At 54.2% G+C, this 210,873-nt stretch carries 153 protein-coding genes, 2 tRNA genes, 1 other RNA gene and 1 pseudogene (1 of these 157 only partly in view); 64 read left to right on the top strand and 93 right to left on the bottom strand.

From position 1 onward, the window contains the following. Positions 1-581: 581 nt before the first annotated feature. From SH287x_RS20795 to SH287x_RS20785, 3 genes are all read right to left on the bottom strand, one after another. Positions 582-1,700, bottom strand: coding sequence for a GNAT family N-acetyltransferase (locus SH287x_RS20795; protein WP_479516339.1), 1,119 nt, complete (start codon positions 1,698-1,700; stop codon positions 582-584). 104 nt (positions 1,701-1,804) lie between these two features. Then, the gene (locus tag SH287x_RS20790; RefSeq protein WP_479516338.1) at positions 1,805-3,199 is read right to left on the bottom strand and encodes a HEAT repeat domain-containing protein; all 1,395 of its coding nucleotides are present in this window, start codon (positions 3,197-3,199) and stop codon (positions 1,805-1,807) included. A 261-nt stretch (positions 3,200-3,460) separates the two neighbouring features. After that, positions 3,461-5,290, bottom strand: a complete 1,830-nt coding sequence (locus SH287x_RS20785) for a UbiD family decarboxylase (protein WP_479516337.1) — start codon at positions 5,288-5,290, stop codon at positions 3,461-3,463. A gap of 138 nt (positions 5,291-5,428) precedes the next feature. Here SH287x_RS20785 and SH287x_RS20780 point away from each other — a divergent pair, with 138 nt between their 5' ends. After that, positions 5,429-7,432, top strand: a complete 2,004-nt coding sequence (locus SH287x_RS20780; RefSeq protein ID WP_479516336.1) for an RDD family protein — start codon at positions 5,429-5,431, stop codon at positions 7,430-7,432. Positions 7,433-7,706: 274 nt separating this feature from the next. Here the strand turns inward: SH287x_RS20780 and carB are convergent, their stop codons facing one another. Next, entirely contained in the window at positions 7,707-10,976 is a 3,270-nt protein-coding gene (carB, locus tag SH287x_RS20775) for a carbamoyl-phosphate synthase large subunit (protein WP_479516335.1), read from the bottom strand. Positions 10,977-11,639: 663 nt separating this feature from the next. Between carB and SH287x_RS20770 the strand changes: the two genes are divergently transcribed. The 7 genes from SH287x_RS20770 to SH287x_RS20740 all read left to right on the top strand — a co-directional run bounded on the left by SH287x_RS20770 (position 11,640) and on the right by SH287x_RS20740 (position 20,979). Beyond that, complete coding sequence (locus SH287x_RS20770; protein ID WP_479516334.1) at positions 11,640-12,269, top strand: HD domain-containing protein; 630 nt, start codon at positions 11,640-11,642, stop codon at positions 12,267-12,269. A 150-nt stretch (positions 12,270-12,419) separates the two neighbouring features. Beyond that, the gene (locus SH287x_RS20765; protein WP_479516333.1) at positions 12,420-13,613 is read left to right on the top strand and encodes a M24 family metallopeptidase; all 1,194 of its coding nucleotides are present in this window, start codon (positions 12,420-12,422) and stop codon (positions 13,611-13,613) included. Positions 13,614-13,973: 360 nt separating this feature from the next. After that, positions 13,974-14,681 (top strand): hypothetical protein, encoded by a 708-nt coding sequence (locus tag SH287x_RS20760; protein ID WP_479516332.1) that lies wholly within the window; start codon positions 13,974-13,976, stop codon positions 14,679-14,681. Positions 14,682-14,820: 139 nt separating this feature from the next. Further along, entirely contained in the window at positions 14,821-15,318 is a 498-nt protein-coding gene (locus SH287x_RS20755) for a DUF420 domain-containing protein (protein WP_479516331.1), read from the top strand. Between the two features lie 279 nt (positions 15,319-15,597). After that, positions 15,598-18,072, top strand: coding sequence for a discoidin domain-containing protein (locus SH287x_RS20750; protein ID WP_479516330.1), 2,475 nt, complete (start codon positions 15,598-15,600; stop codon positions 18,070-18,072). An 85-nt stretch (positions 18,073-18,157) separates the two neighbouring features. After that, on the top strand, positions 18,158-19,456 hold the full coding sequence (locus SH287x_RS20745) for a hypothetical protein (protein WP_479516328.1): 1,299 nt from the start codon (positions 18,158-18,160) through the stop codon (positions 19,454-19,456). Positions 19,457-19,620: 164 nt separating this feature from the next. Continuing rightward, positions 19,621-20,979 carry a PQQ-binding-like beta-propeller repeat protein gene (locus tag SH287x_RS20740; RefSeq protein ID WP_479516327.1) on the top strand — a complete coding sequence of 453 codons (1,359 nt, stop codon included), beginning with the start codon at positions 19,621-19,623 and terminating at the stop codon, positions 20,977-20,979. Here the strand turns inward: SH287x_RS20740 and SH287x_RS20735 are convergent. The 6 genes from SH287x_RS20735 to SH287x_RS20710 all read right to left on the bottom strand — a co-directional run bounded on the left by SH287x_RS20735 (position 20,952) and on the right by SH287x_RS20710 (position 28,262). Beyond that, positions 20,952-21,764 (bottom strand): hypothetical protein, encoded by an 813-nt coding sequence (locus tag SH287x_RS20735; protein WP_479516326.1) that lies wholly within the window; start codon positions 21,762-21,764, stop codon positions 20,952-20,954. The two genes, SH287x_RS20740 and SH287x_RS20735, sit on opposite strands and share 28 nt — an antisense overlap. Positions 21,765-21,845: 81 nt before the next feature. Beyond that, on the bottom strand, positions 21,846-23,204 hold the full coding sequence (locus tag SH287x_RS20730; RefSeq protein WP_479516325.1) for an ABC transporter permease: 1,359 nt from the start codon (positions 23,202-23,204) through the stop codon (positions 21,846-21,848). Positions 23,205-23,337: 133 nt separating this feature from the next. Beyond that, on the bottom strand, positions 23,338-24,114 hold the full coding sequence (locus SH287x_RS20725) for a hypothetical protein (protein WP_479516324.1): 777 nt from the start codon (positions 24,112-24,114) through the stop codon (positions 23,338-23,340). 55 nt (positions 24,115-24,169) lie between these two features. Further along, complete coding sequence (locus tag SH287x_RS20720; protein WP_479516323.1) at positions 24,170-24,451, bottom strand: hypothetical protein; 282 nt, start codon at positions 24,449-24,451, stop codon at positions 24,170-24,172. 282 nt (positions 24,452-24,733) lie between these two features. Then, a complete protein-coding gene (locus SH287x_RS20715; protein ID WP_479516322.1) occupies positions 24,734-26,125 on the bottom strand; it encodes a DUF1552 domain-containing protein in 1,392 nt (463 codons plus the stop codon). A gap of 178 nt (positions 26,126-26,303) precedes the next feature. Further along, the gene (locus SH287x_RS20710) at positions 26,304-28,262 is read right to left on the bottom strand and encodes a DUF1592 domain-containing protein (protein WP_479516321.1); all 1,959 of its coding nucleotides are present in this window, start codon (positions 28,260-28,262) and stop codon (positions 26,304-26,306) included. Between the two features lie 42 nt (positions 28,263-28,304). Between SH287x_RS20710 and SH287x_RS20705 the strand changes: the two genes are divergently transcribed. From SH287x_RS20705 to SH287x_RS20680, 6 genes are all read left to right on the top strand, one after another. Beyond that, the gene (locus tag SH287x_RS20705) at positions 28,305-29,228 is read left to right on the top strand and encodes a hypothetical protein (protein ID WP_479516320.1); all 924 of its coding nucleotides are present in this window, start codon (positions 28,305-28,307) and stop codon (positions 29,226-29,228) included. A gap of 311 nt (positions 29,229-29,539) precedes the next feature. Then, the gene (locus SH287x_RS20700) at positions 29,540-31,534 is read left to right on the top strand and encodes a potassium transporter Kup (RefSeq protein WP_479516319.1); all 1,995 of its coding nucleotides are present in this window, start codon (positions 29,540-29,542) and stop codon (positions 31,532-31,534) included. Between the two features lie 342 nt (positions 31,535-31,876). After that, entirely contained in the window at positions 31,877-32,338 is a 462-nt protein-coding gene (locus SH287x_RS20695) for a hypothetical protein (RefSeq protein WP_479516318.1), read from the top strand. A gap of 694 nt (positions 32,339-33,032) precedes the next feature. Then, positions 33,033-36,596, top strand: a complete 3,564-nt coding sequence (gene secA, locus SH287x_RS20690; RefSeq protein ID WP_479516316.1) for a preprotein translocase subunit SecA — start codon at positions 33,033-33,035, stop codon at positions 36,594-36,596. 237 nt (positions 36,597-36,833) lie between these two features. Further along, entirely contained in the window at positions 36,834-40,445 is a 3,612-nt protein-coding gene (locus SH287x_RS20685) for an acyl-[ACP]--phospholipid O-acyltransferase (protein WP_479516315.1), read from the top strand. A 199-nt stretch (positions 40,446-40,644) separates the two neighbouring features. Beyond that, positions 40,645-40,717 (top strand) — tRNA-Ala (locus SH287x_RS20680). Here SH287x_RS20680 and SH287x_RS20675 read toward each other — a convergent pair. The 5 genes from SH287x_RS20675 to SH287x_RS20655 form a co-directional block, all read right to left on the bottom strand. Continuing rightward, on the bottom strand, positions 40,708-42,192 hold the full coding sequence (locus SH287x_RS20675) for a recombinase family protein (RefSeq protein ID WP_479516314.1): 1,485 nt from the start codon (positions 42,190-42,192) through the stop codon (positions 40,708-40,710). The two genes, SH287x_RS20680 and SH287x_RS20675, sit on opposite strands and share 10 nt — an antisense overlap. Next, positions 42,189-42,404, bottom strand: coding sequence for a hypothetical protein (locus SH287x_RS20670; RefSeq protein WP_479516313.1), 216 nt, complete (start codon positions 42,402-42,404; stop codon positions 42,189-42,191). The genes SH287x_RS20675 and SH287x_RS20670 overlap by 4 nt, the downstream gene beginning before the upstream one ends. Before the next feature lie 164 nt (positions 42,405-42,568). Further along, on the bottom strand, positions 42,569-42,850 hold the full coding sequence (locus tag SH287x_RS20665; protein ID WP_479516312.1) for a hypothetical protein: 282 nt from the start codon (positions 42,848-42,850) through the stop codon (positions 42,569-42,571). Continuing rightward, a complete protein-coding gene (locus tag SH287x_RS20660; RefSeq protein ID WP_479516310.1) occupies positions 42,847-44,145 on the bottom strand; it encodes a hypothetical protein in 1,299 nt (432 codons plus the stop codon). Before SH287x_RS20660 ends, SH287x_RS20665 begins: the two co-directional genes overlap by 4 nt. 57 nt (positions 44,146-44,202) lie before the next feature. Further along, complete coding sequence (locus tag SH287x_RS20655; protein WP_479516309.1) at positions 44,203-44,469, bottom strand: hypothetical protein; 267 nt, start codon at positions 44,467-44,469, stop codon at positions 44,203-44,205. A gap of 513 nt (positions 44,470-44,982) precedes the next feature. Here SH287x_RS20655 and SH287x_RS20800 point away from each other — a divergent pair. From SH287x_RS20800 to SH287x_RS20645, 3 genes are all read left to right on the top strand, one after another. Continuing rightward, entirely contained in the window at positions 44,983-46,041 is a 1,059-nt protein-coding gene (locus tag SH287x_RS20800; protein ID WP_488199491.1) for a hypothetical protein, read from the top strand. 682 nt (positions 46,042-46,723) lie between these two features. Beyond that, positions 46,724-46,867, top strand: coding sequence for a hypothetical protein (locus SH287x_RS20650; RefSeq protein WP_479516308.1), 144 nt, complete (start codon positions 46,724-46,726; stop codon positions 46,865-46,867). A 454-nt stretch (positions 46,868-47,321) separates the two neighbouring features. After that, positions 47,322-48,266 (top strand): helix-turn-helix transcriptional regulator, encoded by a 945-nt coding sequence (locus SH287x_RS20645; protein WP_479516307.1) that lies wholly within the window; start codon positions 47,322-47,324, stop codon positions 48,264-48,266. 494 nt (positions 48,267-48,760) lie between these two features. Here the strand turns inward: SH287x_RS20645 and SH287x_RS20640 are convergent. Continuing rightward, positions 48,761-48,979 (bottom strand): annotated as a pseudogene (locus SH287x_RS20640) (H-X9-DG-CTERM domain-containing protein); the annotation flags it as partial. Positions 48,980-49,253: 274 nt separating this feature from the next. Next, positions 49,254-51,104 (bottom strand): cyanophycinase, encoded by a 1,851-nt coding sequence (locus SH287x_RS20635; protein ID WP_479516306.1) that lies wholly within the window; start codon positions 51,102-51,104, stop codon positions 49,254-49,256. Between the two features lie 355 nt (positions 51,105-51,459). Between SH287x_RS20635 and SH287x_RS20630 the strand changes: the two genes are divergently transcribed. The 5 genes from SH287x_RS20630 (at position 51,460) to SH287x_RS20610 (ending at position 59,104) form a co-directional block, all read left to right on the top strand. Further along, positions 51,460-52,545, top strand: a complete 1,086-nt coding sequence (locus SH287x_RS20630) for an AAA family ATPase (protein WP_479516305.1) — start codon at positions 51,460-51,462, stop codon at positions 52,543-52,545. A 218-nt stretch (positions 52,546-52,763) separates the two neighbouring features. Beyond that, the gene (locus SH287x_RS20625) at positions 52,764-53,924 is read left to right on the top strand and encodes a cytochrome c (protein WP_479516304.1); all 1,161 of its coding nucleotides are present in this window, start codon (positions 52,764-52,766) and stop codon (positions 53,922-53,924) included. 189 nt (positions 53,925-54,113) lie between these two features. Next, on the top strand, positions 54,114-55,115 hold the full coding sequence (locus tag SH287x_RS20620; protein ID WP_479516303.1) for a S1C family serine protease: 1,002 nt from the start codon (positions 54,114-54,116) through the stop codon (positions 55,113-55,115). A 386-nt stretch (positions 55,116-55,501) separates the two neighbouring features. Further along, positions 55,502-57,676 (top strand): hypothetical protein, encoded by a 2,175-nt coding sequence (locus tag SH287x_RS20615; protein WP_479516302.1) that lies wholly within the window; start codon positions 55,502-55,504, stop codon positions 57,674-57,676. A gap of 120 nt (positions 57,677-57,796) precedes the next feature. Continuing rightward, a complete protein-coding gene (locus SH287x_RS20610) occupies positions 57,797-59,104 on the top strand; it encodes a nickel-dependent putative hexonate epimerase (RefSeq protein ID WP_479516300.1) in 1,308 nt (435 codons plus the stop codon). Positions 59,105-59,221: 117 nt separating this feature from the next. Here the strand turns inward: SH287x_RS20610 and rsmH are convergent, their stop codons facing one another. The 11 genes from rsmH to SH287x_RS20555 all read right to left on the bottom strand — a co-directional run bounded on the left by rsmH (position 59,222) and on the right by SH287x_RS20555 (position 69,359). Then, on the bottom strand, positions 59,222-60,337 hold the full coding sequence (rsmH, locus tag SH287x_RS20605) for a 16S rRNA (cytosine(1402)-N(4))-methyltransferase RsmH (RefSeq protein ID WP_479516299.1): 1,116 nt from the start codon (positions 60,335-60,337) through the stop codon (positions 59,222-59,224). 220 nt (positions 60,338-60,557) lie between these two features. Further along, entirely contained in the window at positions 60,558-60,959 is a 402-nt protein-coding gene (locus SH287x_RS20600) for a FoF1 ATP synthase subunit delta/epsilon (RefSeq protein ID WP_479516298.1), read from the bottom strand. A 113-nt stretch (positions 60,960-61,072) separates the two neighbouring features. Beyond that, a complete protein-coding gene (gene atpD, locus SH287x_RS20595) occupies positions 61,073-62,518 on the bottom strand; it encodes a F0F1 ATP synthase subunit beta (protein ID WP_479516297.1) in 1,446 nt (481 codons plus the stop codon). Between the two features lie 99 nt (positions 62,519-62,617). Continuing rightward, positions 62,618-63,514 carry an ATP synthase F1 subunit gamma gene (gene atpG, locus SH287x_RS20590; RefSeq protein ID WP_479516296.1) on the bottom strand — a complete coding sequence of 299 codons (897 nt, stop codon included), beginning with the start codon at positions 63,512-63,514 and terminating at the stop codon, positions 62,618-62,620. Between the two features lie 125 nt (positions 63,515-63,639). After that, positions 63,640-65,151, bottom strand: coding sequence for a F0F1 ATP synthase subunit alpha (gene atpA / locus SH287x_RS20585; protein WP_479516295.1), 1,512 nt, complete (start codon positions 65,149-65,151; stop codon positions 63,640-63,642). Further along, positions 65,108-65,737 carry an ATP synthase F1 subunit delta gene (gene atpH, locus SH287x_RS20580; RefSeq protein ID WP_479516294.1) on the bottom strand — a complete coding sequence of 210 codons (630 nt, stop codon included), beginning with the start codon at positions 65,735-65,737 and terminating at the stop codon, positions 65,108-65,110. The genes atpA and atpH overlap by 44 nt, the downstream gene beginning before the upstream one ends. Before the next feature lie 133 nt (positions 65,738-65,870). Continuing rightward, positions 65,871-66,611: a F0F1 ATP synthase subunit B gene (gene atpF / locus SH287x_RS20575; RefSeq protein WP_479516293.1), complete on the bottom strand. Its 741-nt coding sequence runs from the start codon at positions 66,609-66,611 to the stop codon at positions 65,871-65,873. A 179-nt stretch (positions 66,612-66,790) separates the two neighbouring features. Continuing rightward, the gene (atpE, locus tag SH287x_RS20570) at positions 66,791-67,015 is read right to left on the bottom strand and encodes an ATP synthase F0 subunit C (RefSeq protein WP_479518747.1); all 225 of its coding nucleotides are present in this window, start codon (positions 67,013-67,015) and stop codon (positions 66,791-66,793) included. A gap of 263 nt (positions 67,016-67,278) precedes the next feature. Then, positions 67,279-68,271, bottom strand: a complete 993-nt coding sequence (atpB, locus tag SH287x_RS20565; RefSeq protein WP_479516292.1) for a F0F1 ATP synthase subunit A — start codon at positions 68,269-68,271, stop codon at positions 67,279-67,281. 248 nt (positions 68,272-68,519) lie between these two features. Beyond that, positions 68,520-68,981, bottom strand: coding sequence for a hypothetical protein (locus SH287x_RS20560; protein ID WP_479516291.1), 462 nt, complete (start codon positions 68,979-68,981; stop codon positions 68,520-68,522). Between the two features lie 96 nt (positions 68,982-69,077). Further along, positions 69,078-69,359, bottom strand: a complete 282-nt coding sequence (locus SH287x_RS20555; protein WP_479516290.1) for an AtpZ/AtpI family protein — start codon at positions 69,357-69,359, stop codon at positions 69,078-69,080. Positions 69,360-69,934: 575 nt separating this feature from the next. Here SH287x_RS20555 and SH287x_RS20550 point away from each other — a divergent pair. Further along, a complete protein-coding gene (locus SH287x_RS20550; protein ID WP_479516289.1) occupies positions 69,935-71,437 on the top strand; it encodes a DUF4912 domain-containing protein in 1,503 nt (500 codons plus the stop codon). A 56-nt stretch (positions 71,438-71,493) separates the two neighbouring features. Here the strand turns inward: SH287x_RS20550 and SH287x_RS20545 are convergent, their stop codons facing one another. The 4 genes from SH287x_RS20545 to SH287x_RS20530 all read right to left on the bottom strand — a co-directional run bounded on the left by SH287x_RS20545 (position 71,494) and on the right by SH287x_RS20530 (position 75,858). After that, on the bottom strand, positions 71,494-71,961 hold the full coding sequence (locus tag SH287x_RS20545; RefSeq protein ID WP_479516287.1) for a transthyretin-like family protein: 468 nt from the start codon (positions 71,959-71,961) through the stop codon (positions 71,494-71,496). Between the two features lie 161 nt (positions 71,962-72,122). Further along, positions 72,123-73,004, bottom strand: a complete 882-nt coding sequence (locus SH287x_RS20540) for a DUF1559 family PulG-like putative transporter (protein WP_479516286.1) — start codon at positions 73,002-73,004, stop codon at positions 72,123-72,125. Positions 73,005-73,722: 718 nt separating this feature from the next. After that, positions 73,723-74,301, bottom strand: a complete 579-nt coding sequence (dps, locus tag SH287x_RS20535) for a DNA starvation/stationary phase protection protein Dps (RefSeq protein WP_479516285.1) — start codon at positions 74,299-74,301, stop codon at positions 73,723-73,725. 183 nt (positions 74,302-74,484) lie between these two features. Beyond that, on the bottom strand, positions 74,485-75,858 hold the full coding sequence (locus SH287x_RS20530) for a glycosyltransferase family 4 protein (RefSeq protein ID WP_479516284.1): 1,374 nt from the start codon (positions 75,856-75,858) through the stop codon (positions 74,485-74,487). 314 nt (positions 75,859-76,172) lie between these two features. Here SH287x_RS20530 and SH287x_RS20525 point away from each other — a divergent pair, with 314 nt between their 5' ends. Next, positions 76,173-78,875, top strand: coding sequence for a ComEC/Rec2 family competence protein (locus SH287x_RS20525; RefSeq protein ID WP_479516283.1), 2,703 nt, complete (start codon positions 76,173-76,175; stop codon positions 78,873-78,875). A gap of 667 nt (positions 78,876-79,542) precedes the next feature. Here SH287x_RS20525 and rpiB read toward each other — a convergent pair. The 3 genes from rpiB to motA form a co-directional block, all read right to left on the bottom strand. After that, positions 79,543-80,013 (bottom strand): ribose 5-phosphate isomerase B, encoded by a 471-nt coding sequence (gene rpiB, locus SH287x_RS20520; protein ID WP_479516282.1) that lies wholly within the window; start codon positions 80,011-80,013, stop codon positions 79,543-79,545. Between the two features lie 330 nt (positions 80,014-80,343). Then, on the bottom strand, positions 80,344-81,201 hold the full coding sequence (locus tag SH287x_RS20515; protein ID WP_479516281.1) for an OmpA/MotB family protein: 858 nt from the start codon (positions 81,199-81,201) through the stop codon (positions 80,344-80,346). A 59-nt stretch (positions 81,202-81,260) separates the two neighbouring features. Beyond that, on the bottom strand, positions 81,261-82,124 hold the full coding sequence (gene motA / locus SH287x_RS20510) for a flagellar motor stator protein MotA (RefSeq protein ID WP_479516280.1): 864 nt from the start codon (positions 82,122-82,124) through the stop codon (positions 81,261-81,263). A gap of 481 nt (positions 82,125-82,605) precedes the next feature. Here motA and SH287x_RS20505 point away from each other — a divergent pair, with 481 nt between their 5' ends. Continuing rightward, the gene (locus SH287x_RS20505; protein ID WP_479516279.1) at positions 82,606-83,841 is read left to right on the top strand and encodes a hypothetical protein; all 1,236 of its coding nucleotides are present in this window, start codon (positions 82,606-82,608) and stop codon (positions 83,839-83,841) included. 1,196 nt (positions 83,842-85,037) lie between these two features. Here SH287x_RS20505 and SH287x_RS20500 read toward each other — a convergent pair. From SH287x_RS20500 to SH287x_RS20485, 4 genes are all read right to left on the bottom strand, one after another. Continuing rightward, entirely contained in the window at positions 85,038-85,514 is a 477-nt protein-coding gene (locus SH287x_RS20500) for a hypothetical protein (RefSeq protein WP_479516278.1), read from the bottom strand. Beyond that, the gene (locus tag SH287x_RS20495; protein ID WP_479516277.1) at positions 85,504-86,529 is read right to left on the bottom strand and encodes a DUF1559 domain-containing protein; all 1,026 of its coding nucleotides are present in this window, start codon (positions 86,527-86,529) and stop codon (positions 85,504-85,506) included. Before SH287x_RS20495 ends, SH287x_RS20500 begins: the two co-directional genes overlap by 11 nt. Before the next feature lie 923 nt (positions 86,530-87,452). Continuing rightward, a complete protein-coding gene (locus tag SH287x_RS20490; protein ID WP_479516276.1) occupies positions 87,453-87,824 on the bottom strand; it encodes a rhodanese-like domain-containing protein in 372 nt (123 codons plus the stop codon). A 41-nt stretch (positions 87,825-87,865) separates the two neighbouring features. Beyond that, on the bottom strand, positions 87,866-90,121 hold the full coding sequence (locus tag SH287x_RS20485) for a cyanophycin metabolism-associated ABC transporter (protein ID WP_479516274.1): 2,256 nt from the start codon (positions 90,119-90,121) through the stop codon (positions 87,866-87,868). A gap of 807 nt (positions 90,122-90,928) precedes the next feature. On the opposite strand from SH287x_RS20485, the gene SH287x_RS20480 reads away from it, so the two are divergent. Then, positions 90,929-91,207, top strand: a complete 279-nt coding sequence (locus tag SH287x_RS20480) for a hypothetical protein (protein WP_479516273.1) — start codon at positions 90,929-90,931, stop codon at positions 91,205-91,207. A gap of 93 nt (positions 91,208-91,300) precedes the next feature. On the opposite strand, the gene SH287x_RS20475 is transcribed toward SH287x_RS20480, so the two are convergent. Beyond that, positions 91,301-92,212 (bottom strand): hypothetical protein, encoded by a 912-nt coding sequence (locus tag SH287x_RS20475; RefSeq protein WP_479516272.1) that lies wholly within the window; start codon positions 92,210-92,212, stop codon positions 91,301-91,303. Between the two features lie 459 nt (positions 92,213-92,671). On the opposite strand from SH287x_RS20475, the gene SH287x_RS20470 reads away from it, so the two are divergent. Both SH287x_RS20470 and mutY read left to right on the top strand, forming a co-directional pair. Beyond that, entirely contained in the window at positions 92,672-95,794 is a 3,123-nt protein-coding gene (locus SH287x_RS20470) for an MMPL family transporter (protein ID WP_479516271.1), read from the top strand. Then, positions 95,784-96,986, top strand: coding sequence for an A/G-specific adenine glycosylase (gene mutY, locus SH287x_RS20465; protein WP_479516270.1), 1,203 nt, complete (start codon positions 95,784-95,786; stop codon positions 96,984-96,986). Before SH287x_RS20470 ends, mutY begins: the two co-directional genes overlap by 11 nt. Before the next feature lie 165 nt (positions 96,987-97,151). Here mutY and SH287x_RS20460 read toward each other — a convergent pair whose 3' ends face one another. Together SH287x_RS20460 and SH287x_RS20455 are read right to left on the bottom strand one after the other, a co-directional pair. Further along, positions 97,152-97,727, bottom strand: a complete 576-nt coding sequence (locus SH287x_RS20460; protein WP_479516269.1) for a hypothetical protein — start codon at positions 97,725-97,727, stop codon at positions 97,152-97,154. A gap of 271 nt (positions 97,728-97,998) precedes the next feature. Next, positions 97,999-98,388, bottom strand: a complete 390-nt coding sequence (locus tag SH287x_RS20455) for a hypothetical protein (protein ID WP_479516268.1) — start codon at positions 98,386-98,388, stop codon at positions 97,999-98,001. Between the two features lie 276 nt (positions 98,389-98,664). On the opposite strand from SH287x_RS20455, the gene SH287x_RS20450 reads away from it, so the two are divergent. Further along, positions 98,665-98,751 (top strand) — tRNA-Ser (locus SH287x_RS20450). Positions 98,752-99,024: 273 nt separating this feature from the next. Here the strand turns inward: SH287x_RS20450 and SH287x_RS20445 are convergent. After that, a complete protein-coding gene (locus SH287x_RS20445) occupies positions 99,025-99,291 on the bottom strand; it encodes a DUF6966 domain-containing protein (protein WP_479516266.1) in 267 nt (88 codons plus the stop codon). Between the two features lie 301 nt (positions 99,292-99,592). Next, the gene (locus SH287x_RS20440; RefSeq protein WP_479516265.1) at positions 99,593-100,309 is read right to left on the bottom strand and encodes a hypothetical protein; all 717 of its coding nucleotides are present in this window, start codon (positions 100,307-100,309) and stop codon (positions 99,593-99,595) included. Positions 100,310-100,881: 572 nt separating this feature from the next. On the opposite strand from SH287x_RS20440, the gene SH287x_RS20435 reads away from it, so the two are divergent. After that, positions 100,882-101,967 carry a TlpA family protein disulfide reductase gene (locus SH287x_RS20435; RefSeq protein WP_479516263.1) on the top strand — a complete coding sequence of 362 codons (1,086 nt, stop codon included), beginning with the start codon at positions 100,882-100,884 and terminating at the stop codon, positions 101,965-101,967. A gap of 348 nt (positions 101,968-102,315) precedes the next feature. Here SH287x_RS20435 and SH287x_RS20430 read toward each other — a convergent pair whose 3' ends face one another. The 10 genes from SH287x_RS20430 to SH287x_RS20385 form a co-directional block, all read right to left on the bottom strand. Then, positions 102,316-103,782 (bottom strand): DUF1501 domain-containing protein, encoded by a 1,467-nt coding sequence (locus SH287x_RS20430; RefSeq protein ID WP_479516261.1) that lies wholly within the window; start codon positions 103,780-103,782, stop codon positions 102,316-102,318. A gap of 32 nt (positions 103,783-103,814) precedes the next feature. After that, the gene (locus SH287x_RS20425) at positions 103,815-106,919 is read right to left on the bottom strand and encodes a PSD1 and planctomycete cytochrome C domain-containing protein (RefSeq protein WP_479516260.1); all 3,105 of its coding nucleotides are present in this window, start codon (positions 106,917-106,919) and stop codon (positions 103,815-103,817) included. Further along, positions 106,916-107,062 (bottom strand): hypothetical protein, encoded by a 147-nt coding sequence (locus SH287x_RS20420; protein ID WP_479516259.1) that lies wholly within the window; start codon positions 107,060-107,062, stop codon positions 106,916-106,918. The genes SH287x_RS20425 and SH287x_RS20420 overlap by 4 nt, the downstream gene beginning before the upstream one ends. Further along, complete coding sequence (locus tag SH287x_RS20415) at positions 107,059-108,498, bottom strand: DUF1501 domain-containing protein (RefSeq protein ID WP_479516258.1); 1,440 nt, start codon at positions 108,496-108,498, stop codon at positions 107,059-107,061. The genes SH287x_RS20420 and SH287x_RS20415 overlap by 4 nt, the downstream gene beginning before the upstream one ends. 69 nt (positions 108,499-108,567) lie before the next feature. Next, entirely contained in the window at positions 108,568-111,477 is a 2,910-nt protein-coding gene (locus SH287x_RS20410) for a DUF1553 domain-containing protein (RefSeq protein WP_479516257.1), read from the bottom strand. A 20-nt stretch (positions 111,478-111,497) separates the two neighbouring features. After that, on the bottom strand, positions 111,498-112,226 hold the full coding sequence (locus SH287x_RS20405; RefSeq protein WP_479516256.1) for a FadR/GntR family transcriptional regulator: 729 nt from the start codon (positions 112,224-112,226) through the stop codon (positions 111,498-111,500). Positions 112,227-112,585: 359 nt separating this feature from the next. Then, positions 112,586-113,299 carry an ABC transporter ATP-binding protein gene (locus SH287x_RS20400; RefSeq protein ID WP_479516255.1) on the bottom strand — a complete coding sequence of 238 codons (714 nt, stop codon included), beginning with the start codon at positions 113,297-113,299 and terminating at the stop codon, positions 112,586-112,588. A 47-nt stretch (positions 113,300-113,346) separates the two neighbouring features. Then, entirely contained in the window at positions 113,347-115,326 is a 1,980-nt protein-coding gene (locus tag SH287x_RS20395; RefSeq protein WP_479516253.1) for an efflux RND transporter periplasmic adaptor subunit, read from the bottom strand. Further along, positions 115,289-118,651: a TolC family protein gene (locus tag SH287x_RS20390; RefSeq protein WP_479516252.1), complete on the bottom strand. Its 3,363-nt coding sequence runs from the start codon at positions 118,649-118,651 to the stop codon at positions 115,289-115,291. The genes SH287x_RS20395 and SH287x_RS20390 overlap by 38 nt, the downstream gene beginning before the upstream one ends. Next, positions 118,651-119,250: a MarR family winged helix-turn-helix transcriptional regulator gene (locus SH287x_RS20385; RefSeq protein ID WP_479516251.1), complete on the bottom strand. Its 600-nt coding sequence runs from the start codon at positions 119,248-119,250 to the stop codon at positions 118,651-118,653. The genes SH287x_RS20390 and SH287x_RS20385 overlap by 1 nt, the downstream gene beginning before the upstream one ends. A gap of 157 nt (positions 119,251-119,407) precedes the next feature. Between SH287x_RS20385 and SH287x_RS20380 the strand changes: the two genes are divergently transcribed. From SH287x_RS20380 to SH287x_RS20370, 3 genes are all read left to right on the top strand, one after another. Beyond that, complete coding sequence (locus tag SH287x_RS20380; protein ID WP_479516250.1) at positions 119,408-121,105, top strand: glutamine--tRNA ligase/YqeY domain fusion protein; 1,698 nt, start codon at positions 119,408-119,410, stop codon at positions 121,103-121,105. Positions 121,106-121,570: 465 nt separating this feature from the next. Next, a complete protein-coding gene (locus SH287x_RS20375; RefSeq protein WP_479516249.1) occupies positions 121,571-122,719 on the top strand; it encodes a helix-turn-helix domain-containing protein in 1,149 nt (382 codons plus the stop codon). Continuing rightward, positions 122,709-123,335, top strand: a complete 627-nt coding sequence (locus SH287x_RS20370) for a hypothetical protein (RefSeq protein WP_479516248.1) — start codon at positions 122,709-122,711, stop codon at positions 123,333-123,335. The genes SH287x_RS20375 and SH287x_RS20370 overlap by 11 nt, the downstream gene beginning before the upstream one ends. A gap of 336 nt (positions 123,336-123,671) precedes the next feature. Here SH287x_RS20370 and SH287x_RS20365 read toward each other — a convergent pair whose 3' ends face one another. Continuing rightward, positions 123,672-124,061: a hypothetical protein gene (locus SH287x_RS20365; protein ID WP_479516246.1), complete on the bottom strand. Its 390-nt coding sequence runs from the start codon at positions 124,059-124,061 to the stop codon at positions 123,672-123,674. A 16-nt stretch (positions 124,062-124,077) separates the two neighbouring features. Further along, on the bottom strand, positions 124,078-125,136 hold the full coding sequence (locus SH287x_RS20360; RefSeq protein WP_479516245.1) for a transposase: 1,059 nt from the start codon (positions 125,134-125,136) through the stop codon (positions 124,078-124,080). Positions 125,137-125,222: 86 nt separating this feature from the next. Here SH287x_RS20360 and SH287x_RS20355 point away from each other — a divergent pair, with 86 nt between their 5' ends. Beyond that, on the top strand, positions 125,223-125,399 hold the full coding sequence (locus SH287x_RS20355) for a hypothetical protein (protein ID WP_479516244.1): 177 nt from the start codon (positions 125,223-125,225) through the stop codon (positions 125,397-125,399). 145 nt (positions 125,400-125,544) lie between these two features. Continuing rightward, a complete protein-coding gene (locus SH287x_RS20350; protein WP_479516243.1) occupies positions 125,545-126,411 on the top strand; it encodes a YihY/virulence factor BrkB family protein in 867 nt (288 codons plus the stop codon). A 150-nt stretch (positions 126,412-126,561) separates the two neighbouring features. Here the strand turns inward: SH287x_RS20350 and SH287x_RS20345 are convergent, their stop codons facing one another. Beyond that, positions 126,562-129,246, bottom strand: a complete 2,685-nt coding sequence (locus SH287x_RS20345) for a serine/threonine-protein kinase (protein ID WP_479516241.1) — start codon at positions 129,244-129,246, stop codon at positions 126,562-126,564. A 469-nt stretch (positions 129,247-129,715) separates the two neighbouring features. Between SH287x_RS20345 and SH287x_RS20340 the strand changes: the two genes are divergently transcribed. Further along, the gene (locus tag SH287x_RS20340; RefSeq protein ID WP_479516240.1) at positions 129,716-129,934 is read left to right on the top strand and encodes an addiction module protein; all 219 of its coding nucleotides are present in this window, start codon (positions 129,716-129,718) and stop codon (positions 129,932-129,934) included. Further along, a complete protein-coding gene (locus SH287x_RS20335) occupies positions 129,927-130,226 on the top strand; it encodes a hypothetical protein (protein ID WP_479516239.1) in 300 nt (99 codons plus the stop codon). The genes SH287x_RS20340 and SH287x_RS20335 overlap by 8 nt, the downstream gene beginning before the upstream one ends. A gap of 131 nt (positions 130,227-130,357) precedes the next feature. Here SH287x_RS20335 and SH287x_RS20330 read toward each other — a convergent pair whose 3' ends face one another. The 6 genes from SH287x_RS20330 to SH287x_RS20305 form a co-directional block, all read right to left on the bottom strand. Beyond that, a complete protein-coding gene (locus SH287x_RS20330; RefSeq protein WP_479516238.1) occupies positions 130,358-130,936 on the bottom strand; it encodes an ECF-type sigma factor in 579 nt (192 codons plus the stop codon). Between the two features lie 56 nt (positions 130,937-130,992). Next, positions 130,993-131,997, bottom strand: coding sequence for a GDP-mannose 4,6-dehydratase (gene gmd, locus SH287x_RS20325; RefSeq protein ID WP_479516237.1), 1,005 nt, complete (start codon positions 131,995-131,997; stop codon positions 130,993-130,995). A gap of 267 nt (positions 131,998-132,264) precedes the next feature. Next, positions 132,265-133,653, bottom strand: a complete 1,389-nt coding sequence (locus tag SH287x_RS20320) for a sulfatase (protein WP_479516235.1) — start codon at positions 133,651-133,653, stop codon at positions 132,265-132,267. Positions 133,654-133,846: 193 nt separating this feature from the next. After that, positions 133,847-134,377, bottom strand: a complete 531-nt coding sequence (locus SH287x_RS20315; protein ID WP_479516234.1) for a CinA family protein — start codon at positions 134,375-134,377, stop codon at positions 133,847-133,849. Between the two features lie 60 nt (positions 134,378-134,437). Further along, entirely contained in the window at positions 134,438-135,577 is a 1,140-nt protein-coding gene (locus SH287x_RS20310) for an EF-hand domain-containing protein (protein ID WP_479516233.1), read from the bottom strand. Positions 135,578-135,780: 203 nt separating this feature from the next. Then, complete coding sequence (locus SH287x_RS20305; protein ID WP_479516232.1) at positions 135,781-137,445, bottom strand: ArnT family glycosyltransferase; 1,665 nt, start codon at positions 137,443-137,445, stop codon at positions 135,781-135,783. 315 nt (positions 137,446-137,760) lie between these two features. On the opposite strand from SH287x_RS20305, the gene SH287x_RS20300 reads away from it, so the two are divergent. The 8 genes from SH287x_RS20300 to SH287x_RS20265 all read left to right on the top strand — a co-directional run bounded on the left by SH287x_RS20300 (position 137,761) and on the right by SH287x_RS20265 (position 144,674). Beyond that, positions 137,761-139,158 (top strand): AAA-type ATPase lid domain-containing protein, encoded by a 1,398-nt coding sequence (locus SH287x_RS20300; protein WP_479516231.1) that lies wholly within the window; start codon positions 137,761-137,763, stop codon positions 139,156-139,158. Positions 139,159-139,325: 167 nt separating this feature from the next. Continuing rightward, complete coding sequence (locus SH287x_RS20295) at positions 139,326-139,772, top strand: hypothetical protein (RefSeq protein ID WP_479516230.1); 447 nt, start codon at positions 139,326-139,328, stop codon at positions 139,770-139,772. A 384-nt stretch (positions 139,773-140,156) separates the two neighbouring features. Beyond that, complete coding sequence (locus SH287x_RS20290) at positions 140,157-141,641, top strand: sigma-54-dependent transcriptional regulator (protein WP_479516229.1); 1,485 nt, start codon at positions 140,157-140,159, stop codon at positions 141,639-141,641. Positions 141,642-141,809: 168 nt separating this feature from the next. Then, positions 141,810-142,286: a flagellar basal body rod protein FlgB gene (locus SH287x_RS20285; RefSeq protein WP_479516228.1), complete on the top strand. Its 477-nt coding sequence runs from the start codon at positions 141,810-141,812 to the stop codon at positions 142,284-142,286. A 5-nt stretch (positions 142,287-142,291) separates the two neighbouring features. Beyond that, positions 142,292-142,741: a flagellar basal body rod protein FlgC gene (flgC, locus tag SH287x_RS20280; protein ID WP_479516227.1), complete on the top strand. Its 450-nt coding sequence runs from the start codon at positions 142,292-142,294 to the stop codon at positions 142,739-142,741. A 171-nt stretch (positions 142,742-142,912) separates the two neighbouring features. Continuing rightward, positions 142,913-143,245, top strand: a complete 333-nt coding sequence (gene fliE, locus SH287x_RS20275) for a flagellar hook-basal body complex protein FliE (protein ID WP_479516226.1) — start codon at positions 142,913-142,915, stop codon at positions 143,243-143,245. A 66-nt stretch (positions 143,246-143,311) separates the two neighbouring features. Next, a complete protein-coding gene (locus SH287x_RS20270; protein ID WP_479516225.1) occupies positions 143,312-143,743 on the top strand; it encodes a VanZ family protein in 432 nt (143 codons plus the stop codon). Positions 143,744-144,128: 385 nt separating this feature from the next. Continuing rightward, on the top strand, positions 144,129-144,674 hold the full coding sequence (locus tag SH287x_RS20265; RefSeq protein WP_479516224.1) for a carboxypeptidase-like regulatory domain-containing protein: 546 nt from the start codon (positions 144,129-144,131) through the stop codon (positions 144,672-144,674). A 277-nt stretch (positions 144,675-144,951) separates the two neighbouring features. Here the strand turns inward: SH287x_RS20265 and SH287x_RS20260 are convergent, their stop codons facing one another. From SH287x_RS20260 to SH287x_RS20250, 3 genes are all read right to left on the bottom strand, one after another. Beyond that, positions 144,952-145,929, bottom strand: a complete 978-nt coding sequence (locus SH287x_RS20260) for a phosphotransferase enzyme family protein (RefSeq protein ID WP_479516223.1) — start codon at positions 145,927-145,929, stop codon at positions 144,952-144,954. Positions 145,930-146,041: 112 nt separating this feature from the next. Continuing rightward, positions 146,042-146,386: a hypothetical protein gene (locus SH287x_RS20255; RefSeq protein ID WP_479516222.1), complete on the bottom strand. Its 345-nt coding sequence runs from the start codon at positions 146,384-146,386 to the stop codon at positions 146,042-146,044. 201 nt (positions 146,387-146,587) lie between these two features. Further along, the gene (locus SH287x_RS20250; protein ID WP_479516221.1) at positions 146,588-147,568 is read right to left on the bottom strand and encodes a DUF1559 domain-containing protein; all 981 of its coding nucleotides are present in this window, start codon (positions 147,566-147,568) and stop codon (positions 146,588-146,590) included. Positions 147,569-147,905: 337 nt separating this feature from the next. Between SH287x_RS20250 and SH287x_RS20245 the strand changes: the two genes are divergently transcribed. Continuing rightward, the gene (locus tag SH287x_RS20245) at positions 147,906-148,901 is read left to right on the top strand and encodes a sugar phosphate isomerase/epimerase family protein (RefSeq protein ID WP_479516220.1); all 996 of its coding nucleotides are present in this window, start codon (positions 147,906-147,908) and stop codon (positions 148,899-148,901) included. A gap of 374 nt (positions 148,902-149,275) precedes the next feature. Here SH287x_RS20245 and SH287x_RS20240 read toward each other — a convergent pair whose 3' ends face one another. The 4 genes from SH287x_RS20240 to SH287x_RS20225 form a co-directional block, all read right to left on the bottom strand. After that, the gene (locus tag SH287x_RS20240) at positions 149,276-149,512 is read right to left on the bottom strand and encodes a carbon storage regulator (RefSeq protein ID WP_479516219.1); all 237 of its coding nucleotides are present in this window, start codon (positions 149,510-149,512) and stop codon (positions 149,276-149,278) included. A gap of 418 nt (positions 149,513-149,930) precedes the next feature. Beyond that, positions 149,931-150,332, bottom strand: an RNA gene (rnpB, locus tag SH287x_RS20235) — RNase P RNA component class A. Positions 150,333-150,474: 142 nt separating this feature from the next. After that, the gene (locus SH287x_RS20230; protein ID WP_479516218.1) at positions 150,475-152,850 is read right to left on the bottom strand and encodes a BatA domain-containing protein; all 2,376 of its coding nucleotides are present in this window, start codon (positions 152,848-152,850) and stop codon (positions 150,475-150,477) included. Further along, the gene (locus SH287x_RS20225; protein WP_479516217.1) at positions 152,837-153,154 is read right to left on the bottom strand and encodes a hypothetical protein; all 318 of its coding nucleotides are present in this window, start codon (positions 153,152-153,154) and stop codon (positions 152,837-152,839) included. The genes SH287x_RS20230 and SH287x_RS20225 overlap by 14 nt, the downstream gene beginning before the upstream one ends. Before the next feature lie 165 nt (positions 153,155-153,319). Between SH287x_RS20225 and SH287x_RS20220 the strand changes: the two genes are divergently transcribed. Then, on the top strand, positions 153,320-154,171 hold the full coding sequence (locus SH287x_RS20220) for a thiazole synthase (RefSeq protein ID WP_479516216.1): 852 nt from the start codon (positions 153,320-153,322) through the stop codon (positions 154,169-154,171). Positions 154,172-154,362: 191 nt separating this feature from the next. Further along, entirely contained in the window at positions 154,363-155,385 is a 1,023-nt protein-coding gene (locus tag SH287x_RS20215; RefSeq protein WP_479516215.1) for an AAA family ATPase, read from the top strand. A gap of 72 nt (positions 155,386-155,457) precedes the next feature. Here SH287x_RS20215 and SH287x_RS20210 read toward each other — a convergent pair whose 3' ends face one another. After that, positions 155,458-156,054, bottom strand: a complete 597-nt coding sequence (locus tag SH287x_RS20210; protein ID WP_479516214.1) for a phospholipid scramblase-related protein — start codon at positions 156,052-156,054, stop codon at positions 155,458-155,460. A 347-nt stretch (positions 156,055-156,401) separates the two neighbouring features. Between SH287x_RS20210 and SH287x_RS20205 the strand changes: the two genes are divergently transcribed. Then, positions 156,402-157,250, top strand: a complete 849-nt coding sequence (locus SH287x_RS20205; RefSeq protein WP_479516213.1) for a cysteine peptidase family C39 domain-containing protein — start codon at positions 156,402-156,404, stop codon at positions 157,248-157,250. Between the two features lie 255 nt (positions 157,251-157,505). On the opposite strand, the gene rclC is transcribed toward SH287x_RS20205, so the two are convergent. From rclC to SH287x_RS20180, 5 genes are all read right to left on the bottom strand, one after another. Then, positions 157,506-158,132, bottom strand: a complete 627-nt coding sequence (gene rclC, locus SH287x_RS20200; RefSeq protein WP_479516212.1) for a reactive chlorine resistance membrane protein RclC — start codon at positions 158,130-158,132, stop codon at positions 157,506-157,508. Between the two features lie 69 nt (positions 158,133-158,201). Continuing rightward, positions 158,202-159,206: a helix-turn-helix domain-containing protein gene (locus SH287x_RS20195; protein WP_479516211.1), complete on the bottom strand. Its 1,005-nt coding sequence runs from the start codon at positions 159,204-159,206 to the stop codon at positions 158,202-158,204. A 75-nt stretch (positions 159,207-159,281) separates the two neighbouring features. Next, a complete protein-coding gene (locus tag SH287x_RS20190; RefSeq protein ID WP_479518746.1) occupies positions 159,282-160,715 on the bottom strand; it encodes a DUF1254 domain-containing protein in 1,434 nt (477 codons plus the stop codon). 910 nt (positions 160,716-161,625) lie between these two features. Next, on the bottom strand, positions 161,626-162,528 hold the full coding sequence (locus tag SH287x_RS20185) for a UbiA family prenyltransferase (protein ID WP_479516210.1): 903 nt from the start codon (positions 162,526-162,528) through the stop codon (positions 161,626-161,628). Positions 162,529-162,643: 115 nt separating this feature from the next. Then, entirely contained in the window at positions 162,644-167,545 is a 4,902-nt protein-coding gene (locus SH287x_RS20180; RefSeq protein WP_479516209.1) for an outer membrane protein assembly factor BamB family protein, read from the bottom strand. A 707-nt stretch (positions 167,546-168,252) separates the two neighbouring features. Between SH287x_RS20180 and SH287x_RS20175 the strand changes: the two genes are divergently transcribed. The 7 genes from SH287x_RS20175 to SH287x_RS20145 all read left to right on the top strand — a co-directional run bounded on the left by SH287x_RS20175 (position 168,253) and on the right by SH287x_RS20145 (position 174,243). Then, positions 168,253-168,903, top strand: a complete 651-nt coding sequence (locus SH287x_RS20175; protein ID WP_479516208.1) for a 50S ribosomal protein L25 — start codon at positions 168,253-168,255, stop codon at positions 168,901-168,903. Positions 168,904-169,101: 198 nt separating this feature from the next. Then, complete coding sequence (gene pth, locus SH287x_RS20170; protein ID WP_479516207.1) at positions 169,102-169,683, top strand: aminoacyl-tRNA hydrolase; 582 nt, start codon at positions 169,102-169,104, stop codon at positions 169,681-169,683. A 188-nt stretch (positions 169,684-169,871) separates the two neighbouring features. Further along, positions 169,872-170,294 carry a 30S ribosomal protein S6 gene (gene rpsF / locus SH287x_RS20165; protein ID WP_479516206.1) on the top strand — a complete coding sequence of 141 codons (423 nt, stop codon included), beginning with the start codon at positions 169,872-169,874 and terminating at the stop codon, positions 170,292-170,294. A 110-nt stretch (positions 170,295-170,404) separates the two neighbouring features. After that, positions 170,405-170,950 (top strand): single-stranded DNA-binding protein, encoded by a 546-nt coding sequence (locus SH287x_RS20160; RefSeq protein WP_479516205.1) that lies wholly within the window; start codon positions 170,405-170,407, stop codon positions 170,948-170,950. 169 nt (positions 170,951-171,119) lie between these two features. Next, the gene (gene rplI, locus SH287x_RS20155; RefSeq protein ID WP_479516204.1) at positions 171,120-171,623 is read left to right on the top strand and encodes a 50S ribosomal protein L9; all 504 of its coding nucleotides are present in this window, start codon (positions 171,120-171,122) and stop codon (positions 171,621-171,623) included. A 197-nt stretch (positions 171,624-171,820) separates the two neighbouring features. Next, positions 171,821-173,212 (top strand): replicative DNA helicase, encoded by a 1,392-nt coding sequence (dnaB, locus tag SH287x_RS20150; RefSeq protein WP_479516203.1) that lies wholly within the window; start codon positions 171,821-171,823, stop codon positions 173,210-173,212. Between the two features lie 50 nt (positions 173,213-173,262). Next, the gene (locus tag SH287x_RS20145) at positions 173,263-174,243 is read left to right on the top strand and encodes an alpha/beta hydrolase (RefSeq protein ID WP_479516202.1); all 981 of its coding nucleotides are present in this window, start codon (positions 173,263-173,265) and stop codon (positions 174,241-174,243) included. A gap of 25 nt (positions 174,244-174,268) precedes the next feature. Here SH287x_RS20145 and SH287x_RS20140 read toward each other — a convergent pair whose 3' ends face one another. The 6 genes from SH287x_RS20140 to SH287x_RS20115 all read right to left on the bottom strand — a co-directional run bounded on the left by SH287x_RS20140 (position 174,269) and on the right by SH287x_RS20115 (position 180,843). After that, positions 174,269-174,859 carry a hypothetical protein gene (locus tag SH287x_RS20140; RefSeq protein ID WP_479516201.1) on the bottom strand — a complete coding sequence of 197 codons (591 nt, stop codon included), beginning with the start codon at positions 174,857-174,859 and terminating at the stop codon, positions 174,269-174,271. Positions 174,860-174,927: 68 nt separating this feature from the next. After that, on the bottom strand, positions 174,928-176,130 hold the full coding sequence (locus SH287x_RS20135) for a rod shape-determining protein MreC (protein ID WP_479516200.1): 1,203 nt from the start codon (positions 176,128-176,130) through the stop codon (positions 174,928-174,930). A gap of 119 nt (positions 176,131-176,249) precedes the next feature. Beyond that, the gene (gene mreB, locus SH287x_RS20130) at positions 176,250-177,296 is read right to left on the bottom strand and encodes a rod shape-determining protein (protein ID WP_479516199.1); all 1,047 of its coding nucleotides are present in this window, start codon (positions 177,294-177,296) and stop codon (positions 176,250-176,252) included. 149 nt (positions 177,297-177,445) lie between these two features. Continuing rightward, entirely contained in the window at positions 177,446-179,260 is a 1,815-nt protein-coding gene (locus tag SH287x_RS20125; RefSeq protein WP_479516198.1) for an SH3 domain-containing protein, read from the bottom strand. A gap of 215 nt (positions 179,261-179,475) precedes the next feature. Beyond that, positions 179,476-180,309, bottom strand: coding sequence for a hypothetical protein (locus SH287x_RS20120; protein WP_479516197.1), 834 nt, complete (start codon positions 180,307-180,309; stop codon positions 179,476-179,478). 249 nt (positions 180,310-180,558) lie between these two features. Then, complete coding sequence (locus SH287x_RS20115; protein ID WP_479516196.1) at positions 180,559-180,843, bottom strand: ferredoxin family protein; 285 nt, start codon at positions 180,841-180,843, stop codon at positions 180,559-180,561. A 775-nt stretch (positions 180,844-181,618) separates the two neighbouring features. Here SH287x_RS20115 and SH287x_RS20110 point away from each other — a divergent pair. Continuing rightward, entirely contained in the window at positions 181,619-182,212 is a 594-nt protein-coding gene (locus tag SH287x_RS20110) for an RNA polymerase sigma factor (protein ID WP_479516195.1), read from the top strand. A 527-nt stretch (positions 182,213-182,739) separates the two neighbouring features. Here SH287x_RS20110 and SH287x_RS20105 read toward each other — a convergent pair. Together SH287x_RS20105 and SH287x_RS20100 are read right to left on the bottom strand one after the other, a co-directional pair. Next, the gene (locus SH287x_RS20105; protein WP_479516194.1) at positions 182,740-185,442 is read right to left on the bottom strand and encodes an excinuclease ABC subunit UvrA; all 2,703 of its coding nucleotides are present in this window, start codon (positions 185,440-185,442) and stop codon (positions 182,740-182,742) included. Positions 185,443-185,475: 33 nt separating this feature from the next. Further along, on the bottom strand, positions 185,476-188,400 hold the full coding sequence (locus SH287x_RS20100) for a fused MFS/spermidine synthase (protein WP_479516193.1): 2,925 nt from the start codon (positions 188,398-188,400) through the stop codon (positions 185,476-185,478). Between the two features lie 393 nt (positions 188,401-188,793). Here SH287x_RS20100 and SH287x_RS20095 point away from each other — a divergent pair, with 393 nt between their 5' ends. Then, positions 188,794-189,138 carry an ArsR/SmtB family transcription factor gene (locus SH287x_RS20095; protein WP_479516192.1) on the top strand — a complete coding sequence of 115 codons (345 nt, stop codon included), beginning with the start codon at positions 188,794-188,796 and terminating at the stop codon, positions 189,136-189,138. An 83-nt stretch (positions 189,139-189,221) separates the two neighbouring features. Continuing rightward, complete coding sequence (locus tag SH287x_RS20090; RefSeq protein ID WP_479516191.1) at positions 189,222-189,755, top strand: rhodanese-like domain-containing protein; 534 nt, start codon at positions 189,222-189,224, stop codon at positions 189,753-189,755. A gap of 161 nt (positions 189,756-189,916) precedes the next feature. Here SH287x_RS20090 and SH287x_RS20085 read toward each other — a convergent pair whose 3' ends face one another. After that, a complete protein-coding gene (locus SH287x_RS20085) occupies positions 189,917-191,272 on the bottom strand; it encodes an SGNH/GDSL hydrolase family protein (RefSeq protein ID WP_479516190.1) in 1,356 nt (451 codons plus the stop codon). A 175-nt stretch (positions 191,273-191,447) separates the two neighbouring features. Further along, entirely contained in the window at positions 191,448-192,392 is a 945-nt protein-coding gene (gene speB, locus SH287x_RS20080; RefSeq protein WP_479516189.1) for an agmatinase, read from the bottom strand. A gap of 1,039 nt (positions 192,393-193,431) precedes the next feature. Here speB and SH287x_RS20075 point away from each other — a divergent pair. Beyond that, positions 193,432-194,076, top strand: a complete 645-nt coding sequence (locus SH287x_RS20075; protein WP_479516188.1) for an FMN-binding negative transcriptional regulator — start codon at positions 193,432-193,434, stop codon at positions 194,074-194,076. A gap of 471 nt (positions 194,077-194,547) precedes the next feature. Here the strand turns inward: SH287x_RS20075 and SH287x_RS20070 are convergent, their stop codons facing one another. After that, positions 194,548-195,666, bottom strand: a complete 1,119-nt coding sequence (locus SH287x_RS20070; protein WP_479516187.1) for a type I restriction endonuclease — start codon at positions 195,664-195,666, stop codon at positions 194,548-194,550. A 372-nt stretch (positions 195,667-196,038) separates the two neighbouring features. Between SH287x_RS20070 and SH287x_RS20065 the strand changes: the two genes are divergently transcribed. Then, positions 196,039-196,611, top strand: a complete 573-nt coding sequence (locus tag SH287x_RS20065; RefSeq protein ID WP_479516186.1) for an REP-associated tyrosine transposase — start codon at positions 196,039-196,041, stop codon at positions 196,609-196,611. 167 nt (positions 196,612-196,778) lie between these two features. Here the strand turns inward: SH287x_RS20065 and SH287x_RS20060 are convergent, their stop codons facing one another. Then, on the bottom strand, positions 196,779-199,115 hold the full coding sequence (locus SH287x_RS20060) for a 2OG-Fe(II) oxygenase (RefSeq protein ID WP_479516185.1): 2,337 nt from the start codon (positions 199,113-199,115) through the stop codon (positions 196,779-196,781). A 682-nt stretch (positions 199,116-199,797) separates the two neighbouring features. Between SH287x_RS20060 and SH287x_RS20055 the strand changes: the two genes are divergently transcribed. Together SH287x_RS20055 and SH287x_RS20050 are read left to right on the top strand one after the other, a co-directional pair. Further along, complete coding sequence (locus SH287x_RS20055) at positions 199,798-200,133, top strand: DUF962 domain-containing protein (protein WP_479516184.1); 336 nt, start codon at positions 199,798-199,800, stop codon at positions 200,131-200,133. 153 nt (positions 200,134-200,286) lie between these two features. Further along, a complete protein-coding gene (locus SH287x_RS20050) occupies positions 200,287-202,365 on the top strand; it encodes a TolC family protein (protein WP_479516183.1) in 2,079 nt (692 codons plus the stop codon). Between the two features lie 317 nt (positions 202,366-202,682). On the opposite strand, the gene SH287x_RS20045 is transcribed toward SH287x_RS20050, so the two are convergent. The 5 genes from SH287x_RS20045 to SH287x_RS20025 form a co-directional block, all read right to left on the bottom strand. Continuing rightward, complete coding sequence (locus SH287x_RS20045) at positions 202,683-203,189, bottom strand: ExbD/TolR family protein (RefSeq protein WP_479516182.1); 507 nt, start codon at positions 203,187-203,189, stop codon at positions 202,683-202,685. Between the two features lie 262 nt (positions 203,190-203,451). Beyond that, complete coding sequence (locus tag SH287x_RS20040) at positions 203,452-203,976, bottom strand: ExbD/TolR family protein (protein WP_479516181.1); 525 nt, start codon at positions 203,974-203,976, stop codon at positions 203,452-203,454. 128 nt (positions 203,977-204,104) lie between these two features. Beyond that, positions 204,105-204,986: a MotA/TolQ/ExbB proton channel family protein gene (locus tag SH287x_RS20035; RefSeq protein WP_479516180.1), complete on the bottom strand. Its 882-nt coding sequence runs from the start codon at positions 204,984-204,986 to the stop codon at positions 204,105-204,107. 523 nt (positions 204,987-205,509) lie between these two features. Then, on the bottom strand, positions 205,510-206,580 hold the full coding sequence (locus tag SH287x_RS20030) for a tetratricopeptide repeat protein (protein WP_479516179.1): 1,071 nt from the start codon (positions 206,578-206,580) through the stop codon (positions 205,510-205,512). A gap of 119 nt (positions 206,581-206,699) precedes the next feature. Next, on the bottom strand, positions 206,700-210,395 hold the full coding sequence (locus SH287x_RS20025; protein ID WP_479516178.1) for a tetratricopeptide repeat protein: 3,696 nt from the start codon (positions 210,393-210,395) through the stop codon (positions 206,700-206,702). A 472-nt stretch (positions 210,396-210,867) separates the two neighbouring features. On the opposite strand from SH287x_RS20025, the gene wrbA reads away from it, so the two are divergent. Next, positions 210,868-210,873: the 5' end (the start) of an NAD(P)H:quinone oxidoreductase gene (gene wrbA / locus SH287x_RS20020; RefSeq protein ID WP_479516177.1), read on the top strand. It continues 594 nt past the right edge of the window; only the first 6 of its 600 coding nucleotides appear in the window; the start codon lies at positions 210,868-210,870; its stop codon lies off the right edge, out of view.

Below are 210,873 nucleotides of genomic sequence, written 5' to 3'. Positions count from 1 at the left end.
CGTGCACACCCTCCCATGCCACATCCCGTTATCAATGCGCGGACAAACAGCCTGGCCAATAAGAAGTGCTTATGGGCTTCAGAGGGTGTCAACGCATGGATTGGGGGAAGGAGCAGGCCGCTGTGGATTGTGGATCGTTGAAATCGTCAGATGTTTAACGATTCAAGGAGACTCGTTGTGGGAAAGATCTTGATGGTGAAGGAATTCGTTTCAACATTCTTCTGGCTATCGCAGGGTATTTCCTGTCTGGCTGAAGAATCATGAAAAGAATTCCAGAGAACGTCTCAAGAAACCTGCCCGGAAAGCTCTGTTGGTCTGCATCAATGCAGGCCCTCAAAGGATGACCTTGTCAGCCTCACCAGTTCTCTCTTGGGGGAGGGATTGGTCAGACCTGCGAGTCTCATTGCAGGTGCGATGCTACCCCCCGTTGGTGGGGAGTCAAACCCAAAGGGTTCATAAAAAATTGGCATCTGGCGGCCTCGTGTGGAACAGTCCGCTTTCCACAGGAAAACTCATGTTTCGCGATGACAACGTTGCCAGAATTGCCATCAACATCCTCTTCGGCTGATGTTCAAAAGGTGTCAATTACTTCCTTTAGAGGCTGTTGGTCGCCAGAGGAAAATCTCTCGCGGGAAGAGCGACACGTAGGACAATCGGACATAAAGGCTTTTAGCAAAATCGTTTGCGCTGTCGACCGCCAGCACCGCCCATTGCAGTCCTCCTGAGGCGGCCCGTTCTTCAATGGTTTCTAACAAGCGCTGCCCATAATTGTGGCCACGTTGCCCGGCCACCACCCCCAGGTAAGCCACTTCCAGCGTCGAACGGGACTCATCGGCACAAATGAGCGCCACCGCCACAGGTTCCGTCTTCATAAAGGCTACACATGACAACTGGTGACTGAAGCGGGGAAGTTGCCTCTGTCCTGCAAGAATCTGGGCACCGTTTCTTACCCCCTCCAGGCAGGGAAGATCCAGACTTCCCACCAGGGTGGCGTCGATGACCTGGGCCATGAAATCTGGCGATAGAAGCTCTCTCTCTTCGCTGAACCAGCGAACATCCCAGGCCGTTCTCTCTGCGGGTTCTTCTCGATGGGATGGAGCCGATAAGGAGAGCGGATTCAATAATGAGACTTGGGGCGAATTATCAGGATTCAATGACTTTAACTGAACAGAGGGCTGGGCTGGCTCTAGTTTTTTCCCCATGAAATCCAGCTGACCAACGTGTTGAAACCCAATCGTCGCCAGTTGGCTCCAGCGATCCCATTCTTCAGGAGCACAGATCGCTTGCGCATAAAGCGGTCTCTCTGGCAGCATGGACTGAAGACAGTCTTCAATGGCCATCAGCAGGTGAGCCTGCATTTGAATGCTCTGATCGTCAGAGAACCCCTCATTTGTTTGAGGAGGAAAACAAGGGGGCCAGACAAGACACGTCTGGTCATCCCCACTCATCACTAACGCCGCACCGAGCGGTGAATTTTCCGGGGCGGAGAGATGGTTGGCTGAATTGATGACCAGCCAGCAGGATCGCTCACCAGCGACCAGGGCCTCGGTCTGGGCGATCTGATCGCCAGAAAAGAGGATCTCGGCCGCCTGCGCGATTTCTTCAGGAGTCGTGGCCCGCTCCACACAAAAGTTGCCGGGGTGAAACCTCGTGGCAGGCTTCCAAAAAGCAGCGGCTGATCCTTTAACAGGAGTGGGCATGGCAGACTCCCAACGGAATTTTTCCCGTCTGTTTTTTATCGGCACTGTTGGTTATCAGCATCAGCCACTCCGAGCATTGTATATCCTGAAGCCACTCTCATCGGCTATCGGCTCGGTACTGTCCGTGGTTCTCGATCCCGAATGGTGCGCAGGGCCGCCGTCACGGCGCTGCGTTGAACACGGGTCAATCGCGAGGCGTCATCGGATTCTGAACGTTGTGAGGAACCGGGGCGCGATTGTTCCAGCAGTTGCTCCAGCCAGACAGCATGGCGGGAGTCGATGGGATAGCTGCGAAACAGCTGGACAGCCATGTGGCGATCCACTCCCGCAGAACTGAGCAAGCCACGACGGAGAGCCGGCTCCCACAAGTGATCAGAAGAGTCCTGCTTCCAACCCAGCATGACTTCCGCACTGGCCAGCATCACGGGAATTTCCGGGTCTGAGAGTCCTTCTTCCAGACGTTTTTTCCAGGCATGTTGCAACGCTTGCACGCTATTCACTGATGAGACAGGCGGGAGCGACAGGAGCGGGAAATGTCGCAAGCCGCGAATGATTTCTATTTGTGTCTCGACCAGCTTCGGCTCGATAGCTGTGTGTTGAAGTGCCAAGCCACTAGGACGCCCCTGGTTCAATGACTCTGCTCTCAACGTTTTCCCAGAGGCTGAATGCTCCTGACGATCAATAACAGTCTGGTCATAGACTTCCAGCAACCAGTCGGGAGGAGTTCGACGAATGCTTCCCATCGCCATCATGGCCGCAGAACGGACTTCCCTGGAAGGGTCATTGAGAAAGTGTTCGGCCAATGCGTCCTCGGCAAGTTCGGCACGTGGCCCCAAAGTTCCTAACGCCATCACGGCAGCCAGACGAATCTCAACACGGGAGTCGTCCAGTTGACGCAACACTTGCGGCAGCAGAACCTCGGCTTTCTCGCGCCAGGCGATCACTCCTTCCAAAGCCGCCAGCCGATTCGTGACAGATTGCTGAGCATGACTGAGCAACGTGCGCAGCGTCTTGATTCCAGGAGTCGTGACCCCCATTTGAACCAGTGCGCCAATCGCCGCCAGTTGCAGATTTTCGGGGCGTTGGGAATTCAGTGCCAAGGCGGCAATTTCTTCAGCGGCAGGATATGCTGGCGGGCCATACAGCCCAAGAGCTGGCAAAACCCATAACGCCTGATCATTCAATGTCTGATCATTGAAAGACTGCTCAGCGAGGGACTCCTTCAATAATTTCCTCAAGGGGGCCACCCCTTCCGGTGCCCAGCGTCCCAGTCGGCCCAGCGTGAGAGCAGCGCGACGGCGAACATGCGGTTCAACGTTCGCATCCTCGATGAGTTCAATCAGCCCGGCCAGCAATTTGGCATCAGGGCGTTGCTCATAATTCAAAGTGTCGATGGCACGCTGAATGTCGCCAATGAGCTGGCGCGTTTGATTTCTGGAAGAAGGCTGCTGTTGATCGCTTTTGGGAATCTCACAAGCCGTGGCTGGAATGTCATTCAAAGCGAATGAAGCCGCGACAAAACCTGTAACTGCCCAACACCAGATTCCATGACAAGAAAAGTGGCAAGAAACGCGGAATGCCCGCGCGATTGACCGCGGCCAATGCCGTTCTCGATGGGATTTGGTGGAAATCATGGGCCAGTTCCGGAAACCATTCACCCAGGCAGGTGCAGGAGGGTTTTCTGTGTTTTCTTGAAATGGCCGCACAGGGTCGACTGGGTCTTGGGTCTATCGAGTTGACAGGATCTTCTGCGAAGGATTTTACCACAATCCCGCCAGTGGCCCACCTTTGATCGAAAGGGTGTCGATTCGAGCCGACACCTGAGGATCCTCCACGAGCGGCGGTGCATGATGCGGTTTGATCCGCGCGTCGATAACCAGGCTCCCCCGGCATCCCCAGTGCTTCGCTTCAGTAAAAGCTCCGATGCCATCAATATCAGCGGCGGGATTTGAGCGAGTGAAGGTGATCCATAGCCAGTTGTTGAGTCTTTGTGCCGCAAATTCGCTGTCGTCCAGCACAATGATCAGCGGGAAGGCATTGATGGCGGCATCCAGTCGATATGACTCACAGAACTGGCGGATGGCATTGTCAGGCGAGGCAAAATTCGGGCCTTCAACAGCCAGCACTCCCGGCATGCAGAGACGTGGGTTTTTGAAGCCCACTGGCAGATTCAGTTCTCCCGGCAACTCGACGGGAAGCGTTCGGCACACAGGCCCCGCCGCAGCAATGACCACTTTAGAACCTTCATTCAATCCCTCCCCCGAATAGTCGAGCGTGTCGATGGTGGTTCTCGTCTGGAAATGGAGATCGCGCGTCCAGTCGACCCGCTGGAGACAATGGCCGAAAAAAGCCTCAATGTGATGAATGTCGAGCGACGGATCATCTTCACCCGAAGCAATTAACAGATATTTGGCCAGTGAAAGCTGTCCCTGGCCAAGAATGGCATTGGATTGCGTTAGAAGTTCCTGCGGCTTGCGGCGGCTGGCATAAGGAACATAACGTTCGCTCCCGATCGCCAGCAGCAAAGGGTGCACGCCCGCCGCATCCACCGCATGCACCGCCTTCACCCCTGGAATCACAGTGGGAATGATGGGGCCAGTGATTTCATGGATGATTTCGCCAAAGGAAGTATCTTCCTGAGGTGGTCTGCCTACGACGGTGAACGGCCAGATGGCATCCCGCCGATGATAAACTTTCTCAACGCGCAAAACAGGAAACGCGTGGGGCAGACTGTAGTACCCCAGATGATCACCGAACGGGCCTTCCTGCTTGGTTTGCTGTGAATCGATCGAACCCGTGATGACAAAATCGGCATCGACCCAGAAAGGTAGCTGGCCTTTCCGGGAGACCATGCGAATGGGCCGGCCTCCCAGGGCGGCACCAAAGAGCAGTTCGGAAAGACCTTCAGGGAGAGGCATGACAGCGGCCAATGTCATGGCGGGCGGCCCGCCCACAAAAATGTTCACCTTGAGTCGTTCGCCACGTTCAATGGCATGAGCATGATGGACGCCAATCGTCCGATGAATCTGATAGTGCAGGCCCACTTCACGGTTCGCAAGATAATCATTCCCGCTCAGTTGAACGCGATACATCCCCAGGTTGGATCGTGCAAAGCCCGGTTGATGTGGATCTTCACTATAAACCTGAGGCAAAGTAATAAACGGGCCACCATCCATGGGCCAGCTTTTGAGTGGCGGCAACTGGTTGAGGGTTGTCTCGCAGGCCATCACGGGGCCACTGGAAACCCGCCGAACCCACATCTTCCAGAGCGAAAACGGAACGTCCCAGTATCGCCACGGCTTACGGGCGAGTTGATTTGGGTCGATTTTCAGTTCCACCAGATGCCGGACAGCCTGCAACTCTTTACGAAACAGAAAGTGGGTTCGTTCTTTCGTCCCAAAGAGATTGGCCAACATGGGAAACCGGCATCCCACGGGGTTAGCGAAAAGCAGGGCTGGCCCCTGGGCCTGATAAACCCGTCGCTGGATTTCCGCCATTTCCAGACAGGGATCAATCGGTGCGTCGATGCGACGCAGCATGCCGTGCGTTTCCAGATCTCTGACACATGCCTGCAAACTCGCGTAACCCATGATTTTCCTGTGAGCCTGTTTTTGTGAGAGTCACCATGAGTTTATAGGACAATCCCTTGATGTGAGCAGCGGGGAACTGCATTCTGCTGAAGATCCGTGGTGATGCCAAAGCTTATCAAGAGAGAAAGTCCTAATCAGATGGCCGATAAAACGGAATTAACTGACGCCAATTTTGATGTTCCCGGATCCATCCCACCTCTCGGATACAAGTCGGCAGAGGCCCGCAGTATGCACATTGGCTGCATGATTGCTTTTGCGGTGTTTGCTGTCATTGGGCCGTTCGTTCTTCAATTTATCGATCAATTCCGACTGCAAGGCCAGATGCAGAAAGGATATACCCTCCTGCGCGAATACGTCCCCCGGATGTCGGCCCGATGGGGTGACAAACTGATCCTGGCAACGAATGACCAATATATTTCCGGCAATGCAGGGTTCAGTGAGCGAGGCTCTTTGACGGCGTTTTCTTTGAAGGATGGGTCTCCTGTCTCTTTACCGATGGATTTAGCAGAAGGCGTGGGCAATCCTCTGGCGGAATCAGAAGCACTCGCTGCTGTTGCCAACAAGGAGACAGCCTGGCTCATTACGAACGACGCTCTCTACTCCATGGAAACACACCAGGGATCGATTCAGACAGAGCGAACGGCTCAATTTGATCTGCAGGCTGAAGGGGTGCTTGTTGATCACGCCAACACGTTTCTCGGGCAACCGGCGCCGGATCAGAGTGGCCCGAAAGCGGTCATGATGATGCTGACCTCCGCAGAGAATGATCTGGTTTACCAGATTATTTCGCTGGATGATCCGACGGCCATGACAAACCAGATACTGGTTGGGCCAGTCATTCCCATGACTCCGCGTCCGGCATCGGGGGAAGGCGATGTCAAACCTGCTCAGAATGCTCCCGGCAGTAATGCTGCATCAGGTGATGCTGTACCAAGTGACGCTGTACCAGATGAGGCCACGACTCCTCCCGCTGACAGTGAGACGAAGACCACCGACCCTGCGGACACCCAAACCGATCTCTTGTCGGTCGAACTGATCGCGGCCTATGACGAGCAGGCACATTTCGCGGTAAAAACAGAGAACGCGATTTACTTTCTCTCTTTGAGTCTGGATCAACTCCCCACGCGGGATATTTCTGATCCCATGAAGATCACATCGGCTGATGTGGTTCGTCTCAGGGAAGCTCAACCTGCCTGGGAAAAGATCGTTGATCGCGACAACCTCACACTGGTCGGGTTGCTTGCGCAAGGATCAACGATCCGACTGGTGGCAATGGAGAGCGACCAGACGACCATTTTGGTGTTTGAACGGGGAGAACAGGGTTGGAACCCTGAACCCCGTCTGGTCACTCGTGACGATCTGACATTGAGCACGGACGGAGAATTCGCCGTTGTCGCGGGAGAATCTCCTGACGCATACGTTTTTGTCACGAAAGATCTTGCCCACGGCTTGCGAATGCACCGCATGGTGGATGGGAAATTACAGCCACCGGTGCTATTGGCCAGCTGGCTTTCACAACCGGCGGTCGCGTTCTATTCCCAGATGATACTCCGCAGTACGATTTTTGGCTTTTTTACTTTATTGATGATCGGATTGATCCCGACGATCTTGATGGCTTTGTTTCGCACCTCGAAGTTAGTGCTGGCCGACCAGACGGTCGAAATGGCTTCCATCCTGCGGCGTGGTATCGCCAAAACGATCGATATGTATCTGTTTTTTATCCCACTGGCAGCGACGTTGATCTACCTGGGTTTGCAGGTCGATTGGCCAACAGTTGTCAATGAGTTCGAACATTCCCCCGAGAAGCCGCTGATTGTGGGCCTTCTGGTGGTGTTCGCGTCGATGGTCTATTTCATGGCTTTCTTTATCGCTTATTGCATTCTGGAAGGGATCTGGGGAACAACGCCCGGCAAGTTCCTCTGTCGGATTGAAACTCTCCGCACCACCATGCGGCCTTGCGGCTTCTTTCGTTCGGTCCTCCGAAATGCCGCCATCATGATCGATGGTTTCTTCAACTATGTCATTGGGGTCATGCTGATTGGCCTGCAATACAAATGGCAACGAGTGGGCGATTTATTGGCCGACACCGTGGTGGTACGCACGCGACGACCGCATTCAAACTCTGATGATCTGTATCGCTGAAAAAGTAACCCCAAATGGCGCAAACCAAGGACGCTTGTCCAACGTGCCGACATCGCCCAGCGGAAAAGTGAAAGTGAAAAGCCGGATGAACACCATCTTATCCCAAGATGTTCATCCGGCTTTTGGCGTCAAGAACGCAGCACAACTGAGTGTGATTCAGTGTGTCAGCATTAGTGCATTGTCAAAGTATAAAATTCGGGGTTTTTCTGTTGTAAAGTCCGACAACGGAGGACGTGACGACGCATGAAACCCCAAGACAAAGCCGTGACACGGCCTAGACTTGTGGAGGAAGTGTGGCAATCCACTCCTGTAATGATTTAACGCTCGGCTCAGGGGATTCCTGAAGTGACTCCAGCGCCTGGACAACTGCCACGCAGCCGGGGAAGGTTGTCACGCAAGGGATCCCGTTCATCACGGCTGCTGCACGAATGCGGCCTTCATCGGATCGTGCCCCTTTGCCGCTGGGTGTGTTAAACACGAGCTGCACCTGGTGGTTCGCCATGTAATCCAGCAGGTTCGGGCGGCCTTCCTGAAGCTTGCGAACGGGTTCGGCATCGATCCCGGCTTCCCGCAAGACACGGCAAGTTCCTGAAGTGGCAATGACTTTGAAGCCCATCGCCACCAATCGTTTAGCCGAATCGATGATCCCTTCCTTATGTCGCCCTGCGAGACTGATAAAGACTGTCCCTTCAGTGGGAAGCTTGTTGCCGGCACCCAATTGTGACCGTGCATAAGCGGCGGGGAAATTGTCGTCGATCCCCATCACCTCGCCTGTGGATTTCATTTCCGGGCCGAGGATGATGTCGACACCGGCAAAGCGGGTGAACGGGAAAACGCTCTCTTTCACTGAGACATATCCAGGCACGACTTCCTTCGTGAAGCCCAGTTCTTGCAGGGTTTTGCCAACCATGATCTTAGCCGCCAGCTTGGGCAGCGGAACGTTGGTGGCTTTACTGACAAACGGCGATGTCCGGCTGGCGCGAGGATTCACTTCCAGCACATAGACGACTTGTTCGCCTCCCTGTTGCTTGACGGCAAATTGAATGTTCATCAATCCGCAAACTTGCAACTCTTTCGCGAGGGCATAGGTCGCGGTTTTGATCTCTTCCACAATGGAGGGAGAGAGTGAATATGGTGGCAGCACGCAAGCCGAGTCACCCGAATGCACACCGGCTTCTTCAATATGCTCCATCACCCCGCCAACGAGCGTCAGTGTTCCATCGGAGATGGCATCGACATCGACTTCGACCGCATCTTCAAGAAACTTGTCGATCAACACGGGGCGATCAGGCGACACGCTGACCGCTTCGATCATGTATTCACGCACCATGCGTTCGTCGTAACAGATCTGCATGGCACGGCCGCCCAGAACGAAGCTGGGACGCACAAGCACCGGATAACCGATTTCACTGGCAATCTGCACGGCACGGGCAGCGTCTGTCGCCATGCCGTTCGGTGGCTGATGCAGTCCCAGTTTGTCGAGAATCCCCTTGAAGATCTCCCGGTCTTCAGCCGCATCGATCATCGAAGGGCTGGTACCGATAATCTTTACCCCAGCCTGTTCAAGAACCCGCGCCAGATTGAGCGGTGTCTGGCCTCCGAACTGAACAATCACGCCATCTGGTTGCAGACGATCGCAGATATTCAGCACGTCTTCAGTGGTCAGAGGCTCGAAGAAGAGCAGGTCGGAGGTGTCGTAATCTGTCGAAACCGTTTCCGGGTTCGAGTTGACCATGACTGATTCGATCCCCAGTTCGCGCAGGGCAAATGACGCCTGACAACAGCAGTAATCGAACTCGATCCCTTGTCCGATCCGGTTCGGGCCGCCACCCAGAATCACGACACGCTTGCGGCCATCAGTACGGGGGCCAGGCGCTTCGTCTTCCTGCTCATAAGTGGAATAGTAATATGGCGTGTAGGCTTCAAATTCCGCCGCACAGGTATCCACCTGCTTGAAGGTCGGCAGAATACCACGCCGCTTGCGTTCACGACGAATCTCCAGATCAGAGACATCGAACCAGTCACCGATCTGCTTATCGGAGAAGCCGTAGCGTTTGACTTCTCTCAAGAGCTGATCGCTGACATCTTCGATGCGGTCGAAACTTCGGAGGCGATCTTCCATCCGGACAATGTCGCGGAGGTTCTCCAGGAACCAGGGGTCGATCTTGGTCAGATCATGAATCTCGGACGTGCTCAAGCCCGCCTTGATCGCATAGCGCAGGTAGTAAATCCGCTGATCGTTGGGAGTGGCCAGTTTCCCTTCGATCTCTTCAATGGTCGGACGATGTGCGGAATCCCACAGGTCTTTCTTGCCACCACCTAAACCAAAGTGACCTGTCTCCAGGCCGCGCAGGGCTTTTTGAAGCGATTCCTTGAACGTCCGGCCAATGGCCATCGTTTCGCCAACCGACTTCATCTGCACGGTGAGCAGAGGATCGGCTTCGGGGAACTTTTCAAAAGTCCAGCGGGGAATCTTGGTGACAACATAATCAATCGTCGGCTCAAAACAGGCCAGCGTTTCCCGAGTGATGTCGTTCGGGATTTCGTTGAGTGTGAAACCGACGGCTAGCTTTGCAGCAATTTTCGCAATCGGGAACCCCGTCGCCTTCGAGGCCAACGCGCTGGAACGGCTGACGCGAGGGTTCATCTCCACAACGACCATGCGGCCAGTCTGCGGATGGATGGCAAACTGCACGTTCGACCCGCCAGTCTCCACACCGATTTCTCGCATGACCGCAATCGTGGCATCCCGCATCCGCTGATATTCACGGTCGGTGAGCGTCTGGGCGGGAGCCACGGTGATTGAGTCACCGGTATGCACGCCCATCGGATCGAGGTTTTCGATGGAGCAGATGATCACGACGTTGTCGGCAACGTCGCGCATCACTTCCATCTCGTACTCTTTCCAACCGATGATTGATTCTTCGAGCAGAACCTCATTGATTGGAGAAAGTTCGATCCCTTTGCGAACCATCTCTTCAAATTCTTCGCGGTTGTAGGCGATACCGCCACCCATCCCGCCCAGAGTGAAACTGGCACGGATAATCAGCGGCAAACCGATTTCCTTCAGTGCTTCCCGGGCCTCTTCCATGGTGTTGACAACGCGACTGCGGCAGACATCCAGGCCAATTTTCTGCATGGCCTCTTTGAAAAGCTGCCGATCCTCAGCCTTCTCAATGACATCCGCGCGGGCACCGATCATCTGGCAGTTGTATTTTTCCAGAATCCCCCGGCGGAAAAGTTCCATCGCCGTATTGAGGCCCGTTTGCCCACCCAGCGTGGGCAGCACGGCACAGGGACGTTCTTTTTCAATGATCTTGGCAACATACTGCCAGTTGATCGGCTCGATGTAGGTCGCATCGGCCATATGAGGATCAGTCATAATCGTCGCAGGATTGGAGTTCACGAGGATCACCTCGTAACCACATTCCCGCAAGGATTTGCATGCTTGTGTGCCCGAGTAATCGAATTCACATGCCTGCCCAATAACGATCGGGCCAGAACCAATGATGAGAATCTTCTTGAGGTCGTCGCGGCGGGGCACGGCAGGGAAGTCTCCATAAGGCGGCACATAGCTGGCGAAACACCTGGCAGCATTTCAAAGCGCCGCCAGTCTGTTCAGTTGTGTTCCGGTCAGGGCAAGCCAGTGTGCAGAGGTACTGGCGCCTTGGGCGCGAAACTTCCCAAGCCTAGCAATACGCGGGAGAGAATCAAGGAATCGGGTCAACTCTGTCGCAGATGTGGGCAAAACTGTCGCTGACAGTCCGGGCAAATCGTCAGAGAGTTGATTCTATTGATGCGTTCGTTCGCGATTCCTGATTTCCCGTGAGTGGGTAGCCCTGGTTGAAATTCCGATTTCTACCGGGGTGGCACAGCCACAAGAGGTTTCTCGCTTCCAGGCGGTTCAGACCACCTGAAACTCCTTTGCTACCCTGCTGCCATGCTTGTGGCTTTGAGGCAAGCATGCTCTGCGAAACGAAGAAGGATCGACGGCAAACGCACACCCGGTATGCTCACTTAGAGCCGAGCATGGCACGAAGAGCCTTGGATTCCCCACACGGCAAGAATCTCCGACTTGCTCAGTGGGATTTGTGGAATTTCAGGCGAATGGATCTCAAGATGGATATAGTGATGACTGCGGGATGTACCAGATTGATCAACAGTTGCTCCTGCTCCTTAAATAAGTGAGACCTGATCGATGAGTGTCATGGCAACGCCGCTTTATTCCCCCGTGATCGAAAAAGCCCTTCGCCTGGCAGCCATTTCTCATCACTCACAGGTTCGCAAGGCATCGAACATTCCCTATGTGTCGCATCTGGCAGGAGTTGCGCTGATCCTTCAGCGTGCGGGATTTGCAGATGACGAACTGATCGCTGCGGCCATTCTGCATGACATTGTGGAAGATACTCCCGTGACGGTGGCTGATCTCGAACGGGATTTTTCGCCCAAAATCATCGCCGCTGTCGTCGCCTCGACCGAAGAAAAGAAAAATGCCAGCGGTGATCAACGTCCCTGGCGATCTCGCAAAGAAGACCATCTGGCGCAGGTTCGCATGTCGTCGCATGCGGCCCGGGCGATTACTCTGGCCGACAAACTGCATAACCTGGGAGCCACCTGGTTTGATTTGCAGGAAGATCCCCAGGCCCTCAGTAAATTTAACGCCAGCCCCAGCGACCTGATGTGGTACTACCGGGAAATGGTGACTGCCGCTGCGGGAATCGATAGTGATTTGCAGATTCTCGCGTCGGAATGCCGGCAAATGATCCATCGCATTCAAGAGTTTCTGGATCAGCGAAACGGCGTCGTGAGTGATCCAACTCTCGCTACGACCCGTTGATGCCGGGGAAGTCTTGCGTTGACAGCCAGCTCACTCGGCAGAATTTCGAGTCGAGAAAATTCGACAGTCGCACACACTCCCGGAAGATTGTATCGTACGCAAAGTCAATTCGTGTGACGAAGTTTCCCTCCAGTAATTGAGACCTCCCTTATGTTCTCCCTCGAAAACATCCAGTCAGCATTGAAGGCTCAGGGGATTGACGGTTGGTTGCTGTACGACTTTCGCAAGCTGAACGTGCTGGCTGAGCGGGTGCTGGGGTTGGATCAAAAGACGAGCCGTCGCTGGGCTTACTTTATCCCTCAAGTGGGGGCACCCAAGAAACTCGTGCATCGGATTGAAACGGGAGTGCTGGATTCACTTCCCGGAGAGAAGACGGTCTACCTCAAATGGGAGGAGTTTCAAGCGGGCATGGCGTCGCTGGTGGCGGGAAGCCAGGTGGTGGCCATGGAATTCGCTCCGATGGGCGGCAATCCTTATATCTCGCGGGTCGATGCCGGAACGATAGATCTCGTGCGTTCGTTTGGCGTTGATGTGGTGACTTCCGGAGATTTGATTCAGTTGTTTGAAGCGGTCTGGGATGATGACCAGATTGCCACACATCTGGCCGCTTCAGAGATTACCAACGCGGCTTATGCAGTCGCCTGGTCAACGATTGCCCATGATATCCGCACGAAGGGCGCCTCGGACGAACTTCGCGTGCAGAAGGCGATTCTGGATCATTTTGCTGCCAACAACGTCACCACCTATAGCCCGCCGATTGTCGGAGTCAACGCGCACAGCGGTGACCCTCATTTTGAAACCGGCTCGCTACCAGATACAGAAATTCGCGAGGGCGATTTCGTTCTGGTGGATCTCTGGGGCAAGCTTGATCAACCTCGGGCGGTCTATAGCGATTTAACGCGCACCGGTTTTGTGGGAGAAACGGTTCCCGAAAAATATACAAAAATCTTCAACATTGTGGCCGCAGCCCGCGATGCGGCGATTGCCTATGTCCGCGACGGTTTGGCAGCGGGGCGACGTGTCGAAGGTTACGAAGTCGACGATGCCTGCCGTCAGGTGATTGTTGATGCCGGCTATGGCCCGTACTTTGTTCATCGCACTGGCCATAACATCGGACAGGAAGTGCATGCCAACGGCGCCCACATCGATAACCTGGAAACTCACGAAACGCGTGCATTGATCCCCCGCACCTGTTTTTCCATTGAGCCGGGAATTTATCTTCCTGAATTCGGCGTGCGCAGCGAAATCGATGTCTTGATCATGCTGGATGGAGAGGTGGTCGTGACCGGTGGGCCACTACAAACCGAGATTGTGCCAATTCTGGCTGGCTCCGTGAGTCTATAGGGCACCTCGCATCATCGGCAGACAGCAGTCTGATCGATCCGGCAGTGGCTGGGAATCTGGAAAGTGCGGGAATTTCTGATGGTGGTGAGTGATCGATTTCCCGCCGTTTTGCGTTCATAGCCAGGTGCCCCCAGACGATGGGACTTGCGGGTCTTCTGCGAACATTCACGGCCCCCAATTGATTCGACTCACACGGCGGGCTACAGTCCAGCAGCGATGATTTCATTCTGACAGGGGGGAAGTGGTGTTGTGCCAAGGCCCTGGCAGGAATGTCAGCCCGAACTTAATTCATCCCACATTGTTTGCCCGACGGTGTGCGTCCCTTGCGCCGTTTCTCTGCACCGTGGAAAAGGATCTCCCGTGTCAACAGCCGATACTGATCACACCAAACCAATCTATCTGATGTCCTATCCGAAGATTGTGCTGCTGTATCCCACATTCATTGCGTCGATCGTGGCGGGGTTTGTGGCGCTCTGGCTGGGTGATGGGGCGACCTCAAGCCACTCGACGCTGGCGTTGTCATTCATGGGCATTTTAGCCGTTAATCTGGTGGTGCTGGCGTTTGATTTCCCCCGCACCACCTCGCTGACCCTCTTCTTCTGTATTATTGCGTTTGTCTTTGGTTTTATTCTGTTGATGCGATATTTCCCCACACTGTTGCCCGCGGTCTCTCACTTCTTTCGGGCACTTGATCCTCATGCCAATTCCACCTTCTATTTTCTCTTTTCTGCGGTGCTGGGCATTATCTATGTCTGTGTCTTTGTGACCGTCCGCATGGATTACTGGGAAATCCGCTCGAACGAACTGTTGCACCATCATGGTTTCCTCAGCAATCTGGAGCGTTATTCAGCGCCAAATCTGCGGATCAGTAAGGAAATCGACGACATCTTTGAGTACATGCTGATGCGTAGCGGTCGCCTGATTATTCATCCCAGCAGCGAGCCACGAGCCTTTGTGCTTGATAACGTCCCTTTTATTGATGGCAAGGAAGCTCGCATCACAAAGATGCTCAGCGCCTTGCAAGTCACTGTGCGCCAGGATGCCGCAAGCACTGGCAAAGGGGTTTAGACCAGCATTCCCCACCAAAGAATGATCACACCTTGGTCTCTGGCCTGGGTCAGCGTGACTTCTTTCATGATCTTCAGCGAAATGATTACTCTGTCGAAACGATTTCGATGAATTCTTACAGCGTGCCTCAGGGGGCCAGATGCTGACTCACGGCTTTCTCGGCTACCAGACTTCGTTCATGCTGGACTTTGTCATGGTGGCTTTGGTGATCGTCGTGCCGCTCATGGCATGGAGTCTGGTCGCCGTTAAGAAGTACCGCTATGAGCAGCATCGAAAGCTCCAGATTTTGCTGGCTGCCGTGCTGCTGGTGGCCGTCACGTTGTTCGAGATTGATCTTCAGTGGGTGCAGGGAGGCTGGAGGAATATTGTCGCCCGCCATCAGCCGCCTCTCAGTGCTGAGACGATTGTTCGTTCGACCTGGCTGCTACGCATTCATTTGATTTTCGCCATCAGCACACCGTTCTTATGGGCAGTGACATTATTTGGTGCGATGAAACATTTCTCACAGCCATCCCGGCCCGGCCCTTACAGTGGTCGTCATAAAATTCTTGGCTGGATTTCGATGATCGATCTGGTGCTGACCTCTGTCACCGGCATCATCTTTTACATCGCGACATTTGTCCTGCCCACGCTTTGAGCGTCTGGCGGTAAGTCGTTTCTCCTGAAGTGAATACGCGATATCCCGGCGCAGGTCAGGGCTGTTGCTTCAGTAAGGTACAGACTTCAAATGGCAGAACAGCCAGAAGATTTTTCGTGAGAATTTGCACGGAACATCAATTCGGTGTACCTTTAGCACATGCCGGGCGCGCTAAAATCTCGGCATTCCTACGCCAGCAACCGATTGCGAAATCTTCGTGATCGAGCATGCTGCTGGCAAATAGCTGCCGATTGATCTCCTACCGCATCGGAAGTGGCCATGCCCGAAAAGCTCCCGCCGGCTCCACGTCGTAAAGCTTCTTCTCTCCCTGTTGCTCCTCGAAGCCGCAGTCCAAAAACTCCCTCGTCCACTCGCCGCAGCAGCCAGAAGCCGCCGACCAGCTCGAATGGCCTGGTCATTCTTGGCAGCCTGGGTGGTGCAGCGGGGCTTGCTGTTCTGATTATTGGATTGATCGTTTTAACACGATCAAATTCTCAGTCTGTTGCCAGAGACGGTGAAGCTCAGGTCGCGTCGATGGCACCGGCCATTCAATCAACGGCAATCGCTTCAGTCACCGATATTTCTGCCCCAACAACCACACCTTCGGGTGGAGTTTCCGGCACTGCGGAAGAGGCATCAGGCTCTGCGGTCGCTGAAAGTCATGCCTCGTCAGCATCGCAGCGGACGATTGATGTTGAGCCGGTAGATCCTCAGGTGGAAAAGTGGTTCAGTGATTTTCCAGCGCAAGCAGCGGCCTTGCAGGCACGCGTCCAGGGACTTGACCCTGCCGCCTTGAAGGCCGATTCGCTGGATGCTGGTTTGCGGCGTGATCTGGTTCGTCATGAAATTCTGCGGCAGCTTCCGGCCAAGGATCTTCAACGATTTCTGAAGCTGCCCGCCGAGCAGGAGTTTCTTCGCGAGTTCTTTTCACAGACCCAGTGGATGGAGCAGATTGTCGGATCGGGCGGGTTCTCGAACCCTCTCACGGGAGTTTTGTCTCTGACGGCAATCGCCATCCATGATCCCGATATACGCAAGCCTTCGTTAGAACAGCGAATTGCCACTTCAGTGGCTTTGGAAACGGCCTATGCCAAAAAATCCCCTGTCAATGCCATCAAAATTTATGACTACTATCGGGATCGTGGGCGTCAGCAGCGTCTGTATCCCGGCTTTGCCAATTTTGATGTGTGGGAAATGCGGTTTGCAGTCGCGGCAGGATTCCAAATCGAAGAATTGACCTGGATCGGAGACCGGGCCAGCTTCGCCCCTTCGGAAGCTCGTTCAGCGGCCTGGCAAGTTCATTATCTGGGAGATAGTCCCTTTGGAGACACCATTCAGTCGGCATGGTACTACATGCCCTGGGCTGGAAATCTGAACTACACCCAAAAAACCGTGCGGGTAGGCGGTGTGTGTGGCTCGCTCAGCACCACTGGCGCACTCTCAGCCAAAGCGGATGGCATTCCTGCTGTCACCATGGGAGAACCTGGCCATTGCGCCTTTGCTGTCCGCCCCGAGCGTGGCAAGTGGGTGGATGGAAATAGCGTGGATGGCAACCACCGGACACCTCATCAGAAGTATTTTGAATCCAACTGGGCGGACTTGTTTGCCGGCGATCAGGCCTGGATGCACGCCGGACTCAAGGATGCTCAATACCGTGCCTGGGTTGCAGAAACATTCCCCGCCAGCGACGCGGGGAACAGACTGAAATGGCTGGCACAAGCGGTGAAAGCGGATCCTTACCACTATGGTTTTCAGGCCAGCTATTTTGACCTGATGCAGCAGCAGAATGTGGCCATGCCCGAGAAGATTGAAGCGGCCCGACTGGCAGTGGCCACCTTCGAGCGTCTCCCTGAGACCAGTTGGTTGTTGATTAAACGGCTGTGTAAAGAGTCTGTCACCGATGCCGACCGCGTGTCACTTCAGAATGTCTGGCTAGCAGGGTATGCCACGCCTGTTGAGGGACAGGTCAACCAGTTGCCGCTGGATCGCATCATCGAAGAGATGGGAAAACAGCGCGGCAAAGAACAACAGCTCAGTCTCTTCAGTGACATCCTTCAAACGACGATTTCCAACGAAAAAGTCTTTGCCCGTTTTCTGGACGCCTGCCAGAAATTTGCGGGCGACGATGCGTCACTCAAGGAAGGATTGTTGACAAGTCTGGCGGGGGCGGCTCAAAAATCAACCAGTGTCGGCAGCGATGCCCTGAAGAATTTGTGTCAGCAGGGAATTCTCCTGGCAGAAGCCGCCGCGGATAAATCAGCCTTCTGGGCGATGTCGGATCTCAGCGCCAAATTTGTCACAGAGAAGCTCAACGTCAACCATCGACCGTATCAAGGGGAACTGTTGAGCGCAGGCGGTATCCCTCGCATGTCATCAACCTGTCGTTGGGATCATCCGCTCCAACATCCGGGACTACTGAAAGAATCTGGCGGTCGCTTCCATACCGACCAGGAAACCAATCCCGCGATTACCATTGAACTCGGCAAACAAGGGACACTCAGCGGTTTGGCGATTGTGAATATCGATGGACAGAATTCGGCGCGGGCCGTTCCTTTGAAAGTCACCACATCGATTGATGGCAAGAACTGGACGCAGGTCTTTAAAACCAGCAAAAACGAGAAAGTCTGGCAGATCGATCTAGGCTCTCGCAGGCCACTGGCCAAGTATGTACGAATCGAAGGCGATTATCCGGAAGGTCGTAAGGACTTTCTTCATCTCCAAGGCATTTATGTCTATGGCAAACCTGCTCAGTAACGCTGTTTGATTATTGATCGTTGCCAAGCTTCATGTCGCCTTGGCGTTGAGAGCGATTGTCCATTTGATAGAGAAGATCTTTGCCATGCGCGTCTTTGCCATCATCGCTTCGCTCGCCTGCTGTGCTGCCATCCTGGTTTCACCTACCAGTGCCTCGCTAACACAAGCGGCGGAACCGCGGATCGCAGCCACGTTCAATGATGCCAAAGAGATGGCCAAAAAATCTCCGGGTGATATTGTCGTGCTGGTGACAGGAAGTGACTGGCATCCCGGCTCCATGAAGTTTTTGAAAGAGGTCTTTGAAACCTCAGCATTTCGTAATGCCCTGGGAAACGAAGTGATTCTTGTTCATGTGGATCACACTGAAGCGGCTGCCGCCAGCAAAGAAAAAAACAAAGAGAACAATCTCAATCGCTATCTCTTTCAGGTGCCATTAATTGGACTTTATGACACGGAAGGACGTGACATTGGCCAACTCACCGAGAACCTCGAAGAGACTCCCGTTGATGGTGTCACCAGCCAGATCAATGAACTGATTTCCAAACGCAAAAAGCGGGATGATCTCTGGAAGCAGGCAACAAAGACGCAGGGCAAAGTCCGTGCGGGCCTGCTGGGAGAGAGTCTGGAACTCATGAATGTCGGCTGGGGGATCAATGAGTCCTATCATCCCAAAATGGATGCTTATAAGCCGGTGCTGGCAGAAATCAAATCGAGCGATCCTCAGGATAGTCTGGGATGGCAGGCCCGATACGAATTCAATCCCTACAAGCTGCTGGATGAAGTGACCGAGTTGACGAAAAAAGGCCAGCACAACCAGGCCATTGCCACGATTGACGGTGTCTTGAAGAACAGGCAATTGACCGTGGAGTATCAGCAGCGTGCCCTGGCCGCCAAGTATGCGGTCTATAAACGCTGGAAGAATCACGAAAAAGAAGCCCTCAAAACGTTAGAAGAAATCCAGAAGCTGGATCCCGATTCTCTGTTGGGCTTAGGTGCTCAGGGATATGCCGAGTATTTCACCGGCCCGGTCGATCTCAAGTACGGCTGGCGGCCACATCATGTCGAAAAAGACTTCAAAGTCTGGGAGGTCGATGCGACTTCTCTCGTGAACGAGGCGGGCTTCTATCAACTCAATCTGTCTCGCCACTGGAATGTTGGAAAAAATAACATCCTTGTGAAATCTCTCGCATTGGAGATGAACGGGGAGAAAGTCTGGTCGCTTGGTCGGGAAGCCCGTCCTGAAATCGAAGAAATCATTGAATTGCCCGCAACTAACGGACGTCAGGTGACTCTCAAGATCGAGGCGAAAGGAGATCGCGGCAACGATTCCAGCGGGACAATTTCTCTCAAGCCCTATTACATTCCCGCCGCCGCTGCGAAATAACAAATTTCCTTCATCGCGCCGGCATGACGAGAAACAGAGTTTCTGATTTGTCGCAAGAAGGATTTTGAAAGAACCCGCCATCACTCAGGTATGATCTCATCGTGGTGCCGAGCTGTGCTCTGGTGTGCCGATGTCTTGTCTTCCTGAGGTCAACTGACGTGGTCATGAATTTTTTTCGCTCGATCGTCCTCATGTCTGCCATGGCGTTTGCATGGAGTTTCTTGCCGGGAATGATGGCTGAGGCTGAAGATTGGCCTCAGTGGATGGGTTCCCGCAGAGATGGACACTGGAATGAAACGGGCATTATCAGCAAGTTCCCTGATTCCGGGGCGAGAATTGTCTGGCGAGTACCAGTGGCTTTAGGATACAGCGGGCCAGCAGTGGCTGATGGCAAAGTCTATCTGACCGACTACGTTCGCAAAGCCGGCGAGGTAAAGAATGACCCCGGCACACGGAATGTTCTCGATGGTGAGGAGCGAATCCGCTGCTTCGACACCGCCGACGGCAAGTTGCTTTGGGAATATCGCTATGATGCCCCCTACTCGATCTCTTACCCTTCCGGGCCTCGATGTACTCCTACGGTCGATGGTGATCGGATTTATGTCCTGGGCGCAGAAGGTCGGCTCACATGTCTCAACACCGCTGACGGCACTCTCCTCTGGAGCAAGGATTTCAAGCAGGATTACGCAGCCGTCACGCCGATCTGGGGGTACGCCGGGCATCCTTTAGTTGAGGGTGATCAGGTGATTTGTCTGGTCGGTGCCAAAGACGGATTGCTGGTCTCCTTTGATAAGCTCACAGGGGCCGAAAAATGGAAGGCTCTGAATGCGTCAGAGCCAGGCTATGGCTCGCCAGGCATCATTGAAGCCGGTGGTGTGCGACAGGTGATCATCTGGACGCCCGAGGAAGTCGCCTCATTAAATCCTGCAAATGGGCAAGTCTATTGGAAGTTGCCATTGAGGCCCGACCATGCCATGTCGATCATGACGCCCCAGAAATCAGGAGACTTCCTTTTCGCCTGCGGAATTGGCAACACGGCGGCCGTTTTCAAGCTGGATCGCAACGTGCCTCAAGCGAGTGAACTCTGGCGGGCAAACAATAAAATGGCCATCTTCTGCGCCAACAGCACTCCGCTGATTGTCGATGGGGTGATCTATGGCAGCGACTGCCAGACGGGACAATTTCGAGCCGCTGATCTGATGACGGGAAAGCGGTTGTGGGAGTCCTTTGTTCCCACAACCAACGGCACCCGCCGCGCCTCGCACGGCACCGCGTTCATTGTCAAAAATGGTGATCAATTTTTTCTCATGAGTGAAACGGGAGAGTTGATCATCGCGAAGTTATCAGCCGAGAAGTACGAAGAATTAAGCCGCGCGCAGATTTTGAAACCAACCGGCGAGGCGTTTGGTCGCCCCGTCGTCTGGTCACATCCCGCCTTTGCGAACGGGCATATGTACGCCCGCAATGACGAAGAGCTGGTCGCCGTCGACTTGCGTCAGTCGTCGAATTCATCTGCTCCCTGACACATGGCATCCAGCGCCACCAGATAGGCAATGACTTCTTCGACTTCCGGCACCTGTGCCCCCGCGACCCGGCCATCTCGGTCGGCCCTGGCCAGTTCTCTGAGCAAATCAAAGTCAGGATGTTTGCGGAGTGACTGTGAAAACTGCCCGGTTCTCAGCCCGCCTGAAGCCGTTGGTCGTTGCTCAATGAACCATCGCGTCCGGGGAGTCAACCATTCTCCCAACACATCAAAGGTCGAAAGAATGGGTTGGCGGGGATTGATCGTCAGGCCGACATCGTGCAGCAGGCAAGCCAGCAAAAATTCTTCATCGTAAGGCTCGATGGATCGGCCAATCTCGAACACCTGCAAGGAATGATAAAGAGCATCGCCTTCAGGATGGTCAAGAGGATCCAGTCGAACAGCTTCGAGTCGATAGAGAATGGAAGCTAATCGCGTGTGAAAGTCGATCTCCGCTGCAATCGGCTCGGCATTTGAAGGAATCTCAACGGCATTCTCTGTCGCCAATTGTGCGACAGTATGAAAGTCAGGGAGCAGATCCCCTTCGGGCGCCTGCCATTCGCGCTGTAACGGTTTCAGAAGCAGGTCGATTTCCTGTTGAATTTCGTGATTACTGGGTTGATGGGCGGCTGTCAGCCTTTGTGTCGAAAGCGAGCGGGCCGCGCGTTTTCGAGCCGTGGCAAAGTTTTTGACCTTGCCGCGAACCAGTAATCGAGCCGCTTCACGGGCGAGTTCTGCCCGGAGAATTCCCGGATCATCAGAAGACGAAAATCGTCTGGTCGGCATGTTGGGACCGCCTTGCTGGCGGGATGCTGAAGTTCAAAACGCTGAAGTTCAAAACATTGATGGCAGGTCGTTGCGAACAAGCTACTCGTGTCGCAGCGCTTCAATCGGATCCATACGTGCTGCAGAACGCGCCGGATAGATCCCGAAGATCACACCGATGCCTACGGAGATTCCAAAGGCAATGGGCAGACTCCAGAAGGCAATCCTGGGCTGCATATTTCCAAATAACTGGCTGATTTCAGACGTGCCTGTGGCCCCTGCCAGCACGACATTTTCCACAATCCATTGAATACCAAGAAACGCAATGGGAGTACACAACCCCATCGCGACACCCAGTAATCCTCCCGTGCCAGAAAGAACGATCGTTTCGGTCAGGAACTGGCTGATAATATCCGACTGTCTAGCCCCCAGAGCGCGGCGAATACCAATTTCTCGGGTTCGCTCAGTCACGGTGGCCAGCATGATATTCATGATCCCGATCCCGCCCACCACCAGACTGATCGCGGCAATCGAGCCGAGAACAATATTGAAAATCTGTTTGATCTGTTCGGCCTGCTTCAGCAGTTCCAGTGGAACAACCACATCGTAATCATTTTTTCCCCGATGGTTGCGTGCGAGTGACTCCCGAACGACATCTGCCGTCCGGACGACATCTTTCGTATCGCCCACTTGTAAGGTGATCTGGTTCAACTGGACTTCTTCCGCCGAGAACGAACCGCTGATCGCAGAAACCACCCGATCGCCAATCCGTGTCTGGAATGTTCTCAGAGGGATGTAAACGTCCTTGTTAAAATCCTGTCCGGACATGCTCCCTCCGATGGCAGCAGACGCGGTGCGTGAACGTGTCACCCCCACGACGGTGAATCGGAATGACCGCAGCAGAATGGTGGCGCCGACGGGGTTTTCATAGGGGAACAACCGTTGGGCCACTTCAGAACCAATGACGGCCACGTTGGCCATTTCCTTCTCATCCTGATCACTCAAAAAACGTCCGGCAGCCATTTCCAGATGGTTCATCTCCATATAGCCGGTGGAGGTTGCGACGACTCTGGCGTTGAGAGTGTTCTGCAGATATCGGACTTCCGAGGGGATTTCGCGAATCGCGACGGTGCTCGTGATGGTCGGTACTGTTTCCGCCAGCAGACGATGGTCGGCCCGCAACAAACCATAGGCCAGAACCGACAGTCCACGCCCAGAGGAACGGGACGAATTGGCCGTGGAATCCGCCGGCGGTTTAAGACTCAGGACGATGATATTTGTCGCCCCCAGTTGCCGCACCTGGGCCTGAGCCTGTGCACTGGCCCCTTCCCCAATCGCGAGCATGGCAATCACCGAGAAGACACCAAACACGATACCAAGCATCGTCAACCCCGACCGCAGCTTATGCAGCAGTAGACTTTTGAGAGCCAGACGGATCGCGCGAATCGTGTTGAATAACATGGGGCTTGTTTGATTACTGATGAAAGAACATGGAAAGATTGTAAACGATCTTTTAGAAAAACTGTCTCTGCCAAGAGGAAATTTACTCGGAATAGGATTCTGCCAAAATGCTCTCATTCCATCATAGACAGATTTAATAGCCTGCTTGAGCAATCGTTGCGGGAGATGCACCTGAATCACGCAGAAATTCCCGGTATTCGCGATTAAGGTGCTCATCGCAACGATTCACGACAAATTCAACATCTTGAATCACCTTGAGAACAATGCCTGACTTCTGCAGTGGCTGCGGTGACATTCTCGGGCGATCACAGTTATGAATACAGTCGTGCCGGCGTTGAAAAATGATCTGAAAACGATCTGACATTTGTTCCGAAGCTCTCATCCTCCCATCACTTTTCTCTTTTCCTGACAGGCTCATATACACGTTGCCCGTCACACCAAACATCCGGACGGTGGCATCAGGATGAGTGATCCAGCGATCAAGCAGTTGTTCCTGAAAGAACTTGCGTCCTTTAGGGAGAAACTTGTTAAAGAGATTTTTGAGATGCTCAAGACTGATGACATTTTCCTTTTCCATCATTTTTCGAGCAGCCATGCGCCATCTCCAGTTCGTGTTGTCGTAAGGCTCAAGTACAGCACGAAGTGGGAATTTGATGTCGTAAAACCACTCAGGGAGAATGAGTGTTGGTTGACGGCTCTTTGAATTTGCCGTGGAAGCCACTAAGTCGGTATAAGCATCGCAGAAATAAGCATCGAGCGCACCAACCGCGAACATCCATGAACTTCGTAGCAGGTCGGATCGAAGCAATGCTTCGGAAGCTTCCTTATCTGGTAGCGAATTCGCGTGATCAAGGATGCTTCTCGCGCGGAAGATATCTTCGTGAAAATGCTGCAAAGCTGTACCCGGCAACTTGCGTTCCTGTAACAGAGTTCAATACCAGGAATGAGATATTGGCCTTAATGGTTCATAAAGAGCCGATCAGTTCTTCATCGAAATAGATTTCATCCGATTCCTCGTTGTACCAGACGTGAAAATGATCGGGAAAAACAACATTCCACAAATCGACCACCTCTTCGGCAGCAATCTGGTTCCGGATGAATTGAGCTAATTCGTTCGCAGGCGGAGGTGTGGGGTGTGGGGTTTCTGGGTGAAGTTCTGCAAAGATCTGCGCCAATTTTTCTGGCGTTGCTCTCTCAGCGACTTCCGCAAGTTTTCTCGTTGCTTCACTTTTGGAGATTGCTGGCATATTGACCTCCGTAAAACCCCTGCTCTTAAGGGGGGATATCGCTAAAACAAATCACACTTCAAATCATCAAAGAGATTGTGTCGATTTAATTAATGGAGAAACCTATTGAATCATAAGGAGTTGTACTATCTACAACTGAACCGCTATTGAAAGCTCAATAGATACCACCGTGACTGGCATTAATATCCTCTACGACAATTCCCGACAGGCGTGGACAGCAATTGACGTATTCTCAGGCTGTATTGCTTTGTCGCTTTTTTGCTTCTCCGCTTTTCTGCTCATTCACGAGACCATGATTTCCTTAATCGGCCCCGTGCTGTCTCCGAATTGTTTAACAGGGCAGCCCATGCCGTCGAGCATGGAAACATAAAGGTTACAGAGCGGCGTCTTGGCTGTGCTGGCAATATGCTGCCCTCCGGTAAACCGGCCGCCAGCATGACCACCCACGACAATTGGCAGGTTGTCCGGCTGGTGGGCGTTGCCATCAGCCATGCCGCAACCCAGCATGATCATCGAGTTCTCGAGCAGCGTCGATTCTCCCTCCCGGATCTGTGACATCTGTTCCAGCATGCGACCAAATTGCGCCACATGCCAACGATTGATCTTCTGGTATTGCTCGATCTTTTCGGGCTTCCCTTCATGATGCGAGAGTTCGTGATGAGAACCACGCACACCTTCAACGAAGGAGAAATTGTGGCCAGACACATCGTTGGCAAACATGAAGCTGGAGACACGTGTCGCGTCGGTCTGATAGGCCAGCACCATCAGATCCAGCATCAGGCGAACATGCTCCTGATAATCGCGCGGGGCGCCGGGAGCTTCCAATTCGGCCTGTGTGGCGTCGGGATGCCATTGGCGGGGATCGGGCTTATTAAAGAACTCAATCCGCTGTTCGACAGCACGGACAGCGTCGAGGTATTCATCCAGTTTGAACTGGTCGTCCCGTCCCAGTTTTTGACGAAGGCGGCGGGCATCGGACATCGCAAAATCAAGCAGGCTCTTGCGATCGGCTTCGCGCTGTGAAGCCGCATTCCCACGATTCTTCCCTGCCTGCTGCACATGTAGCAAACGGTCAAAGACAGCCTTCGGGTTAATTTCTTTAGCGACCGGGCGTTCGGCGGTCTGCCAGGAAATATGAGAGCCGTAAAGCCGGGTATAACCGACGTTGGAATCGATACCAGAAATGACCGGATCAATCCCGAGTTCCAGCGAAGGGAGCGGCGTGAGATGGCCAACCTGCCGGGCCATATACTGATCAAGCGAGATGCCGCCAGTACTGATGTTCTTGCCAGTCGTTTTTTCGACATGCAGGCCCGTCAGAAAATTGGCGGTCTTGGCATAATGCCCATCTCCGCCATGGCTGTGACGCTTATCGAGCTGCGACAGCACGGTGACGTGCTCTTTTATGCCAGCCAGTGGTTCCAGCGAAGCCGAGAGTTCAAAATCCCGGCCCGCCTGTTTGGGAATCCAGGCATCCTTCCAGACCCCATTGGGGAAGAACAGGCAACCGAAACGTACCGGTGCCGCCTTGCCCGCTTTCAGAGCATCTGCGGGGGCTGTCTCTGCATGAGCTGAGACGGGCATCCCCATCGCTTCCAGCCATGGCAGGCCAATCGCAACGCCCGCGCCGCGAAGGAATGTCCGCCGGGGAATCGACCAGGCTGATGTGGGCATCTGTCTCTCCTGTTCGCAATGGCTGCCAAAGGCTTTGACCTGACAAGGTCATAAAAGGTCATCACCTGAGAGGGTGGTCACCTGGCAACCAACAGCGGAACCTTTCATTGTACGGGAAGCGGGCACACTCTCAGGGAGAATTCTCCGTCAATTCATCCCCAAATCGCGATTTCAGTCATCACTTCTTGGTATATCGATGCCGGAAGGGGTAACTCAGGACAATTTGTTCAACAAGCACTCCCGCCCGATCATCATGCTCTTTCAAAGCTTTCATCGTGTCGCGGATGACACACTGATCAAATTTGTTCAGGCCACGGCCCAAGGCGTAGCCCAGCATTTTTTTGGTGAGATTACGGAGGAATTCATCTTTTCTCCGCAAGATGATCGTCTTCATCTCAGCCGGGTTTTTGAAGGCTTCTCCACTGGGAAGTTTTCCAGAGGCATCAATAGAAACCCCGCCCTCTTCACTACGGTATCGGCCCAGGACATCAAAGTTTTCCAGACCAAAGCCCAGAGGATCCATCCGGTTGTGACAACTGGCACAACTCGGATCTTTGCGATGCAATTCCAAGCGTTCCCGCAAAGACAGCGGTGGAGCGTTCGGATCATGTTCGGGAAGAGGCGGAACACCCGGCGGCGGGGGAGGAACTTTACCTCCCAGAACCTCTTCCAGAATCCACCGGCCCCGTAAAACAGGACTCGTGCGTAACGGGTAAGACGTGTTGACCAACACCGCCGCCTGAGTGATCACACCACCTCGAAAGCGTTGATTTTCGTCCAGCACAACTCGCGCCAACGAAGAGCTTCCGGGCTTGGGGAGACCATAATGTTCCGCCAGCCGATCATTCACAAAAACGGCATCCGAAACCAGCAGTTCCCGCAAGCTGCGATTGTTGCGGAAAACATCGGTAAAGGTCTCGATACTTTCTGCCTGCATGGCACGGGCCAGTTCGTCGTCGAATTGAGGAAACATCTGGGGATCTGGACGAGTCGACTGGCCAAACTGAGTCAAACCCAACCACTGCATCGCAAAATTCTCACCCAAACCCCGACTGCGTGGATCAGCCAGCAGACGCGTGACCTGGGCTTTGAGAACGTCGTCTTCCAGAAGTTTGCCGCTCTCTGCCAATGCAAAGAGTTCGTCATCGGGAAGGCTCGACCAGAGAAAGTAAGAAAGCCGCGATGCCAACGGATAAGGGGGTAAAGGATGGACGCCCTCTTCGGCTGGCTCTGGTTCAGCCAAAAAGAGAAACTGCGGGGAAATCAGCACTGCCATCAACGGCAATCGCATGGCTTTCTGGAAGCTGTCACCTCGCGCAATGGCCAGATCAAAGAGCTGTAACAAAGGATCAAGGTCGGCCTGATCGATGGGTCGTCGATAGGCTCGTTTAACAAGAGGTTTCAAATTTGCCAGCGCAGCATCACGTGGGCTGATGTCCTGGCCTGGCAGATGTGACAGCAGCTTCTGACGAGCCACATCGAGAAGCTGTGTCGTTACCGGCGACACAGGAGGCCAGACAAGAGATTCGGGCAGAATCTGATCGGCCACCATCGTGGCAGCGGCAAGATATTTTTCCGCCAGCATCGCTGAAATAAACAGGGATGACCCATTGGTATCAAACCCTTCACCACCGGAACCATCGGCAGGAATGTCTGCGAGAATGCCAAATTCATAGCCTAAAAGGTCTCGCACAGAGTTGGCATACTCGGCCCGTGTGAGCCGGCGACTCATGACATAGCCCTGATAGAAATTCTGCGTGGCATCCGTCGCGAGATTCCGGCACTCATGCTCTGGACGAGGCAAAGTCCCGTACCACGAAAGAAATCGCATCTGCTCTTCTTCCGTGGGTTGCGGGCTTCCTTCAGGGGGCATTTCCTTCGCTTTGACACGCTGGATGATTGTCTCCCACTTGGGAAGCGCCTCCAGAACTTTTTGAGGCTCCCGATAATGGGCCAGATCCAGTTCACCCTCTTTCTTTTTGGAGTCGTGACAACTCACACAGTATTTATTGAGATACGGCTTGGCATCTCGATCAAAAGCCACCGGGTCGGCCGCTAAAACCATCGGGCCACAGGACATGAAGGCCACGCAGCCGCAGATCAAAGACCATGCCAGAGCGGTCAGGTGACCAGGCATCGCACCCGTCAAACTCACGGCGCGTCGTTCACGAACAACTGCATGGTGGTCGCAAGAGAGGGCATCAGGCATGGTAAAGGTTATCACAAAAGTGAGAGCAGAGAGCGTTCATACAAACTCCATCACATTTCGGCGCAGTGTTGCCAAGCAAAAGCATCGTCGCTGAGCAAAAGCATCACGGCGAGAAAAAGAACCAGAGTTCAAACAGGCGAGCGTGTTAAGGCAGGAGGCGACTGGCAAGAAGACAACGGCAAGAAAGCAATTGGCAAGAAGACAATAGTGTCTGCTGATGCGTTAAACAGTCTAAGGACACCAGGCCACAAACGCAACATTCACCGCAACACAATATCCTCAAACAAGATACAGCGCGAGACGTGGTGTTCGGTGAGGAGTTTTTCCTGCCGGGAGCATTTTTTGTTAGGCCAGTTCGTGGTGATCGGGCAAAATTCGAGTGCGATTCTGAATTTGCGCCTTAGTGTTCATCACCAGTCTGATCCTGTGGTCAGTCGATGCAGGCCAGGATCTTCGTCGGTCTGTCCTTGTCGGTCTGTCCTTATAAAAATAGCGATAAGTTTATCGAGGCCAGGCATCGAGGAAACTCTTGGGGAGTCACCAGCGATGAGTTCAATTGGTTTTGGTGGATACGCATCCCCTTTTGTGGCCGGCGTGGCGGGACTTCCGGCTGCTCAGGCGGACGCCATGCAAAATCAACATGCCGCCGCCGCGAGCGAAGCAAGCCGGGATCAGACGATCCAGCAACTGAATGAAAAGTCGGTGGGGGACATTGCGGAAAATCATGGCGTGGATGATCGCGATGCCGATGGACGAATGCCAGGTTTTACGGAAGAAAACGAGCATCCCCATGAATGGATGATTGAAGACATTCCCGAAGAACACCACCAACTTCCGCCGCATCCCTTGGATGCCGAAGGAGAATTGGGCACACTGTTTGATCGTGATGCCTGATCAGTTGTTGATGGCAATCTGCCTGGCCAGAGGCTTCCTCCGAAGGATGCCGTGACACGACGCCTGACAATGATCAATGGCAAAGAATGATCAATGCCTGAGAATGACCTATGCGTTTGCCGCAAGGGACACGCCGATGCATCGGCAATGATAGAGAGAGCGCGCCATCAAGATCCATCGAGGCATTCTGCGTGAACTTATGTCCCCGATTCTCTGAAGTCCCTGTGATCAGGATGGAATCTCGACTAACCTTGTTGACCGCCTCTTCCTGTTGCTGACGAGGTGAAACTTCATGAGGGCCCGCTGACAGCATGGCTGACCAGACTTCTCCAACGCCTTCTTCCCAAACGACTGCGGCTTCACATCATGCCAGCCCGGTTGTGGGGGCAGTTGCTGTGAACTCCACTCCAGAAGGCTCACAAGGCCATGCCAATCCCGGTGGAAAGTGGCAACTTGCAGGTTTAAGCCTGGCCGCTCTGGGCATTGTCTATGGCGATATTGGCACATCACCTCTCTATGCCCTGCGTGAATGTTTTCATGGTGCGCATGGGATTGAGCCTACGCCTGATAACGTGCTGGGAGTCTTGTCACTGGTTTTCTGGTCGTTGATCGCTGTAATTTCGATCAAGTACCTGATCTTTATCCTGCAGGCCGATAATCGCGGCGAAGGAGGGATTCTGGCGCTGATGGCGCTGGCCCTGCCCACGAAACAGGACGACTCCTTCAAACGCTGGTGCCTGATCATTCTCGGGATTTTCGGCGCCGCATTACTTTATGGCGATGGTGTGATCACGCCCGCCATTTCCGTTCTGGGAGCGATGGAAGGCCTGAATGTGGCCACACATGTGTTCGAGCCTTTTGTGGTGCCGATCACTGTGGTCATTCTGTTTGGTTTGTTCGCGATTCAAAGCCAGGGAACAGCCGGGATTGGAAAGCTGTTTGGCCCCGTGATGATCATCTGGTTTACCACACTGGCTGCTCTGGGGATCGCCAGTCTGATCAATTATCCGGGAGTGCTGGCATCGTTTAATCCCTGGTACGGCTGCAAGTTTCTTCTCTTCAGCGGATGGCACGCCTATCTGGTTCTGGGTTCTGTCGTGCTCGTGGTGACAGGTGGAGAAGCTCTCTATGCCGATATGGGCCATTTTGGTCGTCGGCCCATTCGCGTGACCTGGTTTGCTTTGGTTTTTCCCGCGTTGATTCTCAACTATCTGGGACAGGGAGCCTTGCTGATCACCAACCCCGCGGCTGCTTCCAATCCGTTCTATCTGCTGGCACCGTCCTGGGGGTTATATCCGCTGGTCGGATTATCGACTCTCGCCGCTATCATTGCCTCACAGGCCCTGATTTCAGGGGCTTACTCGATCACCATGCAGGCCACGCAACTGGGGTTTCTTCCCCGCTTGCAGATTCGCCATACGTCAGTGACTCAATACGGCCAGATCTACATGCCTGCTGTGAACAGCATGCTGATGATCGGTTGTATCTTCACGGTTATTGGCTTCCGCAGTTCCAATGCGCTGGCTGCTGCCTATGGAATTGCCGTCACTTCAGCAATGGCGATTACCACCATCATTTTCTATGTCGTGGCCAGAGAACGCTGGCATTGGTCGCGGGCCATGGCGGGATCGTTTACGGGTCTGTTCCTGCTGATTGATCTGGCATTCTTCGGGGCGAATGTGACCAAAATTCCTGATGGCGGCTGGCTGCCAATCGTCATTGGAATTGTGCTTTTCACCATTATGACCACCTGGAAACGGGGACGCACGATTCTCGGCCAGCGAATGCTGGAACGTCTCTATCCGATCGATCGCTTTCTGGAAGACCTCGCCACAAAGGCTCCGATTCGCGTTCCAGGAACAGCCGTCTTTATGAGCGGCAGCGGGCAAGGAACACCTCCCGCTCTCATGCAAAATCTCGAACACAACAAAGTGTTGCATGAACAGATCGTGCTGCTCACGGTAAGAACACAGCAGACACCGCATGTGGATGATGCCGAGCGCGTCACGATTGAACCGCTCATGCCCAGTATTTTTCGTGTCGTTGTGGCTTACGGCTTCATGGAAGACCCGGATATTCCCCGGGCAATGAAACTGATCCATCACGAGAGTTTTGTGTTTGATCCCGTCCGTACAACCTATTTTCTTGGTCGAGAGAGCTTACTCGCTTCGACAACACGCAAGGGGATGGCGGCCTGGCGCGAACGTCTCTTTGCCGCCATGTCTCACAACGCCACATCGGCCACGCGATTCTTTTGCCTCCCTCCCGATCGTGTGGTGGAACTGGGTTCTCAACTCGAAATCTGAATCTGCAACTCACCGACCCCGATCATTTCATGGTCAGAAACTCGTCAAACATCAGCAGCACCGTTGATTGATCAAAGAAGTGATGGCTCAATCCAGGCGACACGGTTCCCTCTTGAGCAAAGAGAGGCAATGGCCTATACCTCTTTCACCCGGGAAGTGAAAACCATTAAGGCTGCCTCTCAGGAATGTGCTCTCGGTCGGGTAGGTTTTTCCGATTCTGCCTGAATGACTCGATCTGTCTGATTCTGCCAGCCCCCCGCCTGTCTGAAATCTTTCTCCCGTTTAACATCTCATCGCAAGAGGTTGGGCCTACCCACGCGATTGGTTCCGTGGAAAATCTGTATGCCCATCGTCACTCGTCGCGAATGGCTGCTGTTGGGATTTGTTTCGCTGGCATCATCCCATTGGGTCGGATGCGGAACGATTCTTTATCCTGAGAGGCGGGGACAACGTGGCTCCCGCTTTGACTGGGGAGTGGTGGCACTCAATGCCGTTGGCCTGCTGTTTTTCTTTATTCCTGGGGTGATTGCTTTCGCCGTCGACTTCAGTACGGGAGCGATCTATCTCCCGGAAACAGCGGGGGCGGCCATGCCAGCAATTCCGGATAAACCATCTCCAGGCCGCAAGTTGCTCAGCCGACTATTACCGAAAAGGCCAAACTCTCCTGTTGAGATTGAAGAATTTCTGACCCAATACACAGGCCGCAACATTACTTTGACTCCCGGTCAGTATGAAACCGAACCACTGGAGTCCCTTGATGACTTCTGGACAATGCACGATTTGAAAGAAAATCTGCATAGTTGATCGTGGGCAGCAACAGGGCGAAGTTGGCCCATCTGCCGATCAACAACTCACCCTGATGCGGACTTCAGTTCAGGGTCTGACGCCGCCAGTCCCTTGCGGGGCTTGGGAGCATCTGCTGTTTATCCCCATAAGTTTATTCATAAATGGGGCTGGCACGCTTTCTCAGAACTCACTGCGTATTGAGAGACAAGAAATGCCTGCCCAGAGCAGTTAGTCTGTCACGCAATCTGCCACGCAAGAAGTCGGCCAGGATGCGGAATGAACACGGAAATCTCCTAACATATTTCACCAAAAACACTTGTGGCGTTTTTCATAACCTGTGGCTTTGTGCGATTGACTTGTGGAGCATGAAGCCCTCACCTGCCAACTTGGCACACGCCATTTTTGCATGGAAGAGTTGACAAAACGATAACATGTTTCCCAAGAATGGGTTGTGAATAAAAAGCTCTCGAGCATGCCGCAATGGCACTCTGGTTGCTATAACGGGACTTTGACGACATTGACCCCCTCTGGCAGAACAAATAGACTATTCAGGCATAAGAAGTTACGTCTATTTCAGGTGGTCGGATTTTCCGGCTGACCAAGACACCCTTAAATAAAGAGTCCGCAAGACTGATGTGACCGGTCGTGCCTGCATCAAGGCATTCGCTCAAGTCGGCCTTAACACGTCTCGCCAATCACGGATGGAAGTCTGATGGAACTCATTGAGAAAATTGGCGACGCAACCAACGCGGTTCTATCTGGTGTTGAACGAACATTGACCATGCTGTTTGGTTCGTCGAACGAACGGCGTGTTCGTCAGTTGGGTTTCATCCGTGATCGTGCGGGAAACACCACGATCACCCCTGGTTCAACTCTCGATCGAATTAACCAGTTGGAATCTTCGCTGGAAATCCTGACGGAAGACGAACTGCGACAGACGACTCCACGTTTGCGAGCCAGACTCGCTGCGGGCGAGACACTCGACGATATTCTCCCCGACGCATTTGCGGCAGTCCGTGAAGCGGGAAAACGCTTCATGCGGATGCGTCATTACGACGTCCAGATGGTCGGTGGCTACATCCTGCATAAAGGGATGATTGCCGAAATGATGACTGGTGAAGGTAAGACGCTGGTTGCTACGTTACCTGCGTTCCTGAATGGTCTTGCTGGTAGCGTCCATGTCATTACCGTGAACGATTACCTGGCACTGCGCGATATGGAGTGGATGGCACCGCTCTATACCGGTCTGGGACTGACTGTCGGTGCGATTCAATCGAATATGCGTGAGCCAGAACGTCAGGCCGCCTATGCCTGCGATATCACCTATGGGACGAATAACGAATTTGGCTTTGACTATCTCCGCGATAACATGAAGCCCCGACGCCAGCTTCAGGTTCAAAACGGTCGGCGATATGCCATTATCGATGAAATTGACAACATCCTGATTGATGAAGCACGCACCCCGCTGATCATTTCGGGGCCGGCTCATGACGATGTGACGAAGTACCCCAAAGCTCATCGCGTGGCATTACAGCTTAAGCGGGATACTCACTTTGAAGTGAAAGAAAAAGAGCACACCTGCCATCTCTCTGACGAAGGGATTCGCTATGCCGAAGAGTTGGCAGGAGTCGAAAGCTTCTATACTGCGGGTAACATGGAGTGGCCGCACCTCATAGATAACTCGCTACGTGCCATCCATCTCTATAAACGAGATGTAAACTATATTGTCGAGAACGATGAAGTCATCATTATCGACGAACATACTGGCCGTAAGATGGAAGGGCGCCAATGGAGCGACGGCCTGCATCAGGCCGTACAAACTAAAGAAGGTGTCCGCATTAAGGAGGACACTCAGACTTTTGCCACGGTGACGCTGCAAAACTTCTTTAAGCTTTATCCCAAGCTGAGCGGTATGACCGGTACGGCCATGACCGAAGCTAACGAATTCTGGAAGATCTATAAGCTGGATGTCGTCGCGGTTCCAACCAACCGGCCGACTCAGCGTATTAACTATCCCGATGCGATTTACCGCACTGTCAAAGAAAAATGGGATGCGGTTATCGAAGAGGTCAAGGAAGTCCATGCCACTGGCCGGCCTGTGCTGGTGGGTACGGTTTCCATTGAGAATTCGGAGCATTTGAGCCGGAAGCTGACGCAGCAGGGTGTTAAGCACAACATGCTTAATGCGAAATACCATGAGCGTGAAGCCGAAATCATCGCTCAGGCGGGCCGGTTAGGTGCCGTCACGATTTCGACCAACATGGCTGGTCGTGGTACAGATATTATCCTTGGCGGTAACCCGGAATATCTCGCCTGGGATGAATTGAAAAACACTTATCAATCCCGTCTGGATGTTCCCAAGTCGGTCTGGAACGAGACCACGAAACGGATTGCCCAGAAGGAAGGGATGGCTGACGAAGGCCGCAAAGTCGCCGAGCTGGGCGGATTGCATGTGGTGGGGACCGAACGTCACGACAGTCGCCGTATTGACCTTCAGTTGCGTGGGCGTGCGGGTCGCCAGGGTGACCCTGGTTCAAGCCGCTTCTTCCTTTCGCTGGAAGATGACCTCATGCGGAAGTTCGGTGGCGAATGGGTGAAGGACTGGCTCACCGCCATGGGCATGCAAGAAGGGGAACGCATTGAAAGCGGGATGGTCACATCCCGTATTGAAGGTTCACAGAAGAAGGTGGAAGAACGCCACTTCGAGTCCCGCAAACACCTGCTTGAATACGACGAAGTGATGGATGAGCAGCGTAAGCGGGTTTATAACTACCGCCAGTCGATTCTCGATGGTGCTGTCTGCCGTCCGTTGATTCTCAGCATGATCGACCGTCAGCTGAACCGCTGGACGAAGATCTTCCTCAGCCCGCAGTACCGCTGGGAAACGGCGGCTAACTGGGCCGGACAGACATTCGGGATTCAGGTTGATGCCAGCGATCTTCGCGACATGAGCGAAGAGCGAATGATTGAGTATCTTCGTGATCAGTCCGAGCGTCAGGCGGAAGATCAGATTCACGAACAGATGGAAGAAAATCTACCCCTTGATCTGGATGATCGCGAACGCAACTGGTTGGCGATGAGCCGCTGGGTCAACAACCACTTCGGCTTGAACACCAACGATCGCGAGCTGCGCAAGATCGGTGTGGATGAGCTTCAGATTTATCTGTATCAGCGGGCCAAAGACGCGATTGGCCGCTACAAATTTGAGCCACTGTCTGAGTTTCTGGCCGATGACTGGGGGCGTAAATCGCTGGCTGGCTGGGTGCAACACCAGTTTGCCATTAACATTCCACCAGAAGAATTTGAAGGACTGGAGCAGTCGGCGGCTGTCGATTTGATCCGCAACCATATTCTTGCGAACTATGGCCGCAAGGAAATCACCTTCCCGGTTTCGGTGGGACTTTCTCAATTCCTCTCTGAAACAGGCAACGGATCGACAGAACGCTACGACCGGGCCGGTCTTGCCGGTTGGGCCAATGCCCGTTTCCAGACCCGGTTCTCATCGGATCAGTTTGAAAACCTGTCAAAATCCAGCATTGAGTCAGCCTTGCTGCTTAAGAGTGAGCAGTTTGCCCCTGCCCCCGGCCTGCTGGAGAGTCTTGAAAAAGAAATTATCGACGCCTGCGGAACTCTTCCAGAAACGAATGGCAAGGGACAAAAAGAACTCACACGTCCCATCAGTGCCACCGCTGCCAATCGGCTGGCTGCCTGGGCCAATGCCAAGTTCCATGCAGAGTTGGAAGCCGACGACTTCGACGACAAAGACGTCCAGGCGGCTCGGCAGGTGATGATCGAGCACTACAGCAAACGCTTCCGGCCAGAACTTCATACCGCCGAACGAATGCTGATCCTGGAATGTCTGGATAGTGCCTGGAAAGACCATCTTTATTACATGGATCACCTGCGGGCGAACATTGGCCTTGTGGGCTACGCCCAGAAAGATCCCAAGGTCGAATACCGCCGTGAGGGGATGCGTGCCTTTGAACAAATGTGGGACCGCATCGGAGATCAGGTCACTGGGGCGATCTTTAGAATTGAAGACGTCAGCCCTGATTTTGTGGGATCACTCTGGTCGGTTACCTCAGAGACGCATGCTGCTCCGGGCGGTATTCAGGATTCCGGTGACGAGGGTACTGGCATGGTGGCCCATCGCGGTGAAGGTGGTGCCGGCAGCCCTGCGATCGAAACCATTCGTAATGACAAGTCCCGTGTCGGCCGTAATGATCCTTGCCCTTGCGGGAGTGGCAAGAAATTCAAGAAGTGCTGCGGGCAGTAAGCCCCTTGACAATCAGGAGAAGCAAGAACTCTGCCCCTTCGCGATGCTGAAAATTTTCTGATCCGAGTGGCTAGGGAAACTCGTACGCAAATTGACGATTCATCCGCTATGATTTGATGGCAGCGCCGATTCCTCAACGGGATCTGCTGTCAAAAACACCACTGAGCTGACAACCAACCAAGACGAACCCGCCTGATACGCGAAGCGGATGCGCGACAACGACTGGACAATTCGGGTATGCAGACGCTCTCGGGAGCAACCGTTCATTCAACGCCAGCCGATCATCCGACTGGCGAGATGGCGTCATCGGACGCTATTCCGATCATTCTGACCGGGGGGCAGGTACGTCCCGATCTGCACGACCGTCTTTCGTCGATGAGCTTTATCAGCCTGCTGGTGGTTCAATTCCTGACGGTTCTCAACGATCACACGTTTCGGTGGCTCGTTGTTCCGCTCGCCAAGCGGCTTTTTCGTCACGATCCCGGGGTGAAGTCTCTGGGTGAAGATGCTGCCATGCTGGCATTGGGGCTAGCGGCTTTCACACTCCCGTTTCTCTTTCTGGCAGCACCGGCTGGTTATCTTGCCGACCGGTTCAGTAAAGCCAAAGTCATCACGTGGTGTAAGCTGGCAGAAATTGTGATCATGCTGGGTGGGTTCCTGGCACTGGGAACAAAAAACATTCCGCTGCTATTCACCGTGGTTGGCTTAACCGGCGTGATGAATGCGCTTTTCGCTCCCGCGCGCCAGGGAAGTATCCCGGAGCTGGTTCATGACGGGGCACTCTCGCGCGCGAATGGACTGATGGGGCTGATGAACGTCGTCCCTTGTGCATTGGGATTTCTTCTGGGAAACACACTGGCCAGTCTGGTTCAGCCAACAGCCAATGATTCCATCACCTGGAGTTCTCTTGTTCTGGCGTTTGCCGTCATCATGTCGATTGCCGTCTTCGGCTGGGTGGTCAGTCTGGGGATTCGCCGTATTCCTGCGGGCGACCCTGAGACCCGCTTCCCCTGGAATTTTCCTTTGGATACGGTGCGCAGCCTCAAGCTGCTGTCTAACGATGTGCTTCTTGCGCGAACGGCGTTGGGAATCTCATTCTTCTGGCTACTCGCTTCGATGGCTCAATTGAACATCGACACCTTCGGAGATTATGACCTGGGCCTGAGTCAATGGCAGGTCGGCATTTTCGGTATGGTGTTGGTGATTGGCGTCGGCGTGGGCAGCCTGCTGGCTGGTTATCTTTCGGGCGGGCATGTCGAACTTGGATTGGTGCCACTGGGCGCTTCAGGGATCGCCGTCTGCTCGGTCGTGCTCTATTTCGCAGGGATTCTGAGCGATGACCATCGCGTTGTGGCGTTTGAACTCTCGGTCGGTGCCCTGTTCTTTCTGGGAGTTTTCGCCGGTTTGTTTGATGTCCCCCTGGAAGCCTATTTGCAGCATCGCAGTGACCCAAAAGTTCTGGGAAAAATTCTGGCGGCTACCAACTTCCTGGCGTTTTCTGGCGCTCTCGCCGCTGCGGGAATCTTTTATCTTCTGCTCGGTATTTTGAACGTCAGTCCCGCAGCCGTATTTTTGGTCTGTGGCATCGGTACCGTCCCTGTAGCGGTCTATATCATGTTTCTGCTTCCTGGCGCCATGCTCCGTTTCTTGTTCTATGTTTTTTCGCACACCTTCTATCGCATTCGCCGCTTCGGAGTTGAGAACATCCCCGAAACTGGTGGCGCCTTGCTGGTTTCAAATCATGTGACCTGGGTCGACGGCATCCTGCTGATGACGATGACGCCTCGCCCTGTTCGGTTCATTGCCTATGCCGATTATGTCAATAACCCCAAACTCAACTGGCTGGCCCGGATTTTTGAAATCATCCCCATCAAATCAGATGGCGGCCCCAAGGCGCTGATCGAATCACTACGCACAGCCCGCAAGGCGATTGAAGAAGGTCATGTTGTCTGCATCTTTGCCGAAGGGGGACTGACCCGTACTGGCCAGATGCTTCCCTTCCAACCGGGCTTTCTCAAGATCATTCAGGGAACCAGCGCCCCTGTGATCCCTGTGTATCTGGAAGGACTCTGGGGAAGCATTTTCAGCTTCAAAGGCGGAAAATTCTTCTGGAAATGGCCCAAGCGACTCCTCTTGCCAGTCAGTATTCTGTACGGCCGGCCCGTTCATGAGCCAAAATCAGTTTACGAGGTTCGTTCTGCGGTGCAGCTTCTGGGAGTCGAAGCCATGGAAAAACGCAAAGCTCACGATCCTTCACTTCTGGCGACGTTTATCAATAACTGCCGTCGATCGGGAGGACGCAGCAAGGTTGCTGATTCCGGCGGTATGGAACTCTCAGGCAACAATCTGCTGATCGCTTCATTGGCGATGAATCGTGTCCTCCGGCGTCAGTTGGCTCCCCACGAAAAAGTCGTAGGGATCCTTCTTCCTCCGACTGTGGGTGGAGTGCTGGCCAACGTCGGCTTATCGCTGGCTGGCCGTGTGACGGCGAACCTCAACTACACGCTCTCCGATTCACAGCTCAATGCGTGCCTTGAGCAGGGCGAAATCCAGACGGTCATTACCAGTAAAAAAGTGCTGGAAAAACGGGACTTTCAGTTAACAGCCAAATTTGTCTTTCTGGAAGATCTGAAGCAGAAAATCACGACCTTTGACAAGGTCTGTGCGGCTTTCTCGGCCTATACCCTCCCCGCATCCGTGCTTCTCTCATTGATGGGACGGCCAACCCGCGGTACCGATGAACTCCTGACGCTGATCTTTACTTCGGGTTCCACCGGGCAGCCCAAGGGGGTCATGCTCACTCACAATAATCTCAAGATCACCATTGATGCGGCTGACCATATTGCCCGTCTGGAATCGACAGATACCGTGCTGGGTGTCTTGCCGTTTTTTCACTCGCTGGGCTTCAGCATTACACTTTGGCTTCCGCTATGCCTGCCGCCGCGTGTCGTTTATCACATCAATCCGCTCGATGCCCGGGTGATTGGTCAGCTTGCGGAGAAGTTTGGCGTCACGATTCTGCTGGCGACTCCCACATTCCTGCGTTCTTATCTGAAGCGATGTGAACCAGCCCAGTTTTCAAAACTTGATCTTGTCGTTGTGGGAGCGGAAAAACTTCCCAACGAATTAGCTAATGAATTCCAGACAAAGTTTGGAGTGCTCCCTTCCGAAGGTTATGGTGCCACAGAAACGACCGGCCCCGCCTTCGTGAACGTCCCTGATCACCGCTGTGAACTCACCTCTCAAAAGGGAACCAAACTCGGCACTGTAGGCCGTCCGCTGCCGGGCTTTGCCGTTCGCATCCTTGATCCTGATACGGGGAAAGAACTGGGCGTCAACACCCAGGGGCGCGTTCAGCTCAAGGGAGGCAACGTCATGGCTGGCTACTGGAAAAACCCCGAGAAGACCAGCGAAGTTCTTCAGGATGGCTGGTATGACACGGGCGATCTGGGGATCATCGACGATGAGGGTTTTCTGACACTCACGGGACGGCTGAGCCGCTTCTCCAAGGTTGCGGGAGAAATGGTTCCTCACTTGCGAATCGAAGAGCTGCTTCTGGAAATCGTGCAATTACCAGAGGACGACGGTTCGCTCCCGCTGGCTGTCACCGCAGTTCCAGACACACAACGCGGCGAGCGACTGGTTGTGATTCATCGGCCGCTATCTCAACCCATTGCTGAAATTATCAAGAAGCTTGGAGAAACAGGGATTCCCAACCTTTGGATTCCGGGGGCTGATAGTTTTATCGAAGTCGAGGCCGTTCCCATTCTGGGCACAGGGAAGCTGGATCTCAAGGGGATTAAGGACTGCGCTCTCGCCCGATTCCCCCAGCCCACAGCAGGAGCTTGATGACAGCGGGATGAACCTGACCGGCAATATCCGCTGAAACTCCCTGCAATCCAGACAACCCCTACAGTTGCATGACAGGTTCCCAACAGCTAACATCTTTCAAGTCAGCCGAACCAATCGGTCGATGATGGTGTCACCCAGATACGACATCATCAATGAACTTCGGGGATTCCTGTTCTTGTTGTTCATCACCCAAAATGGGGGATTAGCTCAGCTGGGAGAGCGCTTGCATGGCATGCAAGAGGTCAGCGGTTCAATCCCGCTATCCTCCACTTTGATGAACAAGAAGCCCTTCGATGAGCACATCGAAGGGCTTTCTTATTTCCGGGCATAGGGTTACGTCGCTCAGCGTGCAGTTCAAACAGACGATTTCCAAGATTCGACGCTTGGCGGCATAATCCGCTGTAAGCCACTGCTGCCGAAGTGTTTGAGAAAGTTCAAACACTTTCAAGGCCAATTCTGCCGTTTCATCGTGTGAGCGATCGAGCACATCGAGTTGCAGCTTGATCGAGGCCAGCCGATCCCGCAGTTCAATTTGCTTGCGTTGGAAGGTCGATTCGTCGATCTGATCTTCGATCCGCAGATTCAACAGTCGATCCTGCTGGGCCACCAGCAACGTCGCCTGACGCTGCAACTCCGATCTTTGAGCTTGTGAGTCGACCTGGGCATCTTTGGTCTGCGAGATCAGCACCGCACGGAACCAGTCCCGCACCGCATCATCTCCGATGCGGATGCGATCGAAGAGGGCTAACACCTGTCGATCAATCTCCGCTTCCGTCACGCGCGTACGGGGATGACCTGACTGGTTGTACTTCGAGCAGCGGTAGTATTGGTAAGACCTTGGCCCTGACTTAGTCTGCTTAATCTTCAACTCACCGGTGATAGGGTGTCCACAGTGCCCGCATCGCATGAACTCAGCGGCATAGGTCATGGCGTGCGATTGCTGATTGCCCGTTCCTCCCAAAAGAGCATGCACTCTCTGCCATGTCGCCAGATCAATCATCGATTCCTGACGTCCCGGATACCAACGCCCCCGATACTGAATTTCTCCCAGATACGCTCGATCATTGAGGATGTTGTGAATCGAAGTTCGTTTAAATTCAGGAGAATCGCTGCGGTACTGTGCCCCTTCCTGAACCAGCCGACGCACCACCCCCTCCAGGGTACAGTTCTCGTAGGCGTAGAGTTGGAAGATCCGCTTCACATTGACCGCTGCGGGAGAATCAACCTCCACAATGCTGCGACCATTGATCCGGACATTGCGGTAACCGTAGGGGGCTTTGCCGGGGAACCAGCCCTCCTGAACGCGGCGGTTGATCCCCTGGCTGATGTCGACGGCCATCTGTTCGGTGAAGAAGCTGGCCATGTTGGCCAGGGTCCGCCGCATCATGCGACCGGCGGGATTCGATTCGGTCGGCTGTGAGATGGAGATGAAGGGGACATCGTATTCCGTTTCCAGCCGTTCCAGTTCGACGTAATCGAACAGGTTTCGGGCGGCCCGGTCGACCTTGTAGAACAACAGCCCGTCGATCTCGGCGCAGTGGCGTTTGGTGAATGCCACCATCTCCTTGAACGTCTTCCGCTCATCCCCCTTGCTGGCGGTCTCCGCAATGCGAAAGAGGCGGAACAACGTCCCCCCATGCTGGGTGGCATACCGTCGCAACGCCTCTTCCTGAACGGCCAGCGAGAAGCCTTCCCGTTCCTGCTCCCGACTGCTGACGCGTGCCAATGCCACGAATTGCTTCATGATCTGCGTTCCTGAAATCGGTGATTCTGTGCCACCACACGAAATAACTGACCAACAGAAACGATCATGCGGATCACATCGCCACGACTCAAGGGGTTCTTATAGTAGGGCTGCCAGGTTTTGAAGGTCATGGCAATCAACGATTCCGTCACCCAGGGGGGAGCCTCGGGAGCAGTTGCATTTCCTTCGCTGTCTTGGCGTGTGCCTTCCATGGCCTGAAATCCTTCGGCGCTCCCGCCGGGTTAATTCGATTCTCGATTCGTAAGCGGATCTGTGAAGCACTGGGCGGTGTCTCACCAAATTTCACAACAGCTTCTTTTCCCGTGGCCATTCGACGAGCATCTCAGCCACATTCGGACTGGGCTGCCCAACATGGCTAGCGGAACAAATCCGCAATTTCATCGAGTGTGACATGCACTTCAGAGGTGTTGAATCTTTCAAGAATCAAACTCAGATCTCGTTGTCCGCTGAAAGAGTCATAGCCTTGATCAATCAACACACCGCGTTCCAACAATTCTTTCAAGTAATCCATTCCTTCAGCATCAGAGCCAATAAGCCGATGCTCCTTGGAAGCTAAAAATCTGGCGATGGGAAGGCAGTCTCTCATGGTCTGCATCCCACGTTCTTGATCTCGGCGTTCTTTACGTTCTCGACTCATGATTCGGATTCCTTTCCGGAGGTAGAGGTATCGATTCCTGTGACCCCGGTACTCCCCGAGAGGCCCAGTTGAATCGATTTCACAGCGAGCTTGCTTTGAAAGTCGTGCCGATCGAAATACGTCAGCACGCGATGAGAAATGGATGCCAGTGCGTCTTGCACCGTCAGTAACCGCTCTCTGGCGGCATATCCCACCAGGCAACCGGCGACGTGATTCACATACCACGTGCTGTCAGCAGTGGCAGTATTCAACGTCCGCTCCAAGTTCATGGATGGCCCGAATTGATCAGCACACGATTGCACGACTTGCCACCAGGGAAGCACAGATCGCCGAGTCGTATTGGAGTCATCATGCTTTCGCAGAGAGAACCAGTCTTCGGTGAGGTATTGCCATAACCCACCCGCCTTCTCAATCAGATCATCCACCGTATGAATGCTGAACTGCTTGAGAATCTCACGACGTAGCTGATATTCCATCCGCCAGACATGAGTTCCCGGTTCCACGTTCCAAAGGTCGTAAAACCAGAGCTTGGTGCCCCCTTTGAGGACTTCCAGGGCTTTGTCATAGATCCTTAATTGAATCGGTGACTTCTTGGCTCCGTGATAGAACGTTTCCAGAGCATCGCCGGTCATGTTGTGCGAATGCTGCACATGCTGCGGCACACGATGCCCCAGGAGAAATGGCAGAGTCAGGGGATCGCTGAGCTGAAAGTCAGCCGCGAGATCACACCGGCTGGGCTTGATGGTTCGCACCCTGCCATCCAGGAGTTCGATCCAGCGAACAACGGAATTCACCGCGCCGGAAACTCCCATTGACCAAAGCGTTTTCGCATTGATCGAAACATAACCGTTCGGCGTATTGCCGTGTGGCTCTGTGCTGCGGCTCAAATAGAGATGAAACTCCGGCCATTGAAGATGCCAGCGGTAGCTGGGAGGTTTGCCACTGGGCAACACCAGGAAGTGATCACCAACAATGGGAACACCTTGCGTTCCCGCCGCCTGCTCTTTGGCATCATCCAGGATCTCAGTCAGATCCTGCCACTGTGAACCCCATTCGATGTACAACCCGAGGTCGAGCGAATCGACGCCGCAGACCAAAGGGATGGGAAGGTGATTTTTCTCCCCATTTGTAAAGGGGGCTAGGCGTGTTACAGACTCTGCCTCGCCCCCATCGGTGCCGGGAACCAACGAAGAGGCCGGCTGTGGCACGACGGGGACGAGAGGAGAGGAATCGCCGCTTGACGGTTGATCGCCTGCGGCCACAGCGCCAGCATGCGACGAGTTCGCACTTTGCATAAAAAAGAATCCGCCCGAGCTATGGAGAAACCGCATTCGGCAAAAACCGAAGCAGCTTCAGCGGCCTGCATTGCAGGCAAGCAACAGGGGCGGAGGCGAACTCAACAACAAATCGACAACAACAACCATCAAACCAACTGGCACCGAGAGATCGTACTGGACGATTTCCATCGATCGGTGCCCACCACCACGCAAGTATCCAACCACATTCCCACGAAGCGACGTAAACAACGATCCCTTGTGCTTTGCTGAATTGTCGAAACAGGAAACGACCCTGATTCGTGGCACTTCATGAACCACCAGCTGCTCGAAAAAACCGACCATCGATCATCCGTGGGCCATGAAGTCGGCAGAAGCTTATCCGCATGAATTTTTCTGTCTAGAGGATTCCTGCGGAAATTCTGATCCGCGAACTTCTCCAAAAGTCAACGATCATCCCAGCTCTCGACTGATCCAGGCGGCTCGGTCACTCCGCTCCGATCTCCGGACTCCGCCTTCGCTCCGCCGGAATCTCCGCTGCGTTCCCTCACGCGGCACAGGACAAAAAAGGCAGAGCGGAACACGCCTCATCCCCAGCTGGCACCTTTGGGGGGTGCCCGACGCTGGGGCTGAGGGTTCCAAACCAGATGAAACAAAGTCGCCCCTGCTGTTGTTCAAAAGAAAAACAGGCCGTTGAATTATGGAAAAAGCATCTGTATCCTACTGTTCATCAGCACAAGCCACTAAAACAACACTTCTCGATGGCAACAAACTTATACACGACTACCTGCGGTTCGCATTGCAAACGAATCGCATATTCCCACCAGAAGAAAACCTTTCAGATCGGATCCTAATAACGTGAGAGTATCCGAGTACTTCGATCTTGGATTGAGCCAGCCGTCACTCGAGTTTGTTGATGTAGACATCGACAACGACATACGCCTTTATATTGACCCCAATGCGATACGTCGATTGAAATCAGACTGGGCCAGTAAGTGCGTTCAATCCCTACAGAGGTATTTTGGCCAGCTAATAACCTCAATCCAGAACAACAACCGCAATGTGTCGATGCAACTTTTAGGCCACCTGAGAGAACCTAACGAAACTCGACTCGGTCTCTCGAAGGGACGCGCCTCAGGGCGAGCAGTAGGTCGCATGCTAAGCGAAGATCTTTTTAATTCACTATCAAAAAGCGCCGCAGTCCGAAGCGGACTCATCGAGGACCTCGAAGAGACAGCACTGATGATTGCGAATGTCGGCCACGATCGTATTTCCGACATAACAACCAACATAATACGAAATCATCTTATTCAATACACAATCGAGATGGCATCCAAATACCAGCTTCCGATCGTAACACATGTCAACGTGGGTCCACTATACAATATAGAAGAGGAATGCTGGATCACTGAATTAAATCCCGCACTAATGCCATCCCACAAACCTCTCTTGTTGGTTCCAAAATCGATCGTCCGCAGAAACACGTTCTTCGACCCAGGTGACTACTACCGCCATTTCGTACTAGAGGAACTGGCAGACAGAGAGTTAAACAATCCGTCCTCAAAGCTTGTTCGGACGCTAAAGAATGGTGAGCGACGAGTAAACAAGAAAGAACTGCAAGAAACCCACCCCCGGTCAAAGGAAACGAACGAGCGAACGACACTTGAATCACCCGACATCCTGACAAACTTCCGCCTAGCCAAATCTCGAATCCCAAACCCACCTCTTACTCACGAGCAAATGTCCGAATGCGGAGGGACCGAACCCCCCAAATTGGCAATCACTACTGGACAGCCTTCTCAATATAGCACCTGGAAAAAAAGACGCACCTGCTTACGAAAAGGCTGTGCAATCACTTCTACAAGCATTATTTTACCCGTCGCTTGTCGACCCACAATCACAATCCATCATCCATGATGGACGAAAACGCATTGACATCACTTTTGAAAACCACGCAGACAAAGGATTCTTCAACTATATTTCTAAACATTACAATTCGGCAAAAATCATGATTGAATGCAAGAACTACACATCTGACCCAGCCAACCCCGAATTGGATCAATTGTCGGGCCGGTTCAACAAACACCGTGGCCGAGTAGGATTTTTATTGTGCAGATCAATTGACGACAAACCCCTATTTATACAGAGATGCCGAGACACGGTCCTGGATGACAGGGGATACATACTACCACTCGATGACCAAGATCTCGCCATCCTTATCGAGAAGCGCATCAACGGTGATTTTGAATTTTCAATGCTACACTCCCTACTAAACAAGATTGTTCAGTAGCCGTCTCGTTAAGTGATTCGACACGACCTCTCCAGCAAACAACTTATTTACACCGATAGTCTCCCCGAAAACAACCTCTGCAAACGTTGCTGATCACCCCACCCATTCCACAGCGTGCACCAGAGATGTTTTCAGGTATCAACCAGACCAAGGACCAACTCAACCGCAGCCCGTACCCTGCTTGAAGAGGGCTGCATACCTTCGCATTTTGATCTAAATGCAAACATAACGGCTGGAACGATGAAAGAAACAGCGTTAATCCTGCCTCACCTTTAATTGACGGTCCAAAGAAGGCCAGGATTTTATGAGATGTCCGTCAATAAGTGGGATCATGGCGATACGAATAATGGCTGCGATGGAAGCGGTGGTGCGTTCGCAATCCTTGGCAAGCCTGCAACGGCGACCCAACAGGCGAAGGTCTGTTCGATGATCCGCCACTTCGGTGTCAGATGAGAATCCGGAAAGGGTGCGATGGGTGAATTCCGGGAAGTCTGAAGCCATTCCCAGAACCTCAACTCGCTTCTTCAAAATGGATGGTGGCAAGTACTCTGAATGAGGTGCTAGCTCAATAAGTTTTCACCACTTTTCTTGTTTCCAGGTAGCGACTTAAGCTGAATTGATGAGAGTTCAAATAGAGCAACTTTTGAGGAAGAAGTTGACGTTATTCGCAAAGGGCAAAATGACATCAAGCCCCAGCAACGTGTACACACAAACACACATCAAGAAGCAGGGCGAATCTTATCCACATGATTACAGTTCAACAAACGCCACTCCCCGATCCAGTGACGATTTCAGTTTACACAGGAAAAGCATCCTGATTCGAGACTTTCTTTGAGTTGACTCGCGCGACAAAAATGTTAACTTAACACTCTCCACCCGCTGGTTCACAGTTAAGAAGGGACGGAAGATGACTAAACGAAGCCGCGAGAATCTGATCGACTACATCAGCACCAGGAAGATTTACAGTCAAGCTGACTTGGCGAGAGAACTGGGTGTAAGTCGGGCTCAAATCACAAAATGGAAGAATGGCGAACACCTTCCTTCAGAAAGGCAAACGCAACTTATGAAGCTTGCGGGATTATTTGATACGGTGAGTCCAGAATGGGCGATGTTCGCCGGTTCGGAGGAGAATGCCGAAGCATGGTATTCTTACTTTCTCGCTATTTGGCAGGAAGTGGAATGGGGAGACTCGCTTCGTGATCTTAGTGCAGATGCTCCCGAGATTTACTTCTGGCATGTGCTCGACGAACTTCTCGCCCTTGGTGCAGACATTCCACAAACCGCACCATCGTCGATCTGGCAGTGTGAAGAAGACTACGAAAGAACGGCATTAGCAAACTGCCTTTTCGCTGTAATCGAGACGTGGGGGCAACTGTACGACTGGATGGATCATGTTTTTGATTTCACCGATGTTGACCAGACAGCAGAATGTGAACTTTTCGAATTGACTGAAGACTTGCGATGGATCGCATCGGGAATCGCGATTGAGGAGGTTGATCAAGAATTCTTGACGGCGATTGGTTGTGAACTATCTCTGGTGCAGTCCCACATAGATAAGTCGCGCAATGATGCGGCGCGGCGACTTGCAGAACTTTGCGGTATCCGAATTAAACACGGGCTTCCAATCACGTCTGACTATTTTCAACTTCTAACGCTATCCGCCATCGACTTGGGAGAAGCTTCGTGGTTTAGTCCAAAACCGGATTCGCGGCACGCGGGTGAAGCGATCAAAGCTTTTCTGCCCTATGGCGAGAGAGTACTTTTGACACATCAGGAGTGCCAGGCGATGGCACTACAGAGCATTGAATCAAAGCTGGACCTGCTAATTGACAGATTGAAACCGGCGGACTGATCAAAATTCCGATGGTGAATCCCAGAATTGACTTTTGTAGATGACAGATGCATGTGGACACATGTCTCATACAGTAGTGTATTCTCATTGATCTCATCGGTACTTGGGTACTTGGTTCGACAAATCGCCTGTCGCAATGATGTACAAATCATTTGTCAGCCTTCAGAGGTTGACAAGAGACTCAAACGTCCTTGTCATAACAGTGCCCCATGTCGCTATGGCTCTCCAGAAAACTTCTATTGGTGTCCTCTTGCCTCCACTTCAAAACCCCTTAAACCGTTGTGGTTTAAGGGGTTTTTTCGTGTTTAAATCAGTCTCTCTTTTGGACGATCTCAAAAACGTATCTCCGGAAGAGAAGTTCCTTTATGATGGATCGATGAGCTTGTCGTCTTGATCTCTTCTCTCATACGAATCGCAATTCGACATGGTCGATTGATAGTGAGCACAATTTCCTGCGAGACGCCCAATCTTGATATGCCGCGGTCATGGCAGGTTTAGAATTCGTCAGCTGGGACACCATCGGCTTTGGACAGGATGTTTTGCCAGAGTGAATTGTTCATAATCTCAGAGAGAAAACGAACAGAGCCATCTGCGAACAGGGCCTGCGCGCCGCCGGTGTGGGCTGAGAGAACCTTTGTATGACGAGCGGTTGTCGTTGTATTACCCACGCTGCCACTATTCGGGTTGATACCCTCTTGAACCGTTGTGATGCCGTGTGACCATTGATTCGGGCCGGCAGAACCGCCATTCCATTGGCCATCATCATGGCTAAATGCGCGGCAATCCTATGTAGTCGTTGTGCATGAAGGATCGGCATTTGACTGCTCAGCCACCATTGCAGTGCTCGACGTGCCATCCGTGATTTTTATATCGACAGTATCAATAGATATAAACTCAGGTACAAAGTGGTTTATCATGCTACGCGAGCTGTAAAGTCAATTCAATCACGCAGCCCGGCTTACGCTGATTGCTCGAGCCTTTCCCGTACTATTCCCTAACCGAGGCATTTTCCGGGATGGCGGCGTCTGTACGCAGAGGGTTTGGTGTGATGGCCAGAGGAGCCGTGGTGACCGTCGCAGATCGCGGTTCGTCCTGGTTGGCAACTGTGGTGATTTGTGGCAGGCGATCTTTCCGGGCGAAGTTGTAAAACTCTCCTGATTTGACGACCGCTGGCTGAATCTGGCCTGTCTCAGAGGATTCCGTTTTATGAGTGGGGTAGCGATCGAAAATGGTCACGGCATGTTCGCCGACCACTTCCAATTGGGAACCTGTCACGATCACGGCGGTCGATTCATCAATCCCCATGGCTACGAGTTCGGGATGCCGGGTTTTCAGGTCGACCAGATCGTTCATTCTTTTGCGCTGGGTGAAATGCTGATCAATGGCAACGCCGGGGAAAAAACCAAACCCGCGCTCATACCCTTCGGCTGAGATTTCTGAATTTCCTTCGGGGTTTCCTCGAACCAGATATTCGCCCTGGATCGATGCTCCGGCTGATGTCCCGCCGATGACGCCTCCGTTCGTCAGGACTTTTTGAAAGAGGTTCATCATGGGGGTGTCGAGGTAATGGTCGACTAATCGCCACTGCCGTCCTCCGGTGAACCAGATTCCTTTGGCGTTCGCCACAGCTTTTGTGAACTCAGGGTCGTTTGTCTCGGCCCGGCTTCGCGCATGAAGCTGGCGAACCTTTTTGGCGCCCGCTTTGGTCAGCCATGAAACCACCTGACCTGAAGGGGGTGTTTCATCCCCCAGTGCATTGCTGACCACCACCATGGGAGATTCCGGGCCGCCGGCTGCTTCGATAAACTTCGCAATAGCGGCAGGGGGAGTCATGCCACCACCGACGATGACCAATGTTCCTTGAGGAACATGCGGTTCGGGCAATGATGCCAGATCACCTGTTTCACCCGGTCGATCATTTTCTGCGGATCGCTCGATCGCTGCCCGGCAGAGAGCGACGTAATCGGCATGTTTCCCTTGTTTGAGCCGTATTTCCCGCAAAGGACGCAGACGTGACTCCGGGAGATAAACCACCACTTCCGATTCACCAACGACATTGAACTGTCGATTGCGAACGACGAGAGCAGTCCCTTCGTCGACCCCGATTCCAACGTGCCCCGGACGAAGAGTCAGGGCTGTTTTCAATCGGTTTTGCCTGTTCCGTTTCAGAAAGTGCTGGTCAACCACGGCGCCATCCAGAAAGCCAAGTCCCTCGCCTAATTGGGGATGGATTTTCCCGCCTGTAATCATCACTTCGGACATGATGGCCGCGCCGGCGGAGGTTCCACCAATCACGCCGCCACGCTCCAGCAGTTTTCTGAGCTTTTCTTCCGTTTTTGTCCCGGAGTAAACGCTGGTGAGCCAATTTTGGTTACCGCCGCTGAACCAGACACCTGTGGCGTCGTCGAGCAACTTGCCAAAATCGTCGGTATTCGCGACTTCACGCGAACGGGTGTGGAGGACGCGAACTTCAGCTACGTCTCTCGCTCGCCAAAGGTCGATTTTTGACTCCATTTCCGGGGTGCCGGCATAGAGGCTGGCTGTGGGAATGATCACCAGTTTTGCTTGAGATCCCCCTGCCAAATCAATGAATTGCTGGTAAATCGACTCAGGGAGCCAGCCTCCACCGCAGATGACCAGCGAGCCTTCAATAGGCTCCGGTGTCCAGGTAGAAAAGGAAAGTCGTGCCGCAGGAAGTGGCAGTAATGCGGAAACGGGTGGCTCAAGCTCTTCAAAAGAATCATTGAAAACGGGAGGGGCGGCCCAACTGATCGTCGGGTCGTTGATGATGATTCCCATCACAAGACCAGTCACGCCGACCAAGAGAGAATACGCCATAACACGCTTTGAATAAACAGCTTGCGACGCTAAACATGTTGAGAGCGAAATCGCATTCCGCAGTAATTCAATCGTTGATGACGTCTTTCGTGGGGTCAATTCTGCATCTCCTTGCACGTCAAATCCTTGAGGCCAGCCCTAGCCAAGGCATCCGGTGTGCCAACCCAACTTAGATTTTGTGAACCGTGGGGGCAATAGGGAGTTTTGCGAGGAAAACTAAGCACGAGCTTGCAACCGGTGAATCGTCCATGTCAGTCTGAAGTTCCGGCTGCACCAAAGCGAAGCGATCCAATGGGCCGATAACCTGCCACCACGACCTGAAACACTCGACGAGATCGATCAGGAGATGCCACTGATGGCCGCCAGCGACGAGACTGCCTCTCACAACATTCTTGAGGGTTCCGAGACCAGTGATGCTCAAGTTCTTGCAAAACTGGCGAAGACGTGGCAAAGCGTGCGAGTGGAATTAAGCCAGGTTATTGTCGGGCAGGACGAAGTTCTTGAGCAATTATTTGTCGCCATGCTTTCTTCGGGGCACGCCCTGCTGGTGGGAGTTCCCGGATTGGCCAAGACGTTGATGGTCAGAACGTTGGCTGCGACACTTGATCTGAGCTTTGGGCGCATTCAATTCACCCCCGATTTGATGCCAGCGGACATTACCGGGACAGAAGTCATTCAGGAAGATCGCTCGACAGGTCATCGTTCTTTTCAGTTTCTTCGCGGCCCGGTCTTTGCCAATGTGCTGCTGGCAGACGAAATCAACCGCACTCCTCCGAAAACGCAGGCGGCCTTATTGGAGGCGATGCAGGAGCATCAGGTGACGGCGGGAGGGCAACGCCATGTGCTGCCCAATCCCTTCTTTGTGCTGGCGACGCAGAATCCGATTGAGCAGGAAGGAACGTATGCACTTCCCGAAGCACAGCTGGATCGTTTTTTGTTGCAGATTCGCGTCGACTACCCCGATGTCGAGGAAGAGTTTGAGATTTTGAAACAGACGACTCAGCCACGAATTCCCTCCGTCTCGCGGGTGGTCTCCATCGCGGATTGGATGGAGTTTCAATCATTGGCTCGTCGCATCCCGGTTGCGGACTATGTGTTGGCCTATGCGATGCGATTGTGCCGGGCGACGAGGCCACAAGATCCGTCAGCACCGGAATTCATTCGCAAATACGTTCATTGGGGAGCCGGGCCGAGAGCCGGGCAGGCGTTGATTCTGGCGGCCAAAGCGCGAGCCGCCATTCATGGCCAGCCATTCGCCGGGATTGCCGACATTCAAGCGTTGGCCGGGGCGGTTCTTCGTCATCGGCTGCTGTTGAGATACACCGCCGAGGCCGATCAAAAAACGACTGACCATCTGGTGCAGGAACTTCTGAGCGCTGTCTCCACTGAGGTTGATGAAGGGGTGACTCGCCAGCAGCTTTCCCGCGTCTTCAAGAAATGACATCGGCTCTTCAAGTTCCGACAAAGCGGCTCTCTTCTTGCTGCCTGTCGTCTGATGGGGCATACTTGAACGTGGAATCTATCTGAGAATTCTCCCTCTTCCGTAAGCGGGAGAGTTTGAAGAGAGATTCCTGGGAGAGGTGACGGGCGTGGCCTCTCTTTGATCTTATCGCCCTGGAACATGTCGCTCTGGATGATGAAACTGCGGAATCAATGACAATGTTGCGTCCTTTGGACTTTCACCGATTCACTGGTCTGACTTTTCCTCGTTCCTTTCTGTCTCGATGGGCGATTATCGGACTGGGAAGCAGCCTGGGGATGGGACTGACCACCAGTGGCTGCGGATCATCCACGCCACCACCCGCGGCTGAGCCGGCGCAATCTGTGGCGACGGAACATGCCGCACGTCCTTCTGCCGCTGCAGAGTCATCCGGGGGTGAAAAAAGCGTTGCCAGCCAGGGAACAGACGTCGAAGAAAAAGCCTCCGGCGGACGTAAATGGCTGGGCAAAATCCCTTATGACGTCTGGTTCGATGATCCACTTGCCGTCGTGGCGAACTCTCAAGCGGTCAACACGCCCAACGCCATGGCCAGCAATGCGGCCAACACGACTCCTGCACCAGCCACCACAACCCCGGAACCTGCCGCAATAGCGATGGCCAGTTCCAATGGTGGGGCGATTGAATGGGGCAAGACGATCAGCGCTGATGAGCTTCAGGAAGAAATCAAGCGGATTCGCAATCGTCTCAATCAGCAGTTGCAATCGACGGGGACCTATTCTGGAAATTACAAAGACATTCAGGCCGATGGGGCGGTGATTGCCGCTGTCGCCGCGATTGTAGAACGCCACCCTGATGACCTTTCCTGGAAATCCAACGCCAAGTTTGTCCGCGAACTGGGTGGACAACTCCGCGAGGCTTCCAAGGTATTAGGGAAAGAAGGCTATGACAAAACGAGTAACGTCTTCGAGAAGATCACTTCGGTGCTCTCTGGCAGCGTGCCGCCGGATGTTGGAAGTGCTGACCCGAATAAAGCCTTTGGCGAATCGACAAGTCGCGCCGGCGTGATGGTGCGCATGCAAAAGGCGTTTGATTGGCTGAAAAGTAATATCAACACGGAAGGAAAGCTGAAGTCGGAACAGGAAACGGTTCTTCACGAGACGATTGTCCTGTTGGCCTTGTCCGTTGTGGTGGCTGATGCGACGTATGATTCGGCTGAAGAAGACGATTACAAAAAGCATGCTCAGTCCATGATCAGTGCGGCACGGGCGGCATCCGCAGCTGCCAAAGAGCTGGACTTCGGGAAGTTCCAGCAAGCGATGGATAAAGTGAATAAGACCTGTTCGGACTGCCACAACGACTATCGTTTCGCAGATTCTTGAAATTGGCCGTATTTCAGAGAATCTCGGGCACTCGTGGAGCTTCAATTCAGATTTGACAGGCTAAGCAGTGGGTGATGAGCAGGCCAGCGAGCCTGCGGACGAGTTCAACAACCTGTCAGGACAGAGTGGTCGTACCACAAGCTCAGCGGCCCCTTAGAACATTGCCGATCACATTTCAGGTAACTCGTTATGCCGATATTCTCGCAAACGCTGCGTGGTTGTTTTTCAGGGCTGATTGTGGCCTTGGGACTCTTTGTTCCGGGGAATAGCGAGGCAACAGCAGCGGAACTGATTGAGCTGCGAACCGGGCAAAAAATTGAAGGCGATATCCTGAAAGAACAAGATGGCGCTCTTTATATCGACATTGGCGTCGACATCATCAAGGTGCCTCTTTCCCAGATTCGCCGTCGTGAGGTGATCGGGAAGGATGGTGCAGCCTCCCTGAATACGCCACTACCGGGAGCCACCAAAAAGCTCTATCAGACCGCAGAACTTCCCCGAGCGAGCATTAAAGACCTCTCTCAGAAATATGGTGAAGGGGTGGTGCTGGTTCAAACACCCGGAGGTTTGGGGTCAGGGTTCATTATTAACGATCGTGGTTTTTGCGTGACCAACTGTCACGTGATTGAAAAGGAAACCCGAATCGCGGTCACCATTTTTCATCAGGCCCCCGGGGGGGAATTCTCCCGGCGCCGGATTGATAACGTCCGAATTGTGGCGTTGAACCCGTTCTTTGATTTGGCGCTGCTGGAGATCCCCAAGCAGGATGACATTAAGTTCAAACCTGTTTATCTCACAGAAACAGACGATGAGCGGGAAGGAGATGAAGTTTTTGCGATTGGCAACCCGTTGGGTTTGGAACGCTCCGTCTCTCAAGGAATTGTCAGCACTCGCAACCGCAATGTGAAAGGGCTGGTTTACATTCAAACCACAGCGGATATTAACCCTGGAAACAGCGGTGGCCCATTATTCAACAGTCGTGGCGAAGTGGTGGGTGTGACGAACATGAAGCTGTTGTTCGCCGAAGGACTGGGATTTGCCATCCCTGTGGCTTACTTGAAACTCTTCCTCGATCACCACGAGGCCTATGCCTATGATGCGAACAACCCGAACACAGGGTATCGCTTTCTCGACCCGCCTCGTCGACGGCTGGCTGGTGCTCCTCCAGAAAAAACGGCGGAGACGCCATAATCCTGATGCCGAAATCCGTAGGATTTTTAGGGGTTGTCGATTTCCGTTTCCTGAATTACACCTCCCTGTTCCATGCCTTGTCATGGAACAGGCTCGGAGCACCACCTCGCCTTGATGCGGGATGATGACTTCTGACCTGTCGTTATTGCAATCGCCTTTCCTGTCAGGTTTTCCCTTCCTTTCCATCCCATCCTGTTGGTCTTCCAGCAAACAATCCCATCCCGGCATCGCTTGAAAGCATTGGCTTTCATGGGATTCATGGTTTCGTTTCCCAGCGTTATTTCCCTTCCACTGTATTCATCAACAACGAGTTTTGTCTGGTTTGCCTTTCAGGGATTCCCGGCCGCGCTCTTGATCCTGGTTTTGCTTTACCGCGAGGGTTCGTCATGCCCTATTTATTAGTGGCTGATCGCAGTCAACAATTTGAATTGGATCAGTTGCAAAATCCGGCAACGAAGGACGCGACCGCGCAGACAGCCAGAGAGCAAAGCCGCCGTCTGGCTTTGTTGGCGCAAACAGAAATGTTGTCGCAGCGGCGTCTGTGGGTGATCGCACTGCTCTACAGCACTTTGAGCCTGATGATTCTGGCAGGATGCAGTTCAACAGGCGGCCCTCGGCTCACGTGGGAAAAGCCTGCCAAAAAGACGGCTGACGAAACCGCCGTCGCCAGCAAAGATTCGCCCAAATCGAGCCATGCCAAGTCAGATCACGGAAAAGCATCCAGCGACGGAAAAACAGGCGACACAAAGATCGCTTCAGCGGCAGCAAAAACTGAGGCCGCTGGCAAGTCGGCCTCTGCTGCTGACAACGCCGTCAAAATCATTGATCCCGCCAAGCTGATGGCGAAAGCGGATCAAGCCGCTCCCGTCACGGATGCTTCCAAAAAGTCCGTGACTGAAACGACAAGCGAGACACCATTCCAGTCGTCTCGCGGAGTGAAAACAGCATCGGTTTCGGCACCAGAAATGCCATCTGATGTTGATCGTTCCTCCACACCAGCGCGATCTCCCGCCAGTGCTCAACCCGCTGCAATGTCCACGGAATCGACCAGCCCGGCTCTGGCAGGGAATTCAATGACACCTGCCACATTACGACTGATTGATCAGGAATTGCAGGATGCCAACGCGGACGAACGAGCGTATTGGTATGACCAGTTAAAAAAGGTCGATCCTGCTGTCATTCCTCAGATTCTTCAGGCACGCCGTATGTCGCTTCAATTAACGGCTGCCAATGGTCGCCAACCCTCTGAAACACGAGAATCTGCCGCAGCAACACTCGCGGCCACGAGTGGGCAGTCACCCTGGGGGCATTCAACGACAGCCACGCAACCGTCCCAGGCTCAGGGAGGTATGGGAGCAGCTTCTCCCTGGGGGACTCCAGAAAAATCGGCCATTGCGTCCCATCTTTCGGCTCGCCCGTCAGCCATCCAACTGGCCGGCCACAGCGATGGTCTGACCAATATCCCTGGAGCCTTCAATTCTCCTGATGGCGGAGTTGTCACAGCCGATCACCGCGTGGCTGCGGGAACCAACGACCGGGTTCGCAGTGCATTTTATCGAGTCGATGCCGACGGTCAGCCCACTGGGACGATTGAACAACAAAGCCACTCCGAGCTTTCTGGAAAGGCTTCGCCCGGCCAAAACATCTTGAACTCAACGGTCAATTCACCAGTGAATTCAACGGTTGACTCATCAGTGAGTGGGGCAATGGGTGGATCATCACCGCCGACAATGTTCCCCGGTGGCGAAACTCGTACCAGCGTGGCGACGGCTGCTTCCAGTAGTGGGAAATTTGGTGCTCAACAGACACCAATCAACAGTCAGTCCGCATTGAACATGCCTCTGCCGACTGGTGATCAGCTTGATCAATTAATTGCCAGAACCGAAGCTTCGGTCAATTTGCTCACACGGGGTGATTCCCCCGAGAGTCACGACCATTACCTTCGCCAGCATGTTTATCTTCGCTTACTGTACCTCATGGCCGATCGTCCCGAGCGAGCGTTGGCCGCGATTCCCGGGATCTCTCCTTCTGAACAGGAATTCTGGCAACAAATGCTGTGGGGCCTGTCCAACTACTTTGATACCAAACAGATTCCTCAGGCACCGGATCGCGCCAGCCAGGCTGTCGCGCAATTCCAGGCCGGTGTGTCAAAACTCAAGCAGATGGCACGCCTGGAACTTCGCAACGTGACCTTCTGCAAGCAGATCTCCTACTTTGGAAATTATGAGAAATTCCCCCGTGACGAGTTCCGGCCCGGGCAGGAAGTCCTCGTCTATGCAGAGGCTGAAAACTTTCAGAGCGAACTCACGACTGAAGGACAGTACCGCACGCTGTTGAGGTCGAAAATCGACATCATCAGTCCTGCTGGCGAAATTCGGCACCAGATTGAATTCCCACCCACAGAAGACCTGTGCCGCAATGAGCGAAGGGATTACTTCCACAACTATCAGTTCACGATTCCCGACAAGATGCCGCTGGGGCCACACACTCTGAAGCTGACGGTTTTTGATGAACTCTCGGGGCGCGTGACCAGCAGCAGCATCAATTTTGTCGTGCGGTAATCTGAGAATCAGAATTCCAACGTCAGCCCAGGTGCGTAACCGAATCCTCTTTTCTATCATCGTGTCTGCAAGAACCTGACATGGCACCATGATGTGTTGAACAGAGAGGATGGGCGTTAAATGCCTTGGATTTCAGAAGCTTCAGAATCGATTTCCCGCGCCCGTGTTGCGGAACTTCTAGAGCAGGCCGTTGCCGAAGCAAAAAAGCGAATTTGCGGCACACCCAAGCGAGTTTTGCTGCTGCCTCCTGATATCACACGTATGCACTCCGGGAGTGGCTGGATCACTGAAGTCTTTTACAACCTCCTCAAGGATGAAGCCGACGTCCATGTGATCCCGACTTTGGGCCAGCATGAGCCACATACCCGCGAACAGAATCTGCAAATGTTCGGCACAATTCCTCATGAGCGAATTCATGCTCATGACTGGCGCGGCGGTGTCGTCACCATTGGCGAAATTCCCGCCGATTATGTGAAAGAGATTTCAAAGGGGGCTGCTGACTGGGCGATTCCCATTTCTCTCAATCGTATGCTGATGGAAGAAAAATGGGATCTGATCATCAATATCGGGCATGTGGTGCCGCATGAAGTGTTGGGGTTTGCCAACCACAACAAAAATTACTTCATTGGCCTGGGTGGTAAAGACCTGATCTGCACCTCACATATGATGGCCGCCAGTTGTGGGATTGAAAACAATCTGGGAAATCTGATCACGCCCGTTCGTCACTGCTTTAATAAAGCCGAAGATGAACTGCTGTCTCATCTGCCGGATTTCTATGTGCAAGTGGTGCTGGCACGTGATGCGTCGGGCGAGTTAGTTCATACGGGCGTCCATATTGGTGATGATCTGGAAACCTATCTGGCAGCCGCCCGGCAGTCTCGCGAGCAAAACATTACCGTCTTTGACAAGCCACTGAAAAAGGTTGTCTGCGTGATGCAAGGCGACGAGTTCTTCAGTACGTGGGTGGCGAACAAAGCTGTTTATCGCACTCGTATGGCCATGGCTGATGGCGGGGAACTATTAATTCTGGCACCAGGTCTCAAGCGATTTGGTGAGCAGCATGACGTCGATGCGCTGATCCGTAAATATGGATATTGCGGGACACCCAAGGTTCTTGAACAGTATCGCGTCAACGCCGACATGCAGGATCTGGCGCATGGAACGGCCCACCTGATTCACGGGTCTTCTGAAGGCCGGTTCAACATTACTTATGCGCCGGGACATTTGACTCGTGAAGAGATGGAAGGGGTCAATTTCGGCTACGCTGACCTCAATGCCATGCTGAAAAAGTATCCTGCCGACAAGATGCGTGATGGATTCAACCAGGTTGACGGGGAAGAGATCTTCTACATCCAGACCCCTTCTGCTGGTCTGTGGTCAACACGTGATCGACTCTATAACCGTGAAACCGGTTTTGGCAGCAACTAATACGCTTGTTGCGGCTTTGAAGTGAGCGTGCTGTTTGTCTGGAAAGAGCTGGAAGACGCATGCTTGCTCGGAGTCGCAAACATGGCACGAAGGCACGATTTGAAATTGAAATACGTTTCATTCAGCCCGGACAGCATATCGCAGCTTGGCCGATGTCGAGCGGGGGTTGTCGTGCCGTTCAGTCGCGCTGGCACGAATCACGACGTTGTTGACTTCCTGATAAACTCCGCTGGACAACCCCATCTGAAATGACTTCTTCACCCGGCGATCCTCTCCCGAATGAAAGGTGAGGATCGCTGCCCGACCGCCTGGTTTCAGGCACTGAGGAATCATTTTGAGCAGCGTGTCGAGGACGCGCAGTTCATCGTTCACCGCGATTCTCAACGCCTGAAACAGCCGGCGAATCGTATTTGTCACCAGTTCGTCATCGTTCTGGCCTCTGTCAGCGAGTGCTTTGCTGATCGCTGTTGCCAGGCCTTGTGTCGTCAAGATCGGTTGCTGCCGTTGATGCTCCAGAAGACTTCTGGCCAGATGTTCGGCTGCCGGCTCATCGCCACCGTCTTCCAGCACTTGAGTCAGAGCTTGCCGATTGGTGGTTGCAAGAAATTCAGCGGCGCTGATCCCTCTTGAAGGATTCATGCGCATATCGAGAGGGGCGTCAGTTTTATAGGTAAATCCGCGTGCCGGGTCATCCAGTTGCATGGATGAAACTCCCAGATCTGCTAGCAGAAAATCGACACCCTCAGGAGCTTCTTCCATCACCACGGACAACAGTGCGGCAAAATTGGTACGACGAATCACCAGGGTGTTTTGAGGATATCCCAGCGCTCTCAATCGAGCTTCGGTTTTCGGGAGTTCGATCGGATCGGCATCCAGTGCAATCAACCTTCCCTCAGGTTGGATCGCCTGAAGAAGCTCTTTGGCATGCCCACCATAGCCGAGCGTGCAATCCACCCCAGTCTGGCCACCTGCTGGTTTCAGGACGCTCAGAATCTCGGACACCATGATGGGGCGATGCGTGCCGGCAGGAGTCCGACCGCTCCGCATGATTTTTTCAAGATCCTGCGGATACCGCTGCCCATCCAGTTCCTTGTACTTCTGATGGAACTGGCGAGGATTCTTTCCTGCATAACGCACCCGGCGAGGTGGTCGAACCGCAGGCTGCTCTCCCGGTACTGAATTGGGAGTATCATCGGGAGTGGGCGGAACGGGATGCAATGGGCTATCGGTCATGATCTGAACAGCATAACCCGCGCGTGCTGATTCTGCATAAGCTGGCGGGTTCGATCATCTCATTTCACGGGACAACCGCTCATTTCACGGAACAACCCCAGTGAAATTCAATTGCACCCATGCAAACGGACAGTCTCGTGCGAATTATCGCGTTAAAAGCGAATAACACATGCTTGCTTAGAGCCGCCGCAAACATGGCACGAAGGCTGTCATCAATGCGTTAAGAGGATGCTAGCGCATTCATCCGGCGGGCGCGGTTCTGGGCACGTTGGCGGGCTTCGACTTCGCTGTCCGTAATGGCCTTGCGACTACTGGCAGTCGCCAAGTCAGCTTTTGCTTCTGCCTTCGTTAAGCTGGAAACCGGACGGCAGGCACTGGTGAGGATCGTCACGACGTTATCGACGATTTGAACGAAACCACCTTCAATGAAATAACGCGATTCCCCGGAAGTATCGACGAAAATGAGTTCGTCACTTCCCAGCCGACCAATCAGCGGAGCACGCCCCGGCAAAGCGCCGGCCATCCCGTCATCAAGCGGGAACTGGACACTCTGCACGACCTGGTTGATGACCGGCTTTTCTGGAGTCACGACCACCAGTTGCAAATTGTCAGCTACGGCCATGATCTGCTATCCGCACAAGAGCTAGAGAAAATCGACGATCAGCAACAAGATCCAACAAAGAGATGAGGTGGCAACGATTTGCCGTGCGACCTCATCTCTTTTGATGACACGCTTTAGGCCTTGGCCATTTTTTCGGCCTGAGCAACAGCTTCTTCGATGGCGCCCACATACATGAAGGCCGATTCTGGCAGATCATCCCACTTGCCATCGCAGATTTCTTCAAAGCTGCGGATCGTATCGGCCAGCGTAGTGAAGCTTCCCTTCTTACCGGTAAAGGCTTCTGCCACGAAGAACGGCTGCGACAGGAATCGCTCGATCCGACGTGCGCGTTTCACCACAAGCTTGTCGTCTTCACTGAGTTCGTCGACCCCGAGAATCGCGATGATGTCCTGAAGCTCGCGGTAACGTTGCAGAATCTTCTGCACGCGGCGGGCACAGGTATAGTGCCGCTCGCCCACGATCTGTGGATCGAGAATACGGCTCGATGAAGCGAGCGGATCAATCGCAGGGTACAGACCCTTTTCCGCAATCTTACGCTCAAGGTAGATGAACGCATCCAGGTGCGAAAACGCAGTGGCTGGTGCGGGGTCAGTGGGATCGTCCGCAGGAACGTAAACGGCCTGCACGGAAGTGATCGCCCCACGCTTTGTCGACGTGATACGCTCCTGAAGAGCGCCCAGTTCGGTGGAGAGCGTAGGCTGATAACCCACAGCCGAAGGCATACGTCCAAGAAGTGCAGACACTTCCGAACCAGCCTGCGAGAAGCGGAAGATGTTATCCACGAACAGCAGGGTGTCGGCACCGGTTGTATCGCGGAACCATTCGGCCATGGTGAGTGCCGAGAGAGCGACACGAAGACGGGCACCAGGCGGTTCGTTCATCTGGCCGAAGACCATGCAGGTTTGCTCGATGACCGCACGACCGGTGGAACCGATCTGGGTTTCCTGCATTTCGAGCCAGAGGTCGTTTCCTTCGCGGGTTCGTTCTCCCACGCCAGCAAAGACCGAGTAACCACCGTGCGTACTGGCAATACGAGCGATCAGTTCTTGCAGAATCACGGTCTTGCCGAGACCGGCACCACCGAACAGACCGGCCTTACCACCGCGAACGAACGGAATCAGGAGGTCAACCACCTTGATCCCGGTTTCAAAAATTTCTGTCTTCGAGCTGAGGTCTTCCAGCTTGGGCGGGCTGCGGTGGATCGGCCACTTTTCGTCGGTATCAACAGGGCCGCGGCCATCAATCGGCTCACCCAGCACGTTGAAGACGCGACCCAGCGTCGCCTTACCAACAGGAACAGCCAGAGGAGCGCCGGTGTCGACCACTGGCACGCCACGGGCCAACCCATCGGTTGTTCCCAGAGCCACGCAACGGACGCGGCCACCACCTAAGTGCTGCTGAATTTCCCCCACGACCTTGATGGGTGTCCCCTTAATTTCCACGTCCACACGGACGGCATTGTAGATCGGAGGGAGCGATCCATCGGGAAACTCGGCATCGAACGTCGAACCGATGACCTGTGTAATCCGGCCAACGGCATTAGCAACAGCGGTGGACATAGCGGCTCCAAATTCTCTCTAGCCCCGATTCCGGGGAATGTGTCCCAATAGTTTTGTCTGTGATATTTCAAATTGATGAGAAGCAGACCCGTCTCTGGATTACTCCAGAGCGGCGGCTCCTCCGATGATTTCGCTGAGTTCCGAAGTGATCTGTGACTGGCGAGCACGGTTGTATCGCTGTTTGAGCGACTTGATCATGTCGTTGGCACTTTCAGTTGCCCCCTTCATGGCCACCATCCGGAAGACCTGCTCGCTCACAGCCGCATCCAGGAAGCACTTGAAGAGACGGGCCTTGAACGATGCAGGAACAATCTCTCCGAGAATCTCTTCGGGAGAAGGGAGGAATTCATAGTCAATGGAAGGAGTCGCCGGGTTCGTTGCTGCCGTATCGCTTTGAAGATTTCCGATCGGTAACAAGGTCTGCACGACCGCCTTCTGATTGGCAATCCCATGAAACTGCATGAAAGCGACATCGAACTGATCGAAGCGGCCAGCGATATACTCTTCCATCAGGCGGTTGGCGATCTCTTCGACCTGGGCAAACGTGGGTTTGTCCTCAAAGTGGGTATAAGCCTTCAAGACTGTCTGGCGCTGGAACTTGAAGAAGTTGATTCCCCGTTTGCCAGAAACTTCCAGATCCAGAGGAGTGCTGAGGTCACGTGTTTTGAGAACCTGGGCAGTCACTCGGAGCACGCCGGCGTTGTATCCGCCGCACAGTCCCCGATTAGAAGTGATCACCAGCAGCAGCCGCTTTTTCACCTGGGGACGCGACACCAGCAGTGGATGTGAAACGCTTCCTTCGTTGCCCGATTCCGCCAGACTGGCAGAGACATCGGCTACAATCTCAGCCAGCTTTTTGGTGTAAGCAGTGGCTTCCAGCGCGCGCTCCATGGCTTTTTTGAACTTGGCCGTGGCGACCAGTTCCATAGTCCGCGTGATCTTTTTGATATTGCGGACGGCTTTGAGCCGCTTGACGATTGCTCGTGCTTTGGCCATGTGACGACTCTACCTCTACGAACCACTCGCCCCAGACGCAGCCGGCTTCGCAATCTCAGCGAGGAACCGGCACCTTCTACTCCATGAACCTGAATTCGCAAATTTGACTTCGCGAAAGCTGGCAATTATTTCGGCTGCCAGCGCTTCTTGAAGCCTTCCAGAATGGTCTTCAATTGACCTTCCTGAGCGTCATCCAGCGTCTTGCTGCTGATGAGCTTCTCGCGGAATTCCGCGTGTTCATGACGAACATAGTCGAGGAGTTGCTTCTCAGCCTCAGCCACCTGGTTAACAGGAATGGTATCGAAGTAACCACGAGTTCCCGCGTAAATACTGACGACCTGGTCAGCAGCGGAGAGGGGCACATACTGGGGCTGCTTGAGCAATTCAACCATGCGGTAGCCGCGATCAACCTGCTTCTGAGTGGCAGCGTCGAGTTCGGTACCCAACTGAGCAAAGGCTTCCAGTTCGCGGAAGGCGGCCAAGTCAAGGCGAAGACTCCCAGCCACCTTCTTCATCCCCTTTGTCTGGGCGTTTCCACCCACGCGGGAGACCGAAATCCCCACGTTGATCGCCGGACGAACACCAGCAAAGAACAGGTCAGGCTCAAGATAAATCTGACCATCGGTGATCGAAATCACGTTGGTCGGGATATAGGCTGACACTTCCCCTTCAAGCGTCTCAATGATCGGCAGCGCGGTCATTGAACCACCGCCGAGTTCATCGCTCAGCTTGGCCGCGCGTTCGAGCAGGCGGCTGTGGCAGTAGAAGACGTCGCCGGGATAGGCTTCACGACCGGGAGGACGACGCATCAGCAATGACAATTGGCGGTAAGCGACGGCCTGCTTGGAAAGATCATCATAGATGACCAGTGTGTGCTTGCCCTGGTACATGAAGTACTCGGCAATGGCCGCACCGGCGTAAGGAGCAATGTATTGAACTGGAGCAGGATCGCTGGCACCGGCCGCCACCACCACGGTGTAATCCATGGCACCGGCGTTCTTGAGGGCTTCCACAACCCCGGCAATCGAGCTGGCTCGTTGACCGCAGGCGACGTAGATACAGATGACGTCGCCACCCTTCTGGTTGATAATGGCGTCGAGCGCGACGGCCGTCTTGCCGGTCTTTCGATCGCCAATGATCAACTGACGTTGACCACGACCCACCGGTGTCATGGCATCAACAGCCTTGATCCCGGTCTGGAGAGGCTGCTTGACGGGCTGACGAGCTGCCACGCCTGGTGCTGTTGTTTCAAGTGGGCGGGATGACTCAGCCATGATCGGGCCACGGCCATCCAGGGGGTTACCCAAAGGATCGACAACGCGGCCAATGAGTGCCTCACCCACGGGGATCGAGAGAAGCTGACCCGTACTGCGAACTTCATCCCCTTCAGAGATTTTGAGGTAGTCACCAAGAATGATGACCCCGACCGAGTTCTCTTCGAGGTTAAAGACCTGGCCGCGCACACCACTGGCGAACTCGACCATTTCGCCAGACATGGCGTTAGTCAGTCCGTAGACGCGCGCGATGCCGTCGCCGACTTCGACAACAGTACCGACTTCATTGGTCTGGATCTGTCCGCGGAAATCCTGGATTTCACGCTGAATGACAGAAGCGATCTCGTCCGCGTTGAATTTCATTCAGACACCTTTCGCGCAATTGGGCGCGGAGTTGTTCAAGCCGTGTACGCAGCGAGCTGTCGTATACCGTGTCCCCGACACGGACGACCAGACCGCCCACCAATTCCGGGTCGACTTTCAGTTCTAATTCAGGCACAAGGCCCAATGTTTCCGTCAGGCGATTTATCACCGCCTGTTGTTGCTCATCCGACAGCGGCTGGGCACTCGTGACCAGAACCTGCTGACGACTCTGTTGTTTCTGCAATTCAATCCCGGCGACGTGCGAAACAGCCCGGACAAGCTCTAATCGATCGTGTTGTGCCAGCACCGATAAAAAATGAACCAGTGTCTGACTGGCGCGATCGCCCAGAACCTTGTCAATAAAACTGACCTTCTCGTCGCGTCCCATGGCCTGGTTAGAGAAGACTTCGTTCATACCCGAATTGCTATTCAACAACTCGGAAACAAACGACTTCAATTCTTCAACAACCTCAGCAGCATTTTGACCAGAAGCTCCCAGCAGGGCTTCCGCGTAAATCCGCGCGACGCCCAACGACGAAGGATCGTCCAGGACGGAAGGAACACGGGTTACGGAAGCTTGTTGCACAGCAGCACTCCGGCTTGGAGACAGCACAAGGATTTCAATTAGCCAAGTAACGAAGCATGAATCTGTTGAAATAGCGATTCAGTACCGCACTTGTCTGTTATCTATCACATCAACGAAGGACGTTCACATGATTTCAGTTTCGTCGAATGTTGAGTTCGGCGAGGGCATCTTGCACTAAGCGCTGGTGATCTTCACTGTTGAGTGATCGACCGACGACGCGAGTTGTTGCTTCCATCACATTGGTCGACAGGGTGTCGAACAATTGCTGGAGAGCGGAATCACGGGCCTGTTCGATCTCTGTCACCGCTCGTTTTCGCAATGACTGTACGTCAGCCTCGGCTTCAGCCATCAAGTCTGCACGAACCTTCTCGGCATCCTTCTTGGCTTCTGCAATCAGTTCACGAACAGTGTTCTCAGCGTTTGCCAGTCGAGTTTCGTGTTCGGCCAGCAGTTGCTGGGCCTTAAGACGAGCCGACTCGGCTTCGGCAATATCATGACGAATACGAGACTCACGCTGATCGAGACCAGCAGCGAGTGGCTTCCAGGCAAACTTGGAGAGCAGGAAGACAAACGCGGCAAAGACGATCAGCGACCACACCACAAGATCGACTTCCGGAATCAAACCCGGTGGAGTCGAGCCAGCAGCGGCATGCCCATGATCATCGGCGTGGTGAGCTGTCTCATGCTCGGTGGCCGTCTCGGTGGTCGTCTTAGCAACCTGAGCAGGTTCGTCGGCTAACAGGCTGGAGCTGCCATTGACAGCACTCAACCCCAACACCCCCAGCAAGGCAAACGCAAAGACGAACGCCTGTCCTGAGACAGCGAGTCGACCCGCAAACGGAGAAGTAACACTTCGATGAAGCTTGGCCAGCATGATGAGCGAATACCCTTCGCGATAACTGACATCCGAGGCAAACACAAGACATGAGATAAGCGGACTGAACAACAACACGTCACTGAGTGGCAACACGTCGCGATTCAAACAGCCTGTCATTTGGCATCAGAGAGAAGCGTTGCTGTAAGTGACAGGCTTCTCTCGTACTGCCTGAAAAACTAGATGAGGCAGATGATCAGAGCGAAGAGGGTGGCCCCTTCGATCAGAGCGCCAGCAATAATCATGGCTGTCTGGATGGCACCAGAAGCTTCTGGCTGGCGAGCAATGCTTTCCACAGCCGAAGAACCAATCTTGCCAATGCCCAGGCCAGCACCCAGGATCACGATCCCGGCGCCAATAGCCTTCAGAACGATGGGGCTTGAACCGCCAGCATCCTGAGCCATTGCGGGAATGGCGAGAACACAGAAGGCACCCAGAATGCGAGTCATGAGAGAAAGAGCCTGCACGTTAACACTCTCCTGCCGTAAAAATGCACCCGCCACGCGGGAAGCCAATTTGTGGTCTGCCGGGACACACGCCCGACGTCTTTTTCTATTGAGAACCAGCCGACAGCAGAAAACCAGCGGCAGGAAATCAGCCAAAACAATTGTCAAACAACCATCAGGAATCAACAGAGCCAATGATCACAAATCACCCAAAGGGAAAATCAGTGAGGATTGACAGCCGATCCGATAAACAACGAAGCCAGCAAGGCAAAGACATAAGCCTGAAGGAAAGCAACAAACAACTCGAGCGCGCCAATCGCCAACTGCCCGAAAATACTGGCAGGAGTGACGGCGTACCATAACATGCCAGAATTAGCCGTTGCGGCGATGAAACTCAGAAAAACGCCGATCACCACGTGACCTGCGAGCATGTTAGCGAAAAGTCGAATCGCCAGCACGCAGTGCTTGATAAACAACCCGGCGAGTTCGATCACAAAGATCATCGCCTTGAGAGGTGGCCCGATAATCCCGGGAACATCCATCGAAGGAACGAGTGACTTCCAGAAACCGACGGCTCCGGACTGCTTAATCCCTGCTCCGATCGTCACAGCGAGAACGCTCAGAGCCAGGACGCCCGTCACGCTGGTACTGGCAGTGGCAGTTCCGAACAGAGGGAAGGCTCCCAGCAGATTACAGAAGAGGATATAGAAGAACAATGACCAGATAAACGGCAGAAAGCGGTCGGCATAGTGAGTGCCGGTGGTATGCAACGCAGATGCTTCCGGCTCAACACTGGTCGCCATGACATGACCACCCACCGCAGCCAACTCGGGTTCCAGATGACCCCGAACATGCGTTTGGCCAGCTTCGACATAAGCATGGGCGTGGTGGTGGTGATCGTCGTGAGCATGTGGCTCACTGATCGATGAGCGAACCACTTCATCGCGAACAAAAACTGCGAGAGTTTCCCAGAAGTTCCACCAGCGACCTTTAGCCGGCTCTCCATTGGCTACCCGCATTGCCAGCCCGCGAAAAATCAGGAAGGCCAGCACAAACGCGAGCAACTGCATCACCATGAATTTGGTGATCTGGAAACCGAAAATCGACGGCAGCGCGAACAGATCCTTCGATACGACCGAGTAGACAAACTCGGGCATCTCGAACGAAGTTGCGTCCCGTACGTGATGGAAGTAGTCCGAATGTTCCGCCGACATGGTGTTCCGTCAAAAGCTGTGATGCAAAGAGCGTAACGACCGACTGACCAGCACACTTTTCTGGCATTGCGAGCGAAACACCCTCAACACCCGATCACTTTTCGTATGCCGCTTTACTATGTATGCCGCTTTATTACGAGAATGCACCCTGAAGCTTCACTAATTTCAAGCGAGATTTGAGGGCGAACTCCGTATCAAACTCAAGAGAAAATACAGAATCGTCGTGACTTGAATTGAGCCTTGCTGACTTAAACAGTTTTCTTCTGGCGAAGAGACGCCAGAAGGAAACCGGTTTCTATCACTAAAGACAGGAGGTAAACCACGAGTACGCTATAGAAGAACGGTCGCGTTTGCCAGCCTGGAACCAACTTTGGCAGAGCAAGAATTCCGAATGCGACAATTCCCATCCGCAAACCCATACCACCCAGCGCCGCCATCGGGTTGGCACCCGCAAAGGCTGCCCCCCCCTTAACCACAAACAACTCATTCCATAAAGCCGCAAGCACCCCAGGAATCAGGCAAATCGCGCCTGCCACAATCACTTCTCTGCCTGCGGAAATCCCGTTCATCAGGAGAACCCCGTAGACAGCACTGCAAGCAATGACCAAGGTGACTGTTAAGACCAGAATTTCCAGAACAACAAACCACCCCCTTGGGTCGTGCCTTGGCAACGGGGCCTGGGGAGGAATGGTGTCGATCAGGTCACTCACAACAACGACTCAACAGAAACTAACGAACAAAATTTCAAATGAGTTCAACCTTCACCAGAGGAAGACCTTTGAACCCGAATGCTTACCGAACGCACCTTAAGACTTATGTTCCGAAGATTGATGTTCCGACTGATGGGAAATCTCAGACGATTTGACCAGCGAGATTAACTGAAACAGGAACAGCACGAATCCGATGACGGCCCCTAAAAGAACCATGACTGGGCGCGTGCCCCACTGCCCATCAAGCCAGTGGCCTGCGAGCGGCGGAAGTGCTAACTGAAAGCCGATATTTCCAACTCGAGACGCCCACATATAGCCCACAGCCATTGGACTCAACCCGCGTTGCGGCGAGTGAGGTGAATCTGACTTGTGTGCCATAAGGAATTCTCGTTGTTCAAACAGCTATCGCTCTGAAATGAGAATTAACAAAGGCAATGGCTGCGGGCGGATCGTACTGGGATGACACTCGCAACGCAAATTGCCACTCTCTCTGGCCTTGATTTTCTCAGAAATGACGAAATCGACAGCCAGAATTTGCCGCTGCGTTTCCTTGATTGAGAATCGCGTGTCGAAGCGTCGTTGCTGACCCAGCCTTGGCCTGGCACCCTGGCGACAGAGATTTCCCCGCACGGGCAAATCGCAAATATCCCCCATGAAAAGGCCTCTCAATTGATTGATTAGTCAACTTTTTGAGTCAGTTCGAGGAAATTTGCTTATAAAAGGGCAGAATCGGTTGCTAGTATACTCCTGACTCCAGTATGACATATCTGAGTTTGTTGAAGTGTTGAGCGGCGGCAAGCTCTTCCCGGATCAAGGAGGGTCTCCCGAACAGACCGATTGCAGATCTCCTGCAACCGTCCTGAATCGGCGAAGCGGAAGTCATTTCCAGAGAAACATTTCCGAATCGCAACGGTTCAGCCAAGCCTGATTGGCTACTTCGGGAACTTGCACCTATGGCATCGACTCGCGTTTCCAACAAAGCGCCAGCCCCTTCACGCCCCTCATCGCCTGAAAATAAATCAAGCAAAGTTGCTTCCAAAGGGAACACTGCGGCTGTTTCACGTGCCGTGAAGCCCTCTTCTTCTTCGACGCCGAAGCCCACTTCAGCGAGAACAGCGGTTGCTCATGCCGCGACGGCATCTGGAAGCAAAACAAAACCCGTATCTAAGAAACCCGCCACAGCTGCGGCAGAAAAATCGACAAAAGCCTCCAGGACGCCCGCACGCTCCGGCAGTCGTGGAGCTGGCGAGCCAGTGTTGACAACGCTTCGGCGAACGGCAAAGCCTGCCACTGACCACATGGCGAATGCACCCACAGTCAAGAAAAGCCGACTGACCAAGACCGACGCTGCCAAGACCGACACTGCCAAAACCGACACTGTCAAAGCTGTGAAAGCACGCTCTAAAAACTCTTCAGCCGACACAGTAGCTGACGCCGACACAGTGAAGTCGACGTCTCCCCGCCGTGTTACGACGCTCGATATCACTGCGGAAAAAGCCTCAACGTCGATCAGCCGAAAAAACAAAACTGCCAAGTCAAGCACTGTCGACACGAAGCGGAAGACTGTTTCTTCGACGCGATCCGCTGCCTCGAACGCTTCTCAGAAACAGAAGCCTTCCCCCCAGGTCAAGACATCGCCAGCGACAGCGATGGTGAAGAGCAAATTAAAACAGAGAAATGGGGGAGACGATCCGTCGCAAGAAGGCATCGAGATTCGAGCGTTGAACCCTCACTGGATTCAGGTTCGCTGGCATATTTCTCGCGCGACGATTGACCGGGCCATGCTGGCGATGGCAGAGGAATGGCACGCAGCCAAGCCCACCTTACGACTGTTTGACGTCACTGATGACGACTCTGTCGTGCGTGCCAACTGTGTTGTTCGCGATATTATCGTAGGACAGCGTGACAACTTGTGGTTCACCCATGTGGATGGCCCGGGACACTCTTATCGAATTGCGATTGGCTATAGTAATGGCAATAAGTTCCACGCATTAGCAAAATCGCGGATCATCAATATGGATGATGCCGTGGCTCGTCGCGACAATAGTCACGGCACGTCTGATGAGTCGCTGCTGAATTGGAATGAACTGGAGCGTGAACCGGGACTGGCTGGTAACACGCTGACCGATTCCCAACTGGCCAGCCTGGCGGCACATCATTCCCGTGAAAACACCTCGGGACTGGCACCTGTCAATTTCCAATTGACTTTGGAATCGGAACTGATTGTCCATGGCACGACTCATCCGCTGGCCAACCTCACTTTAATGGGCCAGCCAACCCGCGTGGCCTCTGATGGCCGATTTCAATTGCGGATGAACCTGCTGCCTGGGCGCCAGGTCATTCCCGCAGTGGCGATTGACCCCCATGGCGGCGAAGAACGCACCATTGTCATGGCGATTGATATCAGCTCCCGTGAACTGGAACCGCGCAGCTACGACGATCCCAACGCGACTTAGAGCCTTCCTCCCGGACAGCCGACTCCCTATTTATCTCTTCAGCCCTGCCGGAAGCTTTATTTCTTGCCGCTTAAGTCGAAAGTAAATTCATTGCGGCCGGGTTTCACGACCACATGTTCCTGATGCTTGATGAGCATTGGTTCCTGATGGCTCTGCATGAGAATCTGTCGGTGCTCTGCGCTCATTTTGGGGGAATTCTTGAGCCTGGCCTGCGTTGTTGGCGGGACACGAAAGAGGACGGCATGTTCACCCACCAGCGCTCCCTTTTCCCGCAGTGTATAGGAAAGCTCAAAAGCTCCCTGCTCATCTGTGACTCCCGGTGAACTCCGGCCAGTCGTGGGACGGAACTCCAGGGCGACGCCCGAGACAGGCACTCCGTCCCGTACGACTTTCCCTGTGACTCGCCCAAGAGGGGGCGTATCAGAACCACCGCACCCTGCGAAAAGAGTAAGGGACAGAAAAAGCCAGCGTGGACTCAGCGACGGCTTGTTGAATCGCAGAAATCTCAATGAGGCATATTGCATGATAGAAATCGATTAACTCCGATAGGGAGGAGTTTTGTTGTCAGAGAAACGGTAACGGTCGCATTCAGCGGCATTAAGGCTTCTGAAAACAGGCGGTCACTGTGGGGATAGCTTATGTTTCGTCAGGCGAGAGTACTAAAGGTAGGGTTATTGAGCCTTATTTAGTATTCGCCAACGACTTCACTACCGCTGCGTGTGCCGAGTGATTCGTAAGCACCACCATCGATATTTTCATTGATAAACTGCACGTGGCCATCACAGAAAGCGAAGTGAGCGCCGCCGGTATGCAGGCTGCCAAAGCTGCGGTTTCGTTCCCGCTTATCGGCTCCGGTCACGCCGTTAATGGGGTAGGTGCGGCTGGTTGAAGAGTAAATCTGCTCATGCGCCCAGATGCCGTCGGTGCCAACCCAGGTTCCCGCAGTACGCATCGACAGGTTTTGAGCTCCATCGCGTTCGCCAAACAGAATCGTCGATGACGTTCCATCAGTGATATCTCTTAACCGGCTTGACCAGTTAATCGCAAATGGCCCGGTAAATAACGTGTTGTCGTAAGTCGCATCCCAGATCCGATTTTTCCCGGCGCTGGCCACATAATTGGATTTAGCCATCCGAGAGCCATCATAGGCGGGATTAATGTTGGGCATGACATCCGTTGGGCATTGAAAGACACTCAAAATGGTGGCGCCCGCTCCGTTCGTTGCCCAGTAGTTGACTTCACGGCCAAACCCGCTGGTCTCTTCTGCCAGCTTGCGATAAACCGGTTCCTGATCCAGCATCGGCAATAGCACCGCTGACCAGATATGCGCGTTGTGGCCCACGTCATAGTGATCATGCTTGATTTCGCCTGGGGGGAGGGCGCCGTAGACATCGATGTAATTGTGGACAGCCAGTGCGATTTGCTTGATATTATTTTTGCACTGGGATCGGCGAGCCGCTTCGCGGGCCTGTTGAACGGCAGGAAGCAGTAATGCGATTAACACGGCAATAATGGCGATCACTACCAGCAACTCAATCAAAGTAAAACCACGAGACTTTTGAGACATCGTTTATCACGCCTTAAATGAAGTGGGAATACAAAGGATTGAGTCGTCACCGAGAAAACGAAACGGACGATAGCGAACGCATCATGCTCGGCCTGAGTGCTGAACCGCACAGAAGCCAAGGCATTCGCCAATGCCTTGCTGGGGACATTCTTGAAGGAATTCTCAGTTCGGCATTATTGACGCTAACCTGAACAGGGTAGGCATCAATCGCGGCATCTGTCGATAGACGAAAGTGAATTTCACACCAACTTGGCCAAACTCGTTGTTAGATATCAAACGACGAAAGCTGTTTTGAGTCGATTCCAACGGGAGGAGCTATCACCACTGAAGGCCAGATCATATCGATGCATCAAGACCTAGGTGTTTATTGATATGCGAGAGAGGACAACACAACACTACAGCATCGCGTGGCTATATGTTTATATGGCCGGTGGGTTCTCGCTCTCAGAACTAAGCGTTGGAAAGCATGCCAGAGAGAAAGTCTGCTGGTCTTCTTCAGAGCACTCAATGAGATTGAAGTCTCTGAAGGGAATGAAGGAGAGGAATGAATGTCTCGATCCAGCGACATGAGGCTGACTCAAAGACCAGGGGCAGGGAGACGTCATTCAGGCGGCGTAAGACCCGAACGTGAACAGACGACCCTTACACACCGCCCCAAACCCCAAGAGGGGTTGGGGCGGCTGAAACTTTACCAGAATGAGGCATTGCGCAAGCGGTGTTAACCGAGCAGGTGCGATTCCAGGAACCAGAGTTGCTTATCAACTTCTCGCGAGATACCTGTGAACAAATCAGCCGTATTCGCGTCGCCCGCTTCGTCAGAAGTGTCGATAGCTGCGCGGGCGCTTTTGCCAAACTGGGCAAAGGCGACCACTAACGCCTGCAGGTGATCCTTCCCCGAGATGATGGTGGCAGAGTAAGCGGGGAGTGAGGTTTCTTTAGCCACTTTTTGCACGGTGCCATCAGCTGTGCCACCCAGAGCGACGGCTCGTTCGGCAATGTTATCGACGAATTCATCGACAATATCCCGCAGTCCATCAAAGAACTCATGCAGTTGCATGAACTGAGGCCCTTTCACATTCCAATGGGCCTGCTTGGTCTGAAGAGCCAGATCAATCGAGAGCACTAAATGGGTATTCAGGAGTTCGACCATCGAGAAACGGACATGTTCTGCCAGATCATTCTTCGTCGGGTGCATGTTTAAGCTTTCAGGTGTGGCATGCTTGCCGTTGGTATGGGCTGCGCCATGGGGATGGCTATCAGCAGAAGTTTTGCTTGTAGAAGCTGTTTTCGTGGTCATGAGAGAGGCTCCTGAAAAGAACGGTGACTGTCGATCGTTCAGACCTGTCTGGCTGCTGACGTCATCATACCAAGATCCCTGCACGAAAAAGATGGTCGACGCATCGATGACAAAGATTACCGCGAAGCGATTGTCAGCATGATTGGGCTGTGATCTGGCCGATCTGTGGAAACCTTTCAATGTTTACAGCGACGATGTTTCCACAGGATGAGTTCGTGAGTCAGGGAACCAGCGCTGGATCAGTGCTTCCGTCGCGCGGCTGAGAGACGCCAGATCATGCTGGCTGTGCAGCTTCTTTAAGCCCTGTTCTCCGTGGTGGTGTCGTTCAGCCGGGTGTATTAATAAATGAGCTAATTGATCGGCGAGATGATCGGTGTCGCCTGGAGTATAGAGGAGTCCGCCGGCTGTTGTGCCTCCTTCATTCTGGAGTAATTCGGGGAAGGCACCATGAGCGGGCTGAACAACCGGGAGTTGATGTGCCCAGGCTTCGAGCAGAAAGATCCCCTTGGGTTCCCGATAGGTTGTCGGTACTGAGAAGAGATCCAGCTGGCTGAGAAAAAGATTTTTCTTCTCGAGGGTTGGCGGGCTTCCCTCGTAGCGAAAGCGGTCTTTCAGGGGGGCGGCTTGCCGCATGATTTGCTTGAGATAGTTTTTTTGTGAAGCCGGTAGATAGCCGGCGGCACGAATCTCGAAATCCAGGTTTCTCTTTTGAAGTTCAAGCCCCGCTTCAATGAGGAGATGCAGCCCTTTTTCTGGACAAATTCGAGCGAAGTAACCAATCACGGGACGTTTTGTCGAGGCAGCGGCATTCGTCGTTTGATTGCCCGCTATTATCTGGTTTTGAAGTGACTGGTTTTGATGTGCCAGGCGGGCGGTATCAATCGCTAGCGGCAACCGACCGAAGCGTTGACGATCCAGTCCCAACAGAGAGGACATATGATCGGCATAATATTCACTGTGAGTGACGAAGCCATCAAAGTGTTGGGCATTTTCGCGAATCTGGTCAATGGCCTGCTGGCGATATTGAGGAAGCAGGCCATCGATAAAGATATCATCCCCCTGAAGCATACAGAGAATAGTGCCGGGAAACTGATTTCTCAGGTTAATCAGCGGGCCAGACATGAGTGCGTTGCTAAAGAAGACGACATCAGGTTTCAGTTCTCGCGAGATATAGGTGGCCAGTTCGTCAAAGCTGGCCGTATGAGGGCCGTGCGCTCCGCGTAGCATGGAAAGAGCGATATCGCCCAATTCACGGGCTTCTGTACTGGCAGGGATCTGAGCTGCCAGTTTGAGAATGCGTGGATGATCCAGCCATTTACGTAACCAGCGCGGCCAGGAACGGACGAAGGGATATTTTTGTTCGAGGTAAAGATTGATGCCCCCAATAAAGATGCGGGACATTACTGGTGGCTCGTCATCCAGTCGCAAGGGGGTATAGCAGGGGACGAGCGTTGCGTCGTGCCCGCCTGCAATCATCGCTTTAGCCCATGTGCTATCGTGCAGGCATGACCCGCAGAACATACCCGCGCCCCCCGCGGTGATCATGGCATATCGCATCACAATTCCTGTTGACGTCCTGAGTCTTTCTCGATTTCATTTTTACGCAAATTCATGACTTGGGCGATGGCTGAGTGCCGTGTCACGGCTTTGTCTTCGGGTTGATGTCGCCGCAACGTCCTCCGTTGTCGGACTTAACAACAGAAGAGACCCGAATTTTATACGTTGACAATGCATGAGTCACTTTATTTATGGAAACCTGCATGGCTACTGTACGCAATCGCTCTGTGTTGTCCTTCTGTGTTGTCCTTCTGTGATGCCATTATTTCTTTCGTCGAAAGCCAGGGTTTCTGTTGTCAATCTGGGCACGCCTCATGTTGATCGTAACGCAGACTGATGCGACTGGGGATTCTCAGAATCAGGGGGATTCCCAGCACCAGAGGGGTTCTCGGGGTGAGGCTGCCACTCAAAGAGGCTGGCAAGGTCGTGAAGAGGTGCGGCGGCGGCCGGGGCGTGTTCCCGCCGTGCTGACCGGAGCGGCATTGGCAAGTGGCATTGCGGTTGAAGCCGCCTGGGGTTTCTTTCCCAGTTTAATGTTTTGGCTGGCGGGACTGGGACTGATCGGAGGGTGGGCCGGCTTTCAACAGAGATTCGGCGGAAAACTGTCTCACCGGTGGCCGCCGATGTTCTTTTTCTCAGCCGCAGGGTTAATCGGAATTGCCGCTGCGGGAGGGCTATGGCACCAACTGACCTGGAACTGGGTGCCAGGGATTTCCTTATTACGTTTCGCGGGAAGAGAGGCGCAGGCCGTCCGACTGGAGGGAACGGTTGTGACTCCCGTGATCTACGAGCGGACAGTCGGTTCGTTTGGAACCGGTGAAACGAAAGAAGCCCCAAAGATAAAGTCAGATAGTTCCTTCGAGACAATAGACACAGCAACCGCTGAGAAACCCTCCCTGATTGTATCATCAAAAAATCTTCGTGTCGTATCGCGTTGTCTTGTTGCTGTGGAGGCGATAGGGCAACACAAGAATCGTCGGACGGTTCAAGGGAATGTTCAAGTTCATATTGAAGGAGAGACGCCTCTATTTCAGCCGGGTGATCGCGTAGTGATCTATGGAAAATTGATGCGATTGGCACCACCCATGAATCCCGGCGAATTTGATTATTCCGGGTGGTTATATAGCCAGGGGATACTGGGATTAGTACGTGCCAAACATCCAGAATCAATGCAGCGGGATCACCACATAGTGAGTTGGGCATGGTGGCCTCGCCGCGTACTTTCGTTGATACGCCAGCGGGCCGAACAGGGGATCGAACGTATCGTTCATCACGCCCCACCCGAACTGGCAAATAGCATTCTTCTGGGAGGCCGGCAACAATTAAAACCTGAGTTACGGGACGCCTTTATCCGAAGCGGACTGCTCCATATTCTGGCTGTTTCAGGTTTGAATGTCGGGTTGGTCGTCGTGCTGGCGATGATGATCTGCAAACCGTTTGTGCGACACCCCTGGACTCTGGCAGCGATAGGATTGGGGACAATTGTGCTGTTTCTGCTGCTGGCAGAAAACGACCCGCCCGTCGTGAGAGCGGCGATTTTCGGCTGCACCTGGATTGTGGGAAGCCGTATCGGGCGAATGGCTGACCCGATCAATCTGCTGGGAGTCACAGCGGTACTGATTCTCCTGGTGTCTCCCCATGATGCGTTACAACTTGGTTTTCAACTCTCTTTCCTGGCTGTGATGACATTGATTCTTGTCACCAGAGCTTTGCAGCAACCGTCCAGAAGCCTGTCATCATGGTTTGTGAATCTCCGAACATCTGATGGCGCTTCAACTCTCTTTTCAAAGTGCATTGTGAATCTGCGTATCCTGATAGCAGTAACATTAGCTATCTGGTGTTTAACAACACCGCTCATCGCAGCGACATCGGGGGTGATCTCACCGGTTGGACTGATACTTAATATTATTCTGGCACCACTAGTACCGGTCATGATGTGGAGCGGCTATCTGACGTTGATATTAGTGCTGATCCATCCGGTTTTAGGGATCCCGACAGGTTGGGTCTTTGACTACACATTATCGTGCCTGATCCTGGCTGTGGAGTCATCGGCTCACTGGACTTGGGGGCATGTTGTGGTGCCTCCACTGCCGATGGAATTAGTCGCAGGGTTTTATCTCACAATTGCGGCATGGATGGTTTTCCGTGAACATCGTGCGAGAGTGGTCGCGTTATCTCTCTTTTTAGGAACGGGTTGGTTACTGACGGGGATGATTCCCCGGGAGCAGCCCTTGCGGGTTACCTTCCTCTCAGTGGGCCATGGATTGGCCGTATTGGTGGAGACGCCCGATCGTCGGAATTGGCTCTATGACGCGGGGTCGCTGGGTCAGGCACAACGGGCAGCCCGCACCATCAGTCAGGCCATTCGTTATCGAGGATACTCCTCTCTGGATGCGTTGACGATTTCCCATGCAGATGCCGATCATGGGAACGCGGTTCCTTTATTGACAAAAGATCTCTCGATTCACTGGTTGGGATTTCCACGAAGTGCCGCTGATCCTGGCCAACGAACCATTGGTGAAGCAGCCAGCGCTGTTCAAGAAACTGGCGGGCAGATTCGGATTGTTGCCGGCGATCAACAGTTTCAACTTTCTGAGCAAGTGGCGATTGAATTTCTCTGGCCACCTGACCGAACTTCAGCAGACCTGGCCAATGCGGGCGAGAGTGATAACTCGCAAAGCCTGGTCGCAGAAATCCGGTATGCGGGGCGGATCATTCTATTAACAGGTGATGTGGAAGAGGCCGGGCTTGAGGCTTTATTGCAAAAGGAACCTCGCAAGATCGATGTCCTGCTGGCCCCGCATCACGGGGGAAACAAAAGCAATATCAAAGCGCTCAATGATTGGGCACAACCAGTGCATGTTGTCTCCAGCCAGGGGCCAGGAGATGTGACGACGCGTTTGGGGCCAACGTTCCCTGATTCGACGATCTGGGTCACTTCAAAACAAGGGGCGATCACCGTGGAGATCGATCCAAGCGGGGCGATGCGTGTGGTGCCCTACTTAAAAGAGTTTTAATGCGTTTTCCAGAAATCAACGGCGCGTTGAAAGATGCGTCAGGCATGCTTGCGGCCTTCGTGCCATGCTCACGACGGCTTTGAGTGAGCATGCCGGATGTTCCTTTGACGCCGATCTTCCATCAATCCAAAGAGCATGCTTGCTCAAAGCTGCTGCAAGCATGGCAAGGGAGTCATCAATCCTGAGCAGGCCACCCGCCCTGATTGAAGTTGTGATTGGTGTTAATTGCGGTCGGTTTTGCCGCTTGTGGTTGTTTGTTCAATATTCTCAATGGCGCGACTTTTGGGCACGCTGGAAGATCGTGAAGATTGGCCTTGTCGGAAACGTGATGATGAGTGAAAACCCACGTCGTCAAACCCGGCGTCCCAATCACGCCGGAGGTGCCAACCCTTTTCACGAGAGCCTGAATCGCTTACAGCGCATGTCTTTGCGACATGGCTGGATTCCGCTCGTTCGTATGCGACTCCACCGTCGCATGATGGGCCCGGGTTTGATTTTTTCACGCCGTGTCACGGCTTTGTCTTCGGGTTGATCTCGCCGCAACGTCCTCCGTTGTCGGACTTAACAACAGAAGAGACCCGAACTTTATACTTTGACAATGCACTGGCCAACAAATTCAGCCAGATAGGGCTTCACCAGTTTGATCCGGCTTGACCGAGTGGGTGGATTAACTGGCCGTCCATTCGCCCGCATTGGCGCGCTGCTCAATCTCCAGCAATTTTCCCAGCCGGCGGGCGTGACGTTCTTCATTGGAAAAGTTGGCGCCTAGGAACGACTGGACAATCTCCAGTGCCAGAGCTTCACCAATGATGCGTGCCCCCAGGCAGAGGACATTCATATCGTCATGCTCAACCCCCTGGTGGGCTGAATAAGTATCATGGCAGATCCCGGCGCGGACTCCAGGGACTTTATTGGCCGCCACGCTAATGCCGACCCCCGAACCGCACAGCAGAATCGCCCGTTCAGCCTGCCTGGTGGAAACAGCCAGGCCACCTTTCAGCCCATAGTCAGGGTAATCCACCGAACAGAGTGAGTCGGTTCCAAGATCAACAATCTCGTGCCCGAGTTTCACCACCAGTTCGGCGACCTTTGCCTTGAGGGGAAAGCCGCCATGATCACAACCAAGAGCAATGCGCATAACGAACATCTATCACTAATTGAAAGTAGAAAACCCATCAAATTGCGGTTGGCACCAGGCATGATAGCAATTGCCCATGACCTGACGACAAACTGCTGGCCCGGCAATATTTCGACCAGAATACATATCCGCATCATCAGGAACGAGTGCCGACATGATTGTGGCGAACTCTGAGCCAACCGTCGACGGTAAAACTTTCTTCTGCGTAGTGTGATGCCGCCTTGTCAGGAGATGGCATCCCGGAACTGTCGAGGGATCACGGCAATGGGGATCCCCGCCACTTAAGCCACAGGCCGCAGATCAAACCGCAAAAAAAGCGGTGGGATCTCGCTAATGATGCCCAGACGACTTCTTCGCTTCTGGTTTCTTGGCTCCATGTCCAGAACTGCTCGCACCATGCCCGCCAGATGCTGGTTTTGGCGCACCATGCCCACTTGATGATCCGTGCCCTGCTGCTCCATGAGCATCTCCCTTGGCGGAGCCGTGGTCGTCGGTTTCCTTTTGGGGGTGTAAACTCTGGCCGGGGGGAACTTGAGAAGGATCAGCCTTGCCGAAAAAACCGCCGGGTTCCTCGGGGTTTTCGCGATATTTACGGGCCAGTTCACCAATCAGGAAAACTTCCACACGAGCATTCTGAGCCTGATGCTCGGCATCCAGTTTTTTGGCACTGTAAGGTTCTTCCGCCCCATCCTGGCTCAAACGAATACGGCTCAGTTCGACTCCACGAGAAACCAGATAATCTTTCACAGACTGACTTCGATCCCACGCCAACTGCCAGGGGTCTTCTTGCGACGTGGAACCCCCGCGCTCCCGGCGCGAGGCATGCCCCCGGACTTCGACCTTATTTGGCTTACCCCACAAGTCAGGGAGCAGGGCTTCCAACTGATTCTTGGCCGCTTCATCCAGTTCGTGGATCTTCTCTCCAAAGAGCACCATCGTGCCGACATTCCGCATTTTTTCAATGTCGTGAAAGATCTTCAGCTCCGCTCGCGGCGGAAACAAAGAAGGCTCGGCGTCAGGATCCAGTTCTGTGGCAGCAGAACCGGGCGGTGGCTGGAAGTAGTGAGCAATGGCCACTTTGACTTCTTTGCTCTGCCCGGTAATCCACATCACCAGAAAGAAGGCCATCATGGCGGTGACAAAGTCCGCATAGGCAACTTTCCACGCGCCTCCGCCACCTGCAGCCATGTCTTCGTTCCTTCTTATGAATACTGGCCATGGGGATCAATCGGCGTGATCCCTGGCGATTACGCAGCGGCATCGGCCTCTTTGAGCAGCTTTTCCATTTCAACGCGTTCAGGACGAGCTTCGCTGCAAACCACCCGGCGAGCCTGCTCGATGATTTGCTTTGGAGCCGCTCCGCCAATGGCGGCTTCGATAATGGCGGCTGTTGTGCGGTAGAAATCCATCTCGGCCTTTCCCAGCAGATCCATGCGGGCAGCCAGCGGGCCCATGAATCCGTACGAAGCCAGAATTCCCAGGAACGTTCCTACCAGGGCCGCACCCACTTTGTGGCCGATTTCTTCGACAGGGCCATCGATGGCGCCCATGGTGATTACGATCCCCAGCACAGCCGCCACAATCCCGAAGCCCGGCATCGCATCAGCGCTCTTGGCGAGAATCCCCACCACTTGATGATGCTCTTCTTCCATCACTTCAATCTGCTTTTTCAGCAAATCATGAAGCTGCTCCTGGCTCATGCTGGCTTCGACGACTGAAGACAGGCCATCGCAGAGAAATGTCGTGAAGTGGTGATCTTTTTGAAGGCGGGGATACCTGGAAAAAATCTTGCTTTCATGAGGATCGTTCAGATGCGGTTCGAGTGCGAGCAGTCCGTCTTTTCTGGCCGTTTTCAACAGGTCATAAGACAGCTTGAAGAGATCAGCATACGCCTTTTTATTAAACGGACTCCCCTTGAGAGTCTGGATGATCGAGCGGATCAGATCCTTAATGATCTTGGGGCTTCCCATCACCAGCATGGCACCCAGCGACGCACCACCAATCGTGAGGACTTCTGAAGGGTGAAGCAGTGCACCGACGTGACCACCCGCCCAGGTGAAACCACCCAGAACGCAGCCGGTCACAACGATAAAACCAAGAATAACGAGCATGCCGCTGAATTCCGCTAAACGTGGCGTGGAGGCGAAACAAGCGATGAGGACACGAAGACGAAGAGACAAAGACCCAGTCACGAAGACACGACTGAAACATCGAAAAGCCGACGTCGTCTCTGTCATCGACCGTAAGAGCGCGGCTCTGTGGCAGGAATGGCCGCTACTTCTCACCAAAAACATAGCCCGCAGCGAATCGGAGGGTTGTACGGAGCTTGACGATCAGGCAAAGTCTGACAATTGCCTTGAGTCGTTCTCGTTGAACATCGAACCCAAAAAGCACATTTTCGCCAGTCGAATGCGCAGCCAACGGAAAAATCCTCTCGCCACATTTCACGAAATGTGACAGCCTGTCGTCCACCGGAAGCCTGATGTTGATTGCCCCCCCTTTTTGAGGGATCAGAGTTCGCGGTGATGAAGCGAATCCTCCCTCCCGGCTTATCGGGAACCGATGCAGAACACGAAAAGGATTTCATCGTTCATGGCACATCACCGGGCGACATCACTCGAACGCGAGGCAGCGACTGCAATCCATCCTTCAAGAATCGCGTCGCCCTTCAGGGCAGCCGCTCTGCTGACGATGGCCATCGTCATGACCATCTTTTCGGCTGGCAGGTGCGTGGCCGGGGAGTGTGTCTCCGAATGGGAGGAGATCACCGACCGCCACGAAAAGATCGCGATCCTGCAGAACATCATCGACCGATCCCGCGAGTCCTCCGATCGCATCCGCACCTGGAAGGGGAAGTATCGCCGGGATAGCAAATCCATCACTGATCTGGAAAAGTGGGCCAAGAGACCAGCCGCCAGTCTGCACTATCCAACGGGTTACCAGCCTCTACGCACCACGAAGAGTGAGTTGGTCTACGAGTTCTCCGCAGACTACGACCGGAAGACGTTGTTTTGCAGTGGAGCAGTCCATGAAAAGTACGCGGGCCGTGGAACCACCACTGTTGTTTACAACCAGTTGGTGACCGATCAGGAAATGGCCAAGATCAATCTTATTCGATACGCTGGAAAACTGATGGACGACCCGTTTCCTGCCAGAGAGAACGATCCCGCATTCTTCATTGAGATTCACGGACGAGACAGATCCCTCGGCGGCCCCGCCTGGCCTCAAGACACCAGTGCCTGGCGGGCGTGTGAGTTTTGCGTGTTTGACCCCAAGACACTCTCCGGGCTTGAGTATCCCGTCTGGGATCAATTGGCCATGTACGTCAAGGAACTCAGCTACGAAGACCCAGCGATCATTGAGCAAGTCCAAAAAAGGCTGGCGGTCAGCCGTCGAAAGCAAGGGAACCACACCATCGTTTCGATCAAGTCCCTCCGCCCGACATGGGTCAAGGAGCACGTCTTCTCCAGCGAACATGCCTACCTGCCGATTTCGCGACGGGATGAGGCCATCGACTCGACGGGTCAGCACACCCTTCAACAGGATTTCACCTGGGAGTACATGACGATCGACGGAATCCACATCCCCCGGAAGGCGACACTGCGAACGATCGATCCCCATCAGGCACAGGAATCGGAGATCTGTATTTGCCATGTGGAGTCGGAACTCAACAGCCCGATCGCCCCTGATTCATTTTCCCTGAAAGCACTGGGCGCCGCCGAGGGAACTCGCATCCTCGATAGGCGGGACAAGAGCATCTCGATCTACCGGGAGGGCCGGAAAATGAACCTCAAGGAATTCCAAACCCGCTTCCCGGAAACTCGTTGAGCTGCGTAGGGCAGGCTCCCGCCTGCCGGTTCGGCTACGCGCCTATGCAATATAAGGTTTGCAGGCATATCTTCGTAGAACTCGCTTCTATTGATGAGGCTGAGTTATTGCCGCAGGCTCACCGTCTGGAATCTCGACGCGGAGTGGAAGCAGCGACATGCCTTGTTTTTATCGGTCATCAGCAGATTCTCAACTCGCACATAACACATTCCACACACAACACGAGCCGGAATCGCAACGAGCCGGAAGCGTCAGCGACGGACACAACAAATTAATCACTCCGCCGCCACAAGTTCTTCTTCAACACCCTGCGACCCAAAGCATTTTTCTTGAATTCCTCTCGCTCCCGATTGCGAGATCATTAATGCGAGTGTCCGTCACTGATGCTTCCGGCTCGTTGGTACGGGACGCGAGGTGGAAGCAGCGGCAGGCCTTGTTTTTATCGGTCATCAGCCTCGACAAAAACAAAACAACCCCGAACCACTGTTGCCAATGATCCGGGGCTGCCGGAAAACTTCCGGCCTCTGTCAGGGTCTTTCCACGACATCACCCAGGTTCTTTGAATAGAACTTTGAAGAGTGCGTGATGGTGTCTTGGATTTCACCGAAGTGAGATCCCGCCGGTACGACAAATTGTCACTTTCATGACTTGTGACTCAGGTAAGGTGATCACTTGTCATGAAGGTCGAATCGTCATTGTCCATTTCTCGAATTCGAGGGGAAAGTCACGTCAGACGCGACTTCCCACCGGTGACGACTGCAACATCGCACCGGCAACAGGCCCTGACCAGGCCGGGTGAGGAGACTTCTGTCCGGAATCACAACCAGAGTTTTGCAACTCCAGTTGTAAGGCGCGCCCAAATGAAGTCCCTCACTCCATCACCTCTTGTTGCGCAAAAAAAATGGGCAGCTACGTAGGGCAGGCTCCCGCCTGCCGGTTCGGCGGAAGGTTTTCAATGCCTTGACCACAAGTCGAGCAACAACACGAGCCGGAAGCGCTACGAGCCGGAAGCGTCAGCGACGGGCATGACTTATTAATCACTCCGCCGCCACAAGTTCATCTTCAACACCCCTCCGAACCAAAACATTTTTCTTGAATTCCTCTCGCTCTTGATTGCGAGATCATTAATGCGAGTGTCCGTCGCTGACGTTTCCGGCTCGTTGGTATGGGACGCGGGGTGGCCCATGGGGGCTGGCTTATTTTTCGGTCGTCAACGCGAAGGAAATCTCGTTGTCACCGGGCTGAACATCTGCCGTCAGCACCGTTTGCGAATGATACTTCGCGGGTAAGACTTCATCTCGCGTCATCAATAACGGCTCGATGGTCTGGTAGGCCGAGGTGATCGAAACCTGATGTCGGCCAATCTGGGCACCTTTTTTACCGTCGCTATAATTCAGTTCGTAACGACCATTCACATCTGTCTCGGCGATGGAAAACCGCCCTGACTCCGGCTGGAATTTCACGGTTGCATAATCAAGTGTCTCACCATTCAGCGTCACCACCCCATGCACTCTCCCCAGAGGGGGAACATCGGAGTCGCCGCCCGTGCATCCCGCCAAACAGATCAACGATCCGAACAATCCGCATGCCAGAGGACGAAACCAGTAGGTCAACATTGTGGCCAGCCATCCGATCAGAGGACGAATAGGTGTTGGGACAGCTTTAGAATTCACCGACTACTTCCCCTTTGCCAATCGTCACAAGGGAGTTAATCACATTGAGCTGATCGACATTCTGGTTAATGAAGCGAACAGAGCCATCGGCCATCAACGCATGCATTCCACCGGTATGATAACTGCCGTTGGTGTACCAGGCGGCTGATCCAGTGACTGTGGAATTAATGCCGCTTCTGGCATTTTTCCAGAATGTGTAGGTATAGGCATTCCAGTAAGGGCCAGTCCATTGATACCCGACCTTGAGCATTTTCGCTTCCGTCATAGCGAATGTATTGCTCGTTCCATCAGCAATATCGCGAAATGACGCAGACCCGTTGGCCCCCCACATCCCTTTGAGGTTTGAGGTATCCGCGCGATAGGTTGATGAATAGCCATTGTCATCGTAGCCGGAGGCCAGAGCGTAACTGGTTCGCCAGGCACCAATCCCGCGAGAGAACCAGTCGTTATTGTTGACGTCCTGATCTCCTTTAACGGAACCTGGATCGGAAGGGCAGACAAACACAGACACGAGGCCGGTGATCAGAGCCTGCTGGTCGGTTGCCGGGTAGGTATCGCCTGTCGTTGCACAGGTACTGGCGCCGGCACCTCCTCTATACATCGACCGCCCGCTGGCCAGTCGAAAATCAAACTTGTTGTACAAAGGCCCCTGATCAAGATAAGGGAGCAGCATCTGATAAGCGGTATGATTCAGAATCGGCTTCCCACCATTCACAAGGCAGTTGTTGCCAGGATTAATCGTGCCGGGAGGCATCACGCTATGCGTGTCGTGATAGTTGTGCATCGCCAAGCCCAGTTGCTTGAGATTGTTCTTGCACTGGCTGCGACGAGCTGCTTCACGAGCCTGCTGAACGGCTGGCAAAAGCAGGGCAATCAGGATAGCAATAATGGCGATCACGACCAACAGCTCGATCAGCGTAAACCCTCGTCGGGATTCAGGCCGAATGCATGAGGCTGTGCGCGGGGAAGACGGCGGAAAACAGGTTAAGAAAACCAGAGCGTGAAAATTACTCACGAAAGACCTCCCGATGAAATGGACAATTGACAGAAAACCTGAACCATGCACGTAAAAAAGAGAGCCAAAAGTGCTCGTCGAACATAAATCCAAAAGTAAAACTGCAACTGCGGAGGTTCAGTAACATCGAAACATATTGATATGTATGGTTACTGTCAACAAAAATAATGCCGGTTCGACCCCTAACATTCCGTTCTGACCGGCCATCGCTGCCAGACGGCTTTGTTTCACTCAACGCCCGCCCTGACAAACGCTATCCAGAAATCAACGCAACATTGAGAGATGCGTAAGGCGTGTTTGCTCAGAGCCGCTGTCTGTGACACACAACTTTTATTGAGCCGTACGACTTGGCTCAATGAGTCAAGACCTCTCAAATCGTGCCTTCGTCCCACGCTTGCGGCTCTGAGCTGTCTTTTACACACATCTCCGAATCCACAGGGGGTAGCCCAGGTTGCTTTGCAACCTGGGCCGGCAAAGCCGGTGAGAGGTCGCAGCTTGAGTCAATCCGACGAGACCATATCCGGTCAAACAAAAGATGATCTGCCTCGCGTAGACAGAATTGGTGAATGAACATTTCTTACCGCAGGCAGGGAAATGGCACGAAATGACCACAGAACTGGTCATCGGTCGTGCGTCGCGGGCCAGCCAGAACCCCTTTGTTTCATTAACGCCTCCTGGAGACAACCTCCTACGGCTCTGAAAGCAACCTGGGCCACCCATGCGTGCCTTCGTGCCATGCTTGCGGCTTTGAGGCAAGCATGCTCTTTGGATTGATGGAAGATCGACATCAAATGAACATCCGACATGCTGACTCAGAGCCGCCGTGAGCATGGCACGAAGAGCGCTATTTCAAATGGGAATGCGTCTCATGGTGCCTTTGCCCTGATCTTTTAAGGAGGAGACTCCTTAATGGTGTTGCGATATCAGGGGGTTGCGATTTCAAGACCGGCTTCTTTCCAGCCGCGGAAGCCGCCGTCGACGGAAGTGATGTTTGAATAGCCCATCTTCTGAAGTGTGTCAGCAGCGAGCAGAGAACGGAAGCCGCCGCCGCAATAGAGGTAGACCTCGGTTTCCGTGTCGGGAATCAACGTTTCAATATCCCGTTCAATAATGCCTCTACCGAGGTGCCTGGCGCCCGGGATGTGTCCTTTGGCCCATTCATGATCTTCGCGAACATCATAAACCAGTACCGGTTGACCTGCTTGAAGTTTTTCCGCCAGGTCAGTGATGTTGCATTCACGGATATTCGGACGAATGGCTTCAACAAGCTGCAAAAACCGGGGGTTGTGCTGCATGGAGATGACTTCCAGAAGAGAGTGTTCAGAAATGGCGGCGATTACCAGCCGATGTCTTTCGTCAGTGCCTGTTGGGCTGCAACAAGTTTAGCATAGTGGCCACCTTGCAGCCTCAAAAGATCTTCGTGCGATCCCGCTTCGACAATCTGTCCGTGATCGAGCACTACAATCCGATTGGCCCGTCGGAGCGTGCTGAGGCGGTGGGCAATGGCAATCGTGGTGCGGTTCTTCACCAGATTTTGCAGGGCTTCCTGAATCTGTCGTTCGGTCTCGGTATCAACAGCACTGGTGGCTTCGTCGAGAATCAGCAACTTCGGATTGATGAGAAGAGCGCGAGCAATCGAAATGCGTTGGCGTTCGCCGCCGGAAAGGGATTGTCCCCGTTCACCGACCAGTGAGTCATAGCCATCGGGCAGTTGGAGAATGAATTCATGCGCGCGGGCAGCCTTCGCAGCGGCGATGATTTCATCCCGAGATGCCAGAGGATTACCGTAAGCAATGTTTTCGGCGATGGTGCCAAAGAACAAGAACGGGTCTTGCAATACGATGCCGACATTCCTTCGCCAGTCTTCGACCTTGAACGAGCGGATATCAGTGCCGTCGGCATAGATCGCACCTTCAGCCACATCAAAAAAGCGGCAGACCAGGTTAATCAGAGTGCTTTTCCCGGCACCGGTCTGGCCGACCAGTCCAATCATTTCTCCCGGAGCGATTTTGAGATTCACACCATCGAGCACCTTGCGGTTGCCGTAACGGAAGCCGACAGAACGGAGTTCAACTTCACCGCGGAAGTTGTCCAAAGGCAAAGGGCGGGCGGGTTCAGGCACACTCGAAACACGGTCGAGGATTTCAAAAATGCGCTGGGCACTGGCTGCTGCCCGTTGCGACGAGTTCACCATGCGACTCATCGATTCCAGACGACTGTAGAACCGGGCAATGTAAGCCAGGAATGCGGTCAAGACACCAACAGTAATCAGCTGTTCGTGAACGCGGTAAATCCCATAACCCCAGACGACCAGAATCCCTAATTGATTGAGGAAGATGATCATGGGCCAGAAGAACGTCCAGACGCGGTTGACCTTATCATTGGCAGAAAGCACTTCGCGGTTAGCCTGAGCGAAGCGTTCAATCTCTCGTGATTCCTGAGCAAACGCTTTCACAACGCGGATGCCGGGAATGGTGTCGGCCAGCACGCTGGTCATCTGTGCCCAGGCCCGGCCACCCTTCTGAAAGCCCGATTGCAGCTTGTCACGCGAGACATACATCAGCCAGGCGACGATGGGAAATGGAATGAGCGAGACCAGAGCCAGCCAGGGATCAATCCAGACCAGCACGACGGCCGTCCCCACGATGAGAAAGCAGTCGGCGGCAAAGTCGACGACACCATCAGAAAGGAACTGGCACAGGCGGTCAGAATCCGTACTGATGCGGGACATCAGATCGCCAGTCCGTTTACCACCAAAGTATTCGAGGGAAAGCCGTTGAAGGTGAGCATAAGAGGCGTTGCGAAGATCAGCGGCAATCCGCTCGCTCACCCAGGCGAGTAGCACCCCTTGAATCCAGCCAAGAATCCAGGCCGCAACAGCCGCCAGAAGTAATCCCAGAAGATAAAGCCCCGCCGTGGTGAGAGTAAAATTGGCTGATTCAGGGATGGGTGTCCCTGTCTCACGGGCTGCCAGAGCCGCTGTCTGATACGGGATGAGAATGTCGTCGAGCAGAGGCATGGTTAGATAGGGGGGAATCAAACCTGCAACCATTGCCAGAAACGAAAGCAGGAACCCAGCGGCTATCGCAGCGGCATGCGGACGGGCAAAGCGAGCCAGTCGCCAGAGGGCTTTGGTGGTTGGTGGTGAATGGGTCGACTCCGCTTCAGGAGGGAGGACTTCTTCGATCAGTTGATGTGATGATGAACCAGAAGTGGCCTCTTCAAATGCCTCAATCAGCAGCAGTATTGCCGGCCCGAGATCGAGCGTGTAGTGCCAGATCGCGAGTCGTCGATCCGTTGCGTAGACCTCTAATGTCCCCAACCCGGCACGGTCATTGGTGACCAGTGACGTCATTTCAGAGAAAGCCCACTGAGAGATCACCGGGGCGTCGGGAGTGCCTGAGCAAGCGATCAGAGATCCTGGCGTCAGAACTAATAGCGTCGGGTGAAAGGTGCGCGTGGCATCGATATTTGACCAGGCCCAGGCGGTGGCAGGCGTTTTGGCGTTGACGAACTCACGCAGGCACGACTGCCAGACGGCAGGGATCGGTGAACCGGGGGGAGCAACTCGCAAGTCAGCGGCATTTGCCACGTCTTTAGTTCCGAAAGTACACGCAGGGCCGTCTGAATCGCACCGGGAGGCGTCGACTGGTGAGATTATCACATTCGCCGTGTCTGAACGAAAGGGAGTCGGTTAAGGCATTGTCGGATCGGCAAGTGGCGGCATAACAACTGTCTCCCGTTCACGCTGTCCATCATGGCTGGCTGACATTTATTCACATGTGCTTTAATGACATGGAAAGTCATGTTATTCGGCGATACCCCCGACTTTCCCAGAGCCTGCCCAAAAACATTCCCTCTCCACTTGCGGGGTTTGAGGCCGGGGAGTTTCTCACTGAACCTGATGAATCCGACAGAATTAAGCGGGGAGCCGTGCGCAGCTCATGGAGGGGTTCGTTCTACTGACGATGTCATTGTTTCAGCGAGAGTTGACTGAAGCCTGCCCGGTTTCGACGCACTTCCTGAGCAGAATCTACTCATCTTCATCACTTCTTCTAAAATCGTCTTCAGGAAACAGTGCCAGTCAGGTAGATGATATGCACATGGGTGGATCTACTAGGTCAACTCGATTTCAAGAGAAAAAACGACATCCGGGAGTCAGCAGGTCTGATTGATCCTGTCATTCTCGAATTTTCTACACGAACGGGAGGTGATGGCACATTGCTTGCTTAGGTGAAGGGGTAACTCTCCCATAAACTTCCCCCCAACGGCACTGCGGCTTGAAATGATGATGTCGACCACGGCACAACCATCCGCAGTCCCTCAGACCCACTGGTCTGATTTAGAGTATCTTCTTCTCGGAGATCTCCGCCAGGTTTTAGAGGAACAGCCCAGCCTCATGAGAGACCGGTGGCTTGTCAGTCTGTTGGATGTGCTGCTTGCAGGTCGTATGCGGCGAACGACGGAGAATGGCCCCGCATCTGGACGGATTTCTTCCTGTGCCATTTCCTCTCCCCTTCATACGGGTGATTTCCGGAATGAATTTCTGCTGAGTGAGCAGGAGATTCTTTACGGGAAACTGCAACGATTAAGAGATCGGGTGGCGCATCGCACCCCATTCAGTTTGTTGTCAAACGAAATTCGCTGCGATCTGCAAGACCTGCTGTCTCTCTGTTGATAGCGGCCCCAAAGCTGTACCGGCCCCAACGCTCAGACCGGCCACAACATCAACATGATCGCCATGCCAGCTTTAAGCCGCTGATGAGTGCGATCAAAACTCGATTTCGATGACCTGTTTCTCTCTTAACAGGCGGGAATTGACGCGGATTTCGTCGCGCACCAATCGGTCAGCCCCTGGAACAAAGACCTTCAATTGGACGCCGCCATCTTTGACTTTGATGCGCGCTGGTGTATTGGCCTGCTTGATGGCGTTCTGAATGATCAACCGGAAACCATCTGTCCCGATGACATCACCCGTCAGGTCATTGGATTGATAAACGGCCTGATTTTTAGGGAGCTTCACATGGATGATGATGTGATAATTCTGATTGGCTTTAGGATCGCGCGGCTCTGTCCAGACACTGAAGCTTCCTTTAGTGATCGCAAAGGTCGGGATGCCGACATTGGGCATGCTGGTTCCTTGGCCGCCTCCTTCACCCCCTTCTCCGTCCTCTCCTGTTCCATTGGCCCCAGATGACGACTGGCTGAGTTCAAAGGGATCAAACCCTGAAGTTCCGCTTTGCATCAAATCGAGTGGTGACATTTCAATCTGAGCCGCCGGTGAGTCATCCCCACCAGAAAGAACAGTATCCAGAACCAGTGCTTCGCCATCGCCGTTTTCTAATCCGCCAAACAGATTCAGTCCCTGAGTGCTGCCCGCAGTAAAGTAGAAAAAGGAAACAGACGTGAGCAAGAAGAGATGCAGCAGCAGTGAGACTCCATACGCCGTCAGTGCGTAGGTCAACAGTCTTCGCGCCCAAGTCGTGCTGTTGTCTGCCACCACCGCCTGGCTGAGATCCAATGGAGGCACATTTTTCGTCGGATCGCTGCTTGGCTGATCGTTGTTTGGCTGGTCGCTATTTGACTGGGTCTGACGCTCTTTTCTGGCTCGCATCCAACGAGGTGCCTCGCCCGGTTTTGCGGGCAGATCACCGGCAGCGGAGGGAGACAAACCTTGAGACATCAGCCATATCTGCCGTAAGGATTCTGACAGGATTCCTTTCTTTATGTTATGCGCTTCCCCCATTCTCTACCATGGAAATTACGGAAAGTTCGTCCTGGAAATCACTTCAGGATCTTATCCGGTTTGCTGCTCCCCCTCGAAAATCGGCCATTTTCGTCGACATTCCCCCTGTTTATCGCTGACCACCCACACTGTTGTATCCTTCCCGCTTTACCACAAATGATGGTGACAGGTCACTTGGGTGTTCCTACTATTTCATAAACCTTGGGGACGCGCCGCTTAAAGTGCGAAGCCACGAAGCCGTCTGTCCCTCCGTCGACCGATCGCCAGGGGCTTGATTCTTCGTGAGTTTCGTGGGTCAGGCGATGGGCGCCGCGTCGATCAGCTATCACAAATTCTCACGTATTGCCGACGAAATCATCAACACCGCCAGCAATGCCGGGAATATGGATTTTTGTAATGACCTCTGCCACACCACCGCCAGAAGACTTGCATCTGCATGAGGTCTCCTCCGCTGATCACGACGAAGCGGAGGTTTCTCCTATTGGCAAGTTCCTTTCCAAGCTGACAGGTTCCTGCGTCAAACGTCCCTGGACGACGATGGCCATCGCAGCGGCTTCTGTCGTCGTTTGCGTTTTCATCACGGCGTTGTTTTTGAAGTTCAAGACGGATCGATCAGACCTGATTCACCCGTCAGCCGATTTTCATCAACGCTGGCTGCGATACACCCAGAGCTTTGGCGAAGGCAGCGATCTTGTTGTCGTGGTCGAAGGGTCATCCCCCGAACGCATCAAACAGGCGATGGATGATCTCGGCGCCAAATTACATAACGAGCCAGAGTATTTCAGCAACATTCTCTTCAAAGTCGAGCCAGGAGAACTGCGCAGCAAAGGCTTGCAGTATCTCTCTCCTGAACAGCTTTCCCAAGGACTGGAACGACTGGATGAATACCGGCCCATTCTTGCGGGAAACTGGGATCTTGTGCGTCTGGAAGCGATTGCGGTGATCCTCAAGACACAACTGGAAGCCGCAAAATCACCCACTCAGGTTGATGGCTTACTGCATCATGCCGATCGATTGACGGCCAGTCTTGCCAGCAGTGTTGATCAGACGGGGGAATTGACGAACCCCTGGCCCGATCTGCTCATGCTCGATCCCCAGATGAAAGCTCAGGGGAACCAGACGGTATATCTGGTCAATGACTCGGGAACGATGGGGTTTCTGAAGACGGCCCCCGTTCAAAAAGAAGCCGGTTCCTTTGAAGGGCACACCAAGGCGATTGATCGCCTTCGGGAACTGATGGACAGCGTGTGTGATCAGAACCCTCAAGTTCAAATGAGTCTGACGGGCATTCCGGTTCTGGAAAATGATGAAATGCGTCGTTCCCAGGCCGATATGGGTTGGGCGTCGATCATTTCTGAAGTGGGTGTTCTGCTGTTAATGCTGATCTGCTTTCGCGGCGTGCGGCACCCCATCATCGGCATGATCATGCTGGGTGTCGGAACGGCCTGGACATTTGGCTTCACCACACTCGCTGTTGGCCATCTCAACATTCTGTCGATTTCTTTTGTGACGATCCTGATTGGTCTGGGTGTCGATTTTGGCATCCACTTCCTGGCCCGTTATATCCAGCATCGCCAACAAGGCATGGAACTGAAGTCATCGCTGATCAATACTTCCGGGCGCATGGGGGTCAGCATTTTGACGGGGGCCATTACATCGGCATTAGCGTTCTTTTGTGCCGCTTTCACTGATTTTCTCGGTGTTGCAGAACTGGGCCTGATCGCCGGTGCGGGGATTCTGCTCTGCGTGGTCGCGACTTTCACGATCCTTCCCGCCATGCTGGTGATCTCGGATCGTCATCGTTCCGCATCACAACTCCCCTCACCCATTCGTGGCGAGTTGCTGCGACAATCCATTCTTCGGGCACCTGCCACTGTTCTGGCCGTGTCAGGCGTGCTGGTTCTGGCGCTGGTTTTTCAAACGGTGGGCTGGAAAGACGGACATCTGGTCGGGCAAGTCGAATACGACCATAACCTGCTTCACCTTCAGGCCCGCGGGCTGGAATCGGTGGAGACTCAAAGTCGGATCTTCGCCAGTGCCGATCATTCGTTACTCTTTGCCATTTCAATGGCTGATTCCCCCGAAAAAGTGCGAGAACTGAAGGCGAGGTTTGAAGCTCTCCCTCAAGTTCGCAAAGTCGAAGAACTTGCCACGCGGCTTCCCGAACATTCGCGTGATCAGACCTCGTTGCTTGTTCAGGGATTCCACGCTCACCTGAACCATTTACCGGAAAAGCCACCCATTCCCAAAACGGCCAATCCGGGTCGCGTGGGGCACGCTCTGGATGATCTTTACGCTCATCTGCGGTTACGTAAAGAACCCAAAGCCAATGAACTGGCGGCACGATTGGACAAATCGCTCAATGCTCTGGCCAGCATGGAACTCCCTGACCAGATGCAGTTGCTCACAGAATTCCAATATCGGATGTCCTATGCCCTTTTGGCCCAATTTCAGGCTTTGAAAGCGGCCTCCAACCCCACTCCGGTCTCTTTAAGTGATCTTCCTTCCGAGTTGACATCGCGGTTTGTCAGTCAGCCAAAAAATGGCAAAGACCAATGGTTGTTGCAGATTTATCCCGCAAAGCAGGTCTGGGATATGGAGCCTCTGACCGAGTTCGTCACCGCTGTGAGAGCAGTCGATCCGAATATTACAGGCACGCCCCTGCAAAACTATGAAGCCGCTTTACAGATCAAGCACAGCTATGAGATTGCGGCACTCTATGCACTGGCCGTGATCATTCTGGTGCTGCTCATCGATTTCTTGCCTGCAAACCAGATCTGGAGCTGTCTGACTCCAGGAATTATTGCTGCGATGGTGGTCGGAGCCGTTGCGTTCATTGGACAAAGCATGCCCTTTGAACAGACTCTTCTCTCTGTGGAATGGAAGTCATGGCTCCAGCAGAATGCACCGCTTGTCATGCTGGGGACAGCCAGCGGCGTGGCCATGCTCATGGCAACATGGCGATCCAGCGGCAGCGTGGGATTGACGCTGCTGGCGCTGATGCCGCCGGTTGTCAGCCTGCTGATGACTTTCGGGATTATGGTGGCTATCAAGATGCCGCTGAATCCCGCCAATCTGATCGTACTGCCGCTGATTATTGGCCTGGGTGTCGACAGTGGGGTGCATTTGCTTCACGATTTCCGGCATCGTGCCCCAGGGCCATACACCGTGACGCCCAGCTTGATGAACGCCATCATTCTGACGGTCACCACCACGATGGTAGGATTCGGCGCGATGATGATCGCTGCTCATCGGGGATTGTTTAGCCTCGGAGCGGTACTGACAATCGGCGTCACCTGCTGCCTGTTTATTTCCCTGGTGCCCCTGCCAGCCATTCTCGCACTGCTGGCTCGATACCGCCCTTCAATCCTGCAAGAACAACATCCCGAGTTCACCTTCAGGATCGAAGATTCCGACTTTGGAACTCACGACCAGCAGGCAGATCCTTCGTTGGAAACCGACATGCCCGCTGATGCCCGCGAACCAAGAATCCTCAAGCACCCCGCTCATGTCGCATGACGATACGCCACAGGGCGGTGCTTGTGACGAGAGTACGGGGTTTGTGACAAGAACGCGGCCAGGACGAATGATGGATCTGCGGAGTTTCCGGAAGCAATTGCTGAAATGGTATCGGCAACACGGCCGTCCTCTTCCCTGGCGAAAGTCACATGATCCCTATTCCATCTGGATTAGTGAAATCATGCTGCAACAAACCACCGTAGTGGCTGTTATCCCTTATTTTGAACGCTTCATGTCGAGTTTTCCAACGGTTGAAGCCTTGGCAAACGCCTCAGAAGCCAGCGTGCTCAAGCATTGGGAAGGGTTGGGATATTATTCTCGTGCCCGAAACCTGCACCGGGCGGCACAACAACTGACCCAGCAGCATGGCGGTCTGTTTCCTCGTCAGGTTGAGCAGTTGCTGGCGCTTCCCGGGATTGGGCGATACACCGCTGGTGCCATTGCCAGCTTTGCCTTTGATCTTCCCGCTCCCATTGTTGAAGCGAATACACAGCGGCTCTATGCCCGGTTGGTGGGTTATCGAGGCGATCTCAAAACGTCGGCCGGACAAAAGATCCTCTGGAAGTTCGCAGAAGAGATTGTTGAAGGCCGTGACCCTGGGCTGATCAATCAGGCTGTGATGGAACTCGGGTCGCTCATTTGCCGCCCTGCCAATCCCGAATGCGAACGCTGCCCGGTCTCCAGCCATTGCGTGGCCTTTCGAGATTCTGCCCAGCAGGAAATCCCCCTGCCAATCACTAAGCCGATCATCACACCCCAGAGCGATGCCACATTATTGATGGAGCACGAAGGCCGGCTGTTTTTAAGGCAACGCGAAAAATCTGAACGCTGGGCCGGGCTGTGGGATTTTCCACGATACGTCATGCCTGAAGAAGCTGTGACAAAAGGAGAGGCGACCTTCCCCATCGAATTGCAGGCCCGCCTTCACGAGCAATTTGGAGACTCTCCCGCATCATTTCAGATGTTTTCCCGGATCACTCACGCGGTCACACGCTATCGCATCACGCTGCATGCCTATTGGTGTGAATACCAGCCAGCACATCCCCGGAAAGATCCGTCATCCTTCTTTGACCCGCTTCATCCGTTGGGGCAGTGGTATTCATCGGTTGAGATGGACTCTCTCGCCGTTCCCATTACGACCAGAAAGCTGATCACTCAATGGCAGAAGCTCCATCACCTGCCTGCCAGATAAACCGGTGCCAGATCGCATTTCCGGCTTGCTTTTCCAGTGCCTTACCTGGTTTCATCGACAGGGAGACGGACGGAGTTTATAGAGTGCTGATCCGCTAATCGCGACGGTTTTAACCTCTTCCCCTCTCCAGAGGAGAAGCCGCCCTCAGGCTTTGAGCCATTCTTGTTAGCGGACATTCCGGTTGAACTGTGCCTGAATCGATTCCAGCATGGCACGCTCCAGAACCGTATCACGTCCTCGAGAAATCCAGCCACTGGGAGAGGATTGGCCAACCACCAAGTCAAGATCCCGTTGAAGGGGATTGTAATCCTGGAAGGTCGCCCCGCCTTCAAAGTTGGCAGCCCCTGCCACATCTTCGATTTCTTTGAAGGCTTCCACAGTCACGAAATAGCCACCCTGGGCAGGCGTGACGCTGATATAGGCTTTCCGCCGAATCGATTGCAGTGTGCTTTCCCAGCGGGAATATCCATCCGCCGAGTCACGGTGCCAGGGTTCAAGAATCCCGGCTCCCGTTTTGAATTTCGTCTCGATGATTCCATCGACCCGACTTTCTCTCTCAATCTCGAAGAGATAGTCGTGAACGACGTCGACCGTGGTCTCCCAGGCGGTTTCGTCATTCTGAGCACGGACAAATAGTGGATTCGCTGCCGATTGCGACACTTGTGGCGGGCCACCAGCGCAGCCAATCTCAAAGCAGAGAAGACTGAACAGCAGACCGAATCTTCTAAGTGCAACATCCATGTGCACAATTCCCGACCTTCTGTACCACAAGCTGACTGAAGCGCATCAGCCGGGAATTTCGCAGAGATGCGTCATCTCAACAAGAGGAGTTACAAAGTAAGAACACGCCCTCATCTCAAAAGGGCCGCTCATCCCCCGAAAATGCAGGATGACAGCAAAAAACTGACTACTGCATTGTCAAAGTTGAAAAGCAGGGTTTAACAGGTTGTCAAGTCCGACAACGGAGGACGTTGCGGCGACATCAACCCGAAAACAAAGCCGTGATACGGCATTACAGCGTGGTCACGACGTTTTCAGCCTCAGAGGTATTTGCTGGAGCGAGTGCAGAGACTGCGGGAGCTTCTGTTGCCGCTGCCATCGCCTTGGCACGATTCAGGCTGCTGCAGCATCCCCCCTCTTCTGTTGAAGCAGCCATTGCCACGCCATGACTTAACGAGCAGCAGCTTTTCTTGGACAACGAGCAACTATTCAACTTTTCCGGCTTCCCGCTAATAGCAGCCACAATGCTGCCTTGCTCACTCCATGCCAAAGTGCCGGCGATTCCCAGCCCTAAAACCGCAAACAACAGAAGAAATGACTGGTTCTTGCGGGGAGCAGCCGTTGTTGAAGACTCAACGTAAGCGACGGAATCATCTGCCGGAGATTGTGATTGTTCTGTCATTCTTCGTTCCTCTGAAATGGGAGATACGGCAGACCGACTTCCAACTGGAATCTGGCATGATGCAAACGCCGTTGGTGGGAGAACACGGGATTCTGGAACATTCTAGGGCATGTCCGCCGTTTTCCCAAAGAAGATTTGAAAAAAAGGCTGCCCGCGTTCCTGACATGCCGTTTATCTTGAAAACAACCTGAGAAATGGCATGGGTTTGCGTGAATTACTCAACATTTGGTCGAGCACGCTTGGCGCTGCTGAACGTTGTCAGATATCCTTGGCGATGGAGAGGTGACAGAGCGGTTGATTGTGCCGGTCTCGAAAACCGGTGTACCCGCAAGGGTACCGGGGGTTCGAATCCCCCCCTCTCCGCTTTCTTGTGAAAAAGCCCTTCGACGAGGTTGTCGGAGGGTTTTCTCATTGTTACGCCGAGGTTTGTGGCTTGCGGGCTACCTGTGTGGCGCAGGCAGAAGAAGTTACGGCACTGAACAGAGAGCCATATCGCATCCCTGACCCTAAACAAGGCTGAATCAGTACCGCCGTCGACTTAAGGATGAAACCTCTTGTGGTTTTGCCACCCCGGCAGAAATCGGAATTTCAACCGGGGCCACCCAGCGGGAAATCTATGCAGCCCTGCCAGCAAATTCAGTTGTTGCACGCAGCAAATAATTCCGAACGCATTCGGTCGAGTTCATCGTTTTCTACGCCAAGAGACCCGTTTTTGTCCTGGAACACAATGTCGTTAAGTGATCCCATTCCACCATAAAGATGGCGTATATTCGCTTTAACTTCGTCTGGGTTGGAGGCGTATCTGGAAATGAGATTTCTCAACGCAGCCCCCCACGACTCTTCACCATGCTTGCTCAGGAGGTCTGTTAACCTCTGCACAAGTTCTGGAATTGTAGGCTTCATGTCGCTCCTAAAGTTTATTGAAGCGGTGTGATGCAGAGTGGCGCAGGGTGCCCGTTTTTGGGCTACCTGTGTGCTGGAAGCACAAGAGGCTGATAACAGATAAAAACAAGGTCTGCTGCTGCTTCCGCCCCGCGTCGTTGCTCGACTTGTGGCCAAGGCATTGAAAACCTTCCGCTAGCCCATTTCAATCTCGTTAACCTCTTTTGGCGTTGCCACCCAGGTAGACTGAGTACAGTCAACCTGGGCCACCCCGCCTGGGCTACGGCACTGCTGTATTGCTTAAGATTGGCGATACGGCAAATCACTCTCCCCATACGTTTCTGGGATCGTCTTTCAGGCAATCCCAGTAATCGCGATCCTTGTTGTACGGGGCGATCAACCGCCATCCCTTGAGAAACTGAAAATACTGGTTTATCAAAGGACTGATTTCTTTCACGACCCCCATCTCTTCACCGCCGACCGTTTGGCCTTGGATATTGTGGTATTCGACCGGTAAATCCTCCACAGTGAATTTCTTGGGGCGACTGATGATCTCCATACCATCTCTCCACTCAACACTGGGAGGCGGTTTACGGTGATTGCCTTCGCTATTAGAGAAATACACCTCCACTCCTTTTTCAGTAAGCAATCCGGTTCCTTCCCATTGTTCAGATGGAAAAAAGCAATATCCAAAAATACTAATCTCATCTTCAACAACGACCGCTGCCTGCTCGGCAGTCATCGTGACCAACCAATCTTTTGCAAAAAGCTCTGAAATCGTCTCTTCAATCGGAAGAGACGAAATGTTTCCATAATAGTGTCCGTAAAACCAGCCATTTTCAGCTCGTAACGCTCTGTGATGTAGTTTCGCTAGCTCTGCAAAGGTGCAACCCTCTGCTACAAGCCTCAGCAGATCACACTCCAGCATGGTCATTCGCCGGGCTTCGTCATCCCACTCACGAAAGGTGGTGTTGACGCCCAGTTTCTGAGGATCCAGCGATGCGGCGTTGTAGGCATAACTAATACGTTCTGAGATCAAGTAAACAACCTTTCAAAAAGTGATGAGCCTTTCCAGTCAAGCTTTGCAGTGCCTTTATTCATTCTTCCACATGTGACCGCGATTTCCCCGGCACTCAATTTGGAACGTAGGCCCCACGCCAGGGTGGCACAGGTTGCCCGTTTTTGGGCTACCTGTGTGCTGGAAGCACAAGAGGCTGATGACCGATAATAACAAGGCATGTCGCTGCTTCCACCCCGTGTTATTGTTCGACTTGTGGCCAAGGCATTGAAAACCTTCCGCTAGCCCATTTCAATCTCGTTAACCTCTTTTGGCGTTGCCACCCAGGTAGACTGAGTCCAGTCAACCTGGGCTACCCCGCGCCTACATTTCATGGGTAAGTCCAGTTATAACGGCAAATCATGCCATCTCCGGCATTAACTGCGGACTCTTGCACGTATCCCCTGAGTGCCACTATTGACGAGAAATGAACGTTTAAGTTTCTCATTGGCGACACCACTCATGACAAAGGGTTCTTGCTGGCGGCGTTGTAGTAAAGTAGACTTTTAACCAGAGTCCAAAGTTGCCCAGCTTTTCAACATCAGGACATCCCAATGTTTCGACAGTCTTTATGGATCCTGACCGTAATCGCTGTGGCGATGCCATTGACAGTGGCTACGGAAGTAAAACGCCCACAGACTCCGTATGGCGTCCTGTACAATGAGTGGAAAGCAGAAGTCAAATCGTTGGATGATGTGACTCCTAAGCTGGAGTCTGTCGACAAAAAGGAGAAAAAGCGGCAGATCAATTCGCGATACACGACTCGTTTTCTGGAATTGGCCAAAAACCATCAGCACGACGACTTGTGGCTTGATTGTTTGATCTGGACTACAGTCGAAGGCACGCCAGGCGCAGACTATGATGCCATGTTTGATCTGCTTGGCAGCAACGCGACAACCCTGCGAAATGTGCACCAGTTACAATTGCTGATGTCAGAATTGATTCCACTGCGATCAGACCACATTAATCCAGCATTGACGACAATTTCCGAACAGCATGATAATCATGGTCTGCAAGGCGCGGCTCTCTATGTATTAGCCGCCCGCACCAAACGTCATGCCGAGGAACACGGCGACGAGAATGGTCTTGCTACCGCCGTCAAACTTCTGGAACGAGTCATTAAGGACTACCCTCAAGTTTCTACTTATCGTGGCAAAAACCTCGATAACGCCACGACGTTGCTTGAAGATCTTCGCAGTCCCGTAGCAATTGCCAATACGGCGCCGGACACTCAGGGAAAGACAATTTCAGGAGATAAATTCGACTTGCACGAAGCGATTCAAGGTAAGGTCGCAGTCATCTCATTCTCTGGACACTGGTGTCGTCCTTGTGTTGCTATGCACCCGATCCAGAAAGAAATCATTTCCAGGTTTTCCAAAGAAACTGTCGTTATCGTCGAGATGAATAGTGATTCGCTCGATTCACTTGAGAAAGTACACAAGAAGATTGTTAACGACGGACTTGAATGGACTGTTGTTACTGATGGAAGCGATGGCCCGATTTCAAAACAATGGCGAATTGCTTCGTGGCCAACATACTTCGTCCTTGATGCCAATGGACGGATTCGTCGTCGAGTTTCTGGAAATGTTGGTCCACTGCTCGCCACTTGGGTGAATGAGTTAGTCACAGAAAACAAATAAATATTTATATAATTGTCAACGATATCCACTGTTCTTAGACAGACCTGTTATCGATAAAAATCGCTGAGTGCCCCGGTTGAAATTCCGATTTCTATCGGGGTGCGAAGCCACAAGAGGGTGCGTTGACGAGTGGACATGGACAGAGAGGTGCAAGTCCTCTTCAAGTAGATGTTCTCCGGCTTGTGGCTGACTGAAACTGCGTCGCCGTGAGACGTGGTGGGGAGCATCGGGAGGCGAATGGCCAGCTACGTAGGGCAGGCTTCCGCCTGCCATATAAGATTTGCGGGCATCTCTTCGTAGAAATTGCGGGGAGAGAAGCTCCAAAATGCCACTCAGTCTTGCTTATGCTTATGACAGGATCTCCTCGATGACATGCCCATGCACGTCGGTGAGACGTCGATCGATGCCGTTGCTGAGGAACGTGAGCTTCGTGTGGTCGATGCCCATCAGGTGCAGCATGGTAGCATGAATGTCGTAGACCTGAGTTGGATTGTCTCGATCAAGCGGCTTGTATCCCCATTGATCGGACGGGCCGTGAGTCACTCCGGGCTTGATGCCGCCGCCGCAGAGCCAGTTGGTGAAGACGTAGGGATTGTGGTCGCGGCCTTTGTTCCCTTGAGTCGAAGGCATGCGTCCAAACTCGGTCGTCCAGAGGACGATGGTGTCGTCGAGCAAGCCGCGTTGCTTGAGATCCTTAATCAGTGCGGCGGCTCCGATCGCCATGCCATTCGCGAGCGGGCCATGATCCCGTTTCACATCTTCATGACTGTCCCAGTTGCGGCGGGGAAAGCTGTTGTCGTTGCCCGACCAGATTTGGACATAACGCACGCCCCGCTCCAGCAGCCGCCTCGCAATTAAACATTTGCGACCGAAGTATTCAGCCTCTTCGGGGACGTTGATCTCGGAGCCGTACGTCTTACCCGCGGTTTCAAGCCCATACATCTTCAAGATGTGATCTGGCTCTTTGCTGAGATCGAGTGCCTCGGGCGCGCTGAGCTGCATCTTCGCCGCCAGCTCATAAGTCTTGATGCGCGCATCCAGTCGCGAGTCGCCCGGTCGTTGTTGTTCAAACCCGCGATTCAGTCGGCTGAGCAATGCGAGTCCGTCGCGGTCACTGTTCGCCGTGACGAAGTCCGACTTCGGCAACAGGTCTTCGATGGGGATGTCGCGCTGGGGAAAGATTGTCGTCCCTTGAGTGCTTGCTGGCAGAAACGCGGATGACCAATTCTTCGGCCCGTTCGACGGATAGCCACGATGATCGGGCAACACGACAAATGTTGGCAGGTTGTCGTTCATCGACCCGAGGCCATAACTGATCCAGGCCCCCATGCCGGGAAAGCCGGGATTCTGAAAGCCTGTCGCTTGCAGGAACGTTGCCTGAGAATGCACGCCCGTCTTGCCAACGACGTTATGAATGAACGTCATTTCGTCCGCGACTTCACCCAGTGGAGCGACAACATCGCTGAGCATCTTGCCGCTCTGGCCATAGGCTTTGAACTTGAACGGCGACTTCATCCACGGGCCAAGCCCATTCTGAAACGCTTCGACATGCTCACCGAAATCGGACGCTTCGCCATCATGCTTTTCGAGCGCCGGCTTGTAATCCCAGAGATCCAGATGCGATGCGGCTCCGGACATAAAGAGCTGCACAATCCGCTTGGCCTTAGCCGGATGATGCAGTGTCTTAAGCACCGCTCCCGAGCCAATATCGCCTGTTTGTGCGGCGGTCACACCATCGGCATGCAGCATCGAAGCCAACGCCAAAGCACCAAAACCATGTGCCGACTGGCTGAGGAAATCACGTCGATTGGTCATGGCAACGTCCTTTGATTCACAACTCGCAAGAGTTAGTCGACATATACGAATTCGCTGAGGTTGAAGAGGACTCGGCAGAGGTTGGCGATGCCATGCTTCTGAGCGTAGGCAGTTAGTTCGGCGAGTTCGACTTCTGTCGGCGTTCGGCCAGAAATGCGATGAAAGGCACGTGTGACCTGCTCGGGGACAGATGAGGATTCGTTCGAGAGTTTGCTCGCGAAGTGCCTGGACATCGTCAGTGAAAAGCCGTTGTTGAGCTGCGAGAGAGCTTGCAACGACGTCAGCGTTTCGTTGCGTTGCGGTGTGCTTTGAGACGAGTCCGCGCAGTCGAGCGTTGTCATGTAGGGGTCGGGCTGAGACCGAACGATGAAGCGATAAATCGAACGGCGGTGCGAGGCTGCGTCATCAGGATTGAACTTGTGGTACTCGTAGTGCGGCGAGTGCTCTGGGCGTTCGAGCACGAACAGGTAATAGCCGGGGCCGCCCATCTTGAGATCGAGTTTTCCGCTGACAGAAAGCATTGCGTCGCGGATCTCTTCGGCTTCAAGTCGGCGGCGGTTCATACGCCATAAGAATCGGTTATCGGAATCGATCGCGCTGTTGGATGCGTCATGAGCGGACGACTGCTGGTACGTCGCACTCGTGACGATGAGCCGATGCAGCTTTTTGATGGATTGGCCGTTGTCTCGAAATTCCATCGCGAGCCAATCAAGCAACTCGGGATGTGTCGGCAGTTTGCCCATGCGACCGAAATCGTTCGGAGTTTCAACGAGACCGCGACCAAAGTGATGTTGCCAAACGCGATTCACGATTGAACGCCAGGTCAGTGGATGATCGTGCCGGGTGATCCATTGAGCGAGCGCCGCTCGACGATCCCCTTCAGTGTGATCCGGCGGCAGTTTGAAATGACCGGCAGCGGAAAGTGAAGAGTCTGAACTCAGTTGAATAGGGAGCGTTCCCGGCGTGGACGGCGCGAGCGGTTGCGTCACGTTGCCGCGATGCAGCAAGTGAATCGCGCGGGGCTTGCCGTTCGTTGGGCTGAAGGCCGCAATCGGTGCGAAGTGCGTTGCGGCCGCATAGACCAGCTTGCCTGAGGGAAGGGCTTTGAGTTGCCTGTCGAACGTGGCGATCTCCTGACTGAGCCGCTTGCGTTCAGCAGTTCTCTCGGCGGTTGTGATGCGATCGAGAATGGCCTGTCGCTGCTTCTGAGCCTCTGCCAATTGCCTGATGGCGGCTTCATCACCGGCACTCGCCCAAATCCCGTCGGTGAGGTTCGACTTCCGCCATCGAACAGGGGCTTCCGTCGAATCGAGCGACATCACCTCTGACTTCAACGCGACGTTGTTGCCAGCCGCATCGAACACCTGCAGTTCGGCCAATGCCAGAATGAAATCGTTTTGTCGTGGTGCCAATCTGGTGGCGGTGACGCGGATGAATCGCGCTCTCGTCTTCGTGACCTCGACTTCATACGGAAGCAGCCCCGGATTCGGGACATCCTTTTGCGTGGCATCATGCAGCAGCGTCGCCGATGCGGCAGAGGGATCGATAGCCGACATCCCTCCGGAGACTTTGAATCGCGCCGGGAAGCCGAAGCCCGCGCCAATGTTGTTGAACTCGTCATGACAAGATCGCAGCACGATCTTTGAAATGTCGACATCGGAACCGAGATCAATCTGCACCCACTTCTCGACGTTCTGCTTGGGAGCAATGCCGCTGTGATAGCCGAACTCTGGCCGCTTGGCGGCGGGACTCGCTTTTGATTGCAGGTCGGAAATCTGCTTTTCGATTGCGACTAATTCCGGCCCGCCCTCTTTTTGGATGGCCGCATTCAACGTCACGAGTGCTGCACGAGCGGCCTTCAATTGGTTGCTCAATTGCAACCGCTGCTTTTCGATTTGTGGATCAAGGTCATACGCCCGTTCCGCGCGATCGACGGCAGCGAAGACGGATTGCAGATTGTAGTAATGTTCCTGAGTAAACGGATCGAACTTGTGGTTGTGGCACTGCGCGCATTGGATCGTCACCGAGCAAAACGTGTTGAGCGTATTGCTGACCATCTCATCGCGGTCGGTATGCCGGGCGATTTTGCCATCAATTTTGGACTCGGGCACTTCCGTATGTCCGATCCAATCCCATGGCCCCGCCGCGATGAAACCTAGCCCCAGGATGCCGTCAGCCTGGCCAGGAAACAGGACATCGCCCGCGAGTTGTTCCTGAACGAAGCGGGCATACGGCTTGTCGTCGTTAAAAGACTTGATGACGTAGTCGCGGTAAGGCCAGGCGTTCGGTCGGAGCTTGTCTTTGTCATAGCCGCATGTGTCGGCGTACTTCACGACATCGAGCCAATGGCGCGCCCAGCGTTCGCCGTAGTGCTGCGAAGCGAGTAAACGGTCGACGAGCCGCTCATACGCCGAGGGCTTCATGTCGACGGGTTCCTGTTGAGACTCCTTCACGAAGGCTTCGACGTCTTCAGGCGTGGGCGGCAGACCGATGAGATCAAAGTACAACCGCCGCACGAGCACTCGCGGATCGGCCGGTTTCGATGGAGTCAGTTTTTGCTCAGCAAGCGATTTGAGAATGAATGCGTCGATCGGGTTCCTGATTGACGATTTGACATTTGCGAATTCAGATTGGGATGTCTCCATCAACGCTTCGACGTCGGGTTTCTGCATCGGCTTGAACGACCACCAGTCCGTGTTGTCGACGACCGGCTCTTTGATCGTGAACCCCTCCGGCCACTTCGCCCCGGACTTGATCCAGTCTCGAATCACCGCGACTTCAGCAGCCTGCAGTGGTTCGCCCGATTTCGGCATTGTCGGCTTCTTCCCATTGCCAGACACCAACACCTTGAGCAACTCGCTGTCCTCTGGATTACCCGGTTCGACGTACCCGCTGTCGAGCACTTCGTCTCGCTTCTGCAGCGACAATGTTCCTGCGTGATCGACCGAGTTATGACAACTCACACAGCGGGCTTGCAGTATCGGCGCGACCGACTTCGTAAACGAATCGGACTCTGCCGCCAGCAAGTTGATCGATCCGTTGCTCACTGCAATCGACGCGACGATGAAGGGCAGGAAGACGAAGAATGCGACGCGGAAAAGCTGGCCACAATCACTGCTGAGAGATCGCAAACTCATTTTCGTCCCTTCCGCTGAGGCAGCGTTTTAATGTCTTTTCGAGCGGCCTGCACGTGTTCGAGCATCGCCGACCGAGCCGCTTTAGAGTCTCGATTCTGCACGGCTTTCAAGACAGCTCGATGTCCGAACAGCGCCGGACTCATGCCAGAACATCCTTGATCACGTGACCGTGGACGTCGGTCAGTTTTCGGTCGAGACCGTTGTGGTACCAGGTGAGTCGATCGAAGTCGTAGCCGAGCAGACGCAATACGGTGGCGTAGAATTCCCAGACGTTGGTGACTCTTTCGACGCTGCGGCGGCCGAATTCGTCGGTGGCTCCGTAGGAAACGCCCCCCTTCACTCCTGCTCCCATCATCCAGACCGTGAAGGCGTCCGGGTTGTGGTCGCGCCCGGTTGTGTTGGCCTGATGGGTCGGCATGCGGCCGAACTCGGTCGTCCACAGCACCAGCGTATCGTCCAGCAGGCCGCTTTGTTTGAGATCTGTGAGCAGCGCTGCCGTCGGCTGATCAAAGATCGGGCAATGCCGTTCGTAGTCGGATTTTAGAGTGCGATGAGCGTCCCAGTTCAACAGGCCATCGACGCCGCTGGCCCTCGACGCACAGTACAGATTGACGTACCGCACGCCTCGCTCCAGCAGACGCCGCGCAAGTAAACAGTTGCGCGCATACGCTGCGAGCAGTTTGTTGTTGCTGTCGGTGCCATAAAGCTGGTGAGTCTGTTCGGTTTCGGAGCTAAGATCCGAAACCTCGGGCGCGGAGACCTGCATGCGGGCCGCGAGTTCATAGGCCGCCATCCTTGCTGCGAGCGAACTATCGCCGGGGTTTGTCGCGATGTGCTCGGAGTTCAGCAGTTTCAAAAAGTCGCGTGAGGCGGCCTCTTCGTCGGCAGTGATCTCGGCGGGGCGTTTGAGATTGCGAATGTCGAGATGCGCCGCCATCACCATCGCCTGATGTTTGGCGGGGAGAAAGCCGTTGCTCCAGTTCGCCTTACCGTTGGGCGGTTCGCCACGAAGATCCGGTAGTGCGACGTAGGTCGGCAGATTGTCGTTGGCGCTGCCGAGGGCATATCCCAACCATGCACCGGCGCTGGCAAAGCCTTCCTGAGCATGCCCCGTATTCATCAGCACGCAACCGGGGCCGTGCGTGTTGGTCTTCGAGGTCATCGAATGAATGAAAGCGATGTCATCAACGTGCCTGGCCATGTGAGGCAGGAGCGAAGAAATCCGCTTCCCACTTTGTCCGCGTGCCACGAACTCCCACGGTGGAGCCATCAGGTTGCCGTTTTTTCCCTGAAACGACACCAGATTCTCTTCGCCGGGTAACGGTTGCCCGCTCCGTTTGACGAGTTCCGGCTTATCGTCCCAGAGGTCGATATGAGAAGCGGCTCCGGGACAAAACACTTGCAGAACACGCTTGGCTTTGGCGGGAAAGTGAGTCTGCCCGACTCCCGGCATCCAGCCTGAACCGGGTGACGACGCTTCAGAGGCGAAGCCATCGCGCTGTAATAAGTGCGACAGCCCGATCCCCGCCAAGGCAGAAAACGAATTGTTGAGGAAATCACGACGAAGGATGGAAGGCATGTTGGGTTTCCGGTTCATGTGACTGAGCCGCAAGGCGCTCGCCGTGGGTCATGGATCGCTGGCAGGGCTTCAATTGACATGGATCAGTTCATTGGAGTTGAGCATCGCTCGACAGAATGCTCGCAGGCCGTGCGTTTGGATGACCCCCACACCGGCGGCGAGTTCTCGTTCGTTCGGTTCGCGAGCGAACGACAATGCAAAAGCTCGGCGAACACGAGACGGGGCGTCGGTCTCTTCACGGTTCAATCGCTCGGCCAGCGAGCGGGCCATGTCGAGTGAGAAGTTGTGATTCATCAACGTCAGTGCCTGCAGGGGAGTCGTCGTTGTGGCCCGGCGCGGTTCGGCGAACGCCGGGTCGGGGCAGTCGAAATCGGTCATGACGTCCACGCGCGCCGCTCGCGCGTTGTGGTGATAGACTGCGCGGCGATACGTCCCCGAACCATGCACATCCAGCGGCACATAGGTCGCGACGTTGTCCTGCTGGTACTCGTACAACCGATAACCCGGCCCGCCCATGGTGAGATCGAGTTTGCCAGCCACTTGCAGCAGCGAGTCGCGGACTTCTTCGGCGCTCAGTCGTCGCGGAGGGAATCGCCACAGCAGCCGGCTGTCGGCATCTTCGCGTGCCGCAGATTCGCGCCATAAGGTGCTCTGTCGATACGTCTGCGACATCATAATGAGTCGATGTAGCGGCTTGAGCTTCCAGCCATTTCGCAGCAACTCGCGAGCCAGCCAATCAAGCAACTCTGGATGAGTCGGTCGGCCGCCCATGTAGCCGAAGTCGCTCGGCGTATCGACAATGCCAGTTCCAAAGTGATACTGCCAGACGCGATTCGCCAGCACTCGTGGAGTCAGCGGATTGTCAGCGGCGGTCAGCCACTTCGCCAAAGCGAGTCGTCTGGCGCCTTCCTCTTGAGCGATATCCAGCCGATAGGCCGACGGCAGTGATTTCAAGACGTCGAGACTCGCTGGAGTAACTTCGTCTCCGCGGCGTTGAGGATTGCCACCAATAAACACCTGAAACGGGCCTGGCGCGGGCTTGTGCGTGCCGACCCACCAGACTGGCAGAGGCGGTATTTTTGCAATGAGTGCGTCGATGCGACTGATCTCTCGCATCGCACTGGAGAGTTGTTCGGCGTCTGCTGCCGTCGTCACGAGCTTCCGCAAGCGAGCTTGCTTTCGTGATTCGGTCGGAGGAACGCGATCCGTCGAGCTGGCGACTTGATGCCACTCTTTCCCATCGGACGAGATCTCGATCCGATAGTCGCCGACGAACGTTGTGAGCGAATGATCTTCGCCGAGTGCCCGAGTTCGATCACTTGAAAAGAAGACCCGCGAGATCCGCTCTGGACTGGCAAGCGTGACGACCAACTCGTGGCCCCCCGCTTGCCAGCGTTCGCCGAACTTGCCGTCGATCGTCAAAGCCGGGCCGTAAGCCCCGGCAAAGTCTTTGGCATTGCGGGAAGCACCACTCGCTGTCGCGCCTGACGACTCCAGCGCGACGTTGCGAGAATCTGTTTCATCGGTCCAGACCTCGAACTCATCGAGCTTGAATTGAGACTGCCTGGGGTCTTTGGCATCGGTTCCTTCGACCGTGAGCCGCACGAACCTGGCGTCGATGGGAGCGAAGCGTTCTTCCGTGCCGTACCGACTGATGCGCGGTCTCGTCCAGGTTTTGGCGACGTCGCCTTCGCGCTGCTTAGCCCGTTCAGCAAGATCACGTTCAATCGCGTCCCGCCGCGCCAGATGTTGATTGCGCTCGGTTTGCAGCGGTTGGAGCTTCGCGGTTCGCTCAGCCCGCGCGGCCTGGGTACTGACTTCGCGCGGGCCGTGCACTGTGCCGGAAAACGTGGCAGACAACGCGTAGTAATCGCGAGTCGGCAATGGATCGAACTTGTGGTCATGGCATCGCGAGCAGCCGATGGTCAGCCCGAGAAACGCTTCGCCCGTCGCACGAATCATCTCATCCATCTGGTCGGCCCGGATCTGAGCCGCCGCGATGGGATCCTGATTGCCGACATCGTCATACGGGCCGGCCACGAGGAATGCTGATCCGATCTCGACATCTGGCTGATCTTTGCCGATCACGTCTCCGGCGAGATGTTCCAGCACGAGCCGATCAAACGGCTTGTCGTCGTTGAAGCTCTTGATGATGTAGTCACGAAACGGCCAGAGGTTGGTGATGATCTCGTTCCGCTCGTAACCACGACTCTCGCCGAAGCGAATGACATCGAGCCAATGCCGGCCCCAGCGTTCGCCGTACTGCGGACGTTCGAGCAGTCGGTTGACGAGTCGCTCGACAGCTGCGTCGTTCAGTCCGTCAGCACACTCGCGAACGAAGGCTTCCACTTCCTCGGGTGACGGCGGCAAGCCGATCAAATCGAACGTCGCCCGGCGAATGAATGACCTCGCGTCCGCCGCGGGATTCGGCTGCAAGCCACTCTCGCGAAGTTTGGCGAGCACGAAGCGGTCGATCGGATTCACTGCCCAGCCCGAAGGCGTGTCGTCTAATTTCGGAGGCACGACTTCACCGATGGGCTGCAACGACCAGAAGTTCGCGTCCGCTTTGGCCTTTTCTTCCAGGACGAATTTGTCTGGCCACGTTGCCCCGGCCGCAATCCAGTCGCGCAGCGATTCCGCTTCTTTTACCGTCAGCGGGTCTCCCTTCTCGGGCATCTCGGGACGCTGGCCTTCAGGAGCGATTGCGCGCGTGTAGACCGGACTCTCCGCAGCCTTACCCGGCACGAGCGAGTCTCCGCTGTCGCCGCCCTTCAGCAATCCTTCGCGCGTGGTCATGTCGAACCCGCCCTTGAGATTATCAGGCCGATGACATGCCACACACTTCGCCGCCAACGCGGGAGCGACCCTCTGAAGGAACTGTTCGCTCGGCTCAATCGACGGAGATTCCTCTGCCGCATCGACCGATGCCGGCAACAGACACACCACGATCAGACCGGCGAAATACATAGCCAATTTCATGCAGTCACCTTTTTCGTTCGTCATGGCTGTGGAACCGATCGGTCGTTCTTTTCGGCAGCAGGCGCCAGCCGATCGAGGACGGCTTGCATGTGTTGCTGCATCGCATCAGCCGCTGCGTCCGGGTCGTGTTCTCGAATGGCCTTGAGAATCGTCTTGTGCAATCGTCGACCCAGTTGGTTGTCGCGTTGTGAAGGAGTCGTGCGGGCCATCTGGGTGAGCACGAACTCGTAGATCACTTCCATCAGGTTCTGCATCAGCGCGTTGCCCGAGATGTCGAGCAACTTGCGATGAAACTGAAAGTCGAGTTCCAACGCCACCGGGTACGGCAACTCGTCGTCATCAAGTTGCTTGAGCAGCACTGCCAGTTCCGCGACCTGCTCCTCCGACGCACGCTCGGCCGCCTGACGTGCGGCTTGCACTTCAATCGCGGTCCGCAATTCGGCATACGACCGCAACTCCTGCGGCGAGATCGTGACGGCGGATCGCAATAACCGCACACAGTTCGCCAGACTTGTCGCATTTCCCACGAACGTCCCGCGCCCGCGCTGAATATCGACGAGTCCGATGCTCTGCAGTCGGGCGAGCGCTTCCCGCAACACCGGGCGGCTCACTTTCAATTGCTCGACGAGATCATGCTCACCAGGGAGTCGCTCTCCGGCCATGAGTTGGCGATCTTTAATCACCTTCGCTAACCGCTCGACGACCAGGTCTGCCGTCGTCTGGCGAGGTTCAATGGCGTCAATTTCCATGCCAGCTCCCGGAAGGGGTTGTTTACTTGTCTGACATGCTACTTATCAACACGTACGGATGCAACGATGTTACGCGAAACGCACTTTGAAATAGCGCGTTGATGACCGCAAAAACACGCTTTCTCTCAAAGCGGTCAGCATGGCACACAGATCGCTATTTCAAATGGAAATGCGTCTCAGTGTACTTCGCGTCCAGTGGAGCTTCCCAGGAATGGTGGTGCTGGGTCAGGCTTATGCGGCCTCAACCCGGCCTCAACCCGGCATCATCCAAATCGTCTGCCACGCCCCCCTACGCCAAAACTCGCTGTTAATGTCTGAGTTTCGTATCAGGTCGGGGCAACAGGCGTTATTTACAGGCGTTATTTACTGTGGGCGTCGTTGGTGAAGAGGCCGTAGCCTGCGATCAGGCCATCTTTCATGATGATCTGCTGCTTCGCGCGGCGGGCGACAGAATTTTCGTGCGTCACCATAATAATTGTGCGGCCTTCCGCATTCAGTTCTCCCAGGAGCGCCATGATCTCCTGTTCGGTGGCCGAGTCCAGGTTTCCGGTCGGTTCGTCAGCCAGGATGATTTCGGGATCGTTGATCAGAGCACGCGCAATCGCCACGCGCTGCTGTTGCCCCCCCGAAAGCTGAAAGGGGCGGTGATCCAATCGTTCAGCCAATCCGACGCGAGCTGCCAGATCCAGACAGCGGTTCATATCCTGGGGGCTAATGGTTCGTTGATCGGCCCGATAGTGAAGCGGAACCTGAATATTTTCCAGCACCGTGTACTGGGCGATCAGATTATAAGACTGAAAGATAAAGCCAATCAGCTTGTTGCGAATTTCAGACAGCTGATCGTCATTGAGTTCGCTGACATCATGGCCTGCCAGTATGTATTGTCCATCCGTTGGACGGTCGAGCGCCCCCAGCAGGTTGAGCATGGTGCTTTTGCCGCTCCCCGATGACCCCATGATGGCAACATAGTCACCTTCCGGAAAGTCGACGGAAACACCGCGCAGGGCACGCACCAGATGCTCACCAAGCTGGTACGTTTTATGGATATCAATCAGCCGGGCGGCATACTTCATGCTTCAAGACTCGGAAGAAGGAGCGTTTCCAGTTCAGTTGCCCCCGGTCAGTTGCCGCTGGCAGGCAGTTCCGGAGCAGATGTGGGCTGCTGTCGACCACGAGATACTTCAGTGGTGGGAAGCTCAGGAGCCTGCAAGCTTCCCGCACTTTCACCGCTTTTTTCACGGGGTGATCCGGGAGATGATTCAGGAGGCAACGCAAGTGGTGATCCAAGAGGTAATCCACTGGGCGTTTCACCGGCTATCGCGGCACGAGGAATTGCCGGTGATGCCGGGAATTCTGCTGGGGAACCTGCGGAAGGCGCTCCTGTGACAGGGAGACCATCAGCTGGCATTCCGCCAGTGCGGCCTTCCCCGCGTCGTGGCCCACCGGCCGCTTCACCACTGCGTGGCCCGTTACCTGGATTGCCAGGGCCAGCCGGATTAGGGCCGGCCGGATTAGGCCCGGCTCCGTTGAATCCGGGGCCACCAGCCGGGCCGCCCATGCCGCGATTGCCCATACCGGGGCCGCCCGCGCCTTGGCCACCCGGCCCACGCCCACCGGGACGACGTACTCCCTCTGCTCCGGTTTGTTCGGCTTCTTTCTTCGCTAACTCGTTTTCTAACTGGCCCACTTCTTTCGCAAAAAACGTCCGGGGATTCATGACCACACGGTCACCATCAGCCAAGCCCTCCCTGATCTCAATCTGGCGATCATTTGTGCGGCCTATCTTGATGGTCTTGCGTTCATAGCCTTCGTCCTTGCGAACCCACGAGTACTGATCACGACCAATGGTCACCACAGCCTGAACTGGAGCGAGCAGAACATCCTGAAGTTCTGAAACGACAATTTCGATATTGGCCGACAAGCCTGGACGCAGCTTATTGATCTTGGCAACGGTATCGGTCAGACGCACCGACGCTTCGTATTCTTTCACGTCGCCGCGAGCAAACGAATTGTTGGAAAGGGGGACTGAGGAAACGGTATCCACCACTCCCGCAAAAACTTCGCCCGAATAAGCGTCAATTCTCACACGGACGGGCAATCCGGTGCGAACCAGACTGATCCGGCTTTCATGAATACGGGCATTCACCTTCATCGCATCATAGTCGGGGAGATTGATGATCGCCTGACGTTCGCGAACGACAGAACCTTCTTCAATGACAGCGGTGTCCGACCGGCGAGGATCACGTGAGTTAGCCCAGACAACCTGTCCATCCTGCGGCGCGCGGATCGTACAGGCGGCAATCTGAACACGCAGCTTTTCGTATTTATCCGTCTCGACTTTGAACGTCAGTTCGCATTTGGAAAGCTCGGCCTGCTTCTGCGACAAAGCCGCCACAGACTTCCGCTTCACGCGATGAATCTCACGCTCGAATTCCTTGGCATTCGCCTGAAGCTCTTCCAACGTACGAACGTAAGTAAACTCTTTGAGCACCTTGAGCTTTTCTTCTGCCACCTTCAGATCGATCTCTGCCTTGGTCACGGCAATACGCTCGGCTTCCAGATCGTTCTGGCTGCGATAACCCTTTTGAACCATGCGGCGAACAAAAGCCTGCGATTCTTCAGCACGCGAGAGGTTTTCTCGAGCCAACGTCACGGCTCCAGACAATTCGTTGACCTGCTGAAGAAACTCACCTTCTTCAAACTTCCGCAGATCGAGCAACGCCAACGACAGTTTCAACTCAGCCGCAGCGATATCACTCTCGTTTTGTGTTTTCTGGATTTCGACGTTTTCCTGCGCTTGTGAAAGGAGCGCTTCCGCTTGCGTCAGGCTGATTTTTTGGGTGGTCTCGCGGTCAACAAGGGCAGAGGAATCCAGCTCGCAGACAATATCCCCTTCCTTTACGAATGTCCCTTCAGGGGCAATGCTGATGATGGTAGTCGTGCCTTCCACCTGTGAAGTGAGGATCGCATTGCGTGCACTGTCCAGTGTCCCGGTTTCTGTGACGAGCACCTGCATGTCGCCCAGTCGAACCGCGCTGGTCATGACTCCGTCAGCCGCTTCATCAGGGGCGGCTTTGATCATCCCGAATTGCGGGAACATGAGAACGCCACCCACTCCAGCTGCCAACAGGAGTGCCAGTGCGATCCATTTGCCCCATCCCCCTTTGCGCTTCTTCGCCAGTTCCCGTTTGGAGGCCTCCACTGTGGATGACCGGCTCGGAGCCGCTGGGGGTTTCGTAGCTGGCTTGCTGGATGCTACCGGTGGAACTTCCTGCCCGATCGCTGAGGGCGACTCCACTGCCGAAGCCGGCGTAGATGTCGATGGATGCGGGGGCTGGTGTGTCAATCCGTCCAGTTCGAGATACGACGGATCGTTCTCGCTGGAGGAGCTCTTGAGTTCCCAGGGAGACGATGCGTGCGGCTGTCGGGGGGAGGCTGGCGGTGTCATAGGCAGGCTCATTATTGGCAGAATCGGCAGGTGACAAGCGGGATTGGTAGATCTCATCGATCCAGATCCCCCGTTCGTCCACCTGCATGATATCCATGTCACGGTAAATGTTAATGCGATTACGCTCGTAATCGACCCAAATTCCAATCAGATCGTTTTGAGCACTCAGGACAGCGTTCAAGGCATTCAGCAAATTCAAACCAGTATTACCGCCCTGATTGGTACGACCGGCGTTGCCACCGGCAGCGGCTGTGGGTGCATTATTGTTCTCAATGGCCAGATCGAGCTGCATGGCGGAAAACCGCAATGTTTGTCGAGCTGTTTCAAAATTCTGGCGTAGGACAGCCAATTGCCGCCACTCGGCCCGAACATCTGCTTTGACATCATCCTCCAGGGCCATGTAATCGCGACGCGACCTCTGGTAATTAATCTGCGATTCGCGGTAATTGTTCCGCTCAATTATTTGATCAAGTGGCGCAGTCACCTGAACGCCCGCGCGGTACTGGCTGTTTGAACCCCGGAAATCGAAGGGTTTATTCCCCGCCGATGTCCCAATATCTCCTTCTGCGACGAGATTGACCTGAGCTTGTAACCGGTTGGCGGCCACTTCCATTCGTCGACGACTATCAACCACAAAGGCCCGCTGATTCATCAGGTCAAGCCGGTTTTCGATGGCCTGTTCAACGACGTTATCGAATCCCAGATCAAAATCGGCCAGTTTGATGAGTTCCACACGCAGACCCAATTGAACCACCTTAAGGCTTTGCGTCACCTGAAGCAGTTTTTCTCGGCATTTTTTGAGTTCATCAACGGCATCTTTCCACTGAGCGGGCGTCCAGACGGCGTCCTGGGGACGGCTGCGAAGGATGTCGATGCGTTCACGAATGGACGCAAAATCCTGAATTTGTGATTGGAACACCTGGGCATCGCGCTCCAGGTTCTTGCGGTATTGTTCTCGCAGTCGGGATTCTGGCAGCCGCGAGACACGATACGTTTCATTGGCAGCCACCCTTTGGAAATCGTTCCGAACTGTTTCCAGGCTGTCTCGTTCAATCCGATCCATCATTTCGACCAGACGATCAGCGACGCCGTAAAATGTCCTGGAATCCACGACTTTATCATCCAGCTGGCTGATGTCGCTGATAAAACTAATGACATCATTTTCCCGTTCGTTGAGTCGTGGATCGATCAACTCAAATTGCTTGAGCAATTCCGTCTTAATGGAAAGCTGAAAGTCGGTGGGAATGCCCAGCTGGAATTTGAACTGATCAAGGTTATCCTGGAACGATCGCTCTGCAGACCGCAGGGCGTTTTCCGAATTCGCCAGACGGGTAACCAGCTGAGCGATATCCAGGCTGATCGTTTCCGTTTCCAGTTGCCGGTACATCGACTCCACAGCGATTCGCCAGCTTGCGTTTGCAGAAAGCGCAAGTAACCGTGTCCGTGTCTCGGCCGTCATCGGGCCACTCCAACCGATTTCCAGTTTCGCGGGATTCAGAACCAGTTGCTCGGCGAATTCCGGCGGTGGGTTCAAATCCAGCGGAAAAGGTTCCACCCGAACACTGAAAACCTGCGGCTTCGCGGAATTAAGTGCCCGCAGTCGTTCAACCTGAACAATCAGCGCCTGAATGTTGTCTTTCTGGTTACGAACCTGCTGGTACTGACGCAACAGCCCCAGAAATCCACCACCTGGCCCGTTGATGACGGTGTCACTGAAGAAAATCTTCCGGAAGCGGGCTAACGACCGGACACTGTAGAGAACCTGACGCTCTTGTTGCGTCAGGTTTTCCATCACAACTTTCCGACCGGCACCGAGCAGCAATGGCTGCACAAGCGAGTAACTGAGGATCGAGACACTATTCGTCTGATTGGGGCCTGAAAACAGCCATAACGTGTTGTTCGTCAGCTCGGCAATCCACTGTCCCCCGGTGGGAAGAAATTGGCTGACGCCGAATGCGCTGCCCATGGCCAGATTGTTGGGGCCGCGGGGCGAATTGCGATATTCCAGGGAGCCATTGGGTTCACCGCCAAAGCCCAGATATCTCACGTTGAACTGGTATTGTTCAAACGTCAGGTCGAGCGCAGCCAGATAGACATCTTCGATCGTTGACTGGTAATTGCGATTGTTCAGATTCGCCAGTTCAATGGCCTGCTCCAGCGTCAGGTCATTGAGGGTCGGGACACTTCGCCCGGTGGTGAGAGCCTTGCCGTCGTCGTCTGTGGCAATCACAGGTGTCTCATTGGCCTCAGTGGCTACACCGGGCAAAGGAGCGGGTTCCACAACGGGAGTGAGAACGGGCGTGGGTGCAGAATTCACCCCCTGACCGGGAGTCTCTTCAAACCCGGGAGCCGCTGGAATGGGCAGAGGTGGCAACAGCCCGTCAAATGTGGTCTGAGCCACAACCTCATGACTGGCCAGTTGAATCTCTCCCGAAGAGGCATCTCCAGACTTTGCCGGAATTTTGGACATCGGGAGTGCGTTGATCTCAGTCGGTAAAATAGCCGGAATTTCTTGATTCAGGACATCAGCCGCCTGCTTTTCGGTGCTGACAAATTCATCGCTGCGGCCGGGAATCAACTCAGGCGAAAAGCCGAAATTGGCCAACCACTGAGGGTTCTCAACCGTGAGCGATTCGCCCAGCTTGTGCCAGCTTTTGTAGCCATTCCACCCACTGGCCCGCACCATGTATTGGGCAGCGGCGGGATCATCGGGTGGCAGTGGTTCATGATCGGGATCAAAGGGATCATAGAAGCGGCTGCGCCCGTCGGCCTCGACCGTCACGCGGGGAAGATCCCAGCGCGGATCGCGCGTCTTCTTGAGGACTTCATTATAAGTGTCGAAGTCGGCTTGCGTCCGCCAGAAATTGCGCGAACAACCAGTCAGACCACTCAGTAGCCATCCACAGCAAATGACGATGATCACCGCCTGCCGGGGGGAAGGGCTGCTCCATCGGGAAGTCTTTATTGGGGCGTGCATCAGGAAGCCTCCCTTCGCCAGAAACGTGCTGCGGGGAGTGTGGCCACTTCTTCAGGACGAAGATCTCGCAGGATGGCTTTCAGCCACATTCCCAGTTGGACTTTGCGATCTTCTCCCAGCGAACTGAGCGAGGCCTCGGCCCAGCGGTAACGCACATGCTCCACCACGTTCCAAAGTTCCAGGCCGGCCGGTGTCAGACAAAGCAGACGTTTGCGACGATCTCCCTTGGGCGTGATGCGTTCCAGCACACCATCAGCCTGAAGGCGATCCACCAGCATGGAAATATTCGATTCGGACTGCATCAGCAGCCGGGCCAACTCAGTTTGCAGGATTCCCTCAGGGTGACGATCCGCCAGAAGCTTGAGCAACCCGTACCGGGCTTCGGTCATGTTCCATTGGCTTAACTGGGAATCCAGCTCCATTTTCAGAACATGGGACGTACGGAACAGCAGTTCCAGAACCTGATCCGCAGAAAGCATTGGGGCCACGGTGAGCGACGGGGCCATCGGCAAATGTTCCACAGGGCATTCCTGTCCAGCAATGGCAGCAACCTGCGGCGGCAGAAATTGCCGTGACCGCTCAGGAAGACTGCCCTTCATCCCTTAACATTTCGGCCTCGAACCCTTCGTAACTGAAGGAAAACCACGCCTAATCGGAATCTCTGGCTGGCCGTGCTTGATTCGATCTGCCAATTTGGCCACAACAAGGTATTGCCACCAGCATTGTTCGTATTTTGCTTTATCGGAAAGTTGATTCATGTCGACGGATTCGACGGCTCCCGCCCCCGCTGCCAATAACTTCATTCACGAAATCATCGAAAGCCATAACGCCTCGGGGCGTTTCGGCGGAAAAGTACACACCCGCTTTCCGCCCGAACCCAACGGTTATCTTCATATTGGTCATGCCAAGTCGATCTGCCTGAACTTTGGCATCGCCAAAAAATTCGGCGGAAAGTGCAACCTCCGCTTCGACGACACCAACCCCACCAAAGAAGACATCGAGTACGTCAACTCCATCCAGGAAGACGTCCGCTGGCTGGGCTTTGAATGGGATGGCCTCTATTACGCCAGCGATTATTTTGAGCAGCTTTATCTGTGGGCCGAACTTCTCATTGAGAAGGGAAAAGCCTACGTCGACAGTTCCACTCTCGACGAAATCCGTGAGCAACGCGGCACCGTCACACAGGCCGGTGTCGAGAATCAATACCGCAGCCGGTCGGTCGAAGAAAATCTCGAACTCTTCCGCCGCATGCGCGCGGGAGAGTTTCCCGATGGCGCCCATGTTCTTCGCGCCAAGATCGACATGGGCCACACCAACATGCTGCTGCGCGATCCGGTGATCTATCGTATCCGGCACGCTCACCACCACCGCACGGGCGATACCTGGTGCCTGTACCCGATGTACGACTTCGCCCACGGCTACAGCGATTCCATCGAAGGGATCACGCACTCCATCTGCACGCTGGAATTCGAGATTCACCGCCCGCTCTATGACTGGTTGATTGACGCTGTTGAAATTTATCACCCGCAGCAGATCGAGTTCGCCCGCCTCAACCTGACCTATACTGTGATGAGCAAGCGCAAGTTGCTCGAACTGGTCGAAGCGAAGATCGTCGATGGCTGGGATGACCCACGGATGCCGACCATCGCGGGCATCCGCCGCCGGGGCTATACCCCCGCCGCCATGCGCGACTTCTGCGAAACGATTGGCGTGACCCGTTTCAATGGACTGACCGATCTTGTCGTGCTGGAAAACGCTGTTCGTAACGATCTCAACAAGACCGCTCCGCGTGTCATGGGCGTTTTGAAGCCACTGAAGATTGTGCTAACCAACTATCCCGAAGGTCAGACAGAAGAATTCGACTGCGTCAACAACCCTGAAGACCCTTCTGCCGGCAGCCGGAAAGTGCCGTTCAGCCGCGAGCTTTACATCGAGCGGGACGACTTCATGGAAGATCCCCCCAAGCAGTTCTTCCGTCTGGCTCCGGGGCGAGAAGTGCGGCTGCGCTGGGCCTATGTCATCAAGTGCGAAGAAGCGATTAAAGACCCCGCGACCGGCGAGATTATTGAGCTGCGCTGCACCTACGATCCCGAGACCAAAGGCGGTAATACACCCGATGGCCGGAAGATCAAGTCAACCATCCACTGGGTCTCGGCCCCGCATGCGATCAGCACCGAAGTGCGGCTCTATAGTCCGCTCTTCAGCGTGGAGGATCTGGCCTCCATTCCCGAGACAGAAGACTGGAAGACCTACCTGAGTCCAACATCACTGGTCGTCATTCCCGATGCGAAGCTGGAGCCGTCGATTCAGTCTCAACCGGCCGGCTACCGCTGCCAATTTGAACGCTTAGGCTACTTCTGCCTCGACCTCAACACCACCACTGAAAAACCCATTTTCAACCGCACCGTCACCTTGAAGGACGAATGGGCTAAGCTCCAAAAGAAGGGTGGTTGAGCCGTTTGTGGGGTGCATGAAGATGAAGTAGGGCAGGCTCCCGCCTGCCGATTCCCCAACACCTAACCAACGAGCCGGAAGCGTCAGCGACGAACACTCGCATTAATGATCTCACAATCAAAGAGCGAGAGGGGTTCAAGAAAAATGTTTTGGTTCGGAGGGGTGTTGAAGATGAACTCGTGGCGGCGGAGTGATTAATTAGCCATTCCCGTCGCTGACGCTTCCGGCTCGTGACGATTTCGGCTCGTAGCGCTTCCGGCTCGTGTTGTTGCTCGACTTGTGGTCAAGGCCTTGAAAACCTTCCGCCGAACCGGCAGGCGGGGGCCTGCCCTACATGACTTCAGCAGGTGAACGCGAAGTCCAGAAGGTACTCCCCAAGACGCTGCTGAAGTACCACCTGCACAAAGACTAAAACCTGTTTGACCGGGCGTACGGCTACATCCGGCAGTATTACTGAGGTGGGACATGGCGCTTGATCTTGCGATTCTCGGATCGAAGCTGTCCCGCTATCGGGAACAGTTTCAGGCAACCGTGGCCTACGTCGCCAGCGGGACGGGCATCCCCGTCGATGTGCTTACCGCCTATGAGTGCGGCACCCGTGAGCCGACAGGAGACCACATCTTGATCATCGCCGACTTCTACAAGTGCGATTACAAATTCTTTTTGTCGAATGAGAAGCTCGCTCCATTTGAACAGACAGACACCTTGTTTCGCATGCACGGCGACGACTTGTCAGCCGAAGACCGATGGGCGATCCAAGAAGTCCTCTTCCTTTGCGAATGCGAAGAGTACCTGATGAGCATGGTTCCGGTCTTGAATCGGAAGCCATTCGCGTTTCGCAAACGTCGGAACTACTTCAAGCAGCACGGTGTTGACGCCGCTAAAGCACTACGTACTCATCTGGGGTATCAGGTTAACCAGGTCGGAATGGATATCTTTGGTGATTTGCGAACAAGTGGTCTGCATGTTTTTCGTCGGCAGCTTACTTCTTCGACGATATCAGGCCTTTTTGTTCGCCATCCGTTTGCCGGCCCTTGTGTGCTCGTGAATTTCTCGGAAGACATCTACCGCCAACGATTCACGGCGGCTCACGAGGCCGCACATGCCATTCTGGATGATGGGAAGGACGTCAACGTATCATTCGCGACTTGGAATAAAACCGATCTTTCGGAAGTTCGCGCGAACACATTCGCTTCGCAATACCTCATGCCGCCGGACTTCTTGCGAGGCATTCCGGACGGGAACCGATGGTCAATTGAAAAGGCACTCGATTGGGCCGGTAAACTGAAGGTCAGTACCACAGCGCTGTCTTTTGCTTTGCGGGATGCAGGAATGATTGATGACGCTACCGCCATACAATTGAGGGCGGCCGCCGTTCCACCGGATGCCAAAATCGACGTGGAGTTGCCCGTGACGCTGTCCACAGCATCGCGATCCCGCAAGTTGGATATGCTCAAACGTGGGCTGTCGACCTTCTACGTTGACCTCTGTTTTCGAGCTTATCGGCAAGACGCGATCTCTGCGGGACGTCTCGCTGAGATGTTGTTGGTCTCGCCACAAACCATTCATACTGTGGCTGCGATCTACGGGGAGAGCCTTGCTCATGGCGACTGACCCATCGCAGTTTCATACACTCAATGTGGCCGACACATGCTCGCTGTGGAACGTGTTGTCGTCCCAGCGTTTGTACGCTGCCGCCCGAGACGCGAAATGTTCATTCTGCTGCACGTCATTCGTCATCTATGAGTGCCTTCACAAGCAACGAGCATCGACAATACCGGAGGAAGAAGAGCTCAAACTTCGGCTAAAGCGGGAGACTGACAGTCAACGCATCGTTGCTTACAGCCTCGACATAGCGGACCTTCAGGATGTCGCCGTGCTCGAAAGCCGCCGACGCTTGAGCAAAGGTGAACTATCCTCGATTGCGTTTGCCCGAAAAACCAGGCAGGCATTTCTTACGGACGATCAGAAGGCACGCAAGCTCGCGGAGACGGAACTCCCAAGCATGATGACACAGACCACACCGCATCTGTTTGGATGGCTGTTCTTTACATGCAGGCTTTCGGATACCGACAAAGACCATATCATCGACGAGCACGAACGACTCGATCGTCCGCTCCGGCCATATTTTGAGGCGATGTACTTGGAAGCACTGCGTTGCCGGTGTTTGGCGCAAATGACGAATGGCGATGCGAGCAATTTTTCCACGCCCACCCTCCCAGAAGCATAGAGTACGGAGATTCCAAATGACGAGTAGCCTGCCGCGACTGATCAAGTAGGAGTAGGGCAGGCTCCCGCCTGCCGATGTTTCTAGCGGCCATCATTAGCTATGGAGTACATCAAACCGGCAGGCGGGAGCCTGCCCTACGTGACTCTCGCCTGCCGATTCCCCGACACCATACCAACGAGCCGGAAGCGTCAGCGGCGGCCACTCGCATTAGTGATCTCACAATCAAAGAGCGAGAGGGATTTAAGAAAAATGATTTGGGTCGCAGGGGTGTTGAAGAAGAACTCGTGGCGGGGGAGTGATTAATAAGTCATGCCCGTCGCTAACGCGCAATGGCACTTACTTTGTTTGCTTGTTGGGATTTTTGATTTTTCCGCTGGTGGATTTGTTGCGTTTGACCAGGGCTTTTCGGGGATAGCTTCTGCCGGGGCGGTTGGGGATTTTCCGTTGGCTGGCGAGCTGTAGCACGAGGTCGAAGTTGGCTTGCCAGTCGGCGGCTGAGCGCGAGAGGCCCGACAGCAGAATTGTTCGCACGGCGCTATAGACCCTGGAAAAACTCAATTTCCGGGGAGGCACCTTCGCCCGCTCGGCGGCCAGTCGGCGAACCTGCAGCACCAGATTGTAGGCCACAATGCCCGCGGCCAGTTCCTTACGGATCATGGCCGCGTTTTTGCCGCGAAATTCCTCAAATTTCAGGACCAGCTTCAGGTCGCGGATGTCGGTTTCCACGTCTTGTCGCTGCTGGTCAATAGCAGCAGCCTGCGCGCTGGAACAGGGCCAGGTGGTCAACAGCCGCAGTCGTTTGCCATTCGCCAGCGGGATGTCGTGCAGCCAGCCATCGATGCGGGCGTCGGCGGGAAGATCGGGACGGGATTTCCGTTCCTGGGCGGTGGGAATCCAGCAGAGGACATCGTCCCGAGCTTTCTTGCGGGCGGCGGCGAACCGTTGATCCGTGAGCCGCACCAGCGTGTCGTGCCCTGCCTGTCTGGCAGCGAAGGCCACGGCGAAGATGCCAAAGTTGCGGTCGGCGACCACAATCGATCGGGCCGGCAATCGCGGCATCATCCGGATGGCCAGCGTTGTTTCGCTTTCCGCCTCGGGACCAAACTTCTGTCCCAGCCAGTTCCGGCCGTAATGCGACTCCCCCCGAAATCTCGTGTGCGACCACCAGGTGGGCGATCGGCCAGGTTCCTGGGCCGTACTGATTGGAGGCGGGCGGGAAAGAGGCTTTCAACGACTTCGTGGGCGCGAGGGCCAGTGTCGTGCCATCGACCAGGAAGACGCGCCGATTCTCCACAAGCGGAGGGGTCGCGGCCATCAACGAATCGAACACACGATCGGCGACATGGTCCGTAATTTCCGGCGTCAACCGCTGGCGGGCCTGGCTGTAAGATCCGGTCGCCGTCGACAGCGACTTGCCGCGGACACGCTTGTTGGGGGGCAGGAAATCCGGATCCGACTTGACCAGGGCATCGACAGCGGTCTGCAAGGTGCAACCGGCGTGCAGTCTCTGATAGACCATGAGCCAGGTCGTCACCGAGGCCGTGTAGACGGTCGCCGGCCCCAGCGCCAGCAGCTCGTCGACTTCCATGTGGCCGAGAAGTTCCCCAAAATGGCGGAGTGCGGCTTCCAGTTCAGGCTGGCTGGTGGGCGGATTACTGACAGACATATCGCTTCCCTGCGGATGAAGAAAAAACCCCTTCATCCGCAGGGCGCAAATGTCGTGCCAGTCCTCAGGAAAGTGAGCCGAAACCACAAAGTAAGTGCCATTGAGCGTCAGCGATGGGCAGAACTTATCAATCACTCCGCCGCCACAAGTTCTTCTTCAACAACCCTTCGACCCAAATCATTTTTCTTGAATCCCTCTCGCTCCCGATTGTGAGGTCACTAATGCGAGTGTCCGTCGCTGACGCTTCCGGCTCGTTGGTAGGGGATGCGGGGTGGAAGTGGCACTGGTCATTTGTGAAACACCAGAGTTTTTCAGGGTCATTTCTTCAGTGCCATATTGGACTTTTTGAGCAGGTCGCCTATCTTTCTCGTGAGTTTGGCTGGCTGATTGCCAGATAATAACGACCGAACTTGCGATTGCCTGCTGTTCATTGTCCTGATATTGCCGCGACGAATCCTCCCCTCGGAATGCAGTATGCCTCTGGTGAAGCGTGTGACTTTTCGAGCCGTCGCCAACGTATTTATTGACGCTGGAAGGGAGTGGTTGTCTCACAAAGGGCCCCGTTTAGGGGCTTCGCTGGCTTTTTATGCGATTCTCTCACTGGCTCCGCTGGCCGTGATCTCGGTGGGTCTGGTCAGCATGATTGTTGGCAACGATGTGGCTCGCGGTGAAGTCACCCAGCAGATGCGTGAAGTGGTGGGCGAAGAAGCCGCCCAGATTGTCGGGTCAATTGTGGCTCAGACACGTAAGTCGAGCCACGGATTTATCGCCACCGTGATCGGAGTTGTCACGCTGGTGGTGGGTGCGATGGCTGTGTTTGTCGAACTTCAGGACGCACTCAATACCATCTGGGAAGTCCCCCCTCATCGGACGGCCAGTTGGTGGAGATTTATCAAAGACCGGATTCTGTCATTCTTTATGATCTTTGGAATTGGCCTGCTGGTTCTGACTTCATTTGTGCTCAGCCTGATCGTGACATCACTCGGGAAGATCGCCACCAATGTGGTTCCTGCCACACAGTCACTGCTGCAATTCTCTGATCCCGGAATCAATTTTCTCGTCTATGTCCTGTTGTTTGCAGCCATCTTCCGCTGGTTGCCGGATGTTTCATTGACCTGGAGAGATACGGCTCTGGGGGCCACTGTGACCGCCATCCTCTTCCTGTTGGGAAAGATCGGTATCGCGTTCTATCTCCATCAAAGCGGTGTGGGCAGTGCTTACGGAGCGGCGGGTTCGATCGTCATTTTCCTGGTCTGGATGTATTACTCCATGCAGGTGATGCTGTTTGGAGCCGAGTTGACTCGCGCATTCTCTTTGAGACTGGGGAGCGGAGCCGTTGTTGGCGGTGAACGTATTCACCGATTGGGAACGGAAACCGACACCATGGAACCGGTTTCGTCACCGTCCTGAAGAAGGAGTCGCCGGCTTGATCCTCGTGATCACGGACAGAGCCAGCTAAACGTGCTGCAATCAGAAGTTAATCGCTAAAGTCGATAAACTTCAGGACGCGCTGGTCGAGATCTTCATCGGCTTCAAGGCCAGACAGTGTGCCCCGGAAAACTACTTGAGACGTTCGCCATCAAGCCAGACTCCCCCCGACTGTGTGGAGACGATGCGCGTCTGGGGCAGGGCGAGAGAGAGCTTGGCAATGGCTGGTTCCGTCAGGTTGACCCCTCCCAGTGTGATCACTGCCACGTTCGTCAGTTTTTCCAGCGGCAACAGATCCTGATCGGTCTGGCCTTGCGTCATGAGGTGCAGTTGCCTGACCCCCTTCCCGCCCGCCAGTTTGACCAGATCTTCCGGGCGATAGTGCGACTGGTCGAGCGTCAGGAAGGTGATCCCTCGTTCGGCCAGTTGCTCCAAAGCTCGGGCATTCAAACTCGCATTAAAGACCCGCAAGCTGACAATTGGAAAATTCTTGATCGAGGCAAAATTGGCTTTCCAGATCTGATTTCTGGCAAACCAGGTGACAATCTTGAGTGGAGCCTCGGGGTTCACAAAACCAAACACATCGACATCGTCCGGAAGTTCAGGAAGTCCAATGGACAGCGTCTCCAGTCGCGGAAAGTGCGTGAGGAGTTCGAGTACAGGCTGAGCCTCACTATTGACGAACAGGCTCAACGACTCCAGTGAACCGAGCGAACTTAATCGATTGATTTCTTCGGGACTGACGCGTCGGTCTCCCGTGTTGATATTCAGGATTTTCATACCGGGAAACTGAGTCAGTTTTGTCAGCACTCCAGGATCCGGCGTTGGGAATGAGGTGGTCAACGTCGTCAGATTTGGCAGGTCTTCCAGAGCGAGAATGGCTCGGGAATTGAGCGACTCAAGCTCTTCCAACCGAATGGTGTGCAGCGATGGCAGGTGCGTCAGAAGTTCGCTATCCGCGTTTTTGACCGTCGAACCCCGGTAGCATTCGACCGCCAGTAACTGGAACGGCTCCTTGGGCAATTCGTCCAGCTTGCTGCAACGCAGCGTTTTGTCTCCCACCTGCACCGTTGCGAAACCACCTCGTTCGATGAACCTGACCGCCGCTTTTCGATCATGGGATTGATCGACGTTTTCCACGGAAACAGACTGGCGTGATGCGGGAGCAGGCTGCGTGGTGGCCGTGGGCTTAGTATCAACAGTGGGGAGGGAAGTCGGTGATGGCTGACTTTGAGTCAGAACCATCGGAACGGGTAGATTTTGCGCAATACCCTTCTGAGGTAAGCTCTCAGGAGGTGTCTGTTGAATCACCAGCACCTGCTCGCCATTACGCCGCACTGTGACTTGCTGCTGTTGGAAAACCTGTCCTGATTTGACCGTATCAACCGCATGCGTCCCTGCACTGACGCGGAGTCGATGTACCCCCACTCCCGAAATGGAAAGGTCTTCTCCATCGATCACCACTTCCACATTTGGGTCTTCAATGGTCAGGATCAGCGTTCCCCGAGGCGAGACCATTTCAACCACCACGCCCGCCATCCGTGTGACACCGGAGGCTTCACTTACCCCCAGTATTCCCATCAGAAGCAGCAGCCCCACAGCGGCCAGCACGGGCTTTCTCTTCCACCTTTCTGGCAATAGGAACGATGTCGCCGGCGGTTCAGACGTTACGACAACTGCAGGCTGTCTTGTCTCTGGACTGGCCTCACGTTCGACCACAGGGGCCACGACTGTCGGAGCGGAAGATTGCCGCCGCGATTGCCGGTTAAACCGTTGGACCACTTCTTCTGCCGTCGACAATCGTTCTATCGGATCTTTGGTATGCAAGTCTTCCACAAGCTGGCAAAGCCATTCGGGAAGTTCGGGGATAATCTCCCGCATGTTCCGTGCGGGTTTTTCAACGACCCGCTTCATGACGTCAAGGATCGAAGACGCACGAAATGGCGCCCGACCCGTGCACATCGCGTATAATACGCTCCCCAGGCTGAACAAATCGGTGCGGGCATCCAGTGTGTGTCCCTGGGCCTGTTCGGGCGACATGTAGAGCGGTGTCCCCGAAATCACGGCACTTTGTGTCTGGCTCGCATCATCCGTCGTTCGTGCCAAGCCGAAATCCGTCAACTTGACCCGGCTGTCAGCACCGTTTCCCAACAGCACGTTTCCTGGCTTGATATCGCGATGAATCATCCCCGCGTTGTGGGCGGCCCTTAGCCCCAATGCCAACTGCCGACCAATGCTGACAATTTGTGAAAGCTCCAGCGGGCCTGCCTGATCCAATAATTGCTGCAACGTCAGTCCCGGAACGTATTCCATCACCAGATAAGGGAACGGCTGGTCTTCAACCGCATAAATTGCCACGACATTCTCATGACCAATCTGAGCGGCTAACCTGGCTTCCCGCAAAAATCGCTTGCGTGGTGGGGATGTGGCCGAGAACTCTGGCGAGAGCATTTTGATGGCCACTTGCCGCTCAAGCTTCGTATCCCAGGCTTCTGCGACAATTCCAAACGCCCCCTGCCCAATCACACGCATGACTTCATAATGGCCTATCCGCCCCTGCGAACCCGAACGTGTGGCAGGTTCCATCTGGCGGACAAGTTCCTGCCACTGCTCATCCTTCTCGGTGGACTCCTCTTTCACCGTCACGGGTTTCCATCCGGCGACCGGATGCTGCCCTCTCCAGTGATCTGCCGCCAGCAACTTTTCCACTCGTTTCAGTCGTTCGACATCCTTACCACAGGAACGTGTGAGAAATTCCTGGCGACTTGCGGAATCCTCGATCTCCAGAGCAGCCGCAAAAATGTCGTACTCGTTCATGGAAGCGCCACCGTTTTCAATGGAAATTTTCTTGCAAGCGTAAGGACGGTCTTCGGGCTATTCAACGAGGAAACCGCACAACGTCAAACCCTTCTCTCTGGAGTGCGATTAAGCCAATCCTGTGCTGCCAAAAAAAACAGGATTTTTTAACAACCGGCTTCATTTCAACGGGTGACAGACGCTTTTGAGCGGGATTGCGACCATGGACTTACCCATGAAAATAAAAGAGCTGTGAAACTCGCCAATAAAGGCCGCATCGCTTGGATCACTCATTTGGTGTTCTTCGCAATAGTCGGGATGCGGCTTCCGATTTTTATGCTCCCCGTGAATCTCTCGCACCATAAGGAAGGATCAGCAAATGTAGGCTTGACCCACCCGGCGTAATCTTCCGTTGCATCCCCCCACGAGGCTTGAACATAATATGGTTGAGCGTAAGTCAATTTGAGTTGATGTGCATGGGAGCCTTGGCGTGACCCTTTTGAGTGATGAACTTCGCGGACTGTCGATCGCCGACAAACTGCTGCTCATCGAGCAGCTCTGGGAAGACATCACCTCTGCCGGCGAACCGCTGCCGGTGTCGGAGGAAGTCAAAAACGAAGCAAAACGCCGGGCGGCTGAACTCTCGCTAGGTGCGAAGACTCTCACGCGCGCCGAGGTCTGGCAACAGGTTGATTCCCAACGTGGCTGACCGATTGAAGTTTCACTCTCTGGTTCCCGGTGATTTGCTGTCAGCGATCGACTGGTATAACCGGATTTCTCACGAACTGGGGAACCGGTTTCGCGGACTTGTCGATGACCGGTTTGACGCGATCGAATCTGATCCGGCACAGTTTTCGCGACTTTTCGATGATTGCTTTTTCACCAGAGTTCCAAGTTTCCCGTATTTCGTTCTTTTTCAAGTCCGGGAATCAACCGTATTTGTTCTGGGCCTATTTCATGTCGCCTCCGATCCCGCCAAATGGGATCGTCGCACAATGTGAGGCGAGGCTATGGTGCTACGAAATTGACGGAGAGAGCCAAGTCGACTCATATTCGGCATGCCTGCCCGGAACTGCGGGCACAGCACGGAGGAACGGCGAGTTTTGAATGGCGAGGATGGCCAATGTCAAGTTCATTGTTCCAACTCCACCCTCAAAGTGGCTTCGGCATATCTCCAGAGGCGGGCCGCTTTTCTTACTGAGATTTCCATTGTGTTGGCCGCGTCTGCCACGGTCATGTCTGCGAAGTATCTTAACTGAACAAGTTGTGCGGCTTCTACATCCCGGATGGCCAGTTTTTCCAACGCCTGATCGATGCCAAGAAGAAACTCGTCATCCTGTTCCTGACCAGAGTGAGAACTTTTATCAACCAGTTCCAGAGGGACTCGCTGGTGATCGCCGCCATGTCGGAGACGTTTTCGCCGGCGTGCTGAATCCACCAGAATCCGACGCATGGCCTGTGCCATCGCTCCCAGAAAATGTCCGGCATGATTCCACTGTGGGGACGCAGGCCCATCGTTCAACCGCAAGTAGGCCTGATGCACGAGGGCCGTTGCCTGGAGCGTGTGGTCTGGTCGCTCCTCGTTCATCAGTTTCTGTGCCAGCTTTCGCAAGCGGTCATAGAGAGCGGCGAGAAACTCTGCGGAAGGTTGAGGCTGATTTCGTGCTTCGTCCAGTTGCTGTAAGAGATCGAGGACTTCCCGCTCCTCCATCGAAAACCTCCGCCTGTTCTGAACTTTCGGGCACCAAAATCATTGAAAGCCGTGTTTCAACAAGTTCCTGCGACTTCCTTCTGAGCCAATTCCAGATCTGCTTCGACCATCAGCTTGACCAACCCCTGGAAGTCTGTTTTTGGCTTCCATCCCAGTTCTCGGGTGGCTTTGGAATAATCCCCCTGGAGGAGCGGCACCTCGCTGGGACGGAACAGGGATTCGTTGATCTGAACGTATTTCGCAGGGTCAAGATCGAGGTGAGCAAACGTGGCGATCAGGAATTCATGAACCGTGTGGGTTTCGTTGGTCGCCACGATGTAATCACCTGGCGTTTCCTGCTGGAGCATGAGCCACATGGCCTCGACGTAATCTCTGGCATAGCCCCAATCCCGTTTGGCGTCGAGATTTCCCAGTTCCAGCTTATCTTGAAGGCCCAGTTTGATTCTTGCGGCGGCCAGAGTGATCTTTCTCGTGACAAACTGTTCCCCGCGGCGGGGTGATTCATGATTGAAGAGAATCCCGTTGGCAGCAAACAATCCGTACGCTTCGCGATGGTTGATCGTCTGGTGATAAGCAAAGACTTTGGCACAGGCGTAAGGACTGCGCGGATTAAAGGGAGTGGCTTCCGTTTGCGGAACAGACTTGGCCTCTCCGAACATTTCACTGGAAGCGGCGTTATAGAATCGCACTTCCTGAGATTTAGCCAGTTGTGTGGCTGCTTCCAGCAGGCGCAACGTCCCCAGGGCGACAATGTCAGCCGTATAAAGGGGTTGGGAAAATGACTGATGAACGTGACTTTGGGCACCCAGATGATAAATCTCGTGGGGCTTTGAGGCTTTGAGCACTCGCTCCAGAGATGTGGTATCTGCCAGATCACCAGTGTGCAGGGTCACTTTCGGCTGGCTCTCTTCCAGCAGATGTTCGATTCGCTGGGTGCTGATTGAACTTGTTCGCCGAATCAGGCCATGAACGTCGTATCCTTTTTCGACGAGCAGATCCGCAAGGTAAGAGCCGTCCTGCCCAGTAATGCCGGTAATCAGGGCACGTTTTTGGGCGGTCATAGTCAAAGAATCCTGCAAGCGGTGCTTTCGTAACACGCTGACTCAATGCCATCCCCACGATGTCACGGCGTGCCCCAAGTCATGAGTATATCATGTGACCAGAGAGTGTTCACCGTTGTCACGGCCCTGCCACGAGGAGAGGAGTCAACTGTGAGATTGCTCTGGACATTGTCAATTCGCAGCAACTTCAAATACGCAGGGCAAGGCGTGCTTTCACACATCTTGCCCTGGAAATGATGAAAATTCATAGTGATAACATTGAGAACTTTATGTCGCTGGGGCAGCCTTTTTCTTTCCCCCCTTTTTCTTTCCCCCCTTTTTGTTGCCACCCTTCTTATTGTTGGCGTTGGGTTGATCAACAGCGCTAGGGGCGGCCTGCTCGGCACTCCACTTGTTCCAAAGTTGTTGAAGCTCAGCAGCCTTGGCAGATTCCTCTTTCGCCAGATTCTTCGATTCGGAAATATCGGTAGCCAGGTTGTAAAGTTCCGGCTCACCGCTGCCCTCTCGTGAAACAACCAATTTCCAATCGCCGTGACGGATGGCCCACTGCTCGCCGAATCGCCAATAGAGCGTTTCATGCGGCTTGGTAGCGTTTGAACCAGTGAGGTAGGGTGCCAGATCCACACCGTCCAGATTCCATGAGGGTTCGACTTTCCCGCCAGCCGCAGTGATCACGGTTGGCAGCACATCCAGATTCGCGACGGGGTTGTCGTACGTCTTGCCGGCAGGAAGCTTTCCCTTCCACTGCACGAAGAAGGGGACGCGAGGCCCTCCTTCAAAGGTCGTCATCTTGAAGCCTCGCAAGGGGCCATTCTGCGAAGTCGTTCCCCGAGTGGGGCCACCATTGTCACCGATGAAGAACACAATGGTGTTCTCTTCTTGCCCCAAGGCTTTAACCTTTCCGAGAACTTCGCCGACGGCATCATCCATGGCCGACATCATGGCGGCGAAAAGATGTCGTTTCGGTTCAGTGATATTCGGGAATCGATCAAGGTACTTTTGGGGAGCCTGAAGTGGCGCATGCTGAGCATTGAATGGCAGATACAGGAACCAGGGGGAGCCTTTCTGCTTTTCAATCCAATCGACCGAACGCTTCGCATATTCGTCGGTTGTGTAGAAGTCGTCATCAGCCACCGGTTGCACCTCATTCGAGACGCGTGAATCAATAAAGTTGGTGGGGTGGAAGAAGGGCGTGTTGGCCAGTGTGCCGAAGAATTCGTCAAACCCACGTTTTGTAGGTCGATATTCCGGGCTATTCCCCAAGTGCCATTTACCGACGCAGGCCGTCTTGTATCCCAGTTGATGCAGACGATCAGCCAGTGTGGTTTCTTTGAGATCCAGCCCCGAGACATTCGCAACACGGTTGAACTCATGGCCAAACCGAGTGGGGTATCGACCGGTCAGTAAGCCAGCACGGGAGGGACTGCAATAAGTTGCTGCCACATAACCCTGTGTGAAACGCACGCCATTTCGGGCAATGGAATCAATATGTGGTGTAGGAATCTGAGCATTTCCCTGCACACCAGTTTCACCCCAGCCCAGGTCATCAGCATAAAAAATGATCACATTGGGTTGATCGGCAGCGAAACTTGATGCCGTTGATGACACGCAAGCCAGTGCTGTCACCCAGGAAAAGAACGCAACGCGCCACGCCATACTTTTGCTCCTCAAAGTGTGATTGCCTGACGGCACCATATTTTCCATGATAGGCAGACTACAAACATTTAATCACCAATCAAGTGAACGATTTTTATTGGCTATGAAAATTGCCGGGAAAGACAGATTCAATGAAGAACGTAATTCAACACAAGTGGTTGATCATATTTCAGTTACAGCAATCTGCTGGAATTCATTGATGTAACTGAATGGTTTGACAAATCAGATTTAACAGTCTGGTTGCAGCTACAGTCTGTCGCCATGACCGCAGGCTGATCTCCGAAGGCAGTGGCTCCAGAGGTGCTGTCAGATGCCAACGTTCGCAGACGAGAGAATTGGGGCGATTGGCGAATTGGACAGCACCAAACACCACTCCGTCCAGTTCTGCGGGTTCAGCCTGGGGGCCAAGGTGGCCGGTAATCGAAGCGGCGATTCTCGCATGGGGAGTCTGACGCAGGACGCCAGTCACCATTTCGATCGCAACTTCCCGACTCACCGCAGTGAACTGACTGAGCGTCGCTTCTTGTACTCCCAGCCAGGCAACCTTCGTCTCTTCCTGATAGACCACCGCCGAACCGCATAACCAGGCGCTGATACCGGGAGTGCGGGAGAGCGTGGCGGCGACCAACCCCGCAGTGCAACTTTCCGCCAAAACGAGCCTCAACTGCTGCTCTTTGAGAACCTGAGCAAGATTCGCCGCCGCCTGTTCCAGGGGAGTTAACATGCAGCAGAACTCATCAAAAAAGGAAATATCAGGAGGGATCACTTCACTTGATGCTGCGCTTTACTCTTTGGTTTTGCGATACGCCGCCACAAAGTCATCAAGGCTCAGCGGCTTGGAGAGATCGGCCCCGGCTTTCTCGAACAAAGGTTTAAGACGCTTGCTGACACTCCATTCATCGGGATCAACGACGCTGTTTTTGTTGGTGTCCAGGCGGTCGAAGTAACCGTTGGCTTCAACTGTGATCGCGTCGGGAGGTGGCGCGTCTTTCGACGAGGCACTTCCTCTGGCGCTCCGCTCCCCGCGACCGCGATCACGACCTTCATTCACAGCGCCAGCACCCGGCGAGGTACTGCCGCTGGACACAGTCGCTACCGTGGCACCAGCAGGCAAAGCCGATTTTCCCAACAACCGAACCGCCATGGCCTCTGTGAGAATTTCCTGAGGGGTGCGTGTTGTAAATGCCGGAATTCTCAGTTCAGCAGGCGTGATAAAGCCGTCGCCGTTGTGATCGTATGACGGGAAATCTGCCCGGCGGCTGCGTGGCCACTCCGCAAATGAGAGCTGATTGTCACCATCAAGATCCAGCTCTTTATAGTCGGCTGGCAACTCACGGGGAAATTCATATTTCGGAGCGATTTGATTTTCGCGAGAGTCCCCTCGATCACGGTCTCCACCGCGTCCCCGGTCTTCGCCACCGAATCCGCCGTCACGTCCTCGCCCGCCGAATCCCCCTTCACCACGCCCCCCGAAACCACCGCCAGGTGGGCCGAAACCTCCGCCTTCGCCGCGACCACCGCCCGGTGGGCCAAATCCGCCACCGCCACCAAATCCACCACCGCCGCGACCACCAAAACCACCACCGCCGGATTCTTCCCGTTCACGACGCATCTGCGCACTGGCGGCGTCGAAGTCCTGCCGACTGACGGGGCGCGAAAGATCCACGCCGGCGTCTTCAAGTCGACCTCGCATCATTCCGGGAATTTCGTCCCCTTCCAGGACACCGTCACCATTCCGATCCATCATCGACCAGAAGCGAGACGAGCGATCTTCGTCCTGAGCACTAACAGGAACCTGTACGAAGGCCAGCAACCCCAAGACCGCGCAGGCCAGCAGCCCAGAACTTTTTTGTGGATTCTGGAACGATGTGAATTTCCAGGTTTGCTCAATGACCGAGCGATAAAGGGAATGAATGGAAAGCATGGAACAACTCCCGGCGACCGGCAGAATTCAAGACCGCAACTCTCTCTTCAAACCCGCATCAGCCTCGAAAGTATCGACACGATTGAGCTTTTGAGCGTTCATTAGCAGCAAGTTTAACGATTCTAAGGCTTGGCGAGTCCGTCCTGAAGGATTAACGAGAAGACATCGAATTTTTCCACAGGATGGTTTTTCACTGGCGAAGTTTATTGGGTTGTGACTGAACGGCCCTGAGTTTCTTTCAAACCATGAGGAACTTCAATTCGTGCATAGCTGGTGAAAGGATTGTCCATGCTGCCCAGTTCTCGAACCACCTTGGTGCCGAGTTGTGCCGACATGTTCTTCTGGTGTGAATGGCGGCTGATAATCAGGTGGTCAAATGTCTGGTTGCGCACATCATAAATGAATGGATCACATACGGCCGCCAGAACTTTTCGGCCAGAGCGATAGATATCGAAGACATGCGCTTCGTCGACAACGAAGACGCCGTCTTTGGGCAACGTTTCAATCAGCCGGCTTGTAAACTTTGGAGCCGCATACGCTTCTTCCCCCGCATGCCTGAGGTATGTCCAGCCTGCCTGAAGACCTGCTCCCGAGAGAAATAACGCCGCAATGCCCAGCGTGAAGAAGCTCGGGATAGCGACAGCCGTTGCGGATTGTTTTTCGCAGGCTAACTTCAGCATCGCATACCGGGCGACACGGATCACTCCTTCGGCCAGTACGAGGATCAGCAAACTCCCTGTGAAGCACCAATAGCCTTTGGTTGTATGGGTTCCCTGGCAGGCAATATGCAGATAGAGAGTGATCCATGTCACTCCAATGAGTGAATAGAGCCGGCGATCTTTCTTACCCGATATCCATGTCACGATACTGTAAATAGTCATCGTGACTAATGCCCCGGCGAGTGCAATAAACGCCATTGTTCCCAGATATTCCCAAAGCAGACCGATTTGCAAAACGGCCGCAGGCCACGGCCAGAGAAGCCGTGACAGCAGCCCTGGCCCCGTACGCCGAAACACGTTATTTCCGAACTGTTCACGAAACAATTCCGGGTCAATGGCGATCAGCGGGAGCCAAAGACTGAGCACTGCTCCTGCTGCAATGCCCAGCATTGTCAGATTTCCTGTGACATGGATAAGGCGTTTCCACCATCTCTTAGCGGGCGGAGTGATCGACTCGACAAGTTCTTCATTAGCACCGGGATTGGCAGGAAAGATCGTCCTCACAACCACCCACATCCCTGCCAGCCCGCCCATCACGAGAGCAAAGGGATGGGTCAGACTTGCCAGCCCCAACCATCCCCCGGCGATCAGCAGCCATCGTTTCTGTTGCGAAGACTCCCACGTCAGTAATGACAGAATCATGGCCAGACCGAAAACAGCACACAGCAGATCGGGCCGCGTCACGAGAGTCGGAAACATCAACGTCCGGGACATTGCATAGAGTCCCGCCGCCAGGAGTGGCCCCCAGATCGGGGCACTTAGCCAGTAACAGCCAATCCGCCAGACTTGTAGAATGGCAACCAGTGCCAAAACCACATTCATTGAGCGTGCAATCCCTGTTCCTGCTCCGAACAGGGCATACCAACCTGCTTGCAGGTAAAAGTAAGCCGGTGGCAGAGCGTAGAGGATTTCGTCAACCCGATAAAACGCTCCCTGAGGATAACGCGAGGGCATATAGGGGATTTGCGGCAGACCCGTTTGCAGAATGGTATATCCCGGCACCGCAAAGTAGTCTTCATCTGTTCCCGGAGGGATCTGCAGACACACCGGAAGCCTCAAGACCACAAAAGCCACACCAATCAGAAATAATGCCAAGGCAATCCCATTACGGTAGGGGGGGCGGTCACCTTCGCTGGAGATCGGGTTCATAGGCTTGTTCGTCAGGTATCAGGCGGAGTCAACAGGAGATGCTGGCCGTTTATCATTGAAGTTCATGTCACGATAATCCATCAAGGAACAGGGGCATGCCACTGTTGAAAGTGAAGATTTGCCTTTTTGCTGTCAAAGAATGAGGATCCACCCTTGAAGCGACGGGTCACCTTGAAATCGTCTCTCAATGCGGTTGCAATCGCTCGATCAACAGGCTTCATTGAATTGCAGCTTTCGTGTTGATCCCCTGGGCATCGAATGAGTGTTGCCGGGCAGTGGCCTGTCCCTTCATCACACCCCGCTTCAGGAGTTCCAATGGCCCGACGCGTTTCACGGTCATTCACTGCGGAGAGCCTGTTGGAAATGGCCAGCCAACCGATCTTTCTGGTCGGGCCGGATCGGCGATTGATCTATGCCAATCAGGCCTTAGCCCAACTGTCAGGTTTTGAAAAGTCGTCGCTGGAAGGTGAGTTTCTGCGCTATCTCACGACACCCGACGTTGATTCACCCGCAGCGTTTCTCGCGGCTCTGTCGCCTCCTCCCGATCAATCAGTGATCGGGGAAACTTCAGTAGCGGCTGTGTACCTCCCCCGTCGCAGCCGCGAGCCATTGGCTGCCCGCATTACCTTTTTGAATCTGGGAGGGTCTGATTCTCAGTCGTCGGTCTTACTGGGGATGATCGGGGCCATTCCCAAACCCACCGTCGTACGACCGGGACTGGCACAAACCCTGCATGCCGAGCTGGCAGCGGCTCGCTTCCGCTGGCGTCAGGAAACCTCTGAAAGCTCATTAATCGGTGATTCTCTTCTCTTTCGTAAGGCCCTGCGGCAAGCAGATTTGGCCGCGCAATCTTTGACACCAGTGCTGATTGTGGGTGAGCGAGGAACTGGACGCGAGCATCTGGCTCGCAGTATTCATCAGCGCAGCAGCCAGCACCGCCGTGCGTTTGTTCCTCTGGAATGTGGAACGCTATCAGAAACCAGCTTGATTGAGACCATCGAGCGAGTGGTCGACTCCTCGCGAAGTGCTTCCGGCCCGGAAACATTGGAACCGGGAACCGTGATACTGAAGTCGATCGAACGGGCCACGCCAGATGTCTGGCGGTGCCTGAAACAATATCTCTGCGTCCCCTCTTCTCAGGAACCTTCGGTGCTCCGCTGGGTCGCCAGTTCACGATTCACATCACACCAATTGCTGCAACAGAATCAATTCGACCATGAAGTCATTATGCAGCTTTCCACCACCGAGATGATTTTGCCCCCTCTGCGTGAACGCCAGCGCGATGCTCTCCTTCTGGCTCAATACTTACTTGAAGAAACGAATCGGCACGAAGAACAACAACTGGCCGGGTGGTCGCCCGCGGTGCAGAGATCGATTGGTGAATATAACTGGCCGGGGAACGTCACTGAACTGATTCGTTTTGTCAAAGAAGCCCGGCTACTGGCCCGTGGGCCGGTGATTCAGGAAGGAGAGCTTCCTCCCTTCTGGCGACTGGGCCGTGACGCGCAGGCCGAGTCGCCAAAAACAGAAATCGCCATTGGCTCTCTGGATGCGGCTCTGGAAGCTTTTGAGCGGGAACAACTCCAGAAAGCCCTGGAACTGACAAAGCAGAATCGCTCCAAAGCCGCCGATCTCCTGGGCATTCCTCGACCAAGGCTCTACCGTCGGCTGGAACAACTTGGTCTGATCACACCTGGAGCGGATCACGCCTGAGATGGATCGCGCCATGTGTGTTCTTCGTCGCATTCTTCTTCGCACTGAGCGATTAGAAACGACGCCGGGCAATGTGAGATTTCCTCGTCTGTCGTCAACAGATAGAGTTTGTGTTGCTCTCGTGATCAGATCACAGGTGCCGTTATCGTCGCACACGGAGTTGTCTCATGTCAGATCGTATGACAACGCAGCAGGCATTAAATCTTTGGAAGAGTTACACGCTTTCGCTCCGGCAGCTTTCGTTGGAGCAGGGTGATCTGATCCGTCAGGAAAACTACACCGACCTGATGCCGCTCCTGGGTCACAAGCAGCAACTGCTGGATGCGTTGACTCTCCATCGACAGGAATATGGTCGAGAGTGGCAGGCCATTCGGACGCAAGGTCAATCGCTGCCGGAAGAGGAACGCGAACCTCTCTCCCGTCTGATTCAGGAGATTACCGCATTGACTGAAGAGCTGTTGAAGCTTGAGGCATCGGCAACTCAAGCGCTTTCCCGGCATCAAAACGAGGTGCGAACAGCACTTTCTGCCGCTTCTTCGGCACTCGCCGCCGCTTCCGCCTATGATTCCGCAAATTTTGCGGAAAATCGGTCTCGCGTCGTTTGGGAAAGTTAGTTACACACCTCCTATCGCTGATGCACATCACTGTTCAGCGAGTCCTGCCGACGATTCCCATCTGCCTCTCACGTTCTGACTTTCCCTTCTGTTCTCTCTTGCTCTCACGCCAACCTGTTTCGCTTGCTCCCACGCCAACCGTTTTGTCAGCCTCAGTGAGTCTGAAATCATTGATCGCCTGTTCCGGGTGACTGATTGATTTCTGATCACATGGAGATGAATCACCTTATTTCAGTGGTGTATGGCTGTCAGTTTCTGACAACCCTGATCCTGAAACACGGTCATTCATCACCTGCATTTCTGCTTTTGCCCCTCCTCTCTCCCCTCGCCTTTCTCTTGCCTGCCGTTCACTTTCTCCCCCCTCCCTCCTGTCGAAGATCGCATATGAATCCCGACATCATTCCATTTCCACGGCGTGTGTCTGCTCCGGTGGACAGCTCGATCAGTGTCCTGGTCGTCACGAATGATCCTTCGATCGGTGACCGCCTTTCGGCTGACGTTCAGACGGCAGGCTTCCATCTGAAGCGCTGCGCCACTGTTGACGCCGCCGTTCAGATCCTGTCGACCGTCCCTTCTGACATCTGCCTTGTTGGCCCGTTGGGGATGCAGGACTCTGTATCACAACTGGCTGGCCAGATTTCACAACGAGGCTGGGCGACACAGCTTCTGCAAGTCGCCTCTCACTCCAATGAGATGTCTCAGCAGCATATGGTTGCCGGGGTCGAGCATCTCGCCTGGCCGGTCAATTCGACGGTCTTCAGCCAACTGGTTTCTGGAACGGCTCAGCGCGGTCGGCTCAGTGCGGAAAATCGTCGTCTGAAGCGGCAGATCTCCAACCGCAACCTGCGGGACATGGTTGGTCATAGCCCAGCGATGCAGACCTTCCGCCAGCAGATCCAGCATGCTGCTGAACAGGTTGGTTCGGTTCTGGTGGTTGCCGAGCCTGGTGCCGGTGCGACAATTGCTGCTCAATCGATTCATGAAGGGAGCCGCCGCGGCTCACGCCCCTTCATCCGCGTCGATTGTCATGTTCTCTCGGTTGAAGCTCTTGAAGTTGAACTGTTCGGTGCTCCCTGTCCTCCACAAGAAGATGGTCGCCAGCATCTGCCTGGTCGCATTCATCAGGCCGAAGGGGGCACACTGTACCTCGACGGGATCGATAATCTGGCTATTCCGGCTCAGCGCCGTCTGCTCAATCTTGTCCGCCAGCAGCGTCGCGAGCATCCGCTCACTGGCGAGCCGATCCGGGCCGATGTTCGCATCATGGCCTCAACTTCGATTCGCCTGACACAACTGGTCAGTCGCAATTTGTTCCGTGCCGATCTTGCTGAAGCACTTCAGGATTATGTCGTGGAAGTCCCTGCTCTGCGGGAGCGTCCCGAAGATATTGCGACTCTGGCCGAGCACTTCCTGCATCGTGCTTCTGTCCGCGAAGGACGTCCGCCGCGCATGCTGACTGTCGAAGCTCTCGATCGTCTGCGTCAGTGGAACTGGCCCGGCAACATCCGCGAACTTGAAAACGTCATGGATCGTGCCTGCTCCATCGACAGTGGCCACAAACTGACCGCTGAGATGATCGAACCCTGGATTCAGAAGCCTTTGGCTCAGGAAGAAGAAGACATTATTCCTGGCCTGACACTGGCCGAAATGGAACGCAAACTCATCGAGTCGACCTTTACCCGCTTTGAAGGAAACCGCGAAAAGACCGCGCGTGCTCTGCAAATCGGTATCCGCACTCTCTCGGGCAAGCTCCGTGAATACGGCTATCCTCCACGAGGCGGGCCTGGTTCCAACCGCATTGCTGCACCGGTTCCGATGGTAGAAACTGTCGAGCCAATCATCAGCACATTCGAAACACGTGCTGCCTGATGTCAGACCACACCAGACGCCATGCCCGCCAGACGGGTGTGGCGTTTTGGTGTTTTGTCTGGTTGGGATTTTCTGGTTTCCCCCCTTCTTCTTATTTCTTTCCTTCCCTTCTTTGCTTTTCCGCTGTTTCACTTTTCTGCTGTTCCGCTTCCCCCCGAGGCACATTTCATGTTCGATAAGCTGCTGACATCGCAATCGTCCAACCTGCTCAAGCAGACGGCGAAGTTTGCAGAGATCCGGCAGGACGTGCTGGCGGGAAACGTCGCCAACATCGACACGCCCGGCTATCGCATGCGCGACTTGCCGGTCGCCCAGTTTCAATCGGCTCTGAAGAAGGCCTATGAGTCACAAACAATCCACACGGGGAGTCTGCATCCCCCTCTCGCCAACCCGTTAGATCCTCTCAGTGATCAGCAGATGGTTGCTGCGGATGGTTCACTGAATCGGACATTTTTTCCGGACTCACTCTTTCATGCTTCAGAGAAGAGTTCGCAGCCGGGAATTACTTTTCAAGACGCCAACAATCGCAGTATTGAACAACAGATGACCCAGATCGCGAAGAACTCCATCCTTCAGAGCTTTGCCTCTGAACTGCTGAATCTGCAATACAGCCAGCTTCAAACTGTCATCAGCGAACAGGTCTAAGTCCTATGTTTCATACCCTTGATATCAGTACCAGTGCGCTCATCGCTCAACGTACGCGGATGGATACCATCGCGGGCAATATCGCACAGGTGAATACCACACAAAACGAACAAGGGAAAAACCAACCCTTTCAACGGCGGCTGGTCACGATGCAACCCACGCCTGTCGGCCAGACAGGCTTCACGGGCCAGACAGGCTCCACAGGACGGGCAAGTTCCACGGGCGGCATGGGAGTGACCTCGACCGTAGAGATTGATACGCACACGCCGCCGAGAATTGTGTATGAACCTGGCCATCCTCATGCCAACGCCGAGGGGAAAGTCGCTTATCCGAATGTGAATATCGTCACGGAATTCGTCAATGCGATGGAAGCCAGTCGGGCTTATGAAGCCAACGTCACGACAATGGAAGTGACCAAGGAAATGATCCAGAACACCTTCCGCCTGTTGGGTTAACTGATAACTCATGCTCACATCAGGCCGTAGGGTGCATGCCAATGCACCAGGAATTTTATCTTTGAAGAAAGCAGGACAAGCTCTCTTTAGCCCTCCTGCTGTGCCAATGAATTCACTTGTTGGTGCATTGGCATGCACCCTACAGGACTACAGGACTACAGGACGGTTTAGATGAGCAGCATTTCTCAGCCGCCGATTTTTCATGCCCCCGGGATGCCGTCTCCGTTTGCCGCCTGGTCGCAACCGTTGGCGATCCCGTCGCCGGCAGTCGATGTGGCTCCTCAAGCGTCGTTCGCCGAATTGTTCAGTCAGTCTTTGAATGCCGTCAACAACCAGCAGTCGCAGATGCATGCGGATATCGCAGGGAGTCTGACGGGGAATGATCTGTCGATGGTGGAAACGTTCTCAGCAGCACGAGAAGCCGATCTGGCCTTGAAGCTCACACTGCAAATTCGCAATAAGCTGATTGAGGCTTACCGCGAAATCCAGAATATGCAATTGTAAAGTGGGTCGTGAGATATTGGGCCTTCAAGCGTCTTTCAAGAGCAGGTACAACGAGAGGTTTTGCTGGTGAAACGTCTGGTCACCACCATTTCGACGGTCACATTGTTGGCGATGCTGGTCTATTGGCCATTGATGTTTTTTTTGACGCATCGCTCTACCGTCCCTCAAGTCATTCCTCGATTTCCCGACTATATTCTGCACTTTATAGGGTATGCCTGTCTGGGATTTCTGTTTGGCGTTCGTGCCAAACTGCTCCGCCGGGCCACACTCACGCGATTTGCTGTGACCATCCTGCTGATTGGCATTTACGCCGCCCTGGATGAAATCACCCAGCCTTATTTTCGTCGCCAGGCTGACTGGAAAGACTGGCTGGCTGATGTTCTTGGTGCCGTCTTTGGCTGGTGGGTGGGATACGCCGTCGTGAAATTCGGACGATGGGTTCACCAGTGGCGACGTTCTGGCGAAGTTCGCGTGCAGAACGATGACACCGGTCATTGACAAATTGTCGCCCGCTGGAATCGGCAGCCATTGCCGGTCGATATCAGCTTTAATCGTCTCAATCACACATGCCGTCTGAGAAAGCGTGACATGTCGTGGTTTTCCCCTCAAGTTGCAGCGTTATTTCGTGTGTTTTTCTGAATTTTACGAGGTTGACGGCAAGAAGTCACAAAATGTAACCGATGACTAGTGATGTACGGACTCGTCAGCCGATGCGGGCGGTCGACCATACTCATGATAATCCCGGTCAGAAGTCCCCATGGGGCAAACTGTGATGGGATGATTCGGAGTGTGCCTGTGTTCTATGTTCGTGGGGAATGACTGTCCTTGTAAGGGCAGGAGTTTCGCCCGCGTCAGAAACTCCTGAGCAAAAGGACTTGTCGCGATGAAGAGTTTCGATTTTGTGAAGAGCTTTGCAGTTGCTGTGGCAGCCGCCAGCATGGTGATGCCTGCAACCCTTGTCAGTGCCGCTCCTCCTGCTTCGGCAGCTCCTGCTGCTGTGCAGCCAGCCGTGCTGGATGTGGCCCTTGCGGGTGGTCATCTGAACGGTCGCGTGGTCGACGCTCAGGGCCTGTCCCTGAACGGCGCTCTCGTGGTGGTTCGTCAAGGTGACAAGGAAGTGGCTCGTACCACTTCTGACACTAACGGCCAGTTCGCTGTTGGCGGACTCAAGGGTGGTGTTTATCAGGTTTCTGCTGGTAACAGCGAAGGAACTTACCGCGTCTGGACAGAGCGTACCGCTCCTCCCAACGCCAAGAACGGCGTGGTGATGGTTTCTTCCGCTTCGCCAGTTCGTGGTCAGTTTGGTCCTGTGTCTGGCGCCAACGGAACCTCTTTCTGGACATGGACAGGCGTTGGCCTGGGTGCCCTTGGAACTACGCTGGGCGGCGTCGCTTTGAACGAAGCCAACAAGAACTCCAAGACGCCATAAGCTCGATGCCTGCCTTCGATTGAAGGTCTTGAGCAGCGATAAAACAGATCAGCCATCCTGAGGAACCGGGTTATCCCGTCTCAGGGTGGCTGATTTTTTTTGCCCCAATTGCGAAGGGGTCTTTTCCATTTCGCATCTCGATCTCCGTGCCATACTCACGGGTCTGAGCTGTCTTTGACACACAACGTTTTTGCCTCCTGAATCGCTGCAAGCATGGCACGGGAGTCATCAATCCTGAGCATGGCACACAGGACGCAGTGAAATCCCGGAATCCGTATCACATTTTAGCATCTTCAAATTCAGCATCTGTCTTCAATCGCTCCACATTTGATTTCATCTGATCCATGCCCTGTTTGAACTGAGCAGACAGGCTGGCATGATCCAGAATGCGACAATAATGCGTGTAGATGATCGCTTCCCGGAGTATCAGAAACTTCCGCAAACGTTCGCCTGGTAAAACTGGCAACAAGCGGACAGAACGATAGGCGTTCAGCACGATCTGGCAGCGGCGACGGTATATTGCCTGGAGTTCTGACGCCGGGACCCGGTTGAGAAGATGGCAATAAATGGCGTCGTAGAAGACGGTCGCCAGGTCTTGCACCACGGTGCCGATTTCACAGTTATCGAAATCGAACAGGCAGAGTGCCTGTCCGTCGAGAAAAGTATTGCTGAATGACACATCGCCATGAACCAGACCGGCGGGATCGTCAGCGTTGTCTTTTAATTCGTCAATGAGCTGTCGCACTTGCTTACGAAACAACTGATCGGCGGGCATGGTGTATCGAACCACATCGTCATTGAGAAGACGCGACTCATACCAGGCTGGTCTGGCGAACTGAGTCGAGGCTGCGGGATGGGAATCAAACGATGCCGCATGCAACTGGGCGATCAGTTTGCCCAGCGTCCTGTAAAGATCGTCGTCAACATCGCTCACGACGACTTGACGTCCCGTCGCCCGAGGAAAATGCGAGACGAGATACTCTTCACCATCCACAAGAATTTGCTCGCAACGTCGCCCTGATAATGACCGGATGACAGGACAAACAGGCAACCCACGGGCTGCGAGATCATCAATCCAGCGCAGCTCATTTTCAATCAATTCTTGCGTCTGGCCACGACGGTGAGAAACACGCAGTATCGAGTCATTAATGGCATAAACCACGTTTTGCGAACAGGCAATAAAAACGGCGGACTGTGCTGCCAGACCAAAAGGCTTGCAAAGGATCTCCAGCGTTGCCAGGGGAAGAGTGTTCATTGACATTCTGGTTGTGTCAGGGCTTTCTCCGGGGAGCATGCGTCATCACGTGATCCGTTGTTTGGCGTTATAGCCTGTCCCATCCCGCTTTTCAGGATTAACGAACCACTATTTAAAGCTTTGATACCTCGTCAGCAAAGGTGTCAAAGTCATTTTTCATGGTCGCGGCGTCTGTTTTGTCGGCCCAGGCCGATTTCATCGCGACGGCTTTGTCGCGAATATTGGTAAATGGCTGGCCATATTGTTTCGCATAGCTATCAAGCGATTCGATCAGCATGGTGACTTCCTCTTTAGTTCGTCGCGGCTGTTTTTTCACAGTCTCCTGTATTGATGTGATGTGTTTCTTTAATCCTTCGGAGATTTCACTTTTCTGGGGCTTGGGGGCACCACAAGCTGCGACACCAAAGCAGAGACCAAGCACCAGCATACGTAATAATACAGGGAACTGATGGTTCATCGGGAGACTCCTTTAGTCGCTTCGATTAGAACTCGTTATCTATAAATGCAGATGATTCCACTTCCAGAAAGTCGCCACTTTTATCATTCAAAGCGACTTCGCTGATCCAGAAAACAGATCAGCGACCGAGCGTGAAAGCCTGATCGCTGATCTGTTGAGTGTCATACGCAAACGTATGTGCTTCGAGCGTGATCACCCTGATTAGAATTCACCCACGGTGTTTCCATCGGACATGGAAAGAAGTCGCAGGTAGGTGGTCTGATCGATGTTGTCACTGATAAAGCGAACCGTTCCATCCCCAAATGTGGAATGAACACCGCCGGTATGGAAGCTGCGCATCGCCACGCCTGTCGTATTGGCACCATCGGGATTACTGCGCCAATTGAAGACGGTGTTGGTGGTGTCGTTGGATGAGTAAGGTGATGAATCCATCAGGGTGCGTGAATTCGGGGTGAGAACACCATTCCCAAATCCCCGACCAGAAAAAGTCGGGCCAGAGCACCAACCCCAGGCTCCGCGATCATCGGCATCGTGATTGGCTTTTACAATTTCACTGACCAGAATCACATTGGAACTGCCGTCGGTCATATCGCGGAAATTGGCGCCATACATTCTGACGGTGCTGAAAGGCCCGCGCAGGTTGCTATCTCCCGCATCGGCATCATGGAGTATTCGACCAGCCCCGACATTGGCAGCATAGTTCCCCTTGGCAAAACCCGTAAAGTCCTGGGTCAAAAGTGTGCGAATTTCAGGATGTGAAGGGCAGTTCATCGCCGTGAGGTTCGTTCGCGTGACGCGATTGTTTCCTGTGGTTGCATCTCCATCTCGACCAGTGACGGAAAAGTTGTAATTGTTGTAAAGGGGGCCACCGTCAATAAACGGCAGGATGGAAAGCACCCATGTCGCTGACCACGTCGCGATACGACAATCTTCGCGATTGGCGCCGACCCCAAGAGTCAAATTGACAGCGGCTGGTGGCATCCGGTTGAAGTTGTCGTGGTAATTGTGCAGCGCCAAACCCAACTGCTTGAGATTGTTGCGGCATTGAGTACGCCGTGCCGCTTCCCGAGCTTGCTGTACCGCAGGCAACAACAGGGCAATCAAAATGGCGATGATGGCAATCACCACCAGCAATTCGATCAAAGTAAAGCCGCGTTGATAGTTTTTCTGAGAGGTCAACATGAAAGACTCCGAAATGGGCGCGTGAATACGCATTTAAAAGGGGCCAGATCGGCCAAGAGAAGAAGGGATCAACTCATCATAACATACTGTCTCTTTGATGGAAGTGGCGGGGAGACAGAAATTTCCCTTTGATTCATGAGCCAGGCTCTCTTTGTGTGAATCTTATTGATCTTGCATGGTTGTTGTTCTGACCCTTTACAAACCTGTTTGAAAGGGCCATACCATTCTTTCGTGTGAGGTTGTTGATCTGTGATGCGGCCCGAAGCCATCGGTTGTGGTCGCTATCGATTTTCAGCCTGATGATTTGTCCACAGTCCTTTGGCGCCGAGGCTTATTCATGTCCCGCCCTGTCACGCTTTTCACTGGCCAGTGGGCCGACCTCAAACTGGAAGACCTCTGCAAGAAAGCCCGTGATTTCGGCTTTGATGGTCTCGAACTCGCCTGTTGGGGCGACCATTTTGAAGTCGACAAAGCACTTGCCGACGACAGCTACTGCCAACGCAAACGCGACCTGCTGGAAAAATATGACCTGCAGGTGTTTGCCATCTCCAATCACCTCGTGGGGCAGGCCGTTCTTGACACAATTGATCTGCGGCATAAAGCCATTCTCCCCGCTTACGTCTGGGGTGACGGCAACCCGACTGGCGTCAATCAACGTGCCATTGAAGAAATGAAAAACACGGCCCGAGCCGCCAGCAAGTTGGGCGTCGGTGTGGTGAATGGCTTTACCGGGTCAAGCATCTGGCACCTGACTTATGACTTCCCGCCGACTCCCAAGTCGATGATCGACGACGGCTTCAAGCTGCTCGCCGATCGATGGAATCCGATCCTGGATGTCTTTCAGGAATGTGGCGTCAAGTTTGCGCTGGAAGTTCATCCCACGGAAATTGCCTTCGACATTTATACAGCCGAGCGCTCGCTTCAGGCTCTCGAGCGGCGTGAAGAGTTTGGCTTCAATTTCGACCCCAGCCACCTGATCTGGCAAGGTGTTGACCCCGTCGAATTCATCCGGTCTTTCCCGGATCGCATTTATCATGCCCATATGAAAGACGCCAAAGTCACCCTGAATGGGAAGAGTGGAATTCTCTCCAGTCATTTGTCGTTCGGTGATCCTCGCCGGGGATGGGATTTCCGCAGTGTGGGCCGGGGGGGAGTCCAATTCGAAGACATCATTCGCGCTTTGAATCATGTCAAGTACGAAGGCCCCCTCTCGATTGAATGGGAAGATAGCGGCATGGATCGCGAGCATGGCGCCCGTGAAGCCTGCCAATACGTGAAAAATGTCGACTTCAAGCCCAGCGGTCGAGCATTCGACGCCGCCTTCAGCGACTAAGTGGTACGACCACTCTGTCCTGACAGGTTATTGAACTCATCCGCAGGCTCGCTGGCCTGCTGACCACCCACTGCTTAATCTGCCAAAATTAAATTGAAGCTCCATTGACCCGTTACCGGGTGTTGTGGCGGCTTGTGAATAAGAAAACCCCCGATCAAGGTCGGGGGTTTAATTTTGAAATGAATAGGACGCTCAATGACTGGAGCGTCGTCAATTTTCTGATGCCTCAGCGATTTGCTATGGCAAAGCTGAACCTCGACCCTCTCAGAATTCAAAGGGAGAGAAAACCATCCAGCCAAACGTGGAATGAAAATCACACCACGCCCGACTCCACGGGGTTTTAATATCACTCGAATTGAGAAACCAATTCGAGTTTAAACCAGTTCCACAGCTCGCGATTGGACGCAAGTCCCTGGCGAGCTTTCCAACGTCATGCCATCAGGAAGTTCGAGAACGATTTCCTGGCGACGAATGCTCACTTCTGCGGGAGCAGTAATTCCCAGCCGCACACGGTTTCCCTGCACAGCCACCACGGTGACCTGAACACCTTCGCCGAGAATCCCTTGGCCGATCACCAGAGACTCACCAGCCTTTCGCGACAACACCAGCATTTCAACCTCCTTGTCCTTTCGTTAGCAGTCCCTTTACATGCAGTCTTTCGTGTTGCACACAGCGACATGCGAACCCGATCCCATTCCTACCCACATCATCGACAGTGAACAGCAGATTCTGTTTCCCTCTCGACACGTGCCATCAGTCCACCGGATTCCATCCATTGGTGGCGTGGTACAACCACTCTATCCCGACAGGTCTCCGAACTTGCCCGCAGACCCGGTGGCCCGCTCGCACCTCTTCGACTTGTCAACTCAGAATGGAAGTTACTTCAATAAGTAAACGTACCCACGATTCGTCAAGGTTTACGAGAATTTTCCTTTCTTTGCAAAAAAAATCGGAAATTTTTGCCGATACCCTGGCGAACTGAAACAGTGGGAGACATGGAAAGCCCTGGGCCTTCAGGGGAATCAAGAACTCTGGAGAAGCTGCGTAAGCCGGGTTCTGTCGTGGGCAATCATTTCTCTAGGACTGCTGTTACCAGCAGCCTCCAGCAACCGACCCGAGTGGTGGTTCCAGACCGGAGAGGCCTGAAGCGGAATCAATCCGCCTTCCACTCTGCTTGGTCTTGCTCCCGGCGGGGTTTACCCTGCCAGTTCGGTCGCCCGAACCGCGGTGCGCTCTTACCGCACCATTTCACCCTTACCGCAAAAACGTAAGTTTTCCCGGCGGTATCTTTTCTGTGGCACTTTCCCGACCCTCACGGATGGTGGACGTTATCCACCGCCGTCTCCTGCGGAGCCCGGACTTTCCTCTCCGCTGTTTTTTGACCATCAAGGATGATCAATCAACTGCGCAGCGACTGCCTGCCTCTTCTCCAGAGTCGCCCCAAGTCTAGCAGATCCCAATGGGAAACATGGTGCTGATCACACGAAATTGTTGCGACAGATTGGTTTCACCGTCACCACTTCACGCTGTTTGTGAGCAGGTTGGAAAATCCAGAGCAGGAAGAACTCACGCCTTACCTTCGCCAGGTCAATAATGACTTCAAACCCTGGCCAGCAACCGCGTCCATCAACAGCAACACCAGGACGGCGAAAAGCAGGAACTGAGATAACCAATCACCGGCAGAGTTCTCTTTTAAGGCCGTCTCTGGTGCCGGGGAATCAGCGTTGGCCACACGACCAGACTCCATTCCGGGCATGACAGGAACTCTCGCTCCGCTGGCCTGCCCAGTCGCTGTCACACGATTCGCTTCTACCAACTCCACGACTTCCAGTGGTGATTCCCGAGTGTCTGGATTCACGGCAAACCATTGAGTCATCGTACGCCCTCCCGACTGGCTTCGCTGGAATAAACGATAAATCCCTGCCTGCTCGGAACGTCCCAAAGACTGGCCTGATGATGGGGTCACCAATTTTTCCTCGCCATGGGGGGCGACAAGGAACCAGGGCTGGTCATCAGTTGATGCAACAGGGTTTGGCAATCGTCCAGGCATTGCTGCGGTTAAACCCATTCGAGGCAAAACCAGCCTTCGCGGCACAAGGTCGTCGCCAGCCACCAGGCTTTGCTGGAAATCATGTGCCCCAGCGGCATATCGCACCATTTCATGCGCCAGTGGCACCAGACTGTGTCCCCATACGGCCCAGGTTCCCCACGAACGATCAAACGGTGTGGCCACAATCACCAGTCGGCCAGCACCCACCGGACTGGTGACAATCGCCGGATGACCGGATGTCAATTGCAGCGCCACCTGACTTTCCGATTGTGGTCGGGGAACGAGTTGCAAGTAAGCGAAGGTCTTGGTGGTCACCAGTCCTGTCCCCGCGTGGCCTGCAAATGGAGCCACAATGGGATGCTGGTAGCCCAACGGATCAAACTCAAAGACTTCCTCGGGATTGGCAGAATCTCCTTGAATGTCACCTAAGTCGACTGGCCACCAGGGAGCATTCGACAGACTGAGAGCGGTGCGAAAATCGGCGAGCTTTGCCTGCCCACCAAACCCCATTACCACGCCGCCTCCTTGCCGCAGATAGTCTTCTATCACGGAGACTTCCTGTGTGGAAAGCGATGGCAAGTCGCACAAACAGACCACGTCAAAGGTTTCCAGACGCGATGACAGAATCTCGTCTGCCGAAATTGTTTGTATTTGAAATTGTTGTTCGTCGTTGGCGGGATCCAGTGCCAGTCGCAGGTAATCCGTGGCGTTTTCAAAACGAACCTGAGACGGTTTGCCATCAACCAGCAACACTCGCAACGCTTCGCGCACATTTGCAATCAGAAACCGCCGGTCATCTGCCGGACGACGATCCACTCCCTCGTTGCGACGAGATTGCTCACCCGGTGCCAGATTTTGCATCTCACCCCGTGAAAGCCTGACTTCCAGTGACCGTTCTCCCGGCGTTTCAAACTGCAACTCGAATGACACTTTGATCGGCTGGCGATCAACCCGCTCCACCTGCTGTGTTTGCGACAGTTGTCCGTCCACCCAGAGTGTGGCGTTAAAGAGTGTCGCATTGAAAGCAGGAGTCACCGATGTCGTGCTTCCCCAATGTTCCAAAGTCGCTGTGACACGAAAAGGTTCTTTGCGCATCACGAGAGGCGAAGAAAGCTCCAGGTGGGTGATCGCTTCGTTGGTCACGATAGGTTCCCCCATGTTTTCCCAGCGAATCTCAGCGAACTGGCCAATCGCAGCCAGAGGTTCCCGCAGCGGAGAGCCTTCCGTCAGATTCCATGTTGCTGCCTGCAAATCGGTCAGGATCGTGACCTGCTGCCGCTCAAAACGAGAGCTGCTGGTTTGTGTTGCAGGATCAACCCAGGTGCGGATCATCCGAAGAGTTGATAATGGCTGTGCCGCTGCATCGGTCAACGACAGTCGCGGGATCTCTTCCAGCAGATCCCGCTGAGACCATGACGGATCACGGACAATCGCCTGAGGTTGATCACCTGCCAGTACGGCTATTTGAAATGCAGTGCCTGACGGCGCATGGCTGATGATGTCACTAGCTCGTTGAATGGCCGAGTCCCAGGCCGTTCTTCCAGGTTGAGAAGTTGCGGCCTCTTCCCCGGGATTCGCCAATTGGGTGCCCATGCTGAGCGTCGCGTCGATCAACAAAACATGCCGGGTGGAGACACGAGATGGCCCGCTCTGAACGGAGGACATCAGGATCGGGCGTGCCAACGCTGCGGCCGGAAGCATAATGATTGCCAACCGTAACAGCAGTCGCCATAACTCTTGAAAACGCAGGCGCCGGCGGTTTTTCTCTACCGCCGCCCGAAGAAACTGCATCGCGGCCCATGGCATTTTCACGGGCTGACGACGAGCCAGCAGGTGCATGGCCAGAGGAATCGCTCCCAGCAGCAACCCCCACAGCAGCCATGGCTCAATAAAACTCACAGTGAGTCAATCCCTCAGATCGGCAGTGGATATCATGAAAAAAGATGTCTTCGATCGCATGCAGGTCTACGAAGGATTGCCATTCAACAACCCAGCCTCGCGGCTGTGAAGGCACAAACAGCAGGCATTCAACAACCTCGTAACAATCACTGATCATACTCGCTCTGGGCAAGCCAACGGTGATTTTCCCGATGTCAATTTCTGGTGGGAGTTTTCCCAGCAGTCGCTGCTTCCCTCGCTCCGCTTGCGTTCCATCGAAGGGGCTGACAGTCTGTGAGTGATTGGGAACGAATACCGGGTTCACTCACGACTGCTCGTTCCTCTCGTGTATCATCTGGGACGATAGACCGCGAGAAGGCTTTGCTCTGGCAGGATCCTCTTGGAAAGGCGGCCCCTGCCCGCCGCTTACGAACACAATTGACCACACTCACACCGATTCATGCCAGAGGATTCTGGAAGGTTCTTGCCCATGTCGACGCTCGATGCCCTGTACTCTCCAGAGATCCCCAGGTTTCGCGTGGGAACTCACGAAATCGCTTCTCGATTGATTGTGGGAACCGGGAAATACGCCACGTTTGAAGAAATGCGGGAGTGCCTCGCATTGAGCAATGCCGATGTGGTTACGGTCGCCGTCCGACGGGAACGGCTGGTCGATCAATCCGGTCGCAATATCCTCGATTTCATCGACCTGGCTCGAACCACCATTCTCCCCAATACCGCAGGCTGCTTCACCGCAGAGGACGCAGTCCGGACAGCACGCCTGGGCCGCGAAATTCTGGAAGGTCTTGAGAACCCCGGCGCCAGTTGGGTGAAGCTCGAAGTTCTTGGCGACAAGAAGACCCTGCTCCCAGATCCTGTGGCGACCGTCGAAGCCACGCGGCAACTGGTGAAAGATGGTTTTGAAGTGTTGGTCTACACCACTGATGACCCCATCACCGCCAAGCGGCTCAAAGACGAAGGAGCCGCTTCCGTCATGCCTGCCGGCAGCCCGATCGGTAGTGGGCAAGGCATTCTCAATCCGAATAACATCCGCATCTGCCTGGAGTATCTCAAAGAAAACGATCCCGATTACCCTGTCATCGTTGATGCCGGTGTGGGGACTGCCAGTGATGTGGCGTTTGCCATGGAACTGGGTTGCGACGGCGTGCTGCTCAACACCGCGATTGCCAGTGCGCAGAACACCCGGCAGATGGCGGTCGCGATGCGACTGGCCTGTCAGGCCGGGTATCTGGCGGCTCGCGCGGGGCGGATTCCCCGGAAGATGTACGCGACTGCTTCCAGTCCCGAAGCCGGCATGATCTCACCCGGAGTTCGAGGCTAAACTTTTGCCAATGCCACTCAGGCCGTTGCTACTCAGGCCATGGCCACTCAGGATGCCAGACTCAGTCGCTGCTGGACTGAGTCAAGGACTCCTTCTCCTGTTTGGAATTGGTGACAAATTCTTCGATGATCTTGTTTGATTCAAATGAAAACAGGCCGCCTGTGGCCTGAGGCATTAACAGAAAGCATCAGATGGCTGAAGTGGTTGAAATTGGCGGAATCACCCTCCACTTATCCTCACCGGATCGCACTAACGAAGAGTGGATCGGTCAGCGGGAAGTGCTGATGCAGCTTCTGGCCTGCTGGCTGGTGGTGGACGAGCGAGACTTGCCCCTGGCGCCTCGTTTGATTGGCGCTCCCGGCATTGGCAAAACCACGCTGGCGATTGCCGCCGGTCGGCAGCGGGGGCAAGAGGTTTATATTTACCAATGCACGGCTGACACGCGCCCGGAAGATCTGCTGGTCACGCCGGTGCTCGCCGAAGATGGGAAGATTCGCTATCACGCTTCTGGCCTGGTCACAGCGATGATTCGTGGCGGCGTCTGTATTCTGGATGAAGGAAACCGGATGAACGAGAAGTCGTGGGCCAGCCTGGCTCCGCTTCTCGATCACCGCCGTTACGCGGAATCAATCGTGGCAGGGGTCACCATTCCCGCCCATCGCGACTTCCGCTGCGCTGTCACCATGAACGAAGACGAATCGACGTTTGAAATCCCGGATTACATTCTCAGCCGCCTTCAACCCACGCTGACCCTGGGGCACCCCGCACGCGAAGATGAGCTGGCGATTCTCCGTTATCACTTGCCGTTTGCCGCCGAAGATATTCTGAATCTGACCGTCGAATTCCTGCAACAATCCCATGGGCTGAAGCTCGATTTCTCCACACGAGACGGCATTAACGTTCTTCGCTACGCCATGAAGCGTGTTGCTCAAGACCCTGAGCATCCGCTTTCGCGTGATGACGCCTGGCGCCAGGCCCTCGAAGCATGCCTGGGATCAGAAGCGATGGATCTCGACCGGCTGGCGGCGAAAAACCGGCAAACGCTCGGCGGGGATGTCATGCCCATGGGACTGGGGGACTTCTTCTTTTCACCCAATGATCCCCTTCATCCCGATCGTCACGAGATCGACGATGACGATGAAGACGACATGTATGATGACGATGAAGAAGATGAGGACGACGACGATGAAGACGATCGCCCCTCACGCCGCTGATCCGATTGCTCTTGTCGGTTTGAGGCCAGCCCGAATGAGCACTCGGGCTGGCCTTGTTCACTGCAAGTGAGATTAACCTTTGTTTTCTTTGAAAACGGTATCAATCGCCAGGCCGGCGGCCAGCAGCAGTGTGGCCAGACCGGCGTTCGATTGAATCGAAGGGTTCAGTGCGACGACATAGTTATCCGCCGAGGTGAACATCTCTTTCGCCAGGCCCGCCCATTTCTTGGAGACAGTCCCCAACTCATCACCCGAAGTGCTGAGAAGCTTGAAGTTCCAGCCTTTCCAGTCCCCTTTGACATCACCCACCTGCTGATCGTTGGCATCATAGAGCAGAAAGCCGCCACCCAACGAAAAGAGCTTGGACTTGAAATAGCCGATCAACTCACCACCCGGAGCGACCACGGTCACTTTTGACCGGAAAAAGGCCACTCCGCGATGGATCTCAAAGAGCGTCCCACCGGTGGCTGTTTCTGTCACGAGAATCTTCGTCGGCATCAACTGCTTATTCACCAGCAGCCGCAAATAGGTCACCAGTGTGCCGGGCTGTTCTTCGACATCTCCGATTTTTTCGTTTGTATCAGGATCAAAAATATCATACCGATCAACCAGCTTCATAATGCCGGCATGTTCTTTGATAAAAAACGTGGAACGATCCAGTATCGACATTCAATGACCTCATTTCTGCGTAACGTCTGATAGTGGCGCAACTCACCGGCAGACCATATCACACCGACATGAGACTCAGCCAGATCTTGTTCAGTCAGATGTTGTTTGAGTGCCGATTTGTGAATAATGCGTGATCTCTGGTGCAGCACACCAGTCTTCGCCAATCCTGAGCTGACCAGTCGCCTTTTGAAGATTTTCAGTCCAGGATCTGGCGTTGATCCGCCGCATTGTCGTAAGACTTTCACAGGGCGATCAGCCGTTACGGTAGCCTGCATGTCACCGATTGTCCGCTGATTACAGCGTCGCTGAAAATTCGCCATCCTTCATCAATGATTGAGCACACTGCCATGCTGGATATCTGGATCGCCGTCGGCGTCATGATCATTGTCTCCGCAGGCGCAGGCCTGATTTCTTCGCGGTTTCTCTCCCCAGTGAGAGGCCAATGGGTCATGCTATTTCTGACGTTGTCGATTGTCGCTGCTGTCTTTTTCCTGCTCTACTTTGCCGGGCAGCTCTATTGGGCGCGAATTGTCCCCAGTTCGGCAGCCATCATCTATACCAACCTGGCAGCCATCTTTGCCGCATTGGGAGCAGGTTGGGCCTGGCGCATGCCGCGGATTGTGAAGTGGCGACGGATCGGCATGGCGATGATTCTGGCTGGCGTGTCACTCGCCGCGATCCTGTGGCCATTGCTTTCGATGGCGATTCGACGACCGCCCGAAGGTCAGGATCAGTGGGAAGGATCGGTGGCTATGCAGACCTCCTGGGCCACCTGCAGTCCGGCTGCCGCCGCCACTCTTCTCACTGCGGTGGGAATCCCGATCAGCGAACGCGACATGATCCCACTTTGTCTGACAGATTATGACGGCACGCCCACTCTGGGACTCTATCGAGGGTTGAAACTTGTCGCGTCGAGGAACAACCGGCAAGTGGAAATCACTGATCCCGGCCTGAAGCAACTGCTCCAGCAGGACGAATGGCCCGTGCTCGCTGCCGTCAGACTCCCCTTAGGCGTTGAGGATCCGCGTTTTGCCGAAGAATGGGGCTGGATTCCCGGCATGGGGCATTCGGTTGTCATCCTCAGCCGCACCCCAGGCGGCGAATTCATGATCGCTGATCCCGCCATTGGGCTGGAGCTTTGGTCGGAGGAAAAACTGGAGACACTCTGGCAAGGCAACGGCCTGCGCGTGCGATAAAAAAAAGAGACGATCCCACGCCTCTCTTCTACTAAGCATTAACCATTTAAAGGCCATCAACGTCCCCTCCTTCGTAACTCATCACGTAATTAAAGAAGGCCGGGGCAACGTTCTATCAGCCGGGATGACAAGACGTTGTTTGAACTCTTTACTACCGGCCTCTGGGGCAGGGAAGCCGAGTTGAGACGACACGTGAGTGACCGCAATTCAACGTAGGTTGAGGGTTACAAGGTACATCATCCGCCACCTCAATACTTACACGCCGGCGGTGAGTGGCCGTTCCTCTTTCACAGTGGCCGCCAAGTAAGCAGCAGCAGCCGTTCGTTTTCGGAGGAATGCCTTCGCGGAATCGGCCATCGTCACGAGGGCCGCACCCATCATGATGACATCCTTGATGACAAGTCTGCCGGCTCCACTCAAATACGGGAACCCGTGCTGGGCATCGCCGAGAGCCGGAACCCAGCATTCGGGCGTTGTGATAAGGAACGAAAGAGTGACGAACGACATCACGAAGACCAGGAAGCTACCGACCGCCGCCACTTGGGGAAACCACGGGTGCAGGCAAAGCAGCAGGCCATAAATGACGATCACGGTTCCCAATCCATAAGCGAACTCGTAAGTGCGGTTCGCTTCATGCCATGTCCGGTTCGCCGGAACCAGTGCGCCTTCCGGGTTCTTGTGGGCCTTGTAGTTGCCGGGGTCGGCATAGAAAAAACTCATCGTCGGGCTGTTGGCGACGAATGGCACAATCCCATCTGCTTCGTATCGAAATGCCTTCAATCCGCCGATCCAGAGAAGCACAATGATCAGCGCGACCCGGGTCACGATCACACCCACCTTGTCCATCCGGGACATCAGTTCAAACAGTTTCAGCACGCCCATGTTTGCTTCCTCCACAAAAGTCAGGAGCGGCTTGTTCCCGGAGCGTCCCGGTTCTCTCACCGCCATGATTCAAGTATCGGAAGCCGCAACGGATCGCAGAATGGGCGCATGATCCGAAAACATGGACAGATTGCTCCCGCCTCGAATTTCCGTCTCGAACTCACGGAAGTAGGTTGGTGAATAACCGGTCGCTTTCTTGAAGAGGCGACTGAAATACAGTTCGTCGCTGAAACCAAGCTCACGTGAAATCTCTTTCACCGGCTTGAGAGTGTGGAGCAGTTGCCACTTGGCATGAATCAGAATGCGGTTACGGATGAGATCGGTCGGCGTAGTTCCCAGATGCTCGCGAACGATTCTTCCGAGCGTCTTCGCCGTCACGTGCAACTGCCTGGCGTAGTCGGCGGGGGAATGCAAGGTGTGGAAGTTCTGCTCGATCAGATCACGCAGCTGGACAAGCATCGGATGCCGGAGGTCATTGGCCCCGGACGCATAAGTACCGGGTTTGGGTGATTTAATCCGAGCGGCGATAATCAGCAGCACCTTCAGGTAAGCCAGCATGACCTCGCCAAAGGCAAGGTCGCTATTGCTCTGTTCCTTCCGAATGCGATCGATCAGGTTCGTCACTTCCAGCTTCGCCTGTTTGTCCAGCGTGACGACAGGGATGCCGTAAGGATCGTTGAACAGGATGCCGCTGCAACCGACTTCGGCGTGGAACGTCTCCACGCAGAGGAAGTTAGCGTGAAACTGGATGACCTCACCGTGAACCGGTTCGTCCGACAGGAAGCGGATGTGCTGATACGGGACGAAGAACAGCAGTGAATCAGGACTGAATTCAAAACGGGAAGCGTCGGCCCAAAACATCCCGGAGCCGGAGTTGATGAAGTAGATGGAAAAGTAATTGGTGCGCGCCGGATCGGTGGGCTTGCAGTCGAGACGCAGGCTTTGGGTGCGAATCGCTTGATCGCCCTTACGAGGGTCATACAGGTTACCGGCGAGATGGCTCTGAGACTCTCTCCGGGTAGGCTCCCTCTCCCCTCGTGGGAAAGGATTGGGATGAGAGGGCCGATGAACCATCCGTGTTTCCAATGCCAATCCTCTGACCCCGTCCCTCACCCGCCAGCGGGAGAGGGACTTTTCTCAGACAGGCTTTCACTTCACCTGTTGGATGGCGGGCGGCTTCCATGTCCCTTCGCCAGCCGGAAGAATCGAAGGTGGCTCTGTCTTCGGCCAGTAAAGTCGCATGACAAGGTAGATCGTGTCATTGGGCGCGGGGAGCCAGTTGCTTTCCTTGTCAGCACCGGGATTATCTTTCTGGAGATAGAGCGTGAGCGAGCCGTCGTCATTCTTCTTCAAGTCTGGCAGCATCGGCGAGTTGATGAGGTAACGGTTGATCGGGTTCTTGACCAGAAGTTGACTCTTGCCGTCATACATCGTCACCGACCAGAAGGCATTCACCGGCGGAAGTTGTCCGGCGGGGAAGGTGATGGTGTAGTTATGCTTGCTGCCATCGAGCGTTTCGCCCGCGGCATCTACGCGGGTATAGGGATATGTAGCTTCGATGGCATCATTCCCATAGAGGCCCCCCTTGGATGCGCCGGCCCGCTTGAGCCAATCACCCTGATAAAAAACGGCATCCCCGAAGAAGGCCCCCACATTCCAGCCGTTGATATTCTTCATGCCGCTGCTGAGGAACTTGTCGACCTTGCCATCTCCCTCCTTCATCCCCAGCAGGACGGCAGCCTTGTGTTCGGGCGAAAGATCTTTGAAGTGGAATGGCTTGCCCGGCCCGATACCGATGGTCGCCAGTCTGGCGCGAATCTCCTGGTCGGCGGGCGTGGCGGGCACGAACTGGAGCGCAGCATCGAGATACTCGTAGAAGTTCTCCTTGATTCCTGCCGTGGTGGCGGGAAGGAAATCGATCTTCGGCGCGGCGGGCGGCGCGGGTTGTTTAAGGAAGGCCGATAGCGGCTGCAACTGATAGCCAGCCTGGACTTTTTCCACGCCCGGCATATCTTCAGCATTAAAAAGCTGAGTGCGAATCAGGGTCAGCGCGAACGGCGTTGTGGATGAGAAAACCTGCTTGATGCCCGCTGGCTTCTCGCCTTTCCAATCGGGGCCGACAACCAGATAGTCACCGGCTTCGGTGCCAGTCGCACGGCTGCCAATGTAGCCATAGTTATAGGTATTACCGTCGATCAGTTGCACGGCGTAGTAGCGTTCTTTATCGACCGCAGGAACCGAAATCACCATCGGTTCGGCGCGTAAATCCAGCCAGCCGATGGAATATGGCGTGTCGCTGTTGGGCGTGATGACCGCCGTGTCCTCGGGAGTCGCAACGCGGTGCTCGTTCTTGAGTTCATTAAAGCCTGCCTTGAACTGCCCCGAGTTCTTGTCGACGGCAAACTCCTGCATCACCGCGTAATTCATCACCAGCGGCAGCCCGTAGATAAACGCCTCTTCGGCAATAGCCTTCGTTTCCACGATGCCAGGCACGGCGATCCCCGCTTTCTTGTCAGCTTCAGCGGCTGCCGAGACAGGATCGTTTTTCTTCCCACACCCCGTGAAGAAGGCCAGAGAAACCATGCCGGTCAGCACGATGGTGAAGAGTGTTCGCTTTGGCAGATTCATGTTTTTGCTTCTTTTTCTCGATCAGCATGATATTCGCTGGGATTTCATCTTGGGCGTGATTGAACCCGCTGACACAGCTTTGGGTATCAATCCTGAAACCGTTCACGACTTTGAATTCAACAGGCATCCATCCACGACCAGCCATTGATCTTGAGCTGATCAGAAAATCTGCTGCGATAAAAATCGGCCCCTCTACCATAACAGAACTGGGTGCGCGTGTCCCGTGAAGATATCAGTAAGAGTCTAATCGAGAAGACTCCCTCTCCTTCAGGGAGAAGCCCGGGATGAGAAAGCTGGATGAGGGGCCTGTGGTGAGGGGCCGATGAATCAGCCGTGTTTCCAAAGCCAAGACCAATCCCTTTATCCAGCCCGCGCCACCTTCTCCCTCAAAGCATTAGTCTCTACACATCTCAAAAACCCCAAAATAATAGGATAAAACACGAAGCGTAGAGGGACATCACCTGAAACCCAGCCATCCTGTCTTGCCTATTCTGTGAATCTAACGATCTCTTTGAGGACGTTTTTCTACTTTTTCAGAGGATGTTTTTTCGAGTTCAATCTTGACTCAGAGATGTGTAGAGACCAATGCCCTCAAAGGAAGAAGGATTTGAGCGTTTTCGGCTAACCTCACATACGCATTCCAATTTGAAATAGCGTTCTGAGTGCCATGCTTGCAGAAACTTTGGGCACGCATGTTGATGCGATCGTCAACGCGCTATTTCAAGTGGCGATTCGTATGAGATCGTAGACAATCCTGAATCAATCACTTCAATAACGCCAGATCGACCGGTCAGTGGCGGTATCGTTTGATCAGCGGCGGGCCAGGGGATCTCCCGTTGCTTGTGACAAGCAGTCAAAGCAGTCATCAGGTCATGCGAATGATTCGCCCGAGGTACATGGCCGGCAGGAGCAATGCCACCGTTGCCAAAGAATAGATAATATTGCTGGCCGACCAGTGCGCAATCACTCCGCAAAGCACGACATAAGAAAGTAACATGAGTTTCACGTTGGATTGAATCCGGGCCGGAGTGGGTTCGCTGATGGTTTGAATCATCCGCCGCACCAGAGTGAAACCTGTGAAACCAAGGACAAGAGCGGCGGTCAATCCGTTTCCGACAGCCGGTTGCCAGGCCAAAAACAGCCACGCCATCAAACAGAGGGCGGCAACAACCCCGACCATTCCTAAATAGAGTGGACGTTGTTGCGTCGCCTTCGCTTCATCCGAAGCAAAGGTCGTGACTCCGACAATATAAAGGGCCAGGCAACCTGCAATGGCGATCTGAGGCATGTTGAAAAGATCGTTCCAGGAGGCCACTGCGCTGGCTCCCAGCAAAAAGTTGAATCCCCGGCAAAGCCCCATGCACCACGGGCCAAGAATGGTTGGCTTCAAAAGCGCGTCATAGGCGATCACACACGTGGCCAGAATCAGTGCTATTCCCAGAGAAGTGATTCCCTGCGACGCGATTCCCACCATCGCGGCACTGGCGATACCAAACATGAGCAGAAAACAGCCAACCAGCTCCGCATGAACCGCAGAAATCTTTCCTGCAGGAATTGGCCGCTCGGGGCGTTCAACACGATCCAGCTCGCGATCAAAGAAATCGTTGAGAACCATCCCCCCCAGATAAAGGGAACTGGAGGCTGCCAGTAAACCGAGGAACGCTCCCAGCGGATGAAATGATCCGTGGGTTAGCAGAAACCCGGCAAAAATATCAGCCATTGCGGTAAAAACAGCGGGAAGACGGAGCAGTCGCAGCCAGTGCTTCATGCACAAGACTCTTTTCGTTGGAACATGGTTTCATGGAAACATGCGAAGGAAACATCTCTCAGGCCACACAGATCGAAAACACCGACCAGTGGCCTGATCGTTCAATGTGAACTCGTCAATTCGATTTTGGGCCAAATCGCAACTTGAGGTTATAGGTCGTCAGCTCAACTTTTTGTCCGTCAGCCGTAATTCCAAAGGTATGAAGCCCCGATGAGGCAAAAGGCTTGGCCTGACTGAACAATTTGGCCCCAGTGGTCTTGTCAATAATGTCCAGCCAGAGCATGGAATAATGCACATCAGACTTGCGCTCCCACCCGCGAGCGGCAAAGACCAGCACCGGGGAATCGGCGATACTGTCCGTGACCAGTTGTTGATTGGCGATTTTCGTGTTCCAGAGCAATTGCCCCGTGGCCTTGCTCCAGGCAAAAAGTTCGCCGCTGGCCCGGTAGCTGGCCAGGTTATCCGAGAAGCGGGCCTCATTGAACTTCGTGTCGTTGAACATCAGGTAAATGCGTTCATTGTCACTGGAGACAAAGCGGTCGCCGCGATACTGGCTACGCACCGCCATGGGAATGTTCTTCAAAGGACGCGTCTGGCCTGTGAGGGCATCAATGAGGAGAACGTCACCCGCAGGGGCGGAAGCCAGCCAGACTCCGGGTGAGACTTCACCCAGCCCAGCCCCTGGCGAAAGTGACAGTTTCCAGGAAATCTCCCCTGTGACAGGATCTTCCCGCTGAAGCGTACATTTTCCTGTCATGAAGCCAAACAGATTTCGGCTGACCACACCATCATAGACAAGAAGAGAGTCTGCCACGGTTCCAATGGCTCGATGCAGCCGGGAGCTATCCCATTCTGTGGTCACTTTTTTCCCGGTATCCAGTTGATAGATCGCCAGATCAGATCGCTCAAAAGTGTAGACCAATAACAGCTGATCCAGCACGATGGCCCGTGATTCCTGAGGAACACTTTCCAGCTGCCATCGCAAGGTTCCTGTGGCAGGGTCATAGATATCCAGGGAGCGATTGCCATAAATCACCACTCCTCCCGAAGACGCGCCGGCAAAGCTGCCTCGTGCGTTCAATGGTTCTGACGAAATCACCGAAACCATGTTGTTCTCGGTGTCGATCAGAGGCGTTGGGGAAGCCCGATGACTGCTTCGGCCATTCGCTCCCAGATCATCCAGAGGCTGATTCCACGCGATCTGCTTCTCCAGCGGTGAGAGCTTCGTCAAGACCTGATTGGAGACGATAAAAACGGAATGGCCAACTGTCAGCGCCGTGGTAAATTGGTCTCCCCGTCGCCTGGAAACAGCCATGGCCGGCCGCCAACTCCGTTCGGGATGTTGGCGACTCTGAAAGCCGATTCGCTGGGTCTGCTGGTCAACCATGTAACGAATCGCAGCCATCGAAGGCAATTCAGAGGCCAGTGATCCGGTATGATTCTGTTGATGTGATGTGGTGCCCATCGTCTCCATGCCCCAGGGGGTCGGAGCGATGGCTGTCTTTGTCTCATGAGATCGATTGATCGCAACATTCTCAGGTACGAGGGCATCGGCTGATGTCCCCTGGCTTTGAGGACGATCTGCCGCTTCAGCCACCTTTTGTGAATTCTCTTGACGATCCCTCTGCGGTGGGCCGGCATTGTCGGCAGCAGCCTGCCCCATGAAGTCAGAGACGCCTCGTGAGAGCACCGCCAGATCTTCAGCCGCTCCCAACTGCCGGGCAATTCGTACCAGCCGCTCAGTCACGGCAGGCTGCAAATCCTTGGGCAAATTGGCTTTGAGTGTCAGCAGACGGATTTCCGCCTCGCCAAACGAGCCTTGATCGATCAGTTCATCGATCTGTTTCAGGCTGACTGGCGAAATGGTAGGCAGGAAATCGACCAGCGGGATCAGACTCCGGCTGGATGGCGAATCGTGTTGAGCGTGCGACTCAATCGCTGCCATCCATTGCCGGGCCAGTTCTAATTTCTCGGCAGGAATCTCTGCGCGTTCTGTTTCGCTCTCTTCGGAATCTTTGCCCTGTTTTGCAGCGTCGTCGCTGGTCAGTGCCAGTGTTGTCAGATCTTTCAGCAGCCCCCGAGTCCAGGCTGAGGCCGTGATTTTGAGGTTTGGATTCTGGTCATCAGGGAACAGCGTGTCGCCGTATCGACGGCAAAATTGCTCCAATGTCTCAAAGAAGTATTCATCGGGAGCCTCGTGCGATAACGCCCGAATGCGATGCGCGGTGGCCAAGGCCCGATCATCAGGTTTGACTGCCGCTCGATCTAAGCGATCAATATCAATGGTATCGAAGGTTCCCTCACGCAAACGCGCCAGAGACACAGTCCAGACAATGCGACGAAATTGCTCGCCATTTAAGGGGTAGATCGCCTGAGGGTCTAGTTTCTGAGACACTTTGGATGAAGCCGGAGGAGACGGTGGGGCTTCCAGTTCCCTCGCGGAGATGGAATCCGTCTCCTGAGGAACAAGAGGCAAGACCCGCTGGAGCCACTGTGAGTCAAATCGACTGAACGCCTGGTCGAGATGCTCGCGTGCCTTTGCCGGACGGCGTTCAACCAAAGCCAGTTGAGCACGAAGAACATCCGCTTGCGGCGTGCTTCCGCCTGGTGGCTTCAGCCATTTGGCCAATTGATCTTTTGAAGTGTAAATCACCAGTCCATCAGCACTCCAGGAAGCGAGGTGATGACCTGCTGCCACAAGATTTCCAAGCTGGTATCCCCCTTGAGGTGACAGACGAGTGCGGGTGATGCCGCCATTATTCAGATTGACTGTAAATATCTTGCCAGCCCGTGACGGCACGATGTACTCGCCGTTGGCAAGAACGCCCCGGCCGGCAAGCTGGTCGTTATCTGGCAGTTCAATTGACCAGTTCTTCATTCCCGTGGTGGGGTTAAACGACGAGAGTCCTTGCGGCTTCGCCAACAGCAGAGATTTTGAAGTCACTCCCGCGACAAACACATGATCGCCTCGATCCACTGTCCAGCGAAGCTTGCCACTGAAAAGGTCAAAGCAGAAGACTCGCTGATCCTCAACCGGAGCATAGATGACAGAGTCGTCAATAATGGTGGGAACCGACCCCTGCCATTCACTGCCCAGTGATTGAACGGGGCGTAACTCACTTCCTTGCCGTGACATTTGACGTGTTTGTTCCGGGGTTGAAAATCGTTGTCCCCAGAGAATGGAGTGCCGCTCGCGATCCACAGCAATCAACCATCCCAGGGATGTGGGACAGACAATGATCCCCTGGCTGGCGGCAATGGAACTGGAGGCCCATCGGCGGACGATGTCATCTTCGATTTTTGTATCGGGATACCCAATCAATTGTGACCAGCGAACGCTGCCCGTCAGAGGATCCAGAGCGACCAGTCGCAGTTCGCCACTCTTTTCACAGACAGCAAGTAATTCGTTCTGATCGGGAAGCGGTGCCCCATGGAAATAGCTTCCGGCCAGGGGCAGGCCCAGAGAATCCTGAACGCCGCCGCCGCCCACTGTCCATAAAATCCGCCCTGACTGCATGTCGTAGGCCGTCAGTCGATTGCTTTGCCAGTTCTGGCCCAGCGCATCCTGCTGGTTTCCTTGCTGCGACCAGAAGTTGTTCGGTGTCGAACGCGTAATCACCGCATGATCTTCCACCACAAACAGACGCTGGCCATCGGAAGACAGTGAGTGATAAACCCCTTCGCGGAAAACCAGTGCTCCTAACGGGTGATAGTCCGCCAGATCACCGGTACCGGCGAGCGAAGAGTCAAAGACCATCCCATTAGGGGCAGCACGCAGGCCTCCGCGAATTCTCCCGTTCTGGCGAAAGACCGCGCCGGCATTCTCGGGCGATGTCGTACTGAAGACATTCTCGGGAACAACCGTGGTTTCTGCCTGCCAGAGCGGTTTCCCCGTTTCAATGTCATAAACTTTCACGCTGTTCAAATCACGCACAACAATCTGATTGCCCACGACCAGCGGTTGACAGCTAAGTAGCGGGATCCGTCCCGAACGGTTCAGTTCATCCGCCATCGATTTCACTCGCTGATTCAACGAGTCACTGTTGGAAATCGGATTGGCGGAAAGTGGCAACAGGACATAATCATCAACCTTGGAAACCGAAGCTCTCGGCCCTGGCCCATAAGGCAACCACTGTTCTGTCAGCGGCTGAGGAACTCCCTGGGTGATGCTTTGCGCCTGATTGATCCATTTCAGGGGATCTTTCACCAACGCCGCCCCCACTTTGACCGCCCCTCCCTGCTCCGGCCAATTCTTCGTCAGCTTGATCAGAAATTCTTTCCGACCAGCGGCTTTGGCAGCGAGCGCCGCTCGCACCTGCCACGATAACTCCTTCGTGAAATCTGCCGATGCCAGCCAGAGCATTTCATGCCAGCGCGTTGCCAGCCCATACTCACCGCGGTCAACGCTTGCCAGAGCCAGTTCATCGGCCGTTTTCTGACCGGCAGGTGTCAATAAAAAGCGGGTTGCCACCTGGATCAGTTGTTCCCGATCGCCTGTCTGCAAGGCTTCCTTTCGCAAAGCCTCTGCCAATCCCGCGTTCCTCGCCACGTACTTCTGACGAACGGCATCGGGAGCCTGCAGCAATTGCTCAGTGGCCGACCACTTGAGCGATGTCCACGTCCCGTCGCTATTTCGCTCCAGGGAATCGCCCTCGTGATCCAGCAGCTTTTGCAGGACATCAATCGCGCTGTCCCAGTCTTTGTTATTGGTGATCGTATTGACTGCCGAGCGGTAAGCTCCCTGGAGCTTGCTGTCCTGCGGTGCCCGACTGTCAATGTGATCGCGATCCCCCAAGCCGGCTCGTGGCTTGTCACCGGCTTCCTCATCAGGCTTCTGGTTGCGACCAATCGCCTGTGGCACCAGAATCCGTTGAATGATTTTTCCCAGCGGCCCGGGCAACCCGTTCTGAGCAACCGCCTGCGAAAGACGAGTTTGGAAAACGATGCTCCCAACGAGCAACAGTCCCAAGCTTGCAATGTAGGCCAACCATCGTGTTTTTCGACTGCGAACTGGCATGTCGTCTGTCCTCTTCAATCGACGGTGCTGGCTTATCAATTGTTGTCCGGGTTGAAACGTTGTCCGGGTTGAAACACTGTCAGGAGAGGCTTCACACGACATGTTTCTCACGCAGCGATGGCAGAGCTGCACTTGGGATCAGGCCGCTGGCATCGGATCAGCCTGTTGGCGTCCACTCGACGATCATATCAGCATACCGCCGTAGTGTACGATGTTTGGCAATGGCAGTGTCGCTCTCCTTTTTTGTTGGACGAAGAAAAAATTAGAAAATTTTTTCCCGGCATACTCCCTCTTCGTGCCCTGCATGCGGGAGAGGCCCGGGTTGAGAAAGCTGGGTGAGGGGGCCGATGAACCAGCCGTGTTTTCAAAGCCAAGACCAACCCCCTCATCTGGCCTGCGGCCACTTTCTCCTCAAGGGAGAAGGATTTAAGTGCTTTCGGACAGTCTCTGAAGTCCAGCTCACCAATCTGGGGATCTGCTCAAAAAACAGCTCAGAGCAGCCCGGTTGCTGCACTTGGTTGCCAGCCAGATGGCTGGTGGTTAAACTTTTTGATTCTCTGTGGCTCATCGGGAAATCAACTGACGTGCCACGTGTTCGCATGAGGTCAGGTTGTCTGATGGGTTTATAGTCTCATTGCAACCCTTCGTGCGTCATTTTGTTGTCAAGTTCATTTGTGTGGTGGTCGCGCGCGACCGGAGTGGCTGTCATGTCTGCGGATTCAAAAGTTTCGGTGAAAAAACGACAGAAGCTGGGGACTGCCGAAACTCGCCGGCTGCGGCTGGAAGGCTTGGTTCCCGGGATTATCTACGGCCACAAGCAAGATCCACAGCCAGTCACTGTTGACGAAAAGGTGATTCACCCCATCGTTGCTTCCGGTCATAAAGTTGTGGATCTCGACGTCGAAGGTGCCCTCGAGAAGGCGATTATCCGCGACGTGCAGGTTGATCCTTTCTCACGCCTGATTCACCACATTGACTTCATGCGAATTGATCCCAACGAGCGAGTGACCGTTGACGTCACCATCGAACTCAAGGGTTCGGCTCCCGGCGTTCTCTCCGGTGGCATGCTCGAACACCAACTCCACAGCATTAAAGTGGATTGCCTGGCCTATCAGATCCCTGACTCCATCATCGTCAAGGTTGGCGAACTTCAGCTGGGCGGCGTCATTCACGTCAACCAGCTGGAAATCCCTGCTGGCGTTCATGTTCAGACTCCTGGCGACTCAATCGTTGTTCATGTTATCCAGGTGAACACCAAGGCGATTGATGCCACGCTTCCCGGAGCCGCCGAGCCAGAAGTGATTGGCAAGAAAGCTGGCGAAGCCGAAGCCGATGCTGCTCCTGCCAAGAAGAAGTAACGAGATTTCTGAAAAATGATTCTCGAGGGAGCCTGCTTGAAAAAGCGGGCTTTTCTCGTTTCGGGAAGAGGCAAATCAACTGAAAATGTCAGCTCGGCATTGCTGCGGTTTCATTGCTGGTTCACCATACGTCGCCACTGACCTGCAAAGGTAAATGCCGTCGATCTGTTGCTTTGATTGCCCAGGAACGAGCACACAATGAAATGTTTTGTCGGGTTGGGTAATCCTGGCCAGAAGTACGTGGGAACGCGACACAACATCGGCTGGGAAGTGACTGCTGAACTGGCGCGGCGAGCACTGGCGGATGCTGGCAAAGCGAGATTTGATGCACTGACGCGCGAAGTCACGCTGGGCGGTCAGTCCGCAATCCTGCTGGAGCCTCAGACATACATGAATCTCAGCGGGCGATCCGTGGGGCAGATTGCCAAATTTTACAAAATGTCCCCCTCGGATTTTCTGGTGATCTGTGACGATCTGAACCTTCCTTTAGGAAAACTTCGTTTACGAGCCAGCGGTTCAGCCGGAGGGCAAAAAGGGTTGGCGCATATCCTGCAAGCCCTTTCCACTGAGGAAGTTCCGCGATTGCGGCTCGGTGTGGATCGCCCTCCCGGAACAATGGATGCGGCCACATATGTATTGGCTCCCTTCCGGAAAGAAGAACGCATAGAAGTCGACCTGGCAGTGGCTCTGGCTGCTGATGCGGCGACCACCTGGCTGATTCATGGCCTGGATCAGGCGATGAATCAGTTCAATTCCAAAAATGGGTCTGCCAAGCCCTAAGTGATGATGGCGTCAGATGAAATCGGAAAAATAAAGGTGCGGATAGACCGGGCAGCAGGGTCGCACGGGTTGACAAAATTTGTGCAACGTCTCTGTGCGGTTGCAATCTCAGCCTGAGGCGATAAAACTGTGAGTTCACGCAAGGCATTTCACACAGGGAGGTGCCTTTTGTTCACTGGAGATTTATTTTGTCCGAGTATTTGTACGAAGGCATGTTCCTTCTCGACAGCAATCGCTACGCAGCCGACCCTGAAGCAGCGACCAACAGTGTGATGGGGATGCTGGATCGTTGTGGCGCAACGGTCGTTGCTCACCGTCCCTGGCAGGAAAATAAGCTGACTTATCCCATTAAGGGACACCGCAAGGGATTGTATTACCTTGCCTGTTTCAAGATGGATGGCAGCAAGGTTGATGAACTGACTCGCTTGAGCAAGCTCAACGAAACGGTCTTGCGTCAGATGGTCATTCACCATCCGCAAGTTGTGTTCGATGCCATGGTGGATGCGCTGTCACATGACGGTGCTATTCATAGTCCAGAACAACGGACTGATGGCTTGCAGATGCGGGACGAAATGAGTCCACGCGGCGAAAAGCCAACCGATTTCGAGTAATCGCAACTTGGCTGCGAATGATTTTCGATCTGTCTCATGATCGATTGAGTTTTGGTTTCTCGTTGAATTTGATTGCCCGGTGATTTTGTCAATATACGGAGTCGCCTCAAATGGCCAGCTTCAACCGAGTGATCCTGATGGGAAACGTCACCCGCGATCCGCAGGTTCGTTACACCACCGGTGGGATGGCTGTGACCGAACTTGGTCTGGCTGTGAACCGCCAGTGGTACGACAAAGCGACTAATCAGAAAAAAGAAGAAGTGACCTACGTGGATGTCACCCTCTGGGGACGTCAGGCGGAAGTTGCTGGCGAGTATCTGGCGAAAGGGCGACCAGTCTTTATTGAAGGTCGTTTGCAGTTAGATACCTGGGATGATAAGGAAACTGGCCAGAAGCGATCCAAGATGCGAGTTGTGGGCGAAACGCTTCAACTGCTAGGTTCGCGAGATAGTGGTGGTTCTGGCGGTGGTGGGACTGGTGGCGGTGGATTTAATCGCAGCGAAGGTGGTTCTGCTGAAGGGGGCCGTGGTGGCTTCCGAGGTGGAAATCAACGAGGAAATGCTTCAGGCCCTTCCCCCGTTGAATCATCTGATGGTGACTACGGCGATTTTGGCGGTAGTGGCAGCAGTGTGAGTGACGATGACGTTCCATTTTAAGCACCTCTGCTTGAAATGGTGATGATTCCATAGATGAAGTGATCAGCGGTTGTGAACCGGGGATCGATTGATATCGGAGGACTGCTTTTTAGCAGTTCAAGTGAATTTCAGTAGATAAGTACGGCGGTGGTGTGGCCACTTGCCAAAGTCTGAGAAGGTGGCAGTCCTCATGGCTCGTGCAAATGTTACCGCTTCGGGCATGTCCCGAATCTCCCGTCAGATTGAACTGTTGCTCGTGGAAAACATCGAACAACTGGGTGTGCAGGGGGAGATCGTCAAAGTTCGCCCAGGCTACGCTCGTAATTACCTCCTGCCTCAGGGGTTGGCCACGCTGGCAACTGCTGATAACAAGCGAGCTGTTGAACGCCATAAGAAGAACGTGGCTGAACTTCAGGCCAAGCGCATGGCTGACCTGCAGAAGCTGGCTGACTCTTTGACCAAGTACAGCGTGACCCTTGAGGCCAATGCCAACGACGAAGGGCACCTCTTTGGTTCGATCCTTGGTCACGATATCAGCAAGGCTCTCAAGGCTGCTGGTTACGCCATTGAGGCCGATCAGGTTCGTCTTGACGGGCCACTCAAAGAACTCGGTATGTACACCGTCAAGATTCATCTCTTTGGTGACATCAAGTCTGACGTGAAGGTGTGGGTGGTTCCCGCCGCCAAGAAGTAAGTCTTGGTCGTGTCAAGCATTTGCTGAATACACCAGCCTCCTTCGCGAGAATCTGGTCTGTTCGCATCGAATCTCGCAAACACCCAGGAATTCCCTGGGTGTTTGCTTTTGAGCCTGATGTGCTAACAACTCGATTCTGTGGTAGACGCACAACTGACTGCGCACATATTGATCGATCTCACCTGAAGGAATGACAAATGGCTGGTGAGAAGTCTCGATCAAAAGCGAAGCCAACGGCGGCTGACTTTGCGGGACATGTGCCGCCCCAGAATATCATTGCTGAAAAGAGCGTGCTGGGGAGCATCATGCTCCAGAACAGCGCTTTTGATGAAGTGGCCGATTTTCTGCTGGCCGACCATTTCTATCATCACGGCCATCAATTGATCTATGGGGCGATCAAATCGATCGCCGAGAACGATAAGCGTGCCATTGATGCCGTGACGATTGCCGAGCATCTTGATCAGAGGTCGGAACTCGAAGACGTCGGCGGTATTGAATATCTGCTGGATATTCTGGAAACCGTCCCCCATGCGGCCAACGCGAAAGGCTATGCAGAAATCGTCCGTGATCGTTGGATTCAACGCTCATTGACTGACGCCTGTACCGAGGTTTTAAGAGACTGCTATTCAGGCAGCGACGATACGTCAGATGTGCTGGCGAAAGCCGAGCAGAAGATCTTCGGAATTTTGCAGGAGCAGGAACGCAGCTCTCAGATCGATATGAATTCGATCATGATGCAAACGTTGCATCGCATTAATGCACGGTTCGATCGTGATGGTGCGATCAGTGGGCTAACCACCGGGTTTCATGACCTTGATCGCCAGACCAACGGCTTTCAACCCGCGGAACTTGTCATTCTGGCCGCCCGTCCGAGTATGGGAAAAACGGCTCTCGTTTGTAACCTGGCTGAAGCGTGCGCCAATCAGGGAACCTCCGTCCTGATTTTCAGCCTTGAACAGTCAAAGCTGGAATTGGCCGAACGTTTTCTGTGCATTCGTGCCAAGCTGGATGGTCACCGCTTGCGGAAAGGGGATCTTGATCAGGCCGAGCGTTTTGCACTGATGGAAGCTTCGTCAGAACTCAGCCGGGTGCCTCTGTTCATTGACGATGCGCCTGGCCGTACGGTCGGTCAGATCAGTGCGATTGCCCGCCGATTAAAACGTAAGAACAATCTTGGTCTGGTTATCATCGATTATCTTCAGCTGATTGAGCCTGAAGACAAGCGGGCACCGCGCGAACAGCAGATTGCTCAGATTACCCGTCGGCTCAAAGGGATCGCCAAGGAAAACAGCATCCCGCTGATTGCCTTGTCACAGTTGAATCGCGGCGTTGAACTGCGTGAAGATAAACGTCCCAAGCTGGCGGATCTTCGAGAAAGCGGTGCCATCGAACAGGATGCCGACATCGTTATGTTCCTGCATCGTCCTGATGCTTATAACCCTGAAGATCAACCGGGATTGGCCGAAGTCATTGTTGCCAAGCACCGTAGCGGCCCGACGGGGATTGTCCGGCTGACCTGGCGGCGTGAATTCATGCGGTTTGAAGATTACAGTTCTCTGGATGGGCCTGATATCTCCTTCTCAGAATGATGACCGCAACTGGTTGCTAAGACCGGGGAAACCAAGACTCTGGAGCCTCTATGGCACTTGATCCTCAGGCCGCTTTGTTTCTGGAAAAGTTACATTGTCTGGGTCTTCCGCCGATCTGGGAGCAAAGTCTCGAAGCCGTGCGGATGGCGCAGTGGCAAGAAGCGGCAACAGCAGCGTTCACCCCTGACGACCGGTTTGTTTCCATTTCGGATGTGACCATCTCGCGCGAGATGGAACTGATCAGCGAACAACCTGTTGATGGCATGATCGATGTCAACCCATTGGTCACCAGCCACACCTGCCTGTCAATGAGATGGTATGAGCCAGAAAATTCCACAGGGGATATTTGCCTCTATTTTCATGGGGGAGGCTGGGCGATTGGTAGCGTTGTTGCTGTCGATTCGCTTGTGAGAAAACTGGCCCTGGCCAGCGGCATGACCTTTGTTTCCGTGGCTTATCGGCTGGCACCGGAACATCCTTTTCCTGCCGCCACACTGGATGCAGAACTGGCTCTCCGCTGGGCTTATTCCCGGTTACTGAATGGTAAGAAACTGGCCGTCGCGGGCGATAGCGCCGGAGCCAATCTTGCAGCAGTCGTCTGCCTGATGGCTCGTGATAGCCATGCTCCGCTCCCTGCAGCGCAGGTGCTGTTCTATCCGGTGACCGATTGTGATTTTCAGACGGCTTCTTATCTCAAAAATCGGGAAGGCCATTTTCTCAGCCAGATGGATATGCAATGGTTCTGGAGCCAATACGCCGAAGACGCTGACGAACGACAGAACCCGTATTTGTCTCCCTTGCAAGGTGATCTCAAAGGTCTGCCTCCTGCAAGAATCTGTGTGGCGGGTCATGACCCTCTGCACGATGAAGGCGAAGCTTATGCCCGAAAACTGGTCGCGGCAGGGGGCCAGGTGGAGTTTGAAGACTATCCCGGCATGATCCATGGCTTTGTAAAACGATTCACCGATTTTGCAGCCGGGGAAATAGAAATCCAAAAGGCGGCAAACTTCCTGAAGCGCACGTTGGCATGAATGACCGGGGCGTCTCTTTGAGCGATCAGCCGGGGGTCAGCCGATCCCAGCGATTCTCAAGAACCAATGACGAAGACGTTGGGCGATCCAGCCAGATGCGTGGACATCCGAGAAGAGTCATCACCACGGCCAATGCCAATGTTGTCATGGCTACGTTGCCTGCCAGTGGAGACCCTGCAGCTTCCCATCGCCCCCAGACCAGAATCATCGAGAACTGATGCAGGCAAGTTGCGAGAGCGATCACCGGCAACCAGACCCAGGGTCGCGACTTCCCTGCTGGTAATACGGCTAGAAAGAGGAGCATCAGCAGCAGGCAACTGATCGTTTCATGTCCTAAGCGGGAAGCATTGGAAAGACCATCCAGCAGCAGCCCGAATCCCCCCGCTGAGGCGACCAGAACGGTTGGCGAAAATGTAGTCCGAAAGGATGCCATCCAAGCCAGGGTCAAGACGGGCACATTCACTGATCGAAAGAGTTCCCCCACCGACAGAAGCAGCCTGCGGCTGGAACCAGACATTCCCTCCTGCGCCTCGACAGCGGTCTCCCATGAGGTCATCACGCATGGCGCGAGATAAACCAGCAGCAGCAATGCCAACAGGGAAATTCCGTGTTTCATGACCCAGGACGCCTGTTAATAAAAAGATCGGTTCTGCCTGTCAGTCAACGTTAAAAGCTGCGTCAATTTCAGCTGCCACCCAGAGTGAGTGAAATCTTGTCAGGCTCTTTGATGGGATCAGCAGGTGAATTGATCGGATCATTAGGTGAAGAAGAGGATTCCAAACGATCCCGATTGAGTCGCATTCTCAACACATTCAATCGAGTTGGCAGGGCTGGCGATTGCGAAGCGGGTTTCTCAGAGAAGGTCGGGTGATCGCGGTTCTCTTCTGAAGCCATGGTGGCGACCGCCGGCCTCACGGTGATGTCCCAATAGCGACCTTCCGGGGGAACAGAGGCTTTTGTGATCGTCCCCAGAAACAGTGGGTGAGCCAGCACACCGTCGGCGTCAGCAGAATAAACTTCATCTCCCACACGGATGCCAATCGATTCGGAAAGATTCTCCAATCGGCAGCCTTCCTCGCCGGTTCCGCTCAAAATCGTGTGAGTGAGAACCATCGGGCGTTGCACTGTGGGCGCAGCCAATACCGTATGGGTGGCCAATGTGACTGAACCCGACTGACCAGCAGCAACTGCGGGGCGAACCACGACCGCACGACAACGAAAAGCGGGATGCGTCAAGGGAATCACGGTACTTGTCCATTGGCCGACACGTTCGATTTTCCCCACCACTGATGAACCGGCCAGCACGAGATCGGCTGTCGATAAACCGTGATCAGCTCCCAGATCGATTAATGGCTGAGGAGATTTTAACACCCAGGCCGATTCCTCTACGCCATGCAGAGTCCCTTTGGAAAGAAGATGGCCACGTTTCCAGCGAGTGGCATGTTCGCCGCCGATCAATGCGGCGTTGATCAATTCGGGAACGATCAAGCGTTCGGAAGCCATGGCCTCGTGGGATGATGGATTATCACTCTGATGATGGGGGTTCATCAGGATTGAAGTGAGTCGGCGGCGTGACTGCTGTTCATCGGCCAGTTGTTGCTTTAATCTGTCCAGTTGCCGGGCAAACTCTTGCGCTTGTGCGCTGTCAGAAATAAGACGCGGGACGTCGATTTCGAGGGAGAGCGAGGGACTTTCTGTGTCCATCGTGACCGTAACCCATTGTGAAACCGTCTGGATGGCCTGGTGTGAAAGAAGTTGCCCAGGAGCCACCGCATCTCTTGCCCAGGACTTCCAGGTATTCACCATCCCGACCGGTAAGGCCGGCAGGATTGCCGCAATGATCATCAGGATCGCGGTGCTGGAGGTGAACAGAGGTGGGCGATGCACGAAGAAAATCTCACTCTGGTATTGTCAACGTTTGAAATATGGGTCTTGTCTGGTGTGATGTCCGACAACGGAGGACGTCGACTTCGCATCGAACCTCAAGACAAAACGGTGACAAGGCATTATCGATCATGAACGCCCAGGAGCGAAGACTGCCACTGCCCGAGGTGTTCATTACAGATTGAAAGGCCGCGAACGACGGTACGATCCGGGTCTTCCGTGACAAGGACAGGGATCGCCAGCTGCTCACTGAAAAAGTCATCCAACCCGGGCAGCAGGGCGCTCCCGCCGACCAGCGTCATTCCCACATCCGCCAGATCGGCGACCAGTTCAGGATCGCATTGTTCTAGCACATGTTTGATCCCGTTGAGGATCTGTTCCAGAGGGGGCATGAGCGCCTGGCGAATTTCTCCCGTCGTGACCAGCACTTTCCGGGGGACACAACTGATGGCATCCAGCCCATTGACTTCAGCCGCCTTTTCCGTGGATTGCAACGAGGCTGACCCCACCTCACATTTGAGGTTTTCTGCGGTTTGCCGGCCGATTTTCAAACCAAAACGCTGTCTCATCCAATCGATAATGGCTTCATCAAAGGCATCCCCAGCGACACGAAGCGAGCGGGAAGCGACGGTTTCTCCTAGACTGAAAATCGCGATTTCCGAAGTACCGGCACCAATGTTACAGATCAGGCTGGCCAGTGGTTCCGAGATGGGCAGGCCGGCTCCAATGGCAGCGGCTTTCGCTGACTCCAGAAGATAGATGGAGCCTGCGCCGGCTCGTTCCGCACTACTGAAGACGGCTCGCCGCTCGACATGCGTGATGGCTTGCGGAACCGAGACCAGCACACGTGGACGAAACCCCGGTGACTGTCGGGCGGCTTTCTGAACAAAGTGACGCAGCATGGCTTCACAGAGTTCAAAATCAGTAATGACGCCGTGCCGGATCGGACGCACCGCATGAATCGAATCGGGTGTGCGTCCCAGCATTTGCCGGGCAAGTTTTCCGACTGCGGCGCCGCGTCCCAGGATCTGGCGTGCTCCTTTCTGCAACGCGACCACGGTCGGTTCTTCGAGAACCACGCCATCACCAAACAAAGCAATCCGCGTATTGGCACTTCCAAGATCGATAGCGAGATCCGGGCTGAGCCACTGCCGCAAACGATGGAACATGATGAGCTTTAGTTCGAGAGAAGTGAGAAGAAGTGGCCTGGTGGCGCGTCAACTGGTGCCGTGTCAAATTGGAAACTTGTCAAATTGGAAACGTGGGATCGAACAGGTTGCCAGGTGCACCACGGAGGATGTGGTCAATGGCATGGGAGCTATCTGGGGGCACCCGCCAGAGGAGCATTTTGCAGAATCACCGGTTGCCAGGCCTTGGCCTGGATCACATCGGTGGAATATCGGGCATCGAATTGGCGGACACCATTTATCCCAATGGGCTTGCCAATTTGATCAGCGAGTTGAACGGTCAGTTCATCCGAGGCTTCGACGTAAGCCAGTAGTTTGCCATCTGAAGTGGTGATTGCCAGCGGTGGAAAATCGATAGGACGTGGCTGCACTTTTTTGAGCACGCCTGCTCCATCAAAGTGAGGAGCACGGGACGTGGCTGCCACAGGCCGCACTGCTGCCCGGATGGGGACTGAACCTGCGGGGTTTATCGTGTGGTTCGGAGTTGCTCCGGGAGCGGGAGCCAACGTTTGATGATTCACAGGTTGAATGCCTCCCGCGAGAGAAGACGGAGCCATCCCTGGCCTCTGAAGAGCTGAGTTTTGTGCCATCTGATGTTGAGCGGCGGGTTGCTGAGCCATGGGATTCTGATTCACCGGGTTTCTGCTGGCTTGAGCCGTGACTAACTGCTGGAGTGCTGCCTGATTCATGGCCACCTGTGCTTGCAGGGCCGCGTCTTTATCACGAGCCGCTTGCATGATGGATTCAAATTCCGCGAAGTCGGCAGACACTTTTCGATAACGGGCCAGCCCTTCGATCCGTTGAGTCACCACATAGCGAAACGCGTCATCCGTCGTTTGATCGGCCAACTGGCGGAACTGCCGTTCAATGTTCGGAAGATCCCAGTGATCAGGCGTTTTGCCGACCATTTCACGTAATTGACGATCAATCTGTCCGAGTTGCTGCCGGGGTGACTGAGTCGTCGTGTCGCCGGCACCAAAGAGAGGCCGAGGCTTTCGTCCGGTTTCTGCCTGGTTCCCTTTCTCGGGATGAACCGCCAATCCGGAAGATGACCGAGTGGCAGACGAAGGGGACGAAGGGGACGAAGGGGACGTCGCAGCGGCTGTCAGTTGAATTTCAGTGGGAATCTCCAAAACAGAAGGTTCACCAGCCGATACAACAGCCGCGGATTGTTCCCGCTCGTTCGGCGACTCGGGAGGGATCTCCAGCGAGAAGGGGTTGAGTTCTTCTTCACGTGGAAGATTTGTGCCCAAGGGTTGCGGTCGGGGCTTGGCGGTTGTTGTTTCCGAACGGGCCTGTGCCTCAAAACCCGAGTCAAAACGAGTCTCTGAACCAGCCCGTGTTTCTGGAACGAGCGCCCGGACTGAGATCCAGCGGTACTCGTGAGTTGGCGGAGCAATGCGGAAATACTTCACCGCCCGATCCTCTGCGGGCAACATTGCTTCCCCCAGGATCGTCACTTGATCTCCTGTCGTGAGGCGGCGTTGAACAACCTGCCGGGACAGGTTCAATTCACTGCCGACATAGACCAGCGCCGTCCTTGAGGAGACCACTCCCTGAGACTTGCCGCCCTGTGCGACAAGACTGGCAGCGGCAGGTTCGAGACGCACATCATCGACGGAAATCCAGCTGAAACTCCCGGCAGGAGGAGTAATCATGGCCCAACCTCCGGGGTCATGCCGGTGGACAATCACCTCGGAACCGCGAGAAAGTTCTGTCGTCGTATCGTAACGCGGGCCAGGCCCACTTCGGACGGGTTCTGAATCGACATCAATCGTGGCGTGATAGGGAAAAGTTCGCTCTGCTGCAAACAAAGCTTCTGTGCGTCCGCTCGCAAGCAGCATCAGCCCGATGGCCAGGCATGGTATCTGCCAACCGCTCGTAAGGAGGGAAGGTCTGATCGTCTCGCCCATGGGACGGTTTGTCTGCTGAAAGAATCGTTTCATAGGGGCATCCTGCCACACTGGTCGATGAATCGACGTCACTCAGGCAGGCTCCTGCCGGCCATCATTCACCGGGAACGTCTCTTCATGGCAATCGTTGCCGTAAAGAATTTGACGGACTCGGTGGCGGTCATCAGCAAAATCTGCCGATTGCCACGTGACGAGGTGTAGCGGAAGGAACGAAATGCCTCAAGATGAGGTCGTGCGAGAGCGTCCCATTAACCCGCGCGCTTGCGGAAGATCATCAAAGATCGCACGGAAATGACCTGGGCACATTCTTCGTGCGGGGCCAGTTCATTGTGGATGACATGTCGCTGCCGGGCTGCTTCGCACCCGCTCATTCCGGAAAAGACGATCCAGCCACCAGGGGTGACATGCGGCACCATCTGCTTCAAAGTGCTTGCCAGTTGATCTTCCGACCATCGGGCGTTGATCGACAGGAGCGAGATGGGGTCTCGCCAATTGATTGCGGCTTCCGCCGGTTTCATCGACAGAGGCCGTAAGCGGGCCAGGATTTCCTCGACAGGAATTGGCTTCGCTTCAGTCGGAGGTAAAGGAATGACATGAGACTGTGGGGCATAGACTTCACTGACAGAAGAATCGGCATAAGTCAGATGAGCGATGCTCGCCTGTTGCGAAAAGATCTGCCACAAACGCTGGATGTCCGGCCCGATCGAGACCACCGTCAGCGGGGGGGTATGCTGTCTGGCTGCCATGGCCAACCAAGCGGCTGTATAGGTTCCTTTGTAACCAATATCCACGAGACAACCGGTGGGAGCGACTTGAGTCGCCAGCCAGGCGATCAAACGATCCTGAGAGCGATGCCCCGTCCCACACACGCTGCTGAGAATGGATTGATCAATGGGATTAAGCCACCGCGCGACATCACAGGCCGCCCGATTTTCCCATTCATAGGCTCCCGAGATCCAGCAATTCACCGCCCGGCAGAATCGCTGAGGCGTTTTGATCGCATTTGAGGCTAAACGAAGCCAGAAATCGCTGAGGCGACGACGCACCTGAGGGGTTGTGGAACCAGAGTTCGCAACGGGCATGGAACAGATCCTGCGATATTCATCTGACAGTCTGATGAACCTGACGACCGACTGATCGAGTACGAACTCGATGGCCCTTGAGTCGCAGGACGGGGATTTATCGGAAACCCCCGGTCGTCGTCCAGTGGAAGGTTTCAGGAAATCCGGGGAAAGTGGTGTCGTTCAACGAAAACACCCCGGCAAAGAACCGGGGTGCATACAAGTGATCAGGGAAAGCGTGATCGGGAAGCAACGCTCACGGGCTTTCGATTAACCAATCGGTGGGCCGAGAGGTTCTTTCTTTTCCGTGATGGGCGGACACTGTTCGGACATCTCGGCGTTCAGCTTGGTGTACTCGGCCCACTCGGCTGGCAGATTGTCTTCGTGGAAAATGGCAGCAGGAGGGCATTCGGGCACACAGGCTTCGCAATCAATGCACTCTTCAGGATGAATGAAGAGCATTGACTCGCCTTCCTTGAAGCACTCCACAGGACAGACGACAACACAGTCGGTGTACTTGCAGTTAAAACACGGTTCAGCCACGACATGGGTCATGGGTTGCGTTTCCTATGAAAGAGGCGAATTACTCTTAAGAGCAAAACTGGCCCATCGGCAAAAAATTGAGGAGAGATTCCTGCACTCATCCTCCTTAAAGCATAAGGCGATAAGAGATTTGAGCGAGAGACCCCAGATGGTTGATGGTAGTTCTCACCAAAATAATCGTCAAGGACGCTCAGGCACCGGCTCTGTTTCAAAACGCGGGGAAACCTCATGGGGCTGACACTTAAGAACAGGAAACTTTCCACGTTTTACAGAGAAACAGATTGATCCGTCGGCCTGCTTGATGCGTTTTCGGGTTAATTGGCAGGTTTGACAACAGTTCTCAGGGCAGGAATGTTGGCAGGGCAGGAAGTTTTCTCGTCCAGAGAATCTCACGACGAAGTTGGGGAAATGTTTCCTGACTCAATGTCAATTCGAGAAGAGTGATCAGGCGTTACGACCCGACATCTGGGAGACAGAGTCGATCATTGCGACTGAACAATTATGTGTACTGATCTTGCTTCGACGGCATCAAATTCCTAGACTCAAGTTGTAAGAAAATTTGTGGGAACGGTATGACTCGAGAGGGGTTTTAAAGCTCGCTCCAATAGTTCTCTCCGATAGTTCTTCAGTGAGACATGATCCTGGCTGGCCAAAACACGGCAAGTTCGTGCGAGCAGTCTTCTGCTTGTATGGCTGCCTGAGTCAGGGCCTGTTGCGGGTACGGATACAGGTGTCTTGTGATATCAGGGATGGAGTCTGGACGTCGTCTTGTGGTTAGGGCGAAATTGTGGCACTGACCGATGTGGATCGTGAACTGATTGATCGCTGCCTGCGGCGTGACCCCAGGGGCTGGCGCGAGTTCGTGGATCGCTTTCTGCCACTCTTCGCCCATGTGATTCATCACTCGGCCCAAGCCCGAAGCGTTCCTCTGCAACCAAGTGACGTGGACGATTTCTGTGCGGAAGTGTTGATCACTTTAACAGACAACGACTTCGCGGTTCTGCGTCGATTTCGGGGAAAGTCCTCACTGGCGGCCTATCTGGTTGTCATTGCTCGCCGCGTTGTTGTCCGTGAAATGATTAAGCGGCGGATGTCAGAAGCGTTTGGGCATGTCCGATCCAATATGGCCGCTGTGAATGGTGCCGCTGATGGCGCAGAAGCGGCGGCTCCTCTGGAAGCCCGTCGGATCGAGCATCAGGAAACCCTCCAAAAGATCCTCAGTGGATTGCCGACCCGTGATGCCGAAGTCGTAAGGCAGTATCATCTGGAAGGTCGCAGCTACCAGGAAATCAGTCAGCAGATGGGCATGCCTCTCAATTCCATCGGGCCGATTCTTTCCCGTGCCATTGATCGCATGCGGCTGAAAGTCGCTTCCACCTAGAGCCTGCCCGGGAACGTTCAAGCCCTTCTTCCTGAGGGATCTCTGTTATGCCTTCTCCCTAAGGGAGAAAGGCCGCAAGGCCGGATGAGGGGGAGACGCGTGGCTCTCGATGAAAGGGAGCATGTAGCTATCGATGAAGTGTTATCGAGGGCTATCTGAAACACAGAAGACTAAATACCCCTCACCCCGGCCCTCTCCCGCAGGCGGGAGAGGGAGCTATCAAATCCTTCTCCCTAAGGGTCTCTTAAGTCTTTCTCCCTGAGGGAGAAGTGCCGCAAGGCCGGTTGAGGGGGAGACGCGTGGCCCTCAATGAAAGGGAGCATGTAGCCATCGACGGATTGTGAGCTGTCAGATCGGAATCACAGGAGTTTCGTGCCATACTTGCGGCTTTGAAGCAAGCATGCTCTGTGAATTGATGGAAGATCGGCGTCAAATGAACATCCGGCATGCTCACTCTCAGAGCCGTGAGCATGGCACGAATGCCGTGAGCATGGCACACAGAGCGCTATTTTAAATGGGAATGCGTCTCAGAGGGATTGCTGCAAAAGTCGCTCGCGCAGGGCTTTTCCTGTCAGGCTGGCCATCGTCTGCTGAATTTCTTCTGGTGTCCCATCAGCGACAAGCAGGCCGCCGGCTGATCCTGCGCCAATGCCCAGGTCAAGAATTCGATCGGCCGCCCGCAAGACTTCCAGATGATGCTCCACGACCAGCACCAGATGCCCGGCTTTTGCGAGTCTTTGAAGCACATCCAGCAGACGAGCCACGTCCTGAGGATGCAATCCGGTGGTTGGTTCATCCAAAGCAAAACAGATCGGCCCGTGGTCAATCGGTTGCGTGAGATATGTCGCCAGATGAATGCGTTGAGCTTCTCCTGTGGAGACGGTTCGCATGGGCTGGCCCAGCTTCAGATACCCTAATCCCAGATCGCAAAAGAGCGATAAAGGTTGGGCAATCCTCGCAAAGTTCCTGAAGAAATCTGCCGCTTGATGGAAGTCCATTTTCAGGACATCTCCGATCGACTTCCCATGAAATCGAATGGCCAGTGTTGCGGGATTGAACCGATCCCCCCGGCATTCCGGACATACCGTTTTGAGATCCGGCAGAAAATCCAGATCCACGGCCATCTCACCATGTCCCAGACATTCTGGACAACGGGCTTCAGGCTGCCAGGGACTGAACCGGGCGGGCGTGAAGCCTCGCAGTTTGGCATCGCGGGACTTGGAAAAGATGAGTCGTATTAAATCCCATAATCCCGAAACAGTGATCGGCAACGATTTCCAGCCTCGCCCCGGCGGTGACTGCTCAACCGTCACGATTCTTGCCAGATCATGGGGGACTGAAACTTCCCATGATTCCTGTGGCGGCTTCTTGGGGCCAATCGTCTGACCACGCGAATGGGATCGCTTTCTTTCATCGCGCTCCGCCATGGCCTGTCGCATGGCGGGCAAGATCCCTTCCATCAGGAGTGTTGACTTTCCTGACCCTGAAACCCCTGACAGGCAGATCAGCTGGCCCATTTGCAGGGACAGGCCAGTGACATTCACATTGCGAATCCTTATTGGCGGCAAGTGGATCGTGGCAGCCTCATGATTTTTGGAAAAAGCCCCCTGCCTCCCGGAGATGGTGTCGTCTTCCTGTTGACTCGCTGCTGCTGGCTGTGGGGTGTTCAGACTTTTTAAATCTCCTGCGGAATTGTTGGCTCTCAGATAAGGCCCAATGACCGAGGCGGGATTGGCCGACAATTCATCTGGCGTCCCCTGTGCGACCAGTTCTCCTCCCAACAGCCCTGCTCCCGGCCCTAATTCCACGAGCCAGTCAGCACGGTTCAGCAAAGCGGTTTCATGCTCCACGATCACCACGGTATTGCCAGCATCCCGCAACTGGCATAGCGACTCTTCTAAACGAAAAAGATCCGCCGGATGCAGGCCACTGGAAGGTTCATCCAGAACAAAGCAAAAGCCACTGCGTCCGCTGGCCAATAATGTGGCCATTCTGCTGCGCGTCAATTCGCCCCCGGAAAGTGTGTTCGCTGCCCGATCCAGCGTCAGATAGCCCAATCCCAGACGATCCATGGCTTCCAGCCGTGAAACAATTTCTGGAAGCAGGTTGCGACTGATCAGCGTCTGATACCCGGCAGCCTCACGAGCTTCGCTCGATGAAGGGAGAGAGGTCATTAAGCGACGAAGCTCTGCCAGAGCCTCTTCAACCGTCAATGCGAGCCACCCATCCAACGGCCGGCCTTGCCAGAGCGTGTGCCGGGCAATTTCTCCCAGCCGACTTCCTGAGCACGTTTCACAGCGGATCACAGACGTTGGAGTTCTGGCTTTCTTCCTGTTCGTCTTACTGTTCTCAGAAGTGGTGGGAACCGTCCCGAGTCCATGGCAGGTCGAGCAGGCCCCCGCGGCGCTGAAGTGGCTGAACGTCCTCAAATGAGGATCGCTGAAATGACGCTGGCAATGTCCACAAAACCGGAGCGTGGCAAAATGCCGGTCACTTTGTCCTTCAATCGTGGCCAGGCAGCGGCCGTGCCCCATGCGCAAAGCGGCATCCAATGATTCGGCCAGTCGGGGACGCAGGCCCTCTTTGATAATGACCCGGTCAATCACTGCTTCAATGATTGTCTCCGGCGTGACCAGTTCCGGCGATACTTCATTTGAAGTGTCCAGCATCACTCCATTGACACGAGCACGCACATATCCCGCTTGAGCAATGCGCCGGAGTGTCTCGCTGGGCGATTGTGTTTGATCAAAGTCGGCGCGGGCGAGCAGCATGACTTTGGAGCGTTCTGGTAAGCTGCAAAGTTCGTCCAGAATCTCATCGTGTGTCGACTGGGCCACCGAGTGCCCACAGGTGGGACAATGCAGTACGCCGGCCCGCAGGTAAACCACTCGGAAAAGATCATGAATTTCGGTGAGTGTGGCGAGCGTGGCCCTTGGCCCTGGTGACAATGTTCTGGCGGCCAGACTGATGACCGGCGGTAACCCCGCGATCTGATCGACATCGGCCCAAGGCTGGCCTCCCAGCCTGCGGCGGATCATTGGATTCAGCGTTTCAAGATACCGCCGCTGCCCTTCCACCATCAGGGTATCGATTGCCAGCGATGTCTTTCCTGAACCACTGACTCCCGTAATGCCAATCAGCTGCCCTAAAGGCAGATCCACCGACACATTTTGCAAGTTGTGCGTTCTCGCCCCTTGAATCCGAATGACGGAGTCGGTGTCAGTATTCATTCGGTGCCAGCATTCATCCATCTGGAGAGAGTCTCAGTCGTTGGTTTCAAACACAGGCAGCAGGAGGTTATCCACCGGGGCGTGGTCATCCGTGAGAATCAGCCCGCGAGCCAGGTTCAGAAGCGAGTCCATCTGGCCCGTGGTCGTGGTTATGTTTTCTGTCCGTGACAACGTGGCGAAAGGTCGGCCTGCCCAGTCGTCGAATGACCCCAGTGAATTCCAGTCAACTTCCCGTTTAGAAGCGGCAATGACAAATGTATCACGATTATCGTGCGGGGTGCCTTCGTCGCTACTGAAGACCGCGATATGAGGGAAGACTTCCTGAAGTGTCATCACAAAGGCCGACAGAAATCGCCCCGGAGTCAGCCGTCTGATCTGCTGCTCCAGCGTGCGGATCCCATTGACCCAGACCGAATCTTCTGGCTGAAGTGCGATCAACTGGTCTCTCAAATCGACTGGAAGACCTCCGCGAATGGAGAGCGAATAGCTCTCACCCACGCGACGGACTTCGACAAACTCAAAGGGAGCGGGAGCCGAGACCCAACTGTTGTCGTGCATCAGGTCAGGTTTCAGCTTGTCCGGCAGTTGGGTGCCAATGTCGGGCGGCAACTGACTGGCTCGGGCCAGATCGGCCACCGCCTTTCGCCATGAGGGGAGTTGAGGAGCCAACTCTTGCAACTTATCCCGGAATTCATCGGTCATGACGCCGGTGTACCGCAACGTGAAAATCTTCGTACCATGCCGCTGAATGGCAAAGTTTTTCCACCCCGGCTGATCCAGCCACTTGTGACTGTCCCATTCCTGCCAGCCGGTCAATGGCGGCTCACCATCGAAGTTCACAACGGGTGCGGGAATGGTGGATCGAGGCCAGACCGTCCGGGGATAAACATCGATCACGTTCACAAGATAAACGCCGCGTGGTGATAACAGCTTGTCGATCTTTGTGGCAAATTCTCGCGTGGTCAAATGCCAGGGGACACTGAAGTCATTAAAGGCATCGCCATAAACGAAATCGTAATGGAAGTCCTGAGTGGCCTGCTCGCGCAGCAGATCATCCACCACGTTGCGTGCGTCGCCGATCCGCGTGTCAATCTTTGTTGCAGGAGGCTTGGCCAGACCCATTTCACTAACGACGGCTGCATGGACGGCGGGGTCCAGTTCTGCAACATCAATGCGGTCGCTTCCGGGAAACCGGGCTTCGATCCAGCGAGGAAAAATGAATCCCCCGCCACCAATAAACAGAGAGCTGGCTTTACGAGCTTTCCCCTTTAAGGTGTCAAGCGCAGTGACCCATGGAAGAGAAGGGATTCCCGCCAGAATCTGCTGGCGAACTTCTGGAGTGACCGGCTTCCAGGCACTCAGCATTTCCAGCGTCTGATCGTAGCGCAGCACTTCGTTCAACGAAGGAGGGATCCGGAAGCCTTCGGGTAATGTCGCGACGGCAACCGAAGAAAAACCACCCCAGCCCGGTTTGGTCGAAAGCTGGCTCAGTTCATTGATGGCACCGATCAATTCTCCATCAGGAGCCAGCCGCAGAATGGCTGCCCAATCTCCCTGAGCCTTGGGGGCCAGTGAGAGCGTTTGCGTTTCTTCATCCCAGGTGAAGCCTTCAGGAAGGTGGGAGACCACGTGGTCTCGACCAGGGAAAGGAGCCACTGGGACAGAGACGGTCTGGACTGATGAGCCTGCCAGATGCTCCGTGATCGCTGCATAGACTTTTTCATAGTCGTAATCCAGGCGAGTCGGATCGTTAGGGTCGTAATAACTATGAATCAGCTTATCCAGACGCAGTAATTTGATCTCACGGCCATCTTCGCTGAAATCGTCTGAGACATTGATATAGGAGTAAGAGCTTTCATCGTGATATTCCCCCCGACGATCGCCGCGCAGCCCCAACGACAATCCCAGGTCATGCACCTGCTGGCCGACCATCCCGCCATAATCCCGCCAACGAGTGACTTTGGCTTCGTAGCCTCTTGACCAATCAAAGATCCCCGCGACCTGGGCCGACCATTCGGCGGCCGTCGCGACGCTCGTTTCAGAAAGTGTGGACAGCCCCCACGTCAACAGCAGCAATTGGCACCAGCCTAAAGCGACGCCTACACGAAAGACTTTGTGGCTGGAAGCAATGATCAATGCCATGCACGCCAGGGTCAGTGCGACCAGTCCCACAATCGCCCGTGTGCCGAACTGGTCAATCAGATAAAACCCGGTCAGAAAGGTTCCGACGATCGAACCCAGCGCTCCCCAGGCATAGACATTTCCCATGGCCATCCCGGTGCGGGAAGAGGACGTGACTGCCAGACTGGCCACAATCGGCGAGATCGCGCCCATGGCGCAGGCTGGCAGAAAAAAAATCAGTGACACCGTCAACAGCACCCACATGGGCCATGAAACGGACGCTGGCCGTGCGAACGAAGGGACAAGCTGATCCAGCCAGAGAACTGACCAGCAGGTGATGCTGGAAATCAAAAACATCCACGCCAGGGAGCGGCGGGGCCGCGCCAAGTCAGCCAGATAGCCGCCGATGTAATTTCCCACCGTGATCCCGGCCAGCACCACACCAATGACCGATGTCCAGGTGTAAAGAGAATTTCCCACGTGCTTTCCCACCAGCCGCGATGCCGTGAGTTCCAATGTCATGATGCAGACGCTCGTCACAAAGACGATGGCATTGAACCCCACCAGTGCGGCAATTTCTCCTTTGGCAAACGAGGTGATATTTGCCTGATATGTGCCGGATCTGGCCGTGGTTTTCCGCTTGGAAACTACAGAGCCTCGTGGCTCGTCCAATGAGGGGGGGATGGGACGCACTGGCGGGATCGGTTCGCTCCAGCTGGCGGGAGCATCTGCCAGTCGATAAGTCTCCGTTTCACCCGTCGGTAGAGAACCAAATGGGGAGGGAAGTTCGTTGGGTGACATCGAACCGGAATCATCAGCGGGCGGGCGGGATGTCAAGCGTGGTCTCCTCGGCGAAGTCTTTTTCTCCATGCTGAAGTAATGGAAGACCCGACGCAAACAAGAAGAGATGAAAACACCCTGTTTTTCAGGTGTGCTGGGGAGTACAGACGGGATCAGCCAATTCTCTGGACTGACGTTATGAAAAATCAAACAACTGCTGTTCTCCCGTTGGAAAACGCGAGTTCTGAATAATGAGACTGGAGACTTTCCAATGGGAGGGGCCAGATCAGAAGGTGCAATCTTCTGGCAACGGCGCCTGCGGGGGTTGGCATTGGCTTTGGAAATACGGCTGGTTCATCGGTCCTCACCCCAGCCCTTTTCCGCCAGCGGGAGAGGGAGTGTTTTCGGAGAGACTCTGAAAATTATGTATTGACGGTTCGGAATGTTCCGATGTATTGTATTTTTATGAAACGACAAGCTTCTCGACAAATTCTGAAACTGACGGATCTGGATGCCTTGGGGCAAGCGGCGGAGTGCTTGCGTGTGCTGGCACATCCGCATCGTCTCAGGATGCTTCAGATGATGCTGGCAGGGGAATATACCGTCGGAGAATTAGCCGAAGCCTGTGAGCTGCCCACGGCCATGGCTTCGGAACACTTGCGTTTGATGCAGCGTTGCGGCTTTCTCACCAGCCAGAAAGAAGGCCGTCATGTTTTTTATCGCGTGGTTGATCCTCACATCAAAAGCTTGATGACGTGTATTGAAAAACGATGTGAAGCGGGAGCAAGTCAGTAGATTTTTTTGCCCCTATTATCAAAGAGTTCCCGAACTATCGAACTATCAGCGCGATTGCGGGCCGCCATTTTATGGAGCATGCCATGAGCATCAAGACCATCACACCTCAACAACTCAGCAGTCTTAAAGATGCTGGACAAACGATTGACCTGATCGATGTCCGGACGCCAGTTGAATTTCAGGAAGTCCATGTCGACATTGCCCGAAATATGCCCCTCGACCGGTTGGATACTTTTGCGGTGGCACTCAGGGGAAACGACGTTGGGCAACCGCTCTATGTCATTTGTCGTTCTGGCAGCCGGGGCAAGCAGGCCTGTGAGCGACTCCAGGCTGTGGGAACGAACGTGGTTAATGTTGAAGGGGGAACGGTGGCTTGGGAACAGGCGGGCCTGCCGGTCATTCGTGGCAAGAAAGCCATTTCTCTGGAGCGTCAGATCCGTATTGCCGCAGGGTTGTTGGTCGTTACCGGCAGCGGACTGGGAGTCTTTGTTCATCCTTACTGGATGGGATTATCGGCTTTTGTTGGTGCGGGGCTGGTTTTCGCAGGCGTCACGGACACTTGTGGGATGGGGATGATACTGACCCGCATGCCCTGGAATCAGGTGAAAACACGGTGAAGGGGAGTATGTTGCCATCGACGAAGTCGTGTTGATAGCGATCTGAAACACAGAGGATTAAACACCCCTCACCCGGCTTTCTCATCCTTGGCCTCTCCCGCCAGCGGGAGAGGGAGTGTTTTCGGAGAAGTGGGACGGCGTGGCTTCATCAAGCCGCTGGACTATTTGGTTGATTCACTGGTCTGCGAACTCGCCGGGGCGATGTTTCCGATCAGCAGGATTGAACCAATGGTCCAAATTTGCGGTGCGTATTTTTCCGGGTGTTGATCATAATCCGCACGGTTGTGCTCAAAGAGAATCTCCCGCTTGTTGAGCTTATCTGCGAGAAGTTCCACACGCACATGATGCCGGCCCTCGCGGATCTCGCTCGCCAGATTTGTTTTGGCCATCCGATGATATGTGCAATGGGCATCAATCCGGTTCTGGAAGGCCGGCTTGTTTTCGTCCAATTGCACATTCAATCGCCCACCATCTGGCCCCACAAGATCGAAGACGGCGGCTGTGGTGCCGTCGAAGGTGAACTCCAGAACGGCTCCGGGTTCTTCCGCTTGATAAAGTTCGGGCATGTTGCGAGCAAACCGGCGGGAAAGTGTGTGGTCGCCGGGAAGTTTCTTCCAGCTTCCTTTCAGCATATCGGCGGTGACAGGAACCTGTTTGGCTTGCTCCCAATTGTCAGCACGTAATGGCTTGGGCAGGGTGTGCGCGGCCGGTGAACTGCTGGCCTTGATGATGGCTGGCCATGCCCGGGCGATGGTTTCGGTATAGATCTGATGTCCTGTTTCCACATGGGGATGGACACCATCGGTCGAAAAGACGAGCGGGCGGGCCGTCTTCAGATCTTTGGGCCTGGGGGCTTTGAAAATGAGTTCCCCAGCCTTCTCAAGTTCAACCACTTTGACACCAAAATGGATGGATGGGATCTGATAATGATCAGCAACATCTTCCATCGCACTGGCCGATCGTTGCATTTTCCCCGCGCGCAATTGCTCCAGAACGGGTTCGCTGAGTGTGTATACAAACACGATATCTGTCTTCGGGTTGGCTTTCCATGTTTGCCTCACGATCCCTTCCATTGTCTTGTGAATCTGAATGGGGGCCGTGCCGCCATCGTTGACGGCGAATTCCACAAACAACAGATCCGGGTGATGGCGCAGGACATCATTCCCCAGGCGGAAGGCGCCCAGGTCAGAACCTGTTCCTCCAATCGCTGCGCTAATTTCTTCAAATTTGACGCTGGGGTATTCTTTGGCCAGCCACTCACGGGAGAGGACTCGCCAGCCGGGTGCCGCGGTGATGCTGCCGCCAAAATAAGCGACTTTGACGGGTTCGCCACGTTCAATACGGGCACGGACGTTCGGCAGCCCTGCGCGGGGAATGCACTCCACGGCTTCACGCAGAGTCAATGGCTCATTGGCCATGACTGGATTGGGCAATAAGCCAAATAGAGTCAAAAACAGGCACGCGGCGACAAGGCGATATGAAGCATAAAAACGGTGTGAGCGAAGCCAAAGTGTCATGAGCAGTCAATCTGTGAAAAGGAGGCCGGTTTCAATCCGGTTCAATCGCAAGAAGTTCCCGGAAGGAACCTGACTCCACCAGATCGTCGCCGCTGATGCAACAGTGAATGTTGATTTGTGGGGCTGTCTTCAAGAAAGCCTGATCACGCAATCCTGTCATGACCGAGAGGCAGTCTCAGGATGCGGTAACAGTTGACTGCTTGAAGATGGCGATTAAAGCCAGCAGTTCAAAGGCCAGGTTCGCGCCGAGTACCGAGGTGATTGCCGCCGGGTCGTAGGGGGGGCTGACTTCGACAACATCGCCGCCGATCACGTTTAATCCGGCAAGTCCTCGCAGTAGTCCCACTGCTTCACGACTGGTCAGTCCACCAATTTCGGGCGTGCCTGTTCCGGGGGCAAAAGCGGGATCGAGGGCATCGACATCGAAAGAGAGATAGAGCGGTTTGTGGCCGACTTTCGGTCGAATCTCTTCAACAATCGACTTCACCCCCCGCTCGCCCACATCATCAGCAGATATAATTGTCGCTCCGAGGGCGCGGGCCTCTTCATAGTCGCTGGCGGCATATGTCGGGCCACGAATCCCCAATTGGAAATAGCAGTCCCTATCGATGGCTCCCGCTTCAATGGCTCGAATAAACGGCGTGCCATGGCTGAGAGGATAGCCGGGATACTCTTCAGTCCAGGTATCGCCATGAGCATCAAAATGGACAACCGCCAGTGGCCCATGGTGTTTAGCAGCCGCTTTCAAAAGAGGCAGGGCGATGGAGTGCTCACCTCCCAATCCCAGAACGATTGTTCCTGTGGAAATCCAACGAACCGCGGCTTCTTCTATGAGCGCGTGGGTGCGGGCAATATCGACGGGAATCAGATCGACATCCCCGGCGTCAACCACTTTGAGAACCTCAAAGGGAGAAATTTTCAGGGCGTTGTGATAGCCCCAGAGCATCAGTGATTGTTCACGGATGCCCCGTGGGCCAAATCGTGTTCCGCTCCGATAGCTGACCGATCCATCGAACGGGCAACCCAGAACGGCGACATCGGCGGGTTGTGCCCCCTCCGGTCGTTCCTGAATCGTCTGTCGTCCAAACGTCGCAATTCCACAAAATGGCGGTGCCGTCATGCTGGCCTTTCAGATCGGAAGCCTGTTGATGTCAGACTGTATCAAAAGCAGAGCTGAAACCACTACCAGTTGAAGCAAGTCGTGCCGTATCACGGCTTTATTTTGGGGTTTCATGTGTCGTCACGTCCTCCGATGCCGGATTTAACAACCTGTTCAACCCCGCTTTTCAACGACGGTTGCTCAATATCACGTTTTTGGCGCAACAAGGGATGATAGGTTAAAGGAGCTTTGCTGGGCGCGCCTCGTAAGCTGGTACTTTGTGCCAGACTGCGATCTGGAAGAAGCTCCTTCATTTGCGGCTGATCAGGGCCGCGTTGTGCCGGTGTTGTCGCAAGACAGTGCCGGTTTGAGAGGCCTGTGGCGCTCTCATCTCGAATTCGAGAGCTTGATCTGGTGTTCGGCCAATCGGCCAAAAACTGCTTCTGACAAGGGATTCATCCTCTGTCAGCAGGCAGGGTTTTGAAAGATAGGCCATTTCCTGTCCATCGCTGTTTCTATTGATCACAATCAGAACAACCGATTGACAGAGAAAACAAACCCGGTGGGCCAGGTGCTCAAGACCGCGGGCAGGGCTGACGTGTGACTTCACGTCGGCAACTCTCTGCGTGTCCCTGATCGGTCGTGGATTTTTGATACCCGTTTTAATAACCCGGTGGTTGCTGGTGACAGTGACTGCCGGGTTTGTTTTTTGGGAAGTTGAGAGCTGATATTGGCAGGAACTGGTGCATTGGCATGCACTCTGCTGTTTCACCTCAATTCATCATGTGGGTACCGGTTTCAGCGATTCGCTTGAGAAAATAGCCAGAAAAGGATGCTGATCCCTATAACTTTAGCCGAGGCGGATTACTACGTCGCTGGGTCACCCACGAACCGGCGGGCGGGAGCCTGCCCTACGTTGCTGCGCGATTTGCCGCGACGCTGCGATTGAACTGCTGGAAGAGGACGGCACTCTGCCGGATTGGATGGCCGAAGAGGCGATGCACGATTCGGAAGATCGATATAGAAAACGACAGCTCGAACGAACGAAAGCGGAGTAAGCATGTATACGCCATCGTACTTCGAGGAATCGCGGGTGGAGGTGCTGCACGATTTGATTGAGCGGCACTCGCTGGGCGTTCTTATCACGCATGGCGCCAGCGGGCTGGATGCGAATCATCTGCCGTTTGACTTGGAGCGCGCTGGTGGGCCGTTGGGTGTGCTGCACTGCCATGTCGCGCGGGTCAATCCGGTCTGGCGGGAGTTGACCGACGGCGATGAGGTGCTGGTCGTCTTCCGGGCAGGGGAGGCTTATATCTCACCCAACTGGTATCCCACCAAGCACGAACGCCACAAACAGGTTCCCACCTGGAATTACATGGTCGCCCATGCCCACGGAGAGGTGACCATCCGCGATGACGAAGAGTACGTCCGGGGAGTCGTCGAGCGGTTGACCCGCTGGCACGAAGCGTCGCAAATCGTTCCGTGGAGCATCACCGACAGCCCCGAAGACTTTATCAATCCCCTCCTCAAAGGGATCGTGGGCATCGAGATCAAAATTACGCGTCTGATCGGAAAATTGAAGCTGAGCCAGAACAAAGAAGTGCGGGACATCCTCGGCGCGGGTGAAGCGCTCCAGGCGCTTGGGGAAGAGGACATCAGCACAGCCATGCTGATCCATGCCCACACAGTCCAAGAATCTGAGTAGTAGGGCAGGCTCCCGCCTGCCGATGTTTCGAGCGGCCATCAGTATCTGTGAATTACATCAAACCGGCAGGCGGGAGCCTGCCCTACGTGACTCTCGCCTGCCGATTCCCCGACACCATACCAACGAGCCGGAAGCGTTAGCGACGGGCACTCGCATTAGTGATCTCACAATCAAAGAGCGAGAGGGATTCAAGAAAAATGTTTTGGTTCGGAGGGGCGTTGAAGTTGAACTTGTGGCGGCAGAGTGATTAATTAGCCATGTCCGTCGCTGACGCTTCCGGCTCGTAGTTCTTCCGGCTCGTGTTGTGTGTGAGCGGCAACAACTCGGCCTCATCAATAAAAGTGGGTTCTACAAAGACTTGTCCGCATACCTGATATGGCGTAGGCGCGTAGCCGAACCGGCAGGCAGGAGCCTGCCCTACGTTTCTGAGCCACCCAGCGAATCACTGCTTTTGTTAATAAGATTTGTTTTCTAAGAAATGGTTGCCGCAGTAGATGTGACACCATCCATTAATATGTAGTTGGCAACTGTGTCCTTCAGTCGATCAGCATACTTGTAAATATCATCAACACTTTCCAATGAAGCAAGCTCTTCCTCTTTCTTATCATTGAACAACCCAAGCCTGAGCTTTTGCAGATTATTAAACCGCAATCTGCAGATCGGCTTGCGGTTATTGTCATCCAGCAGAATAGCGCAATAGCTTTGTGCATCGCGCATGACAATTCGTTTTGAGGGAATCAGCTCACGCAGGATTGCCCGGACTGTATGAAATCCTTCAATTTCCTCGGTCGTTGTAACAATTGTCTGTTCACTTTCTCCCGGCAGCGATGAACTATCACCCACTATGGTAGAAGTCTCAACCACCGTAAGTGGCTCGGGAGACATTGCGCCTTTCAAGCGTTCGTTAATTTTCTCTCCGACAACCTGCTCAAAGGCTCGTTTTGTAATAATTGTAAATTGATCCTTAATCGCAGGCGTGAACCGACGATTACCAATTAGATCAACAGAGACCAGTCGTACAAGATCTTCAGAAGGATTGATCATCCATTCTGTCAAAAGTGTCTGGATCGAACGAGTATATTTCAGATCGTTTGCCGTCGTTAAAATCGTATCCAGGTCAAACGCACTTTTGGCAAATTTTTTTAGTTCTTCAACATCCCGTTCTTTAAAATCAAGAATATTAAATTCAAAGAAGAGCTTCTCGTCCATCTTGTTTGGCTGTTCAAAATCCGTAAAAAATCGATAGACCAACCCATTTGTCAGCACGCCAAACCGGGCATCTGTGACATGGAAATAGCGAAAAAGTTGACTGGCATGATTGATATGAAGATCCCCGCCGCATTTCTTGCACTCGAACAGCATGATCGGCTTGCCTTCGCGAAGAATGGCATAGTCAACTTTCTCGCCTTTCTTTGTGCCAACTTCTGCCACCAGTTCTGGTGTCACTTCGGTAGGGTCAAAAACGTTATATCCAAGTATTTGAATGAACGGCATAACCATCGCATTCTTGGTCGCCTCTTCCGTCTGCACCAAGCTCCTGGTCTGACTAATCCTTGTTGCAAGCACCCGAATATGATCGATGAAATCCATGAAATTCAAAACCTTCACAAAACCCTAAAATGAACGTGGATGCACGAATACACCCCAGTCAGTGGACGCAACGCCACACCCTGTCTCGGTGGATTATTAATTTCATTGAATCTGACTTCGTTTCGCTTCTGGACTTGTCCATGAAGCGTGGGCGCGGGGTTAGGGTTATACGGCTTGTTCAAACTGAACAGGCGATAGATATCCGATCGTGGAGTGTCTTCTCACACGGCGGGGTGGCGGGGGGGCGCACCGCGTAGCGGAAGCCCCCGGAATGGTCGCACGCGATCGTGAGTTTGTGGCCCTAAAAGACTGGTCAGTGACGATCGGATAGGCTCTGAAGTGCGGCCTTCGAAATCTTTTCGGGGGTTTCCGATGCCTCATCATCCACATCGTCGAGAATGGAACCTCCCTGGTCACGCTCACGAATTGACGTTCAGTTGCCACCATCGACTTCCATTGCTGTCACGCGAGCGAACTTGCCAGTGGCTGTCGCAAGCCATTGGACAAGCCCGAAAATCCCTGGGCTTTCAGGTGTGGGCCTACGTCTTCATGCCCGATCATGTTCATTTAATGATCTGGTCGCCGTCCCCGGACTATTCCGTGGCCTGGATTCTTCGCGAAATCAAATTGCCTGTGTCCCGCCGGGCTTTGGCATTTCTTCGGAGTCAGGCTCCCAGCTACCTCGACCGACTTTCCCAGACCAGGGGTCGCCGGACGGAGTACCACTTTTGGCAGCGCGGTGGAGGTTATGATCGCAACGTCACGGAAACCGAGACGTTGAGTCGGATGATCGACTACATTCATCTCAATCCCGTGCGGAAGCAGATGACAGCCCAGCCGGGCGATTGGAAGTGGTCATCCGCAGGCTGGTATCAAAGACAGACACCCAATGATCTGCCGCCCGACCCGCTGCCCCGGGAATGGTTTAACCCGATCCGCGAATAGCTGCGGATTCGGGGGCTTCCGCTATGCGGTGCGCCCCCGCCACCCTGTCGCTATGCGGTGCGCCCCCCGCCACCCTGTCGATGTTTCGAGCGGCCATCATTATCTGTGAATTACATCAAACCGGCAGGCGGGAGCCTGCCCTACGCAGTTTGGGGATCGCTCGTCGTTTACTCCATGATCTGAGGCAAATTCTCCAGTAGTTTCTGATCGGCGTGAAAGCGTTTAAGTGCCCGGTCGAAGGAACCGGTTGTTTTGGTCAGCACCAGCGTGTAGGGGCTTTTCCCCTTCTCCAAGGTGTGCGTGACATCGCATTGATGTTGATCGATTTTCATGATCAGATGCTGGCGATAATCTTCGCGGGCCGGAATACGGCCGACTTTTTGCGCGGAGCTGGACAAAAACGCATTCAACTGGGCGCAGAACTGGCACCGGCAATCCACTTCTGCGAGACGAACCCCATCGGTAGGGGGCAACGGTTCCTTTGCCGTCAATGATTTCAGGGTTTGCCGTACGCTTGCCAGCCAGGACGCCAGTTGAAGAGGAACCGCGCCGAAGCGTTTCTTCGCCCAGGGGATCAGTACCATCAGTGCGGGAACCTGGCATTCGTCCAGGCGAAAGTCCTCGGGATGTTGCTGAACGAACCCCAGCAACAGTGAGAGATCCTCGTCGCGGCCGGTGGCGGTCAACGCTTTCACCAGGAGGGGAAGCGTGGTTTCCGAGGTGGATTTGCTCCGTCGGTATCGCGAATCAAATCGTCGCTGCGGTTCAAGCGGTTCGCAGAATCGCTTCACGGCCAGCGCACACAACTCGTTGGCGAGAGACAATTTGCCAGTGTCCGCGGTCTCGTCACAACAAAAGGCCGAAAGCCACTCCATGTCCCGTGGCGGGATCACTTCACGCCCGGGCCGAGCCGATCTCGCGGAGATCAACTGTTTCAATTCCTGGTCGAAGGCGTTCCACCCAAACTCGTGGCTCGCGGCCAGAACGAGTTTGTCCAGCCGCGACGCCTGATCCTGCTCGGACAATATGGAAAGAAATGCAGCGACCGTGTCCCTGTCATGCAAGAGGAGCAACGACTCGGTGAAATCACCCTCGGGCGAGGTCTCTTCGATTTCGGAATGGCGATCCAAGTAACCTTGATAAGGCCATCTGTCGATGATGGCCCGGGCAAAGCGAATGCAATCGTTGCGGACTTCTTCCAGCCGCTTTTTCGGCGTTTTCGCCAGCCTGGTCGCCATCTTGCAAAACAGCGGGATGCTGCTGGTCGTCCCGGAACTGGCGATCACATCGAAATGATGATCTCTGTGCCAGAGGACGAGTGCCGATCGGTGATACCAGCGATCCAGAGTGTTCCCGGCATTGCCGGTGTAACCTTCAAACTGCTCGGATGTCGGTGTCCATTCCTCAAGAGGAATCGAGGAAACAATGGCCGATGGATCGAATGCCATCACTCCCCAAGGCTGCTTCTTCCCGTGAAGGTCGGTCCATTGGTCTCCGGACAGATCGTCCTCATAAGTTTCGCCGATCGTGATCTCTCGCCGGGGCGTTTTATTGTCGCGATCTCTTTTTCGGTAGCTGTATTCAAAATCGCCGTCGTCCGCGAACTGCATGAGATGGCGTTCCACTTGCGCCAGGTGGATCAGGCACCTGGCCTGTTCCGCAGCTGGCACTGCCAGATCCGCAAGCTGTCGATCTCCGCCCTTTAATAGATCCAGCGACAAGCCACGCTGGGTGTAGTGATGCTCCAGCGCGAAGACCAGTGGACTGGCAGGTTGCGTGCCGACCCATGTCCGGATGGATTGCACCAGGGAATCCACCTGAGTGGACGGGACGTCTTTCCTGGAAGTCTTTGTTCGCGGCGGCTTCAGCACCAGGTTGTATGCCAGGCAGATCCGATGGCCACGCGTGACCCGTTTGACCTCGTGTTCGCAGTCGGCATAGAACGCTGCATAGCCGGGAGCCTTGCCAGTCGCTGCGTCCTCGAATTTCAGCTTCTGTTCGGTCCCCCCGTGTCGGACAAGCAACTCCCCTCCTTCAAACTCATTGGAGAGCACAACTATCATCGAGGCCACCATCCGGTTGTGCTTTTCACTGTCCCGATGAGGCAGGAAAAATCCCCCTTTCTCGTAAACCAGAAGCTTGTATCGCCTGGCTTCCAACCCATCAGGCGGCAGCCCTAATTCGTCTGCGACGGATCGGGCCACATCGGAAATCGCCGTATCCCAGGCATCGCTCAACCGGAATTGTTCGGGATTGAGTTCATAAGTATTCCGGACATTTCTGTCGATCAGGGTCTTTGTTCCCTTTCCATAAGGAGCAACCTGACAACTGGCGATCAGCGACTTCGCCATGCGGGGCATCAACGGCAACGTGACCGGCCCCAGCCCTTCCACATGGAGACCGGGATCGACAACCGGAAAACTCCCGGAGACGCAAAATCTGGCAGACTTCGTCGCTTGGGCAATCGCTGTGGACAACCATTCGATGGTGATCGCGTTGCTCATATGATGTGCTCCCTCCCTGTCGTCAAAGCCCGATGTTTTTGCCGCAGTCCTTACCTCTGACCAAACGGCGAAGGAAATTTGCCGAGATTGTATCCTGGGAGAAATGAGGGCGATAGAAGCCCGATTTCAAAGATCTGAGAAAAGATCGCGGAGATCGGGATGTCTGGACTGACCCACGAATCGTGGCAGTGGGTCAGTAGTAGGGCAGGCTCCCGCCTGCCGATGTTTCGAGCGGCCATCATTATCTGTGAAGTGCATCGAACCGTGAAGTACATCGAACCATGAAGTACATCGAACCATGAAGTACATCGAACCATGAAGTACATCGAACCGGCAGGCAGGAGCCTGCCCTACATGTCTGAGTGTGGGTGGGCTGGGAGTCAACAAGGTGTATGGTCGAAACTCATGAGCAGACTTCCACCTGCCCGACGTTGGAGGTGCTCCCTTGCTGCATGAATTCTTCGTCGCCAGAGAAGATCGCCGGATAACCGCGAGCTTCATTATCACTGCAACACTTCGCCAAGGCGGCATCCCAGGAGCGATCAAAACAACCGCTACAATCGGAACTTCGGGGCTTGAGAAAAACTGTACCTTTGCAGCCTCACGCTGGCTTGCCAGCGGCAGAAAAACGAGGCAATCTCTGGGAAAATTGGCTCTGATCCTCCTTGAAAGCGGGCTTCTCATGCTCAGGCGTTTTTTCAGTAACTACTTGCTACGGCACCAGGATCCGGTGAATCGTGTGCTGCATGTCATTGGTTTACCCGTGACGTTTATCGCTCCGCCTTACTGTTTAATCGCCGGTGAAGGCCCGTTGCTGGCATGGGCGCTCTTTCTCACCGGGTACGCACTCCAGTTCAGTGGACATGCGTGGGAAGGAAATGACCCTGGGGAAGTCATACTTGTTCGGAAAATGCGGGGTATACCGTTCGTAGAGGTCGCACCTCAGAAGCCTGAGGTAGTGATGGTGATTTCAAACAAGTTCGTAACAACGGGGGACGATACACCCAACGACCAGTAGCAGAGGCACGCAAATCAGGGATGATCCGCCACACGCGGATTGGTGGTGCAAGGTGGAACCTTGCTCTCGCCTGCTGCCCAGGCAGCATCAATTTGTGACTGGATGGAACCAGTCACTTCCCCTGAGATTGCGTGAAGGCAAGGGGGCCTCTTCATGCAGTGGCATCGTTGGAAAAAATCAGTCGCTCTCGCGCTTACAGCAGCAGTCATGCTACCCGGATGTACGACGGGAGGCGGATCGCGCAATGTCTCCTATCTGGGGAAAGCCGAGCTTAACTATTACAAGAATGCTTCGCTGACAACCGAATATGCTGCGGTTGATCAGGCGACGCCGCAAGACATCATCAACTCGGATCGGCCGCGAACCATCCGGGATCGAACCCAGGATGAGATCTGGGATCTGCCATTGATGGATTCGATCCACATGGCGATTGCCAACAACAAGATGATCCGCACACGGACGCAGTTCCTGACTCAGTCTCAATTGATGCTGAACCCTGCGTTGGCTCCTTCGATCTATGATCCCGCCATCCGCGAGACAGGCTTCCTGTTCGGGACACGCGGCGTCGAAGCAGCTCTTTCTGATTTCGATACTCAGTTCACCACATCGATGCTCTGGGGTCGCAACGAGACCGTGAACAATAACGGGTTCCTGGGGACTCCGCTTCAGGGGGTCTCGCAAGAGACAGGGAACTTCAATGCCAGTTTGCAAAAGACGATGGCAAACGGCGGTACCGTCACGCTGAATCACTTCTGGAATTATCTGGGAACGAGCCAGCCGGGGACAAGTTACCCTTCCAGCTACACAGGTGCGGCGAACATTCAGTATTCGTTGCCTTTGTGGGCAGGTTCGGGTGTTGAATACACCCGTATCGCTGGCCCCAGTGGCGGCGGACTGGGGGCGATCACCGGAGTTTCCCAAGGGGTGGTCATCGCTCGTATCAATGAAGATATTGCACTGGCCGACTTTGAAAACTCGGTCATCAATATGGTTAAAGATGTGGAAGATCTCTACTGGGATCTTTATCTCGCCTATCGTCAATACGACGCCGACGTTGCTAACCGGGACAGTTCGCTCCGTTCCTGGCGCGAAGTGAAAGCCCGGATGGAAGTCGGGGCGACTGGTGGTAATGCGGCCGCAGAAGCACAGGCTCGGGAAAACTATTTCGATACCCGATTCCGCGTTGAGAATTCGCTGGCGACGATTTACGACCTGGAAAACCAGTTCCGACGGCTCATCGGGCTGGGCGTGAATGACGGGCGGATTATTCGTCCTGCAGATAGCCCCGTTGAAGGGGAATATATGGTGAACTGGGAAACCAGCCTGACTGAAGCGCTGGTTCGCCGAGTGGAACTTCGCCGTCAGAAATGGCAGATCAAGAGTCTGGAACTTCAGGTCATTGCTGCCAAGAGTTTGACTAATCCTCAGTTGAACTTTGTCTCGCAGTATGGTCTCAATGGGTTTGGCAACAAGCTGATTTCCGAGCAGACCAACAACTTCAATAGTGCTTATGGCACGATGAAAGATCGTGACCTGGAAAACTGGACGCTGGGCTTCCAATTGTCGATGCCGATTGGCTTCCGTCAGGCTTACGCTCAGTTACGCAACACCGAACTTCAGCTCACCAAGGCTCGTGCGGCTCTGGCGACTCAAGAACAGGATGTTTCTCACGAGTTGGCCAATGCGATTCAACGAATCGAAACGGCTTATGTTACCGCTCGCACTAACCTTGACCGCCGAATTGCTTCGGCCCGCCGTGTTGAAGCGACTCAGGCAGAATATGAAGCCGGTGTTCGTGATGCCACACTCGACCTGGTGCTGCGAGCACAAGCCAGCCAGGCTCAAGCGGAAATCGCTCTGTTCACCAGCCTGGTCAATTACAACAAGGCGATCAACGATCTGAACTACCGCAAGGGAACAGTACTCGATAACTCGAACATCTCGCTCGGTGAAGGCGAATGGACTTATGAGGCACAGCAACAGGCGTTACAAAGAGCCTGGGCACGCAGCCACGCTTTCGACAATCCTTTGCTAGAAACCAGCCCGGAAGAGTTCTCTTCACCGGTTCCTTATCCCAAGACCGATCTCACCTGGCAAGGATTGAATCGGGATGATGGACTGATCCCGCTGCCACCAGAGACCAACAATACGGTTCCTCCCAGACCTGCCGTTCATCCGACAGGGGTTCCCGTAGTGCCTCCGCATGATAACGAAACCTACGACAAGCCTTAAACACGTGTGCGGAAGTCTTGAAACTTAAACTGCTCGGGCGAATCAGCTGATTCACCCGAGCAGTTTTGCTATGCGCCTGATGCTTAATACCTGTCTGCTTAATACTTGCCAGAGGTTGTGATACGTTTTTCCGAAATCAGCGGTGCATTGAGAGATGCTGAAAGCATGCTTGCCCAAAGCTGCTGCAAGCATGGCACGAATGCGAGATGGCACACAAGGCGCCGTTAAATACCGGTCTCGTATTATCTACTCATATTACATAGAGAGCAGGGCTTCAATTTAGTAAGCGTACTCTTTGAGTTCATGCGAAAAGATGATCAGAGGCTCTGTGGCAAACGGGGCGGGGCGAACTTGATCTTCTCGACATACCGCACCAGTTGTTTGGTCTGGGGATCGACCTTTCCCGTGCAATGAGAGACCGCCTTAATGATCGATTCATAGCGAAGTTCAAAGTCGGCATCGATTTCCACTTCGATGTCTTTGATCGCCGGGTTGCCGGGAGTGCCGACCAGCTTAAGAATCTCGGCTCCTAATGATTCAAAGGCCCCATCGCCAGTTCCCAGATTGCGTTCACCCAACTTCAATTGGGTCAGATTTCCTTCGGCATCAGACGTCATGCGGATTTTGATTTCGGGAATCCGAGCCGACTCGAGTCCCTGCTGGGAAGGCTGTCCCAGAGGCATGTTCATATCGAGATGGCCTTCTGGTGCCATGATTCTCAATTGGATGATGAAAAAGACCAGTAGCAAAAAGGCCACACTGATCAAAGGTGCCAGTGGCAACTCGATCTGGCTGGCATTCTCTTTCCCTCGTTGGGTCAACATCTGGCCCGACCTTTCGGCTGGTTGATTATCGATCTCGTCATATGACCACCTCATTCAAAGCAATCCTCCCTCATCCGGCCTTCCTTCGGCAATCTTCTTCCTCAGAGAGAAGGAGATAAGAATTCGCCTCAATGATTCATCGAAGGAGAGGATGTAGTGGAGTTTCAATTCTGATTTGGCAGGTTAAGCAAAGAGTGGTGAGCAGGCCAACGAGCCTGCGGACAAACTCAACAACCTGTCAGGACAAAGCCGTGACACGGCATCAGCGGCCTGGTGGTGACAGGTTGGGCACGGCTTCATTGACCGACGGGTCGTCTGGAGCCGTTCCCTTGAGTGAGAATTGGGTAAAGCCAACCTCCTGACATTTACGGATCAATTCCTGAATTTTTCCCGTAGGAACATCGTCATCAGCCCTGAGAAGAATGGTCGTGTTTTCCAATGCACGTACGCCACCTTTCATCTCGACCAGACGCCGCTCCTGTTCAATAACCGGGCCAAAATTGGGAATGGTGATCTTTTCCTGACCCTGAAAAATCAAAGGTTCCTCAGACAGTTTTCGTCCTGAAAGATCGCGGTCGAACCCCACGATCAGGACGAGTTCTTCCATCGGTCGTATTTCAGGCGGCTTGGCCAGCAGATCCCTGGGAAGCTTGAGCCTTTCATCAGCCTTTGTGTTTCCAAAGCTGACCACGACTGCCAGAAGAACCATCAACTGAAAGACAACATCGACGACCGGCGTCATGTCCAGCTTGAATTGATGGCGGTCATGTTCCTGGCGATTGAACACGAAAACGTTCCTGTCATGAACATCAGGGCCAGCAGTCATTTTGGCCGGTGAAAATAGGGAATAACATCAGAAGGCAGGCTTCTCTCACCTCATCGGTCGCAGTAGCAAGTCCTCGATGGATCATCAAATTAAACGGCAGAGTTTGTGGTACCGGTCGGTGATGCTGTTGTCGGGCGGACAGAACTGGCCTGTTGTGCTTTGATCCCTCTGAACCGGCTCATCAAACCTTCGCTAATCACCCCTGATTCAAACATGAAACGGGCAAATCGGTTCTTATAGACCGTGAAAGCCACCATCGCAGGAATGGCAACAATCAGACCTTCCAGCGTGGTGAATAAAGCCATCGCAATACCGTCAGCGAGTTCATACGGCTTGGGCTGCTGGGTGCTGGTGGCGATGACCTGAAAGCTGAGCAACATCCCCTGCACTGTTCCCAATAGCCCCAGCATCGGTGCTAAAGTCCCGATCAGTGCGAGATAGCCGATTTTCTGCTCCATCTCGAGAGCTTCGTCATCTCCTACTTCCTGCATCCCCTTTTCGACCTCTTCATAGCCACGGGCCAGTCGCGCCATGCCGGCTGCCAGCACACGGGCCACAAACGAATCATCGCTTTTGGCTAATTCATAAGCACCGGGATAATCGCGAGCATTGAGCTTCTCTTCAAAGTCCTCCACGAGATCAGAGGGGATATAGTTAATTTTGCGCAGCTGAAGGAACAGCATCATGATGAGGGCCACCATCACGAACGCCATCAGCATGATCAGAAAGCCGAAGATGCCTGATCCATTCATCATCCAACCGAGAAAACTGACCGGTTTGCGATGATTCAGAATATCCATGGCCGGATCTTCCACGACCAATGTGCTGGCGGGGGCATCCTGAGCAACAGCGACCTGCGAACCAGCAGCGGGGAAACCGGCCAATTCAAAAGCCGCATCGAGAAGTCCAGAACCCGCTCCAAAGGCCAGGAGCGAGCACATGAGCCAGAAAGCGATCCATCGACGGTTCAAAGGGACACCTCTTGCAGAAGCTGCGAATGATTCATGAATGACTGGAAGCCACTGACACTGCTCGATCAATCAGCACTCCCGGCGGAACGATTTTCCGCAGCAGACTGAGAAAGACCTTTGAAAGTCAGTCACTCGCCAGGACGGCAAGCACGTACCACATGAGCACATCCAGACAGACGTCACATTTTGGGAATCTAGGCAAGAGTGTAAGCCTGTAGCGATTGCATTGCCAGTGGCAATTGGAATCGTCCTGGGTCATTGGGCCTTGAGTGACCCGCATTAATCAAGGCCGGGACTTGTCACACTGGGGAGCATGCCTGTCTTTTATCCACAACTTTTTCGCCTCGTGCCATGTCACGGCTTTGTCTTGGAGTTGATGTCGCAGAAACGTCCTCCGTTGTCGGACTTTCCAACCTGTTGAACTCCGCTTTTCAAGTTTGACGAACCATTCGTTTCTGCCAATGCAAATCCCAGCCAATGTTGACTGGGATTTGTGAGAAGTGGCATGGTTCAAAAGTGAATTTCAGTTGCCGGACAGTTTTTTGGCCCAGGGACTTCCGGGATAGTCGGCTTCCAATCGAGCACGGGATTCCAGTCCCCGATCGGGATGCTGAACCACTCGCCACAGATTGGTCAGGTGGTACAACGCCTCGGCACGAGCCGTTGATTCGTGAGGATAATTCAGGTCAACGTACAGATAGGACAGGACGGCATCCATGGGCTTATTCAACGCCTGCTGGCAGTTCCCCTGGAGAAGCTTGCATTCCGCGCCAATGCCACTGCTGTTTTCATTCAGTTGCGACATGACATCGTTCAGCAAAGGGAGAGCCTCGGTGTATTGATTCTTCTGAATGGCCACTCGCGCTTTTCCGAGCATGGCATCCAGTCGGCGAGGCGCCAAGGCTTCGTCCTGTCCCGAAGCAGACAGCACTTCATCAAAGGCAGCACTGGCTTCATTCAGTTTTCCCTGAGCCAGCAAGACGCGGCCAATATAACTGCGCCCCTGCAATTTCAGTGAGGGATCTGTCACTTCATCGAACGAGGCGAAAGCGCGAGCCGCTTCGTCGTATGCCCCTTTGTTGACCAGGAGATCGCCCAGCAAAATGACCGAAGGGAAGTATTGATAAAAGTTGGGGTCGCTCGACTGAATGGCTTTCAGCTCTTTCACGGCATCATCCACTTTAGCCGGGTTTGTCTGAGCGAGTTGTCCTTTAGCGCGTGCCAGGGCGTAACCCAGTTCCCGTTTGAGGTTGTCTCCCGAGACCTTGCTATCCGACTTCAATTTGGTGAGTGAATCGATGGCCTTGTCAAATCGTCCGGCAGCCAGATCACCTAAGGCAATCTTGAAGGCGGCGGGCGTGGAATCCCATTCCACCGATTGAATATCGGCCAGAGGAATCGTCACCTGATCGCCCACTTGTGGCTTCACCGTGATGCCGGATTTGGTCGATGTGGCTTCTCCACCGACACGGGTTCCCCCTTTCCGAATCACAATGTCAGCCGCATTGGCCTCGGTTGCCAACCAAAGCCCCAGTGCTGACACAGCCAGCCAGGTGCAGGAGAAAATCCGGAAACGGGTAGGGAATTGAGACATCTTGATAAGTCCGTCATCTGGGCCAGATTCACCGGCGAGTCACGCTCTGGTTGGCGAGGGATGAGTCAGTAGGAAAGTCCATTGTTTCAAACGATATGCTGTGAAATTGCGTGAGTGGTTCACGCGGTGGGATCAGCGGGTGGCTTCGGTTTAGGAGGTCTGGGAATCGGAGGCTTCACTGGCCGATCCGCAGGCTCTGCTGTTGCCACCGACTCCTGTGGTTTCGGGCGTGGTGTCGGTTTGGCTGCTGGTTTGGCTGTTGGTCTGGATGCTGACTTTGCCGCTGGCCGGCTGAGGGCATCAATATCAAACCCTTTTACGGGTGCCGGGGAAACGACAGGAACCTCGGGGGCAGCAAAGCTGGCGGCATTGAAATTGAAGTTGCTTGTCTCGGCTTTTGAGGGAGGCAGTTTTTTCGGACGCTTCTTGTTGTTCATCATCACGAAATAGCCAACCGCCGCACAGCAGCCCAAGACAACGACAGCCACAATCCCATAGCTCACGGTGTTTGATGAAGAGGCGGTGTCGACTTTCACGGGTTCGGCGGGCTTCTTTTTTGCGGTGGCTGCTGTGGATGATGCCGCTCCGTCTGCCGCATTTTCGCTGGCAGGATCTGTCTTGGCGACTTCGGCAGGAGCCGATACCAATCGGGGGAGATCTACCACCTCTTTCCCGCTCGCTTCCAGAACTTTTCGATATAAATCGTTGAAGCGTCGGCGGTCTTCCTCGTTGAGGTCTGGCAGGATGCTCAAACTGGCCACCAGTTCAATCTCGGCATTTCGCAGTTGCTGGCTTCGTTTCTGGGAATCCGTCTGTGCTTCCGCCAGGCTGACGCGGGCTGTCCCTGCGTTGTAGCGGGCATCGAGATACTGAGGCAGCAGGTCAGCTCGTCCACTGTCCATCGCCTGCTGCAATCGCTGGCCCAGTGTTCCAAAGCCCCAGACGCCATTCTGGTTATTTCCGGTCAAAGCATAAACGAGGTACTGAGAGTCACCGTTATTCCCCCAATCGAGATACAACTCAGCCGCCTGCGTCTGTATCAGCACATCGTTTCGTCGCTTGGCGATGAGTTCGTTGATGATCTTCTCACCCGCGTCAAAATTCTTCTTCATGCGATAAGCACGAATGAGCCGCACTTTGGTGGAAAGAAGCTGATTGGCGTTCGCAAAAGCGGGATCACTTTCGCTCTTACTGAGAATGGACTCAAAGGCCTCCATCGACTTGGTAAAGAACTGATCCTGTTTTTCGGTATCGCCAGCACTCGCTTCACCCAGAGCGGCATAGGTTTCACCAATCCAGGTGAGCGAAGCCCATGTCTGACCTTCCGTCCGCTTGGACAGGTCATTCATAAACTCTTCAAAGGCTGTGCGAAGCTGGTTGTATCGCTCGGTCTCGCCAGATTCTTTGAAGCGATCCAGTTCTTCTTTCAGCAGCTTGCTGATCCCGATATATAGCTGGGTCACGTCGGCACCGGCCTGACCACTGGCAATCTTTTCCAGATCCTTCATGGCCTGGTTGGCTTCCTTGGTCTGGCCAGAACCGATATAGGCACGCACCAGAAGTTTCAGGGTTTCACTGGCAAAAGGCCGACTCTGAATCCCGCGAGATGGCCGCTTCTTTTCATCAGCAACAGCGATCGCTTTGCGTGGCGAATGGGGTTCGGCGGTCAAAATTTTCACCGCTTCTTTATCCTGTCCCAGCCCCACCAGAATCTGTGCTAACGACCATTTCCCAGAGATCAATTCACTCGGAGAAACGCCTTCGGGCGGCAGGTTCTCCGACATTTTATCGATCCCCAGTTTTAATTTTTCCTGGGCAATCTTCTTCCATTGATCCCGCTTCTGAGCATCAGGACGCTCAAACTCAGGAAGCGAGGGAACTGTCAGATAAGCGTTCCAATAGGACTGGCCAGCCATCATCTGCGCTTCGGCATAGCTCCCGCCCGTTTCAGGGATTTTCAGAAACCAGTCAGCAGCTTCTTCGTTCCGTTTCAGTTGCTGGTACAGCTTGCCAATCTGCATCCGGACATCATTGGATTTCGCTGTATCAGGAAACTGCTTGATCATGCGGTTGGCCGAAGCGATGACTACATCGAGTTCGGCATCACGAATCGCTCCTTCCGACTTACTGTCGGTATACCCCTGAATCAACGACATCAACGAGAGATAAGAGGCGTTGAGTGCCAGTTCGACTTCATCCTCTCCACGGGCCATCAGGGCCACTTGTTCGTTGATCACAGCCGCTTCATAGCTGCGACCGGCCAGATACGCACTCAACCCATAGATATAGCGAGCCGAATTGATTTTCTTCGGGTCGTCCTGACGAGTGGCCAGCTTGAGCGCCAACTCAAAAGACCGCATCGATTCCAGATTGAGCAGCATCAGTTCCTGTTGCATCCGGGTCAGCTCAGCCGCTGGCTTTTTTGCAGCGACAGCGTCTTCATAGACCTTCTGCTTTTCCTGGCGTTCCTGCATTTTGGCTTGTGCGATAAAGAGAGCCGGCTCAAAGGAGTCGGGAGCTTTTTCATCTCCAGAAATTTTCTTATCGAGCCGACGGAGAATCTCAGTTCCTTCCCGGCTGAACTCGCCAAACTGAGAAACATCGCGGGCATGCGTTGCCGCCAAACGCCAGAATTTCAGTTGATCCGGCTTGATCAATTTACGGTCATCGCCCAACCCTTCATAAGCTTTGGCCAATTCCAGGCGAATCCCCAGTCCCGCACGGCTGCGAAGCTGATTGCGATGATTTTTGACCCAGTCTTCTCCCTGCTCAGTCACCGCCAGATAATCCGGCGGGGACTTCCGATTCAGGCAGAGCAACTGAAAGTGCCGAGCCTGATCTTTCAGGCTGAGCATCGAGGGAGAGTTGTCTGGCTGATCGAGAATTTCCTTATAGATCCCTAGTGCCTTGGGCAGGTCGCCCTGTTCTTCAAAGCACTTCCCTTGCCACATCCGTGCGACGAGGCCGGCCACATTCGTACGGTATTTCTGATGGAGCTTTTCATAAGCTTCGGCTGCTGTCTGCAACAACTGACGTTTCTCGGCACTGTCAGCCGGATAGGATTGTGCTTCTTCATAGCTGGAGCGGGCCAGATCCAGCTGAACGCTGATCAATTGATTTTCGGTTTCTGCACGTGCCGCAAACTTATCGGGATCAGCGGCTTTGTCGATGTGCGCAGGGAACGACTTGAGACGTTCTTCGTACTGTGTCTGAGCTGCCGTGAGCAGTGTTCGCGCTTCCCGGGCGGCCTCTCGAGCTTTTTCATTGGCCTCGTTGGCGGCAGCTCCTTGTGCCGAACGGGCATTGCCCACTTCGGCTGAGGTTCTTGCCAGCAGAATTTCTGACCGACGCAAATTCGCGGTCAACGCTTCCGGCAGGTTGGGAGATTCTTTGACGAACTGATTCAGATACGCCAGAGCCAGATCCAGCTGACCACTCTTCGACTTGGAATCACGGTTCTGTTTAGCAGCATCGAGCAGCGTAATGGCGCGCTCATAAGGAATTCGCTGTTTCAGTTCGGTCGGGATATTTGTGCGAGACTGTAACTGATCCAGAAAGTGCAATGCCGTATCGTGATAACCCCGCAGTCGCAGTCGCTCAATGAAGAGGAGATCCTCTTCCGCCGCGTGAACCACTGAGGCTGGCCCGTACAGCACAATTCCGCAAAGAACAACGCCGAAAGCCATGGTCAGCAGGAACCGCTTCCAGGAGGCCTCTCCGCTGGTTGTCGCAATTTTCTCTTGACGACAATTCTTGGTGAGCTGTTCCTCTGTCCTGCATGACAGTTGATCTTGGAGAGCTTCAAGTCGTGGCATTGTCGAACATCCCGCAGGTCACTCAAGTGGCACGAACGAACCATCCCTGCCCCGGCAGAGGCAACAAATTGATCCGTAATGAGAAATGACAGGGCGTGAAAGTGAGAATCCACGCATCTTGACATGTCTATCCACCATACACTGGTGGAAGCAGGAATCGCAAGGAGTTAGCCAGCCTGACGAGCATTGATAACGCCCAGCAGCTTGACCTGAATTTGGCCCATCAATCATGCTTACGAAAATTGTTGCCTGAGAGTTTGATCGACTCAGACCCTAAGACAAGGCTGCGTTCTTGTTCGTTTCAAACACAACGGCCCCAAGGCATGTTTCATCAACGCTCGACGCTGGCTGTCCCTGCGGAAAAATCAGTGGCGAGATTCGCAAGCCTTTTGGTATTTCGCGGCCAGATGCTGTCTAATACGGGTTAACGAATCGTTGCCGCTCACCCTTCCATCAATCCGAGATCCTGCTCATGGCA

This window comes from Planctopirus sp. SH287 (assembly GCF_056500625.1).
The sequence above is the reverse complement of the archived record's forward strand: the minus strand, read 5'-3'. Positions and strand labels throughout refer to the sequence as shown.

Bases quoted from the DNA above. Each gene is read 5' to 3' on its own strand.
- SH287x_RS20795 (WP_479516339.1), bottom strand. From the start codon at position 1,700: ATGCCCACTCCTGTTAAAGGATCAGCCGCTGCTTTTTGGAAGCCTGCC.
- SH287x_RS20785 (WP_479516337.1), bottom strand. From the start codon at position 5,290: ATGGGTTACGCGAGTTTGCAGGCATGTGTCAGAGATCTGGAAACGCAC.
- SH287x_RS20780 (WP_479516336.1), top strand. From the start codon at position 5,429: ATGGCCGATAAAACGGAATTAACTGACGCCAATTTTGATGTTCCCGGA.
- SH287x_RS20770 (WP_479516334.1), top strand. From the start codon at position 11,640: ATGGCAACGCCGCTTTATTCCCCCGTGATCGAAAAAGCCCTTCGCCTG.
- SH287x_RS20765 (WP_479516333.1), top strand. From the start codon at position 12,420: ATGTTCTCCCTCGAAAACATCCAGTCAGCATTGAAGGCTCAGGGGATT.
- SH287x_RS20755 (WP_479516331.1), top strand. From the start codon at position 14,821: ATGCTGACTCACGGCTTTCTCGGCTACCAGACTTCGTTCATGCTGGAC.
- SH287x_RS20750 (WP_479516330.1), top strand. From the start codon at position 15,598: ATGCCCGAAAAGCTCCCGCCGGCTCCACGTCGTAAAGCTTCTTCTCTC.
- SH287x_RS20745 (WP_479516328.1), top strand. From the start codon at position 18,158: ATGCGCGTCTTTGCCATCATCGCTTCGCTCGCCTGCTGTGCTGCCATC.
- SH287x_RS20740 (WP_479516327.1), top strand. From the start codon at position 19,621: ATGAATTTTTTTCGCTCGATCGTCCTCATGTCTGCCATGGCGTTTGCA.
- SH287x_RS20735 (WP_479516326.1), bottom strand. From the start codon at position 21,764: ATGCCGACCAGACGATTTTCGTCTTCTGATGATCCGGGAATTCTCCGG.
- SH287x_RS20730 (WP_479516325.1), bottom strand. From the start codon at position 23,204: ATGTTATTCAACACGATTCGCGCGATCCGTCTGGCTCTCAAAAGTCTA.
- SH287x_RS20720 (WP_479516323.1), bottom strand. From the start codon at position 24,451: ATGCCAGCAATCTCCAAAAGTGAAGCAACGAGAAAACTTGCGGAAGTC.
- SH287x_RS20715 (WP_479516322.1), bottom strand. From the start codon at position 26,125: ATGCCCACATCAGCCTGGTCGATTCCCCGGCGGACATTCCTTCGCGGC.
- SH287x_RS20710 (WP_479516321.1), bottom strand. From the start codon at position 28,262: ATGCCTGGTCACCTGACCGCTCTGGCATGGTCTTTGATCTGCGGCTGC.
- SH287x_RS20705 (WP_479516320.1), top strand. From the start codon at position 28,305: ATGGTGGTCGCAAGAGAGGGCATCAGGCATGGTAAAGGTTATCACAAA.
- SH287x_RS20700 (WP_479516319.1), top strand. From the start codon at position 29,540: ATGGCTGACCAGACTTCTCCAACGCCTTCTTCCCAAACGACTGCGGCT.
- SH287x_RS20695 (WP_479516318.1), top strand. From the start codon at position 31,877: ATGCCCATCGTCACTCGTCGCGAATGGCTGCTGTTGGGATTTGTTTCG.
- secA (WP_479516316.1), top strand. From the start codon at position 33,033: ATGGAACTCATTGAGAAAATTGGCGACGCAACCAACGCGGTTCTATCT.
- SH287x_RS20685 (WP_479516315.1), top strand. From the start codon at position 36,834: ATGCAGACGCTCTCGGGAGCAACCGTTCATTCAACGCCAGCCGATCAT.
- SH287x_RS20675 (WP_479516314.1), bottom strand. From the start codon at position 42,192: ATGAAGCAATTCGTGGCATTGGCACGCGTCAGCAGTCGGGAGCAGGAA.
- SH287x_RS20670 (WP_479516313.1), bottom strand. From the start codon at position 42,404: ATGGAAGGCACACGCCAAGACAGCGAAGGAAATGCAACTGCTCCCGAG.
- SH287x_RS20665 (WP_479516312.1), bottom strand. From the start codon at position 42,850: ATGAGTCGAGAACGTAAAGAACGCCGAGATCAAGAACGTGGGATGCAG.
- SH287x_RS20660 (WP_479516310.1), bottom strand. From the start codon at position 44,145: ATGCAAAGTGCGAACTCGTCGCATGCTGGCGCTGTGGCCGCAGGCGAT.
- SH287x_RS20655 (WP_479516309.1), bottom strand. From the start codon at position 44,469: ATGGTCGGTTTTTTCGAGCAGCTGGTGGTTCATGAAGTGCCACGAATC.
- SH287x_RS20650 (WP_479516308.1), top strand. From the start codon at position 46,724: ATGTCCGTCAATAAGTGGGATCATGGCGATACGAATAATGGCTGCGAT.
- SH287x_RS20645 (WP_479516307.1), top strand. From the start codon at position 47,322: ATGACTAAACGAAGCCGCGAGAATCTGATCGACTACATCAGCACCAGG.
- SH287x_RS20635 (WP_479516306.1), bottom strand. From the start codon at position 51,104: ATGGCGTATTCTCTCTTGGTCGGCGTGACTGGTCTTGTGATGGGAATC.
- SH287x_RS20630 (WP_479516305.1), top strand. From the start codon at position 51,460: ATGGCCGCCAGCGACGAGACTGCCTCTCACAACATTCTTGAGGGTTCC.
- SH287x_RS20625 (WP_479516304.1), top strand. From the start codon at position 52,764: ATGTTGCGTCCTTTGGACTTTCACCGATTCACTGGTCTGACTTTTCCT.
- SH287x_RS20620 (WP_479516303.1), top strand. From the start codon at position 54,114: ATGCCGATATTCTCGCAAACGCTGCGTGGTTGTTTTTCAGGGCTGATT.
- SH287x_RS20615 (WP_479516302.1), top strand. From the start codon at position 55,502: ATGCCCTATTTATTAGTGGCTGATCGCAGTCAACAATTTGAATTGGAT.
- SH287x_RS20610 (WP_479516300.1), top strand. From the start codon at position 57,797: ATGCCTTGGATTTCAGAAGCTTCAGAATCGATTTCCCGCGCCCGTGTT.
- rsmH (WP_479516299.1), bottom strand. From the start codon at position 60,337: ATGACCGATAGCCCATTGCATCCCGTTCCGCCCACTCCCGATGATACT.
- SH287x_RS20600 (WP_479516298.1), bottom strand. From the start codon at position 60,959: ATGGCCGTAGCTGACAATTTGCAACTGGTGGTCGTGACTCCAGAAAAG.
- atpD (WP_479516297.1), bottom strand. From the start codon at position 62,518: ATGTCCACCGCTGTTGCTAATGCCGTTGGCCGGATTACACAGGTCATC.
- atpG (WP_479516296.1), bottom strand. From the start codon at position 63,514: ATGGCCAAAGCACGAGCAATCGTCAAGCGGCTCAAAGCCGTCCGCAAT.
- atpA (WP_479516295.1), bottom strand. From the start codon at position 65,151: ATGAAATTCAACGCGGACGAGATCGCTTCTGTCATTCAGCGTGAAATC.
- atpF (WP_479516293.1), bottom strand. From the start codon at position 66,611: ATGCTGGCCAAGCTTCATCGAAGTGTTACTTCTCCGTTTGCGGGTCGA.
- atpE (WP_479518747.1), bottom strand. From the start codon at position 67,015: ATGGCTCAGGATGCTGGCGGTTCAAGCCCCATCGTTCTGAAGGCTATT.
- atpB (WP_479516292.1), bottom strand. From the start codon at position 68,271: ATGTCGGCGGAACATTCGGACTACTTCCATCACGTACGGGACGCAACT.
- SH287x_RS20555 (WP_479516290.1), bottom strand. From the start codon at position 69,359: ATGGCACACAAGTCAGATTCACCTCACTCGCCGCAACGCGGGTTGAGT.
- SH287x_RS20550 (WP_479516289.1), top strand. From the start codon at position 69,935: ATGGCATCGACTCGCGTTTCCAACAAAGCGCCAGCCCCTTCACGCCCC.
- SH287x_RS20545 (WP_479516287.1), bottom strand. From the start codon at position 71,961: ATGCAATATGCCTCATTGAGATTTCTGCGATTCAACAAGCCGTCGCTG.
- SH287x_RS20540 (WP_479516286.1), bottom strand. From the start codon at position 73,004: ATGTCTCAAAAGTCTCGTGGTTTTACTTTGATTGAGTTGCTGGTAGTG.
- dps (WP_479516285.1), bottom strand. From the start codon at position 74,301: ATGACCACGAAAACAGCTTCTACAAGCAAAACTTCTGCTGATAGCCAT.
- SH287x_RS20530 (WP_479516284.1), bottom strand. From the start codon at position 75,858: ATGCGATATGCCATGATCACCGCGGGGGGCGCGGGTATGTTCTGCGGG.
- SH287x_RS20525 (WP_479516283.1), top strand. From the start codon at position 76,173: ATGTTGATCGTAACGCAGACTGATGCGACTGGGGATTCTCAGAATCAG.
- rpiB (WP_479516282.1), bottom strand. From the start codon at position 80,013: ATGCGCATTGCTCTTGGTTGTGATCATGGCGGCTTTCCCCTCAAGGCA.
- SH287x_RS20515 (WP_479516281.1), bottom strand. From the start codon at position 81,201: ATGGCTGCAGGTGGCGGAGGCGCGTGGAAAGTTGCCTATGCGGACTTT.
- motA (WP_479516280.1), bottom strand. From the start codon at position 82,124: ATGCTCGTTATTCTTGGTTTTATCGTTGTGACCGGCTGCGTTCTGGGT.
- SH287x_RS20505 (WP_479516279.1), top strand. From the start codon at position 82,606: ATGGCACATCACCGGGCGACATCACTCGAACGCGAGGCAGCGACTGCA.
- SH287x_RS20490 (WP_479516276.1), bottom strand. From the start codon at position 87,824: ATGCAGCACAACCCCCGGTTTTTGCAGCTTGTTGAAGCCATTCGTCCG.
- SH287x_RS20480 (WP_479516273.1), top strand. From the start codon at position 90,929: ATGAGAGACCGGTGGCTTGTCAGTCTGTTGGATGTGCTGCTTGCAGGT.
- SH287x_RS20475 (WP_479516272.1), bottom strand. From the start codon at position 92,212: ATGTCTCAAGGTTTGTCTCCCTCCGCTGCCGGTGATCTGCCCGCAAAA.
- SH287x_RS20470 (WP_479516271.1), top strand. From the start codon at position 92,672: ATGACCTCTGCCACACCACCGCCAGAAGACTTGCATCTGCATGAGGTC.
- mutY (WP_479516270.1), top strand. From the start codon at position 95,784: ATGTCGCATGACGATACGCCACAGGGCGGTGCTTGTGACGAGAGTACG.
- SH287x_RS20460 (WP_479516269.1), bottom strand. From the start codon at position 97,727: ATGGATGTTGCACTTAGAAGATTCGGTCTGCTGTTCAGTCTTCTCTGC.
- SH287x_RS20455 (WP_479516268.1), bottom strand. From the start codon at position 98,388: ATGACAGAACAATCACAATCTCCGGCAGATGATTCCGTCGCTTACGTT.
- SH287x_RS20445 (WP_479516266.1), bottom strand. From the start codon at position 99,291: ATGAAGCCTACAATTCCAGAACTTGTGCAGAGGTTAACAGACCTCCTG.
- SH287x_RS20435 (WP_479516263.1), top strand. From the start codon at position 100,882: ATGTTTCGACAGTCTTTATGGATCCTGACCGTAATCGCTGTGGCGATG.
- SH287x_RS20430 (WP_479516261.1), bottom strand. From the start codon at position 103,782: ATGACCAATCGACGTGATTTCCTCAGCCAGTCGGCACATGGTTTTGGT.
- SH287x_RS20425 (WP_479516260.1), bottom strand. From the start codon at position 106,919: ATGAGTTTGCGATCTCTCAGCAGTGATTGTGGCCAGCTTTTCCGCGTC.
- SH287x_RS20420 (WP_479516259.1), bottom strand. From the start codon at position 107,062: ATGAGTCCGGCGCTGTTCGGACATCGAGCTGTCTTGAAAGCCGTGCAG.
- SH287x_RS20415 (WP_479516258.1), bottom strand. From the start codon at position 108,498: ATGCCTTCCATCCTTCGTCGTGATTTCCTCAACAATTCGTTTTCTGCC.
- SH287x_RS20410 (WP_479516257.1), bottom strand. From the start codon at position 111,477: ATGAAATTGGCTATGTATTTCGCCGGTCTGATCGTGGTGTGTCTGTTG.
- SH287x_RS20405 (WP_479516256.1), bottom strand. From the start codon at position 112,226: ATGGAAATTGACGCCATTGAACCTCGCCAGACGACGGCAGACCTGGTC.
- SH287x_RS20400 (WP_479516255.1), bottom strand. From the start codon at position 113,299: ATGAAGTATGCCGCCCGGCTGATTGATATCCATAAAACGTACCAGCTT.
- SH287x_RS20395 (WP_479516253.1), bottom strand. From the start codon at position 115,326: ATGTTCCCGCAATTCGGGATGATCAAAGCCGCCCCTGATGAAGCGGCT.
- SH287x_RS20390 (WP_479516252.1), bottom strand. From the start codon at position 118,651: ATGCACGCCCCAATAAAGACTTCCCGATGGAGCAGCCCTTCCCCCCGG.
- SH287x_RS20385 (WP_479516251.1), bottom strand. From the start codon at position 119,250: ATGAAGGGCAGTCTTCCTGAGCGGTCACGGCAATTTCTGCCGCCGCAG.
- SH287x_RS20380 (WP_479516250.1), top strand. From the start codon at position 119,408: ATGTCGACGGATTCGACGGCTCCCGCCCCCGCTGCCAATAACTTCATT.
- SH287x_RS20375 (WP_479516249.1), top strand. From the start codon at position 121,571: ATGGCGCTTGATCTTGCGATTCTCGGATCGAAGCTGTCCCGCTATCGG.
- SH287x_RS20370 (WP_479516248.1), top strand. From the start codon at position 122,709: ATGGCGACTGACCCATCGCAGTTTCATACACTCAATGTGGCCGACACA.
- SH287x_RS20355 (WP_479516244.1), top strand. From the start codon at position 125,223: ATGCGAGTGTCCGTCGCTGACGCTTCCGGCTCGTTGGTAGGGGATGCG.
- SH287x_RS20345 (WP_479516241.1), bottom strand. From the start codon at position 129,246: ATGAACGAGTACGACATTTTTGCGGCTGCTCTGGAGATCGAGGATTCC.
- SH287x_RS20330 (WP_479516238.1), bottom strand. From the start codon at position 130,936: ATGGAGGAGCGGGAAGTCCTCGATCTCTTACAGCAACTGGACGAAGCA.
- gmd (WP_479516237.1), bottom strand. From the start codon at position 131,997: ATGACCGCCCAAAAACGTGCCCTGATTACCGGCATTACTGGGCAGGAC.
- SH287x_RS20320 (WP_479516235.1), bottom strand. From the start codon at position 133,653: ATGGCGTGGCGCGTTGCGTTCTTTTCCTGGGTGACAGCACTGGCTTGC.
- SH287x_RS20315 (WP_479516234.1), bottom strand. From the start codon at position 134,377: ATGTTAACTCCCCTGGAACAGGCGGCGGCGAATCTTGCTCAGGTTCTC.
- SH287x_RS20310 (WP_479516233.1), bottom strand. From the start codon at position 135,577: ATGCTTTCCATTCATTCCCTTTATCGCTCGGTCATTGAGCAAACCTGG.
- SH287x_RS20305 (WP_479516232.1), bottom strand. From the start codon at position 137,445: ATGAACCCGATCTCCAGCGAAGGTGACCGCCCCCCCTACCGTAATGGG.
- SH287x_RS20300 (WP_479516231.1), top strand. From the start codon at position 137,761: ATGGCCCGACGCGTTTCACGGTCATTCACTGCGGAGAGCCTGTTGGAA.
- SH287x_RS20295 (WP_479516230.1), top strand. From the start codon at position 139,326: ATGTCAGATCGTATGACAACGCAGCAGGCATTAAATCTTTGGAAGAGT.
- SH287x_RS20290 (WP_479516229.1), top strand. From the start codon at position 140,157: ATGAATCCCGACATCATTCCATTTCCACGGCGTGTGTCTGCTCCGGTG.
- SH287x_RS20285 (WP_479516228.1), top strand. From the start codon at position 141,810: ATGTTCGATAAGCTGCTGACATCGCAATCGTCCAACCTGCTCAAGCAG.
- flgC (WP_479516227.1), top strand. From the start codon at position 142,292: ATGTTTCATACCCTTGATATCAGTACCAGTGCGCTCATCGCTCAACGT.
- fliE (WP_479516226.1), top strand. From the start codon at position 142,913: ATGAGCAGCATTTCTCAGCCGCCGATTTTTCATGCCCCCGGGATGCCG.
- SH287x_RS20265 (WP_479516224.1), top strand. From the start codon at position 144,129: ATGAAGAGTTTCGATTTTGTGAAGAGCTTTGCAGTTGCTGTGGCAGCC.
- SH287x_RS20260 (WP_479516223.1), bottom strand. From the start codon at position 145,929: ATGAACACTCTTCCCCTGGCAACGCTGGAGATCCTTTGCAAGCCTTTT.
- SH287x_RS20255 (WP_479516222.1), bottom strand. From the start codon at position 146,386: ATGAACCATCAGTTCCCTGTATTATTACGTATGCTGGTGCTTGGTCTC.
- SH287x_RS20250 (WP_479516221.1), bottom strand. From the start codon at position 147,568: ATGTTGACCTCTCAGAAAAACTATCAACGCGGCTTTACTTTGATCGAA.
- SH287x_RS20245 (WP_479516220.1), top strand. From the start codon at position 147,906: ATGTCCCGCCCTGTCACGCTTTTCACTGGCCAGTGGGCCGACCTCAAA.
- SH287x_RS20240 (WP_479516219.1), bottom strand. From the start codon at position 149,512: ATGCTGGTGTTGTCGCGAAAGGCTGGTGAGTCTCTGGTGATCGGCCAA.
- SH287x_RS20220 (WP_479516216.1), top strand. From the start codon at position 153,320: ATGTCGACGCTCGATGCCCTGTACTCTCCAGAGATCCCCAGGTTTCGC.
- SH287x_RS20215 (WP_479516215.1), top strand. From the start codon at position 154,363: ATGGCTGAAGTGGTTGAAATTGGCGGAATCACCCTCCACTTATCCTCA.
- SH287x_RS20210 (WP_479516214.1), bottom strand. From the start codon at position 156,054: ATGTCGATACTGGATCGTTCCACGTTTTTTATCAAAGAACATGCCGGC.
- SH287x_RS20205 (WP_479516213.1), top strand. From the start codon at position 156,402: ATGCTGGATATCTGGATCGCCGTCGGCGTCATGATCATTGTCTCCGCA.
- rclC (WP_479516212.1), bottom strand. From the start codon at position 158,132: ATGGGCGTGCTGAAACTGTTTGAACTGATGTCCCGGATGGACAAGGTG.
- SH287x_RS20195 (WP_479516211.1), bottom strand. From the start codon at position 159,206: ATGGTTCATCGGCCCTCTCATCCCAATCCTTTCCCACGAGGGGAGAGG.
- SH287x_RS20190 (WP_479518746.1), bottom strand. From the start codon at position 160,715: ATGGTTTCTCTGGCCTTCTTCACGGGGTGTGGGAAGAAAAACGATCCT.
- SH287x_RS20185 (WP_479516210.1), bottom strand. From the start codon at position 162,528: ATGAAGCACTGGCTGCGACTGCTCCGTCTTCCCGCTGTTTTTACCGCA.
- SH287x_RS20180 (WP_479516209.1), bottom strand. From the start codon at position 167,545: ATGCCAGTTCGCAGTCGAAAAACACGATGGTTGGCCTACATTGCAAGC.
- SH287x_RS20175 (WP_479516208.1), top strand. From the start codon at position 168,253: ATGTCTGCGGATTCAAAAGTTTCGGTGAAAAAACGACAGAAGCTGGGG.
- pth (WP_479516207.1), top strand. From the start codon at position 169,102: ATGAAATGTTTTGTCGGGTTGGGTAATCCTGGCCAGAAGTACGTGGGA.
- SH287x_RS20160 (WP_479516205.1), top strand. From the start codon at position 170,405: ATGGCCAGCTTCAACCGAGTGATCCTGATGGGAAACGTCACCCGCGAT.
- rplI (WP_479516204.1), top strand. From the start codon at position 171,120: ATGGCTCGTGCAAATGTTACCGCTTCGGGCATGTCCCGAATCTCCCGT.
- dnaB (WP_479516203.1), top strand. From the start codon at position 171,821: ATGGCTGGTGAGAAGTCTCGATCAAAAGCGAAGCCAACGGCGGCTGAC.
- SH287x_RS20145 (WP_479516202.1), top strand. From the start codon at position 173,263: ATGGCACTTGATCCTCAGGCCGCTTTGTTTCTGGAAAAGTTACATTGT.
- SH287x_RS20140 (WP_479516201.1), bottom strand. From the start codon at position 174,859: ATGAAACACGGAATTTCCCTGTTGGCATTGCTGCTGCTGGTTTATCTC.
- mreB (WP_479516199.1), bottom strand. From the start codon at position 177,296: ATGTTCCATCGTTTGCGGCAGTGGCTCAGCCCGGATCTCGCTATCGAT.
- SH287x_RS20125 (WP_479516198.1), bottom strand. From the start codon at position 179,260: ATGAAACGATTCTTTCAGCAGACAAACCGTCCCATGGGCGAGACGATC.
- SH287x_RS20120 (WP_479516197.1), bottom strand. From the start codon at position 180,309: ATGCCCGTTGCGAACTCTGGTTCCACAACCCCTCAGGTGCGTCGTCGC.
- SH287x_RS20115 (WP_479516196.1), bottom strand. From the start codon at position 180,843: ATGACCCATGTCGTGGCTGAACCGTGTTTTAACTGCAAGTACACCGAC.
- SH287x_RS20105 (WP_479516194.1), bottom strand. From the start codon at position 185,442: ATGAATACTGACACCGACTCCGTCATTCGGATTCAAGGGGCGAGAACG.
- SH287x_RS20095 (WP_479516192.1), top strand. From the start codon at position 188,794: ATGTATTGTATTTTTATGAAACGACAAGCTTCTCGACAAATTCTGAAA.
- SH287x_RS20090 (WP_479516191.1), top strand. From the start codon at position 189,222: ATGAGCATCAAGACCATCACACCTCAACAACTCAGCAGTCTTAAAGAT.
- SH287x_RS20085 (WP_479516190.1), bottom strand. From the start codon at position 191,272: ATGACACTTTGGCTTCGCTCACACCGTTTTTATGCTTCATATCGCCTT.
- speB (WP_479516189.1), bottom strand. From the start codon at position 192,392: ATGACGGCACCGCCATTTTGTGGAATTGCGACGTTTGGACGACAGACG.
- SH287x_RS20075 (WP_479516188.1), top strand. From the start codon at position 193,432: ATGTATACGCCATCGTACTTCGAGGAATCGCGGGTGGAGGTGCTGCAC.
- SH287x_RS20070 (WP_479516187.1), bottom strand. From the start codon at position 195,666: ATGGATTTCATCGATCATATTCGGGTGCTTGCAACAAGGATTAGTCAG.
- SH287x_RS20065 (WP_479516186.1), top strand. From the start codon at position 196,039: ATGCCTCATCATCCACATCGTCGAGAATGGAACCTCCCTGGTCACGCT.
- SH287x_RS20060 (WP_479516185.1), bottom strand. From the start codon at position 199,115: ATGAGCAACGCGATCACCATCGAATGGTTGTCCACAGCGATTGCCCAA.
- SH287x_RS20055 (WP_479516184.1), top strand. From the start codon at position 199,798: ATGCTCAGGCGTTTTTTCAGTAACTACTTGCTACGGCACCAGGATCCG.
- SH287x_RS20050 (WP_479516183.1), top strand. From the start codon at position 200,287: ATGCAGTGGCATCGTTGGAAAAAATCAGTCGCTCTCGCGCTTACAGCA.
- SH287x_RS20045 (WP_479516182.1), bottom strand. From the start codon at position 203,189: ATGTTGACCCAACGAGGGAAAGAGAATGCCAGCCAGATCGAGTTGCCA.
- SH287x_RS20030 (WP_479516179.1), bottom strand. From the start codon at position 206,580: ATGTCTCAATTCCCTACCCGTTTCCGGATTTTCTCCTGCACCTGGCTG.
- SH287x_RS20025 (WP_479516178.1), bottom strand. From the start codon at position 210,395: ATGCCACGACTTGAAGCTCTCCAAGATCAACTGTCATGCAGGACAGAG.